The following is a 230,686-nucleotide window of genomic DNA, read 5'->3' as shown; positions in this document are numbered from 1 at the left end:
GAGTGTTGCGGCCGAGGGGTTCCAGGCGCCCGGCGTGGTGGTGTGCTACACCGACGATGCAGGAATTGCGGGCAAGTTTGGCCAGCAAGGCGTTCAGGTCGCCGCCGGCGTGCCTTTGATGTGTGACGAGGGGGATGATTTCCAAACCTTCCGCATCGGATTGTTCGGTCTCGACAAGCTGCACAATGTCGAGCGTAGCGTCGAAAATCTAGAGCAGGCCTTGAACAACGTTATCGGTTAACTACCAGCATGCATCAAATAGTCGACGCGATGGCAAGATGGTAAAGAGCGCGCCCAGGCCTAGCCTGGGCGCGCTCTTTTTATTCTATTTGGCGCGCTCAAGGGTCAAGTCGACGATTACCTGTATCGGATAGCCAACGACATCATCGCTGGCCCACTCTCCTTGCCCTATGTCGAACTGCCGACGATCGAAACTCGCCCGCCCCTGCATGAAGGCGCGATCACCCTTGGTCCGCCATTCGAAGGGTAGAACGATCTCCCGCGCCAAGCCGCGCAGGTTCAAGGTACCTATCGCCTCGAAGGGCGCATCCTCCCCTTCTCGAATGATCGAAGTGACATAGGTGGCTTTCGGGAAGCGTTCGAAGAAGAACCACTCTTCATCCGGGAGCGTATCGTTTCGCTGGGAATTGCCAGCGTCGATACTGGTCACATCGATAGAGACATCGAATTGGCTTTCGTCGAGGGCTTCTTTCGAGAAACGCATTTCGGCATTGAAGTTGCCAAACTCACCCTTGAACTCATCGCCTTCCTGAATCGCGATAAAACCCAGCCGGCTTTTATCTTGAACGATGTTCCAGGGAGTTGCGGCCGCTTGTGCAGTAGCCAACACTGCCAGCATCCCTATACCGAACATCAGCATCACGCTCGAACGCATGGCATTCGCTCCCCATGGGCACACCGCCGGAATAGAAGTTATTTTCTTACTGGAGACGTTTTTGCTCACGAGAAGTTCGTGTAGAAACGAACCGAAGAGGTTCAAGTGCTCGCCAGCAACGCCACGGTCGATGAAACGCCAAACTCGATTACCATCATTGAGCTCAGGATCATGACCATTATGATGGAGAAAGCAAACTGCTTTCTTGCCCAGGCCGCATGATCGATCCAATGGTAGTTGGATACGGCCAAATAGAGCCAATAGAAGCTCGCTGCACCTGCGACGACCAGATAGCCAACGCCTGCATAGCCTGTCAGAGACAGCGCCAGCACCGCCGCAGTGAAGGCAGCAATGTACAGCACGATGGAGCGCTTGGCTGCGGGAATGCCTTTCTCGACCGGCAAGACCGGAATCGATGCTGCCTGGTAGTCGTCGAAGCGAAAGATCGCAATCGCATAGGAGTGCGGCATCTGCCAGAGGCTGAAGATCAACAGCAGAATGGCACCGCCGAGATCGAACTGATTGCTTGCGGCGCAATAGCCAATGACTGGAGGCATGGCCCCGGAAAGACTTCCGACAAGCGTTCCATGTATCGAGTTGCGCTTGAGCCAGAGCGTATAAAAACCGACGTAGACGACGAAACCCACAACCGCAAAAAACGCGGCCAACGGATTTGCCAACCAATACAACAGTATTATCCCGGCGATACCCAGAAACGTGGCATATGCCAGCGCCACCGGTACGGAGATGACGCCTTTCACCAGCGCCCGCTCTTGCGTGCGCCGCATCTTGACGTCGATATCCCGGTCAACGACGTTGTTGAATACGCAGCCGGAGGCAATCACCAAGGCCACGCCCAACAACGCGGCCAAGAAAGGCACCATTTCCAGTCTTCCATGTGCCGCCAGGAAGAAGCCGCCGGTCACCGAGACAAGATTCCCTAAAATGATGCCTGGCTTGGTGATGGCGAGGAAGTCCTTGAGCATCGCAGGGTGCGACGCTAGCTGATCATTACGTTCAGATGTAGATGATGCATGATCCATAATGAACCCCCCACCACGAGAACCAGTATCGTCACCGCAAACACGAGGGACATGAAATTCCATCCTTCGTCCGACTTGGTGTTCAAGTGCATGAACATGACCAATTGCACGAGAACCTGCAGTACGGCCGCGATGACAATAGTCAGTACCGTTGTCGTGATACTCAAGGCGCCGGTCATGACGGCGGCGAAGGGAATCACGGTCAACACGATGGATAGAATCAGACCGATGACATAGGACTTAACGCTACCATGACTCGCGCTGCCTGGCACGGTATCCGGGTTGCTGTTGCTCATACTAGGACTCCCATCAGGTAGACGAAGGAGAAGACGCATATCCAAACGACATCAAGGAAGTGCCAGAACAAGCTCAAGCACATGATTCGTGGGCGAGTAGCATCGGTCAGGCCCTTGGTAGATAGCTGAATCAGCATTACCAGAATCCAGATCAGGCCGAATGTCACGTGTAGGCCGTGGGTGCCGACCAGGGTGAAGAATGCAGTCAGAAAAGCACTGCGATCCGGTCCGAACCCTTCATGAATCAAATGCTGGAATTCGTAAATCTCCATGCCTATGAATGCTGCACCCAGCACAAAGGTGATGCCTAGCCATAGCTTGACCTGCGCCACCTTGTTCTTGTTCATCTCCAGTACGGCGATGCCATAGGTGAAACTCGAAAAGAGTAGCAGAAAGGTCTCGACCAGAACGAACGGTAGTTCAAAAATATCCGCAGCGGACGGGCCGCCTGCCGTGCCCTCCATGAGCACGGCATAGGTGGCGAAGAGTGACCCGAAGATGATCAGGTCGCTCATCAGATAAACCCAGAAACCGAAGACCTTCATTCCTGCGGCGTCGTGGTGCTCATGCTCTCCAGTATGAGCGTCGTTAAAAGTCTCTGTGTGCATTGACATATTACGCTCGCAACTCCTTCAGCTCTTGTTTGTGCGCATTTTCAATACGCTCGACTTCCGCAGCAGGGACGTAATAGTCGATGTCGTCATTGAAGACACGCAGCATGAAGGTCACGAACAGGCCTATTGCACTGACCCCTACCAACCACCAGATATGCCATACCAAGGCAAAACCAAGCGCAATACTAATAGCCCCCATGACTGGCCCCGCCACGGTATTCTTGGGCATATGAATATCTTCATAGGGCGGCTCGCTCAGTTGAGCATTAGGGCCATTTTTCTGCTTGTCCTCCCAGAAGCTATCGACGCCGCCAATCGCAGGAAGATGCGCAAAGTTGTAAAACGGTGCAGGCGATGAAGTAGCCCACTCCGGCGTGCGCCCATCCCAGGGATCGCCGGTTATATCCGCATTCTTCTTGCGATCGCGAATACTGACCACGATCTGAATGATGGTGCAGGCGATACCCACCAGAATGACCAAGGCACCTATAGCAGCCAGAATGAACCAGGGTTGCCACTCGGTCTCTGCATAGGACTGCATACGCCGCGCCGCGCCAAAGAAGCTCAGTACATAAAGCGGCATGAAAGCCAGATAGAAGCCCGTGAACCAGCACCAGAACGAACGCTTGCCCCACTTCTCGTCAAGGGTGAAACCGAAGGCCTTGGGGAACCAATAGGTCATACCGGCCATCATGCCGAAGACCACGCCGCCGATGATCACGTTATGGAAGTGAGCAATGACGAACAGGCTGTTATGCAGGACGAAGTTAGCCGCAGGTACGGCTAGCATTACCCCAGTCATGCCACCCAGAGTAAAAGTAATGATGAAACCCAGTGTCCATAGAACCGGTGAGGTGAACTGCAATCGTCCACGGAACATGGTGAACAGCCAGTTGAATATCTTCACACCGGTGGGTATTGCGATAAGCATTGTCATGATGCCAAAGAAGGCATTGACGTTGGCCCCTGAACCCATTGTGAAGAAGTGGTGCAACCAGACGATGAAAGAGAGCACCGTAATGGCGACGGTCGCCCATACCAAGGTGGCGTAACCGAACAGACGCTTTCTGGAGAAAGTCGCGATGACCTCGGAAAAAACACCGAACGCCGGCAGGATCAGGATATACACTTCCGGATGACCCCAGGCCCAGATGAGGTTGACGTACATCATCATGTTGCCGCCAAAGTCATTGGTGAAGAAGTGCATACCCAGATAGCGATCCAGCGTCAGCATGGCGATCGTTGCCGTCAGAATCGGGAACGAGGCAATGATCAGCACGTTGGCGCAAAGCGAGGTCCAGGTGAAGATCGGCATGCGAAACAGAGTCATGCCCTTGGTACGCATCTTCAGAATGGTGACGAAGAAATTGATGCCCGTCAGCGTCGTGCCTATCCCAGATATCTGTAACGCCCATATCCAGTAATCCACCCCGACCCCGGGACTGTATTGCAACTCCGAGAGCGGCGCGTAGGAAAGCCAGCCGGTCTTGGCAAACTCCCCAACGAACAACGATACGTTGACCAGCACGACGCCTGCCGCGAACAGCCAGAAGCTCAAGTTGTTAAGAAATGGAAACGCAACGTCCCGTGCGCCGATCTGCAGCGGCACTACCAGGTTCATCAAGCCGATGACCATGGGCATGGCCACGAAGAAGATCATGATCACGCCATGAGCGGTGAATATCTGATCGTAATGATGCGGCGGTAGATAGCCTTCGGCGCCGCCGGCAGCAATGGCTTGCTGAGTCCGCATCATGATGGCATCCGAAAAGCCGCGTATCAGCATGACCAGGGCCACGATGAAATACATGATACCGAGTTTCTTGTGATCGACGGAGGTGATCCACTCCGTCCACAGGTACATCCACTTCTTGTAGTAGGTCAGCAGTCCAAACAGAAGAATCCCACCGAGCGCGATGACGACCACCACGGACATGATGATGGGCTCGTGATATGGAATCGACTCTAAGCTTAGTTTTCCGAACATAGTCTTACTCCGCTGCCTCTGCGCTCATTGGCGTACCCTGGTGGTCGCCGCCTTGCTCCCTGTGTTTTCCCTGCTGCGATCCGCCGCTACCTCCGTGGAAACTTTCCAGTATTTGCGTGTAAAGCTCGGGGGATGCCTCGGAAAAATACTCTACTGGATGATTCCTGGTAGGCTCCGCGAGCACGTAGTACTCCTCCGGGAAGTTCAGCGACTTGGACGACTCCCTGACTTTATTGACCCAGTCGTCAAACCCCTCTTCAGTGGTTGAAATGGCATCGAAGATCATGCCCGAGAAGCCGGCACCACTGTAATGAACGGAGCGCCCGGAATAGGTGCCGGTATTATCAGCCTCCAGATAAACGTCGTTGTCCATGCCCGCCATGGCATAGATCTGGCTACCCAAGGCTGGGATGAAGAACGAATTCATTACCGAGCCGGAACTCACCCTGAAGTGCACTGGCACGCCTGCGGGAAAAGCCACCTCGTTGACGGTGGCAATACCCTGCTCCGGGTAAATGAAAAGCCATTTCCAGTCCAGCGACACCGCTTGAATCTCCATGGGCTCGATATCGCTTTCTAGCCGCTTATGAGGATCCAGACTGTGTGAGGTTTGCCAAGTGAGCCAGGCCAGGAATGCAATGATGACGAATGGTATGAACCAGACGACGGTTTCGATGGCGTTGGAATGTGCCCAGTCAGGTGTATAGGTTGCTTCCCCGTTTTCGCGATACCGCCAGGCGAAGAGTATCGTCATCACGATGACAGGGATAACGACGATCATCATCAGACCAAAAGCCGTCAGGATCAGCGTTAGCTGTTGTTCCCCTACCCGCCCTTGAGGATCTATCAATGCTGCATCGCAACCACCGAGCAGCAACAGTAACGATAATCCTATGAAAAGACTGAAATGCTTCTTTTTCATTACATGACCTCTTGAAGCCCGAAAGGCGGCATACGCGGAACAGGGTGTTCGTTAGCACGCTAAATTCAAGCAGATGACTATCGTCCTGTGGCTTACCAATAGGCACTTGCTTGCGAATGGATCGAGACTGATATTTTTAGCACTTGACAAGGCGAAGAACACGCCGAAAGACGAGCTGAACGCCAGCAGCATCCTATGGAGCCATGAGTACCTGCTGGAGGGCAGCTATTTTCATGCCTTTTCAGGGAAGTTGAGAAGTGGCGTTTTGCCGCAGTCCGTCGCAGCCTATTACAAATTGTCGCAGTGTCACCATCGACGATGAAGTGTCAGGGTATGTTGTTTTAAATACCACTAACCAACCGTTTCACTGTGTGACAAAACGCAAAGCATCAACAGCCCAGATGACATTATTTCTTTTCCTGAAGCGCTTGTTGCCCTAAGGTAATGAAACAATCCCAAGCCGTCTGACGACAAGGAAATTCAAACATGGAATTCAGTAAGCAAGGAACGAAGGACTCTCGGCAACCCATGTCACAAAGCAAGCAGTTCTTCCTCTTTGCCAAGAATTTTCTCAAGCATCCGAAAATGCTTGGCTCGATCATTCCAAGCTCTCCTTTTCTGGTTCGGCGCATGCTTTCTCATGTCGATTGGCAGAATGCTCGAGTACTGGTCGAATACGGTCCCGGCGTAGGCACTTTTACTCGTGAGATACTCCGTCAGATGCACCCGGAGGCTACATTGCTGGTGCTTGAAACCAATGAGGATTTCGTCGAGTTTCTCAAGCAGACCTGTCCGGATCCGCGACTCGAGATAATGCACGAATCGGCGGAGAACATCGAACAGGTGCTGACTGAACGTGGGCTCGGCCAGGCGGATTACATAATTGCCGGTATACCGTTGAGCACTCTGCCAGGCCCGGTCAAGGACAGCATCTTGAGCTCGACTCAGCAGGTAATAGCCCCGAGCGGCGCCTTTCTGCTCTATCAATTCTCGCCGAGCGTACTCCCCCACCTGAACAAGACCTTTCCCAAGGTGCAGCGCGATTTCATACCGCTGAATTTTCTTCCAGCACATTTTTATCGATGCAGTTCATAAAGATCATCAACTCTTTGAGCATGATTTCTCTACTTTCATAACCTATCGAGGGGCCATGATGGCCCCTCGATAGTATTGGCAAGCGCCTACTTCAGCAACATCAGGGCTTGTTTGTATTATGGCTACTATGCTCGGGATCAAGAGCATCCTTCACGTCGCCCTTAGTCTGCTTTGCATCGCCTTTTGCAGTCTGTGTCTTGCCTTTGGCTTCGGTATCTTTATCGTTCGTCGCCTTGCCAATAGCTTCTTTGACCTTGCCAGCCGCCTTATCTACCAGACCTTCGGATTTGTCCGTCTTGGAATCTTTCATTGCTTATCTCCCGCATGGATGCTTGATTGATCCCTGTAGAGGATCAGATGATCGAGAGCGGAGTATCTTGGCGATTTCCGTTCGCTCGCTTACAGCCTAGCAGCAATTGAGCAAACAGAAAAACGAACCATGACCGATACTGCAAAATATACCAGTCCGACCGGTGAGGTCGTTGCTCTTTGGGCCACCCTACCAGAAATTGACGCCGATCATGCCGCGTCGCCTCCTTGCCCAGGCGCGTGCCCCACAATGGGTTGTACCTCTGGCGCCCAGGATTCGCTCTTGCTGGGCGGAGGCGCATTCTGCACCACTACATTCAGGCGTGGCATGGCCAGGTCCTGACCGTCCTGATCCATGCGCTGCTTGAGACGCAAATTGAAGGCACGCGTCACGTCCCACTGGTACTCCGGTTTGGTACGCATGCGAATACGCAGTATCGCTGCCCCTTCTTCGAAGCGCTGAATGCCCTGAAACTCCAGCGGTGACCAGATCAGGTGACGCAGCACCGGGTCCTTGCGCAGATCGTCCGCTACCTCCTTCATCAAGGCGGTAGCATCGTCGATCTTCATGGTATGCGGGATACTCAAGTACATTAGCGCAATACCGAATTGTCGCGACATGTTATGGATCGACTTGATTTCACTGAAAGGAATGATATGTACCACGCCATCAAGATCTCTGAGACGAACGGTACGCATGGTCAAGCCTTCCACGGCCCCCATGAAGTCACCAAGCTGGACGAAGTCGTCCACCGCCAGGGAGTCCTCGATGAGAATGAACAGCCCCGTGATCAAGTCATGTACCAGGGTCTGAGCACCGAAGCCGATGGCCAGACCAATAACCCCGGCACCCGCCAACAGCGGCGTGACGTTCACACCCAAATTGGCAAGCCCGACAATGGAGGCGATTATCACGATGGTGACCAGTACCACATTGCGCAACAGGGGTGTAATGGTTTGGGCGCGGGCATTGTAGACACGGCGACCACGAGTCCGTGCCGAGGTATTCAGCGCCCGCTGGATCCCCGTATCGGCGATAATCCATATCAACCAGGCCAGCATGACCGTCAATCCGATGCCCAGTAACGCGCGGCCGATGCGTGCGCTGATTGGGCTGTCGGCGCCGATCCCCAACAGCGAGACATTCCACACCCGGAGCGCTAGTTCGGCGAAGGCCACCCAGATGACCAGATGACCCAGTGCGTAACCGAAGCGTTCGAGACGGCGACGATATTGCGACATGCGTCGGCGCTTGACGGCCTTTTCACTCTGACGGCGCAGCATGCTGGCAAGCACCAGCGCCAGCACCAGAAGGGACGCATCGATGATCGCCCGCACAAAGACACCTTCAGCCTCTCCACCGGTGACAAAAATAGCCAATAGAGAAGCCCCTATCAGCAGTAACACCGGCACGTGCCATAGCCGTGCAAGAACGTTCACCAAGTCCCGCAATGCATTATGATTACGGCGCTGGGCGTAGGGTCGATTGCGAATCAGATGCTTTATCGGGCGCTGGATACGCAATATGAGCTTGATGCCCACTATGCCTGCCAGCACTTTAGCAAATACCGAAAGCCAGCCGGCTAGATCACCCCCCAGCAGTGCCTCCAGCCGATCGCCGTTGAGCGCATCGCCCAAGGCTGCTAGAGCACCGATAACGAAAAGCCGTTTGAGCGCCTGCTGACGAAGAAGCGCTACCGCGACTCGGCGATGTCCGCGGGTAAAGACGGAAATAACCACCTCGAAAGCAGCGGCAAGTAACCGCCCGCATAGGGTGATATAAGCAAAAACCAATACGATGGCACTGAAAGGGGCAGGCGCATTCAGCCAGCGTAGGCTACTCAGCATGACCGCGAAGGAGAGCGCCCAGGGCAACACCTTGCGCAGAAAGTGGGTTACCAGCAAACTTGCTGGAGGTTCTGGCGGCAGCACTCGAGGCCAACCGTTGCGTCGCAGAAAAAACCGCCCGATCCCTGTCAGTAGTACCAACAGACCTAGCCAGATTCCCATCAGTACCGATGTTTCAATGATACCGCGCAGCAATTCTTCATGACTCGTGGAGGCAAACAGCGATTCGACGCGCTGACCGGCCCGCCTTGAGCGCTGTGCCCAAATATCCAAGGGTGCCTTGCCCTGCTGAACCTGTTCACCGGCGACGTTGAAGGAGTCCGCGAGTGCTCCAAGCAAGCCCTGACGTTCACCCTCCTGCTGCTGCGCTACACTCTCGTTCGCTTCTCGCAATTTCTTGAGCTTGACCAGAAGCTCATCGCGCTGCGCATCGCTTTCTAGAGTCGCAATGACATCATCCAGGGAGCCGCGCAGCTCTTCGGGACTCTCCTCAGGCTGTTTTACATCCAGACCGGCGCTTCCAATACCGGGAATCGCCAGGCCCTGAGCCTGGGATGGGCTGTAGAATGACGTTACCAACATCAGCAGCAAGACAGCGATGAACAAGGTGAACCAATTGCGAGAAAACGGCATGCCAACTCCTGCGGCATTAAATGAACCCACTGAAAACTTGCTATCTACTCATTGCCGGCTAAGGCGTCATCAAACGACGAAGCCAAGACTCTCGTCTTGGCTTCGCATCATACCTCTGCTCTGAGCGAACTAGGATCTGGAAGCCTGGGCAGAGTCTCCATTTCCCTTGCTGCCATCTTCGCTGCGCCCTTCCTTCTTCCCTCGCTTGCTGGCCAGCCAATCGGAAGCTCGCGCAATCATGGCATAAAACGATGGCACGAAGAAACTGGCAAGTATCGCGACCGAAGCCATACCTACCGCCACAGTGGTGCCGATCTCGTGGCTACTGCCGCTACTGGCGCCGGAGGCCAGGGCCAGTGGCAACGTACCGAAGATAAATGCCAGAGACGTCATGACGATGGGGCGAAAACGCTGTTCTGCCGCATTGCTGGCCGCCTCGCGAATCGACATGCCTTGCTCCTTGCGCTGCAGCTCGGCGAATTCGACGATCAGGATAGCGTTCTTCGCCGCCAGACCAACCACCACCAGCATACCAACCTCGACATAGACGCCGATATTCAACCCGCGCAATGCGACACCGCCGATCGCGCCCAGAAAGGCAAAGGGCACCGCGGTCAGTACTGCTAGTGGCAACGACCAGCTTTCATACTGTGCTGCCAGGATCAGGAACACCATCAACAGACCGAAAACAATAGCGAGCGACGCCGCGTTACCGGTATTGACCTCCTGATAGGCAGTACCGGTCCAGCCCATGCTCCAACCTTCACCCAGGGTCTCTTTGACCACCTCTTCCATGACGGTGATCGCCTGACCGGAGCTATATCCCGGCGCCGGCCCACCCTGGAACTGGGCAGCAGAATACACGCTGTAGCGTGTCGCCACCGCGGGCGCGGTGATGCGCTCCAAGGTAACGAACTCCGCCAAAGGGATGCGCTCGCCGTTGCTGCCACGCACGAAGATATTGCTCAGATCCTCCTCGGAACGACGAAACTCGGCTTCGTTTTGCAAGAACACCTGGAAGTTGCGGTTCTGATAGGAGAAATAGTTGACGAAGCCGTTACCCAAGGTATTCGACAAGGTGGCATTAAGCGCTTGAATCGGCACCCCGTAGCTCAATGCTTTCTGCTGATCGACGTGCGCTCGATAGGAGGGCACGTTGGGATTGAAGGTAGTGAATACCTGCGACAACTCCTCACGCTTGCTGGCCGCCTGCATAACCTTGTTGGCCGCCTGCCCAAGCTCGTTGGAACTGGCACCTTCCAGCGCTTGCAGGTAGCCAGTGAACCCCCCGGTCGTGGACAACCCCGGGATCGGGGGCAAATTGAAGGAACGCAGCGTTCCGCCTGCGGTCTGCGCACCGATCTTGTTGATGCGCGCGATAATGTCATCCGCGGTAAGATCGCGTTTCCCCCAGGATTCTAAGCTGACAAAAATGCTGCCCCGAGCGGTGTTTACAGAGCTTGTGAGTATGTCATAACCGGCGATCGCCGAGACGTACTCGACGCCGGGTATCTTTTCGAACTTGGTACTGAGTGCATTCATGTAATCGGTGGTACGCGCCAACGAGGCAGCGTCCGGCAGGCTGACCGAGGCCACGGCAATGCCCTGGTCTTCCTGCGGCACCAGGCTCGAGGGCGTACTCTCATAGAGCCAGTACGACCCCACGAGTACCGCCGCGGTCAGCGCTAGAGCCACTATCCAGAACCTGATAAGGGCATGCACGATCTTCATGTAGACTCGGGTGACCCCATCAAAGCCCTTGTTGAACCAGCGCCCCGGCGTGTGTATCGCACGCATGAACTTGGACTCTTCTTGCGGGCTTTTCTTGTGCTTAATAAAGATTGCAGCCAGCGCCGGTGTCAGTGTCAGCGCTACAACAGCTGAGATAGCCACGGAAATGGCAATGGTGAGCGCGAACTGCTTATAGATCTGACCGGTGAAACCGCCCAGAAACGCCACCGGCACGAATACCGCTGCCATGATGAAGGCGGTCGCAATGATCGGCCCACCGACCTCGCGCATGCCCTCGCTGACTGCATCGACAATCGATACATCTTTATCCTCCTCGAGCAGGCGCTCGACGTTCTCCACCACCAGAATGGCATCGTCCACCACGATACCGATGGCCAGTATCAATGCGAACAAGGACAGCAGGTTGATCGAGAATCCCAGCATATACAGCCCGGCAAAGGCGCCCAGCACCGATACCGGCACCACGGTCATGGCGATGACGGTGGCGCGAAAGTTCTGCAGAAACAACAGCACAATGACCGCGACGATGATGAAGGCTTCGATAAAGGTATGCGTCACGGTTTCGATGGAGGCGTCGATGAACAAGGTGGTGTCGTAGGGCACCTCATACTCAAGCCCTGCCGGGAAGCGTTCGGCCAGCCGCGCCATGGTCTTCTTGACCTTGGCCGCCGTTTCCAGAGCGTTCGCCCCCGGCTGCTGATTGATGGCAAGTGGCGCCATGGTCCCGCCGTTGAGATTGGCGTTTACCGCATAGGAAGAAGCCCCCAGCTCGATACGCGCCACGTCTTTTAGCAATAGCGACGATCCGTCCGGGTTGGTACGCAGATAGATGTTGCGGAACTCTTCGGCATCGGACAGGCGCCCACCGGCAGAAATGGTATAGGTATAGGGTCGCGGATCTCCCTGGGGTTCCGCAGCGAGACTGCCCGCAGGCACCTCAGTATTCTGCGACCTTATGGCGCTGGCGACTTCCGCCGGGGTCAGGTCGTACTGGGCAAGCTTGTCCGGTTCGAGCCAGATGCGCATGGCGAACTCGCTTCCGCCCAAGGCCTCTGCCTGACCTACCCCGGGGATCTGGCGCAACTCGTCGAGAATATTGAGCACCGCGTAGTTCTGCATGTAGGTCTTGCTGTACTCCCCGCTGGGGGAGTTCAACGCCACAAACAGAAGAATACTGCTCGAGCTCAATTCGACCTCGACTCCTTGCGACTGCACCGCTTCGGGCAACTGGGAGAGCGCCGACTGCACTCGGTTGTTGACGTTGATGGTATTGATATCACCATCGGAGCCGATCTCGAAGGCGACACTCATACTCATGGTGCCGTTGTCGGAGCTGTTCGAGGTCATGTAGATCATGTTCTCGACGCCGTTGATCTCCTCGGCCAGAGGCGCCGCCACGGTCTGAGAGACGGTCTCTGCGTTGGCTCCGGGGAAGGTCGCCCGTACTGAAACCGTGGGCGGCACCACGCTGGGATACTGCTGGATTGGCAGACCACTCATCGCCAGTGTCCCGACTACGACGAGGATGATCGAAAGGACCGTGGCGAAGATCGGTCGCTTGATGAAGAAATCAGAGAAATTCATTCGCTGCTTTCTCCTTCAGCGGTCTTTTCACCCTTCTGATCATCAGCCTGATTGTCAGCAGAGTCCTGCTGCGAGGCGGCATCGCTTTGCTGTGCTTGCCCTTTCTGCTTGCCTTGCTCCGAAGCGCCGCCAGAGTCGCCATTCTGGGCGGACAGTTTTTCCGGATTGCCGGAATAGGGCTGGGGGTCGATCTTGGTGCCCGCCTCGATTCCCCCCGGGTCGCTGACGATGACGCGATCGCCAGATTCGAGTCCATCGGCGATGACTTGCAGCGCCCCGGCGATATCCCCCGGCGTCACATTTTTAGTGCGCGCCTTGTTGTCGTCATCAAGCACATATACCTGAGGGCCCATCAGCCCCTGGGTCACGGCGATCTCTGGCACTGCGAAAACATCATAACGCCTCATGTTCTTGAGCTGCACTCGTGCGAACTGTCCCGGCAACAAAAGACCGTCAGGATTGTCGAACATGGCCCTTGCCTGCACCGTGCTGGTATCGTCATTGACGCGAGAGCCCAGGAAGTCGATATTGCCTTTGAGTTGTTGCTGTTTCGTATCGCTGCTACCAGGAAGCTTTAATGCCGCCGTGATATCAGCGCCCTGCTGCCGCTGACGGCGTAAATCGAAGGCCTCCTGCTGAGGCAGGCCGAAGCGCACTTCAATGGGATTCATGGGCGTGATGGTGGCAAGCTCCGTGCCTACATCGACCACATTGCCCACGTTGACATCACTCAGGCTGATCATGCCGGCCACTGGCGCCTGCACATCCGAATATCCCAGATCGATCTTGGCGCTTTCCAGCGCCGCCTGGGCTTGCGCTACGCTGGCTTCCGCCACGCGCTTTTCAGCCACTGCCTGATCGTACTGCTGCTGACTGACGGAGTTTTGCGCCAGCAGCTTTTTATAGCGCGCGGCATCGCGCTCGGCGCGAAAGGCCTGGGCCTTGGCGCTCTGCAGGTCCGCCTTGCGCTGATTGACCGTCGCCTCGTAAACATCAGGCTCGATGATGTAGAGACTCTGACCTTTCTCGACCATTTCGCCGGGCTCGAAATTACGCGCTTCAAGTTCGCCCCTGACGCGAGCGATGATGGTGACTTGCTGTTCGCTGCGCAATTTGGCGGAGTAGGAGCGATCGTAGTCGATGTCCCGACGCTCCATGGTCATGACCTGAGCCTCTCGCGCTGGCTGCTCCTGTTGCTGGTTTTTCTGATCGTTCCCTTGATCATTCTCGGAGCCGCAACCCGCCAGCAGCGACGCTATCAATAGTCCGGCGATCCATCCGTGTCTTGCACTCGCGATGCGCATCGGCGCGCTCCTTAGTCCTTTACTTGAGTTCAGTGGCCCAGAGACGGCCGATGGCCGCACAGGATACAACCATACATCCATGTATGTAAATATCATGCTCTTGGCGTTATGATAGAGTTACGTGCATTTAAGCGAGTCGATGTAACCCATGGTCAGACGTACCAAAGCCGAAGCGATCGCTACCCGGGAAGCCCTCCTTGACGCGGCTGAAACGACTTTTTTCGATAATGGTGTAGCGCGAACCTCCCTGGAACAGATTGCTCGCCATGCTGGGATGACCCGAGGCGCCGTCTATTGGCATTTCAAAAACAAGGCCGCCCTTTTTCATGCCTTGATTGAGCGTGTTCGCATGCCTTTCGAAGAGTTGATCGAGGAAGTCGACAAACCCGCCCGACTCGACTCCCCGCTGGAAACTCTACGCCTGGTCTGCCATCGCGGACTGGCACGCCTCGAACAGCCCCATATATGCCGGGTACATTCGATCCTGCTGCATCGCTGCGAATTCTTCGGCGACATCAATCCGCTGGAAATGCAGAATCGTATGGCCCAGGAGTGTCACGACGAGCTATATGCGCAGTTTCACAAGGCCTACGAACAACATATGCTGCATCCCTCTCTGTCCCCAGAAACGGCTACCCACTTACTGCAATCGACGCTGGGCGGTCTTTTCCATGATTGGCTACGCCAGCCCGAGCGGTTTTCGCTGAGTGAAAAAGGTGGGGCATTGATCGACACGCTTTTTCAGCTCATGAGCCCGTCTTCTTCATGCCAACCCTCTTCAAGATAGTCGAATACTCAACCCAGTTCGTCGATCGTACGCTCTACGGCATCCCGGTAGCCGGCGCCAAAAAGCAACAGGTGGTTGAGTAGCGGATAGAGCTGGAACAATCCTTTTCGCCGGAGCCAGTCGTCGGGACGGTTACCATTCCAGTAGGCTTCAAAGAAGGCAGCGGATGGCGAACCGAACAGGGTCAGCATAGCGAGATCCACCTCCGGATAGTGACGATATACCGCCGGATCGATGATTGCCGGGCCTTCGCGAGTATAAAACACGTTACCGGACCACAGATCGCCGTGCACCAGGCTCGGCCGGACATTCGGCAGCCAGCTTTCGAGTTCTTCGGCGATGCGAGTCAATCTCTCGAAGGTGCTCTTTCTCAGCAAACCTTTTTCAGCACACGCCTGTCCTAGCGGCAAGAGGCGCCGCTCACGCTGAAAGCGGCGTCCATCGCTACAAGGCGTATTGTTTTGAGGGGTCGGCCCACAGGCGTTATCGCTTTCCCAGCCGTGAGTTTTATTGCTCTCTTGATGAAGCTGGCGCAATCCTTCGCCCAGCTGATGGTCGGCCTGGGTTCCACCCGAGACCGCGTCCAGCGCCTCCATGACCAGCATGTCAGCATCGATCCCCAGCACCTCGGGAACGATCAGTGACGTTCCTGCGGCATGCAATGCACGTAAACCGTCGGCTTCTCCAAGCAAACGAGCAGGGTCGTCCTGCTTGACGACCACTCGCCCCCAGTCGGTATGCAGTTGCCAAACCTGAGCGCTATCTCCCCCGGAAAGCGGCATCAATTCGCTGCAGGGATTGATATGCAAGGCTTGAAGTCGTTTGCGCCAATCGCTGGAAACCATGGAAGTTTTCCTTCAATACCCTTGTCTTCAAGAAGATTCAGCCGGTTTGATTCGTTTCGCCATGGGCATGGTGATCGGAATGCTTGCTCAACCCCTTCTGAAAGAGGGCCTGCAATTCCGCCATGGCCGCCTGATCGTCGGCGACGAGCGCCGACATATCGTCGCGATGCTTGTAAGAATCCTCGAACAGCTTGTGGTCGAACTCACGAAAGGTGCGCACTGCATCCATGGCGTTGGAACTCGGATAGCCCATGCCCTTGAGCACCTCAGTACTCATTTCCATGCTGGCGGCGAAGGTTTCGCGCACCACTACCTTGGCCCCCAGATCCATCAGTTGCCAGGCATGATGGCGATTACGCGCCCGAGCAAACACTTGAAGATGGGGAAAGTGGTCCCGAGCCTGACGCGCGATACGTGTTGCGGCCTCTTCGTCATCCACGGCAATCACCAGAATCCTGGCCTGCTCGGCCCCTGCTGAACGCAATAGATCCAGACGGGTGGCATCTGCATAGTAGATACGCGACCCGAAGCGGCGGATGAATTCCACCTGGGTAATGTTCGGATCCAGCGCCGTGAAGTTCAGATTCTGGGATTTGAGTATCCGGGCCACCATCTGCCCGAAGCGGCCCAGCCCAGCGATCAATACCGTCGGTGAGTCGTCGGCAAAATTGCCATCATAGGGTTGGTTTTGCTTGAGGCGGTCGCCCAGACCCTCGCCGATTTGATAAAGAAATGGCGTAAGCGCCATGGATAGAGTGACCGCAGCAATACATAGGCTGGCGATGCGCTGCTCGAATATTCCTATGCTGACTCCCGCGGTTAGCAACACGAAATCGAACTCGCCGCCCTGGGAGATGACCGTCGCCAAGCGGGGAATTTCCGGACGCGGCAGTCGCGCGATCAAACCGACGACAGCGATGACGACGAGCTTTCCTATCAGGGTCAGCAATGTGATGGCGAGCACCCATCCAATATTCTCGAAAACCAGGGCCAGGTTCACCGACATGCCCACGGCAATGAAGAACAGGCCAAGCAATAGGCCCTTGAACGGTTCGATATTGGCTTCAAGCTCATGGCGATAAATGGTATCTGCCAGCAGCACGCCGCCCAGAAAGGCGCCCAGCGCCATGGAAAGCCCTGCCCACTCCATTACCAGGGCCATTCCCAACACCAGGAACAATGCCGCCGCGGTAAAGATTTCATTCACTTCACTACGTGCTACCAATGCCAGTACCCGGGGGAAAACCAGCCTGCCGAACACGATGGCGGCTCCCACGGTCGCTGCGGCACGCAGCACGAGAAGCAGAGACTCTCCGAAGGAAAGAGTCGTGCCGCCAGCGACCAATGGCAAGGCCGCCAACAATGGGATGACTGCCAGATCCTGAAAAAGCAGAATCGTAAAGGCCGTCTGACCATGTGGGGAGGTCAGCTGCTGGCGCGCGTTGAGTACCTGCAATGCAAAGGCCGTGGAGGACAACGCGAGGGTCAGCCCCAGCAGGATCGACACCTCAAGCGTCAGATCCAGCATCAGGCCGATGGGTGTCAGTAGCGCGCCGCTTGCCAGCAGTTGCAGGCTCCCCAGGCCAAAAAGACGCTTGCGCATGGTCCATAGCCGAGACGGCTCGAGGGAAAGACCGATGATGAACAACAGCATGACCACGCCGAATTCGGCGAAATGCAGCACAGACTCGGGCTCGGCAATGAAGCCAGTCACCGAAGGGCCCAGCAATAGCCCAACACTCAAATAGCCGAGAATGGAGCCCAGCCCTAGCCGCTGAAATAGGGGAACAGCGACGATCGCAGCCCCCAGGAGTACTGCCGCTTCAAGCAAAAAGCTCATGATGATTCTCGTTGGGAAATGGTGACGTTATGCCGGAAAGGCAATCGCTCTTGGGCCTGACGATAGTACAACTCGATATGCGCGCGCTCCTGGGCGCAAAAATGTGCGACGGCACGACGAAAATCTGGCTCGGCGATATAGTGCAGGGAACGCAGCTGCCGCGGTGCAAATCCCCGCATCAACTTGTGCTCGCCTTGTGTGCCCGGATCGAATCGGGTCAATCCGTTTTCCAGGCAGTGCTCAATACCCTGGTAATAACAGGTTTCGAAATGCAGACAGTCCGCCTCCACTTCACTCCCCCAGTAACGGCCATACAAGGTCTTGTTACCCTGCAGGCAAAGTGCTGCCGCGATTGGCTGCTCTTCTACCTGCGCCTGAACAAGCACCAACGCCTCGGGCAAGGTGCGTTGCAACCGCTGAAAGAAGTCGAAGGGCAGATAAGGACGCTGGCCGCGCTCCAGATAGGTCATCTGATAACAGCGGTAGAAATGCGCAAGTGCCGCTGAGCCGATTTTCTCACCGGTCAGACGTGACAGTGTAATCCCCTGTTCCGCTACACGCCGCCGTTCACGACGAATTTCCTTGCGCCGTTTCGAGCTCATCGCCGCCAGAAACCCATCAAAATCACCGTACCCCGCGTCATGCCACTGGAATTGAACGCCCCGGCGCTCGAGCAGCTCGGGCGCCGCGACTTTCCAGGCATCGACTTCCGCGTCTTCGGCGAACAACAGATGCCAGCTCGAAAGGCGCTCATCGCAACAATGTTCTGCCAGCGCCGCAAACACGGCGGCTGGCTTTTCGATCCGTGCACTGATGGAGGCCCGCGTGCCCGGGGCCGGTGTATAAGGTATCGCCGTCAGAGCCTTTGGGTAGTAGTCGCCGCCGGCTCGCTCCCAAGCGTCCGCCCAGGACCAATCGAACACATACTCGCCCCGGGAATGACTCTTGTAATAGCGCGGCACTGCTGCCACGAGAATATCTTCCTGCCAGACCAGCAAATGCGCCGGCGTCCAGCCGGTAGCGGATGTTACCGCGCCGGAGGCCTCCAGGGCATGCAGGAATTCATGTCGCAAAAAAGGTTGGTCGGCATCGATCAGAGCATTCCATTGCCGTGCGGGTACAGCCTCCATGGAGGCAATAGTGCGTACCTCTAAGCGCATCTTTTCTCCTTGCGCAGCGCCTATCAGTTGCCGTTAAGGACTTTGTCCAGGGTCAGCAATGCAGCTTGCCAGGAAGCCGCGTCTGCGGCGGCATCATAAGCCAGAGGCAGGTCGAACTGCGCTGCCGCTTCATCTGCTGCCGGGTTGGTGAAACCATGGGTGGCCGTTGGATAGTTGACGACCTCGACCCGAGCGCCCTGCGCTTTGAGTGCCTGGGCCATCGCGATTAGATCCTCGCGTTTGACCAGCGGATCCTGGGCGCCGTTGTAAATCTTTACCGCACCATCGAAAGCCTGGGGATTGGAAGCCGCCTGGGCAGGGGTACCATGAAAGCTGATCGCTGCTTTGATGGGCATACCCGAGAGGGCCATGTTCATGACCACCCCACCACCGAAACAGTAACCAATAGCCGCCATGCCCTTGCTCTCATCCACCCAGGGGCTCTCGCGCAAACTGGCCATGGCGGCTTCGAGGCGCGCCCGGGCCGAGGGCCAATCCTTCATGACCTGGCTCGAGAACATGCCGGCGTCGTCAGGATGCGTGGCTACCTGGCCATCTCCATACATGTCCACGGCCAATGCCACGAAGCCCAGGGCTGCCAGCTGGTCGGCTCGGGCCCGGGTATAGTCGTTTAGACCCCACCACTCGTGCACCACGATTACCGCGGGGCGAGGCTGGTCGTCATTGACATTGCGTGCCAGATAACCCTCATAGGTCTCGCCGCCTGTCGAGTAGGTGAAGCGCTCACCTTTAACCTGCGGGCCCATCTTGATGTTTACCTCGAGCTCCATGTCCGTGGGCGATGTTTGAGTCTGGGCGATGGCGGCGTTCGTCATTGCGCCCCCTAGCAGCCAGAACAGCAAGAAAAGTATGCGCATGACAGAGCCTCCTTTTTTGTCCTTGTTTTTACCATAGCATGGCTTGCCGTGGCGCTCATGGGCGAGCGCAGTAATTCGTCAACGCCCTCTCAGCCTATACCGCATGCTTTATCTATCTATCGCTCAGGGCCTGGTGAACGCGGTTACGACCCCCACGCTTGGCTGCGTAGAGCCCCATATCCGCCCGGTGCATCAACGCTTCGAGTGTTTCTGTGTCGTGTCGTTCGGCAATACCGAAACTGACAGTGAAATTCAGCCACTGGCCGTAGAACTCGACCTGGGTCTCCTCGAATTCCAGGCGTAACCGCTCCGCCAGCTTAGCAGCTTCATGAAGGGCATGGCCGCTCAACATCAACGCAAACTCCTCCCCGCCGATGCGTCCGAAAATATCATGGGAGCGCAGGGTTCTGCGACAGATATCCCCCAGGCTTGCCAGCACCAGATCACCCGCAGCGTGACCATAGGTGTCGTTGATCGCCTTGAAGTTATCGATATCGAAAATCACCAGGGACAAACGCGAAGGCATGGCATCGGCTGCACCAATCTCCGCCTCGATACAGTCCATGAAGGCGCGACGGTTGAGCGCGCCGGTCAAGCTATCCGTCGTGGACATTTCATGCAGCTTCAATTCTCGCAACTTGCGGGCGGTCACGTCACGGACCACTCCCAGAATCCACTCGTAACGATTGGTCTGTGGGCTGACATAAGGCGAGCAGCTGATTTCCAGCCATACGTAGTGGCCTTGGCTATGACGTGCACGCAGTTCAAGCTGCAGAGCCTTGCCCTGGCATGAGGCTTCGTGCAGCCGTCTTTGCACCCGTGGCGCATCGTCCGGGGGCAGCAGCTCGATCAGCGCTCGACCGTAAAGATCTTCTGCGGTATAGCCAAGCATGGCTTCTACAGACGGCGATGCAAAACGACAGACACCATCGGAATCGAACAGCATGATCAAATCACTTACCTGTTCGATGATGAACCTGTATCGCCGCTCGCTTTCGATGAGGGCAAGCTGGGCTTGTTTATGAAGGGTGATGTCTTCACAGAAGCCATGCCACAGCACGCTCCCACCCGCTTCCTGCTGTGGCGTTGCATGACCGGACACCCAGAGCTGATGACCATGAGGATGACGATAGCGAAACTCGCAGCGCCAGACACTCAAACGCAGCGCACTGCGCTGAATGTTGCGCCATAACGTCTCGATATCTTCAGGGTGCACGCGACCAATGGCTTCTTCAGCACTCTCGACAAGCGTCGCGGGAGACATGCCGAATAGCCGCTTTGCACCGGAACTCACCAGAGGGAAGGTCAAGCGTCCTTTCGTGCTCAAACGGCATTGGTACAAGGCGCCAGGCAGCTGGTCGCTCAACTCCTTGAAGCGCCCAAGCAATGACTGACGTTTGGTAACGTCGATCAATGAGCCGACCAACTCCGTGACCTTACCACTCTCATCGCGGTGAAGGTTGATGTCGTCTTGAATATGGCGCCATTCACCTTGAGAGGTTTGCAGGGTGTAGTTAAGGGAAACGCGCTCGCTACCCGTATCGATGGCGTGTTGCAATCGTGTAAGTGCCCCATACCGTGTTTCTTCGGTCAGTAACGCCAGCCAGCGCTCGGGCTCGGCTTGAAGAACATCGCGATCGAGCCCGGCTAGAGGCTCGATACTTTGACACGCATAATGGAGCTGCCCCTGCCACCAATCGACGTTCGTGGCATAAATCACTACCGGGGCCGCTTGCAACAATTTATCGAGAGTCGCCATCGAGTGCTTCAGCAAAGAGGGTGACATACTCATATGATCCCTGAACGTTGGTTCACAGACGTCACGTTCACGCATGTGGTCAATGATGTTGTCGAGATACCCACGCTGAAAACGTAAACCGATGATAACGGGCAATTAAGGCGTTCGCATATTATCCATGTGATACGAATTGTTGGCATCACCATCGGATACGACATCATTGATAATCAGGTTAGAAGCTAACCATAATTAGCAAAGACATAGTGACAGAGCCCCATACATAAGAATAGAGCTAGGCTAGAGAACAAACATAATGTTAGATCGACCGTAAACACTTCTCCGAATGTTATTGAATTTCAACGCTAAAATCTATAGGGCATGACGACCAAGAAAGAATGCCCGAAATTTCCTGAAACGCTTCTGCCCGTAGCCAACTCATCTGGCTGTCTGCATGGCCAATGCCGTGTCCAGCATGCGATTGGAAAACCCCCATTCATTGTCATACCAGGCCATGACCTTGACCAGCCGCCCAGCTACCCGAGTGTGATTGGCATCGAAGATGGAAGAATGGGCATCGTGATTGAAGTCGATTGAAACCAGTGGCTGCGCGTTGACCGCGAGTATCGGCGATTGCTCGGCAGCGGCCTCCATGATCGCGTTGACCTCCTCCTTGGTGGTCTCCCGGCTGGCGGTGAACACCAGATCGACCAAGGATACATTGACTACCGGAACCCGCACCGCCAGGCCGTCGAACTTGCCTTCAAGATCCGGCAATACCCGCCCTACCGCTGCAGCCGCGCCAGTCTTGGTAGGAATCATCGACTGGGTGGCGCTGCGTGCCCTGAAGGGATCCTTATGATAGGCATCGGATAGATTCTGATCGTTGGTGTAGGCATGAACAGTGGTCATCAATCCGCTTTCGATACCGACTCCTTCGTGCAGCGCCTTGGCGACCGGCGCCAGGCAGTTGGTGGTACAGGAGGCATTGGAGACGACCCTATGCTCCGCGGTGAGCACATACTCGTTGACGCCGTAGACGATCATGGCATCCGCATCCGGGCTCGGTGCCGAAATCAGCACGGATTGCGCGCCGGCATCTAGATGTTTTGCGGCCTCCTCACGCTTCTTGAAAAGCCCGGTGCACTCCATCACCAGATCGACCTCAAGCTCTGCCCAAGGCAGCTTGGAAGGGTCGCGTTCGGCATAGATATTGATGCGGTCACCGGCGACATTGAGAGAGTCCTCGTCATGATCGATCGTATAACCGAACTGACCGTGAACGCTATCATGCCTGAGAAGGCGGGCGCTCGTTTCCGGATCGCTCAGATCGTTGATGGCGACGACTTGAACCTGGTCACGATAGGCATTTTCGTAGAGCGCACGCACTACATTGCGGCCAATACGCCCGAAACCATTGATCGCTACGCGTAAAGTCATGAAGGGTCTCCTGCAGCAAGCTAAAATGAATTGATGGCAAGGTCAGCTAACCATCTCGCAATTCGTGAACGACGAGCGACCTTGGTAAAACACTCATGAGATTTACTTATAATTTGGTTCATAACTCAAGGACGTTCAACTCGTTTTTTGTTAAATTTACGTACATAGCGACTCAATTACCGACAGAGGCCTTTTATGAACATCCACCCTACCGTTGCCCAAGTCACTCGCCGTATCCGCGAACGCTCCCAAGAGCGGCGGGCAAGCTATGAGCGCCATATGCAGGATCAGCACCGCCAGGGCGTACATCGTGGTGAGCTTTCCTGCGGTAATCTCGCCCATGGTTTCGCCGCCTGCGGTAGCGAAGACAAAGATCGGTTGAAACTGACCAACAGCGCCAATTTGGGAATAGTTTCGTCATATAACGACATGCTTTCCGCTCACCAACCCTTGGGGGCGTTTCCCGAAACGATCAAGGAAGCGGCGCGACAAATGGGGTCGACCGCACAGTTCGCAGGCGGTGTGCCGGCCATGTGCGACGGTGTGACCCAAGGCCAGCCGGGGATGGAGCTGTCACTTTTTTCCCGGGATACCATCGCCATGGCCACAGCAGTGGCGCTATCCCATAATATGTTCGACGCGGCATTGTTCCTGGGTATTTGTGACAAGATCGTGCCAGGTCTGTTCATAGGCGCAGCACGTTTCGGTCATTTACCCGCGATTTTCGTTCCCGGGGGTCCTATGCCCAGCGGGCTTCCCAACAGCGAGAAGGCGCGGGTACGCCAGCTCTACGCCGAAGGCAAGGTCGGCCGCGACGAGCTACTCGAAGCCGAATCCGAGTCCTATCACAGTCCAGGCACCTGCACGTTCTACGGTACAGCCAATTCCAATCAGTTGATGATGGAGATGATGGGGCTGCACCTACCCGGCGCATCCTTCATCAACCCCAATACGCCGTTGCGCGAAGCGCTGACTCGCTATGCCACGGAGCAGGCGATTCGCAATAGCGAACCCGGCGGCAACTATCGTCCGTTCTGGCAACAGATCGACGAAAAGGCCATCGTCAATGCCGTCGTCGGTCTGCTCGCATCCGGCGGCTCCACCAACCACACGCTGCATCTAGTGGCTATGGCTGGCGCGGTTGGCCTCACGCTCACCTGGGACGACTTTACCGAGCTTTCCGCGGTAACGCCGAGCCTGACCCGCATCTACCCCAATGGGCAAGCGGACGTGAATCACTTCCAGGCTGCCGGCGGCATGAGCTTCCTCATCCGCGAGCTGCTTGATGCCGGTCTGATGCATGGCGACATCCCCTGCGTGTTCGGCGGCGATCTATCCGATTATACCCAAGAGCCCTTTCTTGAGGAGGGCCGGCTGATATGGCGCGATGGCCCGTCTCAGAGTCTGGACCTGGATGTTCTGCGCCCGGTCGCCGAGCCATTCTCGCCCACCGGTGGCCTGACCGTGCTTACCGGCAACCTGGGCCGTGGCGTCATCAAGGTATCCGCGGTCAAACCCGAGCATCGCCTGGTGGAAGCACCAGTGCGCCTGTTCAGCGATCAGAACGAAGTCAAGGCGGCCTTCGATGCCGGCGAGCTCGACCGGGATGTCATCGTGGTGGTGCGCTTCCAGGGCCCACAAGCCAACGGCATGCCAGAGCTGCACAAGCTCACCCCGTACCTGGGGGTGCTTCAGGATCGCGGCTATCAGGTGGCTCTGGTCACGGATGGCCGCATGTCCGGAGCGTCCGGCAAGGTACCTGCTGCCATTCACATGACCCCGGAAGCCATCGACGGCGGCCCCCTGGCCAAGCTTTGCGAGGGCGATGTCGTCCGCCTGGACGCAGACAAGGGCGAGCTGAGCGCAATAGTGGACGACGCTGAATGGCAGGCCAGGGACGCTACCACCCTGGATCTGGAACACTACCGCTATGGCATGGGCCGTGAGCTGTTTGCGGGGTTTCGCCAGCTGGTCAATGGCGCGGAAGAAGGGGCTTCGGTTTTTGACGGCTTCGAGGCCCAGGATCTGGCAAGAGGCATCGATCAGGCATGAGTTCGAGCATGAGTTCAAGCACGAGTTCAGAGATGAGTTCGGATATGCAGGAAATGGCACTGATCGGGGATATTGGTGGTACCAATGCGCGTTTCGCTCTGGTTAAGCGGGGCTCCTTCGAGCTGAAAGATATTCTGATTCTTCGCTGTGCCGATTACCCCCGGCTGGAAGATGCCATTCGCGACTACCTGGACCGGGTCGGCGCTACTGGCGAACGTACGCCGCGAGAAGCATGCCTGGGCTTCGCTTGCCCGGTGCATGCCGACGAAGTGTGCATGACCAATAATGCCTGGTGTTTTTCCAAGCGCCGGGTAAAAGAGACGCTGGGCTTTTCGCTGTTCAAGGTAATCAACGACTTCACCGCTCAGGCGCTGGGTGTGCCTCATCTTCTGGCGGATGAGTTGATCCCCTTGAAGACCGGCACAAGCGAGCCGCATCGCGCCCGCTTGATCATCGGTCCAGGTACCGGGCTTGGGGTTGCAGGGCTTTTTCCAGGTCAGAACAACTGGATTCCGCTACCCACCGAAGGCGGACATGCCACCTTCGCCCCCACGGATGATCGTGAGCGTGAATTGCTGGGGTACTTTCAAGAGAAGTACGGCCGCGTTTCCATGGAGCGTTTATTGTGTGGCCAGGGGTTGCTCGATCTGTATCGCGCTCATGCGGCCCTTGCCGGAAAGGCGCCACTCTACAACTCTGCTGCTGATGTTACCGGCGCGGCCCGGGCTGGCGATGCCCTGGCCGAAGAGGTACTCCTGCGCTTTCTGAAGATTCTTGGGGATGCCTGCGGCGATGCGGCACTTATGATTGGCGCCCAGGGCGGTATCTATTTATGCGGCGGGATCCTTCCTCGGCTCGTCGATTGGCTTCAACGCAGCCGTTTTTGTGAAGCATTCACCCACAAAGGGCGCATGAGCGATTACAATGCGCGCATTCCGGTCTGGGTGGTCAACGCACCCTGGACTGGCTTGCTTGGCGCCGTGGAGGCGCTTCACAACAAGGAGGTTGAATGATTCCGACATCCCTGCGCCAGCTACTCGATGCCACTCAAGGCCAACGTCTTGAAATCTGGGAGGGCAGACAAGTATGGCTGGCTCGGGAGCCTTGGGGAGAGCTTGTCGTATCCTTGCAAGGGGCGCAGGTGCTGCACTTTCTACCCGCTCCCGAAGCCGAGCGATTACCCACTCCCGAAGCCGCGTCGGTGGCACCACAGGGCTGGCTATGGATGACGCCCACCCCGCAACCATTACCCGGAGCGATTCGTGGCGGTATTCCGCTGTGCTGGCCCTGGTTTGCCAATGAGTCGCCAGATGGCCAAGGAGAGATGCATGGCCCCGCACGCAAGGCGCAGTGGCGCTTGGAGGCAACGGACGAGCACGAGGACGGCATCGAACTCCACCTCTCTCCCGAGACCCGTTTGCACGAGCAGCTTATTCCTCGAGCGGTGATCCAGGCCAACGCACAGCGTCTGCACGTGGAACTGATTACCGAGCATCGCGGCACTACGCCGGTCAAGTTCACCGGTGCTCTGCATACATATCTACAGGTGTCCCATGTGCATCACTGCAACCTCGAAGGGCTGGCCGGGGCCCGCTATCTCGACAAGCTCAAGGGTTTCGCAGAAGGCGTACAGCAGGGCGAACCCGGTATTCGCGGTGCCATCGACCGTATCTATCAGTCCAACCATGAAGTGGTGCTCGACGATGGCGAACGCCGCCTTCGTATTGCCAAGCAAGGTAGCGATTCGACAGTCGTTTGGCACCCGGACCAGGCGCTTCCGCCGGATACCCCGGCCGAGGCAGGACACCAGTTCCTTTGTGTCGAAGCGGCCTGCACCCGACTCGACCCGGTCTGGCTGGTACCCGACGCCCAGCACTTGCTGGCCACCACCATCAGCCGCGGGGATACTCCATGACCGACGATTCGCTGACCTTCGATGTGCCATTCGTGCTGGGCATGATGCATTTGAGCGAATCCTATGAGCTGAGCGATCCTGCACGGCTGGCGGACTGGCTCGAAGCCCGCATCGACGAAGGACTCAACTGGTTCGACCACGCCGACATTCACGGCAAACGTAGCAGTGAGACCCTCTTTGGCCAAGCCCTCAAACAGCGCCCGGCCCTGAAGTCCCGCATCAATGTCATCACCAAGGCAGACGTTGTATTGCCGGCATTGGATACCTCACGTTTCGGGGTAAAGCATTACGATACGTCCGCCGAATACCTCGAATCCGCCATCGACGCCTCGCTGTCCCGGCTGGGGGTAGAACGACTGGAGTATTTTCTACTGCATCGCCCGGACCCCTTGATGGACGCCGAGGCCACTGCCAGGGCCCTGGACGATGCCATCGAAGCGGGCAAGATCGGTGCTGCGGGGGTCTCCAACTTTCTTCCCGAACAGTGGCGGCGCCTGCAACGAGCCATGAACCATCGTCTCGAACTTCATCAGCTGCAGCTGTCGCTAGCGCGCCCCGCCCCCCTGTTCGATGGGCTGTTCGACGCACTGATGAACGACGGCCAGAAGCCCATGGCCTGGTCGCCCTTGGGCGGCGGCTCGGTTTTCGAGGACATTCTGGGCTCGGCACTGACAAAGCTGGCCCAGGAGTTCGGCGTCAGTCGTGCCGGTCTCGCCCTGGCTTGGCTACGCCGTATTCCCGGCAACCCCGTACCGATCATCGGCACTCTCAAGGACAAACGCCTGCGCGCCCTGGCCCAGGAAGGACAGCTGGATATCGATCGTGCCACCTGGTTTGCGCTACTCGAGGAAGCCCGGAGCCAAAGAGTGGCTTAGCGTACTCAGGCCAGACGCTGAGACAGCCATTTTCCAATATCCGCGATCTGCTCAGGACACAGCGCATGAGCCATCTCGTAAGTGCGATAGCGCGCTGGCAAGCCCAAGGCTTTGGCCTGTTCATAGCCTTGACGGCCGAGTGACTCGGGTACTACGGGATCGAAAGTACCGTGATGCACTTCGGTCACCAGCTGACGATTGGCTTCGCTTATCTCCAGGCTGCCCGCGGTGGCGAAATAGGTAGATAAGGCGAGCAATCCCGCCAAGGGCTCGGGGTAAGTCAGTGCCGCGTGATAGGCAACCGCGCCCCCTTGGGAAAAGCCTGCCAGAACGATGCGCCGACTATCGATCCCGCCACGACGCTGATCGTCGATCAATGCCTGGACTTCCTTCGCCGAAGCGATGAGCTGAGCTTCATCGATACGCCGACCAAGATTCATATCCAGGATGTCATACCAGGCCGGCATGCTCACACCACCGTTGATCGTCACCGGGCGCGAAGGCGCATGGGGCAACACGAAGCGCACCGCCAGTTCCGATGGCAGCGTCAACACCGGCACCAGTGGCGAAAAGTCGTGACCGTCGGCCCCCAGGCCGTGCAGTATGATGACGACCGCCTCGGCTGGGCGGTCATTGGAAGGCTCGATAACCAACGGAGAAGTAGCAACCATGAATGAGATCCTTTTGAGCAAGACTCGGTAGTCTACTCCACCACTCTCGGCGCGTTAATGCCTCACGAGCCTGCTCCAGGATCGGATACTAGGATTGGGTGGTCTTGCCCCCCCCTATTCCCAGATGCGCCCGTAACGACTGAATTGGCATCTGTTGGTGATACTCCTGTGCGGGAAGCAGCTGGGCGTCCTCCAGGGGAGAAACGCCTGCCTCATCTTCCTCTTCGATTCTCTCCAGACACTTCAATACGCCAGGCTTATGCACTTCGGCGGGTATGCATAGCAGACCATGGCGCTTCAGCCACTTGCCTGCCTGAATGCTACTGGTAAAACGTATGAGCAGGATGGAGGTCACCATGCCAAGCAATACCGGAGACAGCCACCAGAAGAACAAGGGCGAATAGTAATAGCTGATCGCTCCCCAGATTATTCCCAGTGTCGTGGTCGACCAGGTGCGGCGCCATGCCTCGCGCCAAGGAATCAAACGCCCACCCCGGGATTGTGAACTCCAGGAGACGGTACGTCCCAACAGGATACTGAGCACGAACCAGGCATGAAATGCCATCATCAGCGGGGCGAGCAGAATCGAATAGACGATTTCCAGCAGGGCGCTGACGGTGAGCTTGATGCCGCCCCCGTACTCCTTGCGACGCTGCATCAGCGCTACCAACAACCCCAGCAGCTTGGGCAATACCAGCATGATGACCGTAATGACCAGCAGTGACGCAATCAGCGTTACCCGGGATTCAGGCCACTGGGGGAAAAGCTGATAATTCTGAGTGAAAAACTGAACCTTGGAGACCGCAAGCAGCACCGCATCCGCAGTACTCAAAAGCAGCATGACGATCCAGATCAAGGACGCCATGAACGCCAGGGCCCCAAACAGGAAGTGCAGCCGATTGATCCAATGCAATTTTCGCGCAAACAACAAGCGCAGATGCTGCATGTTGCCTTGGCACCAGCGCCGATCGCGTTTGGCATAATCGATGATATTGCTGGGCAATTCCTCGAAGCTCTCTTCCACGCCGGCATGTAGACGAACCTCCCAGCCAGCACGCCGCAGCAGCGCTGCTTCGACAAAATCGTGACTGAGTATCTCACCCCCTAACGGTGGTTCGCCTGGTAATGCCGGCAAGCCGCAGCTTTCGATAAACGCTGAAATACGAAGGATGGCATTGTGCCCCCAGTAATTGGCGCTATCCCCCTGCCAGACACTCTGCCCCGCGGCCAGCATGGGGCTGTGCAGCGTTGAAGCGAATTGCAGAAAACGACCGAATAGCGTGTCGGCGCGCACCGGTAAGGGTACGGTCTGCAACAGTCCCAGTCGTGGGTTGGCTTGCATGGTGGCGGCCATTCCTACCATGGTACGCCCCCCCATGACGCTATCGGCGTCGATGATGAGCATGCTTTCGTAGAAATGCCCCCAACGGCAGCAGAATTCCGCCAGATTGCCCACCTTACGTCCAGTGTTGTCGTCCCGGCGCCGATAGTAGAGCGTTAGGTCCGGTGCCAGGCGGTGACGCAACAAGGTGGCAGCGCGCTTCTCTTTGGCAGCCACGGCATCGTCGGTGCTGTCACTGAGCAGATAGACATCGAAAGCAGTTGCCTGCCCGGTCTCGATCAATGAGTGGCAGGTGGCTTCCAGCCCTGCCATGACCCGCTCCACGTCTTCGTTGTAGATCGGCATGACCAGCGCGATACGCCGCGAAGGGTCGAGGGTCTGGTCAAGGGGGCGAGCAGGTCCGAGGGTTACCGGATCGCGCTTGAACGCCACAACCAGGAACCCTGCGATGCCCATCCAGAACGAGATCGACAACCAGATGAACATGACCACGAACAATATCCAGATAGTCAGTTCGAGCAGCGTCAAGCCATTGGCGCGCAGGATATCCAGCATCATGTGGCTACCCAGAACGGCGGTCAGTATCGCCAGAGCAAAGAACACAAAGCGGCGCAATGCCAAAAAAGGGATACGATGACGACGCACCGGGGTACTTTCCCTGGCTTGGGGGGTGGATATGCCTTGCTCCATATCGACTACCTTTTCATCCGACTCGCAGTCACGACGCGGATCCGGCGAATCATTGCACGACATTGGGATTCCATATGTAGCTCCAGGTTTCGGTCAACGTCCTACCCCGCAGTTTCAGCTTGAGTTGCATGTCGGAAGACGCCTTGTTCTGAGGTGCCAGCTTGAAACTGGCGCGCCAGGTCCTGCCGTCCGGCAGCTGCGTAACTTCGAGATCACTGACTTTACCGCGAGCCACGGTCAGTTCGGCTTCTACTGGCTGAGAACCGTTCAGGCTGGCGAGTTCATTACCACCACGGAAATCGACGACAAAACGGCGCAAAGTGCGAGGCGCTGGTTCGGCGTCTTTCGCATTGGCGCTCCAGCCTTGGCGCGTGCGTATCACTCGTCCAAGCTCTTGCTCGGGCAAGTGTTTGCCGTAAGTGGACAGACGATATTGATAGCGACGCTCGTCACCAGCGCGAAACTCCTCATCCGGCACCCAGTAGGCAACGATATTGTCGTTGACGCTGGAGTCGACGGGAATTTCGACCAGCTCGACCCCCCCCTCTTTCCAGTCGCCTTCCCGGGGTTCGACCCATAGACTGGGGCGGCGTTGGAAATTCGCTGACATATCAAGGTAACTATCAAATTCGCGATCCCGCTGCATCAGCCCAAATCCAAGCGGCGAGGTATCACGCAGCTGAGTCACGTTGAGGGTCTGTGGGTTGGAAAGCGGACGCCAGATCCATTGATTTCCCGAAGTAAGCATCAACAGACCGTCGGAGTCATGCACTTCCGGTCGAAAATCGTCATGACGGTTGAAGCTGTTTTCACCATGCAGGAACATGCTGGTCAACGGGGCGACCCCGAGCTTGGGGACATCGTTACGAGCGAAAAGATGGGAATCCACGTTGATGACGATGTTATTGGCAACATCGATGTCGAAGCGATAAGCACCCGCTACCGAAGGACTGTCCAGTAACGCTAATAGAGTAACCGTTGCGCTTTCTGACTCGGGCTCGACCAGCCAGAAAGAGCGAAAGGCAGGAAACTCTTCGCCCCCTTGGGTCGCGGTGTTTACCGCCAGACCTCGTGCGGAAATTCCATAGCCTTGGCCACGTCCGGCAACGCGGAAATAAGAAGCGCCCAGATACACCAGAAACTCATCCTTGCGATGAGGTGTGTTCAATGGGTAGTGCAACCGAAGCCCCGCAAACCCAAGCTTACGCTGATCCATATTGGCAAGCTCATCGCGCACCCGTGCCGCTTTCTTTCCGTAATCGAACATGCCCATCTCGAAGTTCACATCCTCGATCCGACCATTTTCGAGCACACGAATATCGACAGGGGTATCGTAAAGAAAGCCGAGGTGAAAGAACTGCACCTCGAATAGCCCTTCATTGCTCCACAGGGCCGAATCCTTGCGAAAGTGAATATCTTGATAGGTGCTGTAATCGAGATTAGCCAGAGATTCGGGTAACGGTGATTGAGGCTGCTGGTATTCGCTGCTGGCTTTTTCCTGGGCAAGTTCGGTCACTTTCTCGAATAACGCTTCCGGCGATACGCGAGGCGAGGCTTCGAGCCGGATATCGGCAACAGCAACCACCGCGGATCGCGCGCTGTCCTCATTCGTTGCCTGAGTAGTAGCCTGTGGTGAAGTTTCCTGGGCGTGGGACTGTGCCATTCCAAGTGCGCATACCAAGGCGGTTATCGACAGACATTGCCACGCATTCATGTAATTTCCTCATCTCCTTGTTCACGGTTCGACCCTTTCCCTGTCCGAGACGATGACTCCATTGTTGTGATGCGCCAAGCAACGGGTCAATACGTGGTAGCGTAATCTGACGTTTGCTCAACTGTTCTGTTGTCGGCTTGTCTACGGAGCGCCCCTTGTATCATATTATTGCGATCCTTTTCGCCCTTAACATCCTACTACTAGGGCTGCGTTACCTCATGGAAGGGCGTCTTGAAGCCGTATTTCTTGCCTGGGAAGCCGTCTGGTTAACGGCCCTGCTGCTAATCCTGCCGGAGCGCGGGCGGCCCTGGCTTATCAAGCTCATCGTCTCAGGCCTGGCCCTGCTTTTCTTACTTGCCAGCCTCGACGTACTTACCCGACTTTCCTTCGGCAGGCGCTTCAACTTTCTGCTCGATTTCGGCTTGGCAGACTCTGCTTTTCATCAGCTCACTCAGAATATGGGAATTTTCGTTACCCTGATCGTCCTCGCGTTCACCGCTGCCATCTTGTTTCTAGGTATCTGGCTCGTCGCTCGCTGTTTTGCCGCACTACGCCTGCCGGTGCTGACAAGACAAAAACGCCTGGCACTGGGTCTGTTATTGTGCGGGCTACTAGCCACTAGTTTAGCTGGCCCGAAGCTGCTGCCCTATTTTTCGACCCCTGGGCTGAACCTGATCACGACACATTGGCGCCAAATGCAAGAGACTCATCGTGCCTATGCCGATTTCAAGCGCGCCGTGACAGATGAGCACCCATTGAAAGTTCGCCCGTTACCCGCCCTTGCAGGCCGCGATGTCATTCTCGGCTTTATCGAGTCCTACGGCGTAACCGCTCTCTTCGATCAACGCTACGCCCCGACCATCAAGCCGCGCCTTGCCGAGTTCGAGCAGCGCCTGAAACGTTCGGGTATACACATGGCTAGCGCCAAACTGATATCGCCGGTGCAGGGCGGTCAATCCTGGCTTGCTCATGCCACGCTACTCAGCGGGCTGAGCATCACGACGCAACGCCACTATGAATTGATGCTCAGTCAACGACAATCCACCCTGAATGATGATTTTCGTAAGACTGGACATCGTAATCTGGCCATTATGCCCGGGCTTACCCAACCCTGGCCCCAGGGGCGACAGCTAGGCTACGACCATGTTTTTACTGCCCGAAACATTCCTTATTCGGGGCCATCGTTGAACTGGGTCACCATGCCGGATCAGTACACTTGGCGTTTTTTCGAGTCGCAGCGACAAACGTATGAACCGCCTCTATTCGCCGAACTCGCGTTGATCAGTAGTCACGCTCCCTGGACACCCATTCTCCCTATCGTGGATTGGGAAAGCCTGGAACACAGCAGCGTGCTTGAGCAATGGACGGCCTTGAAAAAGGAGGCAGAAACACCAGAAGAGCTCTGGCAGGACCTAGACAGAGTGCGCGTACATTATGCCCGGGCCCTCGACTATGCGCTGGCAGCGGCCTTGGGCTATGCCGAGCGCTACCTTGAAGACGACGCACTTCTCGTTCTCCTGGGCGATCATCAACCTGCACCGCTTATCACTGGAAAGAATGCAAGCCGGGAAGTTCCCGTTCACGTACTGAGCCGCGACAAGAATGTAGTCACGCCCTTTATCGATGCAGGTTTCACTTCCGGACTGATACCACGGGAGCAATCATCGAAACGCGCCATGGCGGATTTTCGCCCTCTGCTACACCGACTCTTTGGGCACTGATCGAAAGATTTAAATGAAAAAGAGGCTCCGTTCACGATGAACTGGAGCCTTGGAGAAAAAAGAGGGGTCATTGAAGGGGCGTGCAATCAGTTTCCTTGGCTGTCTGGCATCCTGCCAGCAACCAGCTCTTCCCTGAGCGCTTGCCTCACCATATTCTTCGCCCTCTGTGGTCACTGCTTACTGCTAAGTTTGAGATTAGCCATTCATTGGCGATTAGGCAAAACCGCAATATTTATTAAATACAGAACTTATCGATTACTGTTACGAAAAATTTTCAAGAATTAAATATAACCTTCAAGTGCGCTATTTTTTTGTTCTTTTAAAAACAAGCAATTAATTACTACTAGCTTGCAATCATGCTCCATGAATGGGCATTTGATCTGAAAAAACCGGCTAAATAAACTCTACATCGAGACCAGATAACACACACGACCTTACTAAAAAGTTTAAATTTAAAATAAAAACTACTTCAAAATTACAATAATGGAAAAATGGAGCAGCATCACTATATTTCAGACAAGCCGCTCTTCCCTAGGCGTCATGCCGAAATGGTTACGATAGGCGGTCGAGAAATGAGCCGCAGAAGAAAACCCGGTCTCGAGTGCTATGTCGCCTATTGCGCTGTCCGATTCACGCAACAGTCTACGCGCCTGCTGTAAACGCAGATTGAGATAATAGCGACTAGGCACGGCTTGAAGGTACTTCTTGAACAACCTCTCCAGTTGACGACGGGAAATACCCAGATGCGCAGCAAGCTCGTGGGTGGACAGGGGCTCTTCGATATTCGACTCCATCAATGCCACCGCATCCGTCAGACTTAGCGGCGCATGCCCCAACCGTGCACCGAACGATGCGGGCCGGGGCTCATTCCCCGTGTGCACACGCTCATGGACAAAATACTCAGAAACTCGCTCGGCCAAACGTTGCCCATGCTGACGCGCGATTAGACTCATCATCATATCCAAGGCCGCAGTGCCGCCACCGCAGGTCATGCGGTCACGATCGATCTCGAACACCTGGCGACTGCTTCGTATCCGAGGATAGATACGAGCCGAGGCATCAGGACCTTGCCAGGCCAGGGTTGCACGATACCCATCAAGGACGCCGGCCTTTGCCAGCATTTGAGTGCCGCCGCCGATCCCTCCTAGTACGACACTACGCTCCGCCAAATGCATCAACCATTCGAGAAGTGCCGCACAATCGCCGTGGCTGGCATTGGAAGCACATACAAGCAGCATATCGAGATCCTGCGCCGCACTACCAACGCAGCGTTGTGCCGTCAGTGCCATTCCGCCCGCTATACTGATCTCAGAACCGTCCAGGCCGAAGATCACAGGCGCATAAAGGCGCTGCCCACTGAGTTGGTTGGCAATCTGCAACGGCTCCAGGGCGCAGGCTTGAGCCAGTAGCGAAAAATCCGGCAGAAGGACAAAACCCACCTGCCGGGTGATTTCAGAACCCTGCTCTAAATCCGGTGCTTCATGGAGCATCTTGACGGTTGAGCTCGTCGATGAAGGCATCGGAACGCGCAATGGCCGCCTGCATGCGCTGGCGCAGCGCCGTCACATCGCGCTCGAGGCCATCGACCTCGCCGCGTAGCGCACCGATTGCTCGCGCGTTGAGATTGTGCTTCAAAAACAATACGTTGTCCCGCAGCGCCAACAGCACTGGCTGCATGCTGTCCGCCGCCTCCTGCATGGCCGTCAACATCTCATCGTAGCGAACCCGGGTCGCCTGCAGCTGTCGCTCCGATAGCCGACGATATTGAGCGCTCTGGTACAGCGACAGCTCATCCTCCCATTCGTCGAATAGCGCCTCGGCAACATCTTCGATGGCGTCTATACGCCCTTCGACCCGGTCGGCGGCGATTTCGCTCTGCTCGTACTCGTCGTTCAACCGATCGTAGGTCCTGGACAGCTCGCTCTCCGGCACCCGCACCACCGCTCGAAACTGTTCCAGCGCCGAGGAAAACTGCTCTTCCGCGGCCTGCTGCGCGTCTCGCCCATCCTCTACGCGATCCACCAGCACTTCGCGCTTTTGAATACCCACTTTCTCCAGCGCGTTGTAATAGGCACTCTGGCAGCCTGACAGGGCCAACAAGGCAAGCAGTGCCAGCACCCACAAGAAGCGCCCGGATTTTCTCTCGTTAATCGCCATTCGATTCATCCGCTGTACTCCAGCATCGTCCTTGTTTTTACTCACAGCTGAACGACATCGAAGCTCGCCACCGGATCAACGTCCGCATCGTAATCCACATCGTCTCGCTCGAAGCCGAACAGCTTGAGAAACTCATGCTTGTAGCCGGCGTAGTCGGTGATATCGAACAGATTGTCGCTGGTCACTTGGGGCCACAGATCCTTGCAGGCCTGCTGAACGTCGTCGCGCAGCTCCCAGTCGTCGAGGCGCAGGCGATTCTCTTCATCGGTTTCCGGCGTCTCGTTGCCATACAGACGATCCCGGAATAGCCGATTCAGCTGATCGATGGTGCCTTCGTGCAGCCCTTGCTCCTTCATCACCTTGTACACCATGGCGATGTACAGCGGCATGACAGGAATGGCAGCACTTGCCTGAGTCACCACGGACTTGAGCACCGCAACGTTGGCACCGCCTCCGCTCTCCGCCAGGCGCTTGTCGATTTCCCCGGCGGCGCGATCCAGATCCTCCTTGGCCTTGCCCAGCGCCCCATGCCAGTAGATCGGCCAAGTGATCTCGGTGCCGATATAGCTGAAGGCTACGGACTTGGCGCCAGGCGCCAACACGCCGGCCTTATCCAGCGCATCGATCCAGAGCTCCCAATCCTCGCCACCCATGACCTGGATGGTATCGTCGATCTCCTGCTGGGTAGCGGGCTCGACTTCGGTCTCGATGATGGTGTCCTTGTTGGTGTCGATGGCGGTAGCGCGGTAGGTTTCGCCGATGGGCTTGAGCACCGAACGCTTGAGTTCACCGCTATCCGGCAACTTGCGCACCGGCGAGGCTAGCGAATAGATCACCAGATCGATCTCGCCCAGATCCTGCTTGATCAGCTCGATGGCCTTTTCCCGGGTTTCATGGGCGAAGGCATCGCCATTGATCGCCTTGCTGTAGAGCCCTTCTTCCTTGGCATAGCGATCGAAGGCGGCCGAGTTGTACCAGCCCGCGGTGCCTGGCTTTTTCTCCGTCCCCGGCTTTTCGAAAAATATGCCAAGCGTACTGGCACCATAGCCGAAGGCCGCGGTAATACGTGCCGCCAGACCATAGCCACTGGAAGCGCCGATGACCAGTACTCGCTTGGGTCCCGGCTCCGTGGCGCTGCCAATGGCAGCACGGGTTGCCTGAATCTGGTCATGCACGTTGCTGGCACAACCGATGGGATGGGTGGTGGTACAGATAAAACCACGAACCTTGGGTTTGATGATCACGACAGACCTCTGCGTTACTGGCTTTAAACTTATTGACGAATGATATCAGCGTCGTGGACGCTGTGTTGCGGCTATTCTAGCGATTCATCGTGACACTGTCCGCTCTTGTACCTCAGCCTGCGTTGCCCGAAGATGCCTGCCGAGACGATGAAGGTGATAGGCATGAGTGAGAAAGAGATCGAAGCGCTGATCGATGAACGCGGCGAGCTATGGCTGACGCTTGCGCCACTGTGGCTCGAGCGAGAGCCGAGGGCGAGCGATTATGCGCATATGATCAAGGTCATCGAGCGCCATGACTTGAGCCTCGATCAGTTGGAATGGATATTTCGCCTCGAGTTGGCGCCGGTGCTCTCTCGCCATCAGCTATCGATCGCCGGTGAGTGGCGCACTTTCGACGAAAATCGCCTGCTGGCGCAACTGGTGGTGCATAAACGCCGGCTAAAAGGTTGGCGCAAAAGCTTCTGGACATTGTTTTCCGGACTCACCACCATGGTGACCCGCCACCGCTGGAACGAATTGATGACGCACTTGATGAAAGCACGCGAACTTGCTTCCTGACTTTAATTTAAACCTCAAGCATATACTTAGGCGGAAAAGGGCGTATCCAAAGCGGTTTCAAGACGCGGCTTGATGGCCTGGCTAGCTGCCTGGGGCCCGAAACGACAAATGACCTGCCCATCACGACCAATCAGAAACTTGGTGAAATTCCATTTGATCGATGTGCTCGCCAGCAGCCCCGGGGCTTGACGGCGCAGCATCAGAAATAATGGATGTGCCTGATGCCCGTTGACACGTACTTTTTCCATGACCGGAAAGGTGACGCTATAGCGACGTTCGCAAAAGTCGGCAAACTCCTGGGCCGACTCAGGCGACTGACGGGCAAACTGGTTGCAGGGAAAGGCCAGCACGGTAAACCCCTGATCGCGATAACGGCGATAAAGCCCTTCGAGTTCGGCCAGCTGAGGCGTATAGCCGCAACGGCTGGCAACATTGGTCACCAGCAGCACCTGGCCTCGCAGAGCACGCAGATTGAATGCTTCGCCGCTATAAGTGCGGCATTCTTGTGTATAGATATGCATAACCTATTACTGGCGCCTAAGCATATCCCTTATGATCCGTCTCATGAGCTCTTCGCGCAAGTCGTAAGCATCTGAGCAACGTTCGTGCTCCATTATCCGACGACTTCTCGCCGATCCCTCCATGCCCGCCCACTCATTGCAGGCTCTTTATTCTTCACCTGACGTAATTTCTCTTTTCGGGTTCTCAATCGTTTGACCACGAGGCAGGCCGGCACCATGCTCAAGAACTTATGATCGATTAACCAGGAGCATCGCCATGGCCGATCATGCCCCCCGCCGTTACTTGACCACTCATGATGTCGACAATCAGCCTATACCCCTCCTGAACCGGGATCTTCTAGCGCTGGATAAACCTTTACGCGAAGCCCTGGCCAGAGAGGCCCCAGACTGGGTCAACCAGCGTATTGCGCCTCTGGCTCGAGCAGTGGGCAGCGATCATGTGCAGATATTGGGAACGGAGGCCAACCAGCATCCACCGACGCTACGCTTGTTCGATCGCCACGGCCGTAGACTGGATGAGGTGAGCTATCATCCCGCCTATCATGAGCTGATGCATCTTGCCTGCGATCAAGGGTGGCATGCGGTGGCCTGGGAGAAAGAGCACCAAGGTGGCCACCAAGCTCATATCGCCGCCCTTTATCTACTTACCCAGGCAGAGCCGGGTATTTGCTGCCCGATCACCATGACTCATGCCGCCCTGCCAGCACTGCGTCGCGAACCTCGCATCCTGGAACAGTGGCGCTCGCGTCTGCTGGCCTGGGATTACGACCCCAGAGCAGTTCCGATCGCAGAAAAATCGGCCGTGACCCTGGGCATGGCAATGACCGAGAAACAAGGCGGCAGCGACGTTCGCGCCAATACCACCCAGGCGGTGAAGGATGGCGATGATTATCGGCTGACCGGCCATAAATGGTTCTGTAGCGCCCCCATGTCGGATGCCTTTCTGACCCTGGCTCAAACTGATGCGGGACTAAGCTGCTTCCTGGTGTCTCGCTTCACTCCGGACGGCGAGCGCAACCCCATCGAACTGCAGCGCCTGAAAGACAAATGCGGCAATCGCGCCAACGCCTCGGCGGAAATCGAGTATCGCGGTGCCTGGGCACAGGCGATCGGCGAGCCGGGCCGCGGTATTGTCACCATTCTCGAAATGGTGCAGCAGACCCGGCTCGACGCGGCAACCGCCCCAGCGGGTATGATGCGACAGGCGCTACTTGAGGCCTGGAGCCATGTTCGCGAGCGCCACGCTTTCGGCAAACTCTTGGCGGAACAACCCGTGATGCAACGAGTCATTGCGGATCTAGCTCTGGAGACCGAAGCCAGCCTGGCACTTTCGATGCGCACGGCTCGGACCTTCGACACTCCCGACGACAACCACGAACGAGCCTTGGCACGGCTGCTGCCCGCCCTTGGTAAATACTGGCACAACAAGCGTGGCCCCGGTTTTATGGCGGAGGCCATGGAGTGTCTTGGCGGCATTGGTTATGTGGAAGAAACACCGCTGGCGCGACTGTATCGGGAAGCACCGGTCAATTCGATCTGGGAAGGTTCCGGCAATGTCATCTGCCTGGACGTATTACGGGTAATGGCGCGTCATCCGGAAAGTATTGAAGCCTTGCGCGGCGAACTCGCCAAGGTAAAGGGAAGCTCCAAAGCCTTCGATGATTCCGTGAAAGAACTGGATGCCGCGTTACGGCAACCCGTGGAAAGTCTCGAGGCCAATGCCCGATGGTTGACCCAGCGCATGGCGCAATGCCTGCAGGCAGCGCTTCTTCTGCGCCACGCTCCCCGGGAAGTCGCCGAAACATTCTGCCGTAGCCGGCTGGGATCAAGCGGTACCAGCCCAATATACGGCGTTCTGCCCACGGATACGCCCTTGGAGGCTATTCTTGAGCGCATTGCTGGCTGAGGGCTACCCCAGCAAGACCCGCACCGCCAGGGCAATCAGCAGTACGCCGGTGATGCGATTGACCCAATGAGCTCGTTTCTGCAGCCAGGGCAGCAGCCGTGAATGAGACAGTGCGATCGCGACCAGTACGTACCAGGCGGCGTCGATGGAGGCTGCGGTGGCGACGATCAATGACTTTGCCCAGGCGCCCATGTCCGCACTGACGAACTGGCTGAGCAAGGCGACGAAAAACAGGATCAGCTTGGGATTGGCCAGCGCCACCAGTACTCCTTCCCGAGCCGCTAACGACGGACTGGTCGCCATGGCGCCTGTAATCAATACGCTCTGTCGCCCTGCCTGCAGCGCCTTGACTCCCAACCAGGCCAGATAAGCGGCTCCGCCCCAGGTAATCAGCGTGAACAGCAGCGGCTGGTGCACGATAACAGCACCCAGCCCCCAGACGGTCAGCAGCGCATAGAACCCTACCCCCAGCGCATGGCTAAGCGCCGCGATCACACCGGGAGAACGTCCGCCTCCCAAGGTATGGCGTAATACCATAGCAAGACTCGGCCCAGGCGACATGGCACCCAAGGCGCAGATTGCAGCCAGGGACAACCACAGCGTCACGGACATGGGCACCCGCTTGCTTGATTAGCGGTGATACTGCTTGGCCGCTTCAGGCTGCCACAGGATCTCGTCCACGCGCAGCTGGATGCGCCGCCCATCCGGCAGGTTCCAGTCGATCGTCTCGCCAGTTTTCAAACCGAGTAAAGCCGCCCCTACCGGCGCCATGACCGACAAGCCTTCCGGCGTATCCGCCAAGGCATGCGGGTAAACCAGGGTGCGGGTCAGCTGCGCATTTCGGCTTAGCTCGGTAAAGCGGACCTGACTATTCATACTGACCACGTCCGCAGGTATTTCAGTCGGATCCACAACCTCGGCGCGTTCGAGTTCCACTTCCAACGCTTCGGCCACGGCAGCATCCTTGTGCGAGGTGGTATCGATCAAGCGCTGCAAACGTTCGGCGTCCAAGCGGTTCACAACGATTACGGGGCGTGACATCGGCAACTCCTTCTGTCTTGAATCATAAAAATAACAGCAAGAAAAAACAGTCCTCGCCAGGAAAGCGAAGGACTGTTGTATGCATTGATCATAAGCGCTTCTTGTCTTGGAGGTAACTCCAAAAAAATAAGACTAAAGTATACTAAATAAATTTCTAATGGTTTTTACTCTCATATACCATGAGCATCGGCTCACCGCAGCCGTTTGAAGGATTACTATATTGAAGATGAGGATAACCCCAAGATACAGCCGCGGAAAAGCCAAAAACCACTCAAAACCATTCTTGTCACGAATGTCGAGCCTCTTCACCGAATGATGCAAGCATGCCGCGGCAATATATGATCACTGTCGAAAGAACGTAAAGGCAGATCAAGCGTTACGATTTATGCCAAGCCATGAGGGGTAGTACACGGCACTACTTCCAAGGTTCAACACATGTATCTGTAAAAATACCAGGCGCCCAGCAGGCACCCGGCTAATACAAACGCTAGTGCCTGCGCAGTGTAGAACAGCCTCTTTCATGCAATTCATTGAAAAGACATGAAAAGCTAATTTAAATTGATTGCCGCTCTTGATGAGACATGAAGTTAAAAAAATTTAAACTTTTTTTCCTCAAAAGACTAAAGCTATCTTGCACCCTCGCCGATAAAATCAAAGTAAGTGCTGCAAAGGGTTGCCAAAAAATACGGGCAACTTTTCGCAACCGAAGCCTTCATCATCTATCACTATAGAAGGGGTTCGACATGAACGAACTGAGCGACAGCATCGAGATTTATCGGGTATGGGGTGAGCAAGCCTCTACACAAGCTGCACTGGTCCAGGCGCTGGAAGAATTACTAGAAACAGCTTGAATAAACGCTAATAGAATCATCATCGATTGCGCATCCAACTGACCCGGCAATCTCCTGAACCATGATGGGTGCGCCATTACGTTATCAGCTTCGTCTGCAACCAGACACTCAAAAAGCTAGAAAAGAGAGGGAAAGAAAGAGGAATACGCTACTGCTTCAAAGTAGTGCCGGTGGTCGGACTCGAACCGACACACTGTTTCCAGCGGCGGATTTTGAATCCGCTGCGTCTACCAATTCCGCCACACCGGCAACGGGAACGCATTATACGGCCCTTCGACGCCGCGTCAATGCCGACCTGAATTTTCCAGCCTGACTCGATTGACTGAACCTTCCAACTGACTTGAACGCCACACTCGGCTATCATATGCGCCCTGCCAAGCGGCCTTACCCTCATGGACGTTGGGCATTCATCACTATTTCACCCATTTCTGGCAGTCTCATCTGTATGCAGCGTGCCGATTTCCATTTCGATCTCCCGGACGAGCTGATCGCTCGCTACCCTTCCGAACAGCGCAGCGACTGCCGCCTATTATGCGTGGATGGCGAGAGCGGTGAACTGACGCATCGGCGCTTTACCGATCTGCTCGAGCTGCTCACCCCGGGGGACCTGCTGGTATTCAACGACACTCGAGTAATTCCTGCCCGACTGCATGGCCACAAGACCAGCGGCGGGCGCGTTGAGATGCTGCTGGAACGTCCCCTGGATGCCCATCGGGGCCTGGCTCACATTCGGGCCAGCAAGTCGCCCAAGCCCGGCACGGAGCTGATCTTCGAAGGCAATATTCACGCCGTGGTCGAAGGCCGCCGCGAGGCGCTGTTCGAGCTTCGTTTTCTCGGCGAGACGCCGCTGATCGAACTGCTCGAGCGTCACGGCCATATGCCGCTACCGCCCTATATCACACGGGAGGACGAACTCGCCGATCGCGAGCGCTACCAGACGGTCTACGCGCGCCGTGAAGGCGCCGTGGCCGCGCCCACCGCCGGATTGCACTTCGATCAACCGCTGATGGACGCTCTTGCACAGCACGATATCGAGCATGCCTTCGTCACCCTGCACGTGGGTGCCGGCACCTTCCAGCCGGTTCGAGTCGACGATATCCGCGAGCACCACATGCACAGCGAATGGGTCGAGGTCGATGAGACAATTTGCGATCAAGTGCGTGCCGCCCGCGCCCGGGGCAACCGTGTCGTCGCCGTGGGCACTACCAGTGTGCGCTGTCTGGAAAGCGCCAGCGCGAACAGCGGCGAGATCGCGCCCTTTCGCGGTGAGACCGACATCTTCATCTACCCCGGCTATGAATGGCGCTGCGTCGATGCGCTGATCACCAATTTTCACCTGCCGGAATCAACGCTTTTGATGCTGGTGTCAGCATTTGCGGGTTTCGACCCCGTGATGCGCGCTTATCGTGCCGCCATCGACGAGCAGTATCGATTTTTCAGTTACGGCGACGCGATGTTCCTGACACACGCGCCCTCTACTCCCTGATACCGAGAACTTGATGCGTAACGAATGTTTCATGAATTTCGAACGCCTGGCCAATGACGGCCTTGCCCGTCGCGGCCGGCTGACCTTTCCCCGGGGCACGGTGGAAACCCCGGCCTTCATGCCGGTGGGCACTTACGGTACGGTCAAGGGCATGACGCCCCAGAGCGTCAAGGAGATCGGTGCCGAGATCATCCTGGGCAATACCTTTCACCTGTGGCTGCGCCCGGGTACCGAAGTGATCGAGGCCCACGGCGACCTGCACGACTTCTCTCAATGGCAGGGGCCGATCCTGACCGATTCCGGCGGCTTTCAAGTTTTTTCATTGGGCGCGATGCGCAAGATCACCGAGGCCGGCGTGCATTTTCGCTCCCCGGTGGATGGCGCCAAGGTGTTCATGGGTCCGGAAGAGTCCATGGCAGTGCAGCGCTCATTAGGTTCAGACGTGGTGATGATCTTCGATGAATGCACGCCCTACCCGGCCACAGCGGAAGAAGCACAGCGCTCCATGGAGCTTTCCCTGCGCTGGGCCCAGCGTTCCCGGGACGCCCACGGCGACTCCCCCTCGGCGCTTTTTGGCATCATTCAGGGCGGCATGTACCCGGAACTGCGCAAGCGCTCTCTGGAAGGACTCGAGGCCATCGGCTTCGACGGCCTGGCCATTGGCGGGCTTTCCGTGGGGGAGCCCAAGGAAGAGATGATCGCGGTACTCGACTATCTGCCGAGCTGGATGCCGGATGACAAGCCTCGCTATCTGATGGGGGTGGGTAAACCCGAGGATCTGGTCGAGGGCGTGCGTCGGGGCATCGACATGTTCGACTGCGTGATGCCGACCCGCAACGCACGCAATGGGCATTTGTTTACCGCCACGGGCACGGTCAAGATCCGCAACGCCAGGCATCGTCATGATACCGGCGCCCTGGAGCCGGATTGCGACTGCTATACCTGCCAGCACTTTTCAAGAAGCTACCTGCATCACCTGGATCGCTGCGGCGAAATGCTTGGCGCCATGCTCAATACCATTCACAATTTGCGCTATTATCAGCGGCTCATGGCAGGTTTGCGCGGTGCTATCGAAGCGGGTACATTGGCGAACTTCGTGGAAATGTTCTATGCCCAGCGTGAACTGCCAATACCGAACGCTCCGAGCTGAGCGATTGATGGCACTCGCGCAAGACTACTATAACCGCTGGAACGACCCAATTTCGGCTGGATACCTCATATTCAGCCTGGCCATTGCCACTTTTCAACCGACCGAGGAACGCTAACCCATGCTGGACTTCTTCATCTCACAGGCTCATGCCGAAGGCGGCGCGGCAGCCGGCGGCGGTATCGCCCAGATCGTGATGCTGGTCGGCTTCGTGCTGATCTTCTACTTCCTGCTGTGGCGTCCGCAATCAAAACGCGCCAAGCAGCACAAGCAGCTCATCAGCAATCTCTCCAAGGGTGACGAGATCGTGATCGGCGGTGGTCTGATTGGCCGCATCACACGCGTCACCGATGATTTCCTCGCCATGGAGATCGCCGAAGGCACCGAGGTCAGCGTGCAGAAGAATGCCGTTGCGGCCGTGCTGCCCAAAGGCACCCTGAAATCCATCTGACTTCACCCTTTCGCTGCCGATACTCTATCGGCAGCGTCTTCACTGCGTCAGCAACAAGGACCGGGCTTCCATGCTCAATCGCTATCCTCTATGGAAGTATCTGCTGATACTTGTCGTGCTCATCGTGGGTCTGATTTATGCCTTGCCCAACCTCTATCCCGAGGACCCAGCGGTTCAGATCAGCAGCTCTCGCGCCACCATTTCTCTCGACGAACGTCAACTCGAGCGCGTACGCAGCGCCCTCGATGAAGCCGGCATCACCGTCAAGCGCATCGACGATGAAGCCAATGGCGCGCTGATCCGCCTGGCGGACGCGGACGACCAACTCGAGGCGCGCAATATCGTCAACGAAACCCTCGGCGACGATTTCACCGTGGCACTCAATCTAGCGGAATCGACACCGGCCTGGCTCGAGAGCCTGGGCGCCGCCCCCATGAACCTGGGGCTCGATCTGCGCGGCGGCGTGCACTTCGCGCTCGAGGTGGACATGGAAGCCGCCCTCACTCAGCGCCTGGAAGTCAATGCCAGTGCCATCCGCGAGAGCCTGCGAGACGAGCGCATTCGCTACCGGGATACTCAGATCGAAGGGCGCACGCTGCAGCTGACGTTTGCCAATGAGGATGATCGTAGCCAAGCGCGTCGTATCATCAGCCGTGAGTTTCCCAACTTCCAGTACGAGGATCGCGAGGCAGGCCGTGGTGCGATGCTGGCCATGACGTTGACGGATCAGCAGGTCACCGAGATCCAGGACTACGCCATCAACCAGAACCTCACCACGTTGCGCAATCGTGTCAACGAACTGGGCGTGGCGGAGCCGCTGGTACAGCGCCAGGGCCCCAGCCGTATCGTCGTGGAGCTACCCGGCGTGCAGGATACCGCCGCCGCCAAGCGTATCGTCGGCGCCACCGCCAACCTGGAATTTCGCCTCGAGGCACGCCCGGACACGCCGGAGAACGAAACCGAGACCCTCCCGTTTCGCAACAACGAAAACCGCACCGCCGAGCTGATGCGCGATGTCATCATCACCGGCGACAGCGTCTCCAGCGCCAGCCGCAGCTTCGACGAGAACGGTCGCCCCCAGGTCAACATCAATCTGGACGGCACCGGCGGCACTCTGATGAATCGCAATACCCGCTCCAACATCGGGCGCGCCATGGCGGTCATTTATATCGACAACCAGACCCGCACCCGCACGGTGATGAAGGACGGCGAGCAGGTCGAAGAGCGCATTCCCTTCACCGAACGCGGCATCATCAGCCTGGCCACCATTCAGAGCGCATTGGGCAACAGTTTCCGCATTACCGGGCTGGACTCCCCCACTGAAGCCGAGGAGCTGGCCTTGCTGCTGCGCTCGGGCTCTCTCGCTGCACCGATCTACTTCGTCGCCGAACGCACCATCGGCCCGAGCCTGGGCAAGGCCAATATCGAGCAGGGCATTCTGTCCGTCCAGATCGGCCTGCTGCTGGTGGTGGCATTCATGCTGATCCGCTACAAGGCCTTCGGCGTGGTCGCCAACATCGCCCTGACCATCAATTTGATACTGCTGATGGCGGCGCTGTCGATGCTGGGCGCCACCCTGACCCTACCGGGCATTGCCGGTATCGTATTGACCCTGGGGATGGCGGTGGATGCCAACGTCTTGATCTTCGAGCGCATACGCGAAGAGCTGCGGGCGAAGATGCCGATTCAGCAGGCCATTCATGCCGGCTACGAACGCGCCTTCACCTCGATCATCGACGGCAACCTGACCACCCTGCTGGTGGCGGTGATCCTGTTCTCGATCGGTACCGGGCCGGTCAAGGGCTTTGCCGTGACCTTGTCCCTGGGCATTCTGACCTCGATGTTTACCGGCATCATGGTCTCGAGGGCGATCGTCAACCTGACCCTTGGCGGCAAATCCGTCAAGAAACTCTGGATCTAAGGGGCTAACGCGATGCGACAGCTAGATTTTATGGGCAAGCGCCGCTATGCCTTCATCGTTTCCGGGGTCTTGTTGCTGGTCTCGATACTGACCCTGCTGTTCCAACAGCTCAATCTGGGCCTGGATTTCACCGGCGGTACTCTCGTCGAGGTGCGCTACGCCAGCGCCCCCGCCCTGGACACGATCCGCCAACTGCTGGAAGACGCGGGATTTCGAGATGTCTCGGTGCAGACCTTCGGCGCCGCCAATGAAATATTGGTACGCCTGCAGCAGGCCTTCGATCCGGATGTCGGCAACCGGGTCACGGACATCCTGCGCCAGAGCGGTGAAAGCGTGAATCTGGTGCGGGCCGAGTTCGTTGGCGCTCAGGTCGGCGGCCAGCTACGCGATCAAAGCGGCCTTGGCATGCTGGTGGCCCTCGGCGTGGTAATGCTCTACGTAGCATTTCGTTTTCAGTACAAATTCGCCCTTGGCGCCCTGGTGGCACTGATCCATGACGTCATTATCGTGCTCGGCGTGTTTTCACTGTTCCAGATCGAGTTCGACCTGACGGTGCTCGCGGCGGTACTGGCAGTCATTGGCTATTCGCTCAACGACACCATCATCGTCTACGACCGTATTCGCGAGAACATTCGCAAATCACGCATCGACGACATGGCGGTGATCTTCAACGAGTCGATCAATCAGACCCTGGCCCGTACCCTGGCGACCTCCGGCACCACGCTCCTGGTGCTATTGGCGCTGCTGATACTGGGTGGCGACATGATCCACAACTTCGCCCTGGCCTTGATCATCGGCGTGGGTATCGGTACCTACTCGTCGATTTATGTCGCCTCGGCGCTGCTGCTTGCCATCAAGCTGGAGCGCGAGGACCTGATTCCGGCCAAGAAGGAGAACGCCGAGGAAGAAGAGCTGCCTTGATTCGGCTTTTCATCGAGGCTTTTTATCGAAAGGCCCATCATGTTCTGTAAGATCCGACACCCTGCCCCGGCAGGGTGTCGTCGTTCATGCTCAGGCACTCGGCTTACCCGGGCCGATTCGCAGGCCATGTTTGCGCAGCTTGCGCACAGCACTAGGCTGGCTGATGCCGAGTCGCTTGGCCAGGGCGTAGGTGCTGGTCACTTGAGGACAAAGCGTACTCAGAATTTCGCACTCGTAGGCATCCAGCGCCTGCTTGAGGGTTTGCTCCTCTGCCGGCACAGACGGCCTGGCGCATTCGGATTCAACGAGGGGCGACTGCAGGTCTCGGCGTGGCGATAAAGCGCTATCACCGGGAACGTTGATCACCTCATCCGGCGCTGCGAGCCAAGCGCGCTCCATCCAGTTTTCCAGCTCTCGCACATTGCCCGGCCAATCCCGCCCCATGAGCTCGGACCACACGCCAGGGTGCAGCACCTTGGTGCGAGCGTAACGCTGATTGAGACGCGCCAATTGCGCTTCCACCAATCCGGGCACGTCCTCTCGGCGTTCCCGTAATGGCGGCAGCGTCAGCGGGATGACATTGAGCCGATAGTAAAGATCGAGCCGAAAGGCGCCGCTCTCGACCCGAGCCGCAATATCCTGGTTAGAGGCGACGACCAGGCGGAAATTGACCCGCCGCGGCTGGGTATCCCCGAGCCGAGTGATCTCACCGTCCTGGATTACCTTGAGCAGCTTGCTCTGCATGGGAAGCGGCAGCTCACCGATCTCATCGAGGAACAGCGTGCCGCCATCGGCCATTTCCAATATGCCTGCCTTGCCCTGGCGGGCCGCGCCGCTGAAAGCGCCCGGCTGATAGCCGAACATCTCCGACTCGAACAGCGTCTCAGGAACAGCAGCGCAGTTGACATCAATGAAGGGCCCGGTATGACGCGCACTCCAGCGGTGCAATTGACGTGCGAAGGCGGTCTTGCCCACCCCGGTTTCACCCAGCATCAGCACCGTGGCATCCGTGGGTGCAACCCGCTTGATCAGCAGCGCCACCTCGCGCATGACGCTACTGCGAATCGTCAGGTTATCGAGTTCCAGGTCATTCTCTAGAGCGACCCTGCCACTGTGCTTGAGATGCTCGCTGAAACGGCGCTGAAGCAGCTTGTACTCGTCCTGAAGCAACTGCAGATCCGTAAGATCCATCGAGCGGGAAACGATACGTACGAGTTTGCCATCGGCGAAGACCGGATGCGCTTCGGCGATCACCCGCCGCCCGGTGCCGGTGTGCTGCAGAACCTGCGCCGGCTGACCGGTACGTATTACCTCCATGCTCACCGAAGGGGAAAGCACACCGCGTTCGGCCAATTCCTGCACGGTGCTGGCACATAGCGCCTCACGACTCAGACCATAGACCGCTGCGCTACCCGGGCTGACATCGAGAATCCGACCGCTGGCTTCGACGATGAAGAAATGGTCGTGGGCGGTGTCGATGATGGTCTTGATCACCGCACTGTCGATATCGGTCATGAGTTATTTCCTATCTGCTTTCGCGCAATGCATTTATGAATCATGACGATACATAAATAAATCATTCATTACCTCTAGCGATGCAAAAATGAATCAAAAAAAGATTAGCAGCCTTTAAAAACAGCAACTTAAAAGTTGGCACGTTCTCTGCATTGCAAATAGAAAGTACATCGATAACGGCGGTGGCGAGCCCATCGCAAAGGAGACGTTCGACATGAGCGACAAGCCGACTTTCAATCAGCCCCTTGGCGGCAACGAGATGCCCCGCTTCGGCGGCCCGGCCACCATGATGCGTCTGCCGACTCAGGAAGGCGCCGCCGGCCTGGACGCGGCGTTTATCGGCATCCCCATGGACATCGGCACCTCCAATCGTCCCGGCACCCGCCTGGGGCCACGCCAGATTCGCGACGAGTCCCGCATGCTGCGGCCCTACAATATGGCGACCAAGGCCGCGCCCTTTGACAGCCTGCAGGTGGCGGATATCGGCGATGTGCCGATCAATACCTTCAACCTGCCCAAGAATCTCGACATCATCACCGATTTCTACAACGACGTACTCGCTCAGGACTGCGTGCCGCTGACCTTGGGAGGCGATCACACCCTGACCTGGCCGCTGCTGCGGGCCATCGCCAAGAAACACGGGCCGGTGGGGCTGATTCACGTCGACGCCCACGCGGATGTCAACGAGCACATGTTCGGCGAGAAAATCGCCCACGGCTGCCCTTTTCGACGCGCTCAGGAAGAAGGCCTGCTGGATAGCCAGCGGGTAGTGCAGATCGGCTTGCGCGGCACTGGCTATGCCGCGGACGATTTCGACTGGTGCCGAGAACAGGGCTTTCGCGTAGTGCAGGCCGAAGAGTGCTGGTACAAGTCCCTGGCGCCCTTGATGGAGGAGGTACGCGAGCAGATGGGCGATGATCCGGTGTATATCTCCTTTGATATCGACGGCCTGGACCCTTCCGTGGCGCCGGGCACCGGCACCGTCGAGATGGGCGGCCTTACCGCACAGCAGGGGCTCGAGATCGTACGGGGCGCCTGGGGTCTGAATGTGGTCGGCGGCGATCTGGTGGAGGTTTCCCCACCCTACGACCAGAGCGGCAACACCGCACTGATGGGCGCGACCCTGCTCTATGAAATGCTCTGTGTGCTGCCCGGTGTTCAGCGTCGTTAAACAATCCTGACATCCCCAAGAATATGTTCAGGATAGCTATGAGCGACGGCCAAATCTCAGCAAGCACCAAACAACAATATCAATACGGAACCAAGTATCATGATCTCTTTCAATAAATTTTTAGGCCAGGACACCCTGGGCGAACACCAGACGCGCAGCCTGAGCTTCTTCGGCACCCTGGCCCTGTGGCTGGGCGCCAACGTGGTGGTCACCACCATTCTCACCGGCATGTTGCTGGTGCCGGATCTGCCATTCACCACCGCTATGACGACCGTATTGATCGGCTCGCTCATCGGTGCAGTGCCCTTGCTGCTCGTGGGCCTGATGGGCCAGCACACCGGCCTACCCTCAATGGTGCTCACCCGGCGCGCCTACGGGCCGCTGGGTAGCCGGCTGATCTCCTTCGTCAACATGAGCGTGCTGATTGCCTGGAGTTGGATTCAGGCACTGCTGGCGGGCATGAGCCTCGACTATGCGATCGAAAGTACCACCGGCTACAGCAACCTGGCGCTGATGACGGTGATCTGCGAGGCGGTGGTGGTGCTGATCGTACTGCGTGGCCATCTGGGCATCGAGCGGGTGGAGCGCTGGGCGGCCAGCCTCATGGTGATACTCGCCGCGGCGGTGCTTTATCAACTCAACCGCCATTACGATATCGGCAATCTGCTCACCATGACGCCGGAGGCCCGCAACGGCATCACCCTGGGTATCGCCTTCGATATCGTGATCGCCACGGCCTTCTCCTGGATCTCTTCTTCCGCGGACTACAATCGCAACTGCAAGAATGGCAGCGTCGCGATCTGGGGCACCTATATCGGCTATGTGCTGGCGGCGCTGATCGCCATGGGTCTTGGAGCGGCGGTATCCGGCATCTCCGTGCTCAACGACATGGAGCAGACCTACGACCCCACCAAACTGCTAAGCGGCTTCGGTTTCGGACTGCCGGCGGCGCTGGTGATCTTTCTCTCCGTGATGACCACCAACGTGATGGCGGTCTACAGCGCGACGCTTTCCTGCATGAACGTGAAACCCGGGATGCGCTTCTGGAAGCCGGCGCTGGTGATCGGCGTCGTCACCGTCTTCGGTGCACTCATTCCCGGCATCCTCGATCAGTTCCAGAACTTCCTGCTACTAATCGGGGCGCTGTTCATTCCTGCCTTCTCGGTGATGATCGTCGACTACTACCTCGTCAGCCGCCAGGGTTACAACGCAGCGCTACTCGAGGCAAGAACCCAGGTCGGTCTCGCCACGGCGCCATTCGCCATCGGTGCCTATCTCATCGGAGCCGCGCTAGCTGCTTACTGGTCCCTGGTGGCGCCACTGGCTTTTGGTGCCTCCCTACCGGTGTTCCTGATCACCGGCGCGCTTTACTGGATCGGGGTAAGGCTCTTCGTGCGCAAGCGCCGGAACAACGCTCTAGAGGCCACGCGATGAAAATGATGCTCGCTCAAACGGCGCCGGCGCGTTTCGATGTAAAAGCAAACTTGGCAACGCTCGAGATGCTGTGTCGGCAGGCCATCGCCAGCAAGGTCGAGCTATTGGTTTTGCCGGAACTGGCCCTGACCGGTTACAACATTTTTGACCGGCTCGCGACGTTCGCGGAGCCACTCGACGGCCCCTTGTGTCAGGCAGTTGCCGATTTCGCTCGGCGCTTCGGCATATACATCGCCTTTGGCATGGCAGAACGCGACTCCCAAGGCACCCTGTACAATACGGCGGTGATGCTAGACGACAGAGGCACCCAACTTGGCGCCTATCGCAAGCGCCAGCTATGGGATCGCGAACATGAACACTTTCGCCCGGGCGATGAGTACTGCGTGCTCGATACCCGACTTGGGCGCATAGGCCTGATGATCTGCTACGACAACGAGTTCCCGGAAATCTCACGGACGCTTACAGGTCAGGGCGCGCAGCTGATCGTCTCACCGACGGCCAACATGCATCCGAACGCCTCTCGTCAGCGGCTACAGATTCGTGCCAGAGCCATGGACAACCAGTGCTTCGTCGCCTGCGCGAACCGCGCCGGCCAAGAGGACGCGCTGCATTATTGCGGCAACAGTATCATTGCCGGCCCTGACGGCGAGGTGCTCGGTCAGCTTGGCGAAGCTTCAGGCACACTAATCGCCGAGCTGGACTTTTCCGCTATCGATACGAGCCGACAGGCCCAGGATTACTTGAAGGACCTGCGTTCTTGAGAACACCTGTCCGCAAAAGAGGAAGAGCTGATCATGATCCGCATCGCCGCCGATAAATGGTATCGCACCCAGGCCTTGGCCGATGGCATCACGCTGATCGACGAGCCCTGGATTCGGCCTTTCTTTCGCTGCAACCTTTGGCATGTACGGGGTCGTGATCGCGATCTGCTGGTCGATTTCGGTCTGGGAGCGGTACCCTTGCGCCGCCAGGTGCCGCTACTCAGCGAGCGAGACCTGCTCGCCGTCGCCAGTCATACCCATTTCGATCATATCGGCGCCGTCAGCGAGTTCGATCGCTGCCATGTGCATGCACATGAAGCAGACATACTCGCCTCGCCGGATCGAAAGCGCACCCTGGCAGAAGACTTTCTCGGTGACGAGATGTTCGAGGCGCTGCCCCCTGCGCCTTTTGAATATCATCACTACAAGATCGAGCCACCGCGCCGAATCGAGCTGCTCGAGGATGGCGATGTCTTCGATCTTGGCGACCGACGCTTCGAAGTCATTCATACCCCGGGCCACTCCCCGGGCGGCATCGCCCTATGGGAAGCCGCGACCGCTACCTTGATTTCGGGGGATCTGATCTACGACGGGCCATTGATCGAAGATACCTGGCACAGCAACTTGAGCGACTATGCTGCCAGCATGCGGCGCTTGCGGGCATTACCGGCTCGCACCATACACGGCGGACATTTTCCCAGCTTCTCGGGAACACACTTGCACGCCATGATCGATGACTGGCTGCGCACCCATGAACGTTGAGATGCCGGGTAATAGCTAGCACTAACGTCATAAAGTCTTGAACGCAAAAATCCCCGCTTATCAAGCGGGGATTTTATTGGATACGTCCGTTTCAGAGCGTTTTCAGGCTGAGGCTTTTAACAGCTGCACCATCGACTTGTACAACCGTGGCCCGGCAGCCATCAAGTTGCCTTCGACGCTCACGCTGGGTGTACCGTCCGGACCGCCCATCAAGGCGCCTGCTTCCTTAAGCAGCAGCGTTCCCACCTGGCTGTCCTGCTCTTCGAGCCCAAGCACTACGACAGCGTCGGCGCGTCCGGCAGCCATCTCGGCGATGTCCAACAGCGGGCAGCCCGTGGCAGTCAGCGTATCAATCTGAGGGCCAAGACGCTGCACCAGATGCAGGTAGGTGGGTAGATGACGTGGGCGCAGCTCGCTTTCCGGCAGGCCCATGGCAACACGGATATTGCTCACCTGGTTTGCCTTGCTCACGCGAATACGCTTGCCGTTGTGCTGAGCACCCCGGCCTCGGCTGGCCAGATATTCATCGTCGTTGAAAGGACAGATGACGATCGCATGTTCAGGCCGACCCTTAACTAGGCAGACCAGAGACAAGGCGAAGGCCTCGCCGGCCACGCCGAGATTGGAATAACCGTGAAAGGGCTCGATCTTCCAGAGAATATCGCGGCCTTCATCCTTGCCATCGCGATGGGGAGTGAAGCGGCCCACGACGCCATGTTGCGGGTAGCCACGGGCCAGCTGACGGACGATCAATGTTTCGGCATTGCGCCCGGTATCTTCGAGCAAACCTTGAATATCGTAATCTTCATGCGCGCTTTCTATTCGCTCACGAACACGTAGGAATTGTTCGGCGGCGCTGCGTGCTGCACGCAGCGCAAATTGGACCATCGGATGCATGATCGGGCCTTGAGGAGTCGATGACTGTTAAAGAACGCCTGTATCCTAGCAAAAAGTCGTATTTCAGGCCACGAGAATCCGTCGGCATCGTCACCGAGCGCCGCCGTGATAGACTGCGCGGAATTCGCTTCGACATCCCAATGGCCCCTGACATGCACGATCACCCCTTCTCTCTCGACCAACTACGCATCGTTCTCATCGGCACTAGCCATCCTGGCAACATCGGCGGTGTCGCCCGGGCGATGAAGAATATGGGGCTCACGGATCTGGCCTTGGTCGCACCCCGTTGCGAAGTGCGTACCAGCGAGGCCATTTCCCGCGCCTCGGGTGCGGATGCGCTGGTCGCCGTCGCGCCCGTGCATGCCTCTCTCGACGACGCGGTAGCGGATGCCACCCTGGTCGTGGGCGCCAGCGCACGTTCGCGCACCCTGCCCTGGCCAATGTTCACACCGCGCCAGTTGAGCAACACTCTTGCCAGTGAACTGTCATCCCAGGAAGCTCGGGTGGCGCTAGTGTTTGGCCGTGAAGACAGCGGCCTGACCAACGAGGAGTTGCAGCGCTGTCATCGTCACGTGAACATTCCTGCCAACCCGGACTTCAGCTCGCTGAACCTGGCGGCAGCGGTGCAGGTACTGGCCTATGAGTGCCGCCAGGCCTGGCTGCAAGACGCTCCGCTGGGGCCGAATGAAGAACCTGGAATCGACAAGGAGCCTGCTCACTTCGGGCTCGAATGGGACAGCCCTTTGGCCAGCCACGCAGACCTGGAGCGTTTCTTCGAGCACTTGGAGCGCGCCTTGATCGCCGTCGAGTTTCATGACCCTGCAAAACCCCGCCAACTGATGGCCCGCTTGCGCCGTCTGTACCTGCGCGCCCGGCCGGATCAAATGGAAATCAGCATCCTGCGCGGCATCCTGACCGCCATGGAGAAAAAGGCAAACAACCTTCGCTGACAGCCTCACACCGATGCCAACTGACCCTTGCAGGGCTGCCATCGCATCCCAATAATGAAGAATTGACGTGCTGCGGCAGCCGAATGCCGACCAGCCCCATACAAGGATTGCTTCATGCTCAGCCGCCTGCGAGAAGATATCAATAGCGTATTCGCGCGTGACCCGGCAGCCCGCAATGTGTTCGAAGTGCTGACCAACTATCCGGGGCTACATGCGCTGCTCGCTCATCGCTTGAGCCACTGGCTATGGCACAAGAATCTCAAGTGGCTGGCGCGCACCTTGTCGACACTGTTTCGCTGGCTGACCGGCATCGAGATTCACCCTGGCGCAACGATTGGTCGTCGCTTTTTCATCGATCATGGCCTGGGGGTGGTCATCGGCGAAACCGCCGAGGTCGGCGACGATGTCACTCTTTATCAAGGGGTCACCCTTGGCGGCACCAGTTGGAACAAAGGCAAGCGCCACCCCACGCTTGAAGATGGCGTGATCGTGGGCGCCGGGGCCAAAATTCTCGGCCCTTTCACCGTTGGCGCCGGCGCCAAGATAGGCTCCAACGCGGTGGTCACCAAGGCGGTGCCTGCCGGCGCCACGGTGGTCGGCATACCGGGCAAGATCGTCAAGCGCGCCGAGCCGGATGTGGAGGAAGAACCTGCCTTCGACCCGGAACGCCGCGAGGCGATGCGCCAGAAATTCGGCTTCGACGCTTATGGCGTGAGTCAGGACATGCCCGACCCGGTGGCTCACTCGATGCAGGCCATGCTCGATCACATGCATGCGGTGGACCAGCGTATCGAGATCATGTGCGCCACCTTGCGCAAGCTCGATGCAAGCTATCGTTCGGGGCAGCTCCCGGAACTGCGAAACGAGGATTTCGCCGGCGTTCTCGAGGAGGTCGACAGCGCTTGTCCGCCCATTCAGAAAACCTCGTCGAAGCAACGAACAGGGTCTGCCGATGAGAATGATTTTTCAGACTCCCAGGACCCTTCGGCGACCTCTTGACCGCCATCAGCCATTTCGCATCAAACCGCAAGTAGCCACTGAGCAGTGCAGCGGCAATTGTTGACCATTCTACTGGGTTTTCTCATAATGAACGCTATCCAAGGTCGAGTGGCACATGAAATACCGCTGACTGGGCCCGGTCTTTTGGCTGTTTATCGTCACTCATCTGATTGATTTTCGCGTCTGACACTCTATGCGCTTGACCACGAAAGGACGCTACGCCGTCACCGCCATGCTCGATCTGGCTCTGCACGCCAGTCAACGCCCGGTCAGCCTGGCGGATATTTCCCGGCGTCAGGATATTTCGCTGTCCTATCTCGAGCAGCTGTTCGCTCGGCTGCGTCGCGCCATGCTGGTGACCAGCGTGCGCGGTCCTGGCGGCGGTTATCGACTGGCCGTGGCACCGGGGCAGGTCTCCGTCGCCCGAGTCATCGATGCCGTGGATGAATCCGTGGATGTGACTCGCTGTCAGGGAATGGCGGATTGCCAAGCAGGCCATACCTGCCTGACCCACCATCTATGGAGCGAACTCTCCGACGAGATTCATGGCTTTCTCGATGGCGTGTCTCTGGCGGACCTGATCGATCGCCATGAAGTGCGTAGCATTGCCGCTCGGCAACGGCTCACGACTGATACGATCGTCATCGATACACTCTAATTGTTCCAGGACGACAAATACGCTCATGGCCACGACTGCCTCCATCTATCTCGATTATGCCGCCACGACACCGGTCGATCCTCGGGTCGCCGACATCATGGCGCGTCATTTGACCCTGGACGGCATCTTCGCCAACCCGGCTTCTCGTAGCCACATGCTTGGCTGGCAGGCAGAGCAGACCGTGGAGGGTGCTCGTCGTCAGGTGGCGGATCTGATCAATGCCGATCCTCGGGAAATTGTCTGGACCTCCGGCGCCACCGAGGCGGATAACCTGGCACTGACCGGCTTCATGCGTGCCAACCGTGGCCGAGGACGTCATCTTGTCACCTCGAGTATCGAGCACAAGGCCGTCGTCGACACCGCAAGCGCCCTGGAAGCGGAAGGGTTCGACGTCACCTGGCTGTCCCCGGAACCTGATGGGCGCATCTCGCCTGGGAAGCTCGCCCAGGCGATGCGGGACGATACCGTGCTGGTGTCGCTGATGGCGGTCAACAACGAACTCGGCGCCATCAACGACCTGGCGGCCCTGTCTGAGGTCGTCCACGCTCGCGGCGCCGCCTTCCACGTGGACGCGGCCCAGGCAACGGGACGCATCGAACTGGATGTAGAGCGCCAGGGCATCGATCTGATGTCACTGTCGGGTCACAAGGCCTATGGCCCCAAGGGCATCGGTGCGCTCTATGTGCGCCGCAGCCCAGATATTCGTGTCGAAGCGTTGATCCATGGCGGCGGTCACGAGCGCGGCATGCGCTCCGGCACCTTGCCGACCCACCAGATTGCCGGCATGGGTGAGGCCTTTGCCTTGGCCAAGAGCGAAGGAGAAGCGGATCAGGCGCGTATCGCCGGTCTTGCCGCCCGCTTTCTCGACGGGCTTGAAGACCTTGACAACGTCCATCGCAACACCCATGTCGATGTCTCGGTACCCAACATCGTCAACCTTGCGTTTGAGGGCATCGATGGGGAGTCGCTGTTGATGGCATTAAGAGGCATTGCCGTTTCCACCGGCTCGGCCTGCAACTCTGCAAGCGTCGAGCCGTCCTATGTATTGAAAGGCATCGGTATACCGCGAACGCGGGCACTGACATCGCTCCGTTTTAGCTTCGGGCGTTTCACCACCGACGCCGATCTCGATGCCGCGCTGGTAGAGCTGCGGCACGCGCTGAGCGCACTGCCCCATCATTAAGGAGGTTCTCATGACACAGTTTTCGATTACACCCGCCGCCGCTGAGCAGATCCATCGAGTGCTCGATGAGCGCGGTCACGGCCTCGGCCTACGAGTCAGCGTCAAGCCCAGCGGCTGCTCCGGCTACAGCTATGTGCTCGACTTTGCTGACCAGAAAGCGAGCAACGATGTCGCGTTTGAAGAACACGGCGCCAAGGTATTCGTCGCGCCAGAAGCGTTGACCATGCTTGACGGCAGTGAAGTCGACTATGTTTCGGAGGGGCTCAATCGCTTCTTTCGCTTCAACAACCCCAACGTCAAGGATCAATGCGGCTGCGGCGAGAGCTTTACCGTTTAAGGCTGCCAGCATACAGCTGCAGACATGGATGTCTTGATGCGTTATTGGCAGCAAATCGCTATAATGGCGCGATTTTTTCGATGACAAATCTACGTTCAATCATCGAATCATGTCTTTCGCGCCGCGTTTGCGGTGCTTTTGCCCCACATCCTGTTCACTTTATGGAGTTACACGAAATGGCTGATCAACGTACCCTGTCCATCATCAAGCCCGATGCCGTCGCGAAGAATGTGATTGGCGAGATTTACAGCCGTTTCGAGAAGGCCGGCCTCAAGATCGTCGCTGCCAAGATGCAGCATCTTTCCAAGGCGCAGGCGGAAGGTTTCTATGCCGAGCACAAGGAACGCGGATTCTTCAACGATCTGGTGGGCTTCATGACCTCCGGCCCGGTAATGATCCAGGTGCTCGAAGGTGACGATGCCATCGCCAAGAACCGCGACCTGATGGGAGCCACCAATCCTAAGGAAGCCGCACCGGGCACCATTCGCGCGGATTTCGCCGAGTCCATCGATGCCAATGCCGCTCATGGCTCCGATTCACCTGAGTCCGCCGAACGTGAAGTGGCTTACTTCTTCGGCAATGACGAGATCTGCCCGCGCGGTTGATCCGACGCCGCGGGGGCGCACAGCCCCCGCTCTCTGCTTCAAGACGTTTTCCACGACGTATCGATATCTCCATGACCGCACTCGCCTCTTCCGCATCGCCTGCCTCGAACGCTAAACGCACCAATCTGCTCGGCCTTTCCCGGGATCAGATGGAGGCGTTCTTCGTCTCCATCGGAGAAAAGAAGTTTCGCGCAACGCAAATGATGAAATGGATTCATCACGAAGGCTGCGACAACTTCGACGCCATGACCAACCTGTCCAAGCCGCTGCGCACACGCTTGGCTGAAGTAGCGGAAATACAAGGACCAAGCGTGGTCTACGAAGGCGCATCAAAGGACGGCACGCGCAAATGGGTGCTGGAGGTCGAAGGAGGCAGCTACGTGGAAACGGTGCTGATCCCTTCGGAAAACGGCAGCCGGCGTACGCTGTGCGTCTCCTCCCAGGTTGGCTGCACCCTGGACTGCAGCTTCTGCTCCACCGGCAAACAGGGATTTCAACGCAATCTGACCGCGGCGGAGATCATCGGTCAGGTGTGGGTCGCCTCTCGCAGCGCCGGGCCACGCAAGGACGGCATCAGTCGCCCGGTGACCAACGTGGTGATGATGGGCATGGGCGAGCCCCTGCTCAATTACGATAACGTCGTGCCGGCGATGAAGCTGATGCTCGACGACACTGCCTACGGGCTCTCCAAGCGTCGCGTCACTCTATCGACTTCTGGCGTCGTACCCATGATCGACAAGCTCGGGGACGAACTGGACGTGAGCCTGGCCATTTCCTTGCACGCGGCCAATGACGAATTGCGTAACGAATTGGTCCCGCTCAATCGCAAGTACAATATCCGCGCCCTGCTGGATGCCTGCCAGCGTTACCTGGCGAAAGGTGCCGAACGACGCGTGGTAACCATCGAGTATACCCTGATCAAGGATGTCAACGATCAGCAGGCGCATGCCGAGCAGCTTGCAGCGCTACTGAAGGAGCTGCCCTGCAAGATCAATCTGATTCCCTTCAATCCTTTTCCTCATTCCGGCTACGAGACGCCTTCCCGCAATCAGGCCATGCGCTTTCAGCAGTGGCTGTACGACCTGGGCTATACGGCACCGATCCGCATGACCCGGGGCGATGACATCGACGCGGCCTGCGGTCAATTGGTCGGGCGAGTCAAGGACAAAACACGGCGTCATGAGCGCTATATTCAATCGATACAGATCGACGCCGATTAGCCATGATAGGCCAACCTTGACTTCGAGCGCTGACAACGCTTTGATGAGTACGTTTTGTCTAATACTAACGTTAACTAGGGAGTTGCTGAATAAATCGCCGAGCGAAATAAGCGGGCGTCGCACGTCGTAAGACGCACGGAGCGCAGAAAACGAGACATAACATGATGTTAGGCGAGTTTTCGAGCACCGCGCAACGCAGCGATTCGTTCGCGTAGGCATTTATGCAATGATTCCTTAACCCAGTCATTTTTTGGCGCTTGCTGCAGCCTTGTCAGAGCCTGCTCATAGAGGGTCCCATGAGCCTATTTCGCTATTCCCCGATGCTCGTCAGGCTATGCGCCGTACTGCTCGCCATCACAGGGTTGTCGGGCTGCGCCGTCGAGACCGGGCCTGGCCTGAACAATGCGGCAACGGATGACAAGCAGGCCCTCGAACTCAACACCACCATGGCCATCGAGTACATGGAACAGGGCAACCTGCCCCGGGCTCAGGCCAAACTCGACCGGGCCCTTGAAATCGACCCCGATTCTCCTCGAGCACTGCAGGTCCAGGCACTGCTCTATCAACGCCAGGGCGAAAACGCCATGGCGGATCGCTTTTTTCGCCGAGCACTGGCCATCGAATCTGGATTCACCCAAGGTCGCAACAACTATGCGGCTTTCCTGTATTCCCAAGGCCGTATCGAGGAGTCCTGCACCCAGCTCGAACGCGCAGCTCAGGACATCAAGTACACCAACCGTGCCCAGCTACTCACCAATCTAGGCCTATGCCAATGGGAGCTTGGGGATGCCGCCGCCGCACGCAGTAGTCTGAAGCGCGCCCAGGCGGTAAATCCACGCAGTGCCCGCAGCTACCTGGTGCTTGCGCGCATCGACCACGCCCAGGGCAATGACCGGCGGGCCTGGGAGCAGCTGCAATCCTTCATTCGTCTGGCCGGCACCACGCCGGAAAGCCTGAAACTGGCAGAACAGCTCGCTAGAGTTCGAGGCGAGAGCGCCTCCGCTGCTTTCTACTCGCGCCAACTCGATGCCCGAGACGACCCTTGACCCCCGAATCGAAGAGGAAGGCTCATCCATGAGCGATATACAAGAACGACAGCAAACCAGTTTCGAGCCAGCGCATCCCGGGTCAGCCGGCAAGCTCTTGAAAGGCGAGCGCGAGCGTCAAGGGCTCAGCCTCGAGGAAGTGGCCATACAGCTCAACCTGCGCCCAGCGGTTGTCGCGGGGCTGGAGGCGGACCGCTACGATGAAGTGCCCATCACCGCCTACCGCCGAGGTTACCTGCGTGCCTATGCCCGCCTGATGGGAATCGATGAACGCGAAGTCGTGGACATCTACAACAGCCAGCACGGCCACAGCGATCACGAGCGCAAGGTCGCCCCGGTACACAACGCCAAGCAACCTTCCCGGGTCGGCCCCTGGGTCTTCAAGCTGGTGACGGTACTGGTCATCCTGGGCCTGATCGCCTTGACGCTACTGTGGTGGCAAAGCCGCAATGGTAACGACATCGTCGACGGATTGGGGCTCGGGGAATCCGCGGAAATGGAAATCTCGGAGGATGGATCGGAGAACGATCCGGATGGCGCGGCCACTGACAACCCCGCCGCTTCCGGCGAAAACGATGCCGACCTGCCTCCGCTGCCGGCGGAAGACGAAGAATTGGGATTGGTCGATGACAGTGCCACGAACGATGAAGCCGTGGGTGATTCCGCAACCAATGATGACACCGCCAGCATGATCGAACCGGCCACCGCGCCGGATATGTCCGATGCGGGCACTGATGCTGCGAACGGGCAGCCTGAAGAGCAGGCCACCGACGCCAATGATGCCGACGAGACAGCTCCGGCCGTGACTCCGCCGGATAGCCGACGTCTTGCCTTCGTTTTCAACGAGGAGTCCTGGACCGAGGTCTTCGACGCTAGTGGGGAACGTATCCTGGTCGGCCTGCAAGCGGCGGGCACCGAAGCCACCGCGGAAGGCGAACCTCCCTTTCGTTTGACCATAGGCAATGCCGATGACGTCGAATTGCGGTATCGTGGCGAAGAGATAGATCTCGGCACCCGGGCCGCCGGTACCAATGTCGCCCGTTTCACTTTGGGAGAATGAACCAGTCCTATGCACGCTCAATCTCCGATCAAGCGTCGCAAGTCGCGCCAGATTCACGTTGGCTCCGTGGCGGTAGGGGGTGATGCCCCTATCTCCGTACAAAGCATGACCAATACCGACACCCTCGATGTCGATGCCACCGTGGCCCAGATCGAACGCCTGGAAACCGCAGGGGCCGATATCGTTCGCGTCTCGGTCCCCACCATGGACGCAGCGGAAACCTTCGGCCGTATCAAGCAGCGGGTCAACGTCCCCTTGGTGGCGGATATTCATTTCGATTACAAGATCGCCCTGCGGGTCGCCGAGCTAGGCGTAGATTGTCTGCGCATCAATCCCGGCAACATCGGTCGCGAAGATCGGGTACAGGCTGTCGTCAGCGCCGCCCGAGACAACGGCATCCCGATTCGCATCGGTGTGAACGCGGGCTCCCTGGAAAAGGACCTGCAGAAAAAATACGGCGAGCCGACACCGGCCGCGCTGGTCGAATCCGCCCTGCGCCATATCGATCATCTCGAGCGCCTCGATTTCCCCGACTTCAAGGTCAGCGTCAAGGCCTCCGATGTGTTCATGGCGGTGGCCGCCTATCGCGAGCTTGCCAGTCGCATCGAGCAACCGCTGCATCTGGGAATCACCGAAGCCGGTGGCCTGCGCGCCGGTACCGTCAAGTCCTCGATCGGCCTGGGGATGCTGTTGATGGATGGCATCGGCGATACCATTCGCGTGTCTCTTGCCGCAGACCCGGTCGAGGAGATCAAGGTCGGTTTCGACATGCTCAAGAGCCTCAAGCTGCGCGCCAAGGGCATCAATTTCATCGCCTGTCCCAGCTGCTCGCGGCAGAACTTCGACGTCATCGGCACCATGAACGAACTCGAGATGCGACTTGAAGATGTCATGACGCCGCTTGACGTCTCGGTCATTGGCTGTGTGGTCAACGGCCCGGGTGAAGCCAAGGAGACCGACATCGGCCTGACCGGTGGCGATCCGGCCAATCTGGTCTATATCGACGGCAAACCCGCCTCCAAGCTGCGTAACGACCATCTGGTCGACGATCTCGAGCGCTTGATTCGCGACAAGGTACGCGAAAAAGAGATCGCCCAGGAAGACGTGATCGCGCGTCAAAGCTGACGTACCGTTTCGGCGCGACGCCGTAGCGGGTAAGATAGCCCGTCGATCGGTATGTCAGGAGCACTTTCTTGAAAAATATCCAGGCCATTCGGGGCATGAACGACCTGTTGCCGGAACAATCGCCACTCTGGCAGTATTTCGAGGCGCAAATCCGGTCGTTGATGCGCCGTTATGGCTATCTCGAGATTCGCACGCCCATTCTGGAACAGACCGCCCTGTTCGCCCGATCCATCGGCGAGGTCACCGATATCGTCGAAAAGGAGATGTACACCTTCGAGGATCGTAACGGCGACAGCCTGACCCTGCGCCCGGAAGGCACCGCCAGCTGCGTGCGGGCCGCCATGGAAAATGGCCTGCTGCACAACCAGACCCAGCGCCTGTGGTATCAGGGCCCGATGTTTCGTCACGAACGTCCTCAGAAAGGGCGCTATCGCCAGTTTCATCAGGTCGGTGTCGAGACCTTCGGCATTGAAGGTCCGGATATCGATGCGGAGATCATCCTGCTCTCGGCACGATTGTGGGAGGCGCTAGGCCTCTTTGAGCACGTCACTCTGGAACTCAACTCCCTGGGGTCGCTCGAGGCCCGGCGTGCTTATCGCGAGACACTGACCGCCTATTTCGAATCTCACTTTGACCTTCTTGACGAGGATTCGCGCCGGCGCCTGTCGAGCAACCCCCTGCGCATCCTCGACTCCAAGAACCCCGCCATGGCGGAGATGCTGGCCCAGGCGCCGCAGCTGCTCGAGTATCTTGACGATGAATCCCGGGCACACTTTGCAGCCCTCACGGATCTGCTCGATGCAGCAGGCATTGCCTATGTCATCAACCCTAGGCTGGTGCGCGGGCTCGACTACTATTCACGTACCGTGTTCGAGTGGACCACCACGGCGCTTGGCAGTCAGGGCACCGTGTGCGCCGGCGGACGTTACGACGGCCTGGTGGAACAGCTTGGGGGCAAGCCGACCCCGGCGGTGGGATTTGCCATGGGCGTCGAACGCCTGATTCTGCTGCTTGAAACCCTGAATCTCGTTCCCGCGGAAAGTCAGCGCGGGCCGGATGCCTATCTGCTGGCCATGGGCGAGCGCGCCGAACGCGAGGCACTGCTGTTGGGCGAAAGGCTTCGCGACGCCCTGCCCCATCTTACGCTGCAGGTGCACTGCGGCGGCGGCAGCTTCAAGAGCCAGATCAAGAAGGCAGACAAGAGCGGCGCGCAACTGGCCCTGATCCTGGGTGAAGACGAACTCGATCAAGGCACTTTGGGTCTCAAGTTTCTACGCGAAGACCGCGATCAGGAAACCTTGACCGATGCCACGATGATCGAACGCTTGCAGGAATTGTTACGCTAGACCGACGCAGCCAATTATCAGAAAGATGAGGAGACCGCCCGTGGCGGAGCTACAAACCGAAGAAGAGCAGCTTGACGCACTCAAGCGCTGGTGGAAGGAAAATGGCACGTCGCTGATCGCCGGTGTCGTGATCGCCATCGCCGGCGTGCTGGGCTGGAATGCCTGGCAGAACTACCAGGCGAATCAGTCCGAAGCCGCTTCGCTGCGTTATCAGGAACTTTTGTCTCTTGCGAGCCAGGAGGAGTTGTCCGATGACGCCCAAAGCCGAGCCCAGCAGCTGGTGGGTGAGATCATCGACAACCATGACGGCACGCTTTATGCGGATCTCGCCACGCTGCTGCGGGCACGCATGGCAGTCTCTAAGGATGACTACGAATCGGGTAGCACCACCCTCGAAGCGCTGATCGCCTCTACCGATCGTGATTATCTCAAGGGATTGGCGCGGCTACGCCTGGCACGACTTCAGCTGGCGCAAGACGAGGCCGAGCAGGCACTTGCCACTCTTGAATCCGGGGTACCCGACTCCCTGACGGCGCAACGTGCCGATACCCGGGGCGACATTCTCATCGCCCTGGATCGCGATGACCAGGCCCGGGAAGCTTATCGGCAGGCGCTGCAACTATCCCAGGAAGCCGGACAGCCCGTCTATGGTATACAGCTCAAACTCGACGACCTGGGAGCGAAGGACATTACGCTATGAAACTTACTCATTTGCTCGTACCTACCGTGCTGGTCACTCTGCTGGCTGGCTGTGCCGGCAAGGTCGAGCCGAAATACCCACCCAAGGATCTCGAGTCTTTTGATACCCGGGTCGAACTGAACAGCCTTTGGGATCAAGGCATCGGTGACGGCCTGGGTATCGCAGGCTATCCGATCACCCCAGCGCTGGAAGATGGCCGCGTGTTTGCCGCGGATCAATCCGGATTGGTGCGGGCCATCGACGCTGCCAGCGGTGAAACGCTTTGGCAGAAAGAGCTGAACACACCGATTTCAAGCGGGCTGACCGCCGTTGCCGACCGCGTGTATCTTGGTACTCGCAACGGTGAAGTGCTCGCTCTCGACCAGGCGGATGGCACGGAGCTCTGGCGCTCTCGGGTATCCAGCGAAGTGCTCGCCCCGCCTCAAGCCAATCGCCGCCTGCTGGTGATTCAGAGCGTCGATGGGGCAGTAACGGCACTCGATCGCGAAACCGGTGCCGAGCACTGGGTCTATACCGCCAATCAGCCGGCGTTGACCCTGCGCGGCACCGGAACGCCTCGAGTGATCGAACAGGTCACCTTCGCCGGTTTTGCCAATGGACGCCTAGTGACCCTCGACAACCGTAGCGGCCAGCCGCTGTGGGATCTGCGGGTTGCCGTTCCCCAGGGGCGCAGCGAAGTCGGCCGTTTGGTGGACCTGGACGGGCAACCCCTGTTGACTCGGGATGGGCGCCTCTATGTCACCAGCTACAACGGTCGTCTGCTGGCCCTGGAAGCCACCAGTGGCGAAATCCTGTGGTCTCGGGAAGAATCGAGCTATCTCACGCCATTGCTGGTTGGTGATACGCTGATCACCGTAAACGACGCAAGCCACGTGCTAGCCCTGGACGCGCTTTCAGGCCGCCTGCTATGGGAATCCGATGCCCTGGAAGGCCGCTGGTTGACCTCACCGGCCCTTGTCGGTGGGGATATTGCGCTAGGCGACTACGAAGGCTACGTGCATCTGCTCGCACTCGATAGCGGCAGGTTCGTCGGCCGGCGTGATATTGGCGGTGATGGCATCAGTCTACCGCTGCTCACCGGCGATGGCCGACTTTTCGCGCTGACCAACGACGGTGAGCTGAGCGCCTTCGCTATTGAATCGACCGAGGATTGAACGCGCATACCATGAACCCCGTAATCGCCCTGGTGGGCAGGCCAAACGTAGGCAAGTCCACCCTCTTCAACCGTCTGACCCGTACCCGGGATGCCCTGGTGGCGGACTTCCCCGGGCTGACCCGGGATCGCAAGTACGGCAACGGCCAGCTGGGCGGCAAGACCTATACGGTCATCGATACCGGTGGCATCAGTGGCGATGAAGAAGGCATCGATGCGGTCATGGCGGAACAGTCCCTGGTGGCCATCGACGAAGCGGACATCGTGCTGTTCATGGTGGATGCCCGGGCCGGGCTGAACGTTGCCGACGAGGCCATTGCCAACCATCTACGAGTCAATCAGAAGAAGACCTGGCTGGTGGTCAACAAGACCGATGGCCTGGAAGAACATTCGGCAATGGCGGATTTCTGGACCTTGGGCATTGGCGATCCACATGCCATTGCCGCAGCCCATGGGCGCAACGTCACGGCGCTGATCGACGAAGTGCTGGCGCCGTTTCCCGAACGCGGCGAAGGCTATGCGACCCCTGCTACGGATAAAGGCATTCGTATCGGCGTGATCGGGCGACCCAACGTGGGCAAGTCGACCCTGGTCAATCGGCTTCTGGGCGAGGAGCGGGTGGTGGTGTTCGACGAGGCCGGCACTACCCGGGATGCCATCGAAATCCCCTTCGAGCGGCGTGGTCGCCCTTACGTGCTGGTGGATACCGCCGGTGTCCGGCGGCGCAAGAATGTCAGCCTGGTGGCGGAGAAATTCTCCATCATCAAGACCCTGGAGGCGATCAAGGAGTGTCATGTCGCCATCGTGGTGCTCGATGCCAGAAGCGGGCTCGTGGAACAAGACCTGCATCTACTCGATTACGTGCTGACTTCCGGACGCGCTCTGGTGCTGGCGGTCAACAAGTGGGACGGCCTGGAAAGCGAGCAGCGCGACAAGATGCGCGCCGACATCAAACGGCGCCTGGGCTTTGCCGACTATGCGGACCTGCACTTCATCTCGGCGCTGCACGGCACCGCTGTCGGCGATCTGTATCCGTCCATCGAGCGCGCCTTCAAGGCCGCCAACGGTCACTGGTCCACCAACCGTCTCACCACCATTCTGCAGGACGCGGTGAGCGAGCATCAGCCCCCGCTGGTACATGGCCGCCGTATCAAGCTGCGCATGGCCCACCAGGGCGGCAGCAATCCGCCGATCATCGTCGTGCACGGCAATCAGACGAAATCCCTGCCGGAAGCCTACCGACGCTATTTGACCAACACCTTCCGCAAGGTGCTGAAAATTCGCGGTACGCCGGTGCGCTTCGAGTTTCGCTCCGGGGACAATCCCTTTGACAGCGATGCCAACGCAAGCGATCGTGAAAAAGCCAAGAAGCGGGAGCTGGCGAGAACCAAGGAAGCAGCACGCAAGAGTCGTCGCTAGGGAATTGCTGAATAAATCGCCGAGCGAAATGAAGTGCAAGGCGCACGGAGCGCAGAAAACGAGACATAACATGGGGTTAGGCGAGTTTTCGAGCACCGCGCAACGCAGCAATTCGTTCGTGTAGGCATTTATGCAGTAATTCCTTAGACGCCTGCCTGACTACCCACCCACTGGCAGGCAAACTGCCAGGCCGCGCGTCCGCTTCTGACGCCACGCAAGGTGGCATAGCGCAATGCTTCCGTTCGAGCCTCATCGTTCCATTGCACATTCTGGTCAAGATACGCGACCCAGTGTCGGCACGCCTGCAGGTAGGTGTCCTGATCGAAGGCACGAAAGGAAAGCCACAGGCCGAAACGATCCGACAGCGAGATTCGCTCCTCCACCGCATCGCCATGATGAAGCTCATTGCCGACCAGGCGCGTCTGGGCGTTGTCCTCCATCGACTCCGGAAGCAGGTGGCGGCGGTTGGAAGTCGCATACAGCAGCACATTTTTCGGCGGACCGGTCAGGGTGCCATCGAGTACGCTCTTGAGGGCCTTGTAGCCATCGTCACTGCCCTCGAAGGAGAGATCGTCGCAATAGACGATGAAGTGATGCGCCGTATCGCGCAGCTGTTGCACCAGAACCGGCAGCCCCACCAGGTCATGACGATCCACCTGAATGAGTCGTAACCCCTCTGATGCAAGACCGTTGAGCAATGCTCGCACCAAGGACGACTTGCCGCTGCCACGAGCACCCCAAAGCAGCGCATGGTTGGCGGGCAAGCCTTGCAGAAATGCACGAGTATTGGTCAATAACGCACCTTTTTGCCGCTCGATACCGATCAAATCATCCAGCCCCACGCTATCCCGAGGCGCGATGGGCAACAGTTGGCCACCCAATGAATGGCGCTGCCACAGAGCGGCCACATCGCGCGTCCAATCCAATTCTGGCGGCTGAGGTGGCAGCCAGGCCTCGACCCGATCGAGTAGTCGAATCAAGCGTTGGCTCAGTTCCGCATCCATGAATACAGGGCTCCTTGTCGACAATGGTTGACGCTGGAAGTCATCCGGGTATCTTGAAGCTCAACACCACTTCGGTCCAGATAGATAATGTTCAGAAATCAGGAAAACCGTATGAAATGGATCAACCGTAGCGCATTGGGAGCATTGCTCATCTCCCTCGTGGCTTGCAGCCAATCTCCCACCGGACGCTCCCAGTTGACGCTGTTTTCCGATGAACAGCTTAGCGAAATGGGGGGGCAAAGTTTTGCTCAATACGAGAAAGAACTTCCCGTAGTCCAAGGACAAGCCAATAGCTATGTGCAGTGTGTTGCGCGGGCGATCACCCAAGAGCTTGAGTCCGGCGGTCAGTGGGAGGTCAAGGTATTCAAGGATGACTCCGCCAACGCCTTCGCGCTGCCCGGCGGCCACATCGGGGTCAATACCGGTCTGCTCAATGTGGCGAAGAACCAGGATCAACTGGCAGCGGTCATCGGTCACGAAATCGCTCACGTTCTGGCAAGCCATGCCAACGAGCGCGTCTCTCAGCAGGCGGCGACTCAAACCGGTCTATCCGTCTTTCAGGCGGCGGCTGGGCTCAATAGCGCCGGTGGTCAGCAGCTGATGGGGCTGCTCGGCATGGGCGCTCAGTATGGCATTCTGATGCCATTCTCCCGCAAGCAGGAGAGTGAGTCGGATGTGTTGGGCCTGGATCTGATGGCCCGGGCCGGATTCGACCCACGAGCCAGTATCGACCTGTGGCAGAACATGTCCGCCAACAGCAACGGTCAGCCGCCGGTATGGATGTCGACCCACCCCAGCCACGGTCAGCGCATCGACCTTCTGCAAGCCCAGATGAACGACGCCATGAGCTACTACCAGCAGGCCCAGGCAGCAGGCAAGACCCCTAACTGCCAGAGCCCAGGCTGATGGTGCGATGGGGTTCGCTGCTGCTGATTCTGCCGCTTGTCATACTGATGGGCGTCTACTTCTGGGAGCTTGGCGACATACGCGAATGCCAGCTCTCGGGAGGTTACTGGGACGCCATTGCATCGGCTTGCCGAGAGCAGCCACAGCCTTTTAACCCTTTCATCGAGCGACATTCGCTACTGGTGAACGGCGGCATGCTGCTCTCAGTGTTGGGGCTTGTAATGTGCTTTGTCGGGCTTTATACCCGGCGCTAGATCATGCACCTATACTTTTCCTACCCGAGCCTAGCTCGGGCGAAGCTGCTTGCGCAGAGCAGCAGTCTCGGGTCGCACATCACGCCACAGAAAGAAGGACTCCGCTGCCTGCTCGATGAGCATGCCCAGGCCATCCGCGGTGCGGGCATCGTGCTCCGCGGACCAGCGCAGGAACGCGGTAGGCTCATTTGCGTACATCATGTCGTAGGCTAGGGCATCATCGGCAAACACATCCTCTGGCAGGGGCGGACACTCCCCGCCCAGGCTGGCACTGGTGCCGTTGATGACCAGATCGAACGTTCCCACTATTTCATCGAAGCCGCCGCTGGTGGTCTCTCCCAATCCAGCAAATGCCTTGGCCAGCCGGTGCGCCTTCTCCGGGGTGCGATTGGCGATCATCAGGGTCGCCGGCTGTGTCGCCAACAGGGGCTCGAGAATGCCACGTACCGCTCCCCCTGCGCCTAATACGAGAATACGCGCTTTCTCCAGCGGGGCGGCCTGCGCCTGAAGATCGCGCACCAGTCCGATGCCATCGGTGGTATCACCAAAAATCTCGCCATTTCGATCCAGCACCAGGGTATTCACCGCGCCAGCAAGCCGTGCGCGAGGGCTGAGTACATCGCTCAAACGATAGGCGTCTTCCTTGAAAGGCACGGTCACGTTGGCACCACGACCCCCTGCGGCAGCGAAATCCCGCCAGGCGCCGGCAAAATCTTCCAGGGGCGCCTCGATCGCCTCATAGGTCATTTCTTCGCCGGTCTGTTCGGCGAAAGCCGCATGAATCCTGGGCGACAGGGAGTGGCTGATGGGATGACCAAATACGCAGTAACGATCGCTCATGGAAAACTCCGCTTTAAATATTCAATGTCTCAGTGAGCGCTTTGCGGTTCCTGATTCAACCAATCCCGGGGCCGCAGATAATCCCGATAAAGCACCTCTTCCCGGCTACCGGGTTCCGGCGTCCAGCCATAGTGCCACTCGACGACCGGCGGCATGGACATGAGAATCGACTCGGTGCGCCCGCCGCTCTGCAGGCCAAACAGAGTGCCCCGATCCCAGACCAGATTGAACTCCACGTAGCGCCCACGACGATAAAGCTGGAACGCGCGCTCCCGCTCGCCGTAGTCGTCATCTCGCCGGCGCTTGAGAATCGGCAGATAGGCGTCGAGAAAGCTATCGCCCACGGCGCGCTGGAACGCGAAGCAGCGCTCGAATTCCCACTCGTTGAGATCGTCGAAAAACAGGCCGCCGACGCCCCGGGTCTCATCCCGATGCTTTAAATAGAAATACTCGTCGCACCAGCGCTTGTAGCGCGGATAGACATCGTCACCGAAAGCCGCGCAGGCGTCGAAAGCCGTCTGGTGCCAGTGCACCACGTCCTCTTCGACCGGGTAGAAAGGCGTCAAATCATAGCCGCCCCCGAACCACCACACTGGCAATTCGCCCTCTTTCTCGGCAATGAAGAACCGTACGTTGCCGTGGCTGGTGGGTACGTAGGGGTTATGTGGGTGCAGCACCCAGGAAACGCCGACCGCATGAAAGCTGCGCCCTGCTAGTTCGGGTCGCGCTGCGGTGGCCGAAGGAGGCAGCGTGGCGCCAAACACGTGGGAGAAATTGACCCCGCCTTTCTCGAATACTGTACCATTCTCGATCACCCGGGAACGTCCCCCGCCACCTTCCGGACGCTCCCAGGCATCTTCATGAAAATCCGCGCCGTGGTCTTCATCCGCCAGGGCCTGGCAAAGCCGGTCCTGCAGGTCCAGCAGATAGCGTTTGACGTCTTCGAGGTTGGCGTGAGCCACAGACAACTCCTTGGATTTGGTACTTCCCGGTATTCAATCGCGCAGTATCTCGCCGCTGCGCAAGTCACGAATGGTACTGGGTCGAGCATAGCCGCCAAGCGCCCCTTCGACCACGTGAACGGCGCGACCAAAATAGTCTCGAATAGTGGCGCTATCGAGGGCCGGTGGCTGTCGGGCAGGATTGGCGGAAGTGGAAACAAGTGGGCCGCCGAAGGCGGCGCAGAGAGCGGTGACCAGAGGATGATCGCTGACCCGCAACGCCACGCTTGCATGCTCACCGCGCAACAGCGGGTGTGAGCGGCCATTGTGCGGCACCAGCCAAGTGACATGACCCGGCCAGCTGGTACTCAGGCGTTGACGATCATTCGCGTTCAGTTCGCTCAGCCAGGGATCGAACTGATGGATGTCCCCTGCAATCAGGATGAGTCCTTTAGCCGGATCGCGCTGCTTGAGATCGAGCAGTGCCTGCAGCGCGGCGGCATTATCCGGATCACACCCCAGCCCCCACACTGCCTCGGTGGGATAGGCAATGATACCGCCCTCCCGCAATACGGCGATGGCGGTTTCCAGGGCCTCGCGATCGATCATTCCAGACGCTCCGACTTGGCGAACAAGGCGCTGATTCTACCATGACGGCTATCACCCAGCAGCCGCCACGCGGCAAAGCATAAGGCTTGGGTTGAAAAAATCGGCGAGTGAAGTCCAGACGGGCACGCCGAGTCAAGGCACTTTTCAGGTAGCGCCTAGCGTGGCAAGCGTACCCATCCCCCCGGCGCCTGGGCCGCCCAGCCTTCGAGCTCCAACTCCAGCAGGCGCTGCTGGCAGTAAGGAAAATCCCGTCCGGACAGTTCGATCAGGGTATCCAGCGGTGTGGGGGAATCACTGAGCAGCGCCAACAGCGTATCGTCGTTTGCTGGCAGCGTATTGGAAGATGGTTCGGCTGGCATGGAAGCAGGCATGGCAACCGCCGTCATGCCCCACTGGCCCAGCTCGGCGAGAATATCCTCGACACAGGTGACCAGGGTCGCGCCCTGGCGCAACAAGGCAAGACAGCCCCGCGCCTGAGGATTGTGAATCGATCCCGGCAGCGTGAACACTTCACGGTTCTGCTCCATGGCCAGACGCGCACTGATCAGAGACCCGCTCTTTTCCGCCGCTTCGATGACCAATACGCCGAGAGTCAGCCCGGTGACGATACGATTGCGCCGAGGAAAGAACGCAGGATTGGCCCGCAGGGTCGGGGCATGCTCGCTGAGCAGCAAGCCCTCCCCTTCCAGCATGCGCCGATAAAGATCAGCGTGCCGAGAGGGATAGACGACATCGATGCCACAACCGAGCACGCCAATGCTGTGTCCGCCCGCCTGCAGCGCCGCATGATGGGCGCGACCATCGACGCCCAGGGCCATTCCGCTGACCACGCAAAAGCCACGCTCTGCCAGTTCCGTGGCAAAGCGTGCCGTGTTGCCCTGCCCTTCCCGGGTGGGTCTGCGTGTCCCTACGATTGCGATTCCTGGCGGCGCAAGCACCGCCAGGTTGCCTTTCGCCCAGAGCAGCGGCGGTGGGTCCGGCAACTCATCGAGCAACCTGGGCCACGCAGCATGAGCGGGTGTCAGTAAATGATGCGCGGGGTGTGCTGCCTCCCAGGCTAATGCTTGCTCTACCTTGGGCTGTAGCGGGCTCCTGTCAGGATGGTCGAGCCACAGGCGCAGGGCGTCACGAGGAGCGGCAGGCAACAGCGCCAGCCAGCCCTGAGGCCATTGGGGCTGGCGTTCACGCAGCTGCGCCAGGCGTCGCGGCCCCATGCCGGGCAGCAGGGACAGCACCAGCCAATCGGAAGCCGTCATGTTCTCAGCGCTGCCCTAAACGCGTAACCAGCGCATTGTCAGCCGGTGCGTGGACTCGATCACCCACTGCCAGACTGCGGCTGGCCTGCATGACCAGGGCATAGCTGAGGCGTTCATAGGCATGAAACACCATCAGCAATCCAGCGTCCTCTCCAGGCAAACGCAACGTTTGGTCGGTAACCGGGTCGACCACCTTTTCGCCGAGCTGTTCGACGGCCAGCACGTTTCCCGGGGCGAGCCCATCGCGACGCCCCAGATCCAGCGCCACCACATCAAGACGACCGATGTAGCGCACACCGCCGGGCACGGACAATATCCGACCTTCGCTCATGGCGGGGGCGGCACTGAGCCGAAATTCTGGCGCTGCCGGTAAACTCTCCAGCGGCAGCACCTTGTCGCCTGGACGAATCTCCTGACGTGACGACGTCACCTCGAGCAAGGTGATGTCGTTTTCCTGACGCAGGAAACGCGTCTCGCCCAGGGCTTCCATTTCAAGCCCGAGAAATTCGCCGGTATCCGGGTCCACGTAGCGCTGCCCGGGGCGATAGAGCCCATAGAGCCGCCCTGCCGGCAATTCACCGCGCACATAAAGGCGGTCGCCAGCACCGCTTAGAATGCGCTGATCATCTCCCCCGAGCACATACGCCGCGTTGTCGATATCGTTTGGACTCACAACGCGATTGCTTTCCAGAAAGCTGCGCAGGAGATCCCAGGGCAATGGCGCAATGTCGTCCCGGGCCGAAATACGATGCACCTGAGGCGAGAGCCGCAGAACGTTCTCGTTGCGCTGCAGTGCATCGCGAGAAATATCCTCTTTCAGTGCAGCCACCGCCGGCGACAAGAGCGCCAGGCAGATGGCACCCAGCGACCAACACGCCAGTCGCCGATGCCGCTTGGCTATATCCTTCGTTTTGCCCTTCGCTATGGCCTTCGTTATACCTTTTGGTATACCTCTCATCATGTGCATAGCCCGCTACCTGCCTTGTGTTTTGCAACGATCAGAACTTTTGTGTTTTGTCTGGTCCAATGAAGGAGCCCCTCAATTGAATGCGAAAGGTCTGTAAAGACATATCGGCCGGATTTCCCGATAGTTTGATACTATTGCATTCATGAGTGACTCTATGGTTCTGCTGATGAGTGAATCGTCTTACAATGAACGCATATTCTCGTACCACCGGATAACGGTATTACCAACGCCATGGCCAAATTAGAGATTCTCGAATTTCCCGATGAGCGCCTGCGCACCAAGGCCAAGCCCGTCGATATCGTCGACGACGAAATTTCGACCCTGGTCGACGACATGCTCGAAACCATGTACGACGCCAATGGCATCGGGCTGGCAGCAACTCAGGTGGATGTGCATCGGCGCGTGATCGTCATGGATGTCAGCGAAGACCACTCCCAGCCGCTGGTGTTGATCAACCCCGAGTACACTCCGCTGGACGATGAGCGTGAGCCCATGCAGGAAGGGTGCCTGTCTATTCCCGAGTACTATGCGGAGGTGCCGCGTGCCTTGCGGGTTCACCTCAAGGCGCTGGATCGCGATGGCAAGCCCTACGAGCTGGAAGCCGACGGCCTGCTTGCCCACTGCATTCAGCATGAGCATGATCATCTCGAAGGCGTGCTGTTCGTGGATTATCTGTCGCCGCTTAAGCGCGAACGCATCATGAAGAAGATGCAGAAGCGCCACCGGCAAATGCAGGAAGCATGATCTTTAGTTTTAAAAGGCCGGTCGATCCGGCCTTTGTCATTTTAGTCCTCTCGCTGCTCCGTTATCATTAGGCATCTGCTCCTTCATCATGGACGATTCTGATGTCGCCTTCCTTGCGAGTAATATTCGCCGGCACGCCGGACTTTGCAGCCGCCAGCCTGCAGGCACTGCTTGGCAGCGCCCATGAGCTTGTCGCCGTTTATACCCAGCCCGATCGTCCCGCCGGTCGAGGGCGCAAGCTGACGCCCAGTCCGGTCAAGGCGCTGGCCCTCGAACACGATCTTCCCGTGTATCAACCCGTTTCCCTGAAAGAGACAGAGGCCCAGCAAACGTTGGCCGGCCTTGAAGCGGATGTCATGGTAGTGGCAGCCTACGGCCTGATCCTGCCTCAGACGGTACTCGATACGCCGCGCCTGGGGTGTCTCAACGTGCATGCCTCTCTTCTGCCCCGCTGGCGAGGGGCCGCTCCCATTCAGCGCGCCATCGACGCCAGCGACAGCGAATCCGGCATCACCATCATGCAAATGGACGCGGGTCTCGATACCGGCGCCATGCTCCTGACCCGCAGCACGCCGATTGACGACGCCACCACCGGCGGCGAGTTGCACGATCGCCTGGCGCAACTGGGGGGCGAGGCGATCGTCACCGCCCTAGATGACTTGGCGGCGGGCAAGCTCACCCCGATGCCACAACCCGCTGAAGGGGTGACCTACGCTCATAAGCTGTCCAAGGCTGAAGCGCAGCTCGACTTCACCAGCCCTGCCCAGGCGCTGGCCCGGCGTATTCGGGCGTTCAACCCCTGGCCGGTGGCCTGGACGACCCTGAACGATCAACCGCTGCGGCTCTGGTTGGCCGAACCGGAAGAAGGCAATCCGGCGGCATCGCACCAGACCAGCCAATCCGGCACGCTATTGACGTCAGCGCCGGATGCGCTGCGTATCGCCTGCGGCCCCAAGGGAACAGAGGTGCTGCGGGTAACTCGTGCCCAGCTGCCCGGCGGCAAGGCGCTGACCGCGCAAGAACTGCTCAATGCCAAAGCCGAGCGCTTTGCGCCAGGGTCGCGCCTTGGCAATGCTCCTCAGGAGACTCATGAATGAATGATGCCCCCAGCGGACAAGGTGTTCGCGCCGTTGCCGCTCGCGCCCTGGTGCCGGTACTCACTGGCAAGGGCTCTCTTGCCAGCCTCGACGATGGCGCGGTCCCGGCCCGGGATCGCGCCTTCCTGCGCGCCTTGTGCTATGGGGTATGTCGAACCCTCCCCCGGCTCGAGGCGCTGGCACAAGAACTGCTGCGCAGCCCGTTCAAGGCCAGGGACGTGGATGTCCAGGCCTTGTTGTTGCTGGGTATTTATCAGCTGCTTTATCTGCGCGTACCGCCCCACGCGGCGGTGGGTGAAACCGCCGGCGCCGCGCGCCTGTTCAACAAAGAGTGGGCGACTCGCGTGCTCAATGGTTGCCTGCGCCGGCTGCAACGCGAAGCGGACGAGCTGCAGGCCAAGATAGATCGCGACCCCAGTACTGTCTGGTTGCATCCCACCTGGCTGCTCAAGACGCTGCGTCAGGCCTGGCCCGAGGATTGGCAGGCAATCGCCGAGGCCAACAATCACCCCGGCCCCATGACCCTGCGTATCAATCGCCGCCTTGGCAGTCGCGACGATTACCTGATGCGGCTGGAAGCTATCGGCAAGAGCGCCACCCGCTGTGAGCACGCACCGAACGGCATAACCCTTGCGGAGCCCTGCGATATCAACGAACTGCCCGGGTTTGCCGAGGGCGAGGCAAGCGTACAGGATGAAGCCGCGCAGCTCGCCGCGCAGCTCATGGCTCCCGCGCTCGAGAATCGGCCCGACGCCAAGGTGCTGGATGCCTGTTGCGCGCCCGGGGGTAAGACAGCTCATCTGCTCGAATCCTTCGATATCAACCTGACCGCCCTGGACAACGACGCGGTACGTCTGGCCCGGGTCAATGCAACCCTCAAGCGTCTGGATCTCAAGGCCCGACTCAAGCACGCGGACGCCAGCACCCTGGATTGGTGGGACGGCGCTGCTTTCGACGCCATCCTGCTCGACGCTCCCTGCTCCGGCAGTGGCGTGATTCGCCGCCACCCGGACATCAAGCGTCTGCGCCGCCCCTCGGACATCCGCGACCTGGCGAGCCTGCAAGGGCGCATGCTGGATACGCTATGGCAAACCTTGGCCCCCGGGGGCACGCTGGTTTATGCCACCTGTTCGGTCATACCGGAGGAGAACGCGGATGCCATCGATGCCTTTCTTGCACGTACTGACGATGCCGAGGCAACGACACCCAGCGAGGTCAGCTGGGGCCGCGCCGCGGGGGCAGGCCGTCAGCTGTTGCCAATTACCGCTGGCCACGACGGCTTCTTCTACGCGCGCCTAGTCAAGATGACCTAAGGCGGGTTCACGGAAACCGCCTATCATTGTAGTGGTGCACAAGACGCTGCATGTTTACCCCTGCATTCCAATACCTCTACATCGACATCGGCACAGGAGCCGCTTCATGCCCAGCCACATTTACAAGAAGATCGAACTGACCGGCTCGTCGCCCAAGGGAATCGAGGACGCCGTCGAGCAGGCGCTAGCCAAGGCCAACGAATCCTTGCACGACATGCGCTGGTTCGAAGTCACCGAGACCCGGGGGCATATCGAGCACGGCCGCATCGCCCATTGGCAAGTGACCGTCAAGGTCGGCATCACCCTGGACTGAAACTTCCACTCCCGGGCCCGGATTGCCGGGTCCGGCCTCTGTCTTTCACCTGCTTTGCTGGTTTATGCTAGCGCCACATAAAGGACTCTCCCCGGGCGGACCCATCATCGATGAAGATTATCATCCTGGGTGCCGGTCAAGTTGGCGGCACTCTGGCGGAGCATCTGGCGCACGAAGAAAACGATATCACCGTCGTCGATACGGAGACGGTTCGCCTGCGTGAGCTACACAACCGCCTGGATATTCGCACCGTGACCGGCTCCGGCTCCTACCCGATGGTGCTGCGCCAGGCGGGCTGCGAGGATGCGGACATGCTGATCGCGGTGACCAATTCCGATGAAGTCAACATGATCGCCTGTCAGGTGGCCCATACGCTGTTTCGCACCCCGACCAAGATCGCGCGGGTACGCGCCGCTGCCTACCTGACCCGCAAGGGACTGTTTTCCAACGAAGCGGTACCGGTAGACGTACTGATCAGCCCGGAGCAGGTCGTCACCGATCATATCCGCCGCCTGATCGTCTATCCGGGCGCGCTGCAGGTGCTCGAATTCGCCGGCGGCCAGGCCCAGCTGGTGGCGGTCAAGGCCTATTACGGCGGCCCGCTGGTCGGCCAGGAGCTTGGATTCCTGCGCCGCCACATGCCCAATGTCGACACCCGGGTCGCCGCCATCTATCGCCAGAATCGTCCGATCATTCCTCGCGGCGATACTGTCATCGAGGCGGATGACGAGGTGTTCTTCATCGCTGCCCGGCGGGATATTCGCGCGGTCATGAGCGAGCTGCGCAAGATCGAGCGGGATTTTCGCCGCATCCTCATCGCCGGAGGCGGCAACATTGGCCAGCGCCTGGCGGAGCAACTCGAGCATAGCCACCAGATCAAGATCATCGAGCGGAACCTGGAACGCTGCGGCGTTCTTTCCGAGCGTCTCGATCGCACCGTGGTACTGCATGGCAGCGCCACCAGCAAACGCTTGCTGATCGAGGAAAACATCGAGGATTGCGATATCTTCTGCGCGCTTACCAACGACGACGAGGTCAACATCATGTCGTCGATGCTGGCCAAACGCCTAGGGGCCAAGAAGGTGCTGACTCTGATCAACAATGCCGCTTATGTGGACTTGGTTCAGGGTGGCGAAATCGATATCGCCATTTCGCCGCAACAGTCCACCATCGGCGGCCTGCTGACCCATGTGCGCCGGGGGGATATCGTCAACGTTCACTCCCTGCGACGCGGCGCGGCAGAGGCGATCGAGGCCATCGCCCACGGCGACGCCCGATCCTCGAAGGTCATTGGACGTACCATCGATGAGATCGATCTGCCGGCCGGCACCACCATCGGCGCGGTGGTACGTGGCAAGGAGGTGCTGATCGCCCACGACGATGTGGTCATCGAAGCCGGCGATCATGTCATCTTGTTCGTGATCGACAAGCGCCGTATCCGCGATGTGGAGCGTTTGTTCCAGGTTGGTCTGTCCTTTTTCTAATTTTCAGAATACAAACAAATGTCCTATCACGTAAGAAGCGCTGATTCATGAGTCTACGCGTCACGCTGCGCATTCTCGGGCTCCTGCTGATGGTATTCAGCCTGACCCTGGTTCCGCCCATCCTGATTTCGCTGTTGTTCAAGGACACGGTGTGGAACGCGTTTGTCATTGCCATGGCCATCACCTTCGCGACTGGCGCAGTACTTTATGCGCCCAATCATCGTGCCCGCAAGGAGCTGCGTACGCGGGATGGCTTCCTAATCACGGTGCTGTTCTGGAGTGTACTGGGGCTCTTCGGTTCGTTGCCGTTGATGTTTGCCAGTGATCCGGCGCTCTCCTGGACCGATGCGATTTTCGAGTCCTTTTCCGGGCTGACCACCACCGGTGCCACGGTGATCACCGGTATCGACCTATTGCCGGACTCCATTCGCTACTACCGCCAGCAGTTGCAGTGGCTGGGCGGCATGGGGATCGTGGTACTGGCGGTCGCCATCCTGCCGACCCTGGGTATCGGCGGCATGCAGCTCTACCGCACCGAGATTCCCGGCCCGCTCAAGGACTCCAAGCTGACCCCGCGCATCACCGAGACCGCCAAGGCGCTGTGGTACATCTATGCCGCGCTGACCCTCACTTGTTTCCTGGCCTACTGGCTAGCGGGCATGAACTGGTTCGATGCCCTCGGGCATAGTTTCTCGACGGTGGCCATCGGGGGCTTTTCCACCTACGACGCGAGCATTGGCTATTTTGACAGCGCCACCATCGAGTTGATCTGCGTGGTGTTCATGATTCTGTCCTCGATCAGTTTCGGCCTGCATTTCGCCGTGTGGCGTGAAAAACGGCTGGGGCAGTACCTGCAGGACCCCGAATTCCGCTTTTTTCTTCTGTTCCTGGCCCTGCTCAGCATCACAACCATCGTGACGCTGCTGGCAAGCGGCACCTACAACGACATGACCGGGGCGCGTCACGGCCTGTTCGAGGCCGTCTCTATCGCCAGCACCTCGGGCTTTGGCGTCGCCGACTTCTCGATCTGGCCCGGCGCCCTGCCCTTCATGCTGTTCGTTGCCGCCTTCGTTGGCGCTTGCTCCGGCTCTGCCGGGGGCGGCATGAAAGTGATCCGTATTCTGCTGATTTTAAAGCAGGGCATGCGGGAAGTGCTGCGTCTGATTCATCCCAGCGCCGTCATCTCGATCAAGGTGGGCAAGATGAGCGTGACGGACAGCGTGTCACAGGCGGTATGGGGCTTCTTCTCCGTCTATGTGATGCTGTTTTTCCTCATGCTGGTAGGCATGCTGACCACCGGACTCGACCAGGTCACCGCCTGGTCCGCGGTCGGCTCCGCGCTCAACAATCTGGGCCCCGGGCTTGGCGAGGTCGCCAATCACTATGGCAACATTCCCGCCGCCGCTAAGTGGATCCTGGTAATCGCCATGGTATTGGGGCGCCTGGAAATTTTCACGGTGCTGGTACTGTTTACCCCGGCTTTCTGGCGTCGCTGAATCGACGCACAAGAAGATACCCATATATCGGGAGATTGATGGCTAGCACGCCAATGCCCAGCCACAACTGAATGGTCGGCGTCAGCCCCGCTGGATAGATGAGAGCAATCAGATAATGCTCGATGAACCCGCCGGCATAGCCGGATTCTCCGGCAGCACGCAGCAAGGCGTTTTCCAGCGGGGTCAAAGGGCAGATCCAGCCTTTGAACTCAAGCGCCGCTGCCCATGCTACTGTCGGTAGATGCAACCATACCAGACGTGGCCAGCGCAGCACGGCAAGCCCTCCTAGCACCACGAAGAGAATGAACGCCAGATGCAGGATCAGAACTGCCTCGGCGGCAATGCGATAGCCCATCGGCCCCCTCCTTGTCAGTGAAGCGATACCACCGGAGCCCCTGGAGGATACTGCACTTGGACTGCCCGACTCCCTTCATGGATAATTAGCGGCCTGATTGATTCCGTTGCAAGCGAGCGTCCATGACCGACACCCAGGCTATCACCTCCGAAGACAGCATCAGCGGCCCTCGCCGCGTCGTCGAAAGCGGTGATGCCCGCTACACCCTGCTGGGAACCGCCCACGTTTCCCGGGCCAGTGCCGAGGAAGTGCGCAAGCTGATTCGCTCCGGCGAATTCGACGCCGTGGCGATCGAGCTGTGCCAGTCCCGCTATCAGAGCCTGACCAACCCGGACGCCTTGGCAGAGCAGGATCTCTTCCAGATTTTTCGCCAAGGCAAGGCCGGCATGGTGGCCGCCAGTCTCGCCCTGGGGGCATTTCAGCAGCGCGTGGCGGAGCAGTCGGGTATCGAGCCCGGCGCCGAGATGCGTGCCGCGGTCAACGAGAGCCGCGATGCGGATCTGCCCTTGCTGCTGATCGACCGGGAAGTGGGCACGACCTTGAAGCGGGTTTACGCCAACGTACCCTGGTGGCAGCGCATGGGGCTGATTACCGGCCTGTTCGGTAGCTTGCTGTCCCGTCAGGAGGTTTCCAGTGACGACATCGAACGGCTCAAGCAAGGCGATGTGCTGGAATCCACCTTCAACGAGTTTGCCGAGCAATCCGAAGCGCTCTATACGCCCTTGATCGCCGAGCGGGACCGCTACATGGCGCTACGCCTGGTGGAAGAGAACCCCCAGGATCGCTATCGCAATGTGCTGGTGGTGATTGGCGCCGGCCACCTCAAGGGCCTGGCGGCGCACCTCGAACAGCCGCTGCCTCAGCCTCCTACTGCTGAGCGTGAACAGCTTGAAGCGACACCGCAACGGGGGCGCTGGTGGAAGGCGGTGCCCTGGCTGATCACGGCCCTGGTACTGATAGGCTTTGCCATCGGGTTTTCGCGGGATAGCGAGCTTGGCTGGCAGCTGATCGGCGAGTGGTTCCTGATCAATGGCGTACTCTCGAGCCTTGGCGCCGCCATCGCCCTGGCCCATCCGCTTACGGTAGTGGCAACCTTTTTTGCGGCGCCGTTGACCTCGCTCAACCCTACAATCGGCGCTGGCTTCGTAGCCGCTGGGGTGGAGCTCGCGCTGCGCCGTCCCAAGGTGCGGGACTTCTCGCAACTACGCCACGACGTGGCCGCCCTCAAAGGCTGGTGGCGCAATCGTGTGTCGCGCACATTGCTGGTATTCCTGCTTGCCACCGTCGGCTCCGCCGCCGGCACCTGGATTGCCGGGCTACGAATCGCCGGTAAACTGTTCGGTTGAAACAGCAACCGTAGCGCCGGCGGTTGCATCGTTTGCCCTTCGATCCTTCGCCAACCCATACACTCTATACTTTCCAGCACCTGTCCCCCTCTTGATGCACAGGCGTCATTTTGCGCCGCCCCCACAATTTGTCTTAACCTATAACACTATGATTCAAAAGGTTCGACTACACGACGCAAGGAGGCTGATGTGAGTGATACCGATCTTGGGTTGATGGATGCCGGTCGGCTGATGAAGCTTTTCAAGTCCAGTGACGCTTCTCCTTTGGAAGCCACCCGAGCCGCACTGGAGCGCATCGAGCGCTTCAATGACAAGGTCAACGCTTACACCTATATAGACCGCGAGGGGGCGGAAGCGGCCGCCAAGGCCTCCGCCCGGCGTTGGGGCCAAGGCAAGCCATTGAGCCCGATAGACGGCGTGCCGGTTTCGCTCAAGGACCTGACCAATGTCGCCGGCATGCCAGCCCGGGAAGGCTCGCTGCTGACCTCGAACGCTCACTGCGAAGAGGATGCGCCACCCGCGCGCATGTTGCGGAAGGCCGGCGCCGTGCTGCTCGGCAAGACCAATACCCCGGAATTCGGCTGGAAGGCGGTGACCGACAACCGAGTTTACGGCGCGACCTGTAACCCCTGGGATACCCGTCTGACCCCCGGGGGCTCCTCGGGCGGAGCCGCTGCCGCTGCCGCACTCAATATGGGTGTGCTACACCAGGGCGGCGACTCCGGCGGCTCGATTCGCATTCCTGCCGCCTTCACCGGTGTGTTCGGCTTCAAGCCGACCTTCGGCTGGACGCCTCAATGGCCGCCGGCCAAGGAACCGACGCTCTCGCATATCGGCCCGCTGACCCGCAACGTGCGTGATGCCGCCCGCATGCTCAACGTGATCGGGCGCTACGATCATCGCGACCCTTACGCCACTCGCGGCCAACCAGAGGACTGGGGCGTGGATCTCGACAACGACCTGCGCGGCTTGCGTATCGCCTACTCCCCCACTCTGGGCTATGCGGATGTCGATCCTCAGATAGCGGAACGCGTTCGCGAGGCCGCGCACAAGCTGGAGGCACTGGGCGCCGAGATCGTGGAGGTCGACCCCGGCTTCGAGTCGCCCATCAAGATTTTCCAGACGCTGTGGTTCACCGCCTCGCTCGAGTTGTGGTCGCAGTGCAGCGAAAAACAGCGTCAGATGCTTGACCCGGGATTGGTGGCCAATGCCCGACATGCGGAGAGCTGGCTCGCCGTCGACCTGTTTCGGGCGCTGGCCGACCGCGCCCGACTGACTCTGCAACTGGAGCACTTCAACCAGGAGTATCACCTGCTGATGACTCCTACGGTGCCCCTCGAACCCTTCGAGATCAACTACGAGGTGCCACCGGGCAGCGGCATGCGCGACTGGGAAGAGTGGGCGCCCTTCTCCTACCCGTTCAACCTGAGCCAGCAGCCGGCCGCCTCGGTGCCTTGCGGCTTTACCGACAAGGGATTACCGGTCGGCTTCCAGCTTGCGGGCGGCAAGTTCGATGACATTCGCGTATTGCGGGCTTGTCACGCCTTCATGGAAGCCCATCCACCGCGCTTTCCCACGGTGCCGGACCCGGCGCATTACGCCTGACCACCCGGTCATGCATTTCACCCCATTGAGATAAAGGTCTTTTCGATGATCGTTCGTACCCACAAGGACGCCGAAAACAACGCCGTCGATGAAGAGAAGTTCATCAGCCGCCGCTACACGCTGCGGGCGGACGGCATGGGCCACTCGGTGCACGAGACCTATATCAAGCCCGGGCAGGAACTGCACATGTGGTACAAGAACCACAAGGAAAGCGTGATCTGCACCAAAGGCGAGGGTCAGATCGAAGACCTGACCGAAGGCGGCAAGTGGGAGCTGAAACCCGGCGTGCTCTATGCCCTGGACAAGAACCAGCAGCACATTCTGAGCAGCGAGCAAGGCATGACCGTGCTCTGCGTGTTCACCCCCGCCCTGGTCGGCCCCGAGGATCACGACGAACAGGGCAGCTATCCGCTTTATGACGACGACGGTACGGTGCTGCAGCGATAGGCGACGCCCAAGATATCCATCCGGCGCCCCGACACCGTCACTAATTTACCGTGTAACCGTGACGAGACGGCATGACGAACGACACCACACGCATCAATCAAGCCATGAACCACTTCGACGGCCAGGAGGCTATCTGGCTGTTCGGCTACGGCTCGCTGATCTGGAAGGCGGGATTTCCCTATCTGGAACGGCGCCCGGCTTATATTCATGGCTGGGTACGGCGTTTCTGGCAGGGCTCTCACGATCATCGTGGTACGCCGGACGCGCCGGGTCGCGTCGCCACTCTGGTGCGCCAGGCCGGTGCCATCTGCCACGGCATGGCCTATCGCATCACACCCGAGGCTCTAGGGCCCCTTGATGTTCGTGAAAAGAACGGCTATCTGCGTCTGGTGACTGAGCTGCACTTCGAGGAAAGCGAACGCAGCGAAGGGTTGGTCTATATTGCCACCGAAGACAATGCCGCTTTTCTCGGCGACGCCTCGTATCACCATATCGCCCATCAAATCGCTCATGCACAAGGTCCTAGCGGCCCCAATCGCGACTACTTGCTAAACCTGGCGGCGGCGCTGCGTGAGCTCGATGTCGAAGACTCGCATGTATTCGAGCTGGAACGATTACTCCCCCCATTAGCGCCGATAAAAGAGTAGACTGAGCCGAGATCACCCAATTTCATTACCACAGCAAGACGAGAAAGATGATGAGCAGCAAGATCAGTGTAGCGTCCCCCTTGGTCATTTTGCATGGCGACGAAATGGCCCAAGTGGCCTTCGAGAAGATCCTCGAGATGTTCGTCACCTCGCGCCTGGACATGAAACTGGTGGACATCGATCTGTCTGCGGAAAATCGCCTGGCGACCAACGGTCAGGCGGTCATGGATGCCATCGAAGCACTCAAGCAGCACGGTGTGGGCATCAAGAATGCCGGCATGACCGTCAATCGGGAGCAGCTGACGGATCTGCTGGCCAAGCATCCCGATATCGATCAGGCCGACCTGCACCCGCTGGCCACCAAGTCGCCCAACGGCGCAATCCGCAAGGGTATTGGCGGCAATATTACTCGCGAAGACATTCAGTTTCGCAATTTGCAGTTCGACAAGCCCGAGTGGATCGGTCGCGATATTGAAGTCGATACCATGACCAGCGGCGGCATCAAGGAGAGCTATAACGAGCTTTCTAGCGCTACCGGCGTGATCAAGCTGATGTTCGTCGGCGCCAGTGGCGACCCGGAGGAACTGCACCGTCGCGAGGTCGCCAAGGGTGATCCATGGCTGCTGGCCACCAACGATATCGACGATATCAAGGCCTGGGCGCATCGCTTCTTCAAGCGGGCAATCGAGGAGAAGCGCGATATCTATCTCGGCCTCAAGGACACGGTGATCGCCGGTTACGACGGCGCCATGCGCACGGTCATCGAAGATATCTACCAGCAGGAGTATCAGCAGCAGGTCGAATCCCTGGGGCTTGCCTATCATTATGAGCTGATCGATGCCCAGGCCGCGCGCATCGTTGCCAACCCACCCAAGCGCGCGCTTTGGGGCGTGCCGGACAACACCACCGGGCGCAAGCTCTACAAGCTGGTCGAGCAACTCAAACGCTTCGGCATCCCGAAGCGCGAAGCCCGCGTGTCGCTTTCGCGCATGAGCGCCGGCGGCGGCGATCAGTACGGCAGCTACAACATGCCCGCCACAGAAGACGGCATTCTCAAGGTGATCGTCGATGGCGATGAGAAACATGCTCGACGCGTGAAGGCAGGTGATCCGATCCTGCTGATGTCCAACGATGCCCAGGCCATCAAGGATTGGGTGCTCCAAGTGTTCCGCGATGCCTCACGCAAGAAAAAGGAGGTCTACTTCGGTCTCAAGCGCGAGTACATGAATTACGACGAAGTGTTCAGCACGGTCATCACCGATGTGCGCTACGAGCTAGCCCAAGGCGGTACGCCACCGCCATCGTTCATGATCATGCGGCCTTCCAGTCAGCTGATCAAGATGATCACCGACCCGCCCCGCAATGCCCTCTACCCGGCCCAGAATCTGGATGGCGACATCTTCTCGGATATCTCCGCCGCCTTGGGGGGAAGCCTTGCCACGGCGAGTTCCATCATCGAAAGCAAGAACGGCACCATGCTGTTCGAGGCGCCCCATGGCACCGCCCACGATCTCTATCTGAAATACCAAGAAAGCAATGGCAAGGAAGCGCACTTCAACTCCTCGGCGCTGCTGTTCGCCGTCGCCAATGCGCTGGAGACCCTGGGCGAACGGGAAGGCAACGACGCACTCGTCGGCTACGCCACGCAGCTGAAGGAAGCGCTGATCGACACCGTCGATGCCGGCATCATCACCGGCGACCTGAAAGGTAAGACAGCCGATCCTGACAAGGAACAGGTGGTGGATATGCAAGGCTTTCTCGATGCGGTGGAAAAGCGGCTGGCAAGCTAACTTCTCTCTACCGGTTTGAATATTCATCAAGAGTCCTTTTCATAGTTTTGCAAAGGGCTCTTGGTCGCTTTCAATAAACCGCAACCGGATATGACACGATACTCTGCCTGGGATCAGTATCGCGTATCACGAATTAAGCATTTCCCTGTCGACGCAGGTGAAAACGGCACTTGAGCGCACGTTATCGTTTTGATGATGAGACGGTAAACGTTATTACCGCTCGTCGCCGTGAGGAGATCAGTCTCTAAGATGCGGCAGAAAACTTTGAGAGTGGTGGGCCCAGCAGGACTTGAACCTGCAACCAAGGGATTATAAATAAAATTTCGTAACATTGAGGATCGCTTCTACCATGCGATTATATCTAAGAATCAGAAAGTTGAGGATTTCCACTACTTACACTAGCCACAGCGTTTTCTTGTAATCAGCAGCCAAACTGCAACCAAAGTAGTCTGTTCGCTCTCCCTGCACCGACAGAGACCTAATCTAGAAGGCCTTACATCATCGAACACTCATCGTAGTCATGAAGTAGTGGCAGCAAGATCGTCCTTAGTTATTTTGGAGCGCATAATCGCTCATCCGGGACCCAGCATTTCATGGCGCAATAGACATTAGTCTTATTCCGATATTCATTCGCCCTCGCCTGTAGGCTAACTCTTTCATAGCAGTGACTTGCGTATCTTCTTTCTAACCCGATAAGGGTCCATCTCATTCGATACTAAGAGTCTCGTGTTGACATCATAGCGTAGTGCTCCCTACTATCGAGGCAGTTTGTGAAACACAATACCGCATAGCAAAACAAAAAGGCTCATACAGCCGAGGAAACCTTATGCATTATCTAGTCCGCCAAGTGCTGTTTGCTTCACTCCCGCTCACTCTTGCTCTTCCTGGAGCGACCCTTGCCAAGGAGGTCGAACTCCCTAACACCATGGCCTGGACTGCCTACGGCACCAACTCCAGTGGTTATGCGCAGGCCGTGGCCATTGGTGGCATGCTTCAGAAACAATACGACACTGCAGTGCGTGTACTGCCTGGCGATAACGATGTATCGCGCATGACTCCGCTAAAGACAGGACGTGTCGACCTATGCGCCTGCGGTATCGCCAGCTACTACGGAGCCGAGGGCGTTCTGATGTTCGCTCATCCCGACTGGGGCCCACAGCCACTGCGCGTACTAACCACCTCGACCGCCTCTTTTGGCCTTTCGCTAGCCGTGGCCGGAGACCTGGACGTCAAGACGCCAGCAGACCTGAAAGGTAAGCGCATCGCTTACATCCGCGGTGATGATGCCCTCAACAAGGGCACCGAAGCCTACCTCGCCTTTGGCGGCCTGACCTGGGATGACGTTGAACGGGTCGACTATCCTGGGTATGCGCGTTCGTTCGACGGCATTATCTCCGGTGAGGCGGACGCCTCTTTTACTACCACGGTGACACCACCGGCTCAGCAATTGGCCAGCAGTCCGCGTGGTATCAGCTGGCCGGCGCTAGATCCCAACGACGAAGCCGCCTGGCAACGTATGCAGAAAATCGCTCCTTATTTCCGACCCCATGAGGTCACCGCTGGAGCAGGCGGCGTTTCCGCCGAGAACCCGGTCAACAGTGCCAGCTATCCTTATCCGATCATCGTTGCCAATGCCGATCTCGAGGACACCACCGCCTATGGTTTGATCAAGGCGCTACAGGATAACTACGACGCCTATAAGGACAACGCTCCGGGTGCGGCAGGCTACGCATTGGAGAATCAGGATCTGACCTGGGTCATCCCATTTCACGAAGCGGTCGTCGACTATTACAAGGAAACCGGCGTATGGACCGAGGAAATGCAGGCTCATCAGGACAAGCTTGTAGAACGCCAGAACCTGCTACTCGATACCTGGAAGGAGTTCACCACAGGCGAGACCCCGGAAGATGAAGATGCCTTCCGCGACGCCTGGATGCAAACCCGCGCTTCAGCCCTTCGCGAGGCCGGCTTCGAACCTATCTTCAAGTGATCCCTGTCGGCGTCCACTGCGTAAAGTGGACGCCGGCGATTCCGCCATGCCCAACTCCGGATCCCCGCCATGAATCAGGCCAGTCAACAAGAGGATGTCGGCGCCGCAAAAGAGCAGGTATCAAAAGTGCGGTCCCTGCCCCGCGCGCTGCGCTGGCTCCCAGGTACCGTCACCGTTCTGCTCACCTTGATGACGCTGGACTATCTCTTCAACCTGGGCTGGCTGACTTTCGTTACCGGCCTAGAAACCCAGTTCTACTACGCCGTGGTAGCCCTGTTGCTACCTCTGGTCTTTCTGCTCTGGCCGATGTTTCCCTCGGGGCAGAGCAAGCCGGTGCCTTGGTACGACTACCTCTTGTTTATCGTTACCGCCATCGTCGGCGGCTATTTCGTTTTCCAGGCCGAATCGATCCTCGAACGCGGCTGGGCCTTCGCTGCCCCCGAGCCGGCGGTATGGTTCAGCTACGCCTACTGGTTGCTGATTCTCGAGGCTGCACGCCGCGCCGGAGGTTGGCCCATTGCCTTGATCGTTGCACTGTTCTCCTGCTATCCGATGGTCGCCGACATCATGCCGGGGCCGATCCAGGCGTTTCCATCGACACTCGAGCAGACCGCTATCTACCACACCATGAGTACTGAAAGCATCATGGGCGTACCGCTGCAGGCCTTCGCCAGCCTAGTGATCGGCTTTCTCATCTTCGGGGTGGTATTACAGAAGACAGGAGGTGGCGCCTTTTTCATCAATCTCGCCTTCTCCTTGCTGGGGCACGTACGCGGAGGACCCGCCAAGGTGTCGATCTTCGCCAGTGGCCTGATGGGATCGATGAGCGGGAGTGTGATCACCAACGTGTTGACCACTGGGGTCCTGTCGATCCCCGCCATGCGGCGTATCGGCATGAGCCGTTCATTCGCCGGCGGTGTAGAAGCCTGCGCCTCGACAGGCGGGGTGCTGATGCCACCGGTAATGGGGGCCACCGCCTTTATCATGGCAATGTTTCTCGACGTACCCTACGCTGCCGTGGCCCTGGCCGCCGTCATCCCCTCGGTACTGTATTTCCTGGGCCTGTTCATTCAGATCGATGCTTATGCCGCCCGTAATAACATCAAGGGCCTGCCCAAGCTCGAGCTGCCTTCGGTCAAGCAGACCTTGAAAGAAGGCTGGTACTTCATCTTCGTCTTCGTGCTGCTGGTCTGGATGCTGTTGGTAATGCAGCGTGAGGCGGTGGCGCCATTCTATGCTACTGCCTTGCTACTAGTGATCAATCAGCTCTCCAAGTCGCACCGCTGGGGCTGGAAGAATGTCACCGACACCCTCAATGCCGCCGCCAAGCTGTTCGCTGAGTTGATCGCCATTCTCGCCGGCGTCGGCATGCTGGTCGGTGCGCTGTCGATGACCGGGCTGTCGGGCACCATCGCCAACGATTTCATTCATCTGGCAGGTGGTAGCGTGCCGTTGCTACTCGTCATGGGCGCGCTGACCAGCTTCGTGCTGGGTATCGGGATGACGGTGACCGCCGCCTATATCTTCCTGGCGGTGGCTCTGGCGCCGGCGCTGACCCAAGGTGGCGGCCTCGATCCCATGGCCGTGCACATGTTCATCCTCTACTGGGGCATGCTCAGTTTCATCACTCCGCCGGTCGCCTTGGGAGCCTTCGCCGCCGCTACCGTGGCCGGCGCCCGACCGATGGAAACCGGCCTCCAGGCCATGCGCCTAGGCAGCGTTATCTATTTCATCCCCTTCATGTTCGTGCTTAATCCAGCGCTGATCATGCAGGGCAGTCCTATCGGTATCATTCTGGTGTTCTGTCAGGCCGTGCTTGGCATCGTGCTGTTCGCCTCAGCCATGCAGGGCTACCTGATTGGGGTGGGGCGTCTCGGCCATACCCCTGCCATGGAAGTAATCATTCGCACCCTGGTGCTGATCGCCGGCTTCTGTGTCGCGCTGCCCGGCGGCAAACCAATCCCCTTCAGCAACCTGGAGCTGCTCAGTGTTGGACTGGCCACCGGTATACCGGCGATCCTGCTCGCTCGATGGAGTCAGCACCGTGCCATCCCACGCAACGGCATAACGCCGCACTGACCTCGTCCAGCGCCGAGCATGCGCGTTCGGTGCCTTTTCAACAACAATACTCAGGAGCCCTCCATGCTACGTCAGATTCGTTTACCCCTTACGGCCGGTGCACTGTTCGGCGCGCTCGCGATCACTCCGCTAGCCAATGCCGAGATGCCGGAAACGCTGAACTGGACCGCCTATGGCACCGGCACCAGCGGGCATGCCCAGATCATGGCCATCGGCCAAATCATTCAGCAGCGCAGCGGCACCCAGTTCCGGGTCATTCCCGGCGAGAACGACATTTTGCGCATGACGCCGCTGAAGACCGGTCGTGTCGATCTTTGCGCCTGCGGTATCGCAAGTTATTACGGCTCTGAAGGGGTAATGATGTTCGCCGGTCCTGGCTGGGGGCCGCAGCCGATTCGGGTGATCAGCACCTCCTTGGCCTCGTTCGGGCTGGGCATGGCGGTGGCCGGCGATGTGGAAGTCGAGACCCCCGCGGATCTCAAGGGCAAGAGAGTCGCCTATCTCCGGGGCGACGATGCCCTCAACAAGGCCGCCGAAGCCTATCTGGCCTTTGGCGGACTGGATTGGAACGACGTCGAGAAGGTCATCTTCCCGGGGTACAACAGTGCCTTCGATGGCATCATAAGCGGGCGCGCCGATGCCGCGATTACCACTACCGTGACCCCCGCCGCCCAGCGCTTGGCGGCTAGCCCTCGGGGCATACAATGGCCCCAACTGCCCCGTGACGACCGCGCTGCCTGGGAGCGCATGAAGGCCGTTGCCCCCTACTTCCAGCCTCATGAAGTCACCGCCGGCGCCGGTATTCCCGAGGATGGTTACCACAGCGCCAGTTACCCCTACCCGATCATGGTCGCCAACGCCGACCTCGAGCATGACACCGCCTACGGTCTGATCAAGACCCTGGTCGAGGACTATGATCGCTACAAGGATGCCGCTCCGGGCGCCGCCGGCTACGCCGTCGAGAACCAGAACATGACTTGGGTCATCCCCTTCCATGAGGCAGTCGTCGATTACTACCGCGAAGCGGGCATTTGGACCGAAGAAATGCAGGCGCATCAGGATCAGCTGTTGAAGCGACAACAGCTCCTCGCCGAGACCTGGGGCGATTACGTCATCTCGGCACCAGATGACGAGGAAGCCTTTCGTCAAGGGTGGCTAGAGGCGCGCGCCAAGGCACTGAAAGCGGCCGGAATGCAGCCAGTGTTTTAAACCTCGATTGATCGACGTGAAGCACTAACATAGGTCACCTTCGGGTGACCTTTTTCGTTCCATCTTCTTTATGCGCCAATTTTGCTTTGCGAAATTCAATTCCAAAATACTTGACCGATCTTGCCCGCCCCCGCATCATGGTTTTCAACTTCCGCCCACACGGAGATGTTTCGGATGCCAGACAACCAGCCAGACAGCGCCTCCACCCCCGTCAGCTATAGCCGTCAACAGCGCGTCGGCGTTATTCGTATCGACAATCCACCGGTCAACGCGGTGAGCCAAGCCGTTCGACGAGGACTGCTGGAGGCTCTCGAGCGTGCCGAGGGCGATAGTGATGTCGAGGTCATCGTACTATTAGCCACCGGTCGAACATTCATTGCCGGAGCGGACATCCGTGAATTTGGCAAGCCTCCTCAGCCACCGCTGTTACCCGAAGTCATCGCCACACTGGAAGCCTGCGACAAACCATTGATTGCCGTGCTGCACGGCACCGCACTTGGAGGTGGTTTGGAGGTAGCACTAGGCTGTCATCTGCGCGTCGTCCTGGAGGGGGCCAAGGTCGGCCTGCCCGAGGTCAAGCTTGGCTTGCTGCCCGGGGCCGGTGGCACCCAGCGCCTGCCGCGCCTGGCGGGCGTCGAGTGTGCCTTGGACATGATCACTAGCGGCCGCTTCGTCGCTGCCGAAGAAGCGCAGAGACTGGGCATTGTCGATGCAGTGATGACCGGCAACGACCCGCTCAGCGTGGGTCTGGCCGCCGCCGAACGTCTGCTACAGGGTCGTTACGTTCCGCGCGTCAGTGGCGATCTTCCCGTTCCGACGGCCGACCCGGAAGCCTGCGAGCGCTATCGGAAACGTCTGGCCGAAGAGGTTCCCTATCTGTTCTCGCCTTTTCGCATCGTTGACGCCGTGGAAGCCGCCACTCGCCTGCCTTTCGCCGAGGGGCTCAGACGCGAGCGCGAGCTATTTACCGAATGCATGGAGTCCTCGCAGCGCGCTGGCCTGATTCACACCTTCTTTGCTAGCCGAGGCACGCATAAGGTGCCAGGTGCCGGTAGCGATTCGTCGCTCACGACTCTCGGCCTGGTCGGACATCACGCACTGTTCGAGGCCTTGGCAACCAATGCCGCCAAGGCCGGTGTACGGTTGATCGATCTCGATGCAGAGATCGGCGACGGTATTCAGGCCTGCCTGATTGCTCCCGATGTCGACGCCTCCCGGCGCCAGGCGCTCAGGAGCATACTGCCCATCGGTACTCCCCGAATCGATGTCGCCATACCGCCAGACTTCTCAAGCGATGCCTGTGACGCCGCTCTGGTACTTTCCCCGCTTGATGCGGCGCTGCCGATCTGTGAACTGGTCGATTACACGAACAACCCGGCCTTGATTCAGGCGTTGGCCAACACGCTCAAGAAGCTCAAGCGTCAGGTAGTGGTTACTCGCCACGGGAGCGTCATCGCCGCACTTGAAAAGGCACTGTCAGACGCCATCGCCGATGACCACGAGGCCAGTCGACTCAGTACTGCCTGGGAAGCCGAGGGGTGGGATCTTTCACCCTGGCTGGCGAAGGTCAATGATCGCGTCGAGCTTGATGATACGGATGCCGAACACCATCGTCGTCCTCTCGATCTCGCCTGGCAGCAGGCCGCCCAGACACTCTCGGCGAACGGCCAGGTGCACCGCGACAGCGATATCGATGTACTGGCAACTCAGGCCTTCGGCTATCCATCGCATCTTGGTGGCCCTGCTTTTCGCAGTTCGGTGTCTCGCTGAGCTGCGCTCTTTTTCCTCGAGGTAATCATGAACCTACAATTCACCCCAGAAGAAAACACCTTCCGCGAGGAGGTGCGTGCCTTTCTTGCCGACAAGCTCCCCGCCGATATTCAGCGTAAGGTGCGGTTCGGTCAGCAGCTCAATGCCGAAGAACATGTGCGTTGGCAGAACCTCCTCAGCGAACGCGGCTGGTTGGCACCCGGCTGGCCGGTGGAACACGGCGGTACCGGCTGGAGCCCGGTCGAGAAACATATCTTCGAGGAAGAGTGTGCCGCGGCGCATGCCCCCACGGTGGTGCCGTTCGGTGTCAACATGGTCGCGCCGGTGATCATCCGTTTCGGCAGCGAGGAGCAGAAGCGTCATTACCTGCCACGCATTCTCGGCAACGACGACTGGTGGTGTCAGGGCTATTCCGAACCCGGCGCCGGCTCGGATCTGGCTAGCCTCAAAACTCGCGCCGAACGTGACGGTGATCACTACATCGTCAATGGCCAGAAGACCTGGACCACTCTGGGCCAGCACGCCAACATGATGTTCTGCCTGGCCCGCACCGATCCTCAGGCCAAGAAGCAGGCCGGCATCAGCTTCCTGTTGATCGACATGAATACTCGGGGCATCAGCGTGCGCCCGATCATCACCCTCGACGGTGCTCACGAGGTCAATGAGGTGTTCCTCGACAACGTACGCGTGCCGGTTGCCAATCGTGTCGGCGAAGAAGGCGAAGGCTGGACCTGCGCCAAGTTCCTGCTCACCCACGAACGCACCGGTATTGCTGGCCTGGGTCACGCCAAGCAGGCTCTGCGCCACCTCAAGAGCGTGGCTCGCCGCCAAACTCATCGTGGCCGCCCGCTGATCCAGGCACCAAGCTTTCGTGAACAGATCGCCCGATCCGAACTCGAGCTGATGGCACTGGAAGTCACCAACCTGCGCGTACTGGCTGCCGCCCGGGACGGTGGCGCCCCAGGGGCGGAAAGCTCACTGCTAAAGATTCGTGGGTCGGAGCTGCGCCAGCGCCTGAGCGACCTGACCCGACGCGCCCTCGGCCCCCAAGCGCTACCGTTCTTCGCCGATTTCCTCGCCGGTGACGACGATACTCTCGACGACGACCAGACATTCGCCGCCGCCGCCACCGCGCAGTATCTCAATCGCCGTAAGCTGTCGATCTATGGCGGCGCCAACGAAATCCAGAAAAACATCGTCGCCAAGACAATTCTCGGCATGTAAGGAGCTGGCATGGACTTTTCCCTGAGCGACGAGCAGCGCATGCTCGACGAGACCGTGACTCGCCTGGTCACCGATCGCTGCAATCCCGAGCAGCGCCGCACGCTGATCCAGGAGCGCGGTACCGCATCCTCCTCGCTATGGCACACCTTCGCCGAACTGGGCCTGCTGGCCATGCCTTTCAGCGAGGAGGACGGCGGGCTGGGGGGTGATGGCATCGACCAGATGCTGATCATGCAGGCGCTGGGCCGTGGCCTGGTGCCCGAAGCTTATCTCGATGGCCTGATGATTCCCGGCATGCTGCTGGCCAAGCTGGCCGATGACAGCCAACGCGAACGGTGGCTGACACCATTGCTGGAAGGCGAGCATCAACTCGCCCTGGCCTGGCACGAAACCACCAGTCGTTACGACATCGATACGCCAGAGTCCCATGCAAAACGGCGCGGTGAAGGCTGGCATTTACAGGGTCGCAAGCGGGTGGTAATCAACGCCCCGAGAGCGGCCGCACTCCTGGTGACGGCGGGTCTCGATGGTGGCGCTCTTGGCCTGTTCCTTGTCCCCGTGGATAGCGACGGCCTGCAGCGCCGGGACTACACCACGCTTGACGATCAGCGTGCCAGCGATCTCGATTTCGACATGGCCCTGCCCGCCTCGGCCCTGCTGGCCAGTGGCGACAGTTTGCTCGCGGCACTTGGCGAGGCCCTCGCCCAGGGGCGAGCCGCTCTGTGCGCCGAAGCCGTCGGCGCCATGGAAATGGCTTGCGAACAGACCCTGGAGTATCTCAAGGAGCGACAACAGTTCGGCGCCCCGTTGAGTCGCCAACAGGCGCTGCAGCACCGCATGGTCGATATGCACCTGCATCTCGAGCAAGCCCGTTCGATGGCGATTCTCGCCGCCACCAGCCTGACACTGCCTGACGAGCAGCGCGACTATCGTATCGCCGCCGCCAAGGCCTATATAGGCGAGGCGGCACAGTTCGTCGCTGAACAGGCCATTCAGCTACACGGCGGTATGGGCATGACCGAGGAGTGCCATGTCGCTCACTATGCCAAGCGGTTGATCTTGCTCGACCATGCCTTGGGCGATCGCGACTATCATCTTGAAACCGTCATGGCTCATCTCGACTCAGTGGCCTGATGCCGCACTTATGGGGCGGATCGTCATTCATAGTATCCTGGAGTTGGTATGGAACGTGAATCAATGGATTTCGATGTGGTCATCGTCGGTGCCGGCCCCGCGGGACTGTCCGCGGCCTGCCGACTGATGCAGCAGGCGGGTGAGGCCGAACGCGAACTCAGCGTATGCGTAGTCGAGAAAGGCTCCGAGGTCGGTGCGCATATTCTCTCCGGCGCGGTGTTCGAGCCCCGCGCACTGGCCGAGCTCTTCCCAGACTGGGCCGAACGGGGCGCGCCATTGACCGTTCCGGCAACCCGGGACGAGGTCCATCTGCTCAAGAACGCGGAGTCGACCCAGAAGCTGCCCAACGCCCTGGTACCCAAAACCATGCATAACGCGGGTAGTTCTCCCAACTACGTGATCAGTGCCGGTAACCTGTGCCGCTGGCTGGGCGAGCAGGCCGAGGCTTTGGGGGTGGAGATATTTCCCGGCTTTGCCGCCCAGGAAGCACTGATCGACGATGACGGTATCGTGCGCGGCATCGTGACCGGCGACATGGGTGTGGCCGCCGACGGCAGCGAGAAGAGTGGTTACATGCCGGGTATGGAGCTGCGTGCCAAGTATACCCTATTCGCCGAGGGTTCCCGCGGCCATATCGGCAAGCGTCTCATCGAGCGCTTCAACCTCGATGACGGCAAGGACCCGCAGCACTATGGCATCGGCTTGAAGGAGCTGTGGGATGTGCCCGCCGAGGTGCACGAACCGGGATTGGTACTCCACGGCTCCGGCTGGCCTCTGGACAAGAACGCCCACGGCGGTTTCTTTCTCTATCATGGCGAGGATCAGCAGGTAATGGTCGGGCTGATCATCGACCTGAGCTATACCAACCCGTTTCTATCACCCTTCGATGAATTCCAGCGCTTGAAACACCACCCGCTGCTCAAGCAGTACCTGGAAGGCGGCAAGCGGGTCGCCTACGGCGCACGGTCGATCACCAAGGGCGGGCTCAACTGCCTGCCGAAGATGACCTTTCCCGGCGGCCTGCTGATCGGTTGCGATGCGGGCACCTTGAATTTCGCCAAGATCAAGGGGCTGCACACGGCAATGAAGTCCGGGATACTGGCGGCGGAGACGGTGTTCGAGGCATTGGGCCAATCGAACGAAGCCGATACAGGGGGCAAGGAGCTTACGGATTTCACCACGAAATGGGAACAGAGCTGGGCCTATCAGGAACTCGAGCAGACCGCGAGCTTCGGCCCGGCGATTCACAAGTACGGTACTGTCGGGGGCGGCGCCTATAATTTCGTCGATCAGCTTTTCAAGGGCAAGCTACCCTCGCTTCACGACACGACCCCGGATTACGCCAAGCTCAACCCGGCGGATCAGGCCGAGAAAATCGACTACCCCAAGCCCGACGGCAAGCTCTCCTTCGACAAGACCTCCTCGGTGTTCATGTCCAACACCAACCACGATGAGGATCAGCCCTGCCACCTGCGCCTGAGCGATCCGGACATTCCGATTCGCGACAATCTGCCCAAGTACGACGAGCCGGCGCAGCGCTACTGCCCGGTCGGGGTCTACGAAGTGGTGGAAGACGACGCCGGCAAGCCTAAGTTCCAGATCAACTTTCAGAACTGCATTCACTGCAAGACCTGCGACATCAAGGACCCGGCGCAGAACATCACCTGGGTGGCGCCGGAGGGGGGCGGCGGGCCGAATTACCCCAACATGTAGGGAGTCAGCACGTTGCTAACGCCGGGCATTGAATGAATGAGCTGACCGGCGTTTTCTCTATAACAGGCTTATGAGGACCTATATGCCCTCCACCAACACCATCGAGGTGCTCCATCACGATGACGCCATCGTCGAAATTCGCCTGAATCGGCCGGGAGTACGCAACGCCCTAAATGAGGCGACCGCCCTGTCGCTCAACGCCGCCCTACAGACGGTGGCCGAGGATACCGGTGTGCGCTGCGTGATCCTGAGCGGCGAAGGCGCCAGTTTCTGTGCTGGTGCCGATATCGGTGAGTTCGAGTCGGGCTCGACCACACCGGCCAGCGAGCGTCTCGCCACCTTGTTCAAGCCCGCGTTGCTGCGCATGGTAGCGATGCCCAAGCCGGTGATCGCTGCGGTCAATGGGGCCGCCGCGGGCATTGGTATGGCCTATGTACTGGCCAGCGATATGGTACTGATGGCCCGCTCCGCTTACCTCAAGCTGGCCTTCATCGATATCGGCCTGATCCCTGATGGCGGCATCACCTGGCATCTGGTACGGCGTATTGGTCATGCGCGGGCCTTCGAGCTGGCAGCCACCGCCGCGCCGATCGATGCCGAAACCTGTCAAACGCTGGGCCTGACCAACCATGTCGTCGATGACGAGTCTTTACAAAGAGAAGCGCTACGCTGGGCACGCTTGCTGGTATCGCAATCAGACCAGGCCATCGCCCACACTAAGCAGGCTATGCGTGCCTCGGCTCTGAGCGACCTGGAAACCGCCTTCGACCATGAAGGCCGTCTACAAGATGAATGCAAGGCATCGCCGGAGTTCGCCACGCGAATCGCGGCATTCCGTGACGCGCGACGGCGCTAACGCCACCCATCAAAAAGGCCCCGCATGCGGGGCCGAAGCGATCGAGATAGTGGCAATGAAGAGAAGCTAGAAGTCGTATTGTGCCGAGAAATGCACCCGATTCAGGTCGAAGCTGTCGCCATCGACTTCCTCGAGATCGAAACGCTGATACTCGATGCCGTAGGTAGTCTGTGCCATCGGTGACCACATCAGATTGACGAAGGTGGTGTCGTAGCTGTCGGTCATGTTGCCCGTCCCCGCCTCATCTAGCCCGGTCCGCGAATAGGCCAGCGAACTGCGTAAATTATCGGTCCAGTAATGGCGATAGATCGCCGAGGCGCCCCAAGCATCGACGCCCTCAATCTCCCCATCCTCGATCTGCGCATCCGGGTAAGGGCGCAGCCCCATATAGCGCCCCAGGTTGCCATAGTTGGCCTGCAAGCGGATGTCGTCCTTACCGAAGGTCGGGAAACGACCGGTCACGCTATAGGCATCGCCCCATTCGGTGTCGTCGTCGTCGTCGTCGACTGCGAGCTGGCGTGCCAACGTTGCAAACGACACATGGCCCCAATCGCCGTCGAAGTTTATACGGCCGACAATATCCGGCACTGACTGATCGTCACCACCGTCTTCCGGGTTCTCCAAGGCAAACTGCAGGCTCCCACCATTGAACGGCTGGGTGTAGCGTAGCTGCGTCTGGCGTACGAAGATGACGCTGGCCTGCTGACCGAAAGCATCGACCTCGCCTAGGCCATTGAGATCCATGAAGGTCGACCAGGTTTGGCCGGCCAGCCAATTACCCCAGCTGCCGTAGGCATGCCGCAGGCGCGGCGCATAGGAATTGCTGACGAACTCATTGGCCTCCTCATCAGCACCGTAGAAATCGACCTCGATAAAGGTTTCCAGGGTGTCATCTGCCACCGGCGTACTGCTACCTATATTTATCCGACTCTGACGTGCACTAAAACTGTTGCGAACTCCTTCATCTTCGTTCGTTTCCGTGCGCAAGGAGTTGGGCGTGACGATTTCGCTGGCCTTGCCGTCGCCGTAGCCATTATCGGCAAACGTCGCCTGGGCCTTGACGTAGCCGCCAATCTCAAGGGTCGTTTCACCGATCTTGAGACCGCCGCCCGGCGCCTTGGTGACGACGTCGTCGCTGACTGTGGCAACTTCCTTTTCAATGGTTTTCTGCTGCGACTTGAGTTCGTCGATTTGCGCCTGGAGTGCCTCCATTTGTGCCTGCAAGGCCTCGATATCGGCAGGCGTTGCCTGCGCATTGGCTATCCCTAGCGGCAGCATCAGCGATGCTCCGATCGCCGTAACGGTTGTTATCTTTTTGACGGGCTTGAACATGATAGTCCTCATTGTTTTTTTAAGTGCACAACGCCCCTGGCCGGTGCGGACTAGGCATCGGTGGTAGAGGATGTCGCGCGAATTTGGCCCTTCACGAAACGTTGGGCCGTTGGAGCGGGAGCCAGCCCCCACTGCCGCACCGGTTTGGCGCTTGCTCGGTTATTGCTTTGCGATAGGTGACACTCGACTAACTCGCTTTTTTATAATTGTCAGTGCTGCTTGAAAGAACCGCTCCTCCCTTATAGTTTCTGCTCAAGTTCCGGCAATATCTCGAACAGGTCGCCGACCAAGCCGGTAACTTTGGAGAGCGCCACCTGGAAGATCCCGATCTTCCTACAGCTTGCTTTCCAGCTCCGGGAGGATTTCGAACAAGTCGCCCACCAACCCATAATCCGCCACCTGGAAGATCGGCGCGTCCTCGTCCTTGTTGATGGCGACGATCACCTTGGAGTCCTTCATCCCCGCCAGGTGCTGGATGGCGCCACTAATGCCCACGGCAATGTACAGCTCCGGCGCGACGATCTTGCCGGTCTGCCCTACCTGGTAGTCATTGGGCACAAACCCGGCATCGACTGCGGCCCGCGACGCGCCCAGGGCGGCGCCGAGCTTGTCGGCGATACCTTCGAGCATCTTGAAGTTTTCGCCATTGCCCATGCCGCGCCCGCCGGAGACCACGACCTTGGCCCCGCCCAGTTCCGGGCGTTCGCTCTTGGCCAGCTCTTCGTCGACGAAGCTCGACAGGGCGTTATCGACCACCGTGTCGACCGCTTCAACCGGGGCACTGTTACCTTGGCTGACCGCATCGAAGGCGGTGGTGCGGATGGTCATGACCTTGAGAGCATCGTCGCTTTGCACCGTGGCGATGGCGTTACCGGCATAGATCGGACGCTTGAAGGTATCGGCACTATCCACGGCCATCACTTCGGAAAGCTGAGACACGTCCTTGAGCGCCGCCAGGCGCGGCAGCACGTTCTTGCCGTTGGTGGAGGCGCTGGTCAACACATAGGCGTAGTCATCCGCCAGGCTGACCAGCAGATCCGCCAGGGGTTCGGCCAGCTGATGGGCGTAGACGGCGTTGTCCGCCACTCGTACCCGGGTCACGCCGTCGAGCTTGGCTGCGGCTTCGGCGATGCTGTCAATGTTTTCACCTGCCACCAGCAGATCGATGTCGCCGCCGGCGTGCTCGGCAATCTGCTGGGCGGCCGCGATGACGCTGGCGGTGGCATCGTCCAGATGGCCGTCGTGATGATCGGCCAGTACCAATAGGCTCATGAAATCAGCTCCTCTTAAAGCACTTTGGCTTCGTTCTTGAGTTTGTCGACCAGCTCGTCCACGGAGCCGACCTTGATGCCGCCCTTGCGCTCCGCCGGGGTCTCGACCTTGAGCAGGCTGACCTTCGAGGCTACCTCGACGCCAAGATCCGCGGGGCTCTTGGTCTCGAGCGGTTTCTTCTTGGCCTTCATGATGTCCGGCAATTTGGCATAGCGCGGCTCGTTCAAGCGCAGGTCGGTGGTGACAATGGCTGGCAGGCTGAGTTCGAGACGCTGCAGGCCGCCGTCGATCTCCCGAGTGATCTGGAGCTTGTCGTCCTGCACTTCGAGCTTGGAGGCGAAGGTGCCCTGGGGCTGGCCGGTCAGGGCGGCGAGCATCTGGCCGGTCTGGTTGTTATCGGTGTCGATGGCCTGTTTACCGAGGATGGTCAGCTGGGGCTGCTCCTCGTCGATGACTTTTTTCAGCAGCTTGGCCACCGCCAGGGACTCGACCCGCTCGTCGGTTTCAATGTGGATGGCACGATCGGCGCCCAGGGCCAGGGCGGTACGCAGCTGCTCCTGGGCGGCCTTGGGGCCGATAGAGACGGCCACCACTTCCGTGGCCACGCCCTGCTCTTTGAGACGCACCGCTTCTTCCACGGCGATCTCGCAAAAGGGGTTCATGGCCATCTTGACGTTGGTGAGATCGACGTCGGAGTGATCCGTCTTGACGCGAATCTTGACGTTGTAATCGATGACGCGTTTGACCGCGACGAGTACTTTCATGTCCACCTCCTACATGTTTCTCTATGCGGAATAGTATTTCGCAATTTAAAATAAACGATAGAGTCCCGGTGCTCATGGCGTCAAGCTCGTAGATACGTGTCTATACCAAAGATGTAGAGCCGTCCGATTGCCCAAGACTCATTCAGCGGTAATGCGAAACCGCCTGGTAAAATTAAAACTCACCACTAGATGCTGTTTGCTAATAGAAACCAAGCCGTCATTGCCGGAATCACACCCAGCATGAACAGCCCGTTCCAGCGATAGCCGATCCGCCACGAGGACACCCTGGTGAAGCGAGAGAGGATCAACATTGACGCAGTAAGAGGTGAGGACATCAGCGCCAACGCCCAGCCCACCATCAGCGATACGCCGATCAAGGGTGGTGTTAGACCGGGGATATCCAGCGCAGGTAACAGACCCGCCAGTAGAGTCACACTGACGATAGGATTGAGCCCGACTTGTGCCGTAATCAAGACCAGCAGCATCGCGAAGATGGCATTCCAGACACCCAGGGGCACTAGCCAGGTCAACGAGTTTGCAAGAGCCTGCGGATCGATCAGCGCCACCCATAGATGCCCTGCATAGCCTGCCGAACCAAGTACCACCACCTCGCTACTTAGCGGCCCCAGCAACCAAGGCAGTTGCCGGTAAAAGGTCACGGCGGCGGGTATCACTCCAAGCCCGCCTAGGCGTCGGCGCTGCCAGGCCAACCACGCCCAGGAGGCCAAGGGCGCACCGACCAGCGTGGCAATCGGTAAACGCACGTCCAATAAATAGGCCAAGGTAAACACTAGCAGCACTATACCCAGCAGTAGCAAAGAGAAGCTGCCCAGAGGGCGTAGTGACGACGACGGCAAGGGTGGATCACGGCGCGGCGGATGCGGACCGATCAACTGATCGACCAGCCAGCCGATCAGGAAGATTACCAGGGCCGCGCCATAGGCATAAGGCGCCAGATCCCGCCATAGTACTGATGGCATGCTGGCAAGAATCACTGCCACGCCGATCCCCATCGGCGAGATCAGCGGGGCGAGGGAGAAGCCTCGCAATAGTGCCATCATCATGCGTCTACGACGCACTCTCTGCACCCATTGCCGACCATTGGCCGCGGCCAGGGTGTTACTCTTCTCGATCATTCCGGCAAACAAATTGAGTACGCCGATATTGAGGATCACCCCGAACAACCCAGAGCCCAGCGACAGAATCGGGTAGCGCCGCGCCGGTGGCTGATGCAGCATCACATGACCACACCGGCGCACTAGGCGTGAGCGATAAGCAGGCAATCGCAGCAGGCTGAGAGCAGCGACAAAGGTAGCGAAAAAAGCGAAACGCCCCACCGCATCGCTCAGCAACGACCAGGGAGCTTCGATACGCCACAGGACGATCGCCGTGGTGATTCCCGCGAAAGACAACAGCCCCAGCGCCATGTACGACAGACGGGTAAACTGCGAGAGCAGATAACCGACCAGTAGGATACTCGCCAGCCCATGTGCCCAGGCGTTATTCAGCACTAGTCCCATCAGGGTCGCCAGCATGGTGCCGGCCAGTAGCGTTGCGGCCCCGCGTTGCGTCACACCCTATTGCCTCCCATGCCCAGGCGCGCCAACGCTTTCTCGGCTTCCTGCTCGAGTTCGGCAACGATCTCGACCAACGTGGCGCTACGGGTCATCAGACCCACTCCTTGTCCAGCCGAAAGCGCCCCCTGACGCCAATCGCCGCTGGCATAGGCGGCCTTGCCCAGGACGCCACGTACGTGGGGCAGCAGCTGCTGAATGTCATTGACGCCTTCGCCTTCAAGGGCCTGCACCGTCGCAGTGGTCTCGTTACGCAGCACCCGCATCGAGTTGCGTACCGACGACAGGATCAAAGTCGTGTCGCTAGGCTGCGCCTCAACCAGTCGCTGCTTGTAGTCCACGTGGGCGGGAATCTCGTCGGCAACCAGAAAACGAGTGCCGATCGCCACGCCCGAAGCCCCCAACGCCAGGGCTGCGACGATCTGCTCACCGCAGGCGATGCCGCCCCCCAAGGCAAAGGGGATCGTCAATGCCCGGGCGGCCAGTGCCCCCTGGACCAGCGTACCGACCGGCGATTCCCCAGGGTGGCCACCACATTCTGCCCCCACCAGGGTTACTGCATCCACACCGGCGGCCTCGGCCTTCAGCGCATGACGCAGTTGCGGCACCTTATGCACCACCCGGCAGCCACTAGCCTTAAGCGCAGCAACGTAGGCGGTCGGATCGCGCCCCGAGGTCTCCACCACGGCAATATGCTCGTCGGCAATCAGCGCCATGATCTCTTCGGTACGATCACCAGGCAGCAGCTTGGGTAGCATCGAGACATTGACGCCGAAAGAACGTCCACCCAGCAATTCGCGGCAGCGCTGAATCTCATCACGCAAGGTTGCGGTATCAGGAAAGCTTGCGGCGGTAATAAAACCCATCATATCGCTGTTCACCGCCGCTGCTACGTAATCGGCATTAGCCAACCATTGCAAGCCGGTGGCCATGATGGGTAGCCGGGTCCCCAGCAAGCGTGAAAGGGGCGTGTCGCGCCAATCCTTCGGCGTGGTCAGCGTCATGCAGGCTCACCCTCCGGCGTCTGGCTGGCGCTACGTATGCGAAAGGCGCCCTCGCCCATCGCCATGACAGCATCGTTCGCGTCGACCACCTCGCCGCTGGCCATGAACGTCGCCTTGCCACCACCGCGACGATGGCCCACGGCGCGTAGTACACCGCCCCGAGCCGCAGCCACGAAGGTGGTGGTCAGCGACAAGGTCATGCCCTTACGTACATTTCCTGGCACGCTGCAATACAGGCCGGATAGACTCAACGCGGTATCCAGCAGCGACGTCAGCACGCCGCCATGTACGATGCCGCTGCGGTTGAGATGCTGATCCTCGACTGTGAGTTCGACCACTGCTCTACCCTCCGACCACTCGGTGACCCGCATGCCCAACAGACGTTGAAACCCCATCTGCACGAGACTGTCTTCCTCCTGGACGACACTAGGGGCTCCCTCTACAGGCAAGCTGCTATCAGTCATGCGGATAGTCCTCCTGGGCCTGGCGACGAAGCGCGCCTTTCAGGATCTTGCCGGTGGCGGTGGCCGGCAACGTATCGACCAGGTATATCTGGCTGGGGCGCTTGTAGGGTGCCAGACGTTCGGCCACGAATTGACGCAGCGCCTCTTCGGTCAAATGGGCGCCGGGCTCGCACTGGACGAAGGCGATCACTTCCTCGTTGCCGGATACCTGGCGTCCGACCACCGCCGAGAGGGTGACATCAGGATGCTCGTTGATGACCGCCTCGACATCCGGTGGGTAGATGTTGAAACCGGAGCGGATGATCAGCTCTTTGCTGCGCCCGACGATGAACAGCTCGCCGCTGTCATCGACCCGCGCAATGTCGCCGGTATTCAACCAGCCATCATCATCTAGACAGGCCCGAGTGGCTTGAGGCTGACGAAAGTAGCCGCGCATTACGTTAGGCCCACGCACCCATAACTCGCCGGTCTCTGGCGCCTCGTCGTCAGTGCTGCCCAAGGGTTCAAGACGATACTCGAGCAACGGAAGCACACGACCGACGGTGGTGCTGGCATAGCTGTCATCGATGCGCGTCTGGCTGATCGTCGGACTGGCCTCGGTCAGACCGTATCCGTTGTGCAGGGTCAGACCGAAGCAGGCTTCTACGCGACGCTTGAGGTCGCTATCCAGCGGCGAGCCGCCCGCAGAGATATACACTAGCGCCGGGGCTTCAAGCGCCTGGTCCCGCTGCTTGAGATATTCGAGCATGCGCGCGTACATCGCTGGCACGCCCTGGAGCACAGTGATGCGTTCGACGACCAGCGCTTCGGCCAGGGCTTGCGCCTCGAAGCGCGGCACCGGGTAGAGACAGGCACCGTTGTATAGCGAACCCATGCATACTGACGCTAAACCGAACACATGGGACATCGGCAGTACGCCATAGACTCGCTGACCCTGGGTCAAGTGACGCATGCCGCCGGAGATCGAGGCAATGTATAGAATACCGCGATGGGTCAGCATCACCCCCTTAGGGGTACCGGTAGTACCCGAGGTGTAGATCATCGCAGCCACCTGGTCGGCGCCGCTTGCGTGAACCGGCTCCGGCGCAGCATCCGTCAGCGGCCCGATCATCAGTTCACCGAGACGCGGATGATGGTACGTCTTTGCACTATGGCGCTCCCCGTGGGTGGCGGCTTCCTTGGATACTGCCGAGGTATAGAAGACCCGCCGTGGCTCGCAATTGGCCTGAATCAGGTCGATCTCCTTGGCTGACAGACGAGAATTGACGATCGCCAGCCAGGCATCTATCTCGCTGGCCGCCAGCAGCAACACGACCAACGCCCGACAGTTTTCACTCACTGTCATCAGCCGATCGCCGGGGCGCACACCCAAGGAGGCCAGCCATTCAACGGCCGAGCCCACCTCTTGCGCCAACTCGGAGTAGCTCCAGCGCATCTCATCGTCGACAAGGGCTTCCTGGTCCGGTTGCTGCTTGGCCAGCTCAAGTACCCGGGTACTCAGCCGTTCGGGCAACTCGTCGATTAGTTCGCTGGCCCAGCAGCCATTGATCAGCTCATCAGGTGCCTTGAAAGGATGAGATAGTTCCATCACTGAGCCTCCCGAACCATGTTGCGAGCGATCACCAATTGCTGGATCTGGGTAGTACCCTCATAGATGCGGAACAGCCGTACGTCACGATAGAAACGCTCGACAGCATATTCGGCCATATAGCCCGCGCCGCCATGAATCTGCACCGCACGATCAGCTACACGACCGACCATTTCAGCACAGAACAGCTTGGCGCAGGAGGCCAGGGTCGAAACATCCTCTCCCGCATCCTTGCGTCGGGCTGCATCCATGACCATGGTGCGCCCTGCATAGGCTTCGGTCTTGCTGTCAGCGAGCATCGCCTGGATCAACTGATGCTCGGACAGTGCGCACCCGAACTGCTGGCGCTCCATAGCAAAGCTCAGCGATTCCTCGACCAGACGCTCGGCCACCCCAACACACACCGCCGAGATATGCAGACGGCCGCGATCTAGCACCTTCATCGCGGTCTTGAACCCCTGCCCCTCACGCCCGCCGATGATGTTCTCGGCCGGCACCCGGCAGTCGTCGAAAATGATGTCGCAGGTATGAGCGCCCTTCTGACCCATTTTCTTATCCGCTGGACCACGATGAATGCCCGGTGTGTCACCCTCGACGACGAAGGCACTGATGCCTCCGGCGCCCTTGTTCTGAGGATCGGTACGTGCCATTACCGTGAACAGGTCGGCCTCGGGGCCGTTGGTGATATAGCGCTTGGTGCCGTTGAGCACGTAATGATCGCCATCGCGGATCGCCGTGGTACGCAGGCTGGCAGCATCGGAACCAGAGTCTGGCTCGGTGAGGCAGAACGAACTGATGATTTCACCGGTCGCCAGGCGCGGTACATACTTGTTTTTTTGCTCATCGGTGCCATCGATAAGAATGCCTTGAGCGCCGATACCATTATTGGTGCCGAAGACCGAACGGAAGGCCGGTGAGGTTTTGCCAATCTCCATGGCGACCAAGGCTTCCTCTTCCATGGTCAGGCCAAGACCACCGTATTCCTCAGGGATCGACAGTCCGAACAAACCCATTTCCTTCATCTCCGCAAGAATCTCCGGAGGCACCGCATCCTCTTCGGCCAGTCGGGCCTCGTTGGGAATCAGACGCTCGCGCACAAAGCGTGAAAGCGTATTGAGCAACTGATCAAGAAGTTCCTGGTCGCGAATCATGGCGGTTTCCTCGCTGCCGTCTTGTACGGGATTATGCTGGAAGGGGTTACAAAGCCGCTGGCAACCAGTGCCTTAGACTTTAGTTTTGCAATGCGGAACAGTACTAGTATCGAAAGTTCGGTTATCTTGCGATGCACTGTTGCACAGCCTATGATGACCGTCAATATTCGGAACTGTGTTTTGCTATACGAAACTGCTAAAATTATCGTATCTCGTCAGGGGGGCGCCAAAGCTCATGAGTCAAACCATCACCACTATAGGCATCGTCGGTACCGGTGCCATGGGACGCGGGATTGCCCAGATCGCCGCAGAGGCCGGGGTACGTGTCAAGTTACATGATGCCCGTAACGGTGCCATAAATGAGGCCAAGGCATTCATCGCCAAACTCTGGGCGCGTGGGGTCGAGAAGCAGCGCTTCGATCAAGCGCGGGCCGACGAGATGAGCGCCCTGCTGCTGGAAGCCACAAACCTGGAAGAAATGACCGACTGCGAACTGGTGATCGAGGCAATCGTTGAGCGCGTGGAGGCCAAGCAAGACCTCTTCAAGCAGCTCGAAACGGTGCTTGGTGATGGAGTCATCCTCGCTACCAACACCTCCTCTCTGTCGGTTACCGAGATCGCTGCTGCTTGTGAGCACCCCGAGCGGGTAATCGGCTTTCATTTCTTCAATCCCGTGCCTTTGATGAAGATCGTCGAAGTCATTCCGGGACTGAAAACCGCTACCGCAGTAGTCGAAGCCACCGAAGCGCTAGGCCAGCGCTTCGGTCATTTCACCGCCCGAGCCACCGATACCCCAGGCTTTCTGGTCAATCATGCCGGCCGCGCCTTTGGTACCGAGGCGCTGCGCATCCTCTCCGAAGGCGTCGCCGATCACGTCACCATCGATCGTCTGCTGAAGGACCAGGGCGGCTTTCGCATGGGTCCTTTCACTCTGCTCGACCTTACCGGGCTGGATGTCTCTCACGCGGTGATGGAGTCGATCTATCACCAGTACTACCAGGAGCCTCGCTTTCGCCCCTCGGCTCTCACTGGGCAACGACTTGCTGCGGGTCTGCTGGGCCGAAAGAGCGGAGAAGGTTTCTATCGCTACGCCGATGGCCAGGCCGTGGTACCCGATGAACCATCCGCTCCCGCGAGCGAACCATTACCGGTTTGGATCAGCATCGAGGATGCGGACGCGCATCGTGCACTGGCCGAGGTGGTCGAGGCCGCCGGTTGGACATTGGAGACGGGCGATGCCCCCAGCGCCAGCGCACTTTGTCTGCTGACCCCCTATGGCGAAGACACCACCGACAGCGCGCTGCGCCAGCAACTCGACCCAGCCCGCTGCGTCGCCATCGACATGCTTGCCGGCCTCGATAAACGACGCTGTCTGATGACCAGCCCGGCAACCCGTGCCGACATGCGCGACGCCGCCCATTCGCTACTTGCCAAGGACGGCACTCCGGTCAGCGTGATCCACGACAGCGCAGGATTCGTGCTACAACGTGTGGCCGCCTGCATCGTCAATGTCGGCGCCGACATCGCCCAGCAACGTGTCGCCGAGCCCGACACCATCGACCGCGCCGTCGAACTGGGCCTAGGCTATCCTCAAGGGCCATTGGCTATGGGCGAGCACTACGGCGCACGCCGCATCCTTACCATTCTAGAAAACCTACAGACTGCTAGCGGCGACCCCCGCTACCGCCCGAGTCCCTGGTTGCGTCGCCGAGCACGCCTGGACATGCCCCTGACCATCACCAGCGCTCAGTAGTCAATCGACAACGGAGATTCACCATGCAAGACGCTTATCTGTACGACGGTATTCGCACTCCCTTCGGCCGCCATGGCGGCGCTCTTGCCGGGGTGCGTCCGGATGATCTGCTGGGGCTGACCCTGAAGCATCTCATCGAACGTTCATCCTTTGCCGCCAGGACCTATGAAGAGGTCCTCGCCGGCTGCACCAACCAGGCGGGTGAGGATTCCCGCAATGTGGCGCGCCACGCCGCTTTGCTCGCCGGCTTGCCGATCGAAGTCGCCGGACAGACCGTCAATCGGCTATGCGGCAGTGGCCTGGCAGCGATCCTCGACGCCGCCCGCGCGACCCGCAACAATGAGGGTGAGCTATTTCTGGCAGGCGGTGTGGAAAGCATGAGCCGCGCGCCTTATGTGCTAGGTAAGGCTGAATCCGCCTATGCTCGTAACCAACCCCTCTACGATACGGTAATCGGCTCGCGCTTTCCCAATCCTTGGCTCGCCAGGGAGTATGGCAGTCATAGCATGCCTGAAACCGCCGATAACGTTGCTCACGACCTCGAGATTGGTCGCGACGCTGCCGATGCCTATGCGGCACGCTCCCAGGTACGCTATGCGGAAGCACTGGCACGCGGCTTCTACACTGGCGAGCTGTTACCCGTCGAGGTGCCACAAGGCCGCAAGCAGCCACCCCTGCTGCTGGATCAGGACGAACACCCTCGTCCAGGTAGCGATGCCGAGAAGCTCGGCCGCCTGCCGTCACTATTCGAGAACGGCGTGGTCTCCGCAGGCAACGCCTCCGGCCTCAACGATGGTGCCGCAGCGATGATCGTCGGCAGCCTTGCCGCAGGCGAGAAGGCAGGTATGACGCCGCGTGGGCGAATCGTTTCCGGTGCCGTGGCCGGGGTCCCGCCACGCGTAATGGGATTGGGACCGGTCCCCTCCAGCCAGAAGGCCTTGGCCCGCGCTGACCTGACACTGGAGCAGATGGATCTAATCGAAATCAATGAAGCCTTTGCAGTGCAAGTCCTCGGCTGCGTCAAGCAACTGGGATTGTCCGCAGACGACAGTCGTCTAAACCCTAATGGTGGCGCCATTGCCATTGGACACCCACTAGGCGCCTCGGGTGCGCGCCTGGCACTGACCGCATTGCGACAACTCGAGGCCACCGGCGGTCGCTATGCCTTGGTTACCATGTGCATCGGCGTCGGCCAAGGTATCGCCGCGGTGATCGAGCGCTTCGAGTAAAGCGACAAAATCGAGTCTCACCCTACGCCCGCCTCGACGCGGGCATTTTCACTGCGGAACCGGTTGACACTTTTGAATATCAGTTATGCCATACTCGTCTTTATTTCTTGCCAAACCGATATGGGAAGCGCATGAACAAGCCGCTACACATCGATGACGATCAGGATAGTGCTGCCAAAGACCGCAACTTCGTTACAGCACTCTCTCGCGGCCTAGAGTTGCTACGTGCCTTTGGTGCCGGCGAGGAGTATCTGGGAAATGCCGAACTCTCCAGCCGTACCGGGATCCCCCGGCCCACCGTGTCGCGTCTGACCTACACACTTAAACAGCTAGGCTATCTGCAGCACAACGAGCGTCTGGAGAAATATCGCCTAGGGGCGGGCATCCTCGCGCTGGGGTATCGTTACCTGGCGAGCATGGGAATCCGCGACGTCGCCCGTCCGCACATGCAGCGCCTGGCCGATGCTACCGACTGCGCTATCGCCCTGGGCACAGAGGATCGCCAGTCGATGACCTATGTCGAGGTATGCCAAGGAGGCGGCCCGCTGGTAATGCGTCTGGAAACCGGCTCACGCATCCCCTTGGCGACCACCGCCATTGGCCGCGCCTGGTTATGTGGTATTTCCACTGAGCGCCGCCGCCAGTTAATGGACAACATGCGCCAAAGCGACCCTGATAACTGGCCGGCCATCGAGAAGTCGATCCACAAGTCGCTCGACGACTATGCCACCTACGGCTTCTGCCTGTCGGAAGGCGACTGGGAGCGCGAGATAAGCGCGGTCGCCATGCCGCTAATTCTCGAGGAGGGCGCGGAAGTCATGGCCATCAATTGTGGCGGTTCCTCCCTGCGCCTTAGCCACCGCGTACTGGTGGAGAATCTTGGTCCCCGGCTCAAGGACCTGGTCGAACAGATCAAGAGTTCGCTCGAACCGGTGCGTATCATCTAAAGTGGTCTCAGCTCTACACCCAGCCCTACTACGCTGAAAGTGTTGTGAGTGAAAGACCCTGCGCTTCACTCCCCAACCTGCTCGCGGACCTTGTCGACGATGTGCGCGCCGATGGGAATCGCCGAAGTGGCCGCCGGCGACGGCGCGTTGCACACGTTGACGGTGCGTTTGGTGTTGACGAACAGGAAATCGTCGATGAGCTTGCCCTCCCGAGACACCGCCTGGGCACGTACGCCGGCGGGATAAGGCTGGAGGTCGTCTAGGATGAGGCTTGGGCAGTACTTCTGAACCTGGGCAAGATAGCCCTTCTTGTACAGCGAGTTTTTCATCTCGATCAATCCCGGGCGCAGATTGGCCTTGAGCACCTTGAGGATGCCCGGGTTGGTCAGCATCGCCGCGCTGTCGGCCAGCGAGATGTCACTCTTGCGGTAGCCTTCGCGCTTGAAGGCCAGCACCGCGTTGGGGCCTACCGTGACGCTGCCGTCGATCATGCGGGTCAGGTGTACACCCAGAAACGGCATCGCTGGATCGGGAATGGGATAGATCAGGTGGTTGACGATACGGTTGTGCTCTGGCGGCAGCCGATAGTACTCGCCGCGAAACGGACAGATGGTGAAGCCTGGGTCACGGCCCAGCATGCGCACCACGCGATCCGCCATCAATCCGGAACAGGAGATCAGGTGACGCGTCGTGAACTCCCCCTGGCCGGTCTTGACGATGACCTCATGGCTGCGTTCCTCGAGGCCGGTGACCGCGGTGGCATACCGAATCTCGCCCCCGGCCGCCTCGAACTCGCGGCCCATGGCCGCGGCGATCTCGGCATAGCTGACGATGCCACTGGAAGGGAAGAAGATACCGCCGATGCCGGTGATGTGGGGCTCGCGCTCGCGCAACGCGTCTGACCCCAGCCAGGTCCGCTCGAGGCCGTTGGCGTCGGTGCGCTCCCATAGCGCCTGCATGCGCTGCATCTCGAGGTCGTTGGTGGCCACCAGCAGCTTGCCGCACTCATCATAGGCAATGCCATGGGTCTCACAGAACGCCTTGGTGGCGCGATTTCCTTCAAGACAGAAGCGGGCCTTGAGACTGCCCGGCGTGTAGTAGACACCGGCGTGAATCACGCCGCTGTTATGGCCGGTCTGGTGCTGCGCCGGACCGCTTTCCTTTTCGAGCAACAGCATGCGCTGCCCGGGATAGGCCTGAGCCAGCTGCATGGCGGTGGACATGCCGAGGATGCCGCCGCCAAGGATGATGAAATCGTACACTACAATGCCTCATGTCGTCGGGGATCGGGCCGCGACTCTTACGGCCCGTATGTTAATTACACCTGGTATGGATTGCGCAGTGTCTTGGCGTGGGTGAAATACCCGCGCTGACGCATCAGCTCGCGGCGCAACTTGGGGTGAGGCGTGAAACGGTCCCGACCGTGCAGCCAGAAATGATTGTTGATCAGTACAAAACTACCGGTGGGCACCGCCACCGATAACTTGTGGGCGCTGCCCTCGAGCGAGTCGGACAGGTCCGCCAGCCAATTGCCCTCTTCGAAGTTCTTCGGCTGCACGAACTGGTCGATGTAGGACATGATCGGTCGTCCTTCGTTGTCCACGTCGAAGATCGCATGATAGACATCCTTAGCCACGTTCTTGCTGGGCGGAGCGGTCCAGCGCATCTCTCGACGTGCAAGGGGGGCGCGGTAGAACGTCTCGAGCCCTTCCCAATCGTCCAGATGCAACAGCAAGGAGTTGCCGCCCTGCATGTTCTGCTCGTCGATCTTCATCATCAGGACATAGTCGGTGTCTTGCTCAACGAAGGTACCGTCATTATGCAGCTCCATGACGCGATGAGGCTGTCGCAGGTAGCTATCTGAGTTGTCGACGTTTTGCACCACGAATCGGGCGTAGTATTGGCTACTCATGGCATCGAAGTTGGAACGTCCCATCAGGTGCGCCACGGCGGTAGCGAACTTGACCATATCGTCGGCCTGCTCGACTTGGTCCAGCCCTTCCGGCGTTACCAGGAAGCCTCCGGTGTGGCGATCTACCAGCGTGTTGATCAGCACCGGCTGCAAGGTGTTGCCGCACAGGTCATCAAGAATACGCGCTACCCGAAAACGCAGGAACGACTTGTATTCCAGGGCCTGGACTGGCCACTCGGCGACCGCCTCGAGAAAGGCTTCGACAGTTTCCTGGGAAAAGGTCAGCTGCAGCAACCGCTCCGATTGGGGCGAATTCGACAGATGAAAGCCCTGAAGGGCCTCGGGCATAGACATGGCAATTGGAGGCAGGCTGGTCAAGACGGTCATGGCGATCTCCTAGTGAGAACAGGTGTGCCTTAAAAATATCTACATTTTTTTAGAACATCAATTTTTTTATTAAAAAAATACATTTACTCGTACCGACAATCATTGCGTATGATGAAGCCTTCCTCGCTATGGATATCGATACCATGGAGCATCCCGCGCGTCAGAATCTCGGCGTCAGTGCCTACGCCCGGCTCAAGCGCGACATCATTCGCGGCGTCTACCCGGCCGGAGAAAAACTCTTGATGAGTCACCTGAAAGAACGCTACGACCTCGGCACAGGGCCCCTGCGGGAGGCACTCTCGCAATTGGTGGCGGAACATCTGGTGGTGGCCATTAGCCAGCGCGGCTATCGGGTCGCTGCCATGTCAGTAGGGGAACTCGAGGACATCTACGATGCGCGAGCGAATCTGGAGGGGTTAATCGTCGAACTGGCCATCGCTCGGGGTGACGATGGCTGGGAGGCGGAAATCCTGGCCAAGGCGCATACCCTGGCCAAGGTAATGGATCTTAGCGGACCCGAGGAGATGCTCGATGTCTGGGATCGACGTCACCAGGTTTTTCACAGCGCTATCGCCGCCGGTTGCGGTTCGCGTCATCTGCTACAGGCCCGCGAAAGTCTGCTCGACCAGGTCGAGCGCTACCGCCACCTGTGGCTGTGCGAGACGGTCTTTTCCAGCGAGGCGCTGGAACAAAAACGCCAGGAACACGCAGCCTTGGTCGAGGTGTTATTGGCGCGGGACTCCTCTCGAGCCAGCCGCATGATCCGCGAGCATCTGATGTCCCCGGTGCCGATCATTCGCGATGTCATGAAAAGGCGTGGGCTGGAGTAACCACATTCGCTATCAACTCGCCATCGAGCTCTCCTAGCAAGGAAATTCCGCTATTACCCAATATGTGTCGCCGCACTCTTCCGCCACCGGCCCTCCATGTTGAGGAAGGCGGGAAATGCTGATTACGCTTGGATACGATCTTCCGGCCGCCTGGTTTTCCACAAGCGACGCCCTTCGGCTGTCGTGACTCAATATTGCATAGGCCCCACAGCCGATTACCACGCCCCGGAAGGCCGAGCCGAGGCCGAACAGGCTCATGCCCGAGGCAGTGGCCATGAAGGTAATGACCGAGGCTTCGCGATGCTCCACCTCGGCGGCGGCAATATTGTTGCTGATCGCGCCGACCAAGGTCTTGACCTCGCCAATCTGAAAAACTTGCGCTTTAGAACAGCTTGCGGGTAAGGAGGATACCAACCGGGTGATACCGGGTCGCCGGAAGGATCTAGACCCCTCAGGGTCGTCACTCAGCGGGCGATACCCATAGGATATTTCTTTATTAAACAAAAGGTGGCTTGGTTATTGAGAGGACAGTCTAGAACGTTGCAGATCGCTGGCACGACTTCCGCACTGTTATATATGGGCGGGATGGAGTACTGATATGGCTGCTAGGATCGACAACCGTAACCAAGTATTGAAGGGGCTGGCCGATAACCTCTTAAGCCACTGACTTGATGGTGGGCCCAGCAGGACTCGAACCTGCGACCAAGGGATTATGAGTCCCCTGCTCTAACCAACTGAGCTATAGGCCCTTATGATGGTCGCGTATGATAGCGAATGGCGATGGATGAGGCCAGAGGCGTTTTCCATTGATCATGTAACTATTTCCAACCATCACGGAGAGACCCGAACGATGCGTTTTCATTCTTTTTTACAACGCCGAGTACGCAACACCCTGACCTTGACCGCGGGTATGGCGCTGTTTGCAGCCTTGCCCGCGCAGGCGGATTGGCAGCTCGAGCCGGAGCAATCCAGCGTGCAGGCGACGATTGTCGAGATCACGCCTGACGGCCCGGTGCCGCATCAACATGCAGTACGCCAATTAGAAAGCTATTCGGGTAAAGAAGGCTCCTTGACCCTACCGCTGCGACTGCGCCAGACCGATATCATGGATCACACAGGTACGTTGCCTACCTGGTTGTCGGCGGTATCGGATACCATCCTGGCCTCTGTTGTTACTCAAGTATCGCCGGAGCGGCTCGACGCATTGGCTGTGGGCGAATCCATGACCGAGACCCTGATACTCAACGTGCGGGCAAATGGCGAAAATCGGCAGGGACCGCTCAAAGCCCAATTCACTCGAGAAAGCGACGACACCATCCGGGTACGCAATGCCGAGCGAGTTGCCCTGGATGGGCGGGAGCTGACGAACAATGAGGCCGTTCGCATGATCCTGACGATGCTTGGCTACGAAGAGATCGGCGACGAAGTGCCGGTGGAACTCGATGCCATTCTTGTCGATCGCTGACGGCATGTTGCCGCTACCCGAGGGTTGTCTTGTGCTTGACGATCACTGGCCCTGGACGACGCCATTGCCCAATACCCAATGGGTAGCGTTGCAATTCGAACGCGAGCGCTTGTCGAAGAGCGATTTTGCGGCTCACGACATCGAGGCGCCCTCCTCCATACATCAGGCGGCTCCCAAGCGACGGGCAGACTTCCTCGCAGGCCGCCTATGTGCCAGAGAGGCATCGAAACGGTTGACGGGTTCACCCTGGGTGCCGGGGATCGCCGAGAGCAAGGCGCCGCTTTGGCCCCAGCATCTAGTGGGTTCGATCACCCATAGCGGCACCTTGGCGGCGTCAATAGTGGCTTCGGCCCATCATTATCAAAGCATCGGACTGGATGCAGAAGCCATCATGCCTTTGCAGCGTGCCGAGCGCCTGGCCACGCAGATTCTTACACCAAACGAACGCGATTGGCTGGCTTCGCTTCCCGCCGAACAACGCGGCGCCTTCGTCACCCAAATGTTTTCCTTGAAGGAGAGTCTGTTCAAGGCGTTATTCCCATTGGTGGGCGTGCGTTTTTACTTTCAGGACGCTGAACTGGAGGCATGGGAGCCTGAATCCAATCAGGTCCATCTGCGGCTACTCAAGAGCCTCTCTCCTGCATGGCCGGCAAGCAGTAAGGTCCAAGGACAATACACACTTCTGGATAGCCATTTGTTGAGCGTAATCGCATTACAGCTTGGCGACAAAGAAACCTAGCAACTCAATAGATTTTTGCCTCGTCATTCCTCTCAGAAAATGTCTTTGAAACATCTGGATTGTGAGAAATGCGTTTTATCGACAAGGGTTCGAATCAAGCCATCGATGGCGCTGGCATCGGCTTTCCAACGATTAATTTAACCTAGATCAACATCTTGCAACTCAGTGTCTGACTAATTTAACAGTTGAAATCCAACCAAGTTGCCCCATAGTTGAATATGGAGGGCAAAGGTAAAACGTTTTGCCAGAGACTCTTCATAACTAGAACGGATTTTATAAGGGGCGACATCATGAATATGCGTAAGCCGCTGAACAATGCTATTTACACTGCCCTCATCGCAGGGGGACTAACCCTAAGTGGAACTGCTTTTGCACAGTCACAAGGGCTCTATTCCGCTGATGAACTCACCGATGCAGAAGTATTCTCAAGCAAGCAGCCGGATAAAGTCGTCGGTGAAGTCGAAGACGTGCTTCTCGATGAAAACATGCAGGTAAACTCACTGGTCATCGACATCAGTGAATTCCTCGATTTTGGTCAATCGCAATACGTCATTGAAACCGGCAAGTTCACCGTCGAGACTATCGATGGCGACGACAAGGATGAAGTAGAGTACAAAGTCACCGTCGAAATGACGGAAGAAGAAATCTCGCAGCAGCCCGAGTACACCAACGATTGGTGGTCTGAAACCAAAGAAGCTACAGCGAACGCCTGGCAGGAAACCAAGCAAGGCGCCTCCAGCGCCTGGGAAAGCACCAAGGCAGCGACAGCAAGCGCCCTTGATAGCGCAGGCGACGCCCTGAATACCGCCGGTGAAAAGACCGAGCAGGCAGCCGAGAATGCAGCCAATGAAACCGAGCAAGCGATGGAGTCTGCCGGCAACAAAGCCGAGCAAGCCGGCGACGAAATAGCCAATGAAACCGAGCAAGCGGTAGAGGCTGCCGGTAACAAGACCGAGCAGGCAGGCGACAAAATAGCCAACGAAACCGACCAAGCGGTAGAGGCAGCCGGCAACAAGGCCGAGCAAGCCGGTGAAGAAATCGATGAGGAAACCAACAACTGATTCGATTTCACCTCGTTTCTGCTCTCGCGCCCGGTCATCGACCGGGCGTTTTCAATTCTGGCCAATGTGCGCTCAAATCAATCGCTGCCTGCGAAAAGTCCCCCTCTTAGCGCTTCTCGTGATAACGCGACCACTCCTTGCCCTGAAAATAGACCGTGCCCCAGCTGATCAGTGACATGAGACGAACAAAATTTATCTAACGCATCGCCTTTAAAAATGTCTGACATTTAGTATAGTCGAGCAAGCTCCAAGGAGATCGACTTGAACGCCCTTACACGACTCCCCATCCCGCCGGAGGCGGAAGGCTTCTCTTCGTTGGCGGCCCTGCTGGCTCGCGCCATCCTGGCCGGCCAGTGGGCGCCGGGTGATATTTTTCCCCGGGAGTTGGATATCTGTCAGCACTTCGACGCAAGCCGCAACCGAGTGCGCAACGCCCTGGCCAGCCTGACCAGCGCTGGATTGATCGAGCGCACCGCCGGGCGCGGCACGCGGATACGCGAGATAGACGATTGGCAATTGCTTGACCCAAAGATGAGCGACTGGATGACCGGCGTCGAGACGCCGCATCCGCAATTGGTGCGCGAGATCCATGCCTTTCGTCTCTCCGCGGAACCCTATGTCGCTGAACTGGCAGCCCTGCATGGCAACGCTCAGGATCTTGCGCGACTCGAGACGGCGTTCGAGGGCATGCGTGGTACCGCTGACGATCCCGAACAACGCGAAGCGCATGCCGAATACGATGTGGCCTTTCATGACGCCATTTACCGTGCCAGCCATAACCTGGTATGGCGTCAGATGGGCCACCTACTGCGCCCCTCCATCATGCAGCTCATCCAACGATCGCATCACCGTGCCGAGGCCCTGGATGACAGCCTGGAGCGCCATCGCCGAGTGATGGACGCGATTCGCTTGCGCCAGCCGGATGCCGCACACGAAGCCGCCAGGCGCGTACTGGAACGCACCGCGGCCGACCTGGGCGTCGCGCTAGGCGGTCGTCATCTTCAATCGCGCTACCGATAACGAGCGCATACCAATTTTCCATTCGTACCAACGAGGGCGATCAACCATGAAGATCACTAAGCTCAAGACCTGGCAGGTGCCGCCGCGCTGGCTGTTTTTGAAGATCGAGACCGACAGCGGTTGCTATGGCTGGGGCGAGCCAGTCATCGAGGGGCGCGCCGACACCGTCGAGGCCGCGGTGCATGAACTGGCGGATTATTTGGTCGGTCAGGACCCACATCGTATCGAACACCTGTGGAACACGCTGTATCGCGCTGGCTTCTATCGTGGCGGCCCGATCCTGATGTCCGCCATCGCCGGTATCGACCAGGCGCTGTGGGATCTCAAGGGTCGCGATCTCGGCGTGCCCGTGCACCAGCTACTGGGCGGCGCGGTACGCGACAAGATGCGCATGTACGCCTGGACCGGCGGCGACCGCCCCGCTGAAGTGGGCGCCGGCGCCAAGGCCCTGGTCGATCAGGGCTTCACCGCTTTCAAGATGAACGGCACCCCAGAGATGCAGATAGTCGACTCTCACAGAAAGGTCGACGAGGCGGTGGCTCGGGTCGCCGAGGCCCGCGATGCAGTGGGATCGGACGTGGGCATCGGCATCGATTTCCATGGCCGGGTGCATCGCCCCATGGCCAAGGCGTTGCTGCGCGAGCTCGAGCCCTTCCACCCAATGTTCGTCGAGGAACCCGTGGCGCCGGAGCATCTACCCAGCTTGAAACACATCGCGGGCGGGCTGGGCTATCCCATCGCCACCGGCGAGCGCCTGCATACGCGTTTCGAGTTTCGCGATCTGCTCGCCGAGGGCATGGTCGACGTCATCCAGCCGGATCTCTCCCACTGCGGCGGCATCAGCGAAGGGCTGAAGATCGCCACCCTGGCCTCGGCCTACGATGTCGCACTGGCGCCTCACTGTCCGCTCGGCCCCCTGACCCTGGCCGCCTCGCTGCAACTGGATGCGGTGTGTCACAACGCCTTCATCCAGGAGCAGAGCATGGGTATTCACTACAATAAGGACAACGACGTGCTCGACTATCTGGTCGACAAGTCGGCGCTCACCATCGAGAACGGCTTTTGCGCCATCCCACAAGGGCCAGGGCTGGGCGTGGAAATCGATGAGGCGTTTGTGGAGGAGCGCGCCAGGGTCGGCCATCGCTGGCGTAATCCGGTGTGGACGCATGAGGATGGCTCTATCGCCGAATGGTAAGTCACGATCTGCTACGTGTCGGCCATACATCGTGAGTGGAAATGTTTCTAAAGGAGTAGAAAAGCCATGTCATTTTCTTTTCAGGACCTAAAGTTTCCGGATCTAAAAGGCGCCAGCGTCTTCATCACCGGCGGTGGCTCGGGTATCGGCGCTGCCCTGACGGAAGGCTTCCTGTCCCAGGGCTCGCGGGTGGCCTTCGTTGGCCTTTCGGACGCCACGCCCTTTTGTGATGAGATGGAGCAAAAGCACGGCATTCGCCCTCTGTTCATTCGCTGCGATATTCGCGACATAGAGGCCATGCATGCGGCCATCGCCCAGGCTCATAAAGCGCACGGGCCGATTCACGTGCTGGTCAACAATGCTGCCCGGGACACCCGCCATACGCTGGAGGAATGGAGTGTCGAGGATTGGGACGAGTCCATCGCCACCAACCTGCGTCCGCAATTCTTCAGCGCCCAGGCAGTCGCCAAGGACATGCGTGAGCTCGGCGGTGGCGCCATTATCAACCTGTCGTCGAACTCCTATCTGTTGGGGCTTTCCGGCTACCCGACCTATGTCACCGCCAAGGCCGGTATCATGGGCATGACCAAGGCGCTGGCTCGAGAACTCGGGCCTGACAACATTCGCGTCAATTGCCTGATTCCCGGCTGGGTGATGACCGAGCGCCAGCGCGAGCTATGGGTCAACGACAAGGATCTTCAGGAGTGCCTGGATCAGCAGTGCTTGAAGGAGGCAATCCCAGTGGAGGACATGATCGGCCCGTGCCTATTCCTGGCGTCCCAGGCCTCCAGGATGATGACCGGACAGGAGCTGATCGTCGACGGAGGGCGGGTATGAGCAATTTTGATGTCAAACAAGCACTTGCCTGCGGTTGCGAGCTAGGCGAAGGCCCGCAATGGGATGCCGCCAGCGGCCGACTCTACTGGTGCGATATCCTGAACGGGCGGCTCTACTGGCTGGAGCCGGAAAGCGGCGAACATGGTCACGCGGACTTCGGCTACTGTATTTCGCTTGCCACGCCGATGGCGGATGGTGATTTACTGGTAGTGGGCGAAACCGCGCTTGAGCGTTTCAATCCCGCTTCCGGCAAACGTGAACATCTATTCGACTTCGAGGCGAACAATCCGGTCACCCGCTCCAACGATGGCCGGGTCGATCGTCACGGCAGCCTGTGGCTGAGCACCATGGGCAAGTCCGCCGAAAAGGAAGCCGGCAGCCTGTATCGCCTGCATCGCGGCGAACTCAAGAAACTGCGCTCGAACGTCAGCGTGCCCAATGCGATCTGCTTTTCCCCCCAGGGTGACTGCGCCTATTTCGCGGATACCGCCTTGGGCATCGTCTACCGCTGGGCGCTGGACGGTGACGGCTGGCCTCGCGGCGAACCCGAACCCTGGGCGGATTTCTCCCAACAGCCCGTCAATCCGGACGGCGCGGTGATCGACAGTGAAGGCGCCATGTGGCTGGCGCTCTGGGGCGCCGGCAGGGTCGTGCGCTTGAACGGCGATGTCCGCATCATCGACGAGATTCACTTGCCAACCACTCAGCCTTCCTGCCCCGCTTTCGGCGGCGAGCATTTGGATCGGCTATATATCACCACCGCCCGGGTGGGTATGGATTCTACCCAACGCAAGCAAGAACCCATGGCCGGCGATTTGTTCGTGGCGGAACTCGAGGTACCGGGGCTGGCTGAACCGCCACTGCGTTTGAGCTAAATTTTCAAGGCCGTCAAGAAAACAGAAAGGGTAAGCCGAACAATCGGCTTACCCTTTCACGTTGTGGTACTTAGCGGTAGTAAAGCCTCAATAACTCAACCGAACTTTTCGTTCTCGCCCATGTCCGGCGTCTTTTCCGTCATGTTGGCCTTGGCGATCTCGTAAAGCTGGAAGGTCTTGCTCTCCTTGGACTTCCAGTGTTCGCCCATTTGAATCTTGATCTCCAAGAGAGCGACCTCCGGATCTTCCTTGCCTTTCGGGAACCAGGCGCCTACGAACGGGTTCCAGTACTTGTCGATCAGCTCTTTATTGTCAGTCAGATTGGCAGTACCCGAGAGAGAAACATAAATGCCCTCTTCCTGATCGGAGAAGCTCAAACAGACCTTGCTGTCTTGCTGCGACTCAATCACTTTCTCGGCGCTACGCTTGGTGTAGAACCATAAAGTGCCGTCGTATTCATCCTGCACCAGGTGCATCGGCCTGGCCCTGGGCGTATCGCCATCCTCGGTAACCAGCATGCCTACCTGGATGTCTTTGATCATGTTCCATATTTTCTGCTTATGCTCTGGACTAGACATAGCAACCAAACTCCTTGTTTGATTTTCAAATTTGATAACTTCCCTACCGTAACAAAGCGCCAATACGCTTCGCAAACCACTGACCGCAAGCCGAGGTCGCCGCAAATCATGCCATTCCAAGATAGCGGTGAATGATCACAGCGTCGAGTACGCTAAAGAGGCAGTGTTGAATTCTCTCCAATCTGCTCCGGGCTAAATTTTTGCTCACCAATTGCGTGTAGCATGAATAGCCATTCCTCTTCGGCAAATAATGCAGGAAAAGTCATGTTCGGTTGGTTATCACAACATACAGAGATCCTAAGCATTTTCACCACTGTGGGCTCAATCATCATATGGTTAGGCTTTTCGCAATACCTGTATATGGAAATGCGTCGACGCCGGCACCCACGACTGCTGATCAATGGCGGCAAGCGCAAGGATACCGAGGCGCTATGCATCATCAGTAACATGAGTGATGAGCCGGTGCTGGTCGAATATCTGATTGCCGAACTCGAGACGTCACAAGGAAGCATCACTAAAGAGATAAGTGGCTCAGTGGTCTCTCTTTCAAACAGCCAGCAAGGGCCGCTAGGCTCCAACGACTTCTTCCACATTGGCACCTTCGACCGAATCATCAGGCATCTGGCCGATGGTGCAGGCATCAAGATGCACGGCCATTGCCCTGAAGGGGATGCTCGTTTTCGCAGCCTGACCATCCGTCTTATTGGCATTTTTGGCCCCGAGAATCTGCCCATCGCCGCAGAGCGCTGCTTCAGGCTCAAGCAAAAAGAAGAGTACTGCCTTCTTAGCCCCGCGGCTCCGGATACACGCCAATATATCAGCCGCTGGCAGCGTCATCGCGTACGCAAATGGATCGAAGGGATCAACCGCGGAGATGCCTCTTTCTCAAGGTCGGCCAGCTAGATGCCTCTTACCTGATTCGCAGAAGCTATCTGTAAGGTTTACGCCTGGCATTTCACAAAACAACAGGACCCATACACGGATCCTGGGGCATTGAAATATCGGCGACACCTGCTCGTTCAATCGCCTCCTGACATGGCCGCTGCTCATTGGGCGACACAACGAAAAACTTCGCGATACACGAGGTGTTCCATGAAGATTGCACTACTAACCGCGACGCTACTTACATCAATTTCCATCGCTGGCTCGGCGCTGGCCATGGATTCCGATGCCGTAGAGAAAAAAATGGCTGAAATCAGCCAGCAAGCGGAGCAGACTGCACAATCCGAGTCCGAGATCAAAGCACTGAAACAGCAAGTACAAGAACTCGAGGACTTAGTCCGCATGATGACCGAGGAAGAGCAAAAGTAAGCGCGTGGTATCGCTCTTTCCCACCCTATCCGAAAAGGCCTGCTCGAGCAGGCCTTTTCCATGATAGCGCGGCATCACTTGAAGTTTCGTTTCACCAGTTTTTGCAATTCACCGATGATGCCGCTGCGAAAGCTCAACACGCAGAGCACGAAGATTAATCCAAGTATCACGCTGACCCAGTCCCCCAGGGGCGATTGGGACAGCTGGTGCTGCAAACCGATGACCAGGCTGGAACCCACCAACGGCCCCAGCAGCGTGCCGACCCCGCCCAGCAACGTCATCAAGATCACCTCGCCGGACATGTGCCAGTGCGCATCCCCCAGGGAGGCCAACTGGAACACCAGGGTCTTGGTCGCCCCAGCCAACCCGGCAAGCCCCGCCGAGATGATGAAGGCCACCAGCTTGTAGGTGTCGGTGTCGTAACCCAGCGAAACGGCTCGCGGCTCGTTCTCGCGAATCGCCTTGAGCACCTGGCCGAAGGGAGAATGCACGGTGCGCCGGATCAGGGCGAAGCCCAGCACGAAGACGGCGAACACGAAGTAGTACAGCGCCAGATTGCTCTGCAAGCTGAACAACCCGAACAACTTGCCACGGGGTACGCCGTGCAGGCCGTCCTCCCCCCCAGTGAACGGCGACTGGATGAAGAAGAAAAACATCATCTGCGCCAGGGCTAGGGTAATCATGGCGAAGTAGATGCCCTGACGGCGGATCGCCAGTATCCCGAAGACCATGCCCAGCACCACCGAGCCTAGGGTGCCGGCCAGGATGCCCAGTTCGGGGGTCAACCCCGGGTAGGTCGAGAGCAGAAAACCGGTGATGTAGGCGCCGGTAGCAAGGAACGCCGCATGGCCGAAGGAGAGCAGCCCCGCAAAGCCAAGCAGCAGGTTGAAGGCGCTGGCAAACAGCGCGAAACACAGGATCTTCATTAGAAACACAGGGTAGGCAACGAAAGGCGCCACCAAACCCAGTACGATCAACCCGACATACAGCAGGCCTAGACGGCGCCTGGCCGAACGCTGCCGCGCAGCGGTCACCGAAGCAGAATCACTCATGGCCATGGTCATGCCTCCTTGCCGAACAGGCCCGCGGGCCGCAGCAGCAACACCACGATCATCACCAGGAAGATCACGGTATTGGCAGCCTCGGGATAGAACACCTTGGTCAGCCCCTCGATCAGTCCCATCGCCAGGCCGGTCAGGATCGCACCCAGGATCGAGCCCATGCCGCCGATCACCACCACGGCAAAGACCACGATCAGAAGGCTCGACCCCATGGTCGGCGAGACCGGATAGATCGGCGCGGCGAGCACGCCGGCGAAGGCCGCCAGGGCCACCCCGAAGCCATAGGTCAGGGTCACCAGCAAGGGCACGTTGACCCCGAAGGCCTGCATCAACTTAGGATTCTCCGTGCCGGCACGCAGATAGGCGCCGAGTCGGGTACGCTCGATCATGAACCAGGTGAACAGACACACGACAAGCGCCGCCACCAGTACCCAGGCCCGGTAGGTGGGCAGGAACATGAAGCCCAGGTTGAAGCCGCCGGCAAGCACCTCGGGCACCGGATAACTGCTTCCGGACACCCCGAAAAGATTGACCAGCGTCCCTTCGAAGATCAGCGCCAGCCCGAAGGTCAACAGCAAACCGTAGAGATGGTCGATATGCTGGATACGCCGCAACAGAAAGCGTTCTATTAGGATACCCAGCGCCCCGATCACCAAGGGCACTACCAACAGCGCCAGCCAGTAATCCAGCCCCAGATACTCGAGCCCCAGCAGCGCAGCGAAAGCACCCAGCATGTACTGGGCACCGTGGGCAAAGTTGATGACCTTGAGCAGGCCGAAGATCACCGCGAGCCCGAGGCTCAACAGGGCATAGAAGGCCCCGTTGATTAGCCCCAGCAGCAGTTGCCCGAACAGCACCATCAGCGGGATGCCGAAAATCGTCGTCATGGCGTCATACCCTCAGCGGCGGGATTGCCTCATCCCTTGACCAGCGAACACTGACTTTCGGACAAGGGGCGGAAGGCTTCCTCGGCGGGGATGGTGCGCAGTATCTCGTAGAGATCCCACTCGCCCTCGGATTCGCTGGGGGATTTCACTTCGACCAGGTACATGTCGTGGATCATGCGACCATCCTCGCGGATGCGCCCGTCGCTTGCGAACATGTCATTGACCGGCGTGGCGGCCATCTGCTCGCGCACCGTCGCCGCGTCGTCGCTGCCAGTCTCGGCTACCGCATTCAGATAATGCAGCGTGCTCGAGTAGACGCCGGCCTGGACCATGGTTGGCATGCGCTGGGTGCGCTCAAAATAGCGATCGGCCCACTCGCGTGTCTCCTCGTTCATGTCCCAGTACCAGCCGGTGGTCAACTGCAGCCCTTGAGTGACATCAAGCCCCAGCGCCTGGACATCGTTCAAGAAGATCAGCAGACCCGCCAATGTCTGACCGGACTGCACCAGGCCGAACTGGCTGGCGGTGGTCAGTGCATTGACGGTATCGGAACCGGCATTGGCCAGGCCGACGATCTTGGCGCCGGAGCCCTGGGCCTGCAGGATGTAGGAGGAGAAATCGTTGGTCGGGAACGGGTGACGCACCTTGCCGACGATCTCGCCGCCGTTCTCCTTGACCACCGTTTCGACATCGCTTTCCAGGGCGTGTCCGAAGGCATAGTCGGCGGTGAGCAGGAACCAGGTATCGCCGCCTTCATCGACGATCGCCTTGGCGGTGCCGTTGGCCATCGGATAGGTATCGTAGACCCAGTGGATGTGATTTGGGGTGCAGTGCTCGTTGGTGATGCTCGAGGCCGCCGAGCCGGAGACGATGCCCAGTTTGTCCTGCTGTTCGAGGATCTTGGTCACCGCAATGGTGACCGATGACGCCACCATGCCGGCCACCAGGTCGACGTCGTCCTGGTCGATCCAGCCACGTACGGTGTTGGCGCCTACGTCGGCGCTGTTGCGATCGTCGGCACTGAGCACCTCGATGGGCGCGCCGTTGACCTCACCGCCGAAGTCTTCGACGGCCATGTTCAATGCCTCCAGGCCACCCGGACCGGCCAGGTCGCGATAAGTGCCCGACATGTCGGCCAGATAGCCAATCTTGACCACGTCGCCACTGATCTCGGCATGGGCCAGGCTCGGGGCCAGTAACAGGGCGGCAGCGGTGAGAGAGGCGTGCTTGGTAATGTTCATCCATTTCTCCATGCCCAACGGGCGGCTTGTTGTTGTTGATTCAATGATGATGAAACCGGGTCAGACGCCGAGCACGGCGTGCAGGCGTTCGCGACGCTCAGGCAACTCGGCGGCGCTGATCTCTTCGATGATGCGGCCGTGCTCCATGACGTAGTGACGATCGGCCAGCGGCGCGGCGAAGCGGAAATTCTGTTCCACCAGTACCACTGTCATGCCCCGCGTCTTGAGCTTGACCAGCACCTCGCCCAAGGCCTGAACGATGACCGGTGCCAGCCCTTCGGTGATCTCGTCGAGCAGCAGCAGATCGGCACCAGTACGCAGGATGCGCGCCATGGCCAGCATCTGTTGTTCACCGCCGGACAGACGGGTGCCTGGACTATGGCGACGTTCGTAGAGATTCGGGAACATGGCATAGATGTCGTCGAGGCTCATGCCGCCGGAGCGTACCGTCGGCGGCAGCAACAGGTTCTCCTCGACATTGAGGCTAGCGAAGATGCCACGCTCTTCGGGGCAGTATCCGACCCCCAGGCGCGCGATATGATGCGGCGGCGTATTCAGGGTTTCACGCCCGTCGATGACGATCGAGCCGGAGCGTCGGTCGACCATGTTCATGATCGCCCGCAGGGTCGTGGTGCGCCCGGCACCGTTACGCCCCAGCAAGGTCACCAGCTCGCCTTTACGCACCTCGAAATCGACGCCGTGCAGAATGTGCGACTCGCCATAAAAGGCATGCAGGTCGCTGACCTTAAGCTGTTCCGAGGCATCGCTTGCGTTGCTGGCAATCCGGGTCTGTTCCAGTGTCGTGGTCATGTGCTCTCCTCCACCGCCGATTCACTGCCCATGTAGGCCTCACGTACCTGAGGGTCGGTGGATACGCTGGCGTAGTCGCCTTCCGCCAGCACCGCCCCCCGAGCCAGCACGGTGATGCGATCGCACAAGCGACTGACCACGCTGAGATTGTGCTCGACCATCAATACGGTACGGCCCTTGGCGGCGTCGCGAATCAGCGCCACGACCCGATCGACATCTTCCGCCCCCATGCCCTGGGTGGGCTCGTCGAGCAGCATGATCGTCGGTTCCAATGCCAGGGTGGTGGCCAGTTCCAGGGCCCGCTTGCGCCCGTAAGGCAGTTCCACCGTAAGGCTATCGGCATCCTTTTCCAACCCGACCTGGGTTAGCAATTCCCTGGCCCGCTCGTCGAGAGAGGTCAGGCTGCGCTCGGACTTCCAGAAATGAAACGAAGTGCCCAGCTTGCGCTGCAGAGCAACACGCACGTTTTCCAGTACCGTCATGTGGGCGAATACCGCGGATATCTGGAACGAACGCACCAACCCGAGGCGGGCAATCTGGTTGGCCTTCATGTTGGTGATCGGTTTGCCCCGGTAGAGAATCTCGCCGTGGCTGGGAGGAAGAAACTTGGTCAGCAGATTGAAGACGGTGGTCTTGCCGGCCCCATTAGGGCCGATCAGAGCATGAATGTGCCCTTCGGTGACCTGCAGATTGACTCGATCGACCGCGGTGAACCCGCGAAACGTCTTGGTCAGTCCTTGAGTTTCGAGTATGAACTCCCGGGGCATGGGGCAGTCCTCTAGCGACCGCGGAGCGGTCGTTTTGTTGTTGTTGTCGCCCCTCGCAGGTATCGGGAATTGTCCTTGGCGGCGCTGCGAGGCAGTATTTTACGTTAACGTAAGCTAGAGCAGCCGACGCCTGGCTTCAACTACTGCTCGCTGAAACTCGACCAATGATGGATATATAAGCAGAATAAGAAGGACTGCTGGACCGCACTCACCATATAAGGATCGCTCATGCTCGCCGAGCTGTTTGCCGTCATGGCACCGGTATTCTTCGGCGCGGGACTCGGCTTTTGCTGGATACGTCTGGGCTATGATTACCCGGTCGAATTCGTGACCAAGCTGGTATTCAATATCGGCACTCCTGCGCTGATACTCGCCGCCCTGGGCAATGCAGAGATCGATGCTCAAAGCTTCGGGCAAACCTTGCTTGGCGCATTGACCGTGATGGGGATTATGGCCGGCGTCAGTCTGTTGATGGCCAAGGCGCTGCGCAAGGACTGGAGGGTGATCATCTCGCCCACCATGTATCCCAATACCGGCAACATGGGGCTGCCGGTCACGCTTTACGCTTTTGGTAATGCCGGCTTTGCCTATGCGATCACGGTGACGGTGTCGGTCGCTCTGATTCAATTTACCTTCGGTGCGATGCTGGCCAATCGGGGTGGCCGTCCACTACGCACGTTACTTCGCACCCCCACTATTTACGCCATCCTGATCGCGCTGGGATTGTTGCTCACCGACTCTTCCTTGCCCCGCTGGGCGGCCAATACCGTCGATCTGATTTCGGGTTTCTGCGTACCGCTGATGCTGATCACCCTGGGGGTCTCTCTGGCCAGCATTCAGGTCAAAAGCCTGACATCGGGGCTAGGATTCAGCTTGCTGCGTATTCCCGCCGCCGCCTTGATCACTTTTGCAGTCGCTCAACTGCTGGGCCTGCCGCCTTTGGCGCAAAGTGTACTGATCCTGCAGATGAGCATGCCGGTGGCGGTCTACAACTACCTGTTCGCCCAACGCGCCCGCCGTGAACCGGAATACGTCGCCGGACTGGTGTTCTGCTCGACGCTACTGTCGTTCATTTATTTGCCGGTGTTGCTGGCGATCATGATGTGAGTGGCTTCAGCCTTCGACGGTGCTCACCACCTTCACCATGGAGTCACTTTCATACCAAGCACATGCAACATAGTTTATTGTGTAGTACTAGTGCGCCAGGATCTTCGACAGAAACTCCTTGGCGCGGTCAGTCTCGGGATTCTTGAAGAAGGTTTCGGTTGCCGCGATCTCCTGCACCTCCCCCTGGTCCATAAAGACCACTCGGCGCGCCACCCTACGAGCGAAGCCCATTTCGTGGGTGACCACCATCATCGTCATACCTTCCTTGGCCAGCTCGACCATGACGTCCAGCACCTCGCTGATCATCTCCGGATCGAGCGCCGAGGTCGGCTCGTCGAAACACATGGCGATGGGGTCCATGGCCAAAGCCCGGGCGATCGCCACCCGCTGTTGCTGTCCGCCGGACAAGGCAGAGGGATACTTCTGTGCCTGATCGGCCAAGCCGACCCGCGCCAGCAGGCTCTCCGCCTTTTCGCGCGCGGCTTCGCGCGAGCGTTTCAGCACCTTGATCTGGCCCATCATCAGATTCTCGATCACCGTCTTGTGCGGGAACAGCTCGAAATGCTGAAACACCATGCCGATACGCGCGCGCACCAAGGGCAGCTTGGTGCCCTTGGCGGTCACGTCGGTCTCTTCGACCACGATGCGTCCGCTGTCGACCGGTTCCAGCGCATTGACGCACTTGATCAGCGTACTCTTGCCCGAGCCGGACGGACCGCAGATGACGATCACCTCGCCACGTTCGACCTCGAGCGAACAGCCTTTCAGGACGTGGAAGTCGTCGTACCACTTGTCGATATTGTCAATTTTTATCATGCGACCTTCTTTTTCTGCAGGTACTTCACCAGCAGGGAGCCAGAGAAGCAGATGACGAAATAAACCAGCGCCGCGAAGAGGTACATCTCTGCCAGCCGCCCTTCCACTTTGGCCACCACACTGGCCGAGGTCATGAAATCACTCAGGGCCACCACGTAAACCAGGGAAGTGTCCTGGAACAGTATGATCGCCTGGGTCAGCAGGACCGGGATCATGTTTCGGAACGCCTGGGGAAGGATCACGTACTGGAGGTTCTGGCGCGGCGACAGCCCGATTGCCAGGCCGGCATAAACCTGTCCACGCGAGACCGAATTGAGTCCGGCACGCATGATCTCAGCATAATAGGCCGCCTCGAACAGTGAGAAGGCGATCAGTGCGCTGGTGAAGTTGCCCACCGGGCGGCCGATCAACAGTGGCACCAGGAAGTAGAACCAGAAGATGACCAGGATGAGCGGAATCGAACGGAAGACGTTGACGTAGATGGCGCTGAACCAGCGTAGAGGCGCCGGCCCCCAGATTCGCATCACCGCCAAAATAGTTCCCCAGGCAAGTCCCGCCACTAGTGCCAGAAAGGTCAACTGAAAGCTGATGAGCAGCCCGTCAAACAGGAACGGAAGCGATTCAATAATGACCTGAAAATCAAAATCACCCATCTAGCTTCCCCCCACCGAGCCCGGGATACGCGTCTTCTGATCAATCAGGCGCATCAGCAGCACCACCAGAAGCGTGATGACCAGATAAAGCACCGTCGCGGCGGTGAACGCCTCGAAGCCCTGGAAGGTGTAGTTCTCGATCTGCCGCGCCTGGGCGGTCAGTTCCAGCACGCCAATGGTCAACGCCAGTGATGAATTCTTGAAGATCGTCAGGAATTCAGAGGTCAGCGGCGGCACGATGATCCGATAGGAGATCGGAAGCCTGATGTACAGATAGGTCTGAAGGGGTGTGAGTCCGATTGCGAGACCTGCGTTCACCAGATCCTTTCCGATGGTCTGGATACCCGAGCGGACCTGTTCGGCCACGCGAGCCGCTGTATAGGCGCCCAGCGCAACGACGGCCGTCACGTATTCGGGATTGGGCATATCGCGCTTGACCCAGAGGCCCAGGTCTTCGGGCAGCAGCTCGGGCACGACGAAGTACCACACGAACAGTTGCACCAGCAGCGGGATGTTGCGGAACAACTCGACATAGGCTGCCGCCAGGGTGCGTATTAGCCGGTTGGGCACCGTGCGCAGAATGCCGATCAAGGAGCCCACCACGAAGGCTATGATCCAGGCGGCGATCGCTACCAGCAGGGTCCACTGCAAGCCGGAGAGAAGCCAGCCCAGGTAGGGCTCCTGAAACAGGACCGCCCAATTCCAGTTGTAATCCATAAGTATTCCTCAATCAGCGCCCCGACATGACCGGGGTCACACAAGCGACCCCAAAAGCCATGACGACATTCGCTATGCCTTCACCTTGCTGAGTGCTCACAGATCTGCTTCAAGCAACTCAAAAGGCTGTATTGAAAGGATTTCTTACTTCGGCAAGGCGTGGATCCTGAAGTTGGCGCGCAGGAGGTCGGACATGGGCACGCCCAAAGGCTCGAACCACTCGTTGTAGATCTTCTCGATCTCACCGGTGCGGAACAGCTCGGCCAGCCGGCGGTTGACCACCAGACGGAACTTGCTGTCGTTCTGCGGGAGCATGATGGCGTAGGGATCGTAGGAGAGGAAATCGCCCACCACCTCGTAGGCGTCGGGATTCCTCGCCTTCGCGATCAGCCCGTAGAGCAGGATGTCATCGGTCGAATAGGCGTCTACACGGTCGGTCTGCAACGCCAGGAACCCTTCCGCATGATCCCTCACGGACACGACGTTGACGTCCTGAATGCCAAGCTCCTCGATGGCTGTCTTGACCACGCGCTCATTGGTGGTGCCCTGAGCCAGCGCGATGGGCTTGCCTGCCAGGTCCTCCACCGTGGCGATGCCGCTACCCTTCTTGGTCAGCAGCTTTGTGCCGGTGATATAGGTGATAGCGGCGTAATCTACCTGCTGCTGGCGGGTCAGGTTATTGGTGGTCGATCCGCATTCCAGATTGAGCGTGCCGTTGGCCATCAGCGGTATGCGAGTCTGGGGTGTCACCGGCACCCACCTGATGTTCAACTCGTCGACACCGATTTCGCTCTCGATCTCGTCCACGATCTGCATGCAGAGGTCTATCGTATAGCCGATCGGCTGTTGGTCATCGCCGATGTAGGAGAACGGAACCGAGGTCTCGCGGTGGCCGATCGTGATGACACCGCTTTCCTTGATCTTGCTGAGCGTGGGGCCCACCTCCTGGGCGCCAGCGGTGCCGATGGTCGAAAGGCCGATCGCGGCGGCGGTCAGCAATGTTCCGAGATGTCTTATTTTCATTTTTCATCCCCTTGCTCGGTTGAGCAGGCAGTCGGTTATTGTTGGATGTTCTATCGTTCTTGTTCAAAGGCCCGTTCGCAGGCTAACAACCGTCTGCCACTGGCGACCTTATTCATCTTAGTACGTGCCGACCAATGTGGCTCATGCCAAGAGACTCAAGCGTGATTGGTTTATTGCATGGTCGACGCAGATCACTCTGCTTTCACCCCTTCGACGGCCCTCACCACCTCTTCCGCCAGAACCTGCAAGGAATCGTAGACGGGGACTGCTGTATTCAGACTTTCCTGAATGACCGACAACTCGGTACAGGCCAGGACAAGCACATCGGCGCCTTGTCTACTCAGATCCTCAGCAGCGCGGTTGAACGCATTCAGAGTATCCGCATGGCGTTTTTCACCGCGCTTGACGGCGCGAATGACCTCGAGCAGCGCATCCTCATCCCCCGGATAGACTAGGGTGAGCTCCAAGTCATCGGCATAGCGCTCATAAAGACCGATCTTTCGCAACGCCGGAGAGGCCAGCATACCTATCCTGGCGTCTGGCACCGCTGCGTGAACCGCATTCAAGGTCAGCCAAATCATGTTCCAGACCGGAATGGCGACGGCGCGTTCGGCATGTTCCCAATAATAGTGTGCCGTATTGCAGGGCATCACTAGAAAGTGGGCCCCGGCGTCTTCGAGCCTTTGCGCCATAGCGGCAATCGTGGGACCGGGGTCTTCGCCATTGCCTTCGATCAATGCCTTGATCCGAGACGGCACCTTGGGATTGTTGTCGACCAACAGGTGGATATGATCTGCATCGTCCTGCGCGGGGGTGGCATTGATGACACGTTGCATGAACTCGACGGTGGCGTCAGGCCCCATGCCACCGATCACGCCGACCATCGGATGCGTTTGGTTCGTAGGCCTTGAAACGTGAGAGTCAGTCATTTGATGAAGCCATCAGCGTTTTTTGAACATTGTTTTACATCCTTTTCGGAAAGCATGAATAGTGAATTGACGACATCCATGCTGGACGTGACTGGTTCATCCGCTTTCTTGCAGTGCTTCACCGATGAGCTGCGCGATTGCCTTACAATCTTCCTCATCGAAGGTTAGCGGAATGCGTAAATCAAAAAGTGTGGCCAGCACCTTTTCCGTATTGGGTACCGGGCGCGTACTCCCCAGGTAGCGCCAGCTGTCATAGCGACTAGTGTAATCTTCGGGCTCGTCGCGGCCATACCACTTGAGCGGGATGCCGCGTCGTTCGCAGCCTGCGATGAAGGTTTCGATCCGGTCCCGCGACAGCTCGGGCAGCCGGAACTGAATGGAACTGCCGACGAAGTCTTCTTCCAGCGGTCTTGGGATCAAGGCAATGGATTCCTCATGACCCAAACCTTCTTCCAGAACACGGTAGCGCCGGTTCCAGCGCTCCCTTCGATCAGCGAGCTCCGCCAGCTGTGGCCGCAGGACAGCGGCACGCAGATTGTCCATGCGACCACTGCAATTGGCGGTCTGCAGACGCACGTCCCCGAAGCTGTCGGCGGGTGGGGCCGCCAGGTGGCGATCGAAAAGCATGTAAGAGCCGGAGAGAATGATCGCGCGACGCATGATTTCAGGGTCATCCGTGGTCAACAAACCACCTTCGCCGGAATTGAGGTGCTTGTAGGTCTGAGTGCTGAAACAACCGATCTTGCCGAAGGTACCGCTTGGTTGCCCTTCCCAGGCGGCACCCATGGTATGAGCACAGTCTTCGAGGAGGGTAAGACCCAGATCGTCGCAGGCCTTGACGATGGCCTGCATATCGCCGATATGACCGCGCATATGAGAAAGCAGGAAGAAGCGTGCCTCACTCTCTATGGCTGCCCGACGCAGATCGTCGATGTCGACCGTAGTGTCATCCCTTATATCGACCAGCACCGCGATCCCACCGGCGCCATGGATGCTGCCCGGTACCGGCGACAGGGTGAAGGCGTTGCACAACACCTTGTCGCCGGGCTGGAGACCGGCAGCGCGCAAGGCGATTTGCAACGCGTAGCCACCCGATGCACAAGCCAGGCAATAGGCCACGCCAAGACTGTCGGCGAACTCCTGCTCCAATAGGGCCGTTTCGCCGCGTTCACCCTCCGTCAGATTGTAGCGATGCAGGCGCCCGCTGCGCATGACCGCGACCGCCGCTTCGATAGCCGCCTCAGGCAAGGGCTCCTGCTGGGTGAAGGATTTTGAAAAGATTTGCATGGCCGCCCCCTCGCTAGTAGCGCTGCTGGTCGTGAACCGGGAAGTCCCAGGTTTGCTCGGGGAAGTACTTGCGCAGCCGCCAGTCACAAGCGCGGGCATGACCTTCCATACCTTCGGTACGCGAGATGCGTGAACCGGCGGCGCTGAAGGTCCGGTTGGCCTCTTCGCTCAACTGCTGGGTGGTCAGCACCTTCATGAACTTGTGGACATTGAGGCCCCCGCTATACCGCCCGGCCCGCTTGGTCGGCAGGATGTGATTGGTGCCGGAGCACTTGTCGCCGTGGGTCACGGTGCTGCCTTCGCCGAGGAACAATGAGCCATAGTTGCTCAGGTTCTGCTTCCACCACTGAAGGTCGTCACAGAACACCTGCAAGTGCTCGCAGGCGTAGTGATCGCTGACTTCGACGACCTCCTCGCGACTGTCGCAGAGGATGACTTCGCCGTAATCCTGCCAGGCGGCATTAACCACATCCGCATTGGGCATGTCGTCGGCGACCTTGGGCAACAGCTCGATCACCGCACGACCCACGCGCTCGGAGCTGGTGAACAACCATACTGGGGAGTTCGGGCCATGTTCGGCCTGGGAGACCAGATCGACCGCGATGGTCATGGGGTCGGCGCTGTCGTCGGCGATGATCGCCGACTCCGTGGGTCCGGCGAATACATCGATGCCTACCTGACCAAACAGCAGACGCTTGGCCTCGGCCACATAGGCATTGCCCGGGCCTACCAGGATATCCGCCTCGCGGCCGGTGAATAGCCCGAAGGCCATGCTGGCCATGGCGTGTACGCCGCCCATTTCAAGGATCATGTCGGCGCCGGCCACGTCGAGCGCATAGCACACCGCGGGATCGATACTGTCGCCACGCGGCGGCGAACAGGCCACTACAAAGGGCACGCCGGCGGCCTTGGCGGTGGCCACACTCATCAGCGCCGAAGCGGCATGCGCATAGCGCCCGCCGGGGATATAACACCCGGCGCACTGCACCGGCAGTATGCGCTGGCCCAGGATGACGCCAGGCTCGGTTTCGATCTCGAACCCCTGCAGGCTATCGCGCTGAGCCTCGGCAAAACGGCGTATCTGGCGGTGAGCGAAATCGATATCGTCCTTGACCGTTTGCGAGACCTGGGCAATCAAGGCCTGGCGCTTCTCGTCGCTGAGCACGAAGTCGCCCGTCCAGCTATCGAATTTCTGCGCATATTCGCGCACCGCGCTCTCACCGCGTTGACGAATATCATCGAGCATCGCTTGTACCGCCTCGGTGACGCGCTGATCTTCTGCTTCAACACCACCGGATGCGGCTGCGGATTTCAGATGTCGTATTGTCACTGTTTTCACCTTTCTCGTAGGCTATCCATGAAAATTATAATTGACCCGCCTCGGCGGCCAGCATTGCTCCGATCCTGCCGACCTCCCTTACCAACAGGTCGAGATCCTCAAATCTTGTGCGGTGGTTCGTGATGTTGACCCTGATCGCGGTGTTGTCATGAATGATTGTGGTCGAGGGTGCAGCGATGCCCTGGAGTTGCAACTGAATGACGATCTCTTCATTCAGGCGATTCAACGCGGGTGGGGTCAACTCGGGGTGAACATAGCGAAAGCAGCAGATATTCATCGCGACCGGCGCCAACACTTCCATATTCGGCTGAGTCGCGACTTGTTCTGCCAGATAAGCCGCCTGTTCGCAGTTGCGCGTGATCAGCTGACCCAGTTTGTCGGTGCCATGTTCATTGAGTTGGGCCCAAATCTTGAGGGCTCGAAAGCCGCGGGATAGTTCGGGCCCGTACTCCACCGGCCAAGGGTTGCCGGCGGCAAGGCCCCGGCTAGCCCCCTTGAGGTAGTCGGGGCGATCGGAAAATGTTCGGCGGTGCGCGTCTTCGGACCGTACAAGGACGAAGCCGGCGTCGTAGTTGACATGCAGCCACTTGTGAAAATCGAACGCCAGTGAGTCGGCTCGTTTCAATCCGGACAGGCGCGGGCGAAGCCGATCACTGAGGACGCCGCTGGCGCCGAACGCACCGTCAACATGAAACCATAGGCCTTCCTGGGCCGCGAGGTCTGCAATGGCTTCCAGGTCATCGATCGCGCCGACATTGACCGCTCCAGCAGTGCCGATGATGGCAAAGGGCCTGCGCCCTTCTGCGCGATCTTTAGCGATCGCGGTTTCAAGCGCGTCCATATCGATCTGGAAACGATCGTCGACCGGGATCTTGCGCAGGGCGTCAGCGCCGAGCCCCAGGATATCGAAGGCACGTGCAACGCAGGAATGAGTCTGTGTCGACGTGTAGCCGACCAGCGGTGCGCCGCCGACTCCATCTGTGCGACTGGCAAAGTCAAGACACCGGTCCCTTGCCACTTTCAAGGCAATCACGGTCGCAATCGATGTACCGGACACGATCAAGCCGCTAGCGGTCTCGGGGAACTCGAACAATTCCCGGCACCATTTCACCACTTGTTTTTCTACATACATCGCGCCGTGGTCTCGACCACCCAGATTGGCATTCATCGCCGCCACCGCGATCTCGGCGATCAGGTTTCCTGGCGTGCCAGACCCATGCACCCAGCCAAAGAAACGCGGATGGGTGTTGCCGATGCCGTAAGGCAGCAGCGCTTCGATCTGCTGCTGGGTAGCTGCTAACCCTTGACCATTGGTCGGCAGTTCAGCTTGAAGCGACAGCTTCATTTCTGGCGGCACTTCATTCCAGACGCGGCCTTGGCGGGCGACCTCCATCTTATCGACCGCGGCATCCAGCATCTTGTGGGCAAGTGTTCGAAATTCACGCCAGTCGCTGGGATCAAGAGACGGGTCTTCAGGGGGTTGTGAGGAAATCATTAGGATATTCCTTCAAAGGATCGGGGTTGAAACACCATCTTTCTCATGGCCGCCTTCTGCATTCGACGGCTGGTTGAAAACCAGCATAGTGGTTTCTTGTATGTGCACACCAATGCCAAGAAACTCGGCATTGGTTACTTTTTTGCATAGCTAGTCGATTACACTAGAAAAACAACAAAGGCAGGATAGAAAAAATGAAAATCGAATGGATAGAGGATTTTTTGGTGCTGATCGAGGCGGGGACGTTTTCCCAGGCCGCCGAACGGCGCCATGTGACCCAGCCGGCCTTTTCGCGGCGCATTCGGCAACTTGAAGACTGGCTGGGCGTCGACCTGATCGATCGGCAGGCGATTCGCCTGACGCTAACCTCTCAGGGCCGCCTCCACGAACCACATCTGCGGGACTGGCTGGCCCGGCTTTATGCGCTGCGCAGCCGCATGCGGGCTGAAGCACTCCATGGCCGTCGCGCAGTGTTGACCACGCAGCACACACTCACGGTCAGCTATTTACCACGGCTGCTGCGCCATTTTCGCCGTCACGCCCCAAATGCACGCTTACAGGTGCGCTCTTCCAATCGGGACGACTGCATCAACGACTTCGAGCGTGGCGATGCGGATCTAATGCTGTGCAGCGAACTGCATGGCGCTCCTCTGCTGACAGAGCGCCATGATATCGAGCGATTGCAGCTAGGCCAGGAGCAATTAATTCCCGTCAGCGCTGCCGACCATTCTGGTCGACCACTTCATGCACCGCATCCAGATAGCGTCTTGCCTCTTATTGGCTATGACCGCGACAGCTTCCTGGGGAATGTGTTGGCAACACCCTTCATGTTCGATCTTCAACGCCGCTTCGATACCGAACTCGTCTGCGAGACAGCATTTACCATCGGCATCAAGGAATTGGCCTTGTCGGGATTGGGAATCGGGTGGTTGCCGCATGGCTTGATCGAGGCAGAGCTGGAATCCGGCAAACTTGTTTCATTGCTGGATGAACTCGGCGGCCCATTGCTGGCGGTTGCTTGCTATCGCCATGTGACACCCAGCTTTGATGCCACCGAACGCTTATGGGCACTGATGCAGGAGACGCCGCCCGCGGTCTGATCACGCTCAGAACAGGCTAGTGCCGCAATCCATCGTGGACCAGCCTCAGGGCGCTACGCCATCACGCAGCTTATAGAAGACAAGATCGTCAATCTGGTTCGTCTTGATGAAGTTCCTGCCCCAGCCTGGCGATATTTGCCGATGATGAAAATACAAGGCGCCATCGATTCGATCCTCGAGCTGCCCATTGAGGGCTCGGCGCGAGATTTCCTTGGCGGTGGCATAGGCCTGCTCATTCTCCGCATGATCCATACGGCCATCGCACCACCAGGAGAACTGGCAGCTCCCCTGCTCCCCGCCCTGCCTGACCACCTCGCATACCGTATCGGGGAAACCTTCATGCGCCAGACGATTGATCACCACATCGGCAACGGCCTCCATAGCTTCAACACTTTCGCCGCGGGCCTCCCAGTAGATAGAGCGGGCAAGGCAGGTAATCGCATCATCCAAGGGGGCCCGCCCGGTCGGATCGACCGCCTGTACGCCTGGCTTGGTAATGATCAAGGAATCAGGAGGGTTTACGTCACTGCCTTCCGTCGCAACCGCCTGCTCCAAAGCCTCCGCCTTTTCCTTGGCGACTTCTGCTCTTTGAACCCGATCCACCGCAAACACCTGGCTAGAAAGGAGCAATATGGCAAGACAGAAAACCATCCATTTCTGGCAGTAGCGCATGATCATTGGGATCACCCCTATTAAGTGATGTACGTTCACTAACCACGATTATTGTTGCCGGTGGCTGAAGGAGTGGATCCCCCTGCTTTGCCTTGATCAACCCAGCAATCTTGTTTCCGATGGGCCACCGCAATGATGAGGATAATATCCTCTTTCGCGGCATAAGGTGATTTATAAGACCACTAAAAGCACTTATCTCCCTGCGACATCAACCTGACCGGCCAACCCAGGAGAAAGTGTTCTTTTTCATCGGCGTCGTCGACGTATCATCGGAGGTCGCCAGTAGATAATTCCCCAATCGGAACATCCTCCACACTCAGCGCAAATCCGGTGCCTATACCGGATATAGGATAACAACGATAGGCGAAGCACGAGGACTACCGACATGACCCTGATCGCCCGCGCAGAAATCAACGATGCTCTGGCCGAGACCCGAGATGTGGCTGCTGAACTACTGAGCAACCGCACACCCAAGTTCTCGCTTCCCCAGCCTTTCTACAACGATGCCCGGCTCTATGCCCTGGACATGCAGGAAATCTTCGAGAAGGAGTGGCTGTTCGCGGGCATGACCTGTGAAGTCCCCACCAAGGGCAACTTCATGACCCTGCAGATCGGCGATAACCCTATCATCATCGTGCGTGGCAACGACGGCGCAGTGCACGGCTTCCACAACGTCTGCCGCCATCGTGGGTCACGACTGTGCGCCACGGAAAAAGGCAAGGTCGCCAAGCTGGTTTGTCCCTATCATCAGTGGACCTACGAGCTGGATGGCCGCCTGCTGTTCGCCGGCGACATGGGCGAGGCATTCGATCCGGCCGACTACAGCCTAAAGCCCATTCATGTAGCAACCGCGGGTGGTTATATCTTCGTCAGTCTGGCCGAGGAACCTGCGGACAACAGCGAGTTCCTGGCCCAGCTCGAGCATTATTTAGCGCCTCACCACATGGACAACGTCAAGGTAGCGGCGGAGTCTCACATCGTCGAGGAGGCCAACTGGAAGCTGGTGGTCGAGAACAATCGCGAGTGCTATCACTGCAACGGCTCTCACCCGGAACTGATGAACTCGCTGCTAGAGTTTGATGATACGGAAGACGTGCGCGCTACGCCGGCCTACAAGGCCCAGGTTGCCCGCATGCGTGACAAGTGGGATAAGCTGGCCGCGGCCTGGCAGCTGCAGTTTTTCGGCCGTCAGAATCGTCTGACCCGCACCCCGCTGAAGGATGGCACCAGCTCCATGACCCTGGACGGCCAACCGGCTTGCAAGAAGCTGATGGGGGACATGACGGATTCGGAAATGGGGGCGCTGCGCATTCTGCATCTGCCCAACTCCTGGAACCACTTCATGGCGGATCACGGCGTTGTGTTCCGCATCCTGCCACTGGGCCCGCAGCAGACCCTGGTGACTACTAAATGGCTGGTACACAAGGATGCGGTGGAAGGCATCGATTATGACCCGGTAGAGATGCGCAAGGTATGGGATGCCACCAATCTGCAGGATCGGCGTATCACCGAGGACAATCAGCGCGGCATCAACTCCGTGGCCTATCAGCCCGGCCCCTACTCCAAGAGCTTCGAGTTCGGTGTGATCGATTTCGTTGACTGGTACAGCGAGCGCATGCTGGAAAATCTTGATGACGAAGCGCCTTCGCTGCGCCTGGCCAGAGGCTAGCTCAAGCGCAACTGGACACAACAAGGGGCGCCGGAGATAGGCCGAGGAGGAGGTCTTTTGCCATGGCTGGAAAATGTTCCATACAATTCCGGCATTTCCGCCATCCATGGCGGTCAGATGGCAAAAGTAGCGCCCAAGGAAGGGTTCACAGCGCCTCCGATACGGCCTATCAACGGATTAGCCCCGAGAAACTTGCGCTATTCTTGCCTGGAGTCCCCCGATGAGCGCCTCTCGCGATCCGCTGCTGCAGCCCTTTTCCCTTGGCAATCTGACCCTCAAGAACCGCATCGTCAGCGCCGCTCACGAACCGGCTTACTCCGAAGACGGCATGCCCAAGGGGCGCTATCGTCTTTACCATGAGGCCAAGGCCCGGGGCGGCATGGCAATGACCATGGTCGGCGGCAGCGCAGTGGTCGCGCCGGACAGCCCACCTGCTTTCGGCAACCTGCTGCTGTACAAGGACGAAATCGTTCCCTGGCTCAGTGAGCTCGCCGACGCCGTACACCACTACGATTGCGCGATCATGTGCCAGGTCACGCACTTGGGCCGGCGCACCCGCTACAACGCCGGCGACTGGCTGCCGGTGATTGCCGCTTCGGGGCTGCGCGAGCCCGCCCATCGTGCCTTTCCCAAGGTCGCAGAGAAACACGACCTTGAGCGTATCGCCAAAGCCTACGCCGACGGCGCCGCGCGCTGCCAAGCCGCCGGGCTCGACGGCATCGAGATCGAGGCCTACGGCCATTTCTTCGACGGTTTCCTGTCGCCCTGGACCAATCGTCGCGACGACGCCTGGGGCGGCGAGCTTACCAACCGCCTGCGCTTCCCGCTGATGGTCATCGACGCCGTGCGCGCCGCGGTCGGCCCCGAGTTCCTCGTCGGCATCCGCCTGGTGGTCGATGAGCTGTTGCCCCATGGTCTAGGACGCGACGAGGGGCTGGAGGTCTGCCGGTTGCTCGAGCAAGGCGGGGCCATCGATTTCCTCAACGTGATTCGTGGCCACATCGACTCTGATGCGGGATTGGCCGAGGTGATCCCCAACATGGGCGCCGCCACCGCGCCGCATCTGGCGTTCGTCGGGGAGGTGAAGCGCGCCACCGGACTTCCGGTATTGCATGCTTCACGCATCAATGACGTGGCCACGGCGCGCTATGCCATTCGCGAAGGCCTACTCGATCTGGTGGGGATGGTTCGCGCCCACATGGCCGAGCCGAATATCGCCGCACTGATCGAATCCGGCGAGGAGGAACGCATTCGCCCTTGCGTGGGGGCCGGCTACTGCATCGACGGCATCTACGAAAACGGTGCCGCCTACTGCATCCATAATCCGGCCACCGGTCGCGAGGAAAGCCTGCCCCATGTGATTGCCCGAGACGTCGACGCGCCACGTCATGTGGTGGTAGTCGGCGCCGGCCCCGCAGGGCTCGAAGCGGCACGCGCCAGCGCCGAGCGCGGCCATCGCGTCACCCTACTCGAGGCCAACGACGTGGCCGGCGGTCAGGTGCGCATCGCCAGCCTGCTCGAGCGGCGTCGCGAAATGCTCGGCATCACCGAATGGCGGCTCGCCGAATGCCAGCGCCTGGGCACGACGCTACAGTTCAACTGCTACGCCGAGGCCGAGGACGTCCTGGCGCTCGAACCCGACGTGGTGATCCTCGCCACCGGCGGCTTGCCCCAGGTACATCCGCAGTTGGAAAGCGGCGAGCCGCTGGTACAGTCAAGCTGGGACGCCCTGGCGGACCCGATACACGCCGGCGAGCGGGTTCTGGTGTTCGACGATCACGGTGGCCACCCCGCTCTTTCCGCCGCAGAGCATCTGATCACGCATGGCGCTCATGTCCATATCGCCACCCCCGAGCGCACCCTGGGTATCGAAGTCGGCGGCACCAACTTCCCTGCATACTTCCAGGCGTTTGATCGTGGCGGGGCGGAGATTCATCTCAACCGCATCCTGCGTCGGGTCGAATCTACGCCTGACGGCTTGCAAGCGTCACTGACCAGCCCTTACTGCAGCGACACGCTGCAAACGCTAAGCGTTGATCGAGTCATCGTCGAGCATGGCACCGCCCCGCTGGATGAGCTCTATTTTGCGCTGAAACCCTTATCGAGCAATGGCGGTGAACTGGATATCGACGCTTTCATCGCCCATGCGCCACAAGCCAAGCGCACCAACCCGCAGGGGCGTTTCCAGCTCTTTCGCATCGGCGATGCGGTCGCCAGTCGTAATGTGCATGCGGCGGTTTATGATGGGTTGCGCCTGGCCCTGGGACTTTAGCCAAGTGCCTGGAGACTTTAACGAAGTGCCGGTAGCAAGAAACGCTCGATGACTTGACGCACCTCAGGCAGCAGTATATCGGTCTTGCTGATCAGCTCGTCGACCAGCGCCTGCAAGCCGGGCACCCCGCCTTGGATGTGCTGATGCAAGGTTATGCGAGCGCATTCCTCTGGGCTTGCATCGGCAGGGATGGCAACACCCAAGCCTACCAGCTGCGCTCGAAAGTCATCATCATCGATCAGTTCGGCAATCATCATGGCGTATCACCTTGTGCTGGTAATTTTAGCTGCGTGTCAGTATGCAACACGTCAGCGCAGCACGCCTTCTTCCTGTAACAGCTTGAAGATCGCCTCGGCGCCCTGTTCCGGCGTCACGTCGGCCAGTACCTGACCGCCACCGCCCTCTGCCTTGGCCGCGGCGGCCTTGAAGCGGTCGCGCGCCGAGGTCGCCTTGACGATCTTGAGGCGTTTGGGCCGTTTGCGCGCCGGCTGCACGTCCCACTCGGCGAAAGCAGCGTCCTGCACACTGGCATGTGCCACACGCTCGAAAACGCCACGTCGGGCCGGACCAAAGGCGCTCTGGCGCGCGGCCGGCGCACTGCTATCCACCGTGACAATCGCCGGCAAGCGCACCCGCAGGCGCCGTCGCTGACCACGGGGCAGTGCCTGTAGCAGCGTGGCCTCACCCTGCTCGATACACTCTATCGAGGCCAGGCTGGTCACGATCGGCCAACCCAGGGCGTCGGCCAGCAGGTACGGCAGCAAACCGGAACCTTCACCGGTTTCCGCCCGAGCGCCGGTCAGCACTAGCTGCGGCGCGGCTTCGCGCAGCCTGTCGCTCAGTGCCGAAATCACGTCGGCCCCCGGCTCCTGCTCTATCAATTCAAGCGCGTCGAATCCCATGCCCAGATAAGCGCGCAGGGCAGCCTCACTGTCGTGATCAAAATGCCCCGCATGCAGCAAGCTGGGCTGTGCATCGCTCAGGGATAATGCCATCTCCACGGCGCGCGCATCTTGATCGGCGCGTCGGGCCCGTCCGGTCAGCGGATGGCGGCCCATCGAGATGAGCACCGCGACGCTTGGCTGCTCGCCGGTGTGTGGTTGCTCCCGAGCGCTGGCCTGGGAGTTCGCATCATGCGGCATCACGGGACTCCTGCTGCTGTTGCCGATACCGCTCGACCAGCGCCACCAGCGCGGCGAGGGTCTGGGACGAATCGCCCAGCACGGCGAGATCGGCGCGCTTGACCATGTCGCAGCCGCCGTCGAAATTGATCGCCACGACCTTGTCGCAGCTCTGTATGCCCTGCAGATGCTGGATGGCGCCACTGATTCCCACCGCCACATAGACCCGTGCGGTGACCCAAGTGCCCGTCGCTCCTACCTGGCGATCCCGCGGCATGAAGCCATCGTCCACCGCCACCCGGGACGCCCCCTTGGTCGCCTGCAGCATCTCGGCGGCGCGGTGGTAGCCCTCCCAGTCCTTGACACCATTGCCGGCGGACAGGATGAACTCAGCCTCGGCAAGGGCCACGCCAGCAGGATCCACGGCCACCGCGCCCATATCCCTGATGCGACCGAGCGTCTCGGGCAGCGCTTGGGAAAGCTCGACGGGGCGCGCCGCATGACGCGTTTCGCTGACCGGTTCGGCACATTCGGCAAGCGCCAGTACCACACGCGGTAGCGGCCGCTGAATATCGCGGGTACCCGCCGCGCCGCGAGCGAGACACTGCCACCCTTGGGAGCTGCCCGCATTGTCGGTGTCGGCACTCTCATTCACATTCAGTTGCCAAACGCCGGTGGCCGGGCGCTCACCGATACGTGCCGCCAAGCGTCGTCCCAGATCGGCACCGCCCAGCGCGGAGTCCGGCAGCAGCCAGTGACCCGGCGCCCATTGCCGTTCCACCGCCATCAAAGCCGCCAGTCGCGCTTCCGGCGCATAGCCTGCAAATTTATCGCCTTCGAGATGCAGCAGACGATCGATGCCGGCCTCGCCCAGGGTGTCTTCCTTGTGCTCGCCGAAGAGCACCGCCAACACCGCCCCGGGACGCTCCGGATCGGCGTCGGCCAACTGGCGCGCCAGGCCCAGCAGATCGCGATCCTGGGATGATAGACGCCCTCCGCTCATGTCGGGAACCACGGCGACCAGGAAGGCCGGCGTCTCGATATCAATCGATTGTCGCGTATCCGCCGCCGCGCCGCGCTGCCGAGCGTTGCTTGCCGTGGCGGCCTGCTGGGCGCCGCTGCGATCGATACGCTTGAGGCCATGGGGGCCAATGAAGCCCACCCGGTGGGGGTTCTTGCGCATTAGCCCCTGGGGCCCCAGCCATTCGGCAGACGCCGCCCCCTTCCCCAGCTCGGCCAGCACCCGCTGGTGGTCAGGGTGCAGCCGGTTTCTGGCGATCCACTCCTGGCGCGGATCGCGGCGTAGATCATCGCTCATGACGCCGCTTTTCATAACGTCATTACCTCCTCGCTGGGTTGGGCACGACGCGTCGCGCGGCCTGGATCGGGGTCTTCGTTCAGACCCTCGGCCACCAGCTCGGCGATATCGCGTACCTCGGCGCTGGCATCCACCACGCCTTCGAGCATGGCGGTACACTGGGGGCAGCCCACCGCGACCAGCTCGGCCCCGGTTTCGCTGACGTCTTCCATGCGCATGTCGGGAATGCGCCGCTTGCCGGGCACATCGGTGATCGGCGCACCGCCGCCGCCGCCGCAGCAACGCGAACGATAGCCCGAGCGCGTCATCTCCTTGACCTCGATACCCAGCGCCTGGAGCACTCGCCGAGGCGCTTCGTATTCGCCGTTGTAGCGGCCCAGATAGCAGGGATCGTGATAGGTCACCCTACCGCCCTTCCAGGTCTTCAGGTGCAGACGACCACCGTCGAACAGATCGGCGATGTAGGTGCTGTGGTGGAAGACGCTATAGTGGCCGCCGAGCGCACCGTATTCATTTTTCAATACATGAAAACTATGCGGGTCGCAGGTCACTATGTGCTTGAAGCGATACTGGGAAAGCGTGGCGATATTGCGCTTGGCGAGACGCTGGAACGTGGCCTCGTCGCCCAGTCGCCGGGCCACATCGCCGCTGTCGCGCTCTTCATTGCCCAGTACCGCGAAGTCGACGTCGGCGGCACGCAATACCTTGACCAGCGCGCGCAGGGTGCGCTGATTGCGCATGTCGAAGGCGCCGTCGCCCAGCCATAGCAATACGTCGGCCTCTTTCCTGTCGGCCATCAGCGCCAGGTTCTGATCCGCCGCCCAGTTGAGTCGCGAGCCGGGATCGAAGCCGCCGGGGTTGTCGGTGGCGATCAGGTTGTCGAGTACTTCGCCGCCTTTATTGGGCGTGTTGCCGCGCTCCAGGGTCAAGAAGCGGCGCATGTCGACGATGGCATCGACGTGCTCGATCATCATCGGGCACTCCTCGACACAGGCACGGCAGGTGGTACAGGACCAGAGGGTCTCGGCATCGACCAGCGCCACGCCCTGGCGCGCCACGATGGGCCCATGGGGGTCGCCGCCATGTTCGCCGATCGGCTTGTACCCACCCTCCGGCGCTGGATAGGGGGAGCCGGCGTAATGGCCATCGCTACCACCCACCATGCCCACCACCATGTCCTGGATCAGCTTCTTGGGATTGAGCGGCTGACCGGCAGCGAAGGCTGGACACGCGGCTTCGCAGCGCCCGCACTGTACGCAGGCATCGAAGCCCAGCAGCTGATTCCAGGTGAAATCCTTGGGCGTCTCCACGCCCAGAGGCGCCCGCTCGTCATCCAGGTCCAAGGCCTTGAGGCCGGTGGAGCGCCCCGGCCCGCCTTCTTGCGTGGAAAACCGCTCGGGGCGACGGTGAAACGCCAGATGCAGCGCACCGGCAAAGGCATGCTTCATCGGCCCGCCCCAGGTCATGCCGAACACCATTTCGGCCAAGCCCCAGGCCACGACGCCGGCAAGCACCAGCGCCACTATCCAACTGCCGAGATCGGCAGGCAATGCCCCGACGCTGGGCAAGGTGATCACGAACACCCCCAGCGAAAACGCCATCAAGCTCTTGGGCAGGCGCATCCAGGGCCCCTTGGAGAGCCGTGGCGGCGGATTGCGCCGCCGCTTGGCGACGAACAGGCTACCGACGAACATGCAGGCACTCGCCGCCAGCAGCAACCAACCCAGCACGCCCCCCAGTCCTTGTGAAGCGCCCAAGCCCAGACCGTGCACCAGGATCATCAGCACTGCTGCCGCCACGAAACCGCCGGCGGTGGCCACATGCGTATTGGAGATGTACTTGTCGCGAGCCACCACATGGTGCAGATCGACCAGATAACGCCGCGGCATGGCGGCCAGACCCTTGGCGATGGGCACCGGCGAAGGGCGCCCCTGACGCCACAGCCGAATACGTCGCAGGGCGCCGATCGCCGCCAGCGCCAGCGCGGAGAAGATCAGGATCGGCAGTAAGATATCGAGCATCTGGGTGGCCCTCCTAGAAGTCCTTGCAAAGGCGCAGCGCATCATAAATGGCAGCATGAATGTTGCGCTGTGCCGTGCAATCCCCCAGGCGGAACAGCAAGAAGCCGTCTTCCTGCTCTTCATCGAGGCTCGCCAGACAGGGTTGCGGCCGTATCGCGTACAGTGCCTCGAGATCGACCTGGCCGTGGTTGCGCGACTGGTCCTTGAGCGCGTAATACAACGCCTCATCGGGACGCACGCCATTTTCGACCACGATCTGATCGGTTACGCGCTCTTCCTGGGTGCCGGTGTACTCGTTTTCGAGCACCGCCACCAGGGAGTCACCCTCCCGATAGACTTTATGCAGCGCCAGATCGGAGGTCATGATCACCTCCTTTTCGTAGAGGCTACGGTAGAAGGTGGGGAAATTCGTGCCACCCACCGCGGCACCGGGCTTGACGTCGTCGGTGACGATCTCGACCTTGGCGCCCTTGTCGGCCAGGTAATCCGCCACCGACACCCCGGAGAACTCACAGATGGTGTCGTAAACCAGCACGTTCTTGCCCGGCTCGACCTTGCCGCCGAGGATATCCCAGCTGCTGACGATGAGGCCTTCCTCCGCGCCCCACTCGGCAACCTGCGACAGGAACGGCTGGCCGCCAGTGGCCAGTATCACGATATCCGGACGTAAATCTTGAATGGTCGCTTCATCGGCACAGGTGGCAAGGCGCAGGTCAACCTTGAGGCGTGTCAATTCCAGCTGATACCAGCGAGTGATGCCGGCGATCTGATCTCGCTGCGGCGCCTTCGCTGCCAGCGTGATCTGGCCGCCCAGTTGCTGCTCGGCCTCGAACAAGGTGACGGCGTGGCCACGCTCGGCGGCCACCCGCGCCGCCTCCATGCCGCCGGGACCGCCGCCGACCACCACCACCTTGCGCTTGGCCCCCTCGCTCTTGTCGATGATGTGCGGCAGCCCCATGTACTCCCGGGAAGTGGCGGCATTCTGGATGCACAGTACATCGAGGCCTTGATACTGACGATCGATGCAGTAGTTGGCGCCCACGCACTGCTTGATCTGGTCGACCTGACCCATCTTGACCTTGGCGATCAGGTGCGGGTCGGCGATATGCGCGCGGGTCATGCCGACCATGTCGACATAACCGCCCTCGAGAATCCTTTGGGCCTGGTTGGGGTCCTTGATATTCTGAGCGTGAATCACGGGTACGCTGACCACCTCCTTGATCCCTGCGGCCAGATGCAGGAAGGGCTCCGGCGGATAGGACATATTGGGAATGACGTTGGCCAGACTGTTGTGGGTATCGCAGCCCGAGCCGATCACGCCGAAGAAATCGACCTGGCCGGTGGCGTCGTAATAGGCAGCGATCTGCTTCATATCTTCATGCGTCAAACCATCCGGATGAAACTCGTCGCCACAGATGCGCATGCCCACCACGAAGTCGTCGCCGACCTCGGCGCACACCGCCTTGAGCACTTCCATGCCGAAGCGCATGCGGTTCTCGAAACTGCCACCCCATTGATCGGTACGCTTGTTGACCCGCGGGCTCCAGAACTGGTCTATCAAGTGCTGATGCACGGCGGACAGTTCGACGCCATCGAGTCCGCCCTCTTTTGCCCGGCGGGCGGCTTGAGCGAAATCGCCGACGATGCGCCAGATCTCTTCTTCCTCGATGGTCTTGCAGGTCGAACGGTGCACCGGCTCGCGGATGCCCGAGGGTGACAGCAGCACCGGCCAATCGTAGCCGTCCCAGCGCGAACGCCGTCCCATGTGGGTAATCTGGATCATGATCTTGCCGCCGTGCTTGTGGACGGCATCCGCCAGATTCTGAAAATGCGGGATGATCCGGTCGGTGGATAGATTCACCGAGCTCCACCAGGCCTGAGGACTGTCGATGGAAACCACCGACGACCCGCCACAAATGGACAACCCGCATCCGCCCTTGGCCTTTTCCTCGTAATACTTGACGTAGCGCTCGGTGGTCATGCCGCCGTCGGTGGCGTGAACTTCAGCATGGGCGGTGCTGACCACGCGGTTGCGAATGGTCTGCTTGCCGATCTGAATCGGCTCTAGAAGTGCGTCGAATGCCATGGGAAACGGTCCTCAGCCCTGCGGATGTTGAGCAAGCGGTTTGACGACGAAGACGCCGTGATCGCGGCCTTCTTCGGCGGCACTTTGCGTCTGCGTGGCCACGGTGCGCAGTTGGCTTCCTCGCGCAGCGAGAATCTGGTCCATGGCGCCGGCGAACCAACCGGTGAACATATACTCGACCCGATAGCCCGCCTTGCCCATCTGGTACACAAAGGCGCTGTGCTCGAGATGCACACGACAGGTGCCGGCCCCGAGATCGATGTCCTGGGTGTTGAACTTGCCCCAGCCTCGCTGAGAGAGACGCGCCATGTAATGTTCGAACAGTGCCACATCACTCAAACCATGCAGCTCGGCTTCCTTCTCGCACCAGTGCCAGGCGCTCTTGTAACCGGCGTGATAGAGGATCTCGGCGTATTTCTCCACGCCCAGGGCCTCTTCCACGGCGAGATGGTTGTTGATGAAAAAATGGCGCGGCACATAGAGCATGGGCAGCGCATCGGTGGTCCAGACACCGGTCTCGGCGTCCACCTCTATGGGCAGTTCGGGGGCCATCTTGGTCACGGTCGTATTCCTCGAGATCGTTGTTCTTGGCACTTGTATTTTGTAAGTATTCCCGGGCCGTCATGAGCGCAGCGGGAACAAGGCGCGGATGAAGCGAGAAAGCGGAGTGGACTGTTGTCCATGAGCATTTCGAACGGCGTCGCAACGCAGTAACCGCAAGCGCAATAGGCCCGAAAGTCAGTTAAGAACCCCATACCTCTTTTAAAATGCGCACCCAGTTCTCGCCCATGATCTTACGCACCTGGGTCTCGCTCAGGCCGCGCTTGAGCAGCGCCTCGGTCAAGTTGGGGAACTCGCCGATGGTGCGAATCCCCTCGGGATTGATGATCTTGCCGAAACGGGTCAGGCGCCGCGCGTAGCCCTTGTCGTGGGTCAGCCATTCGAAAAAGTCGGGCCCATGGCCTTGAGTGAAATCGGTGCCGATGCCGATGGCGTCTTCACCGACAATATTCATCACATACTCGATGGCCTCGACATAGTCATCGATGGTCGCGTCGACCCCCGCCCGCAAGAAGGGCGTGAACATGGTCACGCCGACGAAGCCGCCTTGGTCGGCGATGAACTTGAGTTCTTCATCGGACTTGTTTCGTGGGTGCTCCTTGAGACCCGACGGTAGGCAGTGGGAGTAGCACACCGGCTGTTGTGACTCGAGAATGACTTCCTCGGAGGTCTTGGCGCCGACGTGGGACAAATCGCACATGATGCCGACGCGATTCATTTCGCCGACGATCTCGCGACCGAAACCGGACAGGCCGCCGTCACGCTCATAACAGCCGGTGCCCACCAGGTTCTGGGTGTTGTAGCACATCTGCACGACACCCACGCCGAGCTGCTTGAAGATCTCCACATAGCCGATCTGGTCTTCGAAGGCATGGGCGTTTTGAAAGCCGAAGATAATGCCGGTCTTGCCCTCTTCCTTGGCACGGGTGATGTCGGCGGTGGTACGAACCGGGCGTACCAGGTCGCGACACTCGTGCATCAAGACATTAGTCTTGACGATATTGTCGACGGTCGCCTGGAAACCTTCCCATACCGAGACGGTGCAGTTGGCCGCGGTCAGGCCGCCTTTACGCATATCCTCGAGTAGTTCACGGCTCCACTTGGCGATGATCAAGCCATCGATGACGATCGCGTCGTCGTGTAGTTCGGCAGGGTTCATGGTCGTCTCCAGGCCAGCGGGGGAAGTAGCGTCTTGCGGGCAAGAATAGCGCTTTCCACCAGCCATTCAGCACTTGGAAACGACAGTGAAAATTCCAAAAACGTCATGACTGCCAATTCGCGACATGGGCTGACGCGAGATTGCCGTACCACAATTCCATGTCGTGAATAAATGGGTGCCGGGAGACATGTATGGCACCAAAAAGAAAACGGCGCTCCGAAGAACGCCGTCGTTGCTAAACAGGCTATGCATCGACGCGCGATGCTTCCATTACGTTTTCTCTTCTTAGAAATCCACCACCACGTCACACTTGGGCTTGCTGCAGCAAGAGAGAATGTAACCCGCCTCGACATCCTCGTCGGTAATGCCACCGTTATGGTCCATCTCCACCTCGCCGGACTTTAGCTCCACTCTACAGGTGCCACAAATACCCATGCCGCAGGCCTTGGGAATATGCAGGCCGAGTTTGGCGGCGGCGGCATGGATCGTCTCGCTAGGCTGAATGCGCACGCTCTTGCCGGAGCCCAAGAATTCAATAGAGAGCATTCCAGCATAATCGATCTCCTCGGCGGCGACTTCGGCCTGTTCGGCCAGCTCCTGAACGTCTTCCTGTACATCGATGGGTGTGGCGGCGAAGGACTCTTCATGATAGTGCGCCATGTCGAAGCCGGTTTCGCGCAGAATCGCCTTGACGGCATTCATGTAGGGCGTGGGCCCGCAGCAGAAGATCTCGCGCTCGAGATAGTCCGGCGATATCAATTCCAGCATGGGCTGGGTCAAATAGCCCCGGTAACCGGCCCACGCCTCACCGATGTCATCCTTGTTTTCACAGACGACATGCAGCTTGAATTCGGGAAGCCGCGAGAACATATGCACCAGTTCGCGATGATAGATGACGTCGCGCGGAGCACGGGCGCTGTGAATGAAATCGACGTCGACGTTGGCATTGGTGTCGAAGAGCCAGCGGGTCATCGACATCACCGGCGTGATGCCCACCCCGCCGGTGAGGAACAGCACCTTGTCGGCGGGAAAGTCCATGATGTTGAAGTTACCCACCGGCCCATGGACCACCAGTTCGTCGCCCACATTGAGGCTATCGTGCAACCAGTTGGATACCCGGCCCCCGGGCATGCGCTTGACGGTGATCGAGAAACTGTAGGGAATCGAAGGCGAACTGGATATGGTATAGGAGCGCATGATCGGCTCGCCGCCGATCTCGAGTTCCAGAGTGACGAATTGCCCCGGCTTGAAGAAGAACAGCACCGGCTGCTCTGCCATGAAGCAGAAAGTGCGCACATCGGCGGTTTCATGAATCACCTTGACGCAGCGCACTAGGTGGCGGCCATTGGTCCAGGTCTGGGTCGTGACCGGATTGAAGAAGTTCATCGTCATGAAGGCTCCCGCCCAATACTCGCATTAGCCGTATTTATGGGCGCATTATGATCGCAGCATACCGAGACGACTTGTCTGGTAGCGACATCGACATATCCGTCAGTTTCATCGAAACCCTATTTCGCATTGGCGATACGCTGCCCAGCTGCGACAAGCCCATTGGCGTCTGGGAGGGTCTGCGGCTAGCGATGGCGCCTGCTGAACTGAAGCAGGCGCTTTCCTTGCATACGATGACTACTCTTCCTTGTCTTTCTCTTGCTCCGGCGGCTCGGGTAAGTCGGTGCCCGGCATGGCTTCACCGCCAGAGCCAAAACCGGCGTTGTCCTCCTTGACCATGCCGCCTTCGGTATCTTCCTTGGGCTCGTCCTGTTTGCGTATATCCCCTTGTCTGGCCGCCTCCCGGGCACTGCTATCCTGCATCGTTGTCGTGGAATGCTGGTCGGATGCGTCGGCGTCACTTTGCGCATCCTCCGCGAACGCCGGGGCTTCCATGGTCAGCCCGAGGGCGATCCCCAGTATTCCCAGTTCCTTGAGCCGTATCTTAGCCATCGTGACGAGTCTCCTTGTTGGTAATGGACTCGCGGGTAGACACCCCCTTTTTCAAGGGGGTTCACTGCCTGCGGTTCTTTGCATCCTGTTTGTGCATTTCGCTTTATCATTCTGGCTTCTACCCCTTATTCCTAGTTTCAGCTGGGGGATAAGCGACAGGCCGCATACTTGAATTCAGGGATCTTGGCGTAAGGATCGAGTGCCGGGTTGGTCAGCAGGTTCGCCGCCGCCTCGGCGTAGCAGAACGGCACGAACACCATGCCTTCCGGCATCAATGGATCGACCCGGGCGATCAGACTGATCTGTCCGCGCCGGGTGGTAATGACCAGCTGCTCTCCCGGCGAGAGCCCCAGGCGCGCCAACTCACCTGGAGCGAGACTCGCTACCGCTTCCGGCTCCAGGGCATCGAGTACCGTGGCGCGGCGGGTCATCGAACCGGTATGCCAGTGCTCGAGCTGGCGTCCTGTGGTCAGCACCGTCGGGTAGACATCGTCCAGGGGCTCGTCCGGCGGCAATGGCCGGGTGGGAGAGAACTTGGCGCGACCGCTCGGTGTGGGGAAGGCATCGGAGAACACGATATCGGCCCCTGGCGCATCTTCTGCCGGACACGGATAGGTCACCGACTCTTCACGCGCCACGCGCTCCCAACTGATGTTGTCGAGGGACGGCATGCCCTGGGTCATCTCGGCGAATACATCGCGTGGGTGCTCGTAGTCCCATGGCAGCCCGAAGCGCAGGGCGATCTGCTGAATGATCCACCAATCCGGCCTTGCCTCGCCGGGCAACGGCATGGCCTGACGGCCCATCTGCACCTGGCGGTTGGTGTTGGTCACGGTGCCATCCTTCTCTGGCCAAGCGGAAGCCGGCAGGATGACATCGGCGAATTGAGCCGTTTCGGTGGCGAACAGATCCTGCACCACCAGATGCTCGAGCTTGGCCAGCGCCGCCCGGGCGTGATCCAGGTCCGGGTCGGACATCGCCGGATTCTCGCCGAGGATGTACATGCCCCTGATGGTGCCGGCAGCGATGGCATCCATGATCTCTACCACGGTGAGCCCGGGCTTGGCCTCGAGAGGCGTGTTCCACAGCTCCTCGAAAGCAGAGCGTACCTGGGCATCGGTGACCGGCTGGTAATCCGGCAGCACCATGGGGATCATCCCCGCATCCGAGGCGCCCTGGACGTTGTTCTGGCCACGCAGCGGATGCAACCCGGTGCCCGAACGGCCGGTCTGGCCGCAGGCCAGGGCCAGCGAGATCAAGCAGCGAGCGTTGTCGGTACCGTGGGTATGTTGGGAAATGCCCATACCCCAGAAGATCATCGCCCGCTCGGCTTTGGCGTAAAGCCGCGCCACTTCGCGAATCTCCTCGGCGGGAATGCCGCACAGTCCGCTCATCGCCTCGGGGGTCATGTCGACGACATGTGTCTTGAGCGCTTCGAAGCCCTCGGTATGCTCATTGATATAGCTCGAATCAAACAGCTCTTCCGTGACGATGACGTTGAGCATGGCGTTGAACAGTGCCACATCTGACCCCGGCGTGAAGCGCAGCGTCTTGTGAGCATAAGCACCGAGCGCCTGGCCGCGTGGGTCGATGATGATTATCTTGGTACCGTGCTTGGCAGCCTGCTTGAAGAAGGTCGCCGCCACCGGATGGTTTACCGTCGGATTGCAACCGGTGAGGATGACCACATCGGCTTGGCTTGCCTGCATGAACGACGCCGTCACCGCACCGGAGCCGATGCACTCCATCAGCGCCGCCACGGAACTGGCGTGACACAACCGCGTGCAGTGATCGACGTGGTTGGAGCCAAAACCGGTGCGCACCAGCTTCTGGAACAGCCAGGCCTCCTCGTTGGAGCACTTGGCGCTGCCGAAACCCGCCAGGGCATCCGGTCCGTGGGCCTCCTTGAGATTCACCAACCCGCCGGCGGCCAGTTCCAGCGCCTCCTCCCAGCTCGCCTCGCGAAAATGCGTGCTCGGGTCGGCCGGATCGAAGTCCGGGTCGAGGCCCTTGGGCGCATCGGGAAGGCGAATCAGCGGCACCGTCAGCCGTGAGGGGTGGCGCGGGTAGTCGAAGCCGAAGCGGCCCTTCACGCATAGCCGGTTGTGATTCGACGGCCCATCACGGCCGGAGACATGCAGGATCTCGTCGTCCTTGATGTGATAGGTCAGTTGGCAACCCACGCCGCAGTAAGGGCAGACGGAGTCCACCGTCTTGTCGGCAACCTTGGAATCACCCAGCCCCTGGGCGTCGATCAGCGTGGCCGGCATCAAGGCCCCGGTCGGGCACGCCTGGACGCATTCGCCGCAGGCCACGCAGGTGCTCTCCCCCATCGGGTCGTCGAAGTCGAAGACAATTTTTGAGGATGCCCCACGATGAGCCAGACCGATGACATCGTTGACCTGCACTTCGCGACAGGCGCGCACGCACAGGTTGCATTCGATGCAGGCATCGAGATTGACGTTCATCGCGCTGTGAGATTTATCATGATTCGAGCGTTGCGGTTCGCTTCCTTCCTTGGCACGGGCCTCATCAACGAAGGCTTCCTCCACCGGATTGCACGCCGGTAACCAGGCCTTGACCGCGGTGGCGTCGATGGCCAGTTGATCCGCCATGGCCCAAAAATGGCTGGAACGATCCGGACTGTCCTCGCGGGCCGGCTGATCAGCGATCAACAGCTCCATCACCCCTTCCCTAGCAACCCGAGAGCGCTCGGAGGTGGCGCTTTTCACCACCATACCGGGTTTGGCCTCGCGAATGCAGCTGGCAGCCAAGGCCCGCTCGCCTTCAATCTCCACCATGCAGACGCGGCAGTTGCCATCGGCGCGGTAGCCATGGCTATCCTTGAAGCACAGATGTGGAATCGTCTCGCCGGTCCGTTTGGCGACCTGCCACAGTGTCTCGCCAGGTAAAGCGGTAACGCATTGGCCATCCAGCGTCAGCTCAAATGCCTCCACCGAAGACTCAGGAGAAATACAGGTATTCATGATCGCTTCCCCCTACCCTTTGACGATGATGTTCTGCATTTCGAGAACATCGCGGAAATCCCGCAGCAAGCCCAGCACCGGATTGGGCGCGGCCTGGCCCAGGCCACAGATGGAGGCATCCATCATCACTTTAGAAAGTCGGGTAAGCTCCGCCACGCTCCACTCGTCCCGCTCGAGCAGCGCCAGCATCTTCTCGGTGCCTACCCGACAAGGCGTGCACTGGCCGCAGGATTCGTCGGCGAAGAAGGCCAGCAGGTTGGTGGCAACGAGCTGGAGATCGTCCTGATCGGAAATCACCATCACCGCCGCGGAACCGATAAAGCTATCGTGGGCCTGCAGGGTGTCGAAATCCAGTGGAATGTCAGCCTTGGAGGCAGGCAGTATGCCCCCGGAAGCGCCGCCAGGCAGGTAGCCCGCCAGCCGGTGACCCTCGGCCATGCCGCCGGCGTACTCCTCTACCAACTCATTCAAGGTGATGCCTGCCGGGGCCAGATGCACGCCGGGGTTCTTGACCCGCCCCGACACCGAGAAGCTGCGCAGACCCTTGCGGCCATGGCGACCGTTGCTTGCGAACCAGTCGGCGCCGCGTTCCCAGATGATGGGAATCCAGTAGACCGTCTCGACGTTGTTGACCAGGGTCGGACGATCGAACAGCCCTTTTTGAGCGACAAAGGGCGGACGATGGCGCGGCTTGCCCGGCTTGCCCTCCAGGGACTCGATCATTGCGGATTCTTCGCCGCAGATGTAGGCCCCGGCACCGCGACGCAAAACGATATAGCGCGGCTCGACGAGCCCTGCTATTTCCAGCTCCCCGATGGCGTCCTTTAGAACGCGATGCAGGGCCGGGTATTCGTCGCGCAAATAGATATAGAGCGCCTCGGCTTCCACCGCCCAGGCGCTGATAAGGGCTCCCTCGAGGAACCGATGCGGCGAGCGCTCCAGGTAGTGGCGATCCTTGAAGGTGCCCGGCTCGCCCTCGTCGGCGTTGATTGCGCAGTAACGCGGTTTCGGCTCGGCGCGCACGAAACCCCACTTCTTGAAGGTGGCGAATCCCGCCCCGCCCAGGCCGCGTAGCCCGGCCTGTTCCATGACCTGCATTAACTGTTCAGCGCTGATCTCCCCCGCGCGACAGGCGGCCAGCAGTGCGTGCCCCCCTTCGGCGCAATAGGCGTCGAGCCGTTGCCAATCGACAGTCTCGTCGGGTAGCTCTTCGGCTACCAAGGCGTCTCCAACGGCGTCGAGCGTGGCATGGCCCATATGCCAATGGTGCCCCCTTGAGGAAAGCTCCACCACCGGCGCCGTTTCGCAACGCCCCATGCAGGGCGCGCGGAGTACACGCACGACACCGGCATTAGCCCCGGCCTCGAGCGCCTTGCGCAAGGAATCGGCCCCGGCCAACTGGCAGGACAATGAATCGCAGACACGAATCGTGGTCTCAGGTGGCGGCGTCTGGCCGTCGTGAACCACGTCGAAATGGGCGTAGAAGGTCGCCGTCTCGTAGACTGCCGCCATGGGCAGGTTCATGTAGGCGGAAAGCGCCCGCAGATGGCGCAGGGACAGATGGCCATAGCGATCTTGAATAACGTGCAGATGCTCGATCAGTAGATCGCGGCGTTGTCGGACAGAATCTGGCACATCACCTAACAAAGCCTCGATCTCAGCCAGGGCGGCAGGATCGAGATCACGCCCGCGAGGCTTGCCTCGGGTGCCACGACGTGGCGGCGTTATAGAATTGACGGACATGGCATGAAGCTCATTTTTGTCGGAATCAGCCGATGTTCGCACTGCCTCGATAGATCGGCAATGCAATTGGCAGTACTAACCCGAAATCTTCGCGTCGATGCCGATCAGCGTTCTTTAAGTGTCGCTTTGAGTACATTAGCCTCGAAGGAGCCTGCTTGATGACTCAGTTGAAGGAATACAAACAAAGAGGCCGCCATGCTGGCGACCTCTTTCGTCCTGCTTCGACGTTCATACTCGTCGATTCGGAACTACTTACTGGCCATTCTGGGCCATCTGCTGAACACGCTTCATCAGCTCGGGATCCTGCTGGATCGCCTGACCGATGGCATTGAACGTTTCCACGTCCAGGCCGCTATCTTCAACGACGCCAACCATTTTTTCATTGGCCTCCATGCGAATGTCCTGCTGCTTGGCTTGGTCTTCGCCTGCTTCCTGCAGACGCTGGGTGTATTCCTGGGAGATCTTGGCAATCTCTTCAGAGGTATCAGCAAACTGCTGAAGCTGCTCATCGGAGAAGTCCTGGGCGGTAGCCTGAGACTGTTGCGCTGCCGGGTCTTGCTGCTGGGCTGACGAATCTTGGGCCATTACTGGCGTGGCCATCATCCCTGCAGTCAGCAGAGCGGCGGAGAACAGGGCAGTCATCTTATGCATGTAGATACTCCATTACGGTTATGTGTCTGACGTCTGATGATTCTATCGCGCAGTGGTTCCTTTTTCTGTGTAAAAAAAAGGGAGTAAAAATTTTCCTGTTAGTTACAAATGTCTATAAAAAGAGACGTTCAATATGGATTTCAGCTGCAACAGCCTTAGTTGAGCCATTTCACGATAGCGTCTATTCCTTGAATGAGAGTCGTTGTCGTTGCCTGTTCAAGAGTTGCCTGCTCGCTTTTCATCAATGCGGCACCATCGAAATCCACATAGGCCAGCCGTACGGTAAGCTGGCTTGGGTCGCAGCCAAAGGCGCTGCCCGGCAGCAAGGCCACGCCAGCGTCCTCGAGCAGCCGCGCGGTCAACTCGGAGCTCGTCGTGATTCCGCGGGCGGCCAATGCCTCCCTGTGAGCCTCGAGGTCCGGGAAAAGATAAAATCCCCCGTCAGGCGCATGAGTACGAACATTCGCGTCATTCAAGCGTGCTGCACACCACTGCCCTATCTCACTCAACACGACGCGTTGACGCTCGACGTAGGCGTCAAGCTCCGATGTGCGGGTGTAGGCGGCAATGGCGGCATGCTGCACGGGGCTGGCAACGCTCGACCAGGTCTCCGAGGCCAATCCCTGTATTCGCGCAAAGAGCTCCGTACCCAGCTCAGAGGGAACGTGCATGACGCCGAGCCGCCAGCCGCCGGCACCGCACCACTTGGAAAGCCCGCTGGTGGTGACGGTGCCTTCCGGATAGTCCAGGGCAAAGCCGCGATGCTGACCACGGTGATGCAGCAGCCCGTAAATCTCGTCCGCAAGCACCAGCACGCCGTGCCGGCGAGCCACGTTGGCCAGACGCTTTTGCGTATCCGTATCCGGAGATAGTCCGGTGGGATTACCCGGCGCATTGAGAATCAGCAGTTTGAGCCGCTCCGGGTTCTCGACGCAGTACGCGTCGAGCTGCTCCGGGGTTACCTGCCAGCGAGTCTCGAAGGTAGCCTCGAGCCTTACGGCTCGCTGGCCGGCCATGCGCGCCTGAGGTGCATAGGAGACCCAGGACGGCGCCGGGATCAGGATGTCTGCCTCGGGCAGGGATTTCATCAGAGCAAACAGCAATAGCTTGCTGCCGGGGCCGACCACGACGCGCTCTGCCTCCCAAGAAGTATGATCGGTATCGCTATGAAACCTGGCGACTTGATCCCGTAACGCCGGCAACCCTTGTACCGGCAAGTAAGCCTTTTCGGCGGCATGCGCTGCAAGCGCCTGGACGGCGGGAGCAAACACCGGGAACGGCGATTGACCGAAGCCGAATTTGAAGATGCGTCGTCCTCCGGCTTCGAGCAGGCGGGACTGCTCGTTGATCAGCAATGTGTCGGAGGATCGGGTTGCTTCCTCGGCGCTGCCATAGCCGTCTTCAAGGCGGTCGGCGACAGTTGGCTGGGTTCCCGATATCGAAGAGTCCGACCGGGTGGATGAATAAGAAGTACTGGTCATCAAGAGCCTCCTTGAAAATATTGAATGGTCGCGATCGCTTCATTCGATGCCAAAGCGTGCGATCAGCGCCTCGCGCTGGCGAATGCTGGCGACCGCTTCACTGCCCAGTTCCCGGGCAACTCGCGACAACACCAGCTCCACCAGTAAAAAAAGACTGCTCATAGGGTTGAAGAAGAACGGCCCTTCCGCCGAAGCAATGAGACAGCGATCGGTCAAGGTCGCCAATTGCGAGCCAGGGTGGTTGGTCAATCCCACCAGGTTGGCCCCCTGCTCCACCGCCAATCGACAGTAATCGAGGCTGGCACGGGTTTCGGGACGAAAGGCAATACCGATTACCAGATCGTGCTCATCCAGCTGCAGTGCCTGCTCGATGCCGACGCCCGCCAAAGGCGAGATCAACTGCACGTCCTCGCGTAGATAATCCAGGTAGTAGGATAGGTAGTGAGCCGCGCTAAAACTGGCCCGTAAGCCGACTACATGTAGCCGCCTGGCCATGATGATGGCCTTCGTTACCTGCTCAAGCAGAGTGCTATCGAGACCCGCCACCGTGGCGGAAAGGTTGGTCATTTCCTGTTGCCACAATCCATGATCCTGGCTTGCTGGCGGTAGCGACTGTGGCGTTTCACCGAAATCCAGCAGACGCTCCGCCCGGGTCGAATAGAACGCACCGCTGGTCAGACTCTCTCGAAAAGGCGCCTGAAACGCCTTGAACCCAGAAAAACCCAAGGCTCGAGCTAGCCGCGTCAGGCTGGAGGGATTCACCCCATGGCGCGCGCCAAGCTGGGAAATACTCGATAGCCCTGCCTCCTCCGGTGCTGCCAACAGCGCCTCAAGCAAGGTGAGGGTCTTGATCGACAAGCGAGGGATGTTGCTTTCCCCCTGGCGACTGCGCTCGGCCAGCATCTGTAGTTCGGCGATGCTGGCTGGAGGCTGGGTGAACATCGTACTGGACATGGCGACCTCATGAACGAACGTCGTTCAAGTGTAGTCATCTTTGACAACTGCTTGCAAATTATTTTGCAAAAATAAAAATATATTTTCATATCGCGATAGACTGAGCTCTATCTAGAAATTTTTCAAACGTTTTATTCATCTTCAAATAGTTTTTACCTTTACCTTTTGCTAAATTGCGCCAAAACATACACTCATGTATGTTGCTGTCATCGTTACAAGGAAGTTGCATGCGACCTTTTACCGCTTCTCTGATTTCATGTTCTGGATTTCCACGTTCATGCCTGCTCCTTGCAAGCATGCTTTGCGCTCCCCTCGCCATGAGCGCGGATCTTTATTCCATCAAGGTGGAAAACGATGCACTCTCCAGCATTGAGGAAGATGGCCACTACACCAACGGCCTGGAGCTGACACGTATCACGCTACCGGGCACTGCCCACTGGTCCCGAACGCTGGCGGATTGGCTTCCAGGGTGGTCGGCAAGTGGTCTCGACGCTGTGGGTTATCACTTCATTCATCAGATCTATACTCCGACCGACATTGGCCGTGAGCGCCTGATCGAAGACGATCGTCCTTATGCCGGCTTGCTACTGGGAGGGCTTTCGCTATTCGACGATGAACAGCACGAGGACTGGCGGGAGACTACGGATCTACAGCTGCAGATCGGATGGGTAGGGCCTGCCGCCGGGGGCAAGTCCATTCAGAAAGCGGTACACAAGGTGACAGATAGCGAGGAACCCGAGGGTTGGAGTCACCAGCTGGAAAATGAGCCAATCATTAATCTGGGCGTGAGCAAGTCCTGGTGGTGGCTTTCTCGTTTTGGGGGTCTGGAGTGGGAGTATGGTCCAAGCGCCTCGATGAATGTAGGCAACCTTTACGATTATCTGGGCGCCGGCGGGGCGCTGCGCTTCGGCCGAGGGCTTGAAAAAAGTTTCGGCATTCCCGCTGTGGCACCGGCCCAGGGCGGGCGCCAGGGTTTTATACCGGACGCCGGTTTCGGCTGGTATGGCTTTGTCGGGACGGAAGGCCGCTATATGGCACACAACTTGTTGCTGGACGGCAATACCTTCGAGAGTAGCCATGACGTGGATCGGCGTGAATGGGTAGGCGATCTGACCGCCGGCGTAGTGCTCAGCTGGGATCGCTTCCAAATCGCACTGACCAATGTCTGGCGTACCCGTGAGTTCGAATCCCAGGATGAAGCGGATCAATTTGGCTCGGTGACGCTTTCGACCTGGCTTTAAACGGTTCACCTGGCTATGGTCTGGCGCTTTGTCGAGCAATCTGTTGTGCTTGGAAGATCATTACAGCTGTAGGAAGTCGTGCCATGTCCCATTCCATAGCTGCACTCCTCTCCCGGGTCTGCTTGATCGCCTGGAGCCTCACCATGCCCATCGCCTTCGCTGCCGATAACCCGGCCAACCCACTGATCACCGATCGCGGCAAGTTCCGCCCGCTGATTCTGGTCACGCCGAGCATCGACAACGATGACTACGTTCAAATGCGCGAGCAATTGCAGCACCACCGGGAGGAGTTCGACGATCGGCACATGGTGCTCTACAGCGTCGAGGATGGTATCGGGCATCGCACCGGGCGACCAATGACGCGATTCGAGACCGAGGCGCTGCTCGAGGCCCTGGAGATAGATCCGCAAGGGCCGATGAAAGTAATCCTGGTCGGGTACGATGGGGGCAAGAAGATGCAGCTCGAAGGCTTCGTCGACCCGCGCCAGGTATTCGATATCATCGACAGAATGCCCATACGGCAATCCGAGCAGCGCCGGGCAACGCCCCGGGAGAGTCGTTGATGAGTTTGTCCCGCGCTCGCACTGGCTCGCCCTCCGCTTCGACAAGATCCGAACGAGAACAACACCCGTGGCTGGCGATGATGCCCGGAGTCTTCGTGCTGTTATGGAGTACCGGCTTCATCGGTGCCAAGTTTGGCCTGCCTTACGCCGAACCCTTCACCTTCCTGTTCATCCGCTGTGTCCTGACACTGCTCATCATCATACCGCTGCTGGGACTGCTCAGAGCCCCATGGCCCTCATCGCTGACGCTATGGGGACATGCGGCGGTGACAGGACTGCTGGTTCATGGCGCCTATCTGGGTGGCGTGTTTTACGCCATCTATCTTGGTCTGCCGGCGGGATTGGCATCGCTATTGGTCGGCCTTCAGCCACTGCTTACCGCTGCACTGGCGCTGCCTCTATTGGACGAGCGTCTCTCTTTCTGGCAGTGGCTCGGGCTATTGCTGGGCCTGGTCGGCATCACCCTCGTTCTCAGTGGCAAGCTCTCCCCGGAAGAAACCGGGCTTTTCGAAGGTTTCGGTCTGGGGGCGCTGGGCTGTGTGTTAACCGCGCTGCTGGGCATTTCTGCCGGCACCCTGTATCAGAAGCGCTTTTGTACCGGTATGCCACTACTGGGCGGCAGCATTGCCCAGTACTTGGCCGCCGGTGCCCTCTTCGGTACCGGTGCGTTGTTGTTCGAGACCCGTGACGTTACCTGGACACCCGTTTTCGTGGCAACGCTGGCCTGGCTGGTGCTGGGACTCTCGATTGCCGCAATTTTACTGCTGATGGCCTTGATTAGACGCGGCGCCGCTTCCCGGGTGGCGAGCCTTTTCTACCTGGTACCGCCACTGACCGCGCTGGAAGCCTGGTGGCTGTTCGACGAGACCCTGGGGCCGGTGGCGATGATCGGCATGGCAATTGCCATTACCGGGGTCGGTCTGGTGGTGCGTGGCAATCGCTCGCCTCGTTGACTATTATTTCTGTAGAAATAACCTTCAGCATGCTGAATTGCCACCGCCAATAGAGAGCGGTTAGAACATCAAGCCCCTATCGGTAAAGGCTCAAAGAGAACGTTCATGCCCCACTGTGCCCAAGTCAAGATGCGCTGCAGCCGCTGCGATGACGTCCTGCCCTTTGACTTCACCATGGCGTTTCAGCCCATTGTCGATATACAGCAGGCAGGCATCGTAGCCTATGAAGCGCTGGTGCGAGGCCCTGGGGGAGAATCCGCCGATAGCATTCTGTCTCAGGTCACTCCCGAGTTGCTGTATCGCTTCGATCAGGCATGCCGAGTACGCGCCATTGAACTGGCCAGCGCCCTGGGCATACAGGAAGCGCTATCGATCAACTTCTTGCCCAACGCTGTTCACGATCCTTATGCATGTATTCAGGCAACCCTTGATATCTCGGCTCAGATCGGCTGGCCCACCGAGCGCCTGATTTTCGAGATCACCGAAACCGAGCGGATCAGCGATCACCAACATCTGCGTAACATCATCGACACCTATCGCAACATGGGGTTTACTACCGCCATCGATGATTTCGGCGCCGGCTATGCCAACCTCGATTTACTCACCGACCTGTATCCCGACAAACTGAAGATCGATCGTGAGCTGATCAGAAATTGCGATCAAGACAGGCGGCGTCAGATCCTCATCAAGTCCATCGCGCTGATGGCTCAGGAACTGAAGATCGACGTGATCGCCGAAGGAGTGGAAACACGGGAAGAAGCTCTCTGGCTGGCACGCCAGGGCCTTACCCGTCAGCAAGGGTTCTATCATGCCCGCCCCGCTCTAAATGCCCTATTCGCCGACCTCGATGACACCTTGTTAAGATTGCGCGAGGCCGTGAACGTACCCTCGTAGGCTATGAACACTCACCTGTCCAATGAAGCTGCCATCCGCGCGCCAACAATGGGTAATGCCTACAGCCGTTCAAGATAGCGGATGCCGCCTAGCTGACGCATTTGCCTACGAATCCACTGACTTCGCTGCTGGATGTAGGGAGAGGGGTTGGACGCGCTCCACTCCCTGGGGTTGGGCAGGATAGCGGCCAGATGACTCGCCTGTGATGCGCTCAAATTCGCACCGGAAACACCGAAATAGTGATGCGCAGCGGCTTCCAGACCGAACACGCCGCTATCCCACTCAGCGATGTTGAGATAGACCTCGAGGATGCGTTCCTTAGGCCACAGTAGCTCTATGAGCACGGTAAACCACGCCTCCAACCCCTTGCGCAGCCAGTTACGTCCGGTCCACAGAAACAGATTCTTGGCGGTCTGCTGACTTATGGTGCTGGCACCGCGCAGGCCATTGCCGGATCGCCAGGCGGTCACGGCCTTACGTAACTGGCCTAGATCGAAACCATGATGAGCGGGAAACTTCTGGTCTTCCGCCGCGATCACGGCAAGTTTTGCGTGTTCGGACAAGTCGTTCCAGGAAGTCCAATCCTGGCGAATGTTCAAGGTTTCTCCTGATACCCAGGATTGCACCTTGCGTTCGACCATGACCATGGAGCCGAATACCGGAACCACTCGAAATATCATCACCAGCAGTATGGATAGGGCGACAAACCCCACGATGGCAATCAATAAATAGCGCAACAACCGACGCGGCCAGTCCTGGGTCATACTCTTTCTCTATATTTATAAGAAGACCCAGTATAACAATCCTGCCTCTCTCGGCGGAAAGGTAACATTAAAAGTCTGTTAGTAGCTCTAATCTCTACTTACCTAAGCCGCACGCTGGCATAGGTCGACTCTTCCCGAGCATTGACGAGTGCCGCTACCGCTCTCGAAATAGGTTCCTGGCTTGTTATGTTCGATAGCGCTTCCAGTGCCACGTGATCGGCACTGGGGTCCCTATCCAAGCGCGTCGCCAGGCGCTCTTGGCGCGGCGGCACACCAAAGAACTCCCGATAGCATTTCGAGAAATGCGGTGTGGAGACGAAGCCACAGGCCGACGCCACTTCGATGATCGGCATGGGCGTTTGCTTCAACAATTGTCTTGCACGGGTAAGCCTTAGTCGCAGGTAGTAGCGTGACGGCGAGCAGTGCAGATACTTTTGAAAAAGCCGCTCCAGTTGACGACGAGAAACCCCTACAAAGCGGGCCAACTCATCGAAGCTAATGGGCTCTTCGAGATTGGCTTCCATCAATGCAACGATCTCGAGCAGTTTGGGCTGAGTGGTGCCGAGCATGTGCTTGAGTGGCATGCGCTGTTGATCCTGCTCGTTGCGAACGCGCTCATAGATGAACATCTCTGAAATCGCCGCAGAAAGATCATGGCCATGGTCACGTCCGATCAGGGTGAGCATCATGTCCAGTGGCGCGGTCCCGCCCGAGGCGGTGAAGCGGTTGCGATCAATGGAAAAGAGCCGAGCGGAAAGCACGATACGTGGAAACGCCTCCCGCATGGCGGCTAGACATTCCCAGTGAACGCTTGCCTCGAAGCCATCGAGCAGACCGGCACGCGCCAGCGCCCAGCTACCGGTGCATACTGCACCCATGCGGCGTAATTGACGACTCTGGGACTGCAGCCAACTGATGTGCTCACGCGAGATATAACGGTTGGCTCCCACACCACCGCATACCACCACCCAGTCCAGGGAGAGTGGAATGGCAAGAGAGGCATCTGGGGTTATCTGCAGACCGTCGCTTGCCCGTACCGGCGCGCCATCCTGGCTCAGAGTATACCAGCGATAAATCTCCCGACCCGCAAGCTGATTGGCCATGCGCAATGGTTCGATGGCCGATGCCAGCGAGATCAAGGTGAAGTTGTCCAGTAGCAAGAAGCCAAGTGTCTGAGAAATAGCTGACTTGGGAGCCGGGGGGACCGTCTTCGCCATGGTAAACGTTGTCATAAGCCTCTCTCCTGGAGATATCGCCCTCTACCTGTTAGATGAGGGTCTCATTGTGATTGGATGCTGCTAGGGTGTTATATCGACCTCACTGTTCACTATAAAAGCCATGCCGTTTTCCGCTATCGAAATTTTATCTTTTCCACAAGAATGCAGGGGTTTTGCAGCCACCGTGTCGCAAATGAGTACATGAGCGACGTTTTCAAACCGAGAGCACCATAAAAAACGACGCTCCTGAAAGCAGAAGCGTCGTATTACGTGTGAATAGGTTGCGTCGATTGATATCAGGCTATCTTGAGATGCTTGGCATGATAGCGCAGATGCTCTTCGATGAAGGTCGCGATGAAGTAGTAGCTGTGATCGTAACCCGGCTGCCGCCGCAAGGTCAGGGGGTGATCCCGTTTCTCGCAGGCAGCTTCCAGGTGCTCGGGTTTCAACTGCTCTTCGAGAAAGTTGTCATCCTCGCCTTGATCGATGAACAGCGGCTGCCGAGAAGCACCTTTGGCGACCAGTTCGCAAGCGTCGTACTGGGTCCATTTGCCGCGATCGTCACCCAGATAATTGCTGAAAGCTTTTTGCCCCCAAGGCACTTCGCTAGGATTGACCACCGGAGAGAACGCCGACACCGAGGCATAGCGTCCCGGCTGACGTAGCGCCATTATTAGCGCGCCATGGCCGCCCATGGAGTGTCCGCTGATGGATTCACGGCCGTTGACCGGGAAATGCTGGCGCACCACCGAGGGTAGCTCGTCGTTGACGTAATCGTACATGCGATAGTGCTTCGACCATGGCTCCTGGGTCGCATTGACATAGAAACCGGCCCCGGAGCCAAAATCGTAGCTATCGTGCTCGCCAGGCAGATCCAGACCTCGCGGGCTGGTATCCGGACACACGATCGCCATGCCAAGCTCCGCAGCTACGCGCTGGGCTCCCGCTTTCTGCATGAAGTTCTCGTCGGTGCAGGTCAAACCCGAGAGCCACCATAGCAAGGGCACCTTGCCTTGCTCTGCCTGGGGCGGTAGATAGATCGAGAAGGTCATTTCGCAATCAAGCGCGCGAGCGTGATGCTTGTAGCGCTTGAGCCAACCACCGAAACACTTATTAGCGGACACTTGCTCCAGGGTTTCCGACATGCTCATGAACGACTCCTTTATCGAAATACTCGCCGTTCAACTGCACCACGGTGGGCAGCGTCGCGACGAGATTTATCAACGTTGCAGTTACGGACACCGATTAGCAGCGGTGCAGCTTCGGACGCCTATTAGCAGCGACGCAATTCGGACGCCTATCAGCGGCGCGGCTTCGGGCGCCTATCAATAGTGCAGCACGCTGCGAATGCTCTTGCCCTGGTGCAGCAGATCAAAGGCTTCATTGATCTGCTCAAAGGCCATGTTTTGAGTAATGAACTCGTCGATCTTGACCTTGCCGTTCATGTAGTCCTCGACGTAGCCCGGCAGTTCGCTGCGGCCCTTTACGCCGCCGAAGGCGGAGCCTTTCCAGACCCGACCGGTAACCAGCTGGAACGGACGCGTGCATATCTCCTCGCCGGCGCCGGCCACGCCGATGATGATCGACTCACCCCAACCCTTGTGACAGCATTCCAGGGCCGAGCGCATGACGTTGACGTTGCCGATACACTCGAAGGAGTAATCCACGCCGCCATCGGTCATATCGATGAGCACTTGCTGAATGGGGTCGCTGTAGTCCTTGGGATTGACGAACTCGGTAGCCCCGAACTGGCGAGCCAACTCGAACTTATCCGGATTGACATCGATGGCAATGATACGGTCGGCCTTGGCAATCTGCGCGCCCTGAATGACCGCCAGACCGATGGCACCGAGACCGAACACGGCCACCGTGGAGCCCGGCTCTACCTTGGCGGTATTGCGAACTGCGCCGATACCGGTGGTCACCCCGCAACCCAGCAGACAGATCTTGTCCATGGGCGCTTCCTTGGAGACCTTGGCCAGGGAGACTTCAGGCACCACGGTATATTCGGAGAAGGTCGAACAGCCCATGTAATGGTGCAGCTTCTTGCCCTCGAAGGAGAAGCGCGTAGTGCCGTCCGGCATCAAACCCTGACCTTGAGTCGCACGCACCGCGCTACACAGGTTGGTCTTGCCCGAAAGGCAGAATTTACACTTGCCGCACTCCGCGGTATAGAGCGGAATCACATGGTCCCCAGGTTGCACACTAGTCACGCCCTCACCGACTTCCTGCACGACTCCGGCGCCTTCATGACCAAGCACCGAAGGAAACAACCCTTCCGGATCGCTACCGGATAGGGTGTAGGCATCAGTATGGCATACACTGGTGGCGACAATGCGTACCAGCACCTCACCCGCTTTGGGGCCTTCAACATCGATTTCAGCAAGCTCCAAGGGCTTGCCGGCTTCCAGGGCAATGGCGGCACGGGATTTCATGGCAACTCCTAATGGACGAATTGAACGAACGTCAAATGGATTCGGATAACTTTCGGGCATTCCGAATCGTTCTCTAGTGTAGGCGAAAATAAATTATGGGCAATGTGACTCGAACAACCTGGCAATTGCTTGATGCAGGGTTGGGCAGGAGTAACGACTCGTAGAGAACTAGTAATGCTCCGAGTCATTCCGGCTTACTTGGTGGCAGCGTTACTGGACTCGCTTTGACGCTCTAGTTTCCCATTTTCACCAAGTATCGCTTTCAGGCTGTCATTAAGATATCGGTTATCAAAATCAGCCACCTCCGCCAATGCCTGGGGGTTTGGCAGATACACTCTATGCCGTTCGCGCAACACCAACTGTTGTTTACGAAAGCTGGTGAAGGTACGACTGACGTGGACAGAGCTCAACCCCAGCGCATCGCCTATCTGTTCTTGAGAAAGAGGCAAACGAAAATGGCCGCCATTGAATGAACCAGTTTGATTCAAACGCTCATAGATTTCGTAAATAAAGTGCGCCAGACGTTGCTGAGCCGATCGCCGAGCCAGATTGACCAGGCGCTCAGTCAACAACGCCTGATGACGACTGACAATGGCAAACAGCACAGCCGTCAAGGTAGTCGACGTGCTGAAAAGATCGACCAGATGACGATGAGGGAAATGGCAGACCATGCCGTCGTCGATCATTGCGAGTCCAGTGAGCCGCTGAGAAAAGGCAAATTCCCGCATGCCAATTATATCGCCGGGCAGGAATAATTCGAGAATCTGGCGACTGCCATCATCCATATTACGAAAAGAGTAGGCCCAGCCTTTGCTGATCGTGCAGAATTCCGACGCCTTGTCGCACTCTTTCCAAAGCACTTGTCCCGCCCGTGTTTCGATTGGGCTCTCCTCAAGCCTGTGCAGCAAACGCCTGTCCTCTTCGGACAAAGCGCAGTAACTGCTGAAAAGACGAATGATGCAGCTGTCTTCCTTTTCCACGACAAAACTTTCCTCGTCCTGATTGGCAATAAAGGATCTTAGCCCTAACGCTTGAATTATCAAGGCATTTTGAATCACCTGACTAAACGGCCAAACAACCCATGTTACTTCCAAGACCGTTCAACGGTAATTCAACAAGCCTTTACCCCTCATTCTACTCCTATCCGACAACATCGTATCACCAGTGTCAAAAATGAATCCAAAGTATTAAAAAGGCGCTCATGAAAGCGCCTTTTACTCAACGATGTTGGCGCTTAGAGAATGGCGCCAAATGAAGCTTACCAGTCATGATACTCATCAGCACTCGATAGTGTTGACTGCCAGTCCTCCGCGAGAGGTTTCCTTGTACTTATCCTGCATGTCACGGCCGGTATCGCGCATGGTCCGAATGACCTTGTCCAGGGAAATGAAATGCTCGCCATCGCCCCGCAGTGCCATTTGCGCGGCATTGATTGCTTTCATCGAGGCCATGGCATTGCGCTCGATGCAGGGAACTTGAACCAGTCCACCCACCGGGTCACAGGTCAACCCGAGATTGTGCTCGAGCCCGATCTCCGCAGCGTTCTCGACCTGCCCCGGCGTGCCTCCCATGACCTCGGCGAGCCCTGCCGCCGCCATGGCACAGGCGGAACCCACCTCGCCCTGACAGCCCACTTCGGCACCGGAAATCGAGGCGTTCTTCTTGCACAGAACGCCCACAGCCCCTGCGGCCAACAGGAACTCGACCACGTCTCGCTCGCAGGCGCCGGGCTGAAATTTCATGTAGTAGTGCAGTACGGCTGGAATGATGCCGGCTGCGCCATTAGTGGGAGCAGTAACCATGCGATCGCCCGCCGCGTTCTCTTCATTGACCGCCAGGGCAAAAACGTTGACCCAATCCATGGCCGAAAAGGTAGAGGTGATCAGGCTCGGGCTCTCTTCGACGGTCTGCAGTCGCTGGTGAAGCTGCTTGGCGCGGCGCCTGACGTTGAGACCGCCCGGCAGAACACCCTCTTGTTGCACACCATGATCGACACAAGCGCGCATGGCTTCCCATATCCGCCACAACTCGCTACGAACCTCCTCCTCACCTCGCCAGACTTTTTCATTTTCCAGCATGATCTCGCTGATACGCATGTCGTGCTTGCGACACATGCCCAGCAGTTCTTCTGCATTATTGAAATTGTAAGGCAAGACCGTCGAGTCCGTGTCCAGCTCGCCTGCCTGAGCCTGCTCCTCGTTGATGACGAAGCCGCCACCTACGGAATAGTAGGTATTGCGATAAAGCTCCTCGTTATGACCATGGGCGATCAAACGCATGGCGTTGGGATGATGAGGCAGGTTCTCTTCGAGTAGCTGCATGTCTCGCGCCCAGACGAATGCCACCGCCAGCCGACCGTCAAGCATTAGGGTCTGAGCCTCGAGCAGCTCTTCGATGCAAGGGTTGATGATGGCGGGATCGATGGCGTCCGGGCGCTCGCCCATCAAGCCCATGACAATGGCACGATCGGTACCATGCCCAATGCCCGTAGCGGACAACGAGCCATAAAGCTGCACCTCGACGCGGGCCACTCGCTCGAGCATATCCCGTTCGCGTAGCTCCTCGACGAAGTCGCAGGCTGCCCGCATCGGCCCCACGGTATGCGAGCTGGAAGGGCCAATGCCGATTTTGAAAAGATCGAATACGCTGATAGCCATGGTACTTTCCTCACCTTTTTGTGCCGGTGCGCTTCACAAACCGAACCTGCGACAACAGGCTGATTGAGGCAACTCGGCTAATTGTGGAATCTGACCCTAGCCTGCCCAGTTCATTGTATCTAGGCAATCGAAAATAACTGACCTACAGTTTAGTATAACTATAGTGAAAACATTGGATGTTGCGCTTATCGCCATTAGCAATTCAAATAAGGCTATAAATATGCTTTCTTCATCGCTGCGCTTCACGGCTACTAAACCATGAACCGTTCTCTCAATGGGCAAACCCACGCCTGGCTAAAGGTCTTCGTGGTCAGCGCGCACCACCTCTCTTTTACCCGCGCCGCGGAAGAACTACACGTGACCACCGGCGCGGTGAGTCAACAGATCAAGCAGCTCGAAGAGCGCCTGGGATTCAAGCTGTTCCGTCGGCTGCCCCGCCAGCTGGAACTGACCGATGAAGGGCGCCGCTTGGCGGCGGTCGTCGACGAGGCTTATCAAGCCGTGGGGCAGGAAGTACGCCGCCTGCGCAGCGGCGTCATGAGTGGCGTGCTACGGCTACGTTCGGTGCCCTCCTTTCTCGACAAGTGGGTGATGCCCCGCCTGCCCCGGCTACAGGCTCGTTTTCCTGACATCGAACTACGCATCATTGTGGAAGACAGCAATATTTCGCTGCGCGCAGGAGAGTTCGACCTGGCGCTGGATCTCAACGATGGCCGCTACCCAGGATTCAATATCACGCCGCTGATGGATGAAGTGATCTTCCCGGTTTGCGCGCCTTCACTGCTGCGTGGTAAGCCGCCTCTCACCCGACCCGAGGATCTTGCCTGGTATCCGCTTTTGCATGATGTTACCGCCTGGCGGGGTAGCCATGATTACGCCGAATGGGAACATTACCTGAATGCCATCAAGGCCCCGCCGATCAACTTGCATCGCGGCTACACCTTCAATCGCAACCAGCTGACCATCGATGCCGCCATCGCGGGCATGGGCGTGGCGATCGCGCGACGCACCCTGATCACCAATGAACTGAAGACCGGCGCGCTGATCGCTCCGCTCTCACAGCGGGTCGCGACGGACAAGCGTTACGGCATCGTCCACTCTCCAGGCGCACTGGACGATCGGCGAGTACGCGTCGTGCACGATTGGCTAGTAGAGGAAGCGCAGCGTCACAACCATTACCATTATTAAGTATTTTTAAGCCTTAAATCAGACAATAAGTTAAAATAGCCCACTAACCAGTTCAGTATCGAAAGGACTCGAATGATCGCAACATCTTCCTCAGACCAGATAGGCTTTCGCGCCATGTGCCTACGTGGTATCGCCTACATTCTTCTGGTAACCGCCATGATGGAGGGCGTATTTTACGCGACTACCTCCCAGGCCGCTGGGCGTTTCACAGAATACGGCATTACTGAAATAGCTCAGTCGCTGTTTTTGCTGATAGCGACGGCACTGGCTATCGTTGCTCGGGCGATCGATCGAGCACTTGTCTCTCAGGTGAGCTTGCTACTGATTGCTTTGTTAGGCGCGTCATTGATTCGAGAACAGGACTCCTGGCTCGATGAGCATATCTTCGATGGTGCCTGGCAGATTCTGGTCAGCTTGTTGGTGATACCGATTCTATTCATCATGATCCGGCAGCGAAAAGCGTTCGCCCTTCAATTTGAACGCCTGGCCAATACCTTCGCGTTTGGCATGTTTGCTGCCGGCTTTCTAACCGTCTATGTCTTTTCGAGGCTTTTTGGTAGAAGCGAGTTGTGGAAGGCGGTTCTCGGCGAGCGCTACCTGCGAATATTCAAGGACGCAGTCGAAGAGACCGCCGAACTGTTCGGCTACACCTTGCTGATGATCGCCATGTTCGAGCTTGTATTGCTGATACGTCGCTGGCAACGCACATTGCCAGCCCGATGACGCCATGACCGATCTCATGGCGTAAAGCTGCAGATAGTACCAACGACACCGCCCGCGGTTTTATCCGCGGGCGGTGTCGTTTTAACTCTTTATACTAATGCGCTTTCGGCTCATTCATCGAGAAAGGAGCGCAGCGGTTCGGAGCGGGACGGGTGGCGCAATTTACGCAGCGCCTTGGCTTCGATCTGACGAATTCGTTCACGGGTCACATCGAATTGCTTGCCGACTTCTTCGAGAGTGTGATCGGTATTCATGTCGATGCCGAAGCGCATGCGCAGCACCTTGGCTTCCCGGGCGGTCAAGCCGCCCAGCACGTTGCGAGTCGCCTCGATCAAGCCCTCGCCGGTGGCGGAGTCGATGGGCAACAGCATGGAGCCATCCTCGATGAAATCCCCCAGGTGCGAGTCGTCGTCGTCGCCAATGGGCGTTTCCATTGAGATCGGCTCCTTGGCGATCTTGAGCACCTTGCGCACCTTGTCTTCAGGCATTTCAAGACGCTCACCAAGCTCTTCCGGGGTGGGTTCTCGCCCCATCTCCTGCAACATCTGACGCGATACACGATTGAGCTTGTTGATGGTCTCGATCATGTGCACCGGAATACGGATGGTGCGCGCCTGGTCTGCAATCGAGCGGGTAATCGCCTGACGAATCCACCATGTGGCATAGGTGGAGAACTTGTAACCCCGCCGATATTCGAACTTGTCCACCGCCTTCATCAGGCCGATATTGCCTTCCTGGATCAGATCGAGGAACTGCAGTCCGCGATTGGTATACTTCTTGGCGATCGAGATCACCAGACGCAGGTTGGCCTCGACCATCTCCTTCTTGGCCCGGCGTGCCTTGGCTTCGCCGATGGAGAGGCGTCGATTGACTTCCTTGATTTCGGCAACGGACAACTGAATCAACTCTTCTTCGAAAGCGATCTTGCGCTGCGCACGCTTGATGTCGCCACGAAACACCTCGAGTTTATCGGCATGCTTGGCGTTGTTGGACAGAAATTCATCCAGCCATTCCGAGTTGGATTCATTACCCGGGAACGACTTGATGAAGGTCTTGCGTGGCACTTTGCCCCGCTTGACGAAGACCTGGAGGATCGTCTTTTCCTGCGTCCGCACCTGATCGACGCTGATGCGCACCTGGCCGACCAAGCGCTCGAAATGCTTGGGCACCAGCTTGATCGGAGAGAACAGCTCGGCTAAACGCGTCTGCTCCGCTCGTCCTTCCGGCGACTTGGGCCCATGTTTCTCGAAAGCGGCCTTGGTCGCAGCATTCTGCTCGCGAATCTGCTCGAAACGCGCCTTGGCCTCTTCCGGGTCGGGGCCGCCCACGCTCTCTTCCTCGGTCTCTTCGTCGTCGTCGGAATCCTCGTCACCCTCGACATCTTCATCATTGGCGGCAGGCTCTTCCTCCGGCACCTCAGCCTCGGCAACACCGGGAATACCTTCATCGGGATCGATGAACCCTGAGAACAGATCCGATAGTCGTCCCGGCGCCTCTTCATCCTGAGTGGCGTCATAGGCATCGAGAATGGACTCCACCGCGCCGGGAAGATACGCCAGCGCAGACATCACTTCCCGGGTACCTTCCTCAATACGCTTGGCGATTTCGATCTCGCCTTCCCGGGTCAACAACTCTACGGTGCCCATTTCGCGCATGTACATACGCACCGGATCCGTCGTCCGGCCAACATCGCTTTCCACCGCAGCCAATGCCGCCACTGCTTCCTCGGCGGCCTGCTCATCGGTGGATTGATCGGACATCATCAAAGTGTCTTCATCAGGGGCTACTTCAACGACACTGATACCCATATCGTTGATCATGCCGATGATGTCTTCCACTTGATCCGGATCGGCGATATCCTCAGGAAGATGATCGTTGACCTCGGAGTAAGTCAGATACCCTTGCTCCTTGCCGCGTGCGATCAACTCCTTCAAACGCGATTGCTGTTGCGCATTTCCAGCCATAGAGACCCTATCTCGACGAAGAGGAATGAAACACCCGGATGAACCGGTGGTGAAGATTCGGTTAGCCTCGAATTATAGCGGCTAACACCCCCAACCCACCAGTATTCAGCTTGCACCCTCATCCAGGTGTGTTAATTTGATCTGTTACGTTTTTCAGTATTGCCTTTAGATGGTGGCCATCGGTTAAAATTCAACCCACTTAACGCTTGCGTCCACCATTGCCTTTCAGCAGCATCAGCAATTCCATCAAACGCTGCTTCTCTTCCTTGGATAGCTTCTCACCGCCCGCTTCCCTGGCCAGCAATGTGTCGTATTCGCTTTGCGGAGTACTGCGGGACAGGTGGCGCTGAAAGTACTCGACCAACCCATCCAGCTCCTCCGCCCTGGCAGTTTTCGGTATCAACAACTCGCGCTGCGCCAATGCTTCCAGACGGCTGCCTTCCTGGGTGCCATGAAAATGAGCCAATAGCACTTGAGAACTGCGATACCGCCCTGCTCGTAACACGCGAATCACCTCACAGCATAGCGCACCATCGTCTTCGTCGGCGCACCACTCCTGCGTATCCGGTAAACGCTCTACCAATTCTGGCTCATATATCAGCAACTGCAAGGTGCGCGCCATGAGGCTCAACGGCCCTTTGCGTTCGCGTTGACGCCCAGGCACCGCGGAAGCACCCTCCTGAAGCTCACGGGGCTCCTCCACAAGCGACGTTGCCATGTCGCCTGTAGCCTGCTCCCCGGGTGTTTCCTTGGCCTGTAGAAGCGCTTGAAAGCGCCCCTGTTCGACGCCGGTACGGTTGGATAGTTCTCGCAACAACAATGACTTGAGAACCCCCTCGGGAAGCTGCCCCAGGGAGGCGAGCACGCGACTGGCAAAGCGCTCACGCTCTTCGACCTGCTGCAGATTACGCCCCTTTGCGGCCTGTTCGAACAGGAATTCCGACAAGGGGCTGGCACAAGTGATGCGATCGTTGAAAGCGTCAGGGCCTTCGCGCCGAACCAGCGTATCCGGATCCTCTCCTTCCGGCAGAAACAGAAACCGTGCCTGGCGACCATCGATCATCTGAGGCAACACCGTATCCAGGGCGCGCAGTGCCGCTTGCCGCCCGGCGTTGTCGCCATCGAAACAGAACACGACCTCGTTCACCAGCCGAAACAGACGCTTGAGGTGCTCTTCGCTGGTCGAGGTGCCCAGCGTCGCCACTGCATTGCAGATACCGAACTGCGCCAAGGCCACCACATCCATGTAGCCTTCAACGATCACCAGGCGGTCGAGCTGTCGGTTGGCCTTGCGTGCTTCATAAAGACCGTAAAGCTCGCGCCCCTTGTGGAAGACCGGAGTTTCCGGGGAGTTGAGATACTTGGGCTTGGCATCCCCCAGTACACGACCGCCAAAGGCAATCGTACGCCCCTTGAAGTCCCTGATCGGAAACATCACCCGATCGCGAAAGCGATCGTAGCTGCGGCCGCTGTCTTCATGCCGTACCAGCAGGCCATACTCGACCTGCACTGCTTCGGAAACCCCCTGATCCCCAAGATGTCGCTTGAGCGCATCCCAGGCAGGCGGCGCATAGCCGACCCCAAAATCCTTGAGCACCTTGGGTGATAGCCCGCGCTGTTCCAGATAGGACCGGGCGGTCTTGCCGTCTGTCATCGGCAGGCGTTCGCGAAAATAACTTGCCGCCAACTCGAGAAGATTGACGCCTTCCTTGCGTTTCTTCTCGCGCTCCTGAACCCGAGGATCGTCGGCGCCTTCCCGAGGCACCTCGAGCCCCAGGCGGGAGGCCAGCTGTTCCACCGCCTCGGGAAAACGCAGATTGTCGTACTCCATCAGAAAGCGCAGGGCGTTACCCCCCACACCGCAGCCAAAACAGTGATAGAACTGCTTGTCTTGACTGACGGAAAACGACGGTGATTTTTCCTGATGAAAAGGACAAAGCCCCGTGTAATTACGACCGGCCTTTTTCAACTGCACCCGTTCGCTCACCACTTCGACCACGTCGACACGGGCAAGTAGATCGTCGATGAAGCTTTGAGGAATCTGGCCAGCCATAGGCTTAGGGGAATCCGAGAGGCATGAAAAGGGGCGTGAAAAAAAGCGTACCTACAAAAACAAACGGCCACCGAATGGTAGCCGCTTGGCATCCCTCTGAGGTAGCACGCTACCCCCAGTACGGATCAATACATCCGTTCGAAACGCTTGCGCTCACGCTGCAGCTTCTTGGCGTGACGCTTGACCGCCGCCGCTGCTTTACGCTTGCGTACCGCAGTCGGCTTTTCGTAGTTCTCGCGACGACGTACTTCGGACAGTACACCGGCTTTTTCGCAGGAACGCTTGAAACGGCGCAAAGCGACGTCGAACGGCTCGTTATCGCGTACTTTGACAGAAGGCATTAAGCACTCACCTACCTTGAAATCAGGAGTTCGGTTTGACGTGCATCAGTTGGGCGCCGCTGAACATTACGGCTTCTCGCTTGCAGGATGAGCAGACGACAAACACGGATGCAAAGGATTATACATCGGCACCGGGATACACGACCCAGTCTTGCAGAGCAAAGCATTTTAGTCCTCGACATGACGCTTTGCAAATCGATTTATCCTCACCCCTGCCGGCAGCGATCCAAAAGCCGTACCATAGGCGTTTTCAAGAATCGACGAGCCAACACGATGCGCGTACTGGGAATCGAGACCTCCTGTGACGAAACCGGTGTCGCACTTTTTGATACCGATCATGGTCTATTGGCGGATGCACTCTACAGTCAGATCGCCATGCACGCCGACTTCGGCGGCGTGGTCCCTGAACTGGCCTCTCGCGATCATACCCGCAAGCTGCTGCCCCTGATTCAGCAAGTGCTCGATGAGGCAGGACTTACTCGCGGCGACCTGGATGGCATTGCCTATACCGCCGGGCCCGGTCTGGTCGGTGCCCTGATGGTCGGCGCCTCCACGGCTCACGGCATGGCCAAGGCGCTGTCTATCCCGGTACTTGGCGTGCATCACATGGAAGGACATCTGCTCGCCCCCATGCTCGAGGATGAACCGCCAGCGTTTCCCTTCGTCGCGCTGCTGGTTTCCGGGGGCCATACCCAACTGGTGGCGGTAGAAGGCCTGGGCCAGTATCGATTGCTGGGTGAGTCCGTGGACGACGCCGCCGGCGAAGCCTTCGACAAGGCCGCCAAGATGCTCGAGCTTGCTTATCCGGGCGGCCCGGAGGTGGCGCGCCTTGCCCAGCAAGGCGATCCGAAACGATTTCGCTTTCCTCGCCCGATGACGGATCGTCCTGGGCTCGATTTCAGCTTTTCCGGCCTCAAGACCCATACCCTCACGACCGTCAACGGCCTGCGCAGTGCCGGTGAACTCGATGAGCAAGGCCGCGCGGACATCGCCCGCGCCTTTGAAGATGCAGTCGTCGACACCCTGGTGATCAAATGCCGCCGCGCCCTGGATCAGACGGGGCTGAAGCGCCTGGTGGTTGCCGGCGGGGTCAGTGCCAATGCGCGACTGCGCGAACGCCTGGCCATGGAAGTGGCCAAGCGCGAGGCCCGAGCCTACTATCCACGTGGGCGTTTTTGCACCGACAACGGTGCAATGATCGCCTATGTCGGCGCACAGCGCCTGCTGGCTGGAGAACGCGACGATTCCGTCATGAAGGCGGTACCCCGCTGGCCCCTGGATAGCCTGACGATACCGGCTGCTTGATCGCACGGTATCTAACCATCTGGGAATCTCGGCTCACTCCCCTCCCCCAGCCGCTGAATGTTCCAAACATGACGTACCAGCACCAGCAGCGTGAAAACAATGACGACCCACACATAGTCATGGGCCAGCCAGACGCTTGCCAGAGGCGCCAGGGCAGCGCTGGCGAGAGAAGCAATCGCGGCGGTACGCACCTGCCAGGCAAGCAGTGTCCAGCAGACAGCACATACCAGAGCCACCGGGGGAGTGAGCACCAACAACACCCCAAAAGCGCTGGCGACCGCTTTGCCTCCGCGAAAACGATGCCACACAGGATAGCTATGCCCCAACAACACGCTGAAACCCACCAACCCTTGGGCCCAGATCGGCAGCCCGCCACTCTTTGCCAACCATAATGCTGGCATCCCCTTGATGGCATCGAAGGCGAGTGTCGCCAGCGCCAGCCGCTTGCCGTACAGTCGCAGCACGTTGGAAAATCCGGGATTGCAGGAGCCTCTCAGACGCGGGTCGGTGACGCCCGCCAGGCGGCATAGCCACACCGCCCCCAGACAGGCAGCACAGAGATAGCCCAATGCCATCAAAAGGACGACTTGCATCCCGGTAGTAGTCACAAGCGAGGAAAACGACATGGAGGCTTCGCTAACAATACGGAATCATGATTCTGCCAGCTCGCTGTCGTAGAATCGAAAAATCATAGGCTTTTCAGAGACGCGTCATGGACTGTGTACTGATCGAAGGATTACGGGTCGAGACCGTTATTGGCGCTTACGACTGGGAGCGCAGCATTCGTCAGCTCCTGGTTCTCGATCTGGAACTGGCAACCGACATCCGCCCCGCCGCGGAAAACGACGACCTGAACAAAACGCTGGATTATGCCGCCATCAGTACTCGCGTCGATGAATTCGCCAACGCCAGCCATTTCGAACTGGTGGAAACCTTCGCCGAGCGACTGGCCACTTTGCTACTTCACGAGTTTAGCATCCCCTGGTTGCGTCTGACGCTACGCAAGCCCGGGGCCGTAAGCCAGGCCGCCGCTGTCGGGGTGCGTATCGAACGCGGCAAGCGCTGATGGCCCAGGTCATCGTTGGCATTGGCAGCCATATCGATCGAGAACGTCATATCACGGCCTGTCTGGACGCCTTGAAAGCCGAGTTTGGCGAATTACGCATTTCCCGAATTTTTGAAAACAGGTTTGAAGGCGAATCCATAAGTACAGAGGTAAGCCACGCTGTCTATAACCTTGTGGTGGCCTTCGACAGCCGGGCTCTAGTCGGTGATTTGAAGGCGTGGTGCAAGAGCGTGGAGCGTGCCAATGGCCGAACCGATCAAGGCCCGGTAACCCTGGATATCGACCTGCTCTGCGTGGGCGATCTCGTTGGCATCATCGATGGCGTAAGCCTGCCCCATGACGACATTCTGCGCTTTGCCTTCGTGCTCAAGCCGCTGGCGGACCTGCTACCGAATGCCCACCACCCGGTCAACGGCCAACGCTATGCCGAACTGTGGGCCAGCGTCGATTCGGGCGGTCAAAGTCTACGACCGGTGGATTTCACCTGGCGAAGAAAGGTCATTTCTCGGGCGAACTAGCCTGGCATGCTTGAAGCTGTCATCAACCCGCTACGTTTTAATTGGCACCGCTCTCCTTTACCAACTGCACCACCAGTTCCGCCGCGGGCAGCTCCCGCGCTAGCGGCGCGCCCTGACCGGCCCACTGTGCGGCAAATTCATGGTTTCCGAGCTTGGCGGCGGCCGCATTGAGCCGCTTGACCGCGTCATAAGCGACGGGATAGTCCGCGGGAGAGGGACTGCCCTCTGCTTCACCGAACGAGATCAGGCGATTGGTCATGCCCCGGGCGGCTCGCCCGGACAGCACCTTGGTCAAGCGTGTTTGCGTGGCCCGCTCGCTTTTCAGGTTCTCGCGATAGGCCTCATTCGCCGCAGACTCCGGGCACAAGACGAAGGCCGTGCCGAGCTGGGCGGCCACCGCCCCGAGATCCAGCGCGGATCTCACGCCCTGGCCATCCATGATGCCGCCGGCCGCGATAACGGGCAGTGCCGTATGCTGCGTCAGCAGACGCACGAGCACCATCGTGCTCAGGCCTTCATCCGTCGCCTCCGGGTCGAACATGCCTCGGTGCCCGCCGGCTTCGATGCCCTGGGCCACGATGGCATCCATTCCCGCCTGCTCGATTCGCCTGGCTTCTTGAAGGCTGGTGGCCGTGGCCATCAGGTAGATACCCGCCTCGCGCAGTGCGTCGATACGCTCGCGTGAAGGCAGGCCGAAATGAAAGCTGACCACCGCCGGGCGCTGTTCGAGCAGCATCTCGAAGGTTTCACTGTCTTCGCGGAAGGACGTATAGATTTCGTCGAGCGCATTGGGTATTTCCGAGCCGACCTCGGCGAACAGCGGCGCAAGATGATGGAGCCAGGCAGCCTCGGCCTCGGAATCTCGACGCGCCGGCGTATGGCAAAACAGGTTCACGTTGAAGGGGTGCGCGGTCAGCGCCCGGGTCTCTTCGATCATTTGCCGGGCCTTGGCAGCGTTACTGGCACCGAACCCCAGCGACCCCAGGCCACCGGCATTGGAAACTGCCGCCGCCAACTCAGGTGTGGCTACCCCAGCCATGGGCGCTTGAATGATGGGATAACGGATACCCAGCTGCTTGAGAAACTCTTTGGAGGACTGCATAGCGACTCCTTTATTTACGAAAGGCGTAGAAGAAAGGATTGGGATTCATCAATCAGCCAACAATGCCACTTCGATCTCCGCCTGTCTGCGCCTAGCCAGTTCCTGACCCAGCTCGCCGCCCTTGAATCCTTCATCCACTAGATCTCGAGGCACAACCCGGGAGGCCCGTCGCCCGGCCAGGGCTAGTTTCGTGGCCAAGGCGGCATTTTCGAGACGGACCAGGGAAAGTAACGGCGCAACCCGCTCGCTGCGCCGCCAGGCGTCGATCCTGTTCAACCAGCCAAGAATATCCTCGGCGCTTGGCCCTGACTCGTTCGCTTCATTCCACAGCTCTCGTGTCAGCATGACTTGGCGTGCCAGATCCCGCCAGGCATTGGGGATGCGCAGGCGCTCCTCCAGAGCCTGGCGTCTCGGCTCGTCGAGATGTTCGCAGAGTCGCGCCCAGCGCCAGCGCGCCGGATGTTCGTTGTCTTGCGGCAAGCGCTCCATTCGTGCCAAAGCCTCTTTCAGCTGGGCGTTCTCGGCAAGTTCCGGCATCAATGCTTCGAGCGCGCCACAGTCATGGAGTGTTTCAAAGTAGGCTTGCGAACGAGGCTCGCTTAGCGCCTTTTCGGTCTCCTGCCAGACCCGCTCCGCGACCAGATGAGCGATTTCGCCGTTCAGCGCAAGCTGGCGCATCAAGGCCAAGGTGTCCTCGGCAATGACGAACCCAAGCCCCTGATAGCGGGCCAGAAAACGCGCGGTGCGCAGCACTCGCAGCGGGTCCTCGACGAAGGCCGGCGAGACATGACGCAATACACGGGCTTCTAGATCCCGCTGACCCTGGAAAGGGTCGATCAGTTCGCCATCAAGGGTCTCGGCCATGGCGTTGATGGTCAGATCCCGTCGAGCCAGATCCTCTTCCAGCGTCACCTCGGGGCTTGCGTGCACCTCAAAGCCAGTATAGCCGTGACCCTGCTTGCGCTCGGTGCGGGCCAGGGCGTACTCCTCTTGCGTGACCGGGTGCAGAAACACGGGAAAATCACGTCCGACCGGCTTGAAGCCGCGCTTGCGCATGGCCTGCGGTGTCGCACCGACCACCACCCAGTCCTGATCGACCACCGGCCAGCCGAGGCGCGCATCCCGCACCGCACCGCCGACGCGATAGACCTCGAGCCCCTTGGTCGCCGCATCCGTGCCGGTCACCGCGCCACTCGCTGAGGATGCCTGACTTCCCAGTCGACGAAGCCGCCATCCAGGCTGTAGACCTGCTCAAAACCCTGCCCCGCCAGCCAGGTTGCCGCCTGCTGGCTGGAGTGTCCGTGATAGCACACCACCACCAGGGGTCGTTCTCGAGAGATATCTTTTATCAAATCGCCCACCGTGGTGTTGTCTAGGTGGCGGCTTCCCGGAATATGGCCCTGGGCATAGCTCAGGGGGTCGCGAATATCCACCAGGGTGAGCGGCTGAGCATCGTCCAGCCACTGTTTCAAGGTAGCATGGTCGAGATGTTCGAAGGTTTGAGTCATGGATGCTCCAATAGGCGATTAGGCTGGGCGAATATCAGGTCCAGGGCCAGGTCTGACAGCTGGGCTCGCTGACACGCTGGCCATTGTCGAGGTTCAATGCGGTCAGACTGCCCCCCCAGACACAGCCGGTATCCAGTGCTTCGGCTCGCACAGCGGTATCCGGTGTTTGCCCTTGCAGGGCCGCCCAGTGCCCGAAAAGAATGTGTGGATCATCGCTTCGAGGGTAGGTGAACCAGGGATGAAAACCCGAGGGCGCCGAATCGAGCCCTTCCTTGGCATCGAAATCAAGTGTGCCGTCCGCGGCAATGAAGCGCATGCGGGTGAACGCATTCACGATCATGCGTAGACGCTCGATGCCATCGAGATTTTCATCCCAACGCGCCGGCGAATTACCGTACATACGCTTCAGAAAAGTCCCGGCACTCTCGCCTCCCAGCACCGCTTCGGCCTCTCGGGCGAGCGCCCGCGCCTTATCCAAAGGCCATTGAGGCAGCAGTCCGGCATGGGTCATCAGTGTGCCTCGGTCGCTGTCGCTATCATCATCGACCCACAAGGGCTGGGCCTGCAGCCAGTCGAGGAGCGTTTCACGATCCGGCGCGGCGAGAATATCGTCCAGGGTATCGGATCGTTTGGTGGGGGCACCACCCCGGGCGACCGCCAATAGATGCAGGTCATGATTGCCCAGCACCACCCGCGCCGCTTCACCCAGGTCACGCACTTCGCGCAAGCACTCCAGGGAACCAGGACCGCGATTGACCAGGTCACCGGCCAGCCATAGCCGATCCCGGCGTGGATCGAAGCTCAAGCGTTCGAGTAGTGCGACGAATTCACTGTGGCAACCTTGGAGGTCGCCGATGGCATAGGTTGTCATGGGCGTCTCTTTACACGGTGTGAATGTAATGGGTGACGTGTGATGCCTGGATAGCGGCTGTATCAATGTACCTGGTTAGGGCCTGCCAGACGAAACGGTGGGATGGGGACTTCGAAGGATCGATGCACAGAGGTATCCACGCAGGTATAGGCGCCCTCCATGACCCCGACGGGGCAATCCAGTACCGCGCGACTGGTGTAACGAAAGGTCTGGCCCGGCCCGATCATTGGCTGCTTGCCGACCACGCCTTTACCACGTACTTCCTGCACCTTGCCGCTGCCCTGGGTGATCTTCCAGTAGCGAGCCAGGAGCTGCACAGAATGAGAAGAGTGATTGTGTACCGTGATGGTATAGCTGAACACGAAACGCTGCTCGGTCACCGACGACTCATCGGCACGATAGGCCGGCTCCACGTCGACGTGCACGTCTTGAACATGTTCGCTCATGCGCCTTCTCCCGCCAGATGATTGGCGATGTTCACAAACTCGGCCACGCTTAGTGTCTGCGGCCGGCGCCCCGGGTCGATACCCAGGGACTCGAGAGTGGCAACATCGATGCGTTGCTTGAGATTGTTACGCAGCGTCTTGCGCCGTTGTCCAAAGGCTTCTCGGACGATGTCTGCAAACAACACCTCATCCCTTGCCGGATTGGGCAGCGACGCATGGGGTACCAGTCGAACGATAGCGGATTCGATCTTAGGCTGTGGCACAAAGGCCTCCGGGGGAACGCTGAACAACGAATCCACGCGGCAATGGTATTGAGCCATGACCGACAAACGCCCCCAATCGCTGCCACCGGGAGCCGCGGCCAGGCGCTCGACCACCTCCTTTTGCAGCATGAAGTGCATGTCGGCTACCGCCCCTCGCGTTGCGAGCAGATGAAAGATCAGCGGTGTCGAAATGTTGTAAGGCAGATTGCCAGCAATGCGCAGCAAGGGGCCATCGCCCCTGAGGGCGGCGAAGTCGAAAATCAGCGCATCGCCTTCGTGGATCACGAACTCAGGATAGTTGAAGAACTGCACGCGCAGGCCGGGGATCAGGTCGCGGTCGAGCTCGATCACCTCGAGCTTGCCGGCGGCCTCGAGCAGCGGTCCCGTCAAGGCACCCTGACCTGGGCCTATCTCGATCAGGCGCTGATCGGGTCGCGGCGCAATGGTGTTTACGATACGAGAAATGATACCGGGGTCACGCAGAAAATTCTGACCGAAGCGCTTGCGTGCTCGTGGCGTTGGGGGGCGAGATGCCATGCGAAAAGAGAGTCCTTGCTTACCTATCTAGTGTATGGAGGAGGCATTGGCCATTTCGATCGCCATTTCGATCGCCACCTGGAGGCTACCGATATCCACGTTGCCGCTACCGGCAAGATCCAGCGCCGTGCCGTGATCCACGGACGTGCGCGCGATAGGTAACCCCAGGGTAATATTGGCAGCGCGTCCGAAGCCCGCATACTTCAACACCGGCAACCCCTGATCATGGTACATGGCCAGTACCGCATCGGCCTCATCGAGATGTCTGGGGGTAAAGAGCGTATCCGCCGGCAAGGGGCCATCCAGCACCAACCCCTCTTCACGCAGTCGGGCCAGCGCTGGGATGATCGTGTCGATCTCCTCTCGGCCCAGGTGCCCACCTTCACCCGCGTGAGGATTAAGACCGCATACGGCGATACGCGGCTGCGAGACGCCGAAATAGCGCGTCAGGTCATGGGCAAGAATACGCAGCACCCGGCTCAGTCCATCGACGCTGATGGCCTCAGCCACCGAGCGTAGCGGCAGATGCGTGGTAGCCAGAGCCACCCGCAGCTCTCGGTTGGTAGCGCGGGTGGCAAGCATCATCACCACCTCTTCACGGCCGCAGGCATCCCGCAGATATTCCGTATGGCCGGTGAAATGCGGATAGCCCCCTTCGATGATCACGCCCTTGTGCAGCGGCGCCGTGACCATGGCCTGCGCTTGCCCTTGGTTACAAGCCTCGATCGCCCTGTCCAGCACCGCAAGCACATAGCCCGCGTTGGCCGGCTCCAGCTGGCCCGGTTCCACCGGCGCTTCGAGCATCACCGGCCAGACCGGCAACATTCCAGGGCGCGAATCCGGCACCTCGTCACTCCCCGCGAGTACGTAAAGCTCGATCTCGAGCCCCAGCTGAACGGCACGCAGAGCTAGCAGATCCGGATCACCTATCGCCACGATCCGCGCAGCCAGTGGTACTTGGGCACAGACCAGTTTCAGTATCAGGTCGGGACCGATACCCGCGGGTTCGCCGCTGGTAAGCGCCAGCACCGGCGCACTCATCCGGCGCTGTTTTCCAGACGGTTGTCCACGTAGGCGTCGTTGCGGATCTGCTGCATCCAGGTTTCCAGCTCGTCGTTGGCTTTACGCTGGAAGAGCGTGTCGCGAATCTGCTCGCGCTGAGCCTCGTTGGTGACGTCCTGCTGACGACGCTCCAGCACTTCGATCAGATGATAACCAAAGCGCGAACGCACTGGCTGGGAAATTTCACCCACGGGCAGCGAGGTCATGGCCTCTTCGAAACCCGGCACCATCTGCCCCGGGCGCACCCAGCCCAGATCGCCACCGTTGAGGGCGCTACCTCGATCATCGCTGACCTCCTGCGCGACCCGGGCAAAATCCTGGCCCGAGGCAATACGCTCACGCGCTTGTTCCGCCAGGGTTTCCGCCTGCTGGGCGTCCCGGGTGGGGTTCGTCTCGATGAGGATATGCCGCACACGCTGCTCATCGACGACCGCCTGTTGCTGGCCGCCATCATCCCGGGCCTGCAGTTTGATCAGATGAAAGCCATTCGGGCTGCGAATTGGCTCGCTGACCTGCCCCACACCAAGCTGCGGAATCACCTCGGCGAATACGGCGGGAATTTCGGCGGCACGCTGCCACCCCATATCGCCGCCTTCCAGGGCATTGGAGCCATCGGACTGCGCCGCGGCCAGCTCGGCAAAATCGGCGCCGCTCTGCAGCTGCCGGTAAAGCGCCTCGGCCTCGCCCTGAGCCGCTTGAACCTGTTGCGGGCTCGGCGATTGGGGCAGCCCTACCAGGATATGGCCAAGCCGATAGCGGGTGTTGTCGCTACCGGACTGCTGCTCAAGATAGCGCTGAACTTCCCGATCGGACACCTTGATGCCACTGGCAACCCGGCGCTGCTGCAAATCTCGCATCAGCATCTCGCGGCGGATCTGTTCGCGTACCACCGCCAGGGAAAGGCCATCCGCTTCCAGGGCATTGGCGAACTGATCGAGACTCATGCCGTTGTTCTGGGCAACGGAACGTACCGACCGATTGAGCTCGGTATCGTCCACGGACAGATTGGCATCTTCCGCCATCTGCAACTGGATCTGCTCGACGATCATGCGCTCCAATACCTGATTGCGCAGCGCGGCTTCATCGGGTACGGCGATATTGCGACCCGCAAGCTGTCCCCGCGCCTGGGTGACGCGATTTTCAAGCTCGCTCGCCATGATGGCGTCATCGTTGACCACCGCCACGATGCGATCAAGCGGTTCAGCCGCCAACGAATGGCCTGCGATGCCAAACGTCAATGCCAATGTCAGACCCAACGATGCAAACCTGCGTTTGCCCATGCAAAACCTCACTCACTATCTAGAATTGTGTCGGTTGATAACCTGGAATGGACTCTTCGAAGAAGGCGTCGGTTCCCTGGCCGACGCCGCCCAAGCCCTTGAATACGAAGCTCAGGAAGATACCGCGATCCTTGTAGTCGTCGTCAATGGTGTTGGCGGTGTCGTTGTCTTCGAGCCATTCGCGCCAGGCGACCTGTACGCCGTAACAGCAGTCGTTCCATTGAATGCCGGCCAACTGCTCGAGAGAACGACTGTTGGTGTTGTCGTAAGTATAGCGACCGATCAGATCCAGACTCGACGTGGCCCGATAGGCAAATGATACATCGTACTCTTCCCGGTCGTAGCCCAGCTTATCCTCTGGGTCGCCGGAAGGATCGAAACCTTCGAGCTGCCAGCGATAGCCCAGATTGAACACGTGCCCGGCAGGGTTGCGATAGCGTAGATAGGTGGCGGTACGTTCGGTGAGTTCGCGATCCGTATCATAGAACCACTCGTAGCGAGTGCTCCAGCGATCGTTTACTTGCCAATCGAGTTGAGTCACGACCGGTGAGCGATCCCGGGTGGCGTTATACCAGCGCTCGGAGTTGGTTTCCCGATTGGGCAAGGTATCCGGATCGCCACCCATGTCGACATTGCGGTCTTCGAAATAGGCGCTTTGCCCTACGCCCAGGGACAGACGTTGGCGGCCGCTATCGTCTTCGAGAAAACGCGTGGCCAGGCCATAGGAAAGCTTGTTGGTATCCCCGATCCGATCGGCGCCGGTGAAGCGATAAGGCGACCACAGCTGGTTATAGGAGAAGGCACGCTCATCCGTATCGAAATCCGGGAAGTCGCTTTGATCCCGCTCCGGCACATAGGCGTAATAAAGGCGCGGCTCCAGGGTCTGGCGCCAGTCGGAATCGAAGGCGCTCAGTCCGCGCTCGAAGATCAGGCCGCTATCCACGGAGCTGACCGGCACGGTGCGATTCAGATCAGTATCCCGATCGGTAGCGCGCTGATCATAGTCCAGACTGTAGCTGGTGTTGAGCAGTTCGAAACGCGGCTCGAAAAAACCCCAGGAGGCGTCTTTACGCCACCCGACCGCCGGCGCCAGATGGACCCGGGAGCCCGTTGCCGCCTCTGCTATGGGCACCCGGGCCTCGTTGACATCGCGCCAGAAGTAGGTCGCATTGGAGCGCCACTGCTGATACAGGCCGTTATCCTGGGACCAGGCCGCATTGGCGGTCAGACTCGGCAAGCGGTAGAACGGTTTGTCGTTCTCTGCCAGCGGAAACTCCATGCGCTGATAGCCCTGGGTCTTGGCTTCCAGGAACCAGGTGGTGCCGGTGTAGTTGAGCCGGGCCAGACGCGACAGGTGTTCGGTATCGCTTTCGGCGAAATTGCGCCCGAAATCCTCGAAATAACGTCCGTCGCTGGCGGCGCCGTAGCGCAGGTCGTAGCGTAGTCGCGGCGTAAAGCGGCCACGGTGAGCGTAGTCGATATACCAGCGATCCACGTCTTCGAAGACATCCGGTGGATCGTTGGGATTGTCGTTGTCACCGCCCTCGTCGCTGGAAAGATAGGCGCCCTCGATCTGCCCCAGATCTTCAGAGAACAGATAGCGGAACTCACCCCCCAGCAGTAACCCATGGTTGGTGAGCCAGCGAGGCGTCAGGGTAGCGTCGTAATTGGGCCCTAAGTTGAAATAGTAGGGCTGGGCGTAATCGAAGGAGTCGCCGGAAAAACCCAATGTCGGCCATAGAAAGCCGGACTGACGTCGATCGTCGAGGGGAAAGCGCACCCAAGGCCAATAGAAGACCGGCACATGCCCGACTTCCAGTCGCGCATCGGTGGCAGTACCGACGCCCTTCTCGCGGTCAAGCACTACGTCATTGCCGATCAGGCGCCATAGCTTGCTACCCGGTTCGCAGGTCGTGAAACTGGCCTCTGACAGTCGATAGCGACCATCCTCGAGCCGCGCCAGACGCTGGGCATCGCCCCGCAAGCGCTGCCGGTGTACCACATAGTGAGCGCCGTCGACCTGGGCGGCGTCGCTATCCAGCGCCATTTGCGCCGAATCCCCGCGCACCAGCAGCCCCTGGTCGCGCATCGTCAGCGGCCCCTCGGCGAATAGCGTGTCCCGAGCAGCATTGACCCGTACTTCGGCTGCTTCGAGCTGACTGGTATCGCGACGCAATACCACGTCCCCTCGCAGCAATGTCTCGCCTTCAGTGCCATACTCGGCGCTATTCGATGAGGACAGCACCTCCCGAGGCGTTTTGCCTGGGGCAAGCTGATATTCCGGAATGACATAGCGGCCTCGACACAAGGCATCCTTGGGGGCATCTTCACCCCAGGCCTGCCAATCTAGCTGATCTGCCGGAAGCGGCGTCGGCGGTGCCGCGTAGGCACCGTTCGTGACCAGACCGGCGAGCGCAGTCCACAACAATCGCTTGCCCATGTATCCTTGATGTCCTTGGCGGTTGGAATCGGTATTATACAGTCCCCGTGCCGCACGTCTTGTTCTCGCGGGCTTGGCGTTGAATACGGGGACTGAGCTAAAAGCGTTCTCAGCATGCGGCGACCAATTGATCCCGTCAACCAAGGAGTTCCAATGTCCAACGCTGGAGAAACCGCCCGCCTGGACGCCCTGCGCGAGTGGGTAACCGCCCGTCACCATCTTCCTTCGGATGCGCGCCTGGAACTGGCCGCAGGGGATGCCAGTTTCCGCCGCTATTTTCGCCTATGGCTGGAAAGCGGCCGCACCCGCATCCTCATGGATGCCCCGCCGGAAAAAGAAAACAGCCAGCCCTTCGTGACCATCGCCGAGGCCTGGCGGGGTGCCGGCTTGCCTGTTCCCGTGGTGCATGCTACCCATCTCACCGCTGGCTTCATCGAGCTCGAGGACCTGGGAGACACACCCTTGCATCTGTCTCTTGGGGAGTGCGAGAGCCCGGAGAGCCTTGCCTGGCACGAACGGGCCCTGATGCTGATTGGCACGTTGCAAAATCGTGCGCCTTTCGATGCCCTGCCGGTTTACGATTCCAGCCTGTTCGCCCGGGAGCTGGACCTGTTTCCCGAGTGGTGTCTCGACAAGTTGCTGGGGATCGCACCGCCTGCCTGCTGGCAGCATCTGCATCAGCGTCTGATTACGCTAGCACTGGGGCAACCCATGGCGGCGGTGCACCGGGATTTCGATGCCATGAATCTGATGCTGCGGGATGACGAGTTATGGCTGATCGACTTTCAGGATGCAGTGCATGGGCCGATCACCTACGATCCGGTTTCACTGCTGCGCGGACGCTATTGCCGTTTTCCTCGAGAGCGCTATGCCGCCTGGCTGGAAGAGTTCCGCTGCCAGGCCATTGCCGATGGCCGCTTGAGAGCCAGCGTGGACAGTGCCAGCTTTTTGCACCTTGCCGACACCATGGCCGCCCAGCGCTCCCTCAAGGTGCTGGGCATTTTCTGCCGCCTGACCCTGCGTGATGATAAATCCGGCTATCTGGCGCGGCTGCCCCACTTTCTGAATCATCTTTACGATAGTCTGCTGCCCTGGCCGGAGTTCGACGAATTCGTCGAGTGGCTCGACGACATCTTCGCCCCGGCCCTCACCCAGGAGCTGGCTCGTCGCGGCATTCCGGGGGCGGCGTCATGAAAGCGATGATTCTGGCCGCAGGGCTGGGCACCCGTATGCGGCCGTTGACGGACCACACTCCAAAACCGCTGCTCAAGGTCGGCGGCAAGTCATTGATCATGCATCATCTCGAACGCCTGAAAGTCGTCGGCATCGAGGACATTGTCATCAATGTCAGTCATCTCGGCGAACAGATCATCGAGGCGCTGGGGAACGGCGAGGGCCATGGCGTACACATTCAATGGAGCCGGGAAGAACTGCCGTTGGAAACCGGCGGCGGCATTCACAAGGCATTACCGCTGCTTGGCGAAGCGCCGTTTCTACTGGTCAATGGCGATATCTGGTGCGATCTCGATCCGGACTGGCTGGCGCCCTTGAACGGCGACCTGGCCCGCCTGGTGCTAACGGATAATCCGGATCATCATCCTGGCGGAGATTTTCATCTCGACGCCGATGGACGCGTGCAAACCACCGGTGAGCCATGCCTGACCTTCGCCGGCATCAGCCTCATCGATCCGGCGCTGGTGGCAAATCATTCACCCGGCGCCTTCCCGTTGGCGCCGTTGCTGCGCAACGCCATAGCAGCGGATCGAGTCAGTGGTTGTCACTATACCGGCCCCTGGACCGATGTGGGTACGCCCCAGCGCTTGCAGGAACTCGACGAGCGGATTCGCTGCCAATCGACGTAATCACCTCGGTGAATGACTCCGCCTGCAAATACCATGCGGGGGGTTGAGCGATCATCCGCCCGAGCAACCTTCAGAAGGGAACGACAAGACAATGAAAGCCAATATCAAATGGACCGAGGGTCGCCAATTCGTTGCCGAATCCGGGAGCGGCCACAGCGTCGTGATCGACGGACCACCGGATCACGGCGGTCGCAATACCGGGCCACGCCCCATGGAGATGCTGCTGATGGGTATGGGCGCCTGCACCGCGTTCGACGTGCTCGAGATCCTGGAGAAGTCCCGGGCCCCGGTGAGCGACTGCACCGCCAGCCTCGAGGCGGAGCGCGCCGACGACATACCCAGCGTCTTCACCAAGATTCACGTGCACTTCACCGTTGTCGGCAACGGCTTGAAGGAGAGCCAGGTCAAGCGTGCCGTCGAGCTTTCCGCAGAGAAATACTGCAGCGCTTCGATCATGCTGACCCGTGGCGGTGTCGAAGTAAGCCATTCATACGAGATCGTCAGCGAATAACCTGCAAATTTTTACACCGCAACAAGTGCGTCCAGGGCACAGGATGTGCATAATACGCGCCTTTCCTTCAGGTCAGGTCGAACGCGAATTCATCGCTTCAGCGCATCAACTGTTGTTGCGGCTTGTCTTGTCCCGGTTCCGGTGCATGTTCGCCGGATAATCATCCTTCGATCGATCGGGAGGTTGAATGTGAGTGGAAATCTCCGACTCCACGGGTTCAACAATCTAACCAGCTCCTTGAGCTTCAATATCTACGATATTTGTTACGCCAAGACAGAAGAACAGCGCGAAGCCTATATCGACTACATCGACGAGCTGTACAACGCCGAGCGCCTGACCCAGATATTGAAGGACGTGACCAACATCATCGGCGCGCATGTGCTCAACATCGCCCGCCAGGACTATGAGCCCCACGGCGCCAGCGTGACCATTCTGATTGCGGAGCATGAGCTCGACGAAGCGAATGCGGATCACACGGTACCCGGTCCAGGACCGCTACCCCAAGCCGTCGTGGGTCATCTGGACAAGAGTCATGTCACGGTGCACAGCTACCCGGAGTCTCACCCGGACAATGGTATCAGCACCTTTCGTCTGGACATCGATGTGTCTACCTGCGGAATGATCAGTCCGCTCAAGGCGTTGAACTATCTGATTCACAGTTTCGACTCGGATATCGTCACCACGGATTATCGCGTGCGCGGTTTCACTCGGGACGTGAATGGCCGCAAGCTATTCATCGATCACGACATCACCTCGATCCAGGATTACCTGGCTGAGGATACCAAGCACGCCTATAAGATGATCGATGTGAATGTTTATCAAGAGAACATGTTCCACACCAAGATGCTCTTGAAGGATTTCGACCTCGACAACTACCTGTTCGGTACGTCCCGGCGCGATTTGACCTTCGAGGAAGCGCGGGACATCGAGACTCGGCTACGCAACGAGATGCTCGAGATTTTTTATTCCCGCAATCTGGAGTGACTCATGCGGCGCGATAAGCCTGCGTCATACCCTTAGATAAAAGCCCGCGACATTCAATGGCGCGGGCTTTGTATGTGGCAGGAGCTGTGCAGGCTCATAGACGAGAAACGCTAGCCGTCATCACTTTAGACATCAATCGCATGCCGAGCTTGACCGGCAAGGGAAAGCGATTGCCTCCGGCCTCCAGCGCCCAGTGTTCATGATGAGCCTCGTCGATGCGCATCTGTTCGAGGATGGCACGGGAGCGCCGGTCACCACTGGGCAGGCGGTCCAGGTGGCTATCGAGATGCCGTCCGACCTGCTCCTCCGTCGCCGCAACGAAGCCTAGACTGATGTTGTCGCCCACCGCGCCGGCCAGGGCTCCCATGCCGAAAGAAGAGGCATAGAACAGCGGATTGAGGTAGCTGGTACGGCCATCGAGTTCCGTGAGTCGCGCATCGCACCAGGCCAGGTGATCGATTTCCTCCCGGGCGGCCTTCTCCATTTGCGTCCGGGTATTCGCCAGCTTGGCGGTCAAACCCTGGCCTTGATAGAGCGCCTGAGCACAGACCTCGCCAGTATGATTGATGCGCATCAGGCTCTCGGTCTGAGTGCGCTCGCTTTCACTCATTTCGACGTCCTGCTGCCCCGTGGCCGGCGAAGGGCGGGATGACTGGGCGGCATGCGGCACCAGCGTACGCAGGATGGTGTCGAACTGATGAATCAGATTGTCGGCACGGCTGAGCTTACGATTCATGATGAACTCCCGGGAAGTACGCTGTTCATTGTAGACGAGCATTACAGGAAGCAGAAGCCGGGGCGGGTCTTGAGCGATAGCGCTCGGGCTGACAAGGCTCTTCAACTCAACGCATGCTGTCTATATTTAAGATATATAACTAAACAATTGTTATTTATTGATAGAATAAACGAAAAATTATTTAAAATTTTGTTTAATTTACTACATTCGATGATGCGTTCTTAGCCATTCTTGCGCTAGTCTTGGTTGATAGTTTCACTATCCAGCTGAAGCCAGCTTGACCCAACAATAACGAGAGGATGCCATGTTCCAACTCACTCGCAGCGTCACCTGGCAGGCACTCGAGCGCCTTCGCGACGACACCGCCAATGATCGCATCGGCAACTATTTTGACGCCGACCCGCAACGCTTCGACAAGATGAGCCTACGGGTGAGCGGGCTCTTTCTCGACTACTCCAAGCACCTGATCTCCGAAGCCGTGATGAACAAACTGCTGGAATTGGCGGATCACTCGGCGCTGGTACAGCGCCGTGCGCAGATGTTCTCCGGTGATATCATCAACGTCACCGAGGATCGGCCGGTGCTGCATACCGCTCTGCGCCATCTGGGTGACGACCCCGTGCAGGTCGATGGCAAGAACGTGATGCCAGAGATTCATCAGACCCGCGAGCAGATCAAGCGCTTTTCCGAAGAGGTGCGCAGCGGCGAATGGCGCGGCTACAGCGGCGAACGCATCAAGGACGTGGTCAATATCGGCATCGGCGGCTCGGACCTGGGGCCCAACATGGCCTGTCGGGCACTGCTCAAGTATCGCCACTCGGAGCTGAATTTTCATTTCGTCTCCAACGTCGACGGCGCGCATATCCAGAAGGTGCTCAAGCGCCTCGATCCCGCGACGACGCTGTTCATCGTCTCGACCAAGACCTTCTCCACCCAAGAAACGCTGCTCAACGCCAAGACCGCACGGCGCTGGTTCCTGGACAACGCCGGCGAAGATGCCGATGTAGGAGCCCATTTCATTGCCGCCTCCACCAATCGCAAGGCGGCCATGGATTTCGGTATCCGCGAGGAGAACGTCTTCGAATTCTGGGCCTGGGTTGGCGGGCGCTACTCCATGTGGTCGTCCATCGGCCTGCCGATCGCCCTGTCGATCGGTTTCGAAGGCTTCATGGAACTGCTCGAAGGCGCCTACGCCATGGACCGTCACTTCATCGAGGCCCCCAACGCTCAAAACATGCCGGTATTGATGGCGCTTATCGGTATCTGGTACATCAACTTCCAGGGTGCCGAGACCCAGGCCATCGTGCCCTACGATCAGGCTCTGCATCAGCTGCCCGCCTTCCTGCAGCAGCTCGACATGGAGTCCAATGGCAAGTCGGTGAACATCTTCGGCCAACCGGTCGACTACAAGACCGGGCCCATCGTCTGGGGCGAGACCGGCTCCAACGGCCAGCACGCCTTCTTCCAGTTACTGCATCAGGGCACGCGCTACGTGCCCATCGACTTCATTGCCTCGTTGAAGCCCGAGCCCGGCATGGAGGAACACCACTTCGCCCTGCTGACCAATATGCTCGCCCAGGCCAACGCCTTCATGGAGGGCAGCCAGGGGGAAAGCCAGAAACACGGCCAACTCGATCACCACAGTTGCCCAGGTAACCGCCCGTCGAGCACCCTGTTGCTGGACGAGCTGACGCCCCGCAACCTGGGCGCCCTGATCGCCCTCTACGAGCATAAGGTGTTCGTACAAGGCGTGATCTGGAACATCAACTCCTTCGATCAGTGGGGGGTGCAGCTCGGCAAACGCATCGCCGGGGAGATCAGCGAGCGCATCGATGCCCACACCCAGGACTTCGATGCCTCGACCCAAGGGCTGCTCGCCCTGGTTCGTGAGCACTTTTCAAGTTCTAATGCCGCAACGGACTCTGCCACGATCGCAAAAAAAGAAGGATAAACGCTCATGACCTCGATCATCGCCTTCGGGGAGGCCCTCGTCGACATGCTCTCCAGCCGCTTGGGTGACGACGACCAAGCGGGACCGGAGACCTTCACTCCCTATGCCGGCGGCGCCCCCGCCAACGTGGCCGTCGCCTGCGCCCGCCTGGGGGTGCCCAGCCGCTTTCTGGGCATGCTCGGCGCGGACCACTTCGGTGATTTCCTGGCTCGGGAGCTTGCCGTTCACGGCGTCGATACCTCGGGAGTGGTGAGGACGAAGGACGCCCGCACGGCTCTGGCTTTCGTCTCCCGGGACGCGGATGGCGAACGCACCTTCGACTTCTACCGTCCACCGGCGGCGGATCTGCTCTACCGCGTCGAGCACCTGCCCGCGGGGGTATTCGACACACCGGCCATCCTGCACCTGTGCAGCAACAGCCTGACCGAGGCCGCCATCGCTGACACCACGATGAGTCTGGCCGCAATGGCGCAGCGCGCCGAGTGTCTGGTCAGCGTCGATGCCAATCTGCGCCACAATCTATGGGCCGATGAACGCACCGACACGGCCCTGGTGACACGCTTGCTGGACCACGCGCATCTCATCAAGCTCTCCCAGGATGAGCTCGATTACCTGCGCGGCGATCATCCGGAAGACGCCTGGCTATCCGAACGGCTGGCTGCCGGCGTGCGTCTGATTGTGATCACCGACGGTGCCAACGAAATCGAGGCGCGAGGCGCGGAGCTGGCATTTCACGTTACACCACCCAAAGTTCAGGCCATCGACACCACCGCGGGGGGAGACGCCTTTATCGGCGGCTTGCTGGCCATGCTCGCCGAAGGCGATCTCGTGGGAGACTGGCATCGCGATGAACCGCGCCTGCGTCGAGCGCTGGAGATCGCCTGTCGCTGCGGTGCTCATGCGGTGACTCGCCCTGGCGCCTACGCCGCCCTGCCCACGCGGGCCGATCTCAAGGCCCTACGGGACTGACAGGTACGTCTCATAATGATGCAGTCCTCATGAGACATTTTCAGGTTGGCACGCCGTGATGCTTCGTCAATGCTCGGCGATAACGCCCGTAAGCATCGTGATAGGCCTCGACCCGGGCCGGCTCAGGGTCGGCCCGGGAACTCTCATCGAGATGCACCAGGCGCGCGCAGAGGGCGTCGAGGGAATCCATTTCCTGGCGATCACACCAGGCCGCTTGTATGGCCGCTCCCAAGGCCGCCGCATCGGTGACCTGCGGACAGATTACCTGGGTACCGGTGACATCGGCGACCATCTGCCGCCATACGGGGCTTTTCGCCCCACCGCCGATCAGGCGAGTCTGGCTGGCACCCTCGGCCAGTTCCCCGAGCAGCTCCAATCCATAGCGCAGGCCGAAAGTAGCGCTCTCGACCACCGCCCGGCACAGGTTGGCCTGGGTGGTATTGAGGCTGGTCAGCCCCAGGAAGCTGCCCGAGGCCTGGGGTAGCGCCGGCACCCGCTCACCATTGAAGAACGGCAATACGCTCACTCCTTCGGCGCCGATCGGGGCCGCGGCAACCCGTTCGCCGAAGGTCGGCAGATCGAGCCCAAACAACTCGCGCACCCGGGTGGTCGCGGAGGTGACGTTCATGGTGCAGATCAGCGGCAACCAACCGCCGTGGCTGGCGCAGAAATTGGCAACCATGGCACTCTCGGCACGGACCGGTTGCGGGGAATAGGCACAGACCGTGCCCGAGGTGCCCAGGCTCAGAGTGACCAGGCCCGGGGTGATATTGCCGGTACCGATGGCGCCCAGCATGTTGTCGCCACCGCCACTGGAAACCAGCACTCCGTCTCTCAGGCCCAATTCGCGCGCCAGGGTGGAACGCACCGTCCCGACCGGTTCGTGGGACGCGATCAATCGCGGCAACACCCGCTCCGGGTCCAGCTCGGGGGCGATTGCGTTGAAGACATCTTGTCGCCAGCACCGTGTGCGGGTATCGAAGTAGCCGGTCCCCGAGGCATCGCCCGCCTCGGTGACTCGCTCGCCGGTCAGCCAGAAGTTCAAATAGTCGTGAGGCAGCAGCAGGCTATCGATACGGCGATAGGCGTCCGGGTGCATTTCTCGTAGCCAGGCCAGCTTGGAGGCGGTATAGCCGGTCTGCAGCACCAGCCCGAGCTTGTCCAGACACCCCACCTCACCACCGAGTTGCTCGACCAGAGCGGCGTTGTGAGCTGCCGTTTCGGTGTCGCACCACAGCTTTGCCGGATGCACCGGCTCACCCTGGGCGTCGAGGGCCACCATGCCGTGCTGCTGGCCGGAAACACCGATGGCGCGAATCAAACGAGCATCGATGCCGGCCTTGATCACCACTTCCCGAAAGGCCTCGCGAAAGGCCTCAAGCCAATCGTTCGGGGACTGCTCACGGCGTCCATTATCACCTTCATCGAGGCGATGGGGGCGGCTTGCCTCGCCGAGGATTCGCTCTCCTTCAACATCCAACACCACTATCTTGGTACTCTGGGTGCCGCAATCCACGCCGACGTACATCATTCACTCCCTGACTTGACCAGCGCCTCCAGGGTCGCCCGGGCACCGTCCCTATGCAGCCTGTCCAAGGCATCAATATACGCCGCGCGAAAACGCGGGTTGCCACCCAGGTCGCCGAACAGTTCGCGATTGTCGATAAAGGCGGTAGGGTCGTCGCGGTTCTTAGCGGCGATGGCCATCAATTGATCCTTGAGGCGGTCAACCACTTCGATGGGTTCACCCTGCTCGTTGACGCCTTCAGCATAGCGGGCCCAACTCGCCACTATGGTAGCGGAACGCTGTATCTCGCCCTCCTGCGCCAATTGTTCGCGGATCACCGGCACCAACCACTTGGGGATGCGATCCGAGCTCTCGGCACACAGCCGGGCCAGGGTGTCCTTGATCTCAGGGTTGGCGAAACGTTCGATCAGGGTGCGGCGGTAGGCCTCCAGATCGATACCCGGCAGCGGCGCCAAGGTGGGGGTCGCCTCATGGGTCATGTAACCGAGCAGGAAGTCGACAAACAGTGGATCCTGGCAAACATCGTGAGCATGGCGATAACCGGCCAGATAACCGAAGTAGGCCAGCGCCTGATGGCTGGCGTTGAGCAGCCGCAGCTTCATCAGCTCATAGGGCTCGACATCCTCGACCACCTGCACGCCGACCGTCTCAAAGGCAGGGCGACCGGCGACGAAGCGATCCTCCAGCACCCATTGGGTGAAAGGTTCGCAGACCACCGGCCAGGCATCCTCGAGATCGAAACGCCCGGCGAGCTCTTCGATGTCGGCAGCGGTGGTCACCGGGGTGATGCGATCGACCATCGAGTTGGGGAATGGGACTTTGGCTTCGATCCAGGCACCAAGTGCCTTGTCGCGCTGCCGGGCGAAGGCGGTGAACATCTTACGGGTGACATCGCCGTTGCCCTGGATATTGTCGCAGGACATCACCGTAAAGGGGGGAACTCCGCGTTCACGGCGTCGCCGCAGAGCCTCTACGACCAGGCCGAAGCTCGTCTTCGATGCTTCGGGGTGATCCAGATCGTGCTGTACATCGACATTGTCGAGATCGAATTCTCCGCTGACCGGATGAAAGTTGTAGCCACCCTCCGTGACCGTCAGCGAGACGATGCGAATGGCCGGGTCGGCCATGGCCTCGATCACCGCTTCCGGGTCTTCGGGGGCGAACAGGTAGTCGAGCATGGTGCCGATCACCCGGGCGTCATAATGACCGTCGGGGTGCTTCACCACCAGGGTATAAAGATGATCCTGGGCCGCCAGTATCTCCTGCATGCGCCGGTCGCCGGGCATCACGCCGACGCCGACAATGCCCCAGTCCAGCGCCTGACCACGGCTCATCAATTCATCCAGGTACATGGCCTGGTGCGCGCGATGAAAACCGCCGACACCGATATGGGCGATACCCGCGGTGACTGCGTGGCGATCATAGCCTGGGGTGGCAACATTGGAATTGAGTGTGGCGAGGTTGGCGTGGTTGAGACGCGTCATGAAAAAACTCCTGCCAAAGGCGAGTCGTTAGCGATTAATCGGGAAGCAGCGCGGTCAGCGCCAAACGATATCGGGGGGCCTGGACGCATTCTTGATCAGACGCGCATTGAGCATGTCCTTGTGGCGGGCGCGTTCGATGGCGCCCTGGTGGTCCTGCCCCATGCCGAGCCAGCGCTGAATGAGGCGTGCCTCGAGCACCTCGTCGGGCACCTCGAGAAACAACGTCATGTCGAACAGCTCGCATAGCGCCGTCCAGGGGGCCTGATCCAGCAGCAGGTAGTTGCCCTCGACGATGACGAGTCGATGCTCGGGGGTGATCAAGCGACCACCGGCACGCGCCAGATCAAGGGGCCGGTCGAACACCGGCACGGCGACGGTCTTGTCCGCACGACGAATACGCTCCAGATCCTGATGCAGCCCATCCACATCGAAGGTCTCCGGTGCGCCCTTGAGAGGCACCAGCCCACGAGGCTCGAGCACCGCATTGTCGAAGTGATAGCCATCCATGGGCACTACGGCGGCGATACCCGGCCGGCGCCCGTTGAGCTCGCGACAAAGCCATTCCGACAAGAACGACTTGCCCGCCGCCGGCGGCCCGGCCAGGGCCACGATGAAACGCCGGCGATCCTGTGCCGCCTCGAGCAGTCGGCTCGCCATGTCATGAATGTTCGGATCCATAGTTCAGCTCATCCAGTTGCCGCCATCGACATTCAGCGTCTGAGCGACGACGTAGTCGCTGTCGCTGGAGGCCAGGAACACGGCGGCACCGGTGTGATCCTCCGGGTGCCCCATACGACCGTAGGGCACCGCCTCACCGACCAGCCGCTTCTTCTCGCCCAATGGGCGGTTCTCGTAGCGCGCGAACAGCGCATCGACCTCTTTCCACATCGGCGTATCGACCACCCCTGGCGCGATACCGTTGACGTTAATGCCGTGCTTGATCAGATCCAGGCCACAGGACTGGGTAAGGCTGATCACCGCCGCCTTGGAGGCACAGTACATACTCACCAGCGCCTCGCCGCGCCGCCCGGCCTGGGACGCCATGTTGATGATCTTGCCGCCCTGGCCGCGCTCGACCATCGCCTGGGCGACGGTCTGTAGCATGAAGAAGGTGCCCTTGACGTTGACGTTGAATTGCTTGTCATAGCTCTGTTCGGTCACTTCCAATACCGGCGCCATGTCGAAGACGGCAGCGTTGTTGACCAGGATATCGATACCGTCAAAGCGCTGAATGACGGCCTTGACCAGGCCATCGATGGAGGCCCGGTCGCAGACATCCAGACGCACTCCCATCACGACCTCATCACCCGCCTCGTTCTTCAGCCGCTCGACGGCGTCCTCTATGGACGCTTCATCGATATCGGCGACGACTACCTTGGCGCCTTCGGCCAGGTAGCGCTGAGCGATGGCCAGGCCGATACCTCGTGCTCCGCCGGTGACTACCGCAACCTTCTCACTGAGTTTCATGATCCCTTCCTGTCTTGAGTCTATTTTCCCGACGCCTCAACCCTCCACGACGAGCCTGCGCCGTTCACGCCAACGTTGCACCAGCGATGCCAATTCCCGCATGTCCGACATGACGTGCCAGGCGCCCGCCTGCTCAAGGCGTCGATCGTGGCCGGGCTCGATATGACTGGCGCCGATAAAGCCGATCACCGTCATGCCTGCGGCGTGAGCCGCCGTAACCCCCGAGACACTATCCTCCACCACCAGACACTCCTCCGGAGCGTACCCCAAGGTGCGGGCTGCCAGTTGATAGACATCTGGATCGGGCTTGGGCCGCTCGACCTGCTCGGCGGTAAATAGCGGCACCTCGTCCAGCGACTGGGTCAGCACACTTGAAAGACCCGTGCATTGCAGCGATATCTTCACGCGCTGAGGACCGCTATTGGAGACGATGGCCAAGGGCATACCGAGTCCCTCGATGGTCTCGGCAACCCTCTCGATGGCCTGCAGGTCGGTAGCAAGACGGGCATCGATGGTCCGTTCGATGTGACCCAGGGCATCCTGGGGCAAGTCATGCACACTGCGTCGGGCCAGTTTGTCGAGAATCGCCGCCGTGGTCATGCCCAGTGCCTGACGCAATTCGTTCTCGGCGTGCAGGTCGGGTAGCCAGTCGCCCAGACACTCGCGCAGCACCCTCTCGGCGATGATCTCGCTATCGACCAGCACCCCGTCGCAGTCGAAGATCAGGATTTCTTTCGGTATCGAGCTCGGCCTATTCTTCATTTGCATGTTTTTCCTCAGCGCGCGCTTTGTGGTCACGCCGATTGAGGCTGGCCAGGGGATGTTCATGCAGGCTAGGTAGCGCCATGCCTTCGCGGTCGAAGAGATGCGCTCGCTCCGGGGCAAAACCGAAACGTACTCGATCATGCACTCGATGCCGGACATCGCCATCGGCCATGATGGTCATCATCATGGCGTCTCTGCGAACGTACAGGGAGGTCTGCCCCCCCAGACGCTCCAGCACCTGGATCTCGCCTTCCAGGGGCCCCTGCTCGTCCAGTTCGAGATGCTCGGGGCGAATACCCAATGACAATGAAGCACCTTGCACCTGACCGCTGCCGTCCACCGGCACCTCGCAGGTCGCGCCACCGGGCAAGGCGACACAGATGCCATCGGCCCTGGCGTTCACCACCTCGACATCGAGAAAGTTCATCTTCGGCGAGCCGATGAAACCCGCGACGAAGCGGCTGCGTGGATGATGATAAAGCTCCATGGGCGACCCCACCTGCTCGATGACACCGCCCTGAAGCACGACGATCTTGTCGGCCATGGTCATGGCCTCGATCTGATCGTGGGTGACGTAGATCATGGTGGCATCGAGTTCGTCGTGCAGGCGCGCCAGTTCGATGCGCATCTGCACCCGCAAGGAGGCATCCAGGTTGGAGAGCGGCTCATCGAACAGGAAGATGCTAGGGTTGCGCACGATGGCGCGGCCGATCGCCACCCGCTGTCGCTGGCCCCCCGAGAGCGCCTTGGGCTTGCGATCCAGCAGCGGTTCGAGCTGCAGGATGCTGGCCGCCTCGCGCACCTTGGCACGACGCTGCTCCTTGGGCACCTTGGCTAGTCGCAGGCTGAAGCCCATGTTGTCCTCGACGGTCATGTGCGGGTAGAGCGCATAGCTTTGAAACACCATGGCCAGGCCACGCTCTGCCGGGCCGATGTCATTCATGCGCTGGCCATCGATGAGGATGTCGCCGGAGGAGACGCTTTCGAGCCCGGCGATCATGCGCAGCAGGGTCGACTTGCCGCAGCCCGAGGGGCCGACGAAGACTACGAATTCACGGTCTTCGATATCGAGATCCACACCCTGGATGACCCGGGTATCGCCGAATTCCTTGACGATTTGCTTGAGTTGTAGCGTTGCCATGATGAGATACCTGTTATTTGACGGCGCCGAAGGTGAGGCCACGCACCATCTGTTTCTGGGTCAACCAACCAAATACCAGGATGGGGGCGATGGCCATGGTCGAGGCTGCGGAGAGCTTGGCCCAGAACAACCCTTCCGGGCTCGAGAAGGAGGCGATGTAAGCGGTCAGCGGCGCCGCATCGGAAGAGGTCAGATTGAGACTCCAGAACGATTCGTTCCAGCTGAGAATGACTGCCAGCAGCCCGGTGGAAGCGATGCCCGGCAGCGTCAGCGGCAGCAGCAGATGACGTACCTCCTGCAAGGTGCTGGCACCATCCATGCGCCCTGCCTCGAGGATGTCCCGGGGTAGGTCCTTGAAGAAGGTGTAGAGCATCCACACCACGATCGGCAGATTCATCAGCGTATAGACGATAATCAGGCCAGTCAGGGTATCGAGCAGGCCGGTATCCCGGAACAGCAGATAGATCGGCATCAATACGCCGACCGGCGGCAGCATCTTGGTGGAGAGCATCCACAGCAGGGTGCCCTTGGTGCGCGGGGTCGGCAGGAAGGCCATAGAGTAGGCAGAGGGAATGGCGATCAACAGGGCCAGCAGGGTCGAGCCGAAGGCCACCACTACGCTGTTCAGCGCGAACTTGAGGTAGTCGGCCCGGGCATGCACGGCGACATAGCTCTCCAGGGTCGGCGAGAAGAGGAAGCTGGGATCGGCGATGGCCGCAGTCTCGGTCTTGAATCCGGTGAGCGCCATCCACAGGATGGGGAAGAAGATGATCAGGGCGATCGCCCAGGCCAGCACTGCCAGCAAGAAACGCTTGTATCGAGGGGTCGTCATGAGAGGCTCCCGGCTGAACTAGCTTTCCAGATTCTTGGCCACCATTCGGACCAGGAAGATGGCGACGATATTGGCCAGGATGATGGCGATCACCCCGCCGGCGGAGGCAGTGCCGACATCGAAGTCGAGCAGTGCCTGGATGTAGATCAGATAGGCCAGATTGGTGGTGGCCAGCCCCGGCCCACCGGAGGTGGTGACGAATATCTCGGCGAAGATGGTCAGCAGGAAGATCATTTCGATCATGATCACCACGCTAATCGCACGCTTGAGATGCGGCAAGGTGATGAAGAAGAACACCGCTATCGGGCCGGCCCCATCCATGCGCGCGGCCTCCACCTGATCGTCATCCAGGGACTGGATGGCGGTGAGCAGGATCAGCAGTGCGAAGGGCAGCCACTGCCAGGCCACGATGATGACGATCGAGGTCAACGGCAGCGAGGAGAACCAGTCCACCGCAGGCAGGCCGAACAGGTTGGCCAGCCAGGCAAGCACGCCATTGGCCGGGTGCATCATCATGTTCTTCCACACCAAGGCGCTGACGGTGGGCATGACGAAGAATGGCGAGATGGCCAGCACTCGGGCCACGCCACGACCCAGGAAATCCTGCTGAAAGAGCACCGCCAGCAGCGTACCGCCGACCACGGTGATGATCAGCACCCAGCCCACCAGCAACAGGGTGACGCCCATGGCCGACCACAGCGCCGGGTCGGTGAGCAGGTATTCGTAGTTTTCCAGCCCGGCGAAGCCGGTCATGCCGGGCATCAGCAGATTGTAGCGCTGGAACGAGAACCACAGGGTCATGCCCAGTGGTACCAGCATCCACAGCAACAGCAGGGTAACGGCGGGTGCCTGTAGCGACAGGGAGCGCAGCCCGCCGACAGTGCGCCCGTATGCGCGCGTCTTGTTCATGAGATTTACCGCGAACGTTGGGGGCGGTGAGCCGGGAAAGGATCCCGGCGTGGTCATTTCTTAGAACCTGATCATGATCGTTGCGAACGTAGGCGAGACAAGGCGAAATTGATCAAAAAAGCGGAGTTTACGTGGGTGTAAATGAGCATTTCGAGATCAATTTCAACGCCGTATCGTCAAGTGCAGTAGATCATGGACTGGTTCTCAATCCATATAACCGGCACGCTGCATGGTCCGCTCGGTGGAGCGCTGAGCGGCTTGCAAGGCTTGTTCGACGCTGCGCTCACCGGTCAGGGCAGCCGCCACCATCTGCCCTACCTGGGTACCGATGGATTGGAACTCCGGAATACCCACGAACTGCACGCCGTTGTAAGGGCTGGGCTCGAGGGTCGAGTCGGTCGGATCGGCACTCTTCATGGCCTCGAGCACAAAACCGGCGAAGGGAGCCGCCTGCTGATAGTTCTCGTTGGCGTAGGTGGACTCGCGAGTGCCCGGCGGCACGCTGGTCCAGCCCTTCTGTTCGCCGACCAGTTCGATGTACTCTTGGGAGGTCGCCCAGGTGATGAACTCCTTGGCGGCTTCCTTGGAATCAGAAGACGTCGGAATCGCCAGCGCCCAGGACCACAGCCAATGAGAACCCTTGGGCGTTTCCGCGATGGGCGCTGGAGCAAAGCCTAGCGTGTCAGCCACTTTCGATTCATCGGCGCCATAGAGCTTGCCCGCCGCCGAGGTGGCATCGACCCACATGGCACAGTTGCCACGGGAAAACAGCGCCAGGTTCTCGTTGAACCCGTTGGAGCTGGCCCCGGGAGGACCGTACTCGTCAAGCAGATCGACATAGAAGCTTACGGTTTCCTGCCAGGCCTCGGAGTCGAGCTGGGGGTCCCACTCCTCGTCGAACCAGCGGCCGCCGAAGGTGTTCACCATGGTGGACACGAGGGCCATGTTTTCGCCCCAGCCCGGCTTGCCGCGCAGGCAAATGCCATAGGTTTCTTCTCCAGGCTTGTGGAGTTGACTGGCCCAATCGCGTACCTGCTCCCAGGTCGGCTGCTCGGGCATCTCGATGCCGGCCTCGTCGAAAAGATCCTGGCGGTAGTACATCATCGAGCTTTCGCCATAGAACGGCAGCGCATAGAGCGCACCGTTCTGACTCAAGCCGTCCCGCACCGAGCTCAGCAGATCGTCTACCTGATACTCCTCGGGCAAGTCTTCGAGAGGCACTAACCACTCGCGCTCGGCCCAGATCGGCACCTCGTAGGTGCCGATGGTCATGACATCGAACTGTCCGCCCTGGGTGGCGATATCCGTGGTCATGCGCTGACGCAGGACATTCTCTTCGAGAACGACCCAATCCAGGGTGATATCGGGATGGGCCTTTTCAAATGCGTCGGTCAGACTCTGCATGATGACCATGTCATTGTTGTTGACCGTGGCCACGGTAATGGTCTCGGCGTTGGCCGAGAGGGAGGCGAATGTCATCGCACCGGCAACGGGAAGGGTGTGACGTAACCGCATGGCATGCTCCTTGGAGGAGATCGGGGGTTATTTTATGATCAATCTACTCGTCTATTGATCAAATGATCGAACAGTAAGCAAAAAAAAGCAAAACCTGGCGTATTAGACATTAGGCCAATTTATTAGAGGTTACAGGATTTAACGATATACCGAGCGGCGCTCTCGTCGGTGACAAGTCCTTTCAACCAACCTCCCTGTAACGCCGCCAGAATGGCGGGCCCTTTGTCACGCCCACCCGCCAGGGCCACCAGTGACTGACCACGTAGCATCTCTAACGGCAGGCTGGTGACGCGGCGGGTGATGGAGCAGTCAATCACCTCGCCGGCCTGATTCATGGGCCAACCCAACAGCTCCCCCACGGCATCGAGCGCCAATAGCTCTTCGAGCTCCGTCTCGCTGATGAAGTGATCCTGAAATAGTGTGGCCCGGCGATCAATGCGTCCGATTCCGATGAACGACGCCTCGGCTTGCTTTGCCACCTCGGTGACGGCCTGAAACAGGCGTTGGCCTTGCAAGGCCTGCTTCTCCTCAACCGAGCCGGCAACCACCGGCGCGGGCAACAGGAAGCGCTCGGCACCGGTCTTGTCCGCCAGTACCATGACCCCGTCATAACGATTCGAGGAGCCATCCCGGGCCACATTGCCGACCAGGGACACGAAACGATGCTGGGGCCGATCGACGCGGCTCAGCGCCTCCACCATGGCGCGTATCGCACGCCCGGTGCCAAGCGACAGCGTCAGCGGCTCGCTAGCAACCAGATAGCGGGCCAGCCGCTCGGCGCCAGCCACCGCCAGGTAAGGTACATCGCCGTCGCTGGCATCGGGGTCGGCGGGCACCACATCGCAGAAATCCAGCCCAAAACGCGCAACAATGGCATCCGACATCATCATGCAGTTGGCCAGCGGATGATCGATATGCACCTTGACCAGCCCTTCCTGTCGCGCCAGAGCCAGCAGCCGCTGAACCCCGGGACGCGAAACGCCGAGCTGACTGGCGATCTCGTCCTGGGTGCGCCCTCCCACGTAGGAGAGCCAGGCCGCACGAGCGGCTTGATCCAGCTTTAATTCGAACTTATCCACGCGATTAGGCTGCTCCAGGCTGCCGACTATCCCGCCGGCCAAGAGAAGCGACGACCGCCCATCAGATGCATATGTATATGATAGACGCTTTGGCCGCCGTGCTCGTTGCAATTCATCACTATTCGATAGCCGTCTTCGGCAAACCCGAATTTCTTCGCCAACTGGGCAGCGGTATATTGCAGCCGACCGATCAGAGCTAGGTCATCCGCCTCGATATCGTTCAGCGTCGAGATATGCTTCTTGGGAATGATCAGCACATGGGTCGGCGCCTGGGGATTGATATCGTTGAAGGCAAGTACCTGCTCGTCTTCAAAGACCACATCCGGTTCGATTTCCCGGGCGATCATCTTGCAGAACAGACATTCCATGAAACGCTCCTTGCGTAGTGCAGTCACTTTTCAGGCAAAACCTAACGAAACCGGCGCTGATCCAACAAGTGTCGCATCACCGGCGCCAGAATCAACTCCATGGCAAGCGACATTCGCGCCCCGGGCACGACCAGGGTGTGTGGCCGACTCATGAAGGCATCTTGAATCATCGTCAACAGATAGGGAAAGTCCACCGTCGAAGGATCGCGAAAGCGAATCACCACGAAAGATTCCGCATCCGTCGGAATATCCTGTACCTCGAAGGGATTGGAGGTATCTACCGTGGGCACACGCTGAAAATTGATATGGGTGCGGGATAGCTGAGGCTGGATATAGCGCACGTAATCGTGCATGCGCCCAACGATGGTATCGATCACTGCCTCTTGCGAGTAGCCGCGCAGCTTGGTATCGCGATCGATCTTTTGAATCCATTCCAGGTTCATGGTCGGTGCGACCCCCACCAGTAGGTCGACGTGCCGGGCAATATCGTGATTGCTGGTGACGAGACCACCGTGCAGTCCTTCGTAAAGCAGCAGGTCGGTGCCCCGCGGCAGCGCCTGCCAATCGGTGAAGGTACCCACCCGATGGCCGCCTTCGATCATGTGCTTGTCGTCGGCATGAATATAGTGACGATAGGTGCCGCTGCCGTGTTCGCCGTACTCTTGAAACAGTGCCTCGAGACGATCGAGCAGATTGGCTTCGACGGCAAAATGCGACAGTTCGTCCTTACGCTCCGGCTCCTCGCGAAAGATGCGCGTCAACTCCTCCTTGGTATAGCGATGAAAGGCATCGCCATCGACAAAGGCGGCATGCACGTCTTCCCGGGCGAACATGCGCTCGAAGGTGCGACGCACCGTGGTCGTACCGGCACCCGAGGAGCCAGTAACGGCAAGCACAGGATACTCCCGGGACATCAGTCATTTCTCCGCTGCTTCACGGCATCCACTGCCGCATTCAACGTGTCCGGTACCTTCACCGGCTTATCTGACTGGAGATCGAGGAGCACCAGATTCAACCGCGCCACGGCGATGGTGCGCTTGTCCACAGGGCGCTGCAGGCGCTGATAGACACAGAAGCCGCGCCCTTCGGCAAGAGGGATCGCCGTCTCCACCTCCAGTTCATCCGGCCATTTGGCCTCGGCACGATACTGAACCGCCAAATCCGCTACCACGCTGGGATGGCCTGCCACGTCCCACTCACGAAAACCAAGGGCGACAAACGCCTGAGCCCGAGCTTCGTGCAGCAGGCTAATCAAGGCATCGTGGCCCAGGTGACGGCCATAGTTCATGTCACCGATCCGCACGGAAAGCGGATGTCGATGCACGAGATCGGCCTCTGGAAACTCAAGCTGCAAACGCTCCATGAAGCTCTCCAGTCATTGTTCTTGATGTATTGTTCAACGTTCGAACGGATGCGCGCTCAGCGACGAGTGATAGCTCGATGCGCGATGTCACGACGATAAAGCGCGCCTTCCCAGGTAATCTCAGCCACACCAGCATAAGCGAGATCCCGTGCTTGAGAAACGGACTCACCAAGCGCTGTCACACACACTACACGCCCGCCATTCGTGACGATCCGGCCCTGCTCGTCCAAGCGGGTACCCGCATGGAACACTTTGCAACCAGCGGCTTCGGCGTCATCGAGACCGCTGATCGCATCATTCTTGCGATACTCGCCGGGATATCCCGACGCCGCCATGACCACACCGACCGCAGGCCGCGAATCCCACTCACCGCTATAGTCATCAAGACATCCTGCGACCCCGGCCAGACACAGTTGCACCAGATCACTCTTCAACCGCATGAGGATCGGCTGAGTTTCAGGGTCGCCTAAACGGCAGTTGTATTCGATGACCTTGGGCATTCCGCGTTCATCGATCATCAGACCGGCATAGAGAAATCCGGTGTAGGGGCGCCCTTCTTCCGCCATGCCCTTTACGGTAGGCAGGATTACCTCATCGAGAATGCGCTGGTAGACCTCATCGGTAACCACCGGTGCCGGCGAATAGGCTCCCATGCCACCGGTGTTAGGTCCGCTGTCGCCGTCCCCTGCACGCTTGTGATCCTGGCTGGTGGCCATGGGCAATATATGTCCACCACCCACCATGACGATGAAGCTGGCCTCTTCCCCCTCGAGGAACTCCTCGATCACTACCCGCGCTCCGGCATCGCCGAAAGCGTTGGCCTCGAGCATATCGCGTACCGCCGCAGTGGCTTCGGCTTCGGTCATGGCGACGACCACCCCTTTGCCTGCCGCCAGGCCATCCGCCTTGATCACGATGGGCGCACCCTGCTCAGCGAGGTAATCCAGCGCCGGCTCGATCTCTGTAAAAGTGGCGTAGTGCGCCGAGGGAATGTCGTGTCGCGCAAGAAAATCCTTGGTGAAGGACTTGGAACCCTCGAGCTGAGCCGCCGCCTGAGTAGGCCCGAAAATCTTGAGCCCGGCCAGACGAAAGTGATCGACGATTCCGGCAACCAGGGGCGCTTCCGGGCCAACGATGGTGAGATCGATGGCATTGTCTCGGACAAAGTTTTCCAGGCCTTCGAGATCGTCCGCAGCGATATCGATATTGGTCAACGCCGGTTCGCGTTCGGTACCTGCATTGCCCGGCGCCACGTAGACGCGCTCCGCCTGGGGCGACTGCGCCGCCTTCCAGGCCAGTGCATGTTCACGACCACCGCCGCCGACGACCAGGATCTTCATCGCTTCTCCTCATCATCGTCTTCCTTTTGCTGCGCCTTGGTGATGGTGTTCCTCCAAAAGCGCATATTGTCCTCGGCCATTTCACGCATCAACTCCATGGGAGAATTGCGCATGGCCTGCTGCCACTGATCCTGCAGGCGCTGCTGCTGTTCCAGCATGAGTTGGGTGCCCTGTTCGAGATAGCGTGCCAGCGGCAAGGGTCTTGCCATGGCATAGACACGAATCAACTGCTGCAGCAGGTCATTGGAAAAAACTTCGGACTCTCCATCCGCCTGCTCCTGCTCGATGATGATCGAAAGCAGGATGGTGCGTGTCAGATCCTCTCCACTCTTGGCATCCTCGACGCGAAACGGCTCTTCTTCGAGAATCAGGCAGCGCAGATCCTCGAGAGTGACATAGCGACTTTGCTGAGTGTCATAAAGCCGACGATTGGCATATTTGCGGATTACACGCACGGCGCCCCCTTTTTCTTCATAGAATCGCATTTCATCTTATACATTAAGCATGCTGCTTTTGTGTTGCGCCTGATCGATACATTGTGCATCGCACTATGCTGCTTGCAACCGCCATGCGTTCATCGTTCTTGCCATCGACAAGGCACATGACGCTTAATGCCCTCGAACAACCGACTCGTGGAGGCCGACATGAACCTGATACTGCTCGACCTTATGGAGATCGACGCCGAGGGTTATGCCTGGGTCCGTGACCCACGTCGAGTGCGTCACCTACGCGAGGTACAAAGTGCGGAAATTGGTACCGAACTGACATTGGGCATCGTGAATGGCGCCATAGGCCGCGGCCGATTGATCAGTCTGGATGAGCGTGGTGCCTGCTTTGACGTGTCCAGGCTCGAAATGTCGCCACCCGCACCGCTGCCAGTACACCTGGTAATGGCACTGCCTCGCCCGCGCATGCTGGCGCGCTCGCTGGAACATGTGACCGCTCTTGGGGTCAAGCATATCACGCTCCTGCACACCTGCCGTGTCGAGAAGAGTTATTGGCAATCCCCCGAGCTCGCTCTACAGAAGATTCACGAACATTTAGTACTGGGTCTGGAACAGGCCCGGGATACGGTACTACCCGATGTGGCCCTTGAGAAACGCTTCAAACCTTTCGTCGAGGATGGTTTGCCTGAACTATTGCAGCATCGTCGTGGCCTCTTTGCTCATCCCGGCATGCCGGCGGCCTGTCCTCGCGGCCTGAATGAAGAGTGTGTGCTGGTAGTCGGTCCCGAAGGAGGATTCATTCCTTATGAAGTGGAATGTCTGATGGAAGCAGGCTGCGAGGGAATTCATATCGGCGAGCGGATTCTGAGAGTCGAAACCGCGGTGACCGCCCTGCTCGCCCGGCTCTTTTGAACAGCTGATCAAGCGTCCGCTCACGATCTAGAGCATATCGGCCTCGGACCCTAGGACCGTGAACAGGCGTTAGGCGGCGCTCACTCTCTGCCAAAATTAGCCTGATAAGCATCGACGAAAGCATTGCGCAATACCGACACGAACGCCTGCCATCCACTGATATTCTGCTGCTTGAGATTGCCGCTGATGTCGATCTGTGTCGCGAGCCGGTCCTCGGATTTATTGCGAAACAGCCACCCTGCTCCAGCCACCAGGGATTCCCAGGCAGCGCTTAGCACCCCTTTTTCGGCATCCTCTTCGAGATCGAGTATATCCACGTTGTTCAATAGCGGCTTGGCATAGCCCTGAAGCTGGCCATCCTTGGCATCGAGCTCCATGACAAAATCCCCGGAGCCGGATTGAAAGTCGAAGTTACCGTAAGCCTGGGTCAAGTCGTTCAACCGGGTCAGATCCGCGTCGCTTACTCGAAGCTGCATCGAGAAATCCTGCATGTCGCCCAAAGGATCTAGACTTGCATGCAACTCCGTTGCGGCCTGGTTGAGCAACAATCCTTGAACGTCGATGTCAGCGACCTTGACCCCTTCACGGCGATCGGCATTACTCAGGTTGGTGATGGTCGCATCGATCTCGGAAATCTCGAGATCCACCGGAGGTTGCGAACTGAAATTGCGAAAATGCACGCGCCCCTTGTTGATGGTGACACGGTTGAGCTCGATAGGCAGCAGATCCTGAACGGTTCTCTGCCAATCCGCCCCCTCCCCCGACTGGCTGTTTTCTTCCTGAGGGGCATCGACGAAATTGAGTACGGGCTTGAATACCGCTATTTCCGCCACGATCCTGCCTTTCCACAGTGCGCTCCAGCTGACGGATAGATCGGAAGACTCAACGCTTACGAAGGGTACCGGCACCTCGCCGCTGGTCTTGACGATATTCAGACCATTGATCCCGTAGGCTCCCCGCCAGAGATGAATATCCACATCATCGATATGGCCTCGATACTCCCCCATGGCGGCAAGCTGGTCGTTGAGATAATCGCGTACCAACCCTGGCAGTGCCACTCGCAACGCCACTAATCCCACCACCAATACGACAACGATAACCAGCGGCCAAGTAAAACGTTTCTTCATGATTCGAACTTCCCTGATAGATTCATGGGCTTCTACAGCGTAGCCCCTGTTCCTGTCTCAGGGTAGCTCACTGGCGTCAGCCTTCACTCCTCGCTGCGTAAACGCTGCAAAAGCTTCAGGGTAGCAAAGCCGTCCGGGGTTTTGCCTAGATGGCGCTGATACTCGCGAATGCCCTTGCGCGAATTGGGGCCCAGGATGCCGTCGGGCTTACCCACCTCCATGCCTCGGGCATTGAGGTGGGCTTGCAACTCCTCCACCTGGGTACGAGACAAGGCCTTTTCCCCTCGCGGCCAATCACCTTGAATACCCGCCTCTCCAGCGATTCGCTTTGCGAGCAGTCCTACTGCCAGGGCATAGCTGGTAGAGGCGTTGTAGCGCATGATGACACGGAAATTATGTCCGACCAGAAATGCCGGCCCCTGGGCACCGGCAGGGGCGATGACCGCGGCATTCTCCAGGGGTGGTAGCGCCGACCCGCTTGCCGCCGTTACTCCCTGGGCGGCCCAGTCCTGGCTCGACTGGCGATTGGCAAGCTCGGTCTGGGCGTAGTCGAAACCCTTTGGCAGGCGCACCTCCAGACCCCAGGGTTGATTCTTGCGCCATCCTGCCTTGGCTAGATAATTTGCCGTCGAAGCCATGACGTCCGGAATGCTGCCCCAGATATCACGCCGCCCATCATTGTCGCCATCCTGGGCATAGGCCTCGAAGCTCGAAGGAATGAACTGGGTATGGCCCATGGCACCGGCCCAGGAACCACGCATGTGATCCCGATCGATATCCCCACGCTGCAAGATGCGAAGCGCCGCCATCAGCTCGCTGCGGGCAAAATCAGGACGACGCCCGTCGTAGCCCAAGGTGGCCAATGCATCGATGGTCGAGAAACTGCCGAAGTTGCTGCCGTAATTGCTTTCGATACCCCATATGGCAACGAGTATGTTGCCCGGAACGCCATAGCGCTCGCTGGCCGCTTCGATGGCGCGACGGTGCTCATTGAGTTGTGTATTGCCCTGAGCGATCCGGGCATCGGATACCGCGCTATCAAGATAATCCCAGACCTGTCGACTGAATTCCGGCTGACTGCGGTCCAACTCGATGATTCGTGGTTGCAGTTGAATCGGGTCGAAGGCGGCGTTCAAAGTGACATCATTGATGCCTTTGGCCCGTGCATCGCGCTTGAAATCTGCGACCCACTCCGAAAAATCGACTTTATCGTTCGAGTTCTCATTTCTGGACGAGGAGCCGCTGGCTTGCTCGCCGGTTTCAGCAGTTGAAGCGGCGCTTTTCCCGGCACTCGCTCTGCCACTGGTTTCGACCTCGGCAGTAGCATTGGCATGAGATTGGCAACCGCTCATCGATATCAAAAGAGCCAGGGTCAATAGAGAAACGGTGCTGAAACGACAATACATGAGATGTCCTTATCAAGGGCGAAAGACGCATTCTCCCCCAGGATAGCGGCGGCGACCAGTATCTAATGCTTTTGGTTCATCCCTTTATATTAAAGCGCGCCAATGCCGCGGGATGACAAAGAACTACCTCTACCGTCAGCTAAGGACATGGGAGAAGCCCGTATCGAATCTGCATGCCAACGAGCCCGGCCACCGACCACCGGCGCTGGGTTATCAAGAGTGATCAAGACCACCCTAACTGTTCATCGGCGCTGGCGAGGGCCTGGAAAGCCGTGGTAGAGTCGAATCATCTTCAACGTGGCGCCACTGATTGAATAGAATTTCATTCACTTTCAGACTGTTAGAATTCGCACACGACGTGTTTCAAGGCCATGGAAGGAGACAGGAGTCCGTGACTGACCGCTATCACTCGAGACCGACTGATTCGCGCCTGTGTTGTCATGCCACCACTTTGGCCGACTACGCTTTTGACTGTATAGCGCTATGGATGCGGTCGCTACGCGCGGCCAGACATCCTTTTTTGCCCGACCCTCCACCTTAGGATGTTTGATAGCCGGCGGATTACCGGCTGAACTGTAAACTGATTGGCTTGATGCTCTCTGCCTTGAGCCTGCGGAATGCTAACGATAAGAGTGGGTCGTTCATGCCATTGCTTCTGATAATACTGCTCCCTTTGCTCGGCAGTCTGATGCCGCTGTTGGGTTCCAACGACAAGCGCAACACCTGTGCCCTGCTCACGGCGCTGGCTCCTGCAATTGCGTTGGGCATCCTGTTTACCCAGGCAGGCAGTGTCCTCGACGGCGAGGTGCTGCGCTTTTCGACATCCTGGATTCCCGCGCTCAGCCTCGATCTGGCCTTGCGCCTGGATGGCCTGTCGCTGCTGTTTACTCTACTGATTCTCGGCATTGGCTTGTTGATCATTCTTTACACGCGCTTCTATTTGTCCGCAGACGACAGCATGCCGCGCTTCTACGCCTTCCTGATGCTGTTCATGACCGCCATGCTGGGCATCGTCATGGCGGACAACCTGATCTTGCTGTGGATGTTCTGGGAACTGACCAGCCTCACATCGTTTTTATTGATCGGCTTCTGGTATACCCAGACCAATGCGCGACGAGGCGCCCGGGCCTCCCTGACCGTCACCGCCCTGGGTGGGCTCGCCTTGCTGGCGGGGCTACTGCTGATCGGGGATATCGTCGGCTCCTACGACATGCAGGTGGTGCTCGATAGCCGCGAGATCATTCAATATGACTCGCGCTATGTGCCGGCGGTGCTGCTGGTACTGCTGGGGGCGTTCACCAAATCGGCCCAATTTCCCTTTCAGTTCTGGCTGCCTCAAGCGATGGCCGCCCCGACCCCGGTCTCCGCTTTTCTGCATTCCGCCACCATGGTCAAGGCCGGAGTCTTCCTGCTGGCCCGGATGCATCCGGCACTGGCAGGCACGGATATCTGGCTCTACCTGGTTGGCCTGACGGGCTTGACGACCCTGATCTACGGCGCCTACTTCGCCATTATCAAGTACGACATCAAGGCGATCCTGGCCTACTCCACCGTCAGCCATCTGGGCCTGATCACCATGCTCTTCGGCTTCGATAGTCGCATGGCAGTGGTCGCCGGAGTTTTCCACATTCTCAACCACGCCCTGTTCAAGGCCTCCCTGTTCATGGTGGCGGGTATCGTGGACCATGAATGCGGCACCCGTGACATCCGTAAGCTCAAGGGCCTGTGGCGCTACATGCCGGTCACTACCTTGCTGGCAACTCTGGCTAGCGCGTCCATGGCCGGGGTACCGCTGCTCAACGGCTTCCTGTCCAAGGAAATGATGCTCACGGAAACTCTCGACACCCAACTACTGGGCGGGCTTTCCTGGCTGATACCGGTGCTGGCGACGGTGGGCAGCCTGCTCTCTGTGGCTTATTCACTGCGTTTCGTGCGCAACATCTTCTTCGACGGCCCACCCCGGGAGGTGGCCAAGACGCCCCATGAGCCGCCCTGGCCGATGCGAGCCCCGGTCATCCTGATGATGTCACTGTGCGTACTGATTGGGCTCCTTCCGGCCATCACCGTTACGAGCTTGATCTACGCCGCCGCGGATGCCGCCTTGATGGCATCGCCGCCTGAGCTGCACCTGGCGATATGGCATGGCTTCAACCTGCCTCTACTGATGAGTGTCATCGCCCTTGGCGGCGGGGTGGTCGTCTATCTACTGCGCCAACATCTGTTCAACTTTCAGCGTCAGTTCGCCGGGATTGATCCATTATCGGTCTACGAAGGCTTCATGAAGGCCATCGTGAAGGTTTTTCAGCTGGGCCTCGATGCCCTGGAAAATGGCTCGTTGCAGCGTTACATGCTGTGGCTGGTGATCGCTGTGCTAGCCCTGGCTGGCAGCAGCCTGATGGAGGTGTCCTCGCTTTATGGTGGCAAAGCGTTGCAGCCACTCGACGGCATTCTGATTATCGGCGCCGGCATTACCATCTTTGCTGGCCTTGCCACGGCCTTTCTGCATCGGCGGCGTTTGATTTCGATTCTCATGCTGTCGATCGTCGGCCTGATGACGTCACTGATCTTTGCACGTTTTTCGGCGCCGGATCTTGCATTGACCCAGCTGGCGGTCGAGGTCGTGACGATGATCCTGCTGATGCTGGCGTTGTTCTTCCTGCCCCAGCGCACTCCCAAGGAATCTAATGGTCGGCGCGTGGTGCGGGATGTTCTCGTATGTACCGGTTTTGGCGGTATCATTGCCAGCCTCAATTACGCGGTTCTCACTCGGCCGGTGTCATCGATATCCGATTTCTATCTGGAGAACAGTGTGCCTGGTGGCGGCGGTCACAATGTAGTCAATGTCATCCTGGTGGATTTCCGCGGCTTCGATACCCTGGGCGAGATCACCGTGCTTTGCATCGCAGGCATCGGTATCTACAAACTGCTCAATCGCTTGCGGCTATTCATGCCTTCCAGCGATTTCGAGGGCCGCCCTTGGTCGCCGGATCGTCACCCCATGATTCTGGCCACGGTCTCCCAGTCGTTGATGCCGATGGCGCTGCTGGTGTCAGTATTCATCTTCCTGCGCGGTCATAACGCGCCAGGAGGCGGCTTCATCGCAGGGCTGGTGACAGCGGTCGTGCTGATCTTGCTGTATATCACCCGCGGAGTCGAATGGACGCAGCAGCGCCTGGATTTTCAGTTTCAACCGATTGCCGTGATCGGCGTCGGCATTGCGGCGCTCACGGGGCTTGGCAGCTGGCTGTTCGGCTATCCTTTCCTCACTTCGAGCTTCGGGCATTTCCATATCCCGCTGATTGGTGATGTGGAGCTGGCTACCGCCTTGTTCTTCGATCTAGGGGTTTACCTCACCGTCATCGGGGCGACACTGATGATATTGGCCAATCTGGGCAAGATCACCACGCCCCACCGTCCCACCACACAATCCACCGCGCAAAAGGAGCCAAGCTGATGGAAGCGCTTTACGCCACGATTACCGGTGTATTAGCAGCCTGCGGCCTTTTTCTGGCTCTGCGCGGACGCACCTTTCCCGTTGTGGTCGGACTGACACTGCTGTCCTATGCGGTCAATCTGTTCCTGTTCTCCACCGGAGGATTGAATACCGCCGCGGCTCCCGTCATCGACGATCATGGTGGCCAATATACCGACCCGCTCCCCCAGGCACTGGTGTTGACCGCCATCGTCATCGGGTTTGCCATGACCGCCTTTTCGGTCATTCTCGCCATTCGTGTGCGAGGTGAGCTTGGCAGCGACGATGTGCATGCCGGTCGTGCCAGCGAGTCGCGGGAGAACAAGTCCTGATGCAGCACTTGCCCATCCTGCCCATCGTCCTGCCGCTATTCGCCGGCTTACTGTTACTGATCAATCGCGATGGTGCGACGCGCCCTCGGCGTACTATCTCGCTGATTTCAACCTCGCTGCTGGTGGTCGTTGCCATCGCCCTGGTGATCCAGGTGTCGGATGACGAGATCCGCTACTATGCCCTTGGCGACTGGCAACCGCCTTTCGGTATCATCCTGGTACTCGATCGTTTATCCGCCATGATGGTGCTGTTGACCTCGGTACTCGCGTTGGGAAGCGTGATCTATGCCTGTGCCGGAGAGGATGAAAAAGGCACGAACTACCATGGCCTTTTCCAGCTGCAACTAATGGGAATCAATGGGGCCTTCCTGACCGGTGACCTGTTCAACCTGTTCGTTTTCTTCGAAGTGCTGCTGATCGCCTCCTACGCGCTGCTCATGCATGGCGGAGGCAAGACGCGCATTCATGCAAGCTTCCATTATGTCGCGCTCAACCTGGCCAACTCGGCTCTTTTCCTGCTCGCCATAGGCACCTTGTATGGTGCTACCGGCACTCTCAACATGGCCGACATGGCGCTGCGTATCGGCAACCTCGAGCCTGAACAGATGGAGCTTGTCAAGGTCGGCGCCATGCTGCTGCTGGTCGTGTTCGGGCTCAAGGCCGCCATGCTGCCCCTGTATTTCTGGCTGCCCCGGGCCTACGCGGCAGCGCCGGCCCCGGTGGCGGCCTTGTTTGCCGTGATGAGCAAGATCGGCATTTACGCCATCCTGCGGGTCTACACTCTGATATTCGGCGCCCATGCGGGCCCCCTGCACAATCTTGCCCAGCCCTGGGTCTGGTGGCTGGGGCTTGCCACCCTGATACTAGGGACGGTCGGCGTGCTAGCCGCCCGGGATCTACGCGCACAGGTGGCCTATCTGATCATACTTTCCGTGGGCACGCTGCTGGCGGGTATCGGTATGAATAGCCTCGCGGCTCAAAGTGCCCTTCTCTATTATCTTCCTCATACCACCCTGCTCACCGGCGGCCTATTTCTGCTGGCCGACAGCATTGCGATGCAGCGTGGTCAGGCCGGCGCGCGTATCGTGCGGGCCCGGGGAGTGAAAGAGCCAGTACCATTGGGGCTATTCTTCTTCATCGGCGCCATGGGCATCACAGGTATGCCACCGTTATCCGGCGCCATTGGCAAGACGCTCTTGCTACAGGCGGCTTCGGGACCGACCCAGCAAGCCTTGTTATGGGGTGTATTGCTGGTCAGCGGGCTGATAGCCATCGTTGCCATGAGCCGCGCGGGCTCGACGATGTTCTGGCGTGCAACTCCCAGGGACGAAACTGCGGTGACGAATCTTGGCCCCTGGCGGGGTATCGCCATCGGCCTGCTGATCGGGGCGTCGCCGATAATGGCGCTGCTTGCCGGGCCAGTGACCGAATACACCCGGGCTACCGCGGAACAGCTGGCCAATCATGATGCGTATATCCGTGCCATCATCGCGCCCAAGACGACAGGAGAGGCTCCATGATACGACCACGCCGCTGGCTGCCCATGCCCATGCTCTCGATCATGTTGCTGGTGGTATGGCTGCTGCTCCAGCAAAGCATCGGCTTGGGTCAATGGTTGCTGGGAGGCATACTCGCCCTACTGATGCCGCTAGCAGTAGCGCCTTTCTACGAACATCCTCCACTTCTCAAGCACCCTCTGCTAATGGCGCGCTACATTATTCGCGTACTCGGCGACATCATCCTCGCCAATCTGCAGGTATCCTGGATCATCCTCTATCCGCGGAAACACACAAACCCCGCTTTCATCGAGTACCCCTTGCAGCTCAAGGAAAACTTTTCCATCACGGTGTTGGCCAGCACCATCACCCTGACCCCAGGCACCGTATCCGCGCATCTGCGTATGGACGGCAAGAGTCTGTTGATTCATGCGCTAGACGTGGACGATATCGACAAGGAGATTCATGACATCCACGAGCGCTATGAGCGCCCCCTGATGGAGATCTTCGAATGCTAGACGTGGCCTTGTGGATCAGCCTGGCGCTATTCGCGGCGTCCGTATTGCTCACTCTTTTTCGCGCCGTCATCGGCCCTAGCCTGCCCGACCGGATACTGGCCTTGGATACCATGTACATAAACTCCATCGGCCTGATCATCCTGTTCGGCATCTGGCTCAATTCGAAGATCTACTTCGAGGCCGCCCTGTTGATCGCCATGCTGGGCTTCATCAGTACGGTGGCAGTCTGCAAGTACTTGCTGCGCGGCGATATCATCGAGTAGAGGTCAAAAGGATCAAGCAGGAGATATCTCATGATCGGCTTTTATACATTCATGGAGGGCGTGATCGCCTTCTTCCTCGTCGCAGGAGGCATGTTCGCCTTCATTGGCGCGCTGGGGATGACACGCCTCAAGGATTTCTACATGCGTCTGCACGGCCCCACCAAGACCTCGACGCTGGGTGTCGGCTGTGTACTGATCGCATCTGCCAGTTATTTCAGCTTGGTGGATGGGGGGTTCAGCGTGCAGGAAATGCTGATCACCATTTTTCTCTTCATCACCGCCCCGGTTTCGGCCCATCTGCTGGCCAAGAGTGCGTTGCACCAGAAGCTGCCGCACGATCCACGTACCAAGGGCCATCCAGAGGAACTCGACGAGGAAGAGGAAAATCCCGAGCCTCATGAACGCGCCGAGATCACCCCTCCCCCCTGACGTGCCTCCTTCGGCCTACCAGCCTTGGGTATGCTGCTCCACTAGGCCAGCAAACAGCGCAATGTGGTCGTCACGATCGTTGAGCGCTGGAATATAGCGATAGGTCTTACCCCCCGCCTTCATGAAGTTGTCGCGGTTTTCCACCTCCAACTCTTCTAGCGTTTCCAGGCAGTCCGAGGAAAAAGCCGGGCTCATGATGTCCACGTGCTCGACACCCTGTTCCGGTAACGCCATCAATGTATGGTCGGTATAGGGTTTGAGCCACTCCTCGCGGCCAAAACGCGATTGATAAGTCATCTGCCATTCGCCGTCCTTCAGGCCCAATGCTTCGGCCAGCAAGCGACTGGTAGTCTCGCAGTGACGCGGATAAGGATCGCCATTATCGGCATAGCGCTGGGGGATGCCGTGATAGGACATCATCAGACGTCCACGCGGCCCCTCTGTCTGCTGCCAGTGTTCACGCACGCTATTGGCCAGCGCCTCGATGTAGGCAGGATGGTCGTGATAGTCACGAACGAAACGCAGCTCCGGCAAATGCGGACAGGGCTTGAGCGCCTTGGCCAATCGATCGAAGACCGCCGCGGTGGTAGAGCGCGAGAACTGCGGATACAGCGGCAGTACCAGGATGCGCTCGACACCGGCGTCCCGCAACTTCAAACCCGCCTCCTCCATGCTCGGCTTGCCATAGGTCATGGCCAGTTCGACGGGGATGTCCTCCCTCAGGCGTTCGGCAAGCAAAGCCTTGAGCGCCTGCTGCTGACGGCGGCCGAATACCAGCAGGGGCGAGCCACCTTCCTGCCACACCGCAGCGTACCCCTTGGCGACCTTACCGGGACGAAAGCGCAGAATCACGCCATTGAGAATCAACCACCACAGCGGCCTTGGTACATCGACGACCCGCTCATCCCATAGAAACTCTGCCAAATAGCGCCGAACGGCCTCGGGGGTGGGGGCATCCGGCGTACCCAGATTGGCCAGCAATACGCCGAAACGGGGGGTGGACATCGACTCTCTCCTAACCTTGATTGGACGACGAAAAGATTAACCACACGCTCTCGCCATGGGGCATGACATTATACTATCAGAAAGTTTTGTATAACTTATGGTCAATCCATGTCCAAGGCGGCCACTTGGGTGACTAACAGCGGCTAACCCCGCTCCCTGCGGGCTCGCGGCAGTAAAATAGATCAGGAGATTAGAACACCAGAGGGATGCGTGAGCCGAGAGGTGATTGATAATGAGGTTCACGACCGATCACCTCGTCGTTGGCCACGAACTGAATCAGATAAGCCCGATGAATACCCGCACGCTTGAGCTCAAGATAGACATCATCCAAGGCGCGAAACAGCATCGGCTTGCCATGCTGAGTCAATGAATCTCGCTCGCCCTCCATGTCTTCGAGCTCGATCTGATAGCAGCGGCTGCCCGCATGGCTGATCACGCGAATCTCGAAATTGTCGTGATGTCGTGCATAACATTTCAATTCCTTGAGTTCCATGCCCCCTCCCGGTCAATGAATAAAATACGGCGAGCCGCATTTCCAGGCGTCCAGCCTGATTCGCGCCTATTACGATTTCATTAACCCTGGAAGGTTCAGCGTCGGTCAACGCCTGCCCGCTCAGCCTCACTCCGACTGATAGCTCGACGGATCGATCGCCACCCCGAGGGAGTTGCGGTCCACCCAGTTGCCCGCCTTGGTTTCCTTGTAGCGGAACACCACCTGATCGCCAGTGGTTACCGGTAATTCCTTGTCTTCGGTCTGATAGCTATAAGCCTTGCCATCAACGACCAAGTGGTAACGATACAGATCCGGCATGCCCAGCCACTCCTTGAAAGGCCCTTCTCGTTCAACGCTCTCGAGCACGCCCCGCGCCTCGAGTTTGGGAATGCGTTTACGATTGCCGCGTCGAAAACCGCTTGCCATGGGGTCATTCCTCTTATTCGCCAAAATGCTGTCCGTAGCTGTCCGGAGCCAGATCCTCGAAACGCGTATATTTACCAATGAAGGCCATGTGCACGGTGCCGATGGGCCCATTACGCTGCTTGCCGATAATCAGCTCAGCCAGTCCTTTATTATCGGGGTTATCGTTATTATAGACCTCATCGCGATAAACGAAGGCGATGACGTCCGCATCCTGTTCAATCGCGCCGGATTCGCGTAGATCCGACATCACCGGACGCTTGTTGGGGCGCTGTTCCAGGGAACGGTTGAGCTGGGAAAGCGCGATGACCGGGCAACCGAACTCCTTGGCCAACCCCTTGAGCGAGCGGGAAATCTCTGAAATCTCGCCGGTACGATTCTCGGAAAACCCGGGAATCTGCATCAACTGCAGATAGTCGATCATGATCAGGCCCAGATTGCCCTGTTCGCGTACTACCCGGCGAATGCGTGAACGCATCTCGTTGGGTGACAACGCGGCCGTATCGTCGATAAAAAGTTGTTTGTCCTTGAGCAGGTTGACCGCCGAGGTCAGACGCGGCCAATCCTCATCCTCGAGCTGACCGGTACGCATTCGGGTTTGATCGATACGCCCAAGGGAGGACAACATGCGCAGCATGAGAGAGTCCGCGGGCATCTCCATGGAGAACACCATCACCGGCTTGTCGCTGGAGATGACCGCGTGCTCTACCAGGTTCATGGCAAAGGTGGTCTTGCCCATGGAAGGGCGCCCAGCGATGATCACCAGATCCGAAGGCTGCAAGCCGGAGGTCATATCGTCGAGATCGCGAAAACCCGAAGACAGGCCGGTCATCTGCCCCTGCATGTTGAATAGCTCATCGATGCGATCGACCGCCTTGGTCAACAGCTGGCTCATACCTACGGGGCCGCCGACCTTGGGCCGCGACTCGCTGATCTGAAAGACCATGCGCTCGGCCTCGTTGACTAGTTCATCCGAAGGCCTTCCCTGGGGGCTGAACGCGCTATCGGCGATCTGATTGGCGGCCTGGATCAGCTTGCGTAGGGTAGCGCGCTCGCGAACGATATCCGCGTAGGCGCGAATATTGCCCGCGGAAGGCGTGTTACGAGCCAGTTCCGCAAGATAGGCCAGCCCCCCCACGGTATCAAGCTGATCGCGATTCTCCAGTGCCTCGGATAGCGTTACCACATCCAGGGGATGGGAGGATTCCGCCAGCTGGATCATGGCATTGAATACCAGGCGGTGTTCGTAACGATAGAAATCGTCCGCTACAAGCCGCTCGGAAACGGTATCCCAGGCATCGTTGTCGAGCATCAACCCGCCCAGCACCGACTGTTCCGCCTCCAGTGAGTGCGGAGGCACCTTGAGCGCCGCGGTTTCCTGATCGTGCTCGTGGGTATCACTCATTAAATGTTCCGCAGGCTTGGTTCGACTTATGATACGTCACGCATTCTACCCATAAAAAAACGCGGCAGACGAGCTGCCGCGTTTCGATGCATCCAGGACCGATTATTCGGCCACCACTACCACGCGAATAGTGGCATTGACCTCAGGATGCAGGTGCAGCTGGACGTCGTACTCGCCGGTAGCACGAAGAGGACCTTCCGGCATACGGACTTCGCTCTTGGAGACCTCGATGCCTGCCTGATACAGCGCATCCGCTAGATCGCGAGGGCCGATCGAACCAAACAGCTTACCTTCGTCTCCGGCCTTGGCGACCAGCGAGAGTTCGATATCGTTGAGCTGTTCGGCACGATTCTCGGCTTCGCTCTTACGCCCTGCAGCCTGCGCTTCGAGCTCGGCACGTTGGGCTTCGAATGCCTGCACATTTTCCTTGGTTGCCGGTACGGCCAAGCCGTAGGGCACCAGATAGTTACGTCCATAACCGGGCTTGACGGTGACCTTGTCACCTAGCGCACCCAGCCTGCCGATATTGTCGAGCAGAATGACTTCCATCTCGTTAACCTCTTGTCATTGGCTGCGGGTCATTCGACCGCGGAAATCCGCGAAGGTATCGATGAAACCCAGCAGCAGCACAATCAAAATCATGGGCCATGTCGTTAGCAGCAATATATAAAACGCTACCAGCCATAGCTTGTTCATACCCTTGAGACCGACAAAACCATGTATCAGTGCGACGCCACTCACCAACAGCGGTACCCAGGCCAGCATGGCAAGGGCGGGTAGTGCCAGCAGCATACCTGCGACGCCCAGCCCAATCAGCAGTGCCAGTTCCTTGAACGTAAGCCGCAGCGCCTGGAATTCGCTGCGAAAGCCGCCGGGATTGTACAACCCCGCCTGCCAGCTGCGCGCCAGCGCAAGACACGCCACCGCAGCCAACAATACGATCAATCCCGTCACGCCACCGATCAGCAGGCCAGCCAGTTGCTCGGTGGCAACGCCTTGATCGTTGAGTTGCCCCAGCATACGCTCGATTTCCGGCGAACTCTGCTGCAGTTGTTCGAGCAGCGGTCCCGCTCCACCAGGAGGCAGGAAGATCCCCAGTTGAATCATCGCTGCGCCGACCAGGGCACCTACGATCAATGCCTCGCTCCAGCGCATGCGGGCACGCAGCACGGTAGCCATCAGCGTCACCAGCAACAGGCTTGCCAAGGGAATGACATCCCCTTGGCTCCACCACCAACCGGCAGGCACCGCCGCAGCGATGATCACCAGTAGCGCTGAACTCAGTCCAAGTCGCAGGGTCACCAGAGCGGCCACCGCGACGCTGAACCAGAATAGCCACGGCACGATGGCCGCTAGCGCAGCAGCGCCCGCTGCCTGAGGTGTACCGCGCATGACCCAGCGGGCCAGGGGAAGCATCACGCTGACGTCTTACTGGTGGCTATCGGTATAGGGTAGTAGCGACAGATAACGAGCACGCTTGATGGCAGTCGAAAGCTGGCGCTGATAACGCGCTCGCGTGCCAGTGATACGGCTCGGAACGATCTTGCCGGTTTCCGTGATATAGGCCTTGAGCGTATCGAGATCTTTGTAATCGATATGCTTTATGCCTTCTGCGGTGAAACGACAGAACTTACGGCGACGGAAAAAACGTGCCATGACTCATCCTCCTGGAAATGCGGATCACTGGGCGTCGGCGGTTTGCGTACGCTCGGAGCTATCGTCAGAGCGCTCACGGCTATCGTCGGAACGCTCGCGGCTATCGTCACGCTCGTCACGAGGCTTGTCGGAACGATCTTCGCGGCGTGGGCGACGGTCATCCGCAGGCTTCATCATCGGTGAGGCTTCGGTGACGGCTTCCTTGCAGCGCACGACCAGACTGCGGATGATCGCATCGTTGAAACGGAAGATGTTCTCGAGCTCGTCGAGGGTCTCGCCGCGGCACTCGATGTTCATCAGCACGTAGTGGGCTTTGTGGATCTTGTTGATCGGATAGGCCAGGTGACGGCGCCCCCAATCCTCAAGACGGTGAACGGTACCGCCGTTGTCGGTGACGAGCCCGGTATAGCGCTCGACCATGGCGGATACTTGTTCGCTCTGGTCCGGATGGACCATGAAGACGACTTCATAATGACGCATGAACTCTCCTTTCGGTTTGACAGCTTCCGGGGGCAGGGAAATCCCACCGCGGGAAGCAAGGAGTCGTGGTTTACTAGATAAACTAGATAGGGTGTTCGAAGAACCGCGTTATTGTAGTGATCGCCTTCTCTTCTTGCAAGAAAAGGCAACATCCTGTCAGCACCGCTGGCGCACTGCTTCATACAGACAGATACCGGCGGCTACCGACACGTTGAGACTAGAGACACAGCCGGCCATGGGTAGCTTGACCAATGTGTCGCAGGCTTCCCGGGTCAGACGTCTCAATCCCTTGCCCTCGGCGCCCATCACCACGCCACAGGGGCCGGATAGATCGATGTCGAACAAACTTGCTTCCGCCTCGCCGGCAGTCCCGCTCAGCCAGACCCCGGCTTCCTTGAGTCGTGCCATGGCGCGCGCCAGATTGGTGACCTGATAGACCGGCACGCTTTCCGCGGCACCCGAGGCCACCTTGCGTACCACGGCGTTGAGAGGTGCGGACTTGTCCTTGGGCAGAATGACACCATGCGCGCCCGCCGCATCGGCGCTGCGCAGACAGGCGCCAAGATTATGCACATCGGTGACGCCATCGAGAATCAGCAGTAGCGGCGGCTCTTGATGTGGCCAGCCATTGAGCCGCAACATCAGTTCTTCTTCACTATGCGCCATGAGCGGCGTACAGAAGGCAACGACTCCTTGATGTGCGCTCCCCTGGGCGATGTCGTCGAGCACTTCGCGAGGGTGATGGGTCACATGCGTGCCAGCATGTCGCGCCTTATCAACCAGCGCAGACAAGCGCGTTTCCGCCTGGCCTTCCTGCACCCACAGCTCTCGCGGCATGGCATCCTGGTTGAACAATGCCTCCACCGCATGCATGCCAAACACGGCATCCAGGCCATTGGGCCTGACTGCACTGGTAGAGCGATGATCCTTGCCGCGCCGCGAACCCCGGGGCGAATTGCGGGAGCGGGACGAACCGGCGCGACTCATGCCTTGTTGCCGGCGGGCTTGCGCCTGCCTCGCCGGGAGCGGCTCGGCCCACCGGCCTTGTCTTTCTCGCGCTCTTTCTTGCCCGGGCGTGACTTGCGGTTACCGGGTTTCGCCTGCCCCGATTTTTCGTCGCTGGAGGTCGGAGCGCCAGCGGCGCTGGCCTTGGGTTTACGCGGCTGACGCTGCTTGCGAGGCTTTTCATCGATCAACTCGAAATCGATCTTGCGATCGTCGAGATCGACCCGGGCCACCTGCACGGTGACCCCATCTCCAAGACGATAGGCCATACCGCCACGCTCGCCCTTGAGACGATGCTTCTCGGGCTCGTAATGGTAGTAATCCGAGGGTAGCGAAGTGACATGAACCAGTCCTTCTACATACACCTCGTCGAGGCGCACGAAGATGCCGAATCCGGTCACCGAGGCGATAGTGCCTTCGAATACCTCGCCCACCTTGTCGGACATGAACTCGCACTTGAGCCAATCGGCCACGTCTCGCGTGGCATCGTCGGCGCGGCGCTCGGTCATCGAGCAGTGTTCGCCCAACTCGACCATCTGCTCGAAGGTATAGGGGCACCACTGGCTGGGTTTTTCCACCGGCGCGC

215 protein-coding genes and 2 tRNA genes (2 of these 217 cut by a window edge) are annotated in these 230,686 nt (G+C 58.9%); 93 read left to right on the top strand and 124 right to left on the bottom strand.

Features of this window, described 5'->3' with window-relative positions; all coding sequences use genetic code 11:
• Window positions 1-241, top strand: partial view of an aminotransferase class V-fold PLP-dependent enzyme gene (locus H7850_RS02490; RefSeq protein ID WP_227367808.1) — the 3' portion only. It extends 884 nt beyond the left edge of the window; only the last 241 of its 1,125 coding nucleotides appear in the window; its start codon lies beyond the left edge, outside the window; its stop codon occupies window positions 239-241.
• 84 nt (window positions 242-325) lie between these two features.
• Here H7850_RS02490 and H7850_RS02485 read toward each other — a convergent pair whose 3' ends face one another.
• From H7850_RS02485 to cyoA, 6 genes are all read right to left on the bottom strand, one after another.
• Entirely contained in the window at window positions 326-895 is a 570-nt protein-coding gene (locus tag H7850_RS02485; RefSeq protein ID WP_227367807.1) for a YceI family protein, read from the bottom strand.
• 101 nt (window positions 896-996) lie between these two features.
• Window positions 997-1,881 carry a heme o synthase gene (gene cyoE, locus H7850_RS02480; RefSeq protein WP_227367806.1) on the bottom strand — a complete coding sequence of 295 codons (885 nt, stop codon included), beginning with the start codon at window positions 1,879-1,881 and terminating at the stop codon, window positions 997-999.
• 14 nt (window positions 1,882-1,895) lie between these two features.
• Window positions 1,896-2,234 (bottom strand): cytochrome o ubiquinol oxidase subunit IV, encoded by a 339-nt coding sequence (gene cyoD, locus H7850_RS02475; RefSeq protein ID WP_227367805.1) that lies wholly within the window; start codon window positions 2,232-2,234, stop codon window positions 1,896-1,898.
• Window positions 2,231-2,842 (bottom strand): cytochrome o ubiquinol oxidase subunit III, encoded by a 612-nt coding sequence (locus tag H7850_RS02470; RefSeq protein WP_227368527.1) that lies wholly within the window; start codon window positions 2,840-2,842, stop codon window positions 2,231-2,233. The genes cyoD and H7850_RS02470 overlap by 4 nt, the downstream gene beginning before the upstream one ends.
• 7 nt (window positions 2,843-2,849) lie before the next feature.
• A complete protein-coding gene (gene cyoB, locus H7850_RS02465; protein WP_227367804.1) occupies window positions 2,850-4,835 on the bottom strand; it encodes a cytochrome o ubiquinol oxidase subunit I in 1,986 nt (661 codons plus the stop codon).
• Between the two features lie 4 nt (window positions 4,836-4,839).
• Window positions 4,840-5,757 (bottom strand): ubiquinol oxidase subunit II, encoded by a 918-nt coding sequence (gene cyoA / locus H7850_RS02460; protein WP_227367803.1) that lies wholly within the window; start codon window positions 5,755-5,757, stop codon window positions 4,840-4,842.
• 486 nt (window positions 5,758-6,243) lie between these two features.
• On the opposite strand from cyoA, the gene H7850_RS02455 reads away from it, so the two are divergent.
• Window positions 6,244-6,852, top strand: coding sequence for a class I SAM-dependent methyltransferase (locus H7850_RS02455; RefSeq protein WP_227367802.1), 609 nt, complete (start codon window positions 6,244-6,246; stop codon window positions 6,850-6,852).
• Between the two features lie 100 nt (window positions 6,853-6,952).
• Here H7850_RS02455 and H7850_RS02450 read toward each other — a convergent pair whose 3' ends face one another.
• The 4 genes from H7850_RS02450 to H7850_RS02435 form a co-directional block, all read right to left on the bottom strand.
• Entirely contained in the window at window positions 6,953-7,162 is a 210-nt protein-coding gene (locus H7850_RS02450) for a CsbD family protein (protein WP_227367801.1), read from the bottom strand.
• A gap of 209 nt (window positions 7,163-7,371) precedes the next feature.
• Entirely contained in the window at window positions 7,372-9,642 is a 2,271-nt protein-coding gene (locus H7850_RS02445; RefSeq protein ID WP_227367800.1) for a mechanosensitive ion channel family protein, read from the bottom strand.
• Between the two features lie 129 nt (window positions 9,643-9,771).
• Window positions 9,772-12,978: an efflux RND transporter permease subunit gene (locus H7850_RS02440; RefSeq protein WP_227367799.1), complete on the bottom strand. Its 3,207-nt coding sequence runs from the start codon at window positions 12,976-12,978 to the stop codon at window positions 9,772-9,774.
• Window positions 12,975-14,282, bottom strand: a complete 1,308-nt coding sequence (locus tag H7850_RS02435; protein ID WP_227367798.1) for an efflux RND transporter periplasmic adaptor subunit — start codon at window positions 14,280-14,282, stop codon at window positions 12,975-12,977. The genes H7850_RS02440 and H7850_RS02435 overlap by 4 nt, the downstream gene beginning before the upstream one ends.
• A 148-nt stretch (window positions 14,283-14,430) precedes the next feature.
• Here H7850_RS02435 and H7850_RS02430 point away from each other — a divergent pair, with 148 nt between their 5' ends.
• Entirely contained in the window at window positions 14,431-15,069 is a 639-nt protein-coding gene (locus H7850_RS02430) for a TetR family transcriptional regulator (RefSeq protein WP_227367797.1), read from the top strand.
• 8 nt (window positions 15,070-15,077) lie between these two features.
• On the opposite strand, the gene H7850_RS02425 is transcribed toward H7850_RS02430, so the two are convergent.
• From H7850_RS02425 to gap, 6 genes are all read right to left on the bottom strand, one after another.
• Complete coding sequence (locus H7850_RS02425; RefSeq protein WP_227367796.1) at window positions 15,078-15,914, bottom strand: fructosamine kinase family protein; 837 nt, start codon at window positions 15,912-15,914, stop codon at window positions 15,078-15,080.
• Between the two features lie 37 nt (window positions 15,915-15,951).
• On the bottom strand, window positions 15,952-17,754 hold the full coding sequence (locus tag H7850_RS02420) for a monovalent cation:proton antiporter-2 (CPA2) family protein (protein ID WP_227367795.1): 1,803 nt from the start codon (window positions 17,752-17,754) through the stop codon (window positions 15,952-15,954).
• Window positions 17,751-18,914, bottom strand: a complete 1,164-nt coding sequence (locus H7850_RS02415) for a GNAT family N-acetyltransferase (RefSeq protein WP_227367794.1) — start codon at window positions 18,912-18,914, stop codon at window positions 17,751-17,753. Before H7850_RS02415 ends, H7850_RS02420 begins: the two co-directional genes overlap by 4 nt.
• Before the next feature lie 23 nt (window positions 18,915-18,937).
• On the bottom strand, window positions 18,938-19,792 hold the full coding sequence (locus H7850_RS02410) for a dienelactone hydrolase family protein (protein ID WP_227367793.1): 855 nt from the start codon (window positions 19,790-19,792) through the stop codon (window positions 18,938-18,940).
• Window positions 19,793-19,904: 112 nt separating this feature from the next.
• Window positions 19,905-21,578, bottom strand: coding sequence for a diguanylate cyclase (locus H7850_RS02405; protein ID WP_227367792.1), 1,674 nt, complete (start codon window positions 21,576-21,578; stop codon window positions 19,905-19,907).
• A gap of 387 nt (window positions 21,579-21,965) precedes the next feature.
• On the bottom strand, window positions 21,966-22,967 hold the full coding sequence (gene gap / locus H7850_RS02400) for a type I glyceraldehyde-3-phosphate dehydrogenase (RefSeq protein WP_227367791.1): 1,002 nt from the start codon (window positions 22,965-22,967) through the stop codon (window positions 21,966-21,968).
• A 195-nt stretch (window positions 22,968-23,162) separates the two neighbouring features.
• On the opposite strand from gap, the gene edd reads away from it, so the two are divergent.
• From edd to H7850_RS02380, 4 genes are read left to right on the top strand one after another with little or no spacing between them, the layout of a single operon-like run.
• Window positions 23,163-25,019 (top strand): phosphogluconate dehydratase, encoded by a 1,857-nt coding sequence (edd, locus tag H7850_RS02395; RefSeq protein ID WP_227367790.1) that lies wholly within the window; start codon window positions 23,163-23,165, stop codon window positions 25,017-25,019.
• Window positions 25,020-25,063: 44 nt separating this feature from the next.
• Window positions 25,064-26,032 carry a glucokinase gene (glk, locus tag H7850_RS02390; RefSeq protein WP_227368526.1) on the top strand — a complete coding sequence of 323 codons (969 nt, stop codon included), beginning with the start codon at window positions 25,064-25,066 and terminating at the stop codon, window positions 26,030-26,032.
• Window positions 26,029-26,934, top strand: coding sequence for a D-hexose-6-phosphate mutarotase (locus H7850_RS02385; RefSeq protein WP_227367789.1), 906 nt, complete (start codon window positions 26,029-26,031; stop codon window positions 26,932-26,934). Before glk ends, H7850_RS02385 begins: the two co-directional genes overlap by 4 nt.
• Window positions 26,931-27,809, top strand: a complete 879-nt coding sequence (locus tag H7850_RS02380; protein WP_227367788.1) for an aldo/keto reductase — start codon at window positions 26,931-26,933, stop codon at window positions 27,807-27,809. Before H7850_RS02385 ends, H7850_RS02380 begins: the two co-directional genes overlap by 4 nt.
• A 5-nt stretch (window positions 27,810-27,814) precedes the next feature.
• On the opposite strand, the gene H7850_RS02375 is transcribed toward H7850_RS02380, so the two are convergent.
• From H7850_RS02375 to H7850_RS02365, 3 genes are all read right to left on the bottom strand, one after another.
• Window positions 27,815-28,480, bottom strand: a complete 666-nt coding sequence (locus H7850_RS02375) for an alpha/beta hydrolase (protein WP_227367787.1) — start codon at window positions 28,478-28,480, stop codon at window positions 27,815-27,817.
• Window positions 28,481-28,568: 88 nt separating this feature from the next.
• Entirely contained in the window at window positions 28,569-30,575 is a 2,007-nt protein-coding gene (mdoH, locus tag H7850_RS02370; protein ID WP_227367786.1) for a glucans biosynthesis glucosyltransferase MdoH, read from the bottom strand.
• Window positions 30,562-32,226 (bottom strand): glucan biosynthesis protein, encoded by a 1,665-nt coding sequence (locus tag H7850_RS02365; RefSeq protein ID WP_227367785.1) that lies wholly within the window; start codon window positions 32,224-32,226, stop codon window positions 30,562-30,564. The genes mdoH and H7850_RS02365 overlap by 14 nt, the downstream gene beginning before the upstream one ends.
• Before the next feature lie 155 nt (window positions 32,227-32,381).
• Between H7850_RS02365 and H7850_RS02360 the strand changes: the two genes are divergently transcribed.
• Complete coding sequence (locus tag H7850_RS02360; RefSeq protein WP_227367784.1) at window positions 32,382-33,947, top strand: alkaline phosphatase; 1,566 nt, start codon at window positions 32,382-32,384, stop codon at window positions 33,945-33,947.
• A 512-nt stretch (window positions 33,948-34,459) separates the two neighbouring features.
• On the opposite strand, the gene H7850_RS02355 is transcribed toward H7850_RS02360, so the two are convergent.
• Genes H7850_RS02355 through fabV form a run of 3 tightly spaced genes read right to left on the bottom strand, consistent with a single transcriptional unit; the run spans window position 34,460 to window position 37,348 of the window.
• The gene (locus tag H7850_RS02355) at window positions 34,460-35,437 is read right to left on the bottom strand and encodes a GlxA family transcriptional regulator (RefSeq protein ID WP_227367783.1); all 978 of its coding nucleotides are present in this window, start codon (window positions 35,435-35,437) and stop codon (window positions 34,460-34,462) included.
• A complete protein-coding gene (locus tag H7850_RS02350; protein WP_227367782.1) occupies window positions 35,427-36,113 on the bottom strand; it encodes a DUF2959 domain-containing protein in 687 nt (228 codons plus the stop codon). Before H7850_RS02350 ends, H7850_RS02355 begins: the two co-directional genes overlap by 11 nt.
• 32 nt (window positions 36,114-36,145) lie before the next feature.
• Entirely contained in the window at window positions 36,146-37,348 is a 1,203-nt protein-coding gene (gene fabV / locus H7850_RS02345; RefSeq protein ID WP_227367781.1) for an enoyl-ACP reductase FabV, read from the bottom strand.
• A 162-nt stretch (window positions 37,349-37,510) separates the two neighbouring features.
• On the opposite strand from fabV, the gene H7850_RS02340 reads away from it, so the two are divergent.
• Window positions 37,511-37,906, top strand: a complete 396-nt coding sequence (locus H7850_RS02340; RefSeq protein ID WP_227367780.1) for a hypothetical protein — start codon at window positions 37,511-37,513, stop codon at window positions 37,904-37,906.
• Between the two features lie 26 nt (window positions 37,907-37,932).
• Here the strand turns inward: H7850_RS02340 and H7850_RS02335 are convergent, their stop codons facing one another.
• Window positions 37,933-38,427, bottom strand: a complete 495-nt coding sequence (locus H7850_RS02335) for a glutathione peroxidase (RefSeq protein WP_227367779.1) — start codon at window positions 38,425-38,427, stop codon at window positions 37,933-37,935.
• Window positions 38,428-38,683: 256 nt separating this feature from the next.
• Between H7850_RS02335 and H7850_RS02330 the strand changes: the two genes are divergently transcribed.
• The gene (locus H7850_RS02330) at window positions 38,684-40,333 is read left to right on the top strand and encodes an acyl-CoA dehydrogenase family protein (RefSeq protein WP_227367778.1); all 1,650 of its coding nucleotides are present in this window, start codon (window positions 38,684-38,686) and stop codon (window positions 40,331-40,333) included.
• 3 nt (window positions 40,334-40,336) lie between these two features.
• Here the strand turns inward: H7850_RS02330 and H7850_RS02325 are convergent, their stop codons facing one another.
• The 3 genes from H7850_RS02325 to H7850_RS02315 form a co-directional block, all read right to left on the bottom strand.
• Entirely contained in the window at window positions 40,337-40,945 is a 609-nt protein-coding gene (locus H7850_RS02325) for a LysE family translocator (protein WP_227367777.1), read from the bottom strand.
• An 18-nt stretch (window positions 40,946-40,963) separates the two neighbouring features.
• Window positions 40,964-41,374 (bottom strand): nucleoside diphosphate kinase regulator, encoded by a 411-nt coding sequence (rnk, locus tag H7850_RS02320; RefSeq protein WP_227367776.1) that lies wholly within the window; start codon window positions 41,372-41,374, stop codon window positions 40,964-40,966.
• Window positions 41,375-42,390: 1,016 nt separating this feature from the next.
• A tRNA-Leu gene (locus H7850_RS02315) sits at window positions 42,391-42,474 on the bottom strand.
• A gap of 196 nt (window positions 42,475-42,670) precedes the next feature.
• Here H7850_RS02315 and queA point away from each other — a divergent pair.
• The 5 genes from queA (at window position 42,671) to secF (ending at window position 48,151) form a co-directional block, all read left to right on the top strand.
• The gene (queA, locus tag H7850_RS02310) at window positions 42,671-43,711 is read left to right on the top strand and encodes a tRNA preQ1(34) S-adenosylmethionine ribosyltransferase-isomerase QueA (protein WP_227367775.1); all 1,041 of its coding nucleotides are present in this window, start codon (window positions 42,671-42,673) and stop codon (window positions 43,709-43,711) included.
• A gap of 31 nt (window positions 43,712-43,742) precedes the next feature.
• A complete protein-coding gene (gene tgt / locus H7850_RS02305; protein ID WP_413614135.1) occupies window positions 43,743-44,861 on the top strand; it encodes a tRNA guanosine(34) transglycosylase Tgt in 1,119 nt (372 codons plus the stop codon).
• Between the two features lie 118 nt (window positions 44,862-44,979).
• The gene (gene yajC / locus H7850_RS02300; protein ID WP_048308457.1) at window positions 44,980-45,309 is read left to right on the top strand and encodes a preprotein translocase subunit YajC; all 330 of its coding nucleotides are present in this window, start codon (window positions 44,980-44,982) and stop codon (window positions 45,307-45,309) included.
• A gap of 70 nt (window positions 45,310-45,379) precedes the next feature.
• Window positions 45,380-47,230, top strand: a complete 1,851-nt coding sequence (gene secD / locus H7850_RS02295; RefSeq protein ID WP_227367773.1) for a protein translocase subunit SecD — start codon at window positions 45,380-45,382, stop codon at window positions 47,228-47,230.
• A gap of 12 nt (window positions 47,231-47,242) precedes the next feature.
• The gene (gene secF / locus H7850_RS02290) at window positions 47,243-48,151 is read left to right on the top strand and encodes a protein translocase subunit SecF (protein ID WP_227367772.1); all 909 of its coding nucleotides are present in this window, start codon (window positions 47,243-47,245) and stop codon (window positions 48,149-48,151) included.
• Window positions 48,152-48,241: 90 nt separating this feature from the next.
• Here secF and H7850_RS02285 read toward each other — a convergent pair whose 3' ends face one another.
• Complete coding sequence (locus H7850_RS02285) at window positions 48,242-49,666, bottom strand: sigma-54 interaction domain-containing protein (RefSeq protein ID WP_227367771.1); 1,425 nt, start codon at window positions 49,664-49,666, stop codon at window positions 48,242-48,244.
• A gap of 214 nt (window positions 49,667-49,880) precedes the next feature.
• Here H7850_RS02285 and speB point away from each other — a divergent pair, with 214 nt between their 5' ends.
• The 4 genes from speB to H7850_RS02265 all read left to right on the top strand — a co-directional run bounded on the left by speB (window position 49,881) and on the right by H7850_RS02265 (window position 53,794).
• The gene (speB, locus tag H7850_RS02280; protein ID WP_227367770.1) at window positions 49,881-50,837 is read left to right on the top strand and encodes an agmatinase; all 957 of its coding nucleotides are present in this window, start codon (window positions 49,881-49,883) and stop codon (window positions 50,835-50,837) included.
• Between the two features lie 99 nt (window positions 50,838-50,936).
• The gene (locus H7850_RS02275; RefSeq protein WP_227367769.1) at window positions 50,937-52,271 is read left to right on the top strand and encodes a purine-cytosine permease family protein; all 1,335 of its coding nucleotides are present in this window, start codon (window positions 50,937-50,939) and stop codon (window positions 52,269-52,271) included.
• A complete protein-coding gene (locus tag H7850_RS02270) occupies window positions 52,268-53,032 on the top strand; it encodes a carbon-nitrogen hydrolase family protein (RefSeq protein WP_227367768.1) in 765 nt (254 codons plus the stop codon). Before H7850_RS02275 ends, H7850_RS02270 begins: the two co-directional genes overlap by 4 nt.
• Window positions 53,033-53,065: 33 nt before the next feature.
• The gene (locus tag H7850_RS02265; RefSeq protein WP_227367767.1) at window positions 53,066-53,794 is read left to right on the top strand and encodes an MBL fold metallo-hydrolase; all 729 of its coding nucleotides are present in this window, start codon (window positions 53,066-53,068) and stop codon (window positions 53,792-53,794) included.
• 102 nt (window positions 53,795-53,896) lie between these two features.
• On the opposite strand, the gene H7850_RS02260 is transcribed toward H7850_RS02265, so the two are convergent.
• Window positions 53,897-54,691: an inositol monophosphatase family protein gene (locus tag H7850_RS02260; protein ID WP_227367766.1), complete on the bottom strand. Its 795-nt coding sequence runs from the start codon at window positions 54,689-54,691 to the stop codon at window positions 53,897-53,899.
• A 152-nt stretch (window positions 54,692-54,843) separates the two neighbouring features.
• Between H7850_RS02260 and H7850_RS02255 the strand changes: the two genes are divergently transcribed.
• The 14 genes from H7850_RS02255 (at window position 54,844) to der (ending at window position 68,492) form a co-directional block, all read left to right on the top strand.
• Window positions 54,844-55,641 (top strand): RNA methyltransferase, encoded by a 798-nt coding sequence (locus H7850_RS02255; protein WP_227367765.1) that lies wholly within the window; start codon window positions 54,844-54,846, stop codon window positions 55,639-55,641.
• A 114-nt stretch (window positions 55,642-55,755) separates the two neighbouring features.
• Window positions 55,756-56,640, top strand: a complete 885-nt coding sequence (gene cysE, locus H7850_RS02250) for a serine O-acetyltransferase (protein WP_227367764.1) — start codon at window positions 55,756-55,758, stop codon at window positions 56,638-56,640.
• Window positions 56,641-56,833: 193 nt separating this feature from the next.
• Window positions 56,834-57,298: a Fe-S cluster assembly transcriptional regulator IscR gene (gene iscR / locus H7850_RS02245; RefSeq protein ID WP_227367763.1), complete on the top strand. Its 465-nt coding sequence runs from the start codon at window positions 56,834-56,836 to the stop codon at window positions 57,296-57,298.
• A gap of 25 nt (window positions 57,299-57,323) precedes the next feature.
• Window positions 57,324-58,481, top strand: a complete 1,158-nt coding sequence (locus H7850_RS02240; RefSeq protein ID WP_227367762.1) for an aminotransferase class V-fold PLP-dependent enzyme — start codon at window positions 57,324-57,326, stop codon at window positions 58,479-58,481.
• A gap of 10 nt (window positions 58,482-58,491) precedes the next feature.
• On the top strand, window positions 58,492-58,818 hold the full coding sequence (locus H7850_RS02235) for a HesB/IscA family protein (RefSeq protein WP_227367761.1): 327 nt from the start codon (window positions 58,492-58,494) through the stop codon (window positions 58,816-58,818).
• 176 nt (window positions 58,819-58,994) lie between these two features.
• A complete protein-coding gene (gene ndk, locus H7850_RS02230; RefSeq protein ID WP_227367760.1) occupies window positions 58,995-59,423 on the top strand; it encodes a nucleoside-diphosphate kinase in 429 nt (142 codons plus the stop codon).
• 71 nt (window positions 59,424-59,494) lie between these two features.
• Window positions 59,495-60,643 carry a 23S rRNA (adenine(2503)-C(2))-methyltransferase RlmN gene (gene rlmN / locus H7850_RS02225; RefSeq protein WP_227367759.1) on the top strand — a complete coding sequence of 383 codons (1,149 nt, stop codon included), beginning with the start codon at window positions 59,495-59,497 and terminating at the stop codon, window positions 60,641-60,643.
• A 296-nt stretch (window positions 60,644-60,939) separates the two neighbouring features.
• Window positions 60,940-61,689, top strand: coding sequence for a type IV pilus biogenesis/stability protein PilW (gene pilW, locus H7850_RS02220; protein ID WP_227367758.1), 750 nt, complete (start codon window positions 60,940-60,942; stop codon window positions 61,687-61,689).
• Window positions 61,690-61,717: 28 nt separating this feature from the next.
• Entirely contained in the window at window positions 61,718-62,749 is a 1,032-nt protein-coding gene (locus tag H7850_RS02215) for a RodZ domain-containing protein (protein WP_227367757.1), read from the top strand.
• 9 nt (window positions 62,750-62,758) lie between these two features.
• Entirely contained in the window at window positions 62,759-63,874 is a 1,116-nt protein-coding gene (gene ispG, locus H7850_RS02210; protein ID WP_227367756.1) for a flavodoxin-dependent (E)-4-hydroxy-3-methylbut-2-enyl-diphosphate synthase, read from the top strand.
• Between the two features lie 68 nt (window positions 63,875-63,942).
• Entirely contained in the window at window positions 63,943-65,220 is a 1,278-nt protein-coding gene (gene hisS / locus H7850_RS02205) for a histidine--tRNA ligase (protein WP_264477200.1), read from the top strand.
• Window positions 65,221-65,260: 40 nt separating this feature from the next.
• A complete protein-coding gene (locus tag H7850_RS02200; RefSeq protein WP_227367755.1) occupies window positions 65,261-65,920 on the top strand; it encodes a YfgM family protein in 660 nt (219 codons plus the stop codon).
• Entirely contained in the window at window positions 65,917-67,074 is a 1,158-nt protein-coding gene (bamB, locus tag H7850_RS02195) for an outer membrane protein assembly factor BamB (protein WP_227367754.1), read from the top strand. The genes H7850_RS02200 and bamB overlap by 4 nt, the downstream gene beginning before the upstream one ends.
• Before the next feature lie 11 nt (window positions 67,075-67,085).
• Window positions 67,086-68,492, top strand: a complete 1,407-nt coding sequence (gene der, locus H7850_RS02190) for a ribosome biogenesis GTPase Der (protein WP_227367753.1) — start codon at window positions 67,086-67,088, stop codon at window positions 68,490-68,492.
• Between the two features lie 143 nt (window positions 68,493-68,635).
• Here der and H7850_RS02185 read toward each other — a convergent pair whose 3' ends face one another.
• A complete protein-coding gene (locus H7850_RS02185; RefSeq protein ID WP_227367752.1) occupies window positions 68,636-69,496 on the bottom strand; it encodes an ATP-binding protein in 861 nt (286 codons plus the stop codon).
• Between the two features lie 111 nt (window positions 69,497-69,607).
• Here H7850_RS02185 and H7850_RS02180 point away from each other — a divergent pair, with 111 nt between their 5' ends.
• Together H7850_RS02180 and H7850_RS02175 are read left to right on the top strand one after the other, a co-directional pair.
• Window positions 69,608-70,402 (top strand): M48 family metallopeptidase, encoded by a 795-nt coding sequence (locus H7850_RS02180; protein WP_227367751.1) that lies wholly within the window; start codon window positions 69,608-69,610, stop codon window positions 70,400-70,402.
• The gene (locus H7850_RS02175) at window positions 70,402-70,656 is read left to right on the top strand and encodes a hypothetical protein (protein WP_227367750.1); all 255 of its coding nucleotides are present in this window, start codon (window positions 70,402-70,404) and stop codon (window positions 70,654-70,656) included. The genes H7850_RS02180 and H7850_RS02175 overlap by 1 nt, the downstream gene beginning before the upstream one ends.
• A 30-nt stretch (window positions 70,657-70,686) precedes the next feature.
• Here H7850_RS02175 and aroE read toward each other — a convergent pair whose 3' ends face one another.
• From aroE to H7850_RS02150, 5 genes are all read right to left on the bottom strand, one after another.
• A complete protein-coding gene (gene aroE, locus H7850_RS02170) occupies window positions 70,687-71,496 on the bottom strand; it encodes a shikimate dehydrogenase (protein ID WP_227367749.1) in 810 nt (269 codons plus the stop codon).
• A 29-nt stretch (window positions 71,497-71,525) separates the two neighbouring features.
• Window positions 71,526-72,458, bottom strand: coding sequence for an oxygen-dependent coproporphyrinogen oxidase (gene hemF, locus H7850_RS02165; protein WP_227367748.1), 933 nt, complete (start codon window positions 72,456-72,458; stop codon window positions 71,526-71,528).
• Window positions 72,459-72,491: 33 nt separating this feature from the next.
• A complete protein-coding gene (locus H7850_RS02160; RefSeq protein ID WP_227367747.1) occupies window positions 72,492-73,046 on the bottom strand; it encodes an L-threonylcarbamoyladenylate synthase in 555 nt (184 codons plus the stop codon).
• Window positions 73,047-73,201: 155 nt separating this feature from the next.
• The gene (gene dprA, locus H7850_RS02155; RefSeq protein WP_227367746.1) at window positions 73,202-74,302 is read right to left on the bottom strand and encodes a DNA-processing protein DprA; all 1,101 of its coding nucleotides are present in this window, start codon (window positions 74,300-74,302) and stop codon (window positions 73,202-73,204) included.
• Window positions 74,303-74,306: 4 nt separating this feature from the next.
• A complete protein-coding gene (locus tag H7850_RS02150) occupies window positions 74,307-75,263 on the bottom strand; it encodes a peptidoglycan-binding protein (RefSeq protein WP_227367745.1) in 957 nt (318 codons plus the stop codon).
• 237 nt (window positions 75,264-75,500) lie between these two features.
• Here H7850_RS02150 and def point away from each other — a divergent pair, with 237 nt between their 5' ends.
• The 6 genes from def (at window position 75,501) to H7850_RS02120 (ending at window position 81,716) form a co-directional block, all read left to right on the top strand.
• A complete protein-coding gene (def, locus tag H7850_RS02145) occupies window positions 75,501-76,013 on the top strand; it encodes a peptide deformylase (protein ID WP_227367744.1) in 513 nt (170 codons plus the stop codon).
• A gap of 101 nt (window positions 76,014-76,114) precedes the next feature.
• Entirely contained in the window at window positions 76,115-77,110 is a 996-nt protein-coding gene (fmt, locus tag H7850_RS02140) for a methionyl-tRNA formyltransferase (RefSeq protein ID WP_227367743.1), read from the top strand.
• Complete coding sequence (rsmB, locus tag H7850_RS02135; protein ID WP_227367742.1) at window positions 77,107-78,423, top strand: 16S rRNA (cytosine(967)-C(5))-methyltransferase RsmB; 1,317 nt, start codon at window positions 77,107-77,109, stop codon at window positions 78,421-78,423. The genes fmt and rsmB overlap by 4 nt, the downstream gene beginning before the upstream one ends.
• Before the next feature lie 106 nt (window positions 78,424-78,529).
• Entirely contained in the window at window positions 78,530-78,736 is a 207-nt protein-coding gene (locus H7850_RS02130) for a dodecin (RefSeq protein ID WP_048308428.1), read from the top strand.
• 110 nt (window positions 78,737-78,846) lie between these two features.
• Entirely contained in the window at window positions 78,847-80,220 is a 1,374-nt protein-coding gene (gene trkA, locus H7850_RS02125; RefSeq protein ID WP_227367741.1) for a Trk system potassium transporter TrkA, read from the top strand.
• 47 nt (window positions 80,221-80,267) lie between these two features.
• A complete protein-coding gene (locus tag H7850_RS02120; RefSeq protein WP_227367740.1) occupies window positions 80,268-81,716 on the top strand; it encodes a TrkH family potassium uptake protein in 1,449 nt (482 codons plus the stop codon).
• Here the strand turns inward: H7850_RS02120 and H7850_RS02115 are convergent.
• Window positions 81,691-82,071: a DUF2784 domain-containing protein gene (locus H7850_RS02115; RefSeq protein ID WP_227367739.1), complete on the bottom strand. Its 381-nt coding sequence runs from the start codon at window positions 82,069-82,071 to the stop codon at window positions 81,691-81,693. The two genes, H7850_RS02120 and H7850_RS02115, sit on opposite strands and share 26 nt — an antisense overlap.
• A gap of 122 nt (window positions 82,072-82,193) precedes the next feature.
• Here H7850_RS02115 and H7850_RS02110 point away from each other — a divergent pair, with 122 nt between their 5' ends.
• The 13 genes from H7850_RS02110 (at window position 82,194) to H7850_RS02050 (ending at window position 99,881) form a co-directional block, all read left to right on the top strand.
• Complete coding sequence (locus H7850_RS02110) at window positions 82,194-83,417, top strand: TraB/GumN family protein (RefSeq protein ID WP_227367738.1); 1,224 nt, start codon at window positions 82,194-82,196, stop codon at window positions 83,415-83,417.
• 189 nt (window positions 83,418-83,606) lie between these two features.
• Entirely contained in the window at window positions 83,607-85,022 is a 1,416-nt protein-coding gene (locus tag H7850_RS02105) for an amidase (protein WP_227367737.1), read from the top strand.
• Between the two features lie 45 nt (window positions 85,023-85,067).
• The gene (locus H7850_RS02100) at window positions 85,068-85,469 is read left to right on the top strand and encodes an ectoine synthase (RefSeq protein WP_227367736.1); all 402 of its coding nucleotides are present in this window, start codon (window positions 85,068-85,070) and stop codon (window positions 85,467-85,469) included.
• 71 nt (window positions 85,470-85,540) lie between these two features.
• Window positions 85,541-86,116, top strand: a complete 576-nt coding sequence (locus H7850_RS02095) for a gamma-glutamylcyclotransferase (RefSeq protein ID WP_227367735.1) — start codon at window positions 85,541-85,543, stop codon at window positions 86,114-86,116.
• A 50-nt stretch (window positions 86,117-86,166) separates the two neighbouring features.
• Window positions 86,167-87,906 (top strand): isocitrate/isopropylmalate family dehydrogenase, encoded by a 1,740-nt coding sequence (locus H7850_RS02090; protein ID WP_227367734.1) that lies wholly within the window; start codon window positions 86,167-86,169, stop codon window positions 87,904-87,906.
• A gap of 826 nt (window positions 87,907-88,732) precedes the next feature.
• Complete coding sequence (locus H7850_RS02085; protein ID WP_227367733.1) at window positions 88,733-89,896, top strand: TAXI family TRAP transporter solute-binding subunit; 1,164 nt, start codon at window positions 88,733-88,735, stop codon at window positions 89,894-89,896.
• A 69-nt stretch (window positions 89,897-89,965) separates the two neighbouring features.
• Window positions 89,966-91,975 carry a TRAP transporter permease gene (locus H7850_RS02080; protein ID WP_227367732.1) on the top strand — a complete coding sequence of 670 codons (2,010 nt, stop codon included), beginning with the start codon at window positions 89,966-89,968 and terminating at the stop codon, window positions 91,973-91,975.
• Between the two features lie 63 nt (window positions 91,976-92,038).
• Window positions 92,039-93,184, top strand: coding sequence for a TAXI family TRAP transporter solute-binding subunit (locus H7850_RS02075; RefSeq protein WP_227367731.1), 1,146 nt, complete (start codon window positions 92,039-92,041; stop codon window positions 93,182-93,184).
• Window positions 93,185-93,358: 174 nt separating this feature from the next.
• Window positions 93,359-94,954 (top strand): enoyl-CoA hydratase/isomerase family protein, encoded by a 1,596-nt coding sequence (locus tag H7850_RS02070; protein ID WP_227367730.1) that lies wholly within the window; start codon window positions 93,359-93,361, stop codon window positions 94,952-94,954.
• 27 nt (window positions 94,955-94,981) lie between these two features.
• The gene (locus H7850_RS02065) at window positions 94,982-96,178 is read left to right on the top strand and encodes an acyl-CoA dehydrogenase family protein (protein ID WP_227367729.1); all 1,197 of its coding nucleotides are present in this window, start codon (window positions 94,982-94,984) and stop codon (window positions 96,176-96,178) included.
• Window positions 96,179-96,187: 9 nt separating this feature from the next.
• Window positions 96,188-97,312, top strand: a complete 1,125-nt coding sequence (locus H7850_RS02060) for an acyl-CoA dehydrogenase family protein (protein WP_227367728.1) — start codon at window positions 96,188-96,190, stop codon at window positions 97,310-97,312.
• Window positions 97,313-97,360: 48 nt separating this feature from the next.
• Entirely contained in the window at window positions 97,361-99,025 is a 1,665-nt protein-coding gene (locus H7850_RS02055) for an electron transfer flavoprotein-ubiquinone oxidoreductase (RefSeq protein WP_227367727.1), read from the top strand.
• An 82-nt stretch (window positions 99,026-99,107) separates the two neighbouring features.
• The gene (locus H7850_RS02050; RefSeq protein ID WP_227367726.1) at window positions 99,108-99,881 is read left to right on the top strand and encodes an enoyl-CoA hydratase/isomerase family protein; all 774 of its coding nucleotides are present in this window, start codon (window positions 99,108-99,110) and stop codon (window positions 99,879-99,881) included.
• A gap of 66 nt (window positions 99,882-99,947) precedes the next feature.
• On the opposite strand, the gene H7850_RS02045 is transcribed toward H7850_RS02050, so the two are convergent.
• From H7850_RS02045 to H7850_RS02010, 8 genes are all read right to left on the bottom strand, one after another.
• The gene (locus H7850_RS02045) at window positions 99,948-101,213 is read right to left on the bottom strand and encodes a DcaP family trimeric outer membrane transporter (RefSeq protein ID WP_227367725.1); all 1,266 of its coding nucleotides are present in this window, start codon (window positions 101,211-101,213) and stop codon (window positions 99,948-99,950) included.
• Window positions 101,214-101,546: 333 nt separating this feature from the next.
• On the bottom strand, window positions 101,547-102,485 hold the full coding sequence (locus tag H7850_RS02040) for an electron transfer flavoprotein subunit alpha/FixB family protein (RefSeq protein ID WP_227367724.1): 939 nt from the start codon (window positions 102,483-102,485) through the stop codon (window positions 101,547-101,549).
• A gap of 14 nt (window positions 102,486-102,499) precedes the next feature.
• Window positions 102,500-103,249 (bottom strand): electron transfer flavoprotein subunit beta/FixA family protein, encoded by a 750-nt coding sequence (locus tag H7850_RS02035; protein WP_227367723.1) that lies wholly within the window; start codon window positions 103,247-103,249, stop codon window positions 102,500-102,502.
• Window positions 103,250-103,434: 185 nt separating this feature from the next.
• The gene (locus tag H7850_RS02030; RefSeq protein WP_227367722.1) at window positions 103,435-104,823 is read right to left on the bottom strand and encodes a hypothetical protein; all 1,389 of its coding nucleotides are present in this window, start codon (window positions 104,821-104,823) and stop codon (window positions 103,435-103,437) included.
• Window positions 104,820-105,827 carry an NAD(P)H-dependent flavin oxidoreductase gene (locus H7850_RS02025; protein WP_227367721.1) on the bottom strand — a complete coding sequence of 336 codons (1,008 nt, stop codon included), beginning with the start codon at window positions 105,825-105,827 and terminating at the stop codon, window positions 104,820-104,822. The genes H7850_RS02030 and H7850_RS02025 overlap by 4 nt, the downstream gene beginning before the upstream one ends.
• Window positions 105,824-106,291, bottom strand: a complete 468-nt coding sequence (locus H7850_RS02020; RefSeq protein WP_227367720.1) for a PaaI family thioesterase — start codon at window positions 106,289-106,291, stop codon at window positions 105,824-105,826. Before H7850_RS02020 ends, H7850_RS02025 begins: the two co-directional genes overlap by 4 nt.
• Window positions 106,284-107,879 carry a class I adenylate-forming enzyme family protein gene (locus H7850_RS02015; protein ID WP_227367719.1) on the bottom strand — a complete coding sequence of 532 codons (1,596 nt, stop codon included), beginning with the start codon at window positions 107,877-107,879 and terminating at the stop codon, window positions 106,284-106,286. Before H7850_RS02015 ends, H7850_RS02020 begins: the two co-directional genes overlap by 8 nt.
• Window positions 107,879-109,030, bottom strand: a complete 1,152-nt coding sequence (locus H7850_RS02010; RefSeq protein ID WP_227367718.1) for an acyl-CoA dehydrogenase family protein — start codon at window positions 109,028-109,030, stop codon at window positions 107,879-107,881. The genes H7850_RS02015 and H7850_RS02010 overlap by 1 nt, the downstream gene beginning before the upstream one ends.
• A 235-nt stretch (window positions 109,031-109,265) precedes the next feature.
• Between H7850_RS02010 and H7850_RS02005 the strand changes: the two genes are divergently transcribed.
• The 3 genes from H7850_RS02005 (at window position 109,266) to H7850_RS01995 (ending at window position 112,959) form a co-directional block, all read left to right on the top strand.
• The gene (locus H7850_RS02005; RefSeq protein WP_227367717.1) at window positions 109,266-110,783 is read left to right on the top strand and encodes a 3-hydroxyacyl-CoA dehydrogenase; all 1,518 of its coding nucleotides are present in this window, start codon (window positions 109,266-109,268) and stop codon (window positions 110,781-110,783) included.
• A 23-nt stretch (window positions 110,784-110,806) separates the two neighbouring features.
• Window positions 110,807-112,012 carry a 3-oxoadipyl-CoA thiolase gene (locus H7850_RS02000; protein WP_227367716.1) on the top strand — a complete coding sequence of 402 codons (1,206 nt, stop codon included), beginning with the start codon at window positions 110,807-110,809 and terminating at the stop codon, window positions 112,010-112,012.
• A gap of 131 nt (window positions 112,013-112,143) precedes the next feature.
• Entirely contained in the window at window positions 112,144-112,959 is an 816-nt protein-coding gene (locus H7850_RS01995; RefSeq protein ID WP_227367715.1) for an IclR family transcriptional regulator, read from the top strand.
• Window positions 112,960-113,024: 65 nt separating this feature from the next.
• On the opposite strand, the gene lhgO is transcribed toward H7850_RS01995, so the two are convergent.
• Entirely contained in the window at window positions 113,025-114,221 is a 1,197-nt protein-coding gene (gene lhgO, locus H7850_RS01990) for an L-2-hydroxyglutarate oxidase (protein WP_227367714.1), read from the bottom strand.
• Window positions 114,222-114,277: 56 nt separating this feature from the next.
• Window positions 114,278-115,258, bottom strand: coding sequence for a glutarate dioxygenase GlaH (gene glaH / locus H7850_RS01985; RefSeq protein WP_227367713.1), 981 nt, complete (start codon window positions 115,256-115,258; stop codon window positions 114,278-114,280).
• Between the two features lie 143 nt (window positions 115,259-115,401).
• On the opposite strand from glaH, the gene csiR reads away from it, so the two are divergent.
• Window positions 115,402-116,088, top strand: a complete 687-nt coding sequence (gene csiR / locus H7850_RS01980; protein ID WP_227368524.1) for a DNA-binding transcriptional regulator CsiR — start codon at window positions 115,402-115,404, stop codon at window positions 116,086-116,088.
• A 33-nt stretch (window positions 116,089-116,121) separates the two neighbouring features.
• Here csiR and H7850_RS01975 read toward each other — a convergent pair whose 3' ends face one another.
• Complete coding sequence (locus H7850_RS01975) at window positions 116,122-116,502, bottom strand: benzoate/H(+) symporter BenE family transporter (protein ID WP_227367712.1); 381 nt, start codon at window positions 116,500-116,502, stop codon at window positions 116,122-116,124.
• Between the two features lie 258 nt (window positions 116,503-116,760).
• Window positions 116,761-116,837, bottom strand: a tRNA-Ile gene (locus H7850_RS01970).
• A 101-nt stretch (window positions 116,838-116,938) separates the two neighbouring features.
• Between H7850_RS01970 and H7850_RS01965 the strand changes: the two genes are divergently transcribed.
• The 7 genes from H7850_RS01965 to H7850_RS01935 all read left to right on the top strand — a co-directional run bounded on the left by H7850_RS01965 (window position 116,939) and on the right by H7850_RS01935 (window position 123,280).
• Window positions 116,939-117,553 carry a hypothetical protein gene (locus H7850_RS01965; RefSeq protein WP_227367711.1) on the top strand — a complete coding sequence of 205 codons (615 nt, stop codon included), beginning with the start codon at window positions 116,939-116,941 and terminating at the stop codon, window positions 117,551-117,553.
• A complete protein-coding gene (locus tag H7850_RS01960) occupies window positions 117,531-118,292 on the top strand; it encodes a 4'-phosphopantetheinyl transferase family protein (RefSeq protein WP_227367710.1) in 762 nt (253 codons plus the stop codon). The genes H7850_RS01965 and H7850_RS01960 overlap by 23 nt, the downstream gene beginning before the upstream one ends.
• Window positions 118,293-118,582: 290 nt before the next feature.
• Window positions 118,583-119,353, top strand: a complete 771-nt coding sequence (locus H7850_RS01955) for a PRC-barrel domain-containing protein (RefSeq protein WP_227367709.1) — start codon at window positions 118,583-118,585, stop codon at window positions 119,351-119,353.
• Window positions 119,354-119,614: 261 nt separating this feature from the next.
• Window positions 119,615-120,373: a FadR/GntR family transcriptional regulator gene (locus H7850_RS01950; RefSeq protein WP_227367708.1), complete on the top strand. Its 759-nt coding sequence runs from the start codon at window positions 119,615-119,617 to the stop codon at window positions 120,371-120,373.
• 46 nt (window positions 120,374-120,419) lie between these two features.
• Window positions 120,420-121,568 (top strand): galactonate dehydratase, encoded by a 1,149-nt coding sequence (gene dgoD / locus H7850_RS01945; RefSeq protein ID WP_227367707.1) that lies wholly within the window; start codon window positions 120,420-120,422, stop codon window positions 121,566-121,568.
• A 66-nt stretch (window positions 121,569-121,634) separates the two neighbouring features.
• On the top strand, window positions 121,635-122,405 hold the full coding sequence (locus H7850_RS01940; protein ID WP_227367706.1) for an SDR family NAD(P)-dependent oxidoreductase: 771 nt from the start codon (window positions 121,635-121,637) through the stop codon (window positions 122,403-122,405).
• Window positions 122,402-123,280, top strand: coding sequence for an SMP-30/gluconolactonase/LRE family protein (locus H7850_RS01935; RefSeq protein ID WP_227367705.1), 879 nt, complete (start codon window positions 122,402-122,404; stop codon window positions 123,278-123,280). The genes H7850_RS01940 and H7850_RS01935 overlap by 4 nt, the downstream gene beginning before the upstream one ends.
• Before the next feature lie 95 nt (window positions 123,281-123,375).
• Here the strand turns inward: H7850_RS01935 and H7850_RS01930 are convergent, their stop codons facing one another.
• A complete protein-coding gene (locus H7850_RS01930) occupies window positions 123,376-123,858 on the bottom strand; it encodes a pyridoxamine 5'-phosphate oxidase family protein (RefSeq protein WP_227367704.1) in 483 nt (160 codons plus the stop codon).
• A gap of 222 nt (window positions 123,859-124,080) precedes the next feature.
• Between H7850_RS01930 and H7850_RS01925 the strand changes: the two genes are divergently transcribed.
• On the top strand, window positions 124,081-124,761 hold the full coding sequence (locus H7850_RS01925) for a hypothetical protein (protein ID WP_227367703.1): 681 nt from the start codon (window positions 124,081-124,083) through the stop codon (window positions 124,759-124,761).
• Between the two features lie 189 nt (window positions 124,762-124,950).
• Entirely contained in the window at window positions 124,951-125,169 is a 219-nt protein-coding gene (locus tag H7850_RS01920; protein ID WP_227367702.1) for a hypothetical protein, read from the top strand.
• Between the two features lie 74 nt (window positions 125,170-125,243).
• Here the strand turns inward: H7850_RS01920 and H7850_RS01915 are convergent, their stop codons facing one another.
• From H7850_RS01915 to H7850_RS01895, 5 genes are read right to left on the bottom strand one after another with little or no spacing between them, the layout of a single operon-like run.
• Window positions 125,244-126,221, bottom strand: coding sequence for a branched-chain amino acid ABC transporter permease (locus H7850_RS01915; protein WP_227368523.1), 978 nt, complete (start codon window positions 126,219-126,221; stop codon window positions 125,244-125,246).
• A gap of 8 nt (window positions 126,222-126,229) precedes the next feature.
• Window positions 126,230-127,117: a branched-chain amino acid ABC transporter permease gene (locus H7850_RS01910; RefSeq protein WP_227367701.1), complete on the bottom strand. Its 888-nt coding sequence runs from the start codon at window positions 127,115-127,117 to the stop codon at window positions 126,230-126,232.
• A gap of 29 nt (window positions 127,118-127,146) precedes the next feature.
• Window positions 127,147-128,358 carry an ABC transporter substrate-binding protein gene (locus H7850_RS01905; protein WP_227367700.1) on the bottom strand — a complete coding sequence of 404 codons (1,212 nt, stop codon included), beginning with the start codon at window positions 128,356-128,358 and terminating at the stop codon, window positions 127,147-127,149.
• A gap of 60 nt (window positions 128,359-128,418) precedes the next feature.
• Window positions 128,419-129,168: an ABC transporter ATP-binding protein gene (locus H7850_RS01900; RefSeq protein WP_227367699.1), complete on the bottom strand. Its 750-nt coding sequence runs from the start codon at window positions 129,166-129,168 to the stop codon at window positions 128,419-128,421.
• Window positions 129,165-129,935, bottom strand: a complete 771-nt coding sequence (locus H7850_RS01895; protein WP_227367698.1) for an ABC transporter ATP-binding protein — start codon at window positions 129,933-129,935, stop codon at window positions 129,165-129,167. Before H7850_RS01895 ends, H7850_RS01900 begins: the two co-directional genes overlap by 4 nt.
• Window positions 129,936-130,163: 228 nt before the next feature.
• On the opposite strand from H7850_RS01895, the gene H7850_RS01890 reads away from it, so the two are divergent.
• Window positions 130,164-131,042 carry an AEC family transporter gene (locus H7850_RS01890; protein ID WP_227367697.1) on the top strand — a complete coding sequence of 293 codons (879 nt, stop codon included), beginning with the start codon at window positions 130,164-130,166 and terminating at the stop codon, window positions 131,040-131,042.
• Window positions 131,043-131,129: 87 nt separating this feature from the next.
• Here the strand turns inward: H7850_RS01890 and H7850_RS01885 are convergent, their stop codons facing one another.
• The 8 genes from H7850_RS01885 to H7850_RS01850 form a co-directional block, all read right to left on the bottom strand.
• Window positions 131,130-131,858, bottom strand: a complete 729-nt coding sequence (locus H7850_RS01885; RefSeq protein ID WP_227367696.1) for an amino acid ABC transporter ATP-binding protein — start codon at window positions 131,856-131,858, stop codon at window positions 131,130-131,132.
• Window positions 131,855-132,511: an amino acid ABC transporter permease gene (locus H7850_RS01880; protein WP_227367695.1), complete on the bottom strand. Its 657-nt coding sequence runs from the start codon at window positions 132,509-132,511 to the stop codon at window positions 131,855-131,857. Before H7850_RS01880 ends, H7850_RS01885 begins: the two co-directional genes overlap by 4 nt.
• The gene (locus tag H7850_RS01875; protein WP_227367694.1) at window positions 132,512-133,228 is read right to left on the bottom strand and encodes an amino acid ABC transporter permease; all 717 of its coding nucleotides are present in this window, start codon (window positions 133,226-133,228) and stop codon (window positions 132,512-132,514) included.
• A gap of 144 nt (window positions 133,229-133,372) precedes the next feature.
• Entirely contained in the window at window positions 133,373-134,251 is an 879-nt protein-coding gene (locus H7850_RS01870; protein ID WP_227367693.1) for an amino acid ABC transporter substrate-binding protein, read from the bottom strand.
• Between the two features lie 191 nt (window positions 134,252-134,442).
• Window positions 134,443-135,180, bottom strand: a complete 738-nt coding sequence (locus tag H7850_RS01865; RefSeq protein ID WP_227367692.1) for an aspartate/glutamate racemase family protein — start codon at window positions 135,178-135,180, stop codon at window positions 134,443-134,445.
• Window positions 135,181-135,276: 96 nt separating this feature from the next.
• Window positions 135,277-136,467 (bottom strand): DegT/DnrJ/EryC1/StrS family aminotransferase, encoded by a 1,191-nt coding sequence (locus H7850_RS01860; RefSeq protein ID WP_227367691.1) that lies wholly within the window; start codon window positions 136,465-136,467, stop codon window positions 135,277-135,279.
• A 13-nt stretch (window positions 136,468-136,480) separates the two neighbouring features.
• On the bottom strand, window positions 136,481-137,797 hold the full coding sequence (gene hisD / locus H7850_RS01855) for a histidinol dehydrogenase (protein ID WP_227367690.1): 1,317 nt from the start codon (window positions 137,795-137,797) through the stop codon (window positions 136,481-136,483).
• Between the two features lie 34 nt (window positions 137,798-137,831).
• The gene (locus H7850_RS01850) at window positions 137,832-139,301 is read right to left on the bottom strand and encodes a pyridoxal phosphate-dependent decarboxylase family protein (protein WP_227367689.1); all 1,470 of its coding nucleotides are present in this window, start codon (window positions 139,299-139,301) and stop codon (window positions 137,832-137,834) included.
• Window positions 139,302-139,495: 194 nt separating this feature from the next.
• Here H7850_RS01850 and H7850_RS01845 point away from each other — a divergent pair, with 194 nt between their 5' ends.
• Window positions 139,496-140,401, top strand: a complete 906-nt coding sequence (locus H7850_RS01845; protein WP_227367688.1) for a LysR substrate-binding domain-containing protein — start codon at window positions 139,496-139,498, stop codon at window positions 140,399-140,401.
• A 45-nt stretch (window positions 140,402-140,446) separates the two neighbouring features.
• On the opposite strand, the gene H7850_RS01840 is transcribed toward H7850_RS01845, so the two are convergent.
• On the bottom strand, window positions 140,447-141,079 hold the full coding sequence (locus H7850_RS01840) for a cell wall hydrolase (RefSeq protein ID WP_227367687.1): 633 nt from the start codon (window positions 141,077-141,079) through the stop codon (window positions 140,447-140,449).
• Between the two features lie 379 nt (window positions 141,080-141,458).
• Here H7850_RS01840 and H7850_RS01835 point away from each other — a divergent pair, with 379 nt between their 5' ends.
• Window positions 141,459-142,742, top strand: coding sequence for an aromatic ring-hydroxylating oxygenase subunit alpha (locus H7850_RS01835; protein ID WP_227367686.1), 1,284 nt, complete (start codon window positions 141,459-141,461; stop codon window positions 142,740-142,742).
• Window positions 142,743-142,962: 220 nt separating this feature from the next.
• The gene (locus tag H7850_RS01830) at window positions 142,963-145,014 is read left to right on the top strand and encodes an FAD-dependent oxidoreductase (RefSeq protein WP_227367685.1); all 2,052 of its coding nucleotides are present in this window, start codon (window positions 142,963-142,965) and stop codon (window positions 145,012-145,014) included.
• A gap of 17 nt (window positions 145,015-145,031) precedes the next feature.
• Here the strand turns inward: H7850_RS01830 and H7850_RS01825 are convergent, their stop codons facing one another.
• The 15 genes from H7850_RS01825 to H7850_RS01755 form a co-directional block, all read right to left on the bottom strand.
• Window positions 145,032-145,271: a hypothetical protein gene (locus tag H7850_RS01825; protein ID WP_227367684.1), complete on the bottom strand. Its 240-nt coding sequence runs from the start codon at window positions 145,269-145,271 to the stop codon at window positions 145,032-145,034.
• A 51-nt stretch (window positions 145,272-145,322) separates the two neighbouring features.
• Entirely contained in the window at window positions 145,323-146,156 is an 834-nt protein-coding gene (locus H7850_RS01820) for an electron transfer flavoprotein subunit beta (RefSeq protein ID WP_227367683.1), read from the bottom strand.
• Entirely contained in the window at window positions 146,146-147,453 is a 1,308-nt protein-coding gene (locus tag H7850_RS01815) for an electron transfer flavoprotein subunit alpha/FixB family protein (protein WP_227367682.1), read from the bottom strand. The genes H7850_RS01820 and H7850_RS01815 overlap by 11 nt, the downstream gene beginning before the upstream one ends.
• Window positions 147,454-147,464: 11 nt before the next feature.
• Window positions 147,465-149,474, bottom strand: coding sequence for a (Fe-S)-binding protein (locus tag H7850_RS01810; protein WP_227367681.1), 2,010 nt, complete (start codon window positions 149,472-149,474; stop codon window positions 147,465-147,467).
• A 13-nt stretch (window positions 149,475-149,487) separates the two neighbouring features.
• Window positions 149,488-151,560, bottom strand: a complete 2,073-nt coding sequence (gene dgcA, locus H7850_RS01805; RefSeq protein WP_227367680.1) for a dimethylglycine demethylation protein DgcA — start codon at window positions 151,558-151,560, stop codon at window positions 149,488-149,490.
• 12 nt (window positions 151,561-151,572) lie between these two features.
• On the bottom strand, window positions 151,573-152,121 hold the full coding sequence (locus tag H7850_RS01800; protein WP_227367679.1) for a DUF5943 domain-containing protein: 549 nt from the start codon (window positions 152,119-152,121) through the stop codon (window positions 151,573-151,575).
• A gap of 181 nt (window positions 152,122-152,302) precedes the next feature.
• Window positions 152,303-153,280, bottom strand: a complete 978-nt coding sequence (locus H7850_RS01795; RefSeq protein ID WP_227367678.1) for a dipeptidase — start codon at window positions 153,278-153,280, stop codon at window positions 152,303-152,305.
• Between the two features lie 285 nt (window positions 153,281-153,565).
• Window positions 153,566-154,672 carry a hybrid-cluster NAD(P)-dependent oxidoreductase gene (locus H7850_RS01790; protein ID WP_227367677.1) on the bottom strand — a complete coding sequence of 369 codons (1,107 nt, stop codon included), beginning with the start codon at window positions 154,670-154,672 and terminating at the stop codon, window positions 153,566-153,568.
• A gap of 234 nt (window positions 154,673-154,906) precedes the next feature.
• A complete protein-coding gene (locus H7850_RS01785) occupies window positions 154,907-155,221 on the bottom strand; it encodes a hypothetical protein (protein WP_227367676.1) in 315 nt (104 codons plus the stop codon).
• A 137-nt stretch (window positions 155,222-155,358) separates the two neighbouring features.
• Window positions 155,359-158,208 (bottom strand): formate dehydrogenase subunit alpha, encoded by a 2,850-nt coding sequence (fdhF, locus tag H7850_RS01780; RefSeq protein ID WP_227367675.1) that lies wholly within the window; start codon window positions 158,206-158,208, stop codon window positions 155,359-155,361.
• Window positions 158,209-158,220: 12 nt separating this feature from the next.
• Window positions 158,221-159,951, bottom strand: a complete 1,731-nt coding sequence (locus tag H7850_RS01775; protein ID WP_227367674.1) for an NADH-ubiquinone oxidoreductase-F iron-sulfur binding region domain-containing protein — start codon at window positions 159,949-159,951, stop codon at window positions 158,221-158,223.
• 252 nt (window positions 159,952-160,203) lie between these two features.
• Window positions 160,204-160,602: a DUF4168 domain-containing protein gene (locus tag H7850_RS01770; RefSeq protein ID WP_227367673.1), complete on the bottom strand. Its 399-nt coding sequence runs from the start codon at window positions 160,600-160,602 to the stop codon at window positions 160,204-160,206.
• A 155-nt stretch (window positions 160,603-160,757) separates the two neighbouring features.
• On the bottom strand, window positions 160,758-162,083 hold the full coding sequence (locus tag H7850_RS01765) for a pyridoxal phosphate-dependent aminotransferase (protein ID WP_227367672.1): 1,326 nt from the start codon (window positions 162,081-162,083) through the stop codon (window positions 160,758-160,760).
• 39 nt (window positions 162,084-162,122) lie between these two features.
• Window positions 162,123-163,037, bottom strand: coding sequence for a MurR/RpiR family transcriptional regulator (locus H7850_RS01760; RefSeq protein WP_227367671.1), 915 nt, complete (start codon window positions 163,035-163,037; stop codon window positions 162,123-162,125).
• An 85-nt stretch (window positions 163,038-163,122) separates the two neighbouring features.
• A complete protein-coding gene (locus H7850_RS01755) occupies window positions 163,123-163,335 on the bottom strand; it encodes a hypothetical protein (protein WP_227367670.1) in 213 nt (70 codons plus the stop codon).
• A gap of 19 nt (window positions 163,336-163,354) precedes the next feature.
• On the opposite strand from H7850_RS01755, the gene H7850_RS01750 reads away from it, so the two are divergent.
• From H7850_RS01750 to H7850_RS01735, 4 genes are all read left to right on the top strand, one after another.
• Window positions 163,355-164,278, top strand: a complete 924-nt coding sequence (locus tag H7850_RS01750) for a lipid A deacylase LpxR family protein (protein WP_227367669.1) — start codon at window positions 163,355-163,357, stop codon at window positions 164,276-164,278.
• 83 nt (window positions 164,279-164,361) lie between these two features.
• Window positions 164,362-164,841: a DUF4174 domain-containing protein gene (locus H7850_RS01745; RefSeq protein WP_227367668.1), complete on the top strand. Its 480-nt coding sequence runs from the start codon at window positions 164,362-164,364 to the stop codon at window positions 164,839-164,841.
• A gap of 77 nt (window positions 164,842-164,918) precedes the next feature.
• Entirely contained in the window at window positions 164,919-165,794 is an 876-nt protein-coding gene (locus H7850_RS01740) for a DMT family transporter (RefSeq protein WP_227368522.1), read from the top strand.
• A gap of 105 nt (window positions 165,795-165,899) precedes the next feature.
• On the top strand, window positions 165,900-166,688 hold the full coding sequence (locus H7850_RS01735) for an EAL domain-containing protein (RefSeq protein ID WP_227367667.1): 789 nt from the start codon (window positions 165,900-165,902) through the stop codon (window positions 166,686-166,688).
• A gap of 59 nt (window positions 166,689-166,747) precedes the next feature.
• On the opposite strand, the gene mtgA is transcribed toward H7850_RS01735, so the two are convergent.
• The 6 genes from mtgA to H7850_RS01705 form a co-directional block, all read right to left on the bottom strand.
• Window positions 166,748-167,452: a monofunctional biosynthetic peptidoglycan transglycosylase gene (gene mtgA / locus H7850_RS01730; RefSeq protein ID WP_227367666.1), complete on the bottom strand. Its 705-nt coding sequence runs from the start codon at window positions 167,450-167,452 to the stop codon at window positions 166,748-166,750.
• 98 nt (window positions 167,453-167,550) lie between these two features.
• Window positions 167,551-168,684 (bottom strand): GlxA family transcriptional regulator, encoded by a 1,134-nt coding sequence (locus H7850_RS01725; RefSeq protein WP_227367665.1) that lies wholly within the window; start codon window positions 168,682-168,684, stop codon window positions 167,551-167,553.
• Window positions 168,685-168,965: 281 nt separating this feature from the next.
• The gene (fghA, locus tag H7850_RS01720) at window positions 168,966-169,820 is read right to left on the bottom strand and encodes an S-formylglutathione hydrolase (RefSeq protein WP_227367664.1); all 855 of its coding nucleotides are present in this window, start codon (window positions 169,818-169,820) and stop codon (window positions 168,966-168,968) included.
• A gap of 174 nt (window positions 169,821-169,994) precedes the next feature.
• On the bottom strand, window positions 169,995-171,104 hold the full coding sequence (locus H7850_RS01715; RefSeq protein ID WP_227367663.1) for an S-(hydroxymethyl)glutathione dehydrogenase/class III alcohol dehydrogenase: 1,110 nt from the start codon (window positions 171,102-171,104) through the stop codon (window positions 169,995-169,997).
• A gap of 194 nt (window positions 171,105-171,298) precedes the next feature.
• A complete protein-coding gene (locus tag H7850_RS01710; RefSeq protein WP_319799255.1) occupies window positions 171,299-172,198 on the bottom strand; it encodes a Crp/Fnr family transcriptional regulator in 900 nt (299 codons plus the stop codon).
• A 183-nt stretch (window positions 172,199-172,381) separates the two neighbouring features.
• Window positions 172,382-173,761 (bottom strand): L-serine ammonia-lyase, encoded by a 1,380-nt coding sequence (locus H7850_RS01705; protein ID WP_227367662.1) that lies wholly within the window; start codon window positions 173,759-173,761, stop codon window positions 172,382-172,384.
• Between the two features lie 258 nt (window positions 173,762-174,019).
• On the opposite strand from H7850_RS01705, the gene H7850_RS01700 reads away from it, so the two are divergent.
• Together H7850_RS01700 and H7850_RS01695 are read left to right on the top strand one after the other, a co-directional pair.
• Window positions 174,020-174,949 (top strand): LysR substrate-binding domain-containing protein, encoded by a 930-nt coding sequence (locus H7850_RS01700; RefSeq protein WP_227367661.1) that lies wholly within the window; start codon window positions 174,020-174,022, stop codon window positions 174,947-174,949.
• A 72-nt stretch (window positions 174,950-175,021) separates the two neighbouring features.
• Window positions 175,022-175,672 (top strand): hypothetical protein, encoded by a 651-nt coding sequence (locus H7850_RS01695; RefSeq protein ID WP_227367660.1) that lies wholly within the window; start codon window positions 175,022-175,024, stop codon window positions 175,670-175,672.
• Between the two features lie 110 nt (window positions 175,673-175,782).
• Here H7850_RS01695 and rpoD read toward each other — a convergent pair whose 3' ends face one another.
• The 3 genes from rpoD to rpsU all read right to left on the bottom strand — a co-directional run bounded on the left by rpoD (window position 175,783) and on the right by rpsU (window position 180,030).
• Window positions 175,783-177,636, bottom strand: coding sequence for an RNA polymerase sigma factor RpoD (gene rpoD, locus H7850_RS01690; protein ID WP_227367659.1), 1,854 nt, complete (start codon window positions 177,634-177,636; stop codon window positions 175,783-175,785).
• A 199-nt stretch (window positions 177,637-177,835) separates the two neighbouring features.
• On the bottom strand, window positions 177,836-179,689 hold the full coding sequence (gene dnaG / locus H7850_RS01685) for a DNA primase (RefSeq protein WP_227367658.1): 1,854 nt from the start codon (window positions 179,687-179,689) through the stop codon (window positions 177,836-177,838).
• Window positions 179,690-179,814: 125 nt separating this feature from the next.
• Entirely contained in the window at window positions 179,815-180,030 is a 216-nt protein-coding gene (gene rpsU / locus H7850_RS01680; protein WP_048305947.1) for a 30S ribosomal protein S21, read from the bottom strand.
• 273 nt (window positions 180,031-180,303) lie between these two features.
• On the opposite strand from rpsU, the gene tsaD reads away from it, so the two are divergent.
• Window positions 180,304-181,335 (top strand): tRNA (adenosine(37)-N6)-threonylcarbamoyltransferase complex transferase subunit TsaD, encoded by a 1,032-nt coding sequence (tsaD, locus tag H7850_RS01675; protein ID WP_227367657.1) that lies wholly within the window; start codon window positions 180,304-180,306, stop codon window positions 181,333-181,335.
• A gap of 11 nt (window positions 181,336-181,346) precedes the next feature.
• Here tsaD and plsY read toward each other — a convergent pair whose 3' ends face one another.
• The gene (gene plsY, locus H7850_RS01670) at window positions 181,347-181,961 is read right to left on the bottom strand and encodes a glycerol-3-phosphate 1-O-acyltransferase PlsY (RefSeq protein WP_227367656.1); all 615 of its coding nucleotides are present in this window, start codon (window positions 181,959-181,961) and stop codon (window positions 181,347-181,349) included.
• Window positions 181,962-182,047: 86 nt separating this feature from the next.
• Between plsY and folB the strand changes: the two genes are divergently transcribed.
• Window positions 182,048-182,401 carry a dihydroneopterin aldolase gene (gene folB, locus H7850_RS01665; protein ID WP_227367655.1) on the top strand — a complete coding sequence of 118 codons (354 nt, stop codon included), beginning with the start codon at window positions 182,048-182,050 and terminating at the stop codon, window positions 182,399-182,401.
• Entirely contained in the window at window positions 182,401-182,919 is a 519-nt protein-coding gene (locus H7850_RS01660) for a 2-amino-4-hydroxy-6-hydroxymethyldihydropteridine diphosphokinase (RefSeq protein WP_227367654.1), read from the top strand. Before folB ends, H7850_RS01660 begins: the two co-directional genes overlap by 1 nt.
• Window positions 182,920-182,956: 37 nt before the next feature.
• Here H7850_RS01660 and H7850_RS01655 read toward each other — a convergent pair whose 3' ends face one another.
• The 9 genes from H7850_RS01655 to H7850_RS01615 all read right to left on the bottom strand — a co-directional run bounded on the left by H7850_RS01655 (window position 182,957) and on the right by H7850_RS01615 (window position 192,428).
• Entirely contained in the window at window positions 182,957-184,021 is a 1,065-nt protein-coding gene (locus H7850_RS01655; RefSeq protein ID WP_227367653.1) for an NAD(P)H-dependent flavin oxidoreductase, read from the bottom strand.
• 48 nt (window positions 184,022-184,069) lie between these two features.
• On the bottom strand, window positions 184,070-185,206 hold the full coding sequence (locus tag H7850_RS01650) for a polynucleotide adenylyltransferase (RefSeq protein WP_227367652.1): 1,137 nt from the start codon (window positions 185,204-185,206) through the stop codon (window positions 184,070-184,072).
• Window positions 185,203-185,529: a thiosulfate sulfurtransferase GlpE gene (gene glpE, locus H7850_RS01645; protein WP_227367651.1), complete on the bottom strand. Its 327-nt coding sequence runs from the start codon at window positions 185,527-185,529 to the stop codon at window positions 185,203-185,205. The genes H7850_RS01650 and glpE overlap by 4 nt, the downstream gene beginning before the upstream one ends.
• 34 nt (window positions 185,530-185,563) lie before the next feature.
• Window positions 185,564-186,400 carry a symmetrical bis(5'-nucleosyl)-tetraphosphatase gene (locus tag H7850_RS01640; protein ID WP_227367650.1) on the bottom strand — a complete coding sequence of 279 codons (837 nt, stop codon included), beginning with the start codon at window positions 186,398-186,400 and terminating at the stop codon, window positions 185,564-185,566.
• A 62-nt stretch (window positions 186,401-186,462) separates the two neighbouring features.
• The gene (gene apaG / locus H7850_RS01635; protein WP_227367649.1) at window positions 186,463-186,846 is read right to left on the bottom strand and encodes a Co2+/Mg2+ efflux protein ApaG; all 384 of its coding nucleotides are present in this window, start codon (window positions 186,844-186,846) and stop codon (window positions 186,463-186,465) included.
• Window positions 186,843-187,646, bottom strand: coding sequence for a 16S rRNA (adenine(1518)-N(6)/adenine(1519)-N(6))-dimethyltransferase RsmA (gene rsmA, locus H7850_RS01630; protein WP_227367648.1), 804 nt, complete (start codon window positions 187,644-187,646; stop codon window positions 186,843-186,845). Before rsmA ends, apaG begins: the two co-directional genes overlap by 4 nt.
• A gap of 27 nt (window positions 187,647-187,673) precedes the next feature.
• Entirely contained in the window at window positions 187,674-188,687 is a 1,014-nt protein-coding gene (gene pdxA / locus H7850_RS01625) for a 4-hydroxythreonine-4-phosphate dehydrogenase PdxA (protein ID WP_227367647.1), read from the bottom strand.
• Window positions 188,684-189,988, bottom strand: coding sequence for a peptidylprolyl isomerase (locus H7850_RS01620; protein WP_227367646.1), 1,305 nt, complete (start codon window positions 189,986-189,988; stop codon window positions 188,684-188,686). Before H7850_RS01620 ends, pdxA begins: the two co-directional genes overlap by 4 nt.
• 19 nt (window positions 189,989-190,007) lie before the next feature.
• On the bottom strand, window positions 190,008-192,428 hold the full coding sequence (locus H7850_RS01615; protein WP_227367645.1) for an LPS-assembly protein LptD: 2,421 nt from the start codon (window positions 192,426-192,428) through the stop codon (window positions 190,008-190,010).
• Window positions 192,429-192,581: 153 nt separating this feature from the next.
• On the opposite strand from H7850_RS01615, the gene H7850_RS01610 reads away from it, so the two are divergent.
• The 4 genes from H7850_RS01610 (at window position 192,582) to speD (ending at window position 195,785) form a co-directional block, all read left to right on the top strand.
• Entirely contained in the window at window positions 192,582-193,622 is a 1,041-nt protein-coding gene (locus H7850_RS01610) for an aminoglycoside phosphotransferase family protein (RefSeq protein WP_227367644.1), read from the top strand.
• Window positions 193,619-194,290 (top strand): N-acetylmuramate alpha-1-phosphate uridylyltransferase MurU, encoded by a 672-nt coding sequence (gene murU / locus H7850_RS01605; RefSeq protein ID WP_227367643.1) that lies wholly within the window; start codon window positions 193,619-193,621, stop codon window positions 194,288-194,290. Before H7850_RS01610 ends, murU begins: the two co-directional genes overlap by 4 nt.
• A gap of 91 nt (window positions 194,291-194,381) precedes the next feature.
• Window positions 194,382-194,801, top strand: coding sequence for an OsmC family protein (locus H7850_RS01600; protein WP_227367642.1), 420 nt, complete (start codon window positions 194,382-194,384; stop codon window positions 194,799-194,801).
• 189 nt (window positions 194,802-194,990) lie between these two features.
• Window positions 194,991-195,785 carry an adenosylmethionine decarboxylase gene (speD, locus tag H7850_RS01595; RefSeq protein WP_227367641.1) on the top strand — a complete coding sequence of 265 codons (795 nt, stop codon included), beginning with the start codon at window positions 194,991-194,993 and terminating at the stop codon, window positions 195,783-195,785.
• Between the two features lie 94 nt (window positions 195,786-195,879).
• Here the strand turns inward: speD and coq7 are convergent, their stop codons facing one another.
• On the bottom strand, window positions 195,880-196,521 hold the full coding sequence (gene coq7, locus H7850_RS01590; protein ID WP_227367640.1) for a 2-polyprenyl-3-methyl-6-methoxy-1,4-benzoquinone monooxygenase: 642 nt from the start codon (window positions 196,519-196,521) through the stop codon (window positions 195,880-195,882).
• 304 nt (window positions 196,522-196,825) lie between these two features.
• Between coq7 and pgi the strand changes: the two genes are divergently transcribed.
• Window positions 196,826-198,472, top strand: coding sequence for a glucose-6-phosphate isomerase (pgi, locus tag H7850_RS01585; protein ID WP_227367639.1), 1,647 nt, complete (start codon window positions 196,826-196,828; stop codon window positions 198,470-198,472).
• 6 nt (window positions 198,473-198,478) lie between these two features.
• On the top strand, window positions 198,479-199,441 hold the full coding sequence (locus H7850_RS01580; protein ID WP_227367638.1) for a carbohydrate kinase family protein: 963 nt from the start codon (window positions 198,479-198,481) through the stop codon (window positions 199,439-199,441).
• Between the two features lie 40 nt (window positions 199,442-199,481).
• Here H7850_RS01580 and xylB read toward each other — a convergent pair whose 3' ends face one another.
• From xylB to phaR, 15 genes are all read right to left on the bottom strand, one after another.
• Window positions 199,482-200,969, bottom strand: coding sequence for a xylulokinase (gene xylB, locus H7850_RS01575; RefSeq protein ID WP_227367637.1), 1,488 nt, complete (start codon window positions 200,967-200,969; stop codon window positions 199,482-199,484).
• Window positions 200,969-202,453: a mannitol dehydrogenase family protein gene (locus H7850_RS01570; RefSeq protein ID WP_227367636.1), complete on the bottom strand. Its 1,485-nt coding sequence runs from the start codon at window positions 202,451-202,453 to the stop codon at window positions 200,969-200,971. The genes xylB and H7850_RS01570 overlap by 1 nt, the downstream gene beginning before the upstream one ends.
• Window positions 202,454-202,507: 54 nt before the next feature.
• Entirely contained in the window at window positions 202,508-203,131 is a 624-nt protein-coding gene (locus H7850_RS01565; protein ID WP_227367635.1) for a nucleoside triphosphate hydrolase, read from the bottom strand.
• 3 nt (window positions 203,132-203,134) lie between these two features.
• A complete protein-coding gene (locus H7850_RS01560; protein WP_227367634.1) occupies window positions 203,135-203,920 on the bottom strand; it encodes an L-iditol 2-dehydrogenase in 786 nt (261 codons plus the stop codon).
• A gap of 36 nt (window positions 203,921-203,956) precedes the next feature.
• Entirely contained in the window at window positions 203,957-204,682 is a 726-nt protein-coding gene (locus H7850_RS01555) for an HAD family hydrolase (protein WP_227367633.1), read from the bottom strand.
• Window positions 204,672-205,826, bottom strand: a complete 1,155-nt coding sequence (locus H7850_RS01550) for an ABC transporter ATP-binding protein (protein WP_227367632.1) — start codon at window positions 205,824-205,826, stop codon at window positions 204,672-204,674. The genes H7850_RS01555 and H7850_RS01550 overlap by 11 nt, the downstream gene beginning before the upstream one ends.
• A gap of 13 nt (window positions 205,827-205,839) precedes the next feature.
• Complete coding sequence (locus H7850_RS01545; protein WP_227367631.1) at window positions 205,840-206,658, bottom strand: carbohydrate ABC transporter permease; 819 nt, start codon at window positions 206,656-206,658, stop codon at window positions 205,840-205,842.
• Window positions 206,659-206,676: 18 nt separating this feature from the next.
• Window positions 206,677-207,567, bottom strand: a complete 891-nt coding sequence (locus H7850_RS01540) for a carbohydrate ABC transporter permease (protein ID WP_227367630.1) — start codon at window positions 207,565-207,567, stop codon at window positions 206,677-206,679.
• A 204-nt stretch (window positions 207,568-207,771) separates the two neighbouring features.
• A complete protein-coding gene (locus tag H7850_RS01535) occupies window positions 207,772-209,082 on the bottom strand; it encodes an ABC transporter substrate-binding protein (protein ID WP_227367629.1) in 1,311 nt (436 codons plus the stop codon).
• 122 nt (window positions 209,083-209,204) lie between these two features.
• Window positions 209,205-210,161: a sugar-binding transcriptional regulator gene (locus H7850_RS01530; protein WP_227367628.1), complete on the bottom strand. Its 957-nt coding sequence runs from the start codon at window positions 210,159-210,161 to the stop codon at window positions 209,205-209,207.
• A gap of 26 nt (window positions 210,162-210,187) precedes the next feature.
• Window positions 210,188-210,529, bottom strand: a complete 342-nt coding sequence (locus H7850_RS01525) for a histidine triad nucleotide-binding protein (protein WP_227367627.1) — start codon at window positions 210,527-210,529, stop codon at window positions 210,188-210,190.
• A 41-nt stretch (window positions 210,530-210,570) separates the two neighbouring features.
• Window positions 210,571-211,443, bottom strand: a complete 873-nt coding sequence (locus H7850_RS01520) for a phosphoribulokinase (protein WP_227367626.1) — start codon at window positions 211,441-211,443, stop codon at window positions 210,571-210,573.
• Window positions 211,443-211,892, bottom strand: a complete 450-nt coding sequence (locus tag H7850_RS01515; protein WP_227367625.1) for an acyl-CoA thioesterase — start codon at window positions 211,890-211,892, stop codon at window positions 211,443-211,445. The genes H7850_RS01520 and H7850_RS01515 overlap by 1 nt, the downstream gene beginning before the upstream one ends.
• A 56-nt stretch (window positions 211,893-211,948) precedes the next feature.
• On the bottom strand, window positions 211,949-213,232 hold the full coding sequence (gene purD, locus H7850_RS01510) for a phosphoribosylamine--glycine ligase (RefSeq protein ID WP_227367624.1): 1,284 nt from the start codon (window positions 213,230-213,232) through the stop codon (window positions 211,949-211,951).
• Window positions 213,229-213,687: a polyhydroxyalkanoate synthesis repressor PhaR gene (gene phaR, locus H7850_RS01505; RefSeq protein WP_227367623.1), complete on the bottom strand. Its 459-nt coding sequence runs from the start codon at window positions 213,685-213,687 to the stop codon at window positions 213,229-213,231. Before phaR ends, purD begins: the two co-directional genes overlap by 4 nt.
• Before the next feature lie 189 nt (window positions 213,688-213,876).
• Between phaR and H7850_RS01500 the strand changes: the two genes are divergently transcribed.
• Window positions 213,877-214,590, top strand: coding sequence for a 16S rRNA (uracil(1498)-N(3))-methyltransferase (locus H7850_RS01500; protein WP_227367622.1), 714 nt, complete (start codon window positions 213,877-213,879; stop codon window positions 214,588-214,590).
• Window positions 214,591-214,670: 80 nt separating this feature from the next.
• Here H7850_RS01500 and H7850_RS01495 read toward each other — a convergent pair whose 3' ends face one another.
• The gene (locus tag H7850_RS01495) at window positions 214,671-215,717 is read right to left on the bottom strand and encodes a DUF748 domain-containing protein (RefSeq protein ID WP_227367621.1); all 1,047 of its coding nucleotides are present in this window, start codon (window positions 215,715-215,717) and stop codon (window positions 214,671-214,673) included.
• A gap of 83 nt (window positions 215,718-215,800) precedes the next feature.
• The gene (locus H7850_RS01490) at window positions 215,801-217,123 is read right to left on the bottom strand and encodes a lytic murein transglycosylase (protein WP_227367620.1); all 1,323 of its coding nucleotides are present in this window, start codon (window positions 217,121-217,123) and stop codon (window positions 215,801-215,803) included.
• 643 nt (window positions 217,124-217,766) lie between these two features.
• Here H7850_RS01490 and H7850_RS01485 point away from each other — a divergent pair.
• The 6 genes from H7850_RS01485 to H7850_RS01460 are packed head-to-tail and all read left to right on the top strand — an operon-like array spanning window position 217,767 to window position 223,633.
• Window positions 217,767-220,577 carry a monovalent cation/H+ antiporter subunit A gene (locus tag H7850_RS01485; RefSeq protein WP_227367619.1) on the top strand — a complete coding sequence of 937 codons (2,811 nt, stop codon included), beginning with the start codon at window positions 217,767-217,769 and terminating at the stop codon, window positions 220,575-220,577.
• Entirely contained in the window at window positions 220,577-220,927 is a 351-nt protein-coding gene (locus H7850_RS01480; protein ID WP_227367618.1) for a Na+/H+ antiporter subunit C, read from the top strand. The genes H7850_RS01485 and H7850_RS01480 overlap by 1 nt, the downstream gene beginning before the upstream one ends.
• Window positions 220,924-222,447 carry a monovalent cation/H+ antiporter subunit D gene (locus H7850_RS01475; protein ID WP_227368520.1) on the top strand — a complete coding sequence of 508 codons (1,524 nt, stop codon included), beginning with the start codon at window positions 220,924-220,926 and terminating at the stop codon, window positions 222,445-222,447. Before H7850_RS01480 ends, H7850_RS01475 begins: the two co-directional genes overlap by 4 nt.
• Window positions 222,444-222,941, top strand: coding sequence for a Na+/H+ antiporter subunit E (locus tag H7850_RS01470; RefSeq protein WP_227367617.1), 498 nt, complete (start codon window positions 222,444-222,446; stop codon window positions 222,939-222,941). The genes H7850_RS01475 and H7850_RS01470 overlap by 4 nt, the downstream gene beginning before the upstream one ends.
• Window positions 222,935-223,204, top strand: a complete 270-nt coding sequence (locus tag H7850_RS01465) for a K+/H+ antiporter subunit F (RefSeq protein ID WP_227367616.1) — start codon at window positions 222,935-222,937, stop codon at window positions 223,202-223,204. The genes H7850_RS01470 and H7850_RS01465 overlap by 7 nt, the downstream gene beginning before the upstream one ends.
• Window positions 223,205-223,234: 30 nt before the next feature.
• Entirely contained in the window at window positions 223,235-223,633 is a 399-nt protein-coding gene (locus H7850_RS01460; protein ID WP_227367615.1) for a Na+/H+ antiporter subunit G, read from the top strand.
• 15 nt (window positions 223,634-223,648) lie between these two features.
• Here the strand turns inward: H7850_RS01460 and hemH are convergent, their stop codons facing one another.
• The 10 genes from hemH to rnr form a co-directional block, all read right to left on the bottom strand.
• Window positions 223,649-224,638: a ferrochelatase gene (hemH, locus tag H7850_RS01455; RefSeq protein ID WP_227367614.1), complete on the bottom strand. Its 990-nt coding sequence runs from the start codon at window positions 224,636-224,638 to the stop codon at window positions 223,649-223,651.
• 190 nt (window positions 224,639-224,828) lie between these two features.
• On the bottom strand, window positions 224,829-225,131 hold the full coding sequence (locus H7850_RS01450; RefSeq protein WP_227367613.1) for a DUF6482 family protein: 303 nt from the start codon (window positions 225,129-225,131) through the stop codon (window positions 224,829-224,831).
• Window positions 225,132-225,257: 126 nt separating this feature from the next.
• On the bottom strand, window positions 225,258-225,557 hold the full coding sequence (locus tag H7850_RS01445; protein ID WP_227367612.1) for a hypothetical protein: 300 nt from the start codon (window positions 225,555-225,557) through the stop codon (window positions 225,258-225,260).
• A gap of 13 nt (window positions 225,558-225,570) precedes the next feature.
• Window positions 225,571-226,959 carry a replicative DNA helicase gene (gene dnaB / locus H7850_RS01440; RefSeq protein WP_227367611.1) on the bottom strand — a complete coding sequence of 463 codons (1,389 nt, stop codon included), beginning with the start codon at window positions 226,957-226,959 and terminating at the stop codon, window positions 225,571-225,573.
• A gap of 102 nt (window positions 226,960-227,061) precedes the next feature.
• A complete protein-coding gene (gene rplI / locus H7850_RS01435) occupies window positions 227,062-227,508 on the bottom strand; it encodes a 50S ribosomal protein L9 (protein WP_227367610.1) in 447 nt (148 codons plus the stop codon).
• Between the two features lie 15 nt (window positions 227,509-227,523).
• Window positions 227,524-228,375: a hypothetical protein gene (locus tag H7850_RS01430; RefSeq protein WP_227368519.1), complete on the bottom strand. Its 852-nt coding sequence runs from the start codon at window positions 228,373-228,375 to the stop codon at window positions 227,524-227,526.
• A gap of 12 nt (window positions 228,376-228,387) precedes the next feature.
• The gene (gene rpsR / locus H7850_RS01425; RefSeq protein WP_227367609.1) at window positions 228,388-228,615 is read right to left on the bottom strand and encodes a 30S ribosomal protein S18; all 228 of its coding nucleotides are present in this window, start codon (window positions 228,613-228,615) and stop codon (window positions 228,388-228,390) included.
• A gap of 24 nt (window positions 228,616-228,639) precedes the next feature.
• Window positions 228,640-229,095, bottom strand: a complete 456-nt coding sequence (gene rpsF / locus H7850_RS01420) for a 30S ribosomal protein S6 (RefSeq protein ID WP_227367608.1) — start codon at window positions 229,093-229,095, stop codon at window positions 228,640-228,642.
• Between the two features lie 156 nt (window positions 229,096-229,251).
• Entirely contained in the window at window positions 229,252-230,082 is an 831-nt protein-coding gene (gene rlmB, locus H7850_RS01415; protein WP_264477198.1) for a 23S rRNA (guanosine(2251)-2'-O)-methyltransferase RlmB, read from the bottom strand.
• Window positions 230,079-230,686, bottom strand: partial view of a ribonuclease R gene (rnr, locus tag H7850_RS01410; protein ID WP_227367607.1) — the 3' portion only. Its footprint extends 1,834 nt past the window's final position; only the last 608 of its 2,442 coding nucleotides appear in the window; the start codon falls outside the window, past its right edge; its stop codon occupies window positions 230,079-230,081. Before rnr ends, rlmB begins: the two co-directional genes overlap by 4 nt.

It is taken from the genome of Halomonas sp. M20 (assembly GCF_020622265.1).
Classification (GTDB): Bacteria; Pseudomonadota; Gammaproteobacteria; order Pseudomonadales; family Halomonadaceae; genus Modicisalibacter.
The sequence above is the reverse complement of the archived record's forward strand: the minus strand, read 5'-3'. Positions and strand labels throughout refer to the sequence as shown.

Excerpts from the sequence above, each read along its gene's own strand:
- H7850_RS02485 (WP_227367807.1), bottom strand. The coding sequence starts at position 895 with ATGCGTTCGAGCGTGATGCTGATGTTCGGTATAGGGATGCTGGCAGTG.
- cyoE (WP_227367806.1), bottom strand. The coding sequence starts at position 1,881 with ATGCTCAAGGACTTCCTCGCCATCACCAAGCCAGGCATCATTTTAGGG.
- cyoD (WP_227367805.1), bottom strand. The coding sequence starts at position 2,234 with ATGAGCAACAGCAACCCGGATACCGTGCCAGGCAGCGCGAGTCATGGT.
- H7850_RS02470 (WP_227368527.1), bottom strand. The coding sequence starts at position 2,842 with ATGCACACAGAGACTTTTAACGACGCTCATACTGGAGAGCATGAGCAC.
- cyoB (WP_227367804.1), bottom strand. The coding sequence starts at position 4,835 with ATGTTCGGAAAACTAAGCTTAGAGTCGATTCCATATCACGAGCCCATC.
- cyoA (WP_227367803.1), bottom strand. The coding sequence starts at position 5,757 with ATGAAAAAGAAGCATTTCAGTCTTTTCATAGGATTATCGTTACTGTTG.
- H7850_RS02455 (WP_227367802.1), top strand. The coding sequence starts at position 6,244 with ATGGAATTCAGTAAGCAAGGAACGAAGGACTCTCGGCAACCCATGTCA.
- H7850_RS02450 (WP_227367801.1), bottom strand. The coding sequence starts at position 7,162 with ATGAAAGATTCCAAGACGGACAAATCCGAAGGTCTGGTAGATAAGGCG.
- H7850_RS02445 (WP_227367800.1), bottom strand. The coding sequence starts at position 9,642 with ATGCCGTTTTCTCGCAATTGGTTCACCTTGTTCATCGCTGTCTTGCTG.
- H7850_RS02440 (WP_227367799.1), bottom strand. The coding sequence starts at position 12,978 with ATGAATTTCTCTGATTTCTTCATCAAGCGACCGATCTTCGCCACGGTC.
- H7850_RS02435 (WP_227367798.1), bottom strand. The coding sequence starts at position 14,282 with ATGCGCATCGCGAGTGCAAGACACGGATGGATCGCCGGACTATTGATA.
- H7850_RS02430 (WP_227367797.1), top strand. The coding sequence starts at position 14,431 with ATGGTCAGACGTACCAAAGCCGAAGCGATCGCTACCCGGGAAGCCCTC.
- H7850_RS02425 (WP_227367796.1), bottom strand. The coding sequence starts at position 15,914 with ATGGTTTCCAGCGATTGGCGCAAACGACTTCAAGCCTTGCATATCAAT.
- H7850_RS02420 (WP_227367795.1), bottom strand. The coding sequence starts at position 17,754 with ATGAGCTTTTTGCTTGAAGCGGCAGTACTCCTGGGGGCTGCGATCGTC.
- H7850_RS02415 (WP_227367794.1), bottom strand. The coding sequence starts at position 18,914 with ATGCGCTTAGAGGTACGCACTATTGCCTCCATGGAGGCTGTACCCGCA.
- H7850_RS02410 (WP_227367793.1), bottom strand. The coding sequence starts at position 19,792 with ATGCGCATACTTTTCTTGCTGTTCTGGCTGCTAGGGGGCGCAATGACG.
- H7850_RS02405 (WP_227367792.1), bottom strand. The coding sequence starts at position 21,578 with ATGTCACCCTCTTTGCTGAAGCACTCGATGGCGACTCTCGATAAATTG.
- gap (WP_227367791.1), bottom strand. The coding sequence starts at position 22,967 with ATGACTTTACGCGTAGCGATCAATGGTTTCGGGCGTATTGGCCGCAAT.
- edd (WP_227367790.1), top strand. The coding sequence starts at position 23,163 with ATGAACATCCACCCTACCGTTGCCCAAGTCACTCGCCGTATCCGCGAA.
- glk (WP_227368526.1), top strand. The coding sequence starts at position 25,064 with ATGCAGGAAATGGCACTGATCGGGGATATTGGTGGTACCAATGCGCGT.
- H7850_RS02385 (WP_227367789.1), top strand. The coding sequence starts at position 26,029 with ATGATTCCGACATCCCTGCGCCAGCTACTCGATGCCACTCAAGGCCAA.
- H7850_RS02380 (WP_227367788.1), top strand. The coding sequence starts at position 26,931 with ATGACCGACGATTCGCTGACCTTCGATGTGCCATTCGTGCTGGGCATG.
- H7850_RS02375 (WP_227367787.1), bottom strand. The coding sequence starts at position 28,480 with ATGGTTGCTACTTCTCCGTTGGTTATCGAGCCTTCCAATGACCGCCCA.
- mdoH (WP_227367786.1), bottom strand. The coding sequence starts at position 30,575 with ATGTCGTGCAATGATTCGCCGGATCCGCGTCGTGACTGCGAGTCGGAT.
- H7850_RS02365 (WP_227367785.1), bottom strand. The coding sequence starts at position 32,226 with ATGAATGCGTGGCAATGTCTGTCGATAACCGCCTTGGTATGCGCACTT.
- H7850_RS02355 (WP_227367783.1), bottom strand. The coding sequence starts at position 35,437 with ATGCTCCATGAAGCACCGGATTTAGAGCAGGGTTCTGAAATCACCCGG.
- H7850_RS02350 (WP_227367782.1), bottom strand. The coding sequence starts at position 36,113 with ATGAATCGAATGGCGATTAACGAGAGAAAATCCGGGCGCTTCTTGTGG.
- H7850_RS02340 (WP_227367780.1), top strand. The coding sequence starts at position 37,511 with ATGAGTGAGAAAGAGATCGAAGCGCTGATCGATGAACGCGGCGAGCTA.
- H7850_RS02335 (WP_227367779.1), bottom strand. The coding sequence starts at position 38,427 with ATGCATATCTATACACAAGAATGCCGCACTTATAGCGGCGAAGCATTC.
- H7850_RS02330 (WP_227367778.1), top strand. The coding sequence starts at position 38,684 with ATGGCCGATCATGCCCCCCGCCGTTACTTGACCACTCATGATGTCGAC.
- H7850_RS02325 (WP_227367777.1), bottom strand. The coding sequence starts at position 40,945 with ATGTCCGTGACGCTGTGGTTGTCCCTGGCTGCAATCTGCGCCTTGGGT.
- rnk (WP_227367776.1), bottom strand. The coding sequence starts at position 41,374 with ATGTCACGCCCCGTAATCGTTGTGAACCGCTTGGACGCCGAACGTTTG.
- queA (WP_227367775.1), top strand. The coding sequence starts at position 42,671 with ATGCAGCGTGCCGATTTCCATTTCGATCTCCCGGACGAGCTGATCGCT.
- tgt (WP_413614135.1), top strand. The coding sequence starts at position 43,743 with ATGAATTTCGAACGCCTGGCCAATGACGGCCTTGCCCGTCGCGGCCGG.
- yajC (WP_048308457.1), top strand. The coding sequence starts at position 44,980 with ATGCTGGACTTCTTCATCTCACAGGCTCATGCCGAAGGCGGCGCGGCA.
- secD (WP_227367773.1), top strand. The coding sequence starts at position 45,380 with ATGCTCAATCGCTATCCTCTATGGAAGTATCTGCTGATACTTGTCGTG.
- secF (WP_227367772.1), top strand. The coding sequence starts at position 47,243 with ATGCGACAGCTAGATTTTATGGGCAAGCGCCGCTATGCCTTCATCGTT.
- H7850_RS02285 (WP_227367771.1), bottom strand. The coding sequence starts at position 49,666 with ATGACCGATATCGACAGTGCGGTGATCAAGACCATCATCGACACCGCC.
- speB (WP_227367770.1), top strand. The coding sequence starts at position 49,881 with ATGAGCGACAAGCCGACTTTCAATCAGCCCCTTGGCGGCAACGAGATG.
- H7850_RS02275 (WP_227367769.1), top strand. The coding sequence starts at position 50,937 with ATGATCTCTTTCAATAAATTTTTAGGCCAGGACACCCTGGGCGAACAC.
- H7850_RS02270 (WP_227367768.1), top strand. The coding sequence starts at position 52,268 with ATGAAAATGATGCTCGCTCAAACGGCGCCGGCGCGTTTCGATGTAAAA.
- H7850_RS02265 (WP_227367767.1), top strand. The coding sequence starts at position 53,066 with ATGATCCGCATCGCCGCCGATAAATGGTATCGCACCCAGGCCTTGGCC.
- H7850_RS02260 (WP_227367766.1), bottom strand. The coding sequence starts at position 54,691 with ATGCATCCGATGGTCCAATTTGCGCTGCGTGCAGCACGCAGCGCCGCC.
- H7850_RS02255 (WP_227367765.1), top strand. The coding sequence starts at position 54,844 with ATGCACGATCACCCCTTCTCTCTCGACCAACTACGCATCGTTCTCATC.
- cysE (WP_227367764.1), top strand. The coding sequence starts at position 55,756 with ATGCTCAGCCGCCTGCGAGAAGATATCAATAGCGTATTCGCGCGTGAC.
- iscR (WP_227367763.1), top strand. The coding sequence starts at position 56,834 with ATGCGCTTGACCACGAAAGGACGCTACGCCGTCACCGCCATGCTCGAT.
- H7850_RS02240 (WP_227367762.1), top strand. The coding sequence starts at position 57,324 with ATGGCCACGACTGCCTCCATCTATCTCGATTATGCCGCCACGACACCG.
- H7850_RS02235 (WP_227367761.1), top strand. The coding sequence starts at position 58,492 with ATGACACAGTTTTCGATTACACCCGCCGCCGCTGAGCAGATCCATCGA.
- ndk (WP_227367760.1), top strand. The coding sequence starts at position 58,995 with ATGGCTGATCAACGTACCCTGTCCATCATCAAGCCCGATGCCGTCGCG.
- rlmN (WP_227367759.1), top strand. The coding sequence starts at position 59,495 with ATGACCGCACTCGCCTCTTCCGCATCGCCTGCCTCGAACGCTAAACGC.
- pilW (WP_227367758.1), top strand. The coding sequence starts at position 60,940 with ATGAGCCTATTTCGCTATTCCCCGATGCTCGTCAGGCTATGCGCCGTA.
- H7850_RS02215 (WP_227367757.1), top strand. The coding sequence starts at position 61,718 with ATGAGCGATATACAAGAACGACAGCAAACCAGTTTCGAGCCAGCGCAT.
- ispG (WP_227367756.1), top strand. The coding sequence starts at position 62,759 with ATGCACGCTCAATCTCCGATCAAGCGTCGCAAGTCGCGCCAGATTCAC.
- bamB (WP_227367754.1), top strand. The coding sequence starts at position 65,917 with ATGAAACTTACTCATTTGCTCGTACCTACCGTGCTGGTCACTCTGCTG.
- der (WP_227367753.1), top strand. The coding sequence starts at position 67,086 with ATGAACCCCGTAATCGCCCTGGTGGGCAGGCCAAACGTAGGCAAGTCC.
- H7850_RS02185 (WP_227367752.1), bottom strand. The coding sequence starts at position 69,496 with ATGGATGCGGAACTGAGCCAACGCTTGATTCGACTACTCGATCGGGTC.
- H7850_RS02180 (WP_227367751.1), top strand. The coding sequence starts at position 69,608 with ATGAAATGGATCAACCGTAGCGCATTGGGAGCATTGCTCATCTCCCTC.
- H7850_RS02175 (WP_227367750.1), top strand. The coding sequence starts at position 70,402 with ATGGTGCGATGGGGTTCGCTGCTGCTGATTCTGCCGCTTGTCATACTG.
- aroE (WP_227367749.1), bottom strand. The coding sequence starts at position 71,496 with ATGAGCGATCGTTACTGCGTATTTGGTCATCCCATCAGCCACTCCCTG.
- H7850_RS02160 (WP_227367747.1), bottom strand. The coding sequence starts at position 73,046 with ATGATCGATCGCGAGGCCCTGGAAACCGCCATCGCCGTATTGCGGGAG.
- dprA (WP_227367746.1), bottom strand. The coding sequence starts at position 74,302 with ATGACGGCTTCCGATTGGCTGGTGCTGTCCCTGCTGCCCGGCATGGGG.
- H7850_RS02150 (WP_227367745.1), bottom strand. The coding sequence starts at position 75,263 with ATGATGAGAGGTATACCAAAAGGTATAACGAAGGCCATAGCGAAGGGC.
- def (WP_227367744.1), top strand. The coding sequence starts at position 75,501 with ATGGCCAAATTAGAGATTCTCGAATTTCCCGATGAGCGCCTGCGCACC.
- fmt (WP_227367743.1), top strand. The coding sequence starts at position 76,115 with ATGTCGCCTTCCTTGCGAGTAATATTCGCCGGCACGCCGGACTTTGCA.
- rsmB (WP_227367742.1), top strand. The coding sequence starts at position 77,107 with ATGAATGATGCCCCCAGCGGACAAGGTGTTCGCGCCGTTGCCGCTCGC.
- H7850_RS02130 (WP_048308428.1), top strand. The coding sequence starts at position 78,530 with ATGCCCAGCCACATTTACAAGAAGATCGAACTGACCGGCTCGTCGCCC.
- trkA (WP_227367741.1), top strand. The coding sequence starts at position 78,847 with ATGAAGATTATCATCCTGGGTGCCGGTCAAGTTGGCGGCACTCTGGCG.
- H7850_RS02120 (WP_227367740.1), top strand. The coding sequence starts at position 80,268 with ATGAGTCTACGCGTCACGCTGCGCATTCTCGGGCTCCTGCTGATGGTA.
- H7850_RS02115 (WP_227367739.1), bottom strand. The coding sequence starts at position 82,071 with ATGGGCTATCGCATTGCCGCCGAGGCAGTTCTGATCCTGCATCTGGCG.
- H7850_RS02110 (WP_227367738.1), top strand. The coding sequence starts at position 82,194 with ATGACCGACACCCAGGCTATCACCTCCGAAGACAGCATCAGCGGCCCT.
- H7850_RS02100 (WP_227367736.1), top strand. The coding sequence starts at position 85,068 with ATGATCGTTCGTACCCACAAGGACGCCGAAAACAACGCCGTCGATGAA.
- H7850_RS02095 (WP_227367735.1), top strand. The coding sequence starts at position 85,541 with ATGACGAACGACACCACACGCATCAATCAAGCCATGAACCACTTCGAC.
- H7850_RS02090 (WP_227367734.1), top strand. The coding sequence starts at position 86,167 with ATGAGCAGCAAGATCAGTGTAGCGTCCCCCTTGGTCATTTTGCATGGC.
- H7850_RS02085 (WP_227367733.1), top strand. The coding sequence starts at position 88,733 with ATGCATTATCTAGTCCGCCAAGTGCTGTTTGCTTCACTCCCGCTCACT.
- H7850_RS02080 (WP_227367732.1), top strand. The coding sequence starts at position 89,966 with ATGAATCAGGCCAGTCAACAAGAGGATGTCGGCGCCGCAAAAGAGCAG.
- H7850_RS02075 (WP_227367731.1), top strand. The coding sequence starts at position 92,039 with ATGCTACGTCAGATTCGTTTACCCCTTACGGCCGGTGCACTGTTCGGC.
- H7850_RS02070 (WP_227367730.1), top strand. The coding sequence starts at position 93,359 with ATGCCAGACAACCAGCCAGACAGCGCCTCCACCCCCGTCAGCTATAGC.
- H7850_RS02065 (WP_227367729.1), top strand. The coding sequence starts at position 94,982 with ATGAACCTACAATTCACCCCAGAAGAAAACACCTTCCGCGAGGAGGTG.
- H7850_RS02060 (WP_227367728.1), top strand. The coding sequence starts at position 96,188 with ATGGACTTTTCCCTGAGCGACGAGCAGCGCATGCTCGACGAGACCGTG.
- H7850_RS02055 (WP_227367727.1), top strand. The coding sequence starts at position 97,361 with ATGGAACGTGAATCAATGGATTTCGATGTGGTCATCGTCGGTGCCGGC.
- H7850_RS02050 (WP_227367726.1), top strand. The coding sequence starts at position 99,108 with ATGCCCTCCACCAACACCATCGAGGTGCTCCATCACGATGACGCCATC.
- H7850_RS02045 (WP_227367725.1), bottom strand. The coding sequence starts at position 101,213 with ATGTTCAAGCCCGTCAAAAAGATAACAACCGTTACGGCGATCGGAGCA.
- H7850_RS02040 (WP_227367724.1), bottom strand. The coding sequence starts at position 102,485 with ATGAGCCTATTGGTACTGGCCGATCATCACGACGGCCATCTGGACGAT.
- H7850_RS02035 (WP_227367723.1), bottom strand. The coding sequence starts at position 103,249 with ATGAAAGTACTCGTCGCGGTCAAACGCGTCATCGATTACAACGTCAAG.
- H7850_RS02025 (WP_227367721.1), bottom strand. The coding sequence starts at position 105,827 with ATGACGCTGACCACGCCGAAGGATTGGCGCGACACGCCCCTTTCACGC.
- H7850_RS02020 (WP_227367720.1), bottom strand. The coding sequence starts at position 106,291 with ATGACTGATAGCAGCTTGCCTGTAGAGGGAGCCCCTAGTGTCGTCCAG.
- H7850_RS02015 (WP_227367719.1), bottom strand. The coding sequence starts at position 107,879 with ATGGAACTATCTCATCCTTTCAAGGCACCTGATGAGCTGATCAATGGC.
- H7850_RS02010 (WP_227367718.1), bottom strand. The coding sequence starts at position 109,030 with ATGATTCGCGACCAGGAACTTCTTGATCAGTTGCTCAATACGCTTTCA.
- H7850_RS02005 (WP_227367717.1), top strand. The coding sequence starts at position 109,266 with ATGAGTCAAACCATCACCACTATAGGCATCGTCGGTACCGGTGCCATG.
- H7850_RS02000 (WP_227367716.1), top strand. The coding sequence starts at position 110,807 with ATGCAAGACGCTTATCTGTACGACGGTATTCGCACTCCCTTCGGCCGC.
- H7850_RS01995 (WP_227367715.1), top strand. The coding sequence starts at position 112,144 with ATGAACAAGCCGCTACACATCGATGACGATCAGGATAGTGCTGCCAAA.
- glaH (WP_227367713.1), bottom strand. The coding sequence starts at position 115,258 with ATGACCGTCTTGACCAGCCTGCCTCCAATTGCCATGTCTATGCCCGAG.
- csiR (WP_227368524.1), top strand. The coding sequence starts at position 115,402 with ATGGAGCATCCCGCGCGTCAGAATCTCGGCGTCAGTGCCTACGCCCGG.
- H7850_RS01965 (WP_227367711.1), top strand. The coding sequence starts at position 116,939 with ATGCGTTTTCATTCTTTTTTACAACGCCGAGTACGCAACACCCTGACC.
- H7850_RS01960 (WP_227367710.1), top strand. The coding sequence starts at position 117,531 with ATGCCATTCTTGTCGATCGCTGACGGCATGTTGCCGCTACCCGAGGGT.
- H7850_RS01955 (WP_227367709.1), top strand. The coding sequence starts at position 118,583 with ATGAATATGCGTAAGCCGCTGAACAATGCTATTTACACTGCCCTCATC.
- dgoD (WP_227367707.1), top strand. The coding sequence starts at position 120,420 with ATGAAGATCACTAAGCTCAAGACCTGGCAGGTGCCGCCGCGCTGGCTG.
- H7850_RS01940 (WP_227367706.1), top strand. The coding sequence starts at position 121,635 with ATGTCATTTTCTTTTCAGGACCTAAAGTTTCCGGATCTAAAAGGCGCC.
- H7850_RS01935 (WP_227367705.1), top strand. The coding sequence starts at position 122,402 with ATGAGCAATTTTGATGTCAAACAAGCACTTGCCTGCGGTTGCGAGCTA.
- H7850_RS01930 (WP_227367704.1), bottom strand. The coding sequence starts at position 123,858 with ATGTCTAGTCCAGAGCATAAGCAGAAAATATGGAACATGATCAAAGAC.
- H7850_RS01925 (WP_227367703.1), top strand. The coding sequence starts at position 124,081 with ATGAATAGCCATTCCTCTTCGGCAAATAATGCAGGAAAAGTCATGTTC.
- H7850_RS01920 (WP_227367702.1), top strand. The coding sequence starts at position 124,951 with ATGAAGATTGCACTACTAACCGCGACGCTACTTACATCAATTTCCATC.
- H7850_RS01915 (WP_227368523.1), bottom strand. The coding sequence starts at position 126,221 with ATGAGTGATTCTGCTTCGGTGACCGCTGCGCGGCAGCGTTCGGCCAGG.
- H7850_RS01910 (WP_227367701.1), bottom strand. The coding sequence starts at position 127,117 with ATGACGACGATTTTCGGCATCCCGCTGATGGTGCTGTTCGGGCAACTG.
- H7850_RS01905 (WP_227367700.1), bottom strand. The coding sequence starts at position 128,358 with ATGAACATTACCAAGCACGCCTCTCTCACCGCTGCCGCCCTGTTACTG.
- H7850_RS01900 (WP_227367699.1), bottom strand. The coding sequence starts at position 129,168 with ATGACCACGACACTGGAACAGACCCGGATTGCCAGCAACGCAAGCGAT.
- H7850_RS01895 (WP_227367698.1), bottom strand. The coding sequence starts at position 129,935 with ATGCCCCGGGAGTTCATACTCGAAACTCAAGGACTGACCAAGACGTTT.
- H7850_RS01890 (WP_227367697.1), top strand. The coding sequence starts at position 130,164 with ATGCTCGCCGAGCTGTTTGCCGTCATGGCACCGGTATTCTTCGGCGCG.
- H7850_RS01885 (WP_227367696.1), bottom strand. The coding sequence starts at position 131,858 with ATGATAAAAATTGACAATATCGACAAGTGGTACGACGACTTCCACGTC.
- H7850_RS01880 (WP_227367695.1), bottom strand. The coding sequence starts at position 132,511 with ATGGGTGATTTTGATTTTCAGGTCATTATTGAATCGCTTCCGTTCCTG.
- H7850_RS01875 (WP_227367694.1), bottom strand. The coding sequence starts at position 133,228 with ATGGATTACAACTGGAATTGGGCGGTCCTGTTTCAGGAGCCCTACCTG.
- H7850_RS01870 (WP_227367693.1), bottom strand. The coding sequence starts at position 134,251 with ATGAAAATAAGACATCTCGGAACATTGCTGACCGCCGCCGCGATCGGC.
- H7850_RS01865 (WP_227367692.1), bottom strand. The coding sequence starts at position 135,180 with ATGACTGACTCTCACGTTTCAAGGCCTACGAACCAAACGCATCCGATG.
- H7850_RS01860 (WP_227367691.1), bottom strand. The coding sequence starts at position 136,467 with ATGCAAATCTTTTCAAAATCCTTCACCCAGCAGGAGCCCTTGCCTGAG.
- H7850_RS01850 (WP_227367689.1), bottom strand. The coding sequence starts at position 139,301 with ATGATTTCCTCACAACCCCCTGAAGACCCGTCTCTTGATCCCAGCGAC.
- H7850_RS01845 (WP_227367688.1), top strand. The coding sequence starts at position 139,496 with ATGAAAATCGAATGGATAGAGGATTTTTTGGTGCTGATCGAGGCGGGG.
- H7850_RS01840 (WP_227367687.1), bottom strand. The coding sequence starts at position 141,079 with ATGATCATGCGCTACTGCCAGAAATGGATGGTTTTCTGTCTTGCCATA.
- H7850_RS01835 (WP_227367686.1), top strand. The coding sequence starts at position 141,459 with ATGACCCTGATCGCCCGCGCAGAAATCAACGATGCTCTGGCCGAGACC.
- H7850_RS01830 (WP_227367685.1), top strand. The coding sequence starts at position 142,963 with ATGAGCGCCTCTCGCGATCCGCTGCTGCAGCCCTTTTCCCTTGGCAAT.
- H7850_RS01825 (WP_227367684.1), bottom strand. The coding sequence starts at position 145,271 with ATGATGATTGCCGAACTGATCGATGATGATGACTTTCGAGCGCAGCTG.
- H7850_RS01820 (WP_227367683.1), bottom strand. The coding sequence starts at position 146,156 with ATGCCGCATGATGCGAACTCCCAGGCCAGCGCTCGGGAGCAACCACAC.
- H7850_RS01815 (WP_227367682.1), bottom strand. The coding sequence starts at position 147,453 with ATGAGCGATGATCTACGCCGCGATCCGCGCCAGGAGTGGATCGCCAGA.
- H7850_RS01810 (WP_227367681.1), bottom strand. The coding sequence starts at position 149,474 with ATGCTCGATATCTTACTGCCGATCCTGATCTTCTCCGCGCTGGCGCTG.
- dgcA (WP_227367680.1), bottom strand. The coding sequence starts at position 151,560 with ATGGCATTCGACGCACTTCTAGAGCCGATTCAGATCGGCAAGCAGACC.
- H7850_RS01795 (WP_227367678.1), bottom strand. The coding sequence starts at position 153,280 with ATGAACCCTGCCGAACTACACGACGACGCGATCGTCATCGATGGCTTG.
- H7850_RS01790 (WP_227367677.1), bottom strand. The coding sequence starts at position 154,672 with ATGACGATGAACTTCTTCAATCCGGTCACGACCCAGACCTGGACCAAT.
- H7850_RS01785 (WP_227367676.1), bottom strand. The coding sequence starts at position 155,221 with ATGGCTAAGATACGGCTCAAGGAACTGGGAATACTGGGGATCGCCCTC.
- fdhF (WP_227367675.1), bottom strand. The coding sequence starts at position 158,208 with ATGAATACCTGTATTTCTCCTGAGTCTTCGGTGGAGGCATTTGAGCTG.
- H7850_RS01775 (WP_227367674.1), bottom strand. The coding sequence starts at position 159,951 with ATGTCCGTCAATTCTATAACGCCGCCACGTCGTGGCACCCGAGGCAAG.
- H7850_RS01770 (WP_227367673.1), bottom strand. The coding sequence starts at position 160,602 with ATGCATAAGATGACTGCCCTGTTCTCCGCCGCTCTGCTGACTGCAGGG.
- H7850_RS01765 (WP_227367672.1), bottom strand. The coding sequence starts at position 162,083 with ATGACCAGTACTTCTTATTCATCCACCCGGTCGGACTCTTCGATATCG.
- H7850_RS01760 (WP_227367671.1), bottom strand. The coding sequence starts at position 163,037 with ATGTCCAGTACGATGTTCACCCAGCCTCCAGCCAGCATCGCCGAACTA.
- H7850_RS01755 (WP_227367670.1), bottom strand. The coding sequence starts at position 163,335 with ATGCTTGCAAGGAGCAGGCATGAACGTGGAAATCCAGAACATGAAATC.
- H7850_RS01750 (WP_227367669.1), top strand. The coding sequence starts at position 163,355 with ATGAGCGCGGATCTTTATTCCATCAAGGTGGAAAACGATGCACTCTCC.
- H7850_RS01745 (WP_227367668.1), top strand. The coding sequence starts at position 164,362 with ATGTCCCATTCCATAGCTGCACTCCTCTCCCGGGTCTGCTTGATCGCC.
- H7850_RS01740 (WP_227368522.1), top strand. The coding sequence starts at position 164,919 with ATGATGCCCGGAGTCTTCGTGCTGTTATGGAGTACCGGCTTCATCGGT.
- H7850_RS01735 (WP_227367667.1), top strand. The coding sequence starts at position 165,900 with ATGCCCCACTGTGCCCAAGTCAAGATGCGCTGCAGCCGCTGCGATGAC.
- mtgA (WP_227367666.1), bottom strand. The coding sequence starts at position 167,452 with ATGACCCAGGACTGGCCGCGTCGGTTGTTGCGCTATTTATTGATTGCC.
- H7850_RS01725 (WP_227367665.1), bottom strand. The coding sequence starts at position 168,684 with ATGACAACGTTTACCATGGCGAAGACGGTCCCCCCGGCTCCCAAGTCA.
- fghA (WP_227367664.1), bottom strand. The coding sequence starts at position 169,820 with ATGAGCATGTCGGAAACCCTGGAGCAAGTGTCCGCTAATAAGTGTTTC.
- H7850_RS01715 (WP_227367663.1), bottom strand. The coding sequence starts at position 171,104 with ATGAAATCCCGTGCCGCCATTGCCCTGGAAGCCGGCAAGCCCTTGGAG.
- H7850_RS01705 (WP_227367662.1), bottom strand. The coding sequence starts at position 173,761 with ATGGCTATCAGCGTATTCGATCTTTTCAAAATCGGCATTGGCCCTTCC.
- H7850_RS01700 (WP_227367661.1), top strand. The coding sequence starts at position 174,020 with ATGAACCGTTCTCTCAATGGGCAAACCCACGCCTGGCTAAAGGTCTTC.
- H7850_RS01695 (WP_227367660.1), top strand. The coding sequence starts at position 175,022 with ATGATCGCAACATCTTCCTCAGACCAGATAGGCTTTCGCGCCATGTGC.
- rpoD (WP_227367659.1), bottom strand. The coding sequence starts at position 177,636 with ATGGCTGGAAATGCGCAACAGCAATCGCGTTTGAAGGAGTTGATCGCA.
- dnaG (WP_227367658.1), bottom strand. The coding sequence starts at position 179,689 with ATGGCTGGCCAGATTCCTCAAAGCTTCATCGACGATCTACTTGCCCGT.
- rpsU (WP_048305947.1), bottom strand. The coding sequence starts at position 180,030 with ATGCCTTCTGTCAAAGTACGCGATAACGAGCCGTTCGACGTCGCTTTG.
- tsaD (WP_227367657.1), top strand. The coding sequence starts at position 180,304 with ATGCGCGTACTGGGAATCGAGACCTCCTGTGACGAAACCGGTGTCGCA.
- plsY (WP_227367656.1), bottom strand. The coding sequence starts at position 181,961 with ATGTCGTTTTCCTCGCTTGTGACTACTACCGGGATGCAAGTCGTCCTT.
- folB (WP_227367655.1), top strand. The coding sequence starts at position 182,048 with ATGGACTGTGTACTGATCGAAGGATTACGGGTCGAGACCGTTATTGGC.
- H7850_RS01660 (WP_227367654.1), top strand. The coding sequence starts at position 182,401 with ATGGCCCAGGTCATCGTTGGCATTGGCAGCCATATCGATCGAGAACGT.
- H7850_RS01655 (WP_227367653.1), bottom strand. The coding sequence starts at position 184,021 with ATGCAGTCCTCCAAAGAGTTTCTCAAGCAGCTGGGTATCCGTTATCCC.
- glpE (WP_227367651.1), bottom strand. The coding sequence starts at position 185,529 with ATGACTCAAACCTTCGAACATCTCGACCATGCTACCTTGAAACAGTGG.
- H7850_RS01640 (WP_227367650.1), bottom strand. The coding sequence starts at position 186,400 with ATGACAACCTATGCCATCGGCGACCTCCAAGGTTGCCACAGTGAATTC.
- apaG (WP_227367649.1), bottom strand. The coding sequence starts at position 186,846 with ATGAGCGAACATGTTCAAGACGTGCACGTCGACGTGGAGCCGGCCTAT.
- rsmA (WP_227367648.1), bottom strand. The coding sequence starts at position 187,646 with ATGGCATCTCGCCCCCCAACGCCACGAGCACGCAAGCGCTTCGGTCAG.
- pdxA (WP_227367647.1), bottom strand. The coding sequence starts at position 188,687 with ATGAGTGCGCCGGTGCTGGCGCTTACCAGCGGCGAACCCGCGGGTATC.
- H7850_RS01620 (WP_227367646.1), bottom strand. The coding sequence starts at position 189,988 with ATGGGCAAACGCAGGTTTGCATCGTTGGGTCTGACATTGGCATTGACG.
- H7850_RS01615 (WP_227367645.1), bottom strand. The coding sequence starts at position 192,428 with ATGGGCAAGCGATTGTTGTGGACTGCGCTCGCCGGTCTGGTCACGAAC.
- H7850_RS01610 (WP_227367644.1), top strand. The coding sequence starts at position 192,582 with ATGTCCAACGCTGGAGAAACCGCCCGCCTGGACGCCCTGCGCGAGTGG.
- murU (WP_227367643.1), top strand. The coding sequence starts at position 193,619 with ATGAAAGCGATGATTCTGGCCGCAGGGCTGGGCACCCGTATGCGGCCG.
- H7850_RS01600 (WP_227367642.1), top strand. The coding sequence starts at position 194,382 with ATGAAAGCCAATATCAAATGGACCGAGGGTCGCCAATTCGTTGCCGAA.
- coq7 (WP_227367640.1), bottom strand. The coding sequence starts at position 196,521 with ATGAATCGTAAGCTCAGCCGTGCCGACAATCTGATTCATCAGTTCGAC.
- pgi (WP_227367639.1), top strand. The coding sequence starts at position 196,826 with ATGTTCCAACTCACTCGCAGCGTCACCTGGCAGGCACTCGAGCGCCTT.
- H7850_RS01580 (WP_227367638.1), top strand. The coding sequence starts at position 198,479 with ATGACCTCGATCATCGCCTTCGGGGAGGCCCTCGTCGACATGCTCTCC.
- xylB (WP_227367637.1), bottom strand. The coding sequence starts at position 200,969 with ATGTACGTCGGCGTGGATTGCGGCACCCAGAGTACCAAGATAGTGGTG.
- H7850_RS01570 (WP_227367636.1), bottom strand. The coding sequence starts at position 202,453 with ATGACGCGTCTCAACCACGCCAACCTCGCCACACTCAATTCCAATGTT.
- H7850_RS01565 (WP_227367635.1), bottom strand. The coding sequence starts at position 203,131 with ATGGATCCGAACATTCATGACATGGCGAGCCGACTGCTCGAGGCGGCA.
- H7850_RS01560 (WP_227367634.1), bottom strand. The coding sequence starts at position 203,920 with ATGAAACTCAGTGAGAAGGTTGCGGTAGTCACCGGCGGAGCACGAGGT.
- H7850_RS01555 (WP_227367633.1), bottom strand. The coding sequence starts at position 204,682 with ATGAAGAATAGGCCGAGCTCGATACCGAAAGAAATCCTGATCTTCGAC.
- H7850_RS01550 (WP_227367632.1), bottom strand. The coding sequence starts at position 205,826 with ATGGCAACGCTACAACTCAAGCAAATCGTCAAGGAATTCGGCGATACC.
- H7850_RS01545 (WP_227367631.1), bottom strand. The coding sequence starts at position 206,658 with ATGACGACCCCTCGATACAAGCGTTTCTTGCTGGCAGTGCTGGCCTGG.
- H7850_RS01540 (WP_227367630.1), bottom strand. The coding sequence starts at position 207,567 with ATGAACAAGACGCGCGCATACGGGCGCACTGTCGGCGGGCTGCGCTCC.
- H7850_RS01535 (WP_227367629.1), bottom strand. The coding sequence starts at position 209,082 with ATGCGGTTACGTCACACCCTTCCCGTTGCCGGTGCGATGACATTCGCC.
- H7850_RS01525 (WP_227367627.1), bottom strand. The coding sequence starts at position 210,529 with ATGGAATGTCTGTTCTGCAAGATGATCGCCCGGGAAATCGAACCGGAT.
- H7850_RS01520 (WP_227367626.1), bottom strand. The coding sequence starts at position 211,443 with ATGTCCCGGGAGTATCCTGTGCTTGCCGTTACTGGCTCCTCGGGTGCC.
- H7850_RS01515 (WP_227367625.1), bottom strand. The coding sequence starts at position 211,892 with ATGGAGCGTTTGCAGCTTGAGTTTCCAGAGGCCGATCTCGTGCATCGA.
- purD (WP_227367624.1), bottom strand. The coding sequence starts at position 213,232 with ATGAAGATCCTGGTCGTCGGCGGCGGTGGTCGTGAACATGCACTGGCC.
- H7850_RS01500 (WP_227367622.1), top strand. The coding sequence starts at position 213,877 with ATGAACCTGATACTGCTCGACCTTATGGAGATCGACGCCGAGGGTTAT.
- H7850_RS01495 (WP_227367621.1), bottom strand. The coding sequence starts at position 215,717 with ATGAAGAAACGTTTTACTTGGCCGCTGGTTATCGTTGTCGTATTGGTG.
- H7850_RS01490 (WP_227367620.1), bottom strand. The coding sequence starts at position 217,123 with ATGTATTGTCGTTTCAGCACCGTTTCTCTATTGACCCTGGCTCTTTTG.
- H7850_RS01485 (WP_227367619.1), top strand. The coding sequence starts at position 217,767 with ATGCCATTGCTTCTGATAATACTGCTCCCTTTGCTCGGCAGTCTGATG.
- H7850_RS01480 (WP_227367618.1), top strand. The coding sequence starts at position 220,577 with ATGGAAGCGCTTTACGCCACGATTACCGGTGTATTAGCAGCCTGCGGC.
- H7850_RS01470 (WP_227367617.1), top strand. The coding sequence starts at position 222,444 with ATGATACGACCACGCCGCTGGCTGCCCATGCCCATGCTCTCGATCATG.
- H7850_RS01465 (WP_227367616.1), top strand. The coding sequence starts at position 222,935 with ATGCTAGACGTGGCCTTGTGGATCAGCCTGGCGCTATTCGCGGCGTCC.
- H7850_RS01460 (WP_227367615.1), top strand. The coding sequence starts at position 223,235 with ATGATCGGCTTTTATACATTCATGGAGGGCGTGATCGCCTTCTTCCTC.
- hemH (WP_227367614.1), bottom strand. The coding sequence starts at position 224,638 with ATGTCCACCCCCCGTTTCGGCGTATTGCTGGCCAATCTGGGTACGCCG.
- H7850_RS01450 (WP_227367613.1), bottom strand. The coding sequence starts at position 225,131 with ATGGAACTCAAGGAATTGAAATGTTATGCACGACATCACGACAATTTC.
- H7850_RS01445 (WP_227367612.1), bottom strand. The coding sequence starts at position 225,557 with ATGGCAAGCGGTTTTCGACGCGGCAATCGTAAACGCATTCCCAAACTC.
- dnaB (WP_227367611.1), bottom strand. The coding sequence starts at position 226,959 with ATGAGTGATACCCACGAGCACGATCAGGAAACCGCGGCGCTCAAGGTG.
- rplI (WP_227367610.1), bottom strand. The coding sequence starts at position 227,508 with ATGGAAGTCATTCTGCTCGACAATATCGGCAGGCTGGGTGCGCTAGGT.
- H7850_RS01430 (WP_227368519.1), bottom strand. The coding sequence starts at position 228,375 with ATGCTTCCCCTGGCCCGCTGGGTCATGCGCGGTACACCTCAGGCAGCG.
- rpsR (WP_227367609.1), bottom strand. The coding sequence starts at position 228,615 with ATGGCACGTTTTTTCCGTCGCCGTAAGTTCTGTCGTTTCACCGCAGAA.
- rpsF (WP_227367608.1), bottom strand. The coding sequence starts at position 229,095 with ATGCGTCATTATGAAGTCGTCTTCATGGTCCATCCGGACCAGAGCGAA.
- rlmB (WP_264477198.1), bottom strand. The coding sequence starts at position 230,082 with ATGAGTCGCGCCGGTTCGTCCCGCTCCCGCAATTCGCCCCGGGGTTCG.